Origin of the sequence: Streptomyces sp. NPDC126499, from assembly GCF_040302485.1 — a bacterium.
Taxonomy (GTDB): Bacteria; Actinomycetota; Actinomycetes; order Streptomycetales; family Streptomycetaceae; genus Streptomyces.
In genome coordinates this window covers 168,928-355,636 of sequence record NZ_JBEOUO010000006.1, presented here as the reverse complement: position 1 = coordinate 355,636, position 186,709 = coordinate 168,928, and the positions used below count along the sequence as shown (strand labels likewise).

The 186,709-nt window shown below is 72.2% G+C and carries 160 protein-coding genes, 14 tRNA genes, 1 rRNA gene, 1 other RNA gene, 3 pseudogenes and 1 riboswitch; of the genes and pseudogenes, 98 read left to right on the top strand and 81 right to left on the bottom strand.

Annotated features, from left to right (window positions below; translation table 11 throughout):
* Together ABTZ91_RS11935 and ABTZ91_RS11930 are read right to left on the bottom strand one after the other, a co-directional pair.
* A 16S ribosomal RNA gene (locus ABTZ91_RS11935) occupies window positions 1-88 on the bottom strand; the annotation flags it as partial.
* Between the two features lie 691 nt (window positions 89-779).
* The gene (locus ABTZ91_RS11930; protein ID WP_352076989.1) at window positions 780-1,346 is read right to left on the bottom strand and encodes a MarR family transcriptional regulator; all 567 of its coding nucleotides are present in this window, start codon (window positions 1,344-1,346) and stop codon (window positions 780-782) included.
* Window positions 1,347-1,489: 143 nt separating this feature from the next.
* Here ABTZ91_RS11930 and ABTZ91_RS11925 point away from each other — a divergent pair, with 143 nt between their 5' ends.
* Window positions 1,490-2,767: an MFS transporter gene (locus ABTZ91_RS11925; protein ID WP_352077005.1), complete on the top strand. Its 1,278-nt coding sequence runs from the start codon at window positions 1,490-1,492 to the stop codon at window positions 2,765-2,767.
* Window positions 2,768-2,777: 10 nt separating this feature from the next.
* On the opposite strand, the gene ABTZ91_RS11920 is transcribed toward ABTZ91_RS11925, so the two are convergent.
* Together ABTZ91_RS11920 and ABTZ91_RS11915 are read right to left on the bottom strand one after the other, a co-directional pair.
* The gene (locus ABTZ91_RS11920) at window positions 2,778-4,451 is read right to left on the bottom strand and encodes a SpoIIE family protein phosphatase (protein WP_352076988.1); all 1,674 of its coding nucleotides are present in this window, start codon (window positions 4,449-4,451) and stop codon (window positions 2,778-2,780) included.
* 106 nt (window positions 4,452-4,557) lie between these two features.
* The gene (locus ABTZ91_RS11915) at window positions 4,558-5,946 is read right to left on the bottom strand and encodes an NAD(P)/FAD-dependent oxidoreductase (RefSeq protein WP_352076987.1); all 1,389 of its coding nucleotides are present in this window, start codon (window positions 5,944-5,946) and stop codon (window positions 4,558-4,560) included.
* Between the two features lie 353 nt (window positions 5,947-6,299).
* Here ABTZ91_RS11915 and ABTZ91_RS11910 point away from each other — a divergent pair, with 353 nt between their 5' ends.
* Window positions 6,300-7,058 (top strand): helix-turn-helix domain-containing protein, encoded by a 759-nt coding sequence (locus ABTZ91_RS11910; protein ID WP_352076986.1) that lies wholly within the window; start codon window positions 6,300-6,302, stop codon window positions 7,056-7,058.
* Between the two features lie 215 nt (window positions 7,059-7,273).
* Window positions 7,274-9,256 carry a sigma-70 family RNA polymerase sigma factor gene (locus ABTZ91_RS11905; RefSeq protein ID WP_352076985.1) on the top strand — a complete coding sequence of 661 codons (1,983 nt, stop codon included), beginning with the start codon at window positions 7,274-7,276 and terminating at the stop codon, window positions 9,254-9,256.
* A gap of 468 nt (window positions 9,257-9,724) precedes the next feature.
* Here ABTZ91_RS11905 and ABTZ91_RS11900 read toward each other — a convergent pair whose 3' ends face one another.
* The 3 genes from ABTZ91_RS11900 to ABTZ91_RS11890 form a co-directional block, all read right to left on the bottom strand.
* On the bottom strand, window positions 9,725-12,949 hold the full coding sequence (locus ABTZ91_RS11900; protein ID WP_352076984.1) for a BTAD domain-containing putative transcriptional regulator: 3,225 nt from the start codon (window positions 12,947-12,949) through the stop codon (window positions 9,725-9,727).
* An 84-nt stretch (window positions 12,950-13,033) separates the two neighbouring features.
* Complete coding sequence (locus ABTZ91_RS11895; RefSeq protein ID WP_352077004.1) at window positions 13,034-13,633, bottom strand: Uma2 family endonuclease; 600 nt, start codon at window positions 13,631-13,633, stop codon at window positions 13,034-13,036.
* A 126-nt stretch (window positions 13,634-13,759) separates the two neighbouring features.
* Entirely contained in the window at window positions 13,760-15,889 is a 2,130-nt protein-coding gene (locus ABTZ91_RS11890; protein ID WP_352077003.1) for an asparagine synthase-related protein, read from the bottom strand.
* A gap of 562 nt (window positions 15,890-16,451) precedes the next feature.
* Between ABTZ91_RS11890 and ABTZ91_RS11885 the strand changes: the two genes are divergently transcribed.
* The 4 genes from ABTZ91_RS11885 to ABTZ91_RS11870 all read left to right on the top strand — a co-directional run bounded on the left by ABTZ91_RS11885 (window position 16,452) and on the right by ABTZ91_RS11870 (window position 21,846).
* A complete protein-coding gene (locus ABTZ91_RS11885) occupies window positions 16,452-18,113 on the top strand; it encodes a sporulation protein (RefSeq protein WP_352076983.1) in 1,662 nt (553 codons plus the stop codon).
* 82 nt (window positions 18,114-18,195) lie between these two features.
* Window positions 18,196-19,395, top strand: a complete 1,200-nt coding sequence (gene lhgO, locus ABTZ91_RS11880) for an L-2-hydroxyglutarate oxidase (RefSeq protein WP_352076982.1) — start codon at window positions 18,196-18,198, stop codon at window positions 19,393-19,395.
* A gap of 177 nt (window positions 19,396-19,572) precedes the next feature.
* A complete protein-coding gene (gene trmB, locus ABTZ91_RS11875; RefSeq protein ID WP_352077002.1) occupies window positions 19,573-20,292 on the top strand; it encodes a tRNA (guanosine(46)-N7)-methyltransferase TrmB in 720 nt (239 codons plus the stop codon).
* Window positions 20,293-20,532: 240 nt separating this feature from the next.
* Window positions 20,533-21,846, top strand: a complete 1,314-nt coding sequence (locus ABTZ91_RS11870; protein WP_352077001.1) for a PrsW family intramembrane metalloprotease — start codon at window positions 20,533-20,535, stop codon at window positions 21,844-21,846.
* A 49-nt stretch (window positions 21,847-21,895) separates the two neighbouring features.
* Here ABTZ91_RS11870 and ABTZ91_RS11865 read toward each other — a convergent pair whose 3' ends face one another.
* From ABTZ91_RS11865 to ABTZ91_RS11840, 6 genes are all read right to left on the bottom strand, one after another.
* Window positions 21,896-22,849, bottom strand: a complete 954-nt coding sequence (locus ABTZ91_RS11865; protein WP_352076981.1) for an aldo/keto reductase — start codon at window positions 22,847-22,849, stop codon at window positions 21,896-21,898.
* Between the two features lie 148 nt (window positions 22,850-22,997).
* A complete protein-coding gene (locus ABTZ91_RS11860; protein ID WP_352076980.1) occupies window positions 22,998-24,116 on the bottom strand; it encodes a M23 family metallopeptidase in 1,119 nt (372 codons plus the stop codon).
* An 11-nt stretch (window positions 24,117-24,127) separates the two neighbouring features.
* Window positions 24,128-24,275: riboswitch (cyclic di-AMP (ydaO/yuaA leader) on the bottom strand.
* Between the two features lie 237 nt (window positions 24,276-24,512).
* Window positions 24,513-25,601: a PP2C family protein-serine/threonine phosphatase gene (locus ABTZ91_RS11855; RefSeq protein ID WP_407077936.1), complete on the bottom strand. Its 1,089-nt coding sequence runs from the start codon at window positions 25,599-25,601 to the stop codon at window positions 24,513-24,515.
* 705 nt (window positions 25,602-26,306) lie between these two features.
* Window positions 26,307-27,047 (bottom strand): MerR family transcriptional regulator, encoded by a 741-nt coding sequence (locus tag ABTZ91_RS11850; RefSeq protein ID WP_352076978.1) that lies wholly within the window; start codon window positions 27,045-27,047, stop codon window positions 26,307-26,309.
* A 163-nt stretch (window positions 27,048-27,210) separates the two neighbouring features.
* A tRNA-Met gene (locus tag ABTZ91_RS11845) sits at window positions 27,211-27,284 on the bottom strand.
* Between the two features lie 61 nt (window positions 27,285-27,345).
* Window positions 27,346-27,840 (bottom strand): rhodanese-like domain-containing protein, encoded by a 495-nt coding sequence (locus ABTZ91_RS11840; protein WP_352076977.1) that lies wholly within the window; start codon window positions 27,838-27,840, stop codon window positions 27,346-27,348.
* Between the two features lie 212 nt (window positions 27,841-28,052).
* On the opposite strand from ABTZ91_RS11840, the gene sigJ reads away from it, so the two are divergent.
* Window positions 28,053-29,009: an RNA polymerase sigma factor SigJ gene (gene sigJ, locus ABTZ91_RS11835; protein WP_352076976.1), complete on the top strand. Its 957-nt coding sequence runs from the start codon at window positions 28,053-28,055 to the stop codon at window positions 29,007-29,009.
* 198 nt (window positions 29,010-29,207) lie between these two features.
* Here the strand turns inward: sigJ and ABTZ91_RS11830 are convergent, their stop codons facing one another.
* Together ABTZ91_RS11830 and ABTZ91_RS11825 are read right to left on the bottom strand one after the other, a co-directional pair.
* The gene (locus tag ABTZ91_RS11830; RefSeq protein WP_352076975.1) at window positions 29,208-30,725 is read right to left on the bottom strand and encodes a HAMP domain-containing sensor histidine kinase; all 1,518 of its coding nucleotides are present in this window, start codon (window positions 30,723-30,725) and stop codon (window positions 29,208-29,210) included.
* A gap of 109 nt (window positions 30,726-30,834) precedes the next feature.
* Window positions 30,835-31,515 (bottom strand): response regulator transcription factor, encoded by a 681-nt coding sequence (locus ABTZ91_RS11825; RefSeq protein ID WP_352076974.1) that lies wholly within the window; start codon window positions 31,513-31,515, stop codon window positions 30,835-30,837.
* 94 nt (window positions 31,516-31,609) lie between these two features.
* Between ABTZ91_RS11825 and ABTZ91_RS11820 the strand changes: the two genes are divergently transcribed.
* Window positions 31,610-33,145, top strand: coding sequence for a DUF2079 domain-containing protein (locus tag ABTZ91_RS11820; protein ID WP_352076973.1), 1,536 nt, complete (start codon window positions 31,610-31,612; stop codon window positions 33,143-33,145).
* Here the strand turns inward: ABTZ91_RS11820 and ABTZ91_RS11815 are convergent.
* Window positions 33,064-34,131: an amidinotransferase gene (locus ABTZ91_RS11815; RefSeq protein ID WP_352076972.1), complete on the bottom strand. Its 1,068-nt coding sequence runs from the start codon at window positions 34,129-34,131 to the stop codon at window positions 33,064-33,066. The two genes, ABTZ91_RS11820 and ABTZ91_RS11815, sit on opposite strands and share 82 nt — an antisense overlap.
* Window positions 34,132-34,891: 760 nt before the next feature.
* Between ABTZ91_RS11815 and ABTZ91_RS11810 the strand changes: the two genes are divergently transcribed.
* From ABTZ91_RS11810 to ABTZ91_RS11800, 3 genes are all read left to right on the top strand, one after another.
* The gene (locus ABTZ91_RS11810; RefSeq protein WP_352076971.1) at window positions 34,892-35,188 is read left to right on the top strand and encodes a hypothetical protein; all 297 of its coding nucleotides are present in this window, start codon (window positions 34,892-34,894) and stop codon (window positions 35,186-35,188) included.
* A 581-nt stretch (window positions 35,189-35,769) separates the two neighbouring features.
* Window positions 35,770-41,001 (top strand): sacsin N-terminal ATP-binding-like domain-containing protein, encoded by a 5,232-nt coding sequence (locus tag ABTZ91_RS11805; RefSeq protein ID WP_352076970.1) that lies wholly within the window; start codon window positions 35,770-35,772, stop codon window positions 40,999-41,001.
* A 196-nt stretch (window positions 41,002-41,197) separates the two neighbouring features.
* The gene (locus ABTZ91_RS11800; RefSeq protein ID WP_352076969.1) at window positions 41,198-42,109 is read left to right on the top strand and encodes a hypothetical protein; all 912 of its coding nucleotides are present in this window, start codon (window positions 41,198-41,200) and stop codon (window positions 42,107-42,109) included.
* A gap of 379 nt (window positions 42,110-42,488) precedes the next feature.
* Here the strand turns inward: ABTZ91_RS11800 and ABTZ91_RS11795 are convergent, their stop codons facing one another.
* Together ABTZ91_RS11795 and ABTZ91_RS11790 are read right to left on the bottom strand one after the other, a co-directional pair.
* Window positions 42,489-42,920, bottom strand: coding sequence for a hypothetical protein (locus tag ABTZ91_RS11795; protein ID WP_352076968.1), 432 nt, complete (start codon window positions 42,918-42,920; stop codon window positions 42,489-42,491).
* A gap of 10 nt (window positions 42,921-42,930) precedes the next feature.
* A complete protein-coding gene (locus tag ABTZ91_RS11790) occupies window positions 42,931-43,281 on the bottom strand; it encodes a hypothetical protein (RefSeq protein ID WP_352076967.1) in 351 nt (116 codons plus the stop codon).
* A 224-nt stretch (window positions 43,282-43,505) separates the two neighbouring features.
* On the opposite strand from ABTZ91_RS11790, the gene ABTZ91_RS11785 reads away from it, so the two are divergent.
* From ABTZ91_RS11785 to ABTZ91_RS11730, 12 genes are all read left to right on the top strand, one after another.
* Window positions 43,506-44,168, top strand: coding sequence for an HAD family phosphatase (locus ABTZ91_RS11785; RefSeq protein ID WP_352076966.1), 663 nt, complete (start codon window positions 43,506-43,508; stop codon window positions 44,166-44,168).
* Window positions 44,169-44,257: 89 nt separating this feature from the next.
* Entirely contained in the window at window positions 44,258-45,460 is a 1,203-nt protein-coding gene (locus tag ABTZ91_RS11780) for a helix-turn-helix domain-containing protein (RefSeq protein WP_352076965.1), read from the top strand.
* 195 nt (window positions 45,461-45,655) lie between these two features.
* On the top strand, window positions 45,656-46,102 hold the full coding sequence (locus tag ABTZ91_RS11775; RefSeq protein WP_352076964.1) for a hypothetical protein: 447 nt from the start codon (window positions 45,656-45,658) through the stop codon (window positions 46,100-46,102).
* Window positions 46,099-46,293, top strand: a complete 195-nt coding sequence (locus tag ABTZ91_RS11770) for a hypothetical protein (RefSeq protein WP_352076963.1) — start codon at window positions 46,099-46,101, stop codon at window positions 46,291-46,293. Before ABTZ91_RS11775 ends, ABTZ91_RS11770 begins: the two co-directional genes overlap by 4 nt.
* A gap of 81 nt (window positions 46,294-46,374) precedes the next feature.
* Window positions 46,375-47,262: a glycosyltransferase gene (locus ABTZ91_RS11765; RefSeq protein WP_352076962.1), complete on the top strand. Its 888-nt coding sequence runs from the start codon at window positions 46,375-46,377 to the stop codon at window positions 47,260-47,262.
* Complete coding sequence (locus tag ABTZ91_RS11760) at window positions 47,259-48,143, top strand: aminoglycoside phosphotransferase family protein (RefSeq protein ID WP_352076961.1); 885 nt, start codon at window positions 47,259-47,261, stop codon at window positions 48,141-48,143. Before ABTZ91_RS11765 ends, ABTZ91_RS11760 begins: the two co-directional genes overlap by 4 nt.
* On the top strand, window positions 48,143-48,874 hold the full coding sequence (locus ABTZ91_RS11755) for a glycosyltransferase (RefSeq protein ID WP_352076960.1): 732 nt from the start codon (window positions 48,143-48,145) through the stop codon (window positions 48,872-48,874). The genes ABTZ91_RS11760 and ABTZ91_RS11755 overlap by 1 nt, the downstream gene beginning before the upstream one ends.
* Window positions 48,871-49,773 (top strand): PIG-L family deacetylase, encoded by a 903-nt coding sequence (locus ABTZ91_RS11750; RefSeq protein WP_352076959.1) that lies wholly within the window; start codon window positions 48,871-48,873, stop codon window positions 49,771-49,773. Before ABTZ91_RS11755 ends, ABTZ91_RS11750 begins: the two co-directional genes overlap by 4 nt.
* Window positions 49,767-50,381 (top strand): AAA family ATPase, encoded by a 615-nt coding sequence (locus tag ABTZ91_RS11745; protein WP_352076958.1) that lies wholly within the window; start codon window positions 49,767-49,769, stop codon window positions 50,379-50,381. Before ABTZ91_RS11750 ends, ABTZ91_RS11745 begins: the two co-directional genes overlap by 7 nt.
* 6 nt (window positions 50,382-50,387) lie before the next feature.
* Window positions 50,388-51,437: a glycosyltransferase gene (locus ABTZ91_RS11740; protein WP_352076957.1), complete on the top strand. Its 1,050-nt coding sequence runs from the start codon at window positions 50,388-50,390 to the stop codon at window positions 51,435-51,437.
* A gap of 165 nt (window positions 51,438-51,602) precedes the next feature.
* Complete coding sequence (locus ABTZ91_RS11735) at window positions 51,603-52,943, top strand: ATP-binding protein (protein WP_352076956.1); 1,341 nt, start codon at window positions 51,603-51,605, stop codon at window positions 52,941-52,943.
* The gene (locus ABTZ91_RS11730) at window positions 52,940-53,227 is read left to right on the top strand and encodes a hypothetical protein (protein WP_352076955.1); all 288 of its coding nucleotides are present in this window, start codon (window positions 52,940-52,942) and stop codon (window positions 53,225-53,227) included. Before ABTZ91_RS11735 ends, ABTZ91_RS11730 begins: the two co-directional genes overlap by 4 nt.
* A gap of 321 nt (window positions 53,228-53,548) precedes the next feature.
* Here ABTZ91_RS11730 and ABTZ91_RS11725 read toward each other — a convergent pair whose 3' ends face one another.
* Window positions 53,549-54,580, bottom strand: a complete 1,032-nt coding sequence (locus ABTZ91_RS11725) for a phosphotransferase (RefSeq protein ID WP_352077000.1) — start codon at window positions 54,578-54,580, stop codon at window positions 53,549-53,551.
* Window positions 54,581-54,739: 159 nt separating this feature from the next.
* On the opposite strand from ABTZ91_RS11725, the gene ABTZ91_RS11720 reads away from it, so the two are divergent.
* The 3 genes and pseudogenes from ABTZ91_RS11720 to xerC all read left to right on the top strand — a co-directional run bounded on the left by ABTZ91_RS11720 (window position 54,740) and on the right by xerC (window position 56,901).
* Window positions 54,740-54,979 (top strand): hypothetical protein, encoded by a 240-nt coding sequence (locus ABTZ91_RS11720; RefSeq protein WP_352076954.1) that lies wholly within the window; start codon window positions 54,740-54,742, stop codon window positions 54,977-54,979.
* A gap of 207 nt (window positions 54,980-55,186) precedes the next feature.
* Window positions 55,187-55,378, top strand: a pseudogene (locus tag ABTZ91_RS11715) (transcriptional regulator); the annotation flags it as partial.
* On the top strand, window positions 55,375-56,901 hold the full coding sequence (gene xerC / locus ABTZ91_RS11710; RefSeq protein WP_352076953.1) for a site-specific integrase: 1,527 nt from the start codon (window positions 55,375-55,377) through the stop codon (window positions 56,899-56,901). The pseudogene ABTZ91_RS11715 and the gene xerC, both read left to right, overlap by 4 nt.
* A gap of 29 nt (window positions 56,902-56,930) precedes the next feature.
* Here xerC and ABTZ91_RS11705 read toward each other — a convergent pair whose 3' ends face one another.
* From ABTZ91_RS11705 to ABTZ91_RS11685, 5 genes are all read right to left on the bottom strand, one after another.
* Window positions 56,931-57,572 (bottom strand): hypothetical protein, encoded by a 642-nt coding sequence (locus ABTZ91_RS11705; RefSeq protein ID WP_352076952.1) that lies wholly within the window; start codon window positions 57,570-57,572, stop codon window positions 56,931-56,933.
* Window positions 57,573-57,980: 408 nt separating this feature from the next.
* Window positions 57,981-58,053: transfer RNA gene (locus tag ABTZ91_RS11700), tRNA-Lys, on the bottom strand.
* Window positions 58,054-58,188: 135 nt separating this feature from the next.
* Window positions 58,189-60,213 (bottom strand): DEAD/DEAH box helicase, encoded by a 2,025-nt coding sequence (locus ABTZ91_RS11695; protein ID WP_352076951.1) that lies wholly within the window; start codon window positions 60,211-60,213, stop codon window positions 58,189-58,191.
* Window positions 60,214-60,424: 211 nt separating this feature from the next.
* On the bottom strand, window positions 60,425-61,024 hold the full coding sequence (locus tag ABTZ91_RS11690) for a hypothetical protein (RefSeq protein WP_352076950.1): 600 nt from the start codon (window positions 61,022-61,024) through the stop codon (window positions 60,425-60,427).
* Between the two features lie 201 nt (window positions 61,025-61,225).
* Window positions 61,226-61,576: a metallopeptidase family protein gene (locus ABTZ91_RS11685; RefSeq protein WP_352076949.1), complete on the bottom strand. Its 351-nt coding sequence runs from the start codon at window positions 61,574-61,576 to the stop codon at window positions 61,226-61,228.
* A 105-nt stretch (window positions 61,577-61,681) separates the two neighbouring features.
* Between ABTZ91_RS11685 and ABTZ91_RS11680 the strand changes: the two genes are divergently transcribed.
* The 3 genes from ABTZ91_RS11680 (at window position 61,682) to ABTZ91_RS11670 (ending at window position 61,963) form a co-directional block, all read left to right on the top strand.
* A tRNA-Glu gene (locus tag ABTZ91_RS11680) sits at window positions 61,682-61,754 on the top strand.
* 39 nt (window positions 61,755-61,793) lie between these two features.
* Window positions 61,794-61,867 (top strand) — tRNA-Asp (locus ABTZ91_RS11675).
* Between the two features lie 22 nt (window positions 61,868-61,889).
* Window positions 61,890-61,963, top strand: a tRNA-Phe gene (locus ABTZ91_RS11670).
* Between the two features lie 136 nt (window positions 61,964-62,099).
* On the opposite strand, the gene ABTZ91_RS11665 is transcribed toward ABTZ91_RS11670, so the two are convergent.
* From ABTZ91_RS11665 to ABTZ91_RS11655, 3 genes are all read right to left on the bottom strand, one after another.
* Window positions 62,100-62,936 (bottom strand): cytochrome c biogenesis CcdA family protein, encoded by an 837-nt coding sequence (locus tag ABTZ91_RS11665; protein WP_352076948.1) that lies wholly within the window; start codon window positions 62,934-62,936, stop codon window positions 62,100-62,102.
* Window positions 62,933-63,751 (bottom strand): DsbA family protein, encoded by an 819-nt coding sequence (locus ABTZ91_RS11660; protein WP_352076947.1) that lies wholly within the window; start codon window positions 63,749-63,751, stop codon window positions 62,933-62,935. The genes ABTZ91_RS11665 and ABTZ91_RS11660 overlap by 4 nt, the downstream gene beginning before the upstream one ends.
* A gap of 62 nt (window positions 63,752-63,813) precedes the next feature.
* A complete protein-coding gene (locus tag ABTZ91_RS11655) occupies window positions 63,814-64,167 on the bottom strand; it encodes a hypothetical protein (protein WP_352076946.1) in 354 nt (117 codons plus the stop codon).
* A 245-nt stretch (window positions 64,168-64,412) separates the two neighbouring features.
* On the opposite strand from ABTZ91_RS11655, the gene hrpA reads away from it, so the two are divergent.
* Both hrpA and ABTZ91_RS11645 read left to right on the top strand, forming a co-directional pair.
* A complete protein-coding gene (gene hrpA, locus ABTZ91_RS11650) occupies window positions 64,413-68,393 on the top strand; it encodes an ATP-dependent RNA helicase HrpA (RefSeq protein WP_352076945.1) in 3,981 nt (1,326 codons plus the stop codon).
* 156 nt (window positions 68,394-68,549) lie between these two features.
* Window positions 68,550-68,623: transfer RNA gene (locus tag ABTZ91_RS11645), tRNA-Asp, on the top strand.
* A gap of 412 nt (window positions 68,624-69,035) precedes the next feature.
* On the opposite strand, the gene bldC is transcribed toward ABTZ91_RS11645, so the two are convergent.
* Both bldC and ABTZ91_RS11635 read right to left on the bottom strand, forming a co-directional pair.
* Complete coding sequence (bldC, locus tag ABTZ91_RS11640) at window positions 69,036-69,242, bottom strand: developmental transcriptional regulator BldC (protein WP_003949541.1); 207 nt, start codon at window positions 69,240-69,242, stop codon at window positions 69,036-69,038.
* 545 nt (window positions 69,243-69,787) lie between these two features.
* Window positions 69,788-70,684 (bottom strand): hypothetical protein, encoded by an 897-nt coding sequence (locus tag ABTZ91_RS11635; RefSeq protein WP_352076944.1) that lies wholly within the window; start codon window positions 70,682-70,684, stop codon window positions 69,788-69,790.
* A 153-nt stretch (window positions 70,685-70,837) separates the two neighbouring features.
* Here ABTZ91_RS11635 and ABTZ91_RS11630 point away from each other — a divergent pair, with 153 nt between their 5' ends.
* Together ABTZ91_RS11630 and ABTZ91_RS11625 are read left to right on the top strand one after the other, a co-directional pair.
* Window positions 70,838-71,926, top strand: a complete 1,089-nt coding sequence (locus ABTZ91_RS11630; RefSeq protein WP_352076943.1) for a Glu/Leu/Phe/Val dehydrogenase dimerization domain-containing protein — start codon at window positions 70,838-70,840, stop codon at window positions 71,924-71,926.
* Window positions 71,927-72,214: 288 nt separating this feature from the next.
* Window positions 72,215-72,472 carry a DUF3073 domain-containing protein gene (locus ABTZ91_RS11625; RefSeq protein WP_345486740.1) on the top strand — a complete coding sequence of 86 codons (258 nt, stop codon included), beginning with the start codon at window positions 72,215-72,217 and terminating at the stop codon, window positions 72,470-72,472.
* A 159-nt stretch (window positions 72,473-72,631) separates the two neighbouring features.
* Here ABTZ91_RS11625 and purM read toward each other — a convergent pair whose 3' ends face one another.
* The 4 genes from purM to ABTZ91_RS11605 form a co-directional block, all read right to left on the bottom strand.
* The gene (gene purM, locus ABTZ91_RS11620; RefSeq protein WP_352076942.1) at window positions 72,632-73,699 is read right to left on the bottom strand and encodes a phosphoribosylformylglycinamidine cyclo-ligase; all 1,068 of its coding nucleotides are present in this window, start codon (window positions 73,697-73,699) and stop codon (window positions 72,632-72,634) included.
* 45 nt (window positions 73,700-73,744) lie between these two features.
* Window positions 73,745-75,271: an amidophosphoribosyltransferase gene (gene purF, locus ABTZ91_RS11615; protein ID WP_352076941.1), complete on the bottom strand. Its 1,527-nt coding sequence runs from the start codon at window positions 75,269-75,271 to the stop codon at window positions 73,745-73,747.
* Window positions 75,272-75,490: 219 nt separating this feature from the next.
* The gene (locus tag ABTZ91_RS11610) at window positions 75,491-76,357 is read right to left on the bottom strand and encodes an META domain-containing protein (RefSeq protein WP_352076940.1); all 867 of its coding nucleotides are present in this window, start codon (window positions 76,355-76,357) and stop codon (window positions 75,491-75,493) included.
* A 55-nt stretch (window positions 76,358-76,412) separates the two neighbouring features.
* A complete protein-coding gene (locus tag ABTZ91_RS11605; RefSeq protein WP_352076939.1) occupies window positions 76,413-77,201 on the bottom strand; it encodes a sterol carrier family protein in 789 nt (262 codons plus the stop codon).
* Between the two features lie 93 nt (window positions 77,202-77,294).
* Here ABTZ91_RS11605 and ABTZ91_RS11600 point away from each other — a divergent pair, with 93 nt between their 5' ends.
* The gene (locus ABTZ91_RS11600) at window positions 77,295-77,699 is read left to right on the top strand and encodes a nuclear transport factor 2 family protein (protein WP_352076938.1); all 405 of its coding nucleotides are present in this window, start codon (window positions 77,295-77,297) and stop codon (window positions 77,697-77,699) included.
* 147 nt (window positions 77,700-77,846) lie between these two features.
* Here the strand turns inward: ABTZ91_RS11600 and purL are convergent, their stop codons facing one another.
* The 3 genes from purL to purS form a co-directional block, all read right to left on the bottom strand.
* A complete protein-coding gene (purL, locus tag ABTZ91_RS11595) occupies window positions 77,847-80,096 on the bottom strand; it encodes a phosphoribosylformylglycinamidine synthase subunit PurL (RefSeq protein WP_352076937.1) in 2,250 nt (749 codons plus the stop codon).
* Window positions 80,097-80,181: 85 nt separating this feature from the next.
* Window positions 80,182-80,862 (bottom strand): phosphoribosylformylglycinamidine synthase subunit PurQ, encoded by a 681-nt coding sequence (gene purQ, locus ABTZ91_RS11590; protein ID WP_345486749.1) that lies wholly within the window; start codon window positions 80,860-80,862, stop codon window positions 80,182-80,184.
* Window positions 80,859-81,128, bottom strand: coding sequence for a phosphoribosylformylglycinamidine synthase subunit PurS (gene purS, locus ABTZ91_RS11585; protein ID WP_128978044.1), 270 nt, complete (start codon window positions 81,126-81,128; stop codon window positions 80,859-80,861). Before purS ends, purQ begins: the two co-directional genes overlap by 4 nt.
* A gap of 307 nt (window positions 81,129-81,435) precedes the next feature.
* Here purS and ABTZ91_RS11580 point away from each other — a divergent pair, with 307 nt between their 5' ends.
* The 8 genes from ABTZ91_RS11580 (at window position 81,436) to ABTZ91_RS11545 (ending at window position 86,329) form a co-directional block, all read left to right on the top strand.
* Entirely contained in the window at window positions 81,436-81,777 is a 342-nt protein-coding gene (locus ABTZ91_RS11580) for an Lsr2 family protein (protein ID WP_352076936.1), read from the top strand.
* A 167-nt stretch (window positions 81,778-81,944) separates the two neighbouring features.
* Window positions 81,945-82,016 (top strand) — tRNA-Gly (locus ABTZ91_RS11575).
* 81 nt (window positions 82,017-82,097) lie between these two features.
* Window positions 82,098-82,170, top strand: a tRNA-Gly gene (locus tag ABTZ91_RS11570).
* 144 nt (window positions 82,171-82,314) lie between these two features.
* Entirely contained in the window at window positions 82,315-83,280 is a 966-nt protein-coding gene (locus ABTZ91_RS11565) for an ABC transporter ATP-binding protein (RefSeq protein ID WP_352076935.1), read from the top strand.
* Complete coding sequence (locus tag ABTZ91_RS11560) at window positions 83,277-84,056, top strand: ABC transporter permease (RefSeq protein WP_352076934.1); 780 nt, start codon at window positions 83,277-83,279, stop codon at window positions 84,054-84,056. The genes ABTZ91_RS11565 and ABTZ91_RS11560 overlap by 4 nt, the downstream gene beginning before the upstream one ends.
* Window positions 84,057-84,117: 61 nt before the next feature.
* On the top strand, window positions 84,118-85,620 hold the full coding sequence (locus tag ABTZ91_RS11555) for a histidine kinase (RefSeq protein WP_352076933.1): 1,503 nt from the start codon (window positions 84,118-84,120) through the stop codon (window positions 85,618-85,620).
* Complete coding sequence (locus ABTZ91_RS11550; protein WP_352076932.1) at window positions 85,617-86,231, top strand: response regulator transcription factor; 615 nt, start codon at window positions 85,617-85,619, stop codon at window positions 86,229-86,231. The genes ABTZ91_RS11555 and ABTZ91_RS11550 overlap by 4 nt, the downstream gene beginning before the upstream one ends.
* Window positions 86,232-86,253: 22 nt before the next feature.
* A tRNA-Gly gene (locus ABTZ91_RS11545) sits at window positions 86,254-86,329 on the top strand.
* A 48-nt stretch (window positions 86,330-86,377) separates the two neighbouring features.
* On the opposite strand, the gene ABTZ91_RS11540 is transcribed toward ABTZ91_RS11545, so the two are convergent.
* The 6 genes from ABTZ91_RS11540 to ffs form a co-directional block, all read right to left on the bottom strand.
* Window positions 86,378-87,277 (bottom strand): phosphoribosylaminoimidazolesuccinocarboxamide synthase, encoded by a 900-nt coding sequence (locus ABTZ91_RS11540; RefSeq protein WP_352076931.1) that lies wholly within the window; start codon window positions 87,275-87,277, stop codon window positions 86,378-86,380.
* A gap of 184 nt (window positions 87,278-87,461) precedes the next feature.
* A complete protein-coding gene (locus ABTZ91_RS11535; protein WP_352076930.1) occupies window positions 87,462-88,922 on the bottom strand; it encodes a N,N-dimethylformamidase beta subunit family domain-containing protein in 1,461 nt (486 codons plus the stop codon).
* A 174-nt stretch (window positions 88,923-89,096) separates the two neighbouring features.
* Window positions 89,097-90,917, bottom strand: a complete 1,821-nt coding sequence (locus ABTZ91_RS11530) for a hypothetical protein (RefSeq protein WP_352076929.1) — start codon at window positions 90,915-90,917, stop codon at window positions 89,097-89,099.
* Window positions 90,918-91,196: 279 nt separating this feature from the next.
* Window positions 91,197-92,474, bottom strand: a complete 1,278-nt coding sequence (gene purD, locus ABTZ91_RS11525) for a phosphoribosylamine--glycine ligase (RefSeq protein WP_352076928.1) — start codon at window positions 92,472-92,474, stop codon at window positions 91,197-91,199.
* 61 nt (window positions 92,475-92,535) lie between these two features.
* Complete coding sequence (locus tag ABTZ91_RS11520; RefSeq protein ID WP_352076927.1) at window positions 92,536-94,767, bottom strand: DNA polymerase III subunit gamma and tau; 2,232 nt, start codon at window positions 94,765-94,767, stop codon at window positions 92,536-92,538.
* 252 nt (window positions 94,768-95,019) lie between these two features.
* Window positions 95,020-95,118: signal recognition particle sRNA small type (gene ffs / locus ABTZ91_RS11515), an RNA gene on the bottom strand.
* A gap of 118 nt (window positions 95,119-95,236) precedes the next feature.
* On the opposite strand from ffs, the gene ABTZ91_RS11510 reads away from it, so the two are divergent.
* The 3 genes from ABTZ91_RS11510 to ABTZ91_RS11500 all read left to right on the top strand — a co-directional run bounded on the left by ABTZ91_RS11510 (window position 95,237) and on the right by ABTZ91_RS11500 (window position 97,467).
* Window positions 95,237-95,324: transfer RNA gene (locus ABTZ91_RS11510), tRNA-Ser, on the top strand.
* A 97-nt stretch (window positions 95,325-95,421) separates the two neighbouring features.
* Window positions 95,422-95,808, top strand: coding sequence for a DUF6578 domain-containing protein (locus ABTZ91_RS11505; protein WP_352076926.1), 387 nt, complete (start codon window positions 95,422-95,424; stop codon window positions 95,806-95,808).
* Window positions 95,809-95,988: 180 nt separating this feature from the next.
* Window positions 95,989-97,467 (top strand): glycosyltransferase family 39 protein, encoded by a 1,479-nt coding sequence (locus ABTZ91_RS11500; RefSeq protein ID WP_352076925.1) that lies wholly within the window; start codon window positions 95,989-95,991, stop codon window positions 97,465-97,467.
* Window positions 97,468-97,599: 132 nt separating this feature from the next.
* Here ABTZ91_RS11500 and ABTZ91_RS11495 read toward each other — a convergent pair whose 3' ends face one another.
* Both ABTZ91_RS11495 and ABTZ91_RS11490 read right to left on the bottom strand, forming a co-directional pair.
* A complete protein-coding gene (locus ABTZ91_RS11495) occupies window positions 97,600-97,920 on the bottom strand; it encodes a hypothetical protein (RefSeq protein WP_345486763.1) in 321 nt (106 codons plus the stop codon).
* A gap of 205 nt (window positions 97,921-98,125) precedes the next feature.
* Window positions 98,126-99,406, bottom strand: a complete 1,281-nt coding sequence (locus ABTZ91_RS11490; RefSeq protein ID WP_352076924.1) for an MFS transporter — start codon at window positions 99,404-99,406, stop codon at window positions 98,126-98,128.
* 186 nt (window positions 99,407-99,592) lie between these two features.
* Here ABTZ91_RS11490 and ABTZ91_RS11485 point away from each other — a divergent pair, with 186 nt between their 5' ends.
* The 7 genes from ABTZ91_RS11485 (at window position 99,593) to ABTZ91_RS11455 (ending at window position 106,938) form a co-directional block, all read left to right on the top strand.
* A complete protein-coding gene (locus ABTZ91_RS11485; RefSeq protein WP_352076923.1) occupies window positions 99,593-100,639 on the top strand; it encodes a DUF5937 family protein in 1,047 nt (348 codons plus the stop codon).
* Window positions 100,636-101,631 (top strand): alpha/beta hydrolase, encoded by a 996-nt coding sequence (locus ABTZ91_RS11480; protein ID WP_352076922.1) that lies wholly within the window; start codon window positions 100,636-100,638, stop codon window positions 101,629-101,631. Before ABTZ91_RS11485 ends, ABTZ91_RS11480 begins: the two co-directional genes overlap by 4 nt.
* Window positions 101,632-101,641: 10 nt before the next feature.
* Window positions 101,642-102,703 carry an aldo/keto reductase gene (locus ABTZ91_RS11475; protein ID WP_352076921.1) on the top strand — a complete coding sequence of 354 codons (1,062 nt, stop codon included), beginning with the start codon at window positions 101,642-101,644 and terminating at the stop codon, window positions 102,701-102,703.
* 128 nt (window positions 102,704-102,831) lie between these two features.
* Window positions 102,832-104,202 carry a winged helix DNA-binding domain-containing protein gene (locus tag ABTZ91_RS11470; protein ID WP_352076920.1) on the top strand — a complete coding sequence of 457 codons (1,371 nt, stop codon included), beginning with the start codon at window positions 102,832-102,834 and terminating at the stop codon, window positions 104,200-104,202.
* Entirely contained in the window at window positions 104,199-105,032 is an 834-nt protein-coding gene (locus ABTZ91_RS11465) for an ATP-grasp domain-containing protein (protein ID WP_352076919.1), read from the top strand. The genes ABTZ91_RS11470 and ABTZ91_RS11465 overlap by 4 nt, the downstream gene beginning before the upstream one ends.
* A gap of 74 nt (window positions 105,033-105,106) precedes the next feature.
* Entirely contained in the window at window positions 105,107-105,541 is a 435-nt protein-coding gene (locus tag ABTZ91_RS11460) for a YciI family protein (protein ID WP_352076918.1), read from the top strand.
* Window positions 105,542-105,741: 200 nt separating this feature from the next.
* Entirely contained in the window at window positions 105,742-106,938 is a 1,197-nt protein-coding gene (locus ABTZ91_RS11455) for a sigma-70 family RNA polymerase sigma factor (RefSeq protein WP_352076999.1), read from the top strand.
* Between the two features lie 53 nt (window positions 106,939-106,991).
* Here the strand turns inward: ABTZ91_RS11455 and ABTZ91_RS11450 are convergent, their stop codons facing one another.
* Window positions 106,992-108,485, bottom strand: coding sequence for an MFS transporter (locus ABTZ91_RS11450; protein WP_352076917.1), 1,494 nt, complete (start codon window positions 108,483-108,485; stop codon window positions 106,992-106,994).
* A 69-nt stretch (window positions 108,486-108,554) separates the two neighbouring features.
* On the opposite strand from ABTZ91_RS11450, the gene ABTZ91_RS11445 reads away from it, so the two are divergent.
* On the top strand, window positions 108,555-109,325 hold the full coding sequence (locus ABTZ91_RS11445) for a TetR/AcrR family transcriptional regulator (RefSeq protein ID WP_352076916.1): 771 nt from the start codon (window positions 108,555-108,557) through the stop codon (window positions 109,323-109,325).
* On the opposite strand, the gene ABTZ91_RS11440 is transcribed toward ABTZ91_RS11445, so the two are convergent.
* Window positions 109,313-109,885 carry a rhodanese-like domain-containing protein gene (locus ABTZ91_RS11440; protein ID WP_352076915.1) on the bottom strand — a complete coding sequence of 191 codons (573 nt, stop codon included), beginning with the start codon at window positions 109,883-109,885 and terminating at the stop codon, window positions 109,313-109,315. The genes ABTZ91_RS11445 and ABTZ91_RS11440 overlap by 13 nt on opposite strands.
* Before the next feature lie 81 nt (window positions 109,886-109,966).
* On the opposite strand from ABTZ91_RS11440, the gene ABTZ91_RS11435 reads away from it, so the two are divergent.
* On the top strand, window positions 109,967-110,302 hold the full coding sequence (locus ABTZ91_RS11435) for a metal-sensitive transcriptional regulator (protein WP_352076914.1): 336 nt from the start codon (window positions 109,967-109,969) through the stop codon (window positions 110,300-110,302).
* Window positions 110,303-110,447: 145 nt separating this feature from the next.
* Here ABTZ91_RS11435 and wrbA read toward each other — a convergent pair whose 3' ends face one another.
* Entirely contained in the window at window positions 110,448-111,059 is a 612-nt protein-coding gene (gene wrbA, locus ABTZ91_RS11430) for an NAD(P)H:quinone oxidoreductase (RefSeq protein ID WP_352076913.1), read from the bottom strand.
* A gap of 141 nt (window positions 111,060-111,200) precedes the next feature.
* On the opposite strand from wrbA, the gene ABTZ91_RS11425 reads away from it, so the two are divergent.
* The 7 genes from ABTZ91_RS11425 to ABTZ91_RS11395 all read left to right on the top strand — a co-directional run bounded on the left by ABTZ91_RS11425 (window position 111,201) and on the right by ABTZ91_RS11395 (window position 117,106).
* Entirely contained in the window at window positions 111,201-112,052 is an 852-nt protein-coding gene (locus ABTZ91_RS11425) for a TetR/AcrR family transcriptional regulator (protein ID WP_407077935.1), read from the top strand.
* Window positions 112,053-112,194: 142 nt separating this feature from the next.
* On the top strand, window positions 112,195-112,413 hold the full coding sequence (locus tag ABTZ91_RS11420) for a type II toxin-antitoxin system VapB family antitoxin (protein WP_352076912.1): 219 nt from the start codon (window positions 112,195-112,197) through the stop codon (window positions 112,411-112,413).
* 1 nt (window position 112,414) lies between these two features.
* A complete protein-coding gene (locus tag ABTZ91_RS11415) occupies window positions 112,415-112,855 on the top strand; it encodes a PIN domain-containing protein (protein ID WP_352076911.1) in 441 nt (146 codons plus the stop codon).
* A gap of 44 nt (window positions 112,856-112,899) precedes the next feature.
* A complete protein-coding gene (locus tag ABTZ91_RS11410; protein ID WP_352076910.1) occupies window positions 112,900-113,469 on the top strand; it encodes an alpha/beta hydrolase in 570 nt (189 codons plus the stop codon).
* A gap of 101 nt (window positions 113,470-113,570) precedes the next feature.
* The gene (gene pip, locus ABTZ91_RS11405; protein ID WP_352076997.1) at window positions 113,571-114,728 is read left to right on the top strand and encodes a prolyl aminopeptidase; all 1,158 of its coding nucleotides are present in this window, start codon (window positions 113,571-113,573) and stop codon (window positions 114,726-114,728) included.
* Window positions 114,729-114,735: 7 nt separating this feature from the next.
* Window positions 114,736-115,431, top strand: a complete 696-nt coding sequence (locus ABTZ91_RS11400; RefSeq protein ID WP_352076909.1) for an HhH-GPD-type base excision DNA repair protein — start codon at window positions 114,736-114,738, stop codon at window positions 115,429-115,431.
* Between the two features lie 121 nt (window positions 115,432-115,552).
* Complete coding sequence (locus ABTZ91_RS11395) at window positions 115,553-117,106, top strand: M28 family metallopeptidase (protein ID WP_352076908.1); 1,554 nt, start codon at window positions 115,553-115,555, stop codon at window positions 117,104-117,106.
* Window positions 117,107-117,224: 118 nt separating this feature from the next.
* On the opposite strand, the gene ABTZ91_RS11390 is transcribed toward ABTZ91_RS11395, so the two are convergent.
* On the bottom strand, window positions 117,225-118,919 hold the full coding sequence (locus ABTZ91_RS11390; protein ID WP_352076907.1) for a helicase HerA-like domain-containing protein: 1,695 nt from the start codon (window positions 118,917-118,919) through the stop codon (window positions 117,225-117,227).
* Window positions 118,920-119,014: 95 nt separating this feature from the next.
* On the opposite strand from ABTZ91_RS11390, the gene ABTZ91_RS11385 reads away from it, so the two are divergent.
* Both ABTZ91_RS11385 and ABTZ91_RS11380 read left to right on the top strand, forming a co-directional pair.
* A complete protein-coding gene (locus tag ABTZ91_RS11385) occupies window positions 119,015-119,311 on the top strand; it encodes a type II toxin-antitoxin system VapB family antitoxin (RefSeq protein WP_003999914.1) in 297 nt (98 codons plus the stop codon).
* 187 nt (window positions 119,312-119,498) lie between these two features.
* Window positions 119,499-120,125: a LytR C-terminal domain-containing protein gene (locus ABTZ91_RS11380; protein ID WP_352076906.1), complete on the top strand. Its 627-nt coding sequence runs from the start codon at window positions 119,499-119,501 to the stop codon at window positions 120,123-120,125.
* Window positions 120,126-120,270: 145 nt separating this feature from the next.
* Here ABTZ91_RS11380 and upp read toward each other — a convergent pair whose 3' ends face one another.
* Entirely contained in the window at window positions 120,271-120,906 is a 636-nt protein-coding gene (gene upp, locus ABTZ91_RS11375) for a uracil phosphoribosyltransferase (protein WP_352076905.1), read from the bottom strand.
* Between the two features lie 100 nt (window positions 120,907-121,006).
* Here upp and ABTZ91_RS11370 point away from each other — a divergent pair, with 100 nt between their 5' ends.
* From ABTZ91_RS11370 to ABTZ91_RS11330, 9 genes are all read left to right on the top strand, one after another.
* The gene (locus tag ABTZ91_RS11370; RefSeq protein WP_352076904.1) at window positions 121,007-121,231 is read left to right on the top strand and encodes a hypothetical protein; all 225 of its coding nucleotides are present in this window, start codon (window positions 121,007-121,009) and stop codon (window positions 121,229-121,231) included.
* Between the two features lie 351 nt (window positions 121,232-121,582).
* Window positions 121,583-122,119, top strand: coding sequence for a hypothetical protein (locus ABTZ91_RS11365; protein WP_352076903.1), 537 nt, complete (start codon window positions 121,583-121,585; stop codon window positions 122,117-122,119).
* Window positions 122,120-122,265: 146 nt separating this feature from the next.
* Entirely contained in the window at window positions 122,266-122,694 is a 429-nt protein-coding gene (gene tadA, locus ABTZ91_RS11360; protein ID WP_352076996.1) for a tRNA adenosine(34) deaminase TadA, read from the top strand.
* Between the two features lie 67 nt (window positions 122,695-122,761).
* Window positions 122,762-122,849 (top strand) — tRNA-Ser (locus tag ABTZ91_RS11355).
* A 377-nt stretch (window positions 122,850-123,226) separates the two neighbouring features.
* Complete coding sequence (locus tag ABTZ91_RS11350) at window positions 123,227-123,391, top strand: hypothetical protein (protein WP_352076902.1); 165 nt, start codon at window positions 123,227-123,229, stop codon at window positions 123,389-123,391.
* A gap of 61 nt (window positions 123,392-123,452) precedes the next feature.
* Complete coding sequence (locus ABTZ91_RS11345; protein WP_352076901.1) at window positions 123,453-123,752, top strand: Dabb family protein; 300 nt, start codon at window positions 123,453-123,455, stop codon at window positions 123,750-123,752.
* 247 nt (window positions 123,753-123,999) lie between these two features.
* On the top strand, window positions 124,000-124,848 hold the full coding sequence (locus ABTZ91_RS11340; RefSeq protein WP_352076900.1) for an RNA polymerase sigma factor SigF: 849 nt from the start codon (window positions 124,000-124,002) through the stop codon (window positions 124,846-124,848).
* Window positions 124,849-125,083: 235 nt separating this feature from the next.
* Complete coding sequence (locus ABTZ91_RS11335; protein ID WP_352076899.1) at window positions 125,084-126,079, top strand: RNA polymerase sigma factor SigF; 996 nt, start codon at window positions 125,084-125,086, stop codon at window positions 126,077-126,079.
* A gap of 720 nt (window positions 126,080-126,799) precedes the next feature.
* Window positions 126,800-127,036, top strand: coding sequence for a hypothetical protein (locus ABTZ91_RS11330; RefSeq protein ID WP_352076898.1), 237 nt, complete (start codon window positions 126,800-126,802; stop codon window positions 127,034-127,036).
* Here the strand turns inward: ABTZ91_RS11330 and ABTZ91_RS11325 are convergent.
* The 3 genes from ABTZ91_RS11325 to ABTZ91_RS11315 are packed head-to-tail and all read right to left on the bottom strand — an operon-like array spanning window position 127,017 to window position 128,902.
* Window positions 127,017-127,889, bottom strand: a complete 873-nt coding sequence (locus ABTZ91_RS11325; RefSeq protein ID WP_352076897.1) for an alpha/beta hydrolase — start codon at window positions 127,887-127,889, stop codon at window positions 127,017-127,019. The genes ABTZ91_RS11330 and ABTZ91_RS11325 overlap by 20 nt on opposite strands.
* Window positions 127,886-128,449, bottom strand: a complete 564-nt coding sequence (locus tag ABTZ91_RS11320; RefSeq protein ID WP_352076896.1) for a TetR/AcrR family transcriptional regulator — start codon at window positions 128,447-128,449, stop codon at window positions 127,886-127,888. Before ABTZ91_RS11320 ends, ABTZ91_RS11325 begins: the two co-directional genes overlap by 4 nt.
* Window positions 128,450-128,494: 45 nt before the next feature.
* Window positions 128,495-128,902 (bottom strand): hypothetical protein, encoded by a 408-nt coding sequence (locus ABTZ91_RS11315; RefSeq protein WP_352076895.1) that lies wholly within the window; start codon window positions 128,900-128,902, stop codon window positions 128,495-128,497.
* A gap of 125 nt (window positions 128,903-129,027) precedes the next feature.
* Between ABTZ91_RS11315 and ABTZ91_RS11310 the strand changes: the two genes are divergently transcribed.
* Together ABTZ91_RS11310 and ABTZ91_RS11305 are read left to right on the top strand one after the other, a co-directional pair.
* The gene (locus ABTZ91_RS11310) at window positions 129,028-129,975 is read left to right on the top strand and encodes a helix-turn-helix transcriptional regulator (RefSeq protein ID WP_352076894.1); all 948 of its coding nucleotides are present in this window, start codon (window positions 129,028-129,030) and stop codon (window positions 129,973-129,975) included.
* Window positions 129,947-130,048: pseudogene (locus ABTZ91_RS11305) on the top strand (DUF397 domain-containing protein); the annotation flags it as partial. The gene ABTZ91_RS11310 and the pseudogene ABTZ91_RS11305, both read left to right, overlap by 29 nt.
* A 1,163-nt stretch (window positions 130,049-131,211) precedes the next feature.
* On the opposite strand, the gene ABTZ91_RS11300 reads toward ABTZ91_RS11305, so the two are convergent.
* Both ABTZ91_RS11300 and ABTZ91_RS11295 read right to left on the bottom strand, forming a co-directional pair.
* Window positions 131,212-132,447: a glycosyltransferase gene (locus ABTZ91_RS11300; RefSeq protein WP_352076893.1), complete on the bottom strand. Its 1,236-nt coding sequence runs from the start codon at window positions 132,445-132,447 to the stop codon at window positions 131,212-131,214.
* Between the two features lie 321 nt (window positions 132,448-132,768).
* Window positions 132,769-133,002, bottom strand: a complete 234-nt coding sequence (locus ABTZ91_RS11295; protein ID WP_352076892.1) for a hypothetical protein — start codon at window positions 133,000-133,002, stop codon at window positions 132,769-132,771.
* Between the two features lie 200 nt (window positions 133,003-133,202).
* Here ABTZ91_RS11295 and ABTZ91_RS11290 point away from each other — a divergent pair, with 200 nt between their 5' ends.
* Together ABTZ91_RS11290 and ABTZ91_RS11285 are read left to right on the top strand one after the other, a co-directional pair.
* Window positions 133,203-133,652: a MarR family transcriptional regulator gene (locus ABTZ91_RS11290; protein WP_352076891.1), complete on the top strand. Its 450-nt coding sequence runs from the start codon at window positions 133,203-133,205 to the stop codon at window positions 133,650-133,652.
* A gap of 111 nt (window positions 133,653-133,763) precedes the next feature.
* Window positions 133,764-135,377 carry an MDR family MFS transporter gene (locus ABTZ91_RS11285; RefSeq protein ID WP_352076890.1) on the top strand — a complete coding sequence of 538 codons (1,614 nt, stop codon included), beginning with the start codon at window positions 133,764-133,766 and terminating at the stop codon, window positions 135,375-135,377.
* 143 nt (window positions 135,378-135,520) lie between these two features.
* On the opposite strand, the gene ABTZ91_RS11280 is transcribed toward ABTZ91_RS11285, so the two are convergent.
* The 7 genes from ABTZ91_RS11280 to ABTZ91_RS11250 all read right to left on the bottom strand — a co-directional run bounded on the left by ABTZ91_RS11280 (window position 135,521) and on the right by ABTZ91_RS11250 (window position 142,510).
* Window positions 135,521-136,312 carry a TetR/AcrR family transcriptional regulator gene (locus tag ABTZ91_RS11280; RefSeq protein ID WP_352076889.1) on the bottom strand — a complete coding sequence of 264 codons (792 nt, stop codon included), beginning with the start codon at window positions 136,310-136,312 and terminating at the stop codon, window positions 135,521-135,523.
* Window positions 136,313-136,348: 36 nt separating this feature from the next.
* Window positions 136,349-137,860, bottom strand: a complete 1,512-nt coding sequence (locus ABTZ91_RS11275; RefSeq protein WP_352076888.1) for a DHA2 family efflux MFS transporter permease subunit — start codon at window positions 137,858-137,860, stop codon at window positions 136,349-136,351.
* A gap of 230 nt (window positions 137,861-138,090) precedes the next feature.
* Complete coding sequence (locus ABTZ91_RS11270; protein ID WP_352076887.1) at window positions 138,091-138,843, bottom strand: response regulator transcription factor; 753 nt, start codon at window positions 138,841-138,843, stop codon at window positions 138,091-138,093.
* A gap of 83 nt (window positions 138,844-138,926) precedes the next feature.
* The gene (locus ABTZ91_RS11265) at window positions 138,927-139,877 is read right to left on the bottom strand and encodes an amidohydrolase family protein (RefSeq protein ID WP_352076886.1); all 951 of its coding nucleotides are present in this window, start codon (window positions 139,875-139,877) and stop codon (window positions 138,927-138,929) included.
* A complete protein-coding gene (locus ABTZ91_RS11260; RefSeq protein ID WP_352076885.1) occupies window positions 139,864-140,460 on the bottom strand; it encodes an antibiotic biosynthesis monooxygenase in 597 nt (198 codons plus the stop codon). The genes ABTZ91_RS11265 and ABTZ91_RS11260 overlap by 14 nt, the downstream gene beginning before the upstream one ends.
* 138 nt (window positions 140,461-140,598) lie before the next feature.
* A complete protein-coding gene (locus ABTZ91_RS11255; RefSeq protein ID WP_352076884.1) occupies window positions 140,599-141,462 on the bottom strand; it encodes a DUF2797 domain-containing protein in 864 nt (287 codons plus the stop codon).
* Between the two features lie 52 nt (window positions 141,463-141,514).
* Window positions 141,515-142,510, bottom strand: coding sequence for a Bro-N domain-containing protein (locus ABTZ91_RS11250; protein WP_352076883.1), 996 nt, complete (start codon window positions 142,508-142,510; stop codon window positions 141,515-141,517).
* Between the two features lie 180 nt (window positions 142,511-142,690).
* On the opposite strand from ABTZ91_RS11250, the gene ABTZ91_RS11245 reads away from it, so the two are divergent.
* Window positions 142,691-143,074, top strand: coding sequence for a hypothetical protein (locus ABTZ91_RS11245; RefSeq protein WP_352076882.1), 384 nt, complete (start codon window positions 142,691-142,693; stop codon window positions 143,072-143,074).
* Between the two features lie 183 nt (window positions 143,075-143,257).
* Here the strand turns inward: ABTZ91_RS11245 and ABTZ91_RS11240 are convergent, their stop codons facing one another.
* From ABTZ91_RS11240 to ABTZ91_RS11220, 5 genes are all read right to left on the bottom strand, one after another.
* A complete protein-coding gene (locus ABTZ91_RS11240; protein WP_352076881.1) occupies window positions 143,258-143,809 on the bottom strand; it encodes a DinB family protein in 552 nt (183 codons plus the stop codon).
* 164 nt (window positions 143,810-143,973) lie between these two features.
* Entirely contained in the window at window positions 143,974-144,309 is a 336-nt protein-coding gene (locus tag ABTZ91_RS11235; RefSeq protein ID WP_352076880.1) for a hypothetical protein, read from the bottom strand.
* Window positions 144,310-144,531: 222 nt separating this feature from the next.
* The gene (locus ABTZ91_RS11230) at window positions 144,532-144,738 is read right to left on the bottom strand and encodes an e9imm peptide (RefSeq protein ID WP_352076879.1); all 207 of its coding nucleotides are present in this window, start codon (window positions 144,736-144,738) and stop codon (window positions 144,532-144,534) included.
* Between the two features lie 1,092 nt (window positions 144,739-145,830).
* A tRNA-Arg gene (locus ABTZ91_RS11225) sits at window positions 145,831-145,903 on the bottom strand.
* A gap of 371 nt (window positions 145,904-146,274) precedes the next feature.
* A tRNA-Ser gene (locus ABTZ91_RS11220) sits at window positions 146,275-146,368 on the bottom strand.
* Between the two features lie 195 nt (window positions 146,369-146,563).
* Between ABTZ91_RS11220 and ABTZ91_RS11215 the strand changes: the two genes are divergently transcribed.
* On the top strand, window positions 146,564-146,992 hold the full coding sequence (locus ABTZ91_RS11215) for an SSI family serine proteinase inhibitor (RefSeq protein WP_352076878.1): 429 nt from the start codon (window positions 146,564-146,566) through the stop codon (window positions 146,990-146,992).
* Window positions 146,993-147,158: 166 nt separating this feature from the next.
* A complete protein-coding gene (locus tag ABTZ91_RS11210) occupies window positions 147,159-151,067 on the top strand; it encodes a PAS domain-containing protein (protein ID WP_352076877.1) in 3,909 nt (1,302 codons plus the stop codon).
* Between the two features lie 173 nt (window positions 151,068-151,240).
* Here ABTZ91_RS11210 and ABTZ91_RS11205 read toward each other — a convergent pair whose 3' ends face one another.
* The 7 genes from ABTZ91_RS11205 to ABTZ91_RS11175 all read right to left on the bottom strand — a co-directional run bounded on the left by ABTZ91_RS11205 (window position 151,241) and on the right by ABTZ91_RS11175 (window position 158,905).
* A complete protein-coding gene (locus tag ABTZ91_RS11205; RefSeq protein WP_352076876.1) occupies window positions 151,241-152,893 on the bottom strand; it encodes a long-chain fatty acid--CoA ligase in 1,653 nt (550 codons plus the stop codon).
* A gap of 152 nt (window positions 152,894-153,045) precedes the next feature.
* On the bottom strand, window positions 153,046-153,612 hold the full coding sequence (locus ABTZ91_RS11200; protein ID WP_352076875.1) for a SigE family RNA polymerase sigma factor: 567 nt from the start codon (window positions 153,610-153,612) through the stop codon (window positions 153,046-153,048).
* A gap of 282 nt (window positions 153,613-153,894) precedes the next feature.
* Window positions 153,895-155,061 carry a lipid-transfer protein gene (locus tag ABTZ91_RS11195; RefSeq protein ID WP_352076874.1) on the bottom strand — a complete coding sequence of 389 codons (1,167 nt, stop codon included), beginning with the start codon at window positions 155,059-155,061 and terminating at the stop codon, window positions 153,895-153,897.
* The gene (locus tag ABTZ91_RS11190; protein WP_407077934.1) at window positions 155,058-155,579 is read right to left on the bottom strand and encodes a MaoC family dehydratase; all 522 of its coding nucleotides are present in this window, start codon (window positions 155,577-155,579) and stop codon (window positions 155,058-155,060) included. Before ABTZ91_RS11190 ends, ABTZ91_RS11195 begins: the two co-directional genes overlap by 4 nt.
* Window positions 155,576-156,676 carry an acyl-CoA dehydrogenase family protein gene (locus ABTZ91_RS11185; RefSeq protein WP_352076873.1) on the bottom strand — a complete coding sequence of 367 codons (1,101 nt, stop codon included), beginning with the start codon at window positions 156,674-156,676 and terminating at the stop codon, window positions 155,576-155,578. Before ABTZ91_RS11185 ends, ABTZ91_RS11190 begins: the two co-directional genes overlap by 4 nt.
* A gap of 1 nt (window position 156,677) precedes the next feature.
* Complete coding sequence (locus ABTZ91_RS11180) at window positions 156,678-157,742, bottom strand: OB-fold domain-containing protein (RefSeq protein ID WP_352076872.1); 1,065 nt, start codon at window positions 157,740-157,742, stop codon at window positions 156,678-156,680.
* Entirely contained in the window at window positions 157,739-158,905 is a 1,167-nt protein-coding gene (locus ABTZ91_RS11175; RefSeq protein ID WP_352076871.1) for an acyl-CoA dehydrogenase family protein, read from the bottom strand. The genes ABTZ91_RS11180 and ABTZ91_RS11175 overlap by 4 nt, the downstream gene beginning before the upstream one ends.
* A gap of 182 nt (window positions 158,906-159,087) precedes the next feature.
* On the opposite strand from ABTZ91_RS11175, the gene ABTZ91_RS11170 reads away from it, so the two are divergent.
* Window positions 159,088-160,014 carry a bifunctional DNA primase/polymerase gene (locus tag ABTZ91_RS11170; protein ID WP_352076870.1) on the top strand — a complete coding sequence of 309 codons (927 nt, stop codon included), beginning with the start codon at window positions 159,088-159,090 and terminating at the stop codon, window positions 160,012-160,014.
* Between the two features lie 127 nt (window positions 160,015-160,141).
* Here ABTZ91_RS11170 and ABTZ91_RS11165 read toward each other — a convergent pair whose 3' ends face one another.
* Window positions 160,142-160,558 carry a hypothetical protein gene (locus tag ABTZ91_RS11165; protein ID WP_352076869.1) on the bottom strand — a complete coding sequence of 139 codons (417 nt, stop codon included), beginning with the start codon at window positions 160,556-160,558 and terminating at the stop codon, window positions 160,142-160,144.
* Between the two features lie 222 nt (window positions 160,559-160,780).
* Between ABTZ91_RS11165 and ABTZ91_RS11160 the strand changes: the two are divergent.
* Together ABTZ91_RS11160 and ABTZ91_RS11155 are read left to right on the top strand one after the other, a co-directional pair.
* Window positions 160,781-161,047, top strand: a pseudogene (locus tag ABTZ91_RS11160) (NUDIX hydrolase); the annotation flags it as partial.
* 128 nt (window positions 161,048-161,175) lie between these two features.
* Window positions 161,176-161,982 (top strand): hypothetical protein, encoded by an 807-nt coding sequence (locus ABTZ91_RS11155; protein ID WP_352076868.1) that lies wholly within the window; start codon window positions 161,176-161,178, stop codon window positions 161,980-161,982.
* Window positions 161,983-162,195: 213 nt separating this feature from the next.
* On the opposite strand, the gene ABTZ91_RS11150 is transcribed toward ABTZ91_RS11155, so the two are convergent.
* The 3 genes from ABTZ91_RS11150 to ABTZ91_RS11140 form a co-directional block, all read right to left on the bottom strand.
* Window positions 162,196-162,582: a barstar family protein gene (locus tag ABTZ91_RS11150; protein ID WP_352076867.1), complete on the bottom strand. Its 387-nt coding sequence runs from the start codon at window positions 162,580-162,582 to the stop codon at window positions 162,196-162,198.
* Window positions 162,583-162,816: 234 nt separating this feature from the next.
* Window positions 162,817-162,901 (bottom strand) — tRNA-Ser (locus ABTZ91_RS11145).
* A gap of 152 nt (window positions 162,902-163,053) precedes the next feature.
* Window positions 163,054-164,532 (bottom strand): trypsin-like peptidase domain-containing protein, encoded by a 1,479-nt coding sequence (locus ABTZ91_RS11140; protein WP_352076866.1) that lies wholly within the window; start codon window positions 164,530-164,532, stop codon window positions 163,054-163,056.
* 151 nt (window positions 164,533-164,683) lie between these two features.
* Between ABTZ91_RS11140 and ABTZ91_RS11135 the strand changes: the two genes are divergently transcribed.
* From ABTZ91_RS11135 to ABTZ91_RS11125, 3 genes are all read left to right on the top strand, one after another.
* Window positions 164,684-165,514, top strand: a complete 831-nt coding sequence (locus ABTZ91_RS11135; RefSeq protein ID WP_352076865.1) for a glycerophosphodiester phosphodiesterase — start codon at window positions 164,684-164,686, stop codon at window positions 165,512-165,514.
* 110 nt (window positions 165,515-165,624) lie between these two features.
* A complete protein-coding gene (locus tag ABTZ91_RS11130) occupies window positions 165,625-166,230 on the top strand; it encodes an ATP-binding protein (RefSeq protein ID WP_352076864.1) in 606 nt (201 codons plus the stop codon).
* A gap of 176 nt (window positions 166,231-166,406) precedes the next feature.
* The gene (locus tag ABTZ91_RS11125; protein ID WP_352076863.1) at window positions 166,407-167,393 is read left to right on the top strand and encodes a DUF5926 family protein; all 987 of its coding nucleotides are present in this window, start codon (window positions 166,407-166,409) and stop codon (window positions 167,391-167,393) included.
* Between the two features lie 231 nt (window positions 167,394-167,624).
* Here the strand turns inward: ABTZ91_RS11125 and ABTZ91_RS11120 are convergent, their stop codons facing one another.
* Together ABTZ91_RS11120 and ABTZ91_RS11115 are read right to left on the bottom strand one after the other, a co-directional pair.
* Complete coding sequence (locus ABTZ91_RS11120; RefSeq protein WP_352076862.1) at window positions 167,625-168,269, bottom strand: hypothetical protein; 645 nt, start codon at window positions 168,267-168,269, stop codon at window positions 167,625-167,627.
* 295 nt (window positions 168,270-168,564) lie between these two features.
* A complete protein-coding gene (locus ABTZ91_RS11115) occupies window positions 168,565-169,095 on the bottom strand; it encodes a bifunctional DNA primase/polymerase (RefSeq protein ID WP_352076995.1) in 531 nt (176 codons plus the stop codon).
* 1,196 nt (window positions 169,096-170,291) lie between these two features.
* On the opposite strand from ABTZ91_RS11115, the gene ABTZ91_RS11110 reads away from it, so the two are divergent.
* Window positions 170,292-171,728, top strand: coding sequence for a PP2C family protein-serine/threonine phosphatase (locus ABTZ91_RS11110; RefSeq protein ID WP_352076861.1), 1,437 nt, complete (start codon window positions 170,292-170,294; stop codon window positions 171,726-171,728).
* Between the two features lie 165 nt (window positions 171,729-171,893).
* Complete coding sequence (locus ABTZ91_RS11105) at window positions 171,894-173,363, top strand: aminopeptidase P family protein (protein WP_352076860.1); 1,470 nt, start codon at window positions 171,894-171,896, stop codon at window positions 173,361-173,363.
* Window positions 173,364-173,476: 113 nt separating this feature from the next.
* Here the strand turns inward: ABTZ91_RS11105 and ABTZ91_RS11100 are convergent, their stop codons facing one another.
* Window positions 173,477-173,932 (bottom strand): ATP-binding protein, encoded by a 456-nt coding sequence (locus ABTZ91_RS11100; protein ID WP_352076859.1) that lies wholly within the window; start codon window positions 173,930-173,932, stop codon window positions 173,477-173,479.
* Between the two features lie 366 nt (window positions 173,933-174,298).
* On the opposite strand from ABTZ91_RS11100, the gene ABTZ91_RS11095 reads away from it, so the two are divergent.
* The 9 genes from ABTZ91_RS11095 to ABTZ91_RS11055 all read left to right on the top strand — a co-directional run bounded on the left by ABTZ91_RS11095 (window position 174,299) and on the right by ABTZ91_RS11055 (window position 184,084).
* Window positions 174,299-175,135, top strand: a complete 837-nt coding sequence (locus ABTZ91_RS11095; protein ID WP_352076858.1) for a hypothetical protein — start codon at window positions 174,299-174,301, stop codon at window positions 175,133-175,135.
* Between the two features lie 151 nt (window positions 175,136-175,286).
* On the top strand, window positions 175,287-176,114 hold the full coding sequence (locus ABTZ91_RS11090) for a YcnI family protein (RefSeq protein WP_352076857.1): 828 nt from the start codon (window positions 175,287-175,289) through the stop codon (window positions 176,112-176,114).
* A 33-nt stretch (window positions 176,115-176,147) separates the two neighbouring features.
* Complete coding sequence (locus tag ABTZ91_RS11085) at window positions 176,148-176,861, top strand: SCO family protein (protein WP_352076856.1); 714 nt, start codon at window positions 176,148-176,150, stop codon at window positions 176,859-176,861.
* A complete protein-coding gene (locus ABTZ91_RS11080; protein WP_352076855.1) occupies window positions 176,858-177,310 on the top strand; it encodes a copper chaperone PCu(A)C in 453 nt (150 codons plus the stop codon). The genes ABTZ91_RS11085 and ABTZ91_RS11080 overlap by 4 nt, the downstream gene beginning before the upstream one ends.
* A 25-nt stretch (window positions 177,311-177,335) precedes the next feature.
* Complete coding sequence (locus ABTZ91_RS11075) at window positions 177,336-179,381, top strand: copper resistance protein CopC (RefSeq protein ID WP_352076854.1); 2,046 nt, start codon at window positions 177,336-177,338, stop codon at window positions 179,379-179,381.
* Window positions 179,382-179,442: 61 nt separating this feature from the next.
* Entirely contained in the window at window positions 179,443-180,678 is a 1,236-nt protein-coding gene (gene efeB / locus ABTZ91_RS11070) for an iron uptake transporter deferrochelatase/peroxidase subunit (protein WP_407077939.1), read from the top strand.
* Window positions 180,679-180,719: 41 nt separating this feature from the next.
* Window positions 180,720-181,655, top strand: coding sequence for a prephenate dehydratase (gene pheA, locus ABTZ91_RS11065; RefSeq protein ID WP_352076852.1), 936 nt, complete (start codon window positions 180,720-180,722; stop codon window positions 181,653-181,655).
* A 336-nt stretch (window positions 181,656-181,991) separates the two neighbouring features.
* Window positions 181,992-183,281, top strand: coding sequence for a serine--tRNA ligase (gene serS, locus ABTZ91_RS11060; RefSeq protein WP_352076851.1), 1,290 nt, complete (start codon window positions 181,992-181,994; stop codon window positions 183,279-183,281).
* Window positions 183,278-184,084, top strand: a complete 807-nt coding sequence (locus tag ABTZ91_RS11055; protein WP_352076850.1) for an HAD family hydrolase — start codon at window positions 183,278-183,280, stop codon at window positions 184,082-184,084. Before serS ends, ABTZ91_RS11055 begins: the two co-directional genes overlap by 4 nt.
* Before the next feature lie 243 nt (window positions 184,085-184,327).
* Here the strand turns inward: ABTZ91_RS11055 and lpdA are convergent, their stop codons facing one another.
* The gene (lpdA, locus tag ABTZ91_RS11050; RefSeq protein ID WP_352076849.1) at window positions 184,328-185,731 is read right to left on the bottom strand and encodes a dihydrolipoyl dehydrogenase; all 1,404 of its coding nucleotides are present in this window, start codon (window positions 185,729-185,731) and stop codon (window positions 184,328-184,330) included.
* A gap of 143 nt (window positions 185,732-185,874) precedes the next feature.
* On the opposite strand from lpdA, the gene ABTZ91_RS11045 reads away from it, so the two are divergent.
* Window positions 185,875-186,588 (top strand): FCD domain-containing protein, encoded by a 714-nt coding sequence (locus tag ABTZ91_RS11045; protein WP_352076848.1) that lies wholly within the window; start codon window positions 185,875-185,877, stop codon window positions 186,586-186,588.
* Window positions 186,589-186,709: the final 121 nt, after the last annotated feature.

Here is a 186,709-nt window from a genome sequence, read left to right as displayed (position 1 = left end):
TCCACCCCGAAGGGCTTCATCGTTCGACTTGCATGTGTTAAGCACGCCGCCAGCGTTCGTCCTGAGCCAGGATCAAACTCTCCGTGAATGTTTACCGGTAATCCGGTTCTACACTCGCGTTGAGCGGAACGGTGCGGAGGAATAGTCCGTACCGTTCACAGCGTCCTCGCTGTGTGCCACCCCGTGGGGTGGACTTTTTCAAAGGAACCTCGACCATCCGAAGATGGACGGGGTATCAACTAATCTGGCGTTGATTTTTGGCACGCTGTTGAGTTCTCAAGGTGCGGACGCTTCCTTCGTACTCACCCTCGTGGGCTTTCCTCCGGGCGCTTCCTTCGTTTCCGACTCTATCAGATCCTTTCTGATCCGATTTCCTCGGTGCTTTCCGGTCCCTTTCGCTTTCGCTCCGGGCCCTTCCGGCCGTTCCGACTCTATCAGATCCTTTCGGGCCTGATTCCCAGTCAGCGGGAGTTGTCTTCGCGGCTGTTGGGCCGTTCCGACGTCTCAAACTCTAGCGGATTTCCCCGGCGGCTCATAATCGAGCCTTTCGAAATGAATTTCGGCATGCCGAAATTCGTCCCGGTAGGGAGATCGTGCGGAGTTGAAGTGCCGCTACTGCGGCGGGAGTGGCTGTCGAAGAACCGTTCCGGCTCCGCGACAACTCGGAGAACACTACGGATCGCGGAGGGGCGTGTCAAGCCCCCCTGGCGAGCCCCCGGCGACCCCCCTCGTCGGCCTCCGGGCGGCCGGGCCTCCGGACCGGGGCTCCGGGGTCCGGATCAGTCCAGGTCCGTCAGGCGGCCACCCGCGTCCGGCTGGGTCAGTTCGACCCGGCGCAGCAGGCGGATGAGCATCTCGCCGAGGACACCGCGCTCCTCCGTGGAGAGGTCCTGGAGGAGCTCCTCCTCGAAGTCGGTCGCCATGCGCATGGCCTCCAGCCACTTCTGGCGGCCCTCGTCGGTCAGCTCGACGATCACGCGGACCCGGTTGTTCTCGTCGCGGTCACGGGTGACCAGCCCCTCGCCGGCCATGCGGTCGATGCGGTGGGTCATCGCGGCCGGGGTGAGGCCGAGGCGCTTGGCCAGCTCACCCGGGCCGAGGCGATAGGGGGCGCCGGAGAGGACCAGGGTCTTGAGCACCTCCCACTCGGCGTTGCTGATGCCGAGGTCGGCGACCTGGCGGCCGTACGCCACGTTCATCCGGCGGTTCAGTCGTCCCAGGGCGGAGACCACCTTCTCGACCTGGGGGTCGAGGTCGCGGAACTCGCGCTGGTAGGCGGCGATCTGCTCGTCGAGGCTCGGCTCCTGGGGGGCCTGGGGGCCGGACGGCACGGGGGTGTCGGACATGCGGCCGAGTATCCCACGGTGGTCGTTGGCGTTGAAGTCCTTCCATGTGTATTGTTAAGCATCGAACTTTAGTGTTGAAGTCTTCAGGGTTCAGGGCTACAGGACTGAACCCGCGACCGAAGTGGGTGAGTGTGACCAAGGCGATGGGCGCCGCGATGCGCCGGATTCAGGCAGGCAGCGCGCTGAGCGCGTTCGGACTCGGCTTCACCGTGCCGTACCTCTATGTGTACGTCGCTCAGGTGCGGGATCTGGGCGCGGGCACGGCGGGTGTCGTCCTGGCCGTGTTCGCCATGGCCGCACTGCTCGTCCTGCCCTTCAGCGGGCGGGCCGTCGACCGGCGCGGGCCGGTTCCCGTGCTGCTCGTGGCCTCGCTGCTCGCAGCGCTCGGCGCGGTCGGCATGGGCCTCGCGTCCTCGGTGACCACGGCCGTCGGGTCCGCTGCGCTGCTCGGTGCCGGTACGGCGGTGATGCAGCCGGCGCTCGCGACGATGATCGTGTGGTGCTCGACGCAGACCACCCGTACCCGCTCGTTCGCCATGCAGTTCTTCCTGCAGAACCTGGGCCTCGGTGTCGGCGGTCTGATCGGCGGCCAGCTGGTCGACGAGAGCCGCCCCGACAGCTTCCTGCTGCTGTTCTCGATCGAGGCGGCGATGTTCCTGGCCCTCGCCGCGATCGTGCTGACCGTGCGCATGCCGCAGTCGCCCGCCCTCCAGGGCGCGCGGCCGGCGGCCGGCAAGGGCGGCGCCGTGCGGGCGCTGCTCGGGCACAAGGCGATGGTGCAGCTGTGTGTGCTGGGCTTCGTGCTGTTCTTCGCCTGCTACGGGCAGTTCGAGTCGGGTCTCGCCGCGTACGGCACGGAGGCGGCGGGCATCGCCCCGTCGACGCTCGGCATCGCCCTGGCCGCGAACACGGCGGTGATCGTGGTCGCCCAGTTCCTGGTGCTGAAGTTCGTCGAGCGTCGCAAGCGGACCCGGGTCATCGCCGCCGTGGGGCTCATCTGGACCGTGGCGTGGCTGTTCGCCGGGTACGCGGGTCTGGGGCACGGCAGTCAGGCGATGGCGACGGCGGCGTTCGTCTCCACGTACGCGCTGTTCGGGCTCGGTGAGGCGATGCTGTCGCCGACGGTGGCGCCGCTGGTGGCGGACCTGGCGCCGGAGTCGATGGTCGGGACGTACAACTCGGCCTTCGCCCTGGTGAAGCAGCTGGCGCTGGCCGTCGGGCCGGCGGTCGGCGGGCCGATGGGGGCCTCGCTGCACGGCCCGTACATCGTCACCTTCGTGCTGTTCTCGCTCGGCATCACCGTGCTGGCGGTCCGGCTCGGCAGGCGGCTCACGCCGGCGCAGAACCAGCCGTCGCTCGCCGCCAGGCCGTCGAAGATCGTGGCCCGGCACGAGCCGGCGAAGGAGAGCGCCGCCGCCTGACCCGTACGGATCAGTCCGGCAGGGCGAACTCGCACCACACCGCCTTGCCGCCGCCGGGTGTGCGGCGGCTCCCCCAGGACGAGGCGATCGTCGCGATGATCGAGATCCCGCGACCCGCCTCGTCCTCCGTTTCCGCCCTGCGGCGGCGCGGCAGATGGTCGTCGCCGTCCGTCACCTCGATGATCAGGCGGCGGTCGGTGCGGCGCAGCCGCAGGCGCATGGGCGGGGTGCCGTGCTGGAGGGAGTTCGCCACCAGCTCGCTGGTGGCGAGGACGCCGAGGTCGCGCAGCTCCACCGGGAAGCGCCAGCTGGCGAGGACTCCGGAGGCGAAGGCACGCGCGCGTGGCGCCGCCTCCACTCCGCCGAGGAGCTCCAGGGCGGCGTTGTGGAACAGCTCGGCGTCGGGTCCCTTGCGGGCGGGGTGCTGGAGGACGAGCACGGCCACGTCGTCGTCGTGCTCGGCGGTGACGCCGAGGGAGCGCAGCAGGCGGTCGCAGACGACCTGGGGCGTGCCAGTGGCGCCGGACAGGGCGCGCTCCAGGGCGGCGACGCCCTCGTCGATGTCCTCGCGGCGCCGCTCGACGAGGCCGTCCGTATAGAGGACGGCGGTGGAGCCGGGCGGCAGGGCGATGGTGCCGGAGGTGTGGAGCCAGCCGCCGGTGCCGAGCGGGGGTCCGGTGGGGTCCTCGGCGCGGCGGACGGTGCCGTCCTCGTCCCGGACGAGGATCGGCAGGTGGCCGGCGGAGGCGTAGACGAGCTTGCCCTCGTTGGGGTCGTGGACGGCGTAGACGCAGGTGGCGATCTGGCTGGCGTCGATCTCGGCGGCGAGACCGTCGAGCAGCTGGAGCACCTCGTGCGGGGGCAGGTCGAGGCGGGCGTAGGCGCGGACGGCGGTGCGCAGCTGGCCCATGACGGCGGCGGCGCGGACGCCGCGGCCCATGACGTCGCCGATGACGAGGGCGGTGCGGCCGGCGCCGAGGGTGATGACGTCGTACCAGTCGCCGCCGACGGCGGCGTCGGTGCCGCCGGGCTGGTACGTGGCGGCGATCCGCAGGTCGTCGGGCTGCTCCAGCTCCTGCGGGAGCAGGGAGCGCTGGAGGGTGACGGCGGTCTCGCGGTGGCGGCGCTCGCTGGCGCGGAGCCGCTCGGCGGCCTCGGCGTGGTCGGTGACGTCGGCGGCGTGGACGAGGACGCCGCCGTCGGGCAGGCGCGGGCTCTCCACGGGCAGGCAGGTGACGGTGTAGGAGCCGCCGTCCTGGGTGCGGCGCGACTTGACCGTGCGGGGCTTGCCGCTGCGCAGGACCTGGTCGAGGAGCGGGAGCAGGCCGAGCTCCTCCGCCTCGGGGCAGGAGGCGGCGACGGTGGCTCCGGCGGGGCGGGGGCCGAAGGCGGCGGCGTACGCGTCGTTGACGTACGCGATGCGGTGCTCCGGACCGTACACGAGGGCGACCAGGCCGGGGAGACGGCCGACGATCTCGCGGACGGTGAAGTCCTCCAGGGCGGGCACGCCTGCGGGGACGTCTGCGGCGGCGCCGTCGGTGTCGGCGTCGGTGGCGGCGTCGGCGGGGTGGTCCGGCCGGGGCCCGTACTCACCGCGGGCCGCGGGCACGGCGCCTTCGGTCCCGCGGGCCGCCGCTCGGCGCTGCGTACCGGGGAGACGGGCGCTCCAACGGGTGAAGTTCACGGATCTGTATGCCTCGTGGTGTCGTTGCCGTGCAGAGTCACTCTGTGCAGGTGTGAGCCCACCTATGGTCACACGTCCAGTGTGGACGAGTGCACTGACAGTGATGTCAGGCCGAAGACTCGCCGGGGCTGTCGCCCGGTGACGTGTCCTTCGGGGCGGGTGGCGGGGCGGCGGCGAGTTCGAATTCGGCCCGGGGGTGTTCCAGGGAGCCCAGGGAGACGATCTCGCGTTTGAACAGGCCGGACAGGGTCCATTCGGCCAGGACGCGGGCCTTGCGGTTGAAGGTGGGGACCCGGCTGAGGTGGTAGGCGCGGTGCATGAACCAGGCCGGGTAGCCCTTGAGTTTGCGGCCGTAGACGTGGGCGACGCCCTTGTGGAGGCCGAGCGACGCGACGGAGCCGGCGTAGGCGTGCGCGTATTCCTTGAGCGGCTGTCCGCGCAGGGAGGCGGCGAGGTTCTCGGCGAGCACCTTGGTCTGGCGGACGGCGTGCTGGGCGTTGGGCGCGCACTCCTTGCCGGGTTCCTCGGCGGTGACGTCGGGGACGGCGGCGGCGTCGCCGGCGGCCCAGGCGTGTTCGACTCCGTCGACGGTGAGGTACGGGGTGCAGACGAGCCGGCCGCGTGCGTTGCGGGGCAGGTCGGTGGCGGCGAGGAGCGGCGCGGGTTTGACGCCGGCGGTCCACACGACGGTACGGGTGGGCAGCCGGGTGCCGTCGGAGAGGACGGCGACGCGGTTCTCGCAGGATTCGAGGCGGGTGCCGAGCCGTACGTCGATGTTGCGGGCGCGCAGCTCGCGGATGGCGTAGCGGCCCATCTCCTCGCCGACCTCGGGCAGGATCCGGTCGGAGGCCTCGACGAGGACCCAGCGCAGGTCGTCGGGCTTGATGTTGTGGTAGTAGCGGGCCGTGTAGCGGGCCATGTCCTCGAGTTCGGCGAGGGCCTCCACGCCCGCGTAGCCGCCGCCGACGAAGACGAAGGTGAGGGCGGCGTCGCGGAGGGCGGGGTCGCGGGTGGAGGACGCGATGTCCATCTGTTCGATGACGTGGTTGCGCAGGCCGATGGCCTCCTCGACGGTCTTGAAGCCGATGCCGTGGTCGGCGAGGCCGGGGATCGGGAGGGTGCGGGAGACCGAGCCGGGCGCGATGACGAGTTCGTCGTAGCCGAGCCGGACGTGGCCGGTGCCCTCCTCCTCGGTGGCGAGGGTGGAGAGGGTCGCGGTCCGCTTGGCGTGGTCGACGGAGTGAACCTCGCCGATGACGATCCGGCAGCGGTCGAGGACGCGGCGGAGCGGGACGACGACATGGCGCGGGGAGATGGAGCCGGCGGCGGCCTCGGGCAGGAACGGCTGGTACGTCATGTACGGGTCGGGGGTGACCACCGTGATCTCGGCCGCGTGGCTTCTCAGCTCCGCCTTGAGCTGCCGCTGCAGGCGCAGCGCGGTGTACATCCCGACGTAGCCGCCGCCGACAACGAGAATGCGCACAGGTTCGGTCACTGTCCCATGACGCAACGCCGTCCGGGGTTTGTCCACAGGCCCGGCAAATTGTGTGACCGGCGCAGTATGGAGGCGCGGGGTGGCGAACTGACCGGTCGCACGAGGAAGTGCGCAGGTCAGGGCGGGGGTGGCGGGTGGGGGGCGGGTCCTGAATCGGGAGGGTCCGGGTCCTTGCTCCGATCGGGGGGCGCACCGTACGGAACTGCCCCTTCTGAATTGACCCGGACTCAACTATGTTCGTACTTCGTCGGGGTGTCGGATCGCCGCGCGTGGACCAAGGAGCGCGGCGCGGACGGACCCCGTGTCAGGGCGGGGAGTCTCCGGGGGGAGACATCATGAGCGGGGGAACGCTTATGCAGATTCAGGATTCGTACGGGCAGGTCCGTACGGCGCAGTCGATGGCGAACGGGCGGTCCGCGCCCCTGCGGGTGGACGCGCAGCGCAATCTGGAGCATGTGCTGCGGGCGGCGCGCGAGGTGTTCGGCGAGCTCGGTTACGGGGCGCCGATGGAGGACGTGGCGCGCCGCGCCCGGGTCGGTGTCGGCACCGTGTACCGCCGTTTCCCGAGCAAGGACGTGCTGGTCCGGCGGATAGCCGAGGAGGAGACGGCGCGGCTCACCGAGCAGGCGCGGACCGCCCTCGGCCAGGAGGACGAGCCGTGGTCGGCGCTGTCCCGGTTCCTGCGTACGTCGGTCGCCTCGGGCGCCGGCCGGCTGCTGCCGCCGCAGGTGCTGCGGGTGGGCGTGGACGACGTGGTGCTGCCGGCGGGTGCGCCGGACGACGAGGCCCGGGTGCCGCAGCAGCGGGCCTCCGCCCCGGCGGGTGCGGCCGGCGCCAACGGCTTCGGGGAGCACGCCGACCAGCGGGTGGTCGCGCCGCGCGCGGTGCCGGCGGCCGAGCAGGACGACGCGGGGGCCGCGGAGCTCCTGGAGGTCGTGGGCCGGCTGGTGGACCGGGCCCGGGAGGCGGGCGAGCTGCGGGCGGACGTCACGGTGTCCGATGTCCTGCTCGTCATAGCCACGGGCGCGCCGGCGCTGCCGGACGCGGCCCAGCAGGCGGCGGCCTCGACCCGTCTCCTCGACATCCTCCTGGAGGGACTGCGCTCGCGGTAGCGGCGAGGGCGGCGGCGCGATCGTGCCTCGGCGGGGTGGCCCGTCGACGGTCCGGACGGACCGTCCGGACTGACGCGAACGGATGAGCGGTTACGCCCGGGAACGGGAAGTCGCCCCGGACGAGTGGTAAGTGGACGCGGGGGTTCGGCGTGCCCGCGCTCTGTGGCACGCTTGGCCGGTGTTCGGGTCCGAGCGTGCATACGGGGGCTTCCGCGATGAGCGGTGACAGTCGGGACGAAGCGCTGGGCGGAGACGGTGGCACCGCGAAGGCCGTGAGCCCGCCCCCCGCCCAGGTGCCCGGCCAGGGCGGTCCGGCCGGCGCTCCCGGCGGTGGCCCCGGGGCCGTCGGCGCGGTGCCCGAGGCGAGCGTGCCACAGCAGCGCGAAGGCGGTCTGGCCGCGCAGTCCTTCCCCGACGAGGCCGAGGCCGGCTCCGGGTCCGTGCTCCCCCCGCCGCGGGAGGTGCCGCCGTCCGACGCCGAGCTCGTGCAGCGGATGCGGGAGGGCGACGACGGCGCGTACGAGGAGCTGTTCCGCCGTCACTCCGCCGCCGTCCGCCGCTACGCGCGCAGCTGCTGCCGGGACGCGGACACCGCCGACGATCTGACGGCCGAGGTCTTCGCCCGCACCCTGCAGGCGGTACGGGGCGGTGCAGGGCCCGAACAGGCCGTCCGGGCCTACCTCCTGACGAGTGTGCGCCGGGTGGCCGCGACCTGGACCAGGACCCAGAAGCGCGAGCACCTGGTCGAGGACTTCGCGGTGTTCGCCGAGGACGCCGCCCGGGCCGCCGAGGTCGCCGACCAGACGGCGACCTTCGGGGCGGGCCTGGACCTGGGTGCGGACGTGCGCGCCATGCACGAGGCCGAGCAGTCGCTCGCCATGCAGGCGTTCCGGTCGCTGCCGGAACGCTGGCAGGCGGTGCTGTGGCACACCACGGTCGAGGAGGAGTCGCCGAGCGAGATCGCACCGCTGTTCGGCCTGACCGCCAACGCCACGGCGGTGCTCGCCAGCCGGGCCCGTGAGGGCCTCAAGCAGGCCTACCTCCAGGCCCATGTCAGCCAGTCGCTCACCGCCGGCGGCGACTGCGCCCGCTATGCCGACCGGCTCGGCGCGTTCGCGCGCGGCGGGCTGCGGATGCGGGCCGAGCGGGGCCTGCGCAAGCACCTCGACGAGTGCGCCAAGTGCCGGCTCGCCGCCGGTGAGCTGGCGCATGTGAACGCCGGGATCCCCGCGCTGCTCCCGATCGCCGTCATCGGCTGGTTCGCCGCCGGGTACTCCCTCAAGGCGGCCGGCATCGCCGCCGGAGGTGCCGCCGGCGCGGGCGCGGCCGGGGCGGCGGCCGCTGCCACGGGGACGGGCACCGCGGGCAGTACGGCCGGGGCCGGGTCGGCGGCGGCCGCCGAGGGCCTGGGCATCCCCGCGAAGGCGGGCATCGCGGCCGTCGCCGCCGTCGCCGCGACCGCCGGCCTGGTCTGGGCGCTGACCGGATCGGACCAGGAGCCCGTCGCCCAGCCCGCGGCCACCCCTTCGGCCGTCGCGCCCGTCACACCACCGCCGCCGCCCGCGCCGAAGCCGCCCCCCTCGCCGACCCCGAAGCCGGTGCCCCCGCCCGTACCGGCTCCGCCGCCCAGCCCCGAGCCGACGACGCCGAGCGCGAAGCCGAGCCCCCGGCCGGCACCGCCCCCGAAGCCCAAGCCGAAGCCCAGCCCGTCACGGACGGCGCCGAAGCCCAGACCGAAGCCGACCCCCACCACCGGGCCGGCGGTCTACCAGCTCAGCCGGCTCCAGTACGGGATCGCCGGCGACGGCACCAAGCCCGAGGTGAACCTCGCGGCCAGCAGCTGGATGTGGCAGCGCTCCGGCGTCTCCATGGGCGGCACCCGCTACGCGCACGGCGTCAGCGTGCACGTCCCCTCCTCGGTGCTGATCGACCTCAACCGGCAGTGCACCAGCTACGACGCGCTCGTCGGCCTCGACGACATGAGCGCCCCGCTCGGTGTCGGCGGCGTCCGCTTCTCCGTGTACGGCGACGGCAAGCGCCTGTGGCGCTCCCCGGTGATCCGCCCGGGCGACGCCCCGGTCCCGGTCCACGTCGGCATCTCCGGCCACCGCACCCTGCGGCTCGTGGTCGACGACCACACCCCGTTCGGCCGGGCGGCGGTCGCGAACTGGGCGAACTCCCGCATCAGCTGCCGCTGATCGACCGCCGCCGCCGCTGCGGGCCGTACGGCTCCACCGGGGCCGGGGGTCGGGGCCGGGAGACGGGCCGGGGGCCGGGGGCCTCCGCCGTGCGGACGCCGGCCGGGCGTACGGATCCGCCGGGACACGTGCGGGGAGACGGTGCGGGGACCGGGAGGCGGGGGCCGGGCCCCTGCCGTGCGGACGCCGGGCGGGCGTACGGCTCCGCCGGGACCCGTGCCGGGCGACGGTGCGGGAGCAGGGGCCCGGGGCCGGGCCCTGCCGTGCGGGTGCCCGCCGGGCGTACGGCTCCGCCGGGACACGGTACGGGGACCAGGGCCCGGGGCCTGGGGCCGGGAGACGGTGGGGGAGCCTGTGCGTGGCCGGGGGCCGAGGGCCCCTGCCGTGCGGACGCCGGCCGGGCGTACGGCTCCGCCGGACCCGTGCCGGGAGCCGGGGCCAGGGCTCCGGGGTCTCGGCAGGCTGCCCCTACCCCACGTACGGCTGCGCCAAGGCCAGGACCTCCGGCACGGCGAGGCCGCGGCCGGCGGCCTCGGCGGTGGCGTAGGCGTCGGGGGTGAGGCCGGCGCGGGCCAGGGTCGTGACGGCCTCCGCCTCGCGGAGCTCGGGGACGGCGGCCGGGGACGTGCCCCGCCAGGCGGTGGCGGCGGTCAGGACGGTGACCGCGGCGGCGAGTTCGCCGGTGAGGGCGAGGGCGGTGGCGAGGCCGTCGGCGAGGCCGGCCGCGAAGACCTCCGCGCACTGGGCGTCCTGCGCCATGCGCAGGGCGTCGACGGCATGGGCGACGGCCGCCCGTCCCGCGCCCTCGTGGGCCTCGATCCGGGCGGCGAGGCCGGTCACGAGGGCCTGGAAGTGCGGTGGCGGGGTGCTTTCGTCGATGAGCGCGCCGGCCGTCTCCATGTGCGTACGGGCCGCGGCGACGTCGCCCTCGTAGAGCGCGATCCCGGCCAGCAGGAAGCGGACGTAGGTCTCGGTGTCGCGGACGCGGTGGCGCTCGGCCACCGCCGTCGCCTCCTGGAGGCCCCGGACGGCTGCGGTCATGTCGCCGAGGCGGTAGTCCAGCTCGGCGAGCCGGGCTATCAGGAACGGTGCCTCCGCGTGCGCGCCGACCTCGCGGGCCAGGTCCAGGGCCTCCTCGTACGCCTCACGGGCCTCCGCGTGCCGGCCGTACAGCATGTTGGCCTCGCCCGCCGCGCTCGCGACCTGGGCGCGCATCCAGCGGTCGCCGACCCGCCGGGACAGGGTGCGCAGCTCGGCGAGGTCGTCGTCGACGTCGGGTGTGCCGCCGGGCATGTCGATGACCATGTGGGTACGGAACATGAGCGTGACGCCCATCTCCCACTCACCGCCGTGGCGGCGGGTGTTGGCGACGGCGATGTCGAGGAGGGCCCGGACGTCGACCGGTTCGCCCGTCAGATACGCCGTGAACGGCCACAGCAGGCCGGGGAAGCGGGCGGCCTCCGGGCCCGGGTCGGTGGCGAAGGCGGCGCGCAGCCGGTCGACGAGGGCGATGGCCTCGGGGTCGTCGCGGAAGGCGGGGACGGTCTGGCTCTCCACGGCGAGGAAGAAGTGCAGCATCCGCAGGTGCATGCGGGGCCAGTAGCGGGGGTCGGCCGGGTCCTCGGGGTCGTCGCCGAGCCGGACGACGCGCTCGGTCCAGGCGAGGCCCTCGGAGCGGTAGTTCCGCAGCCACCAGAACCAGCCGAGGGCGAAGACCAGCCGCAGCGCGCCGGCTTCGTCGCGGGCGGCGACGGTGCGGTGGAGGGCGGCGCGGATGTTGTCGAGGTCGCGCTCGACGCGGGTGATCCAGGGGAGCTGTTCGCCCGAGCGCAGCAGGGGTTCGGCCTTTTCGGCGAGGGCGGTGAAGTGGGCGGTGTGGGCGGCCTCGGCGGCGGCCAGCAGCTCCGGCGTCTCGGCGGCGCGCTCGGCCGCGTACTCGTGGATGGTCTCCAGGAGGCGGTAGCGCATCTCGCCGTCGTCGGTGGGGGTGGCGACGACGAGGGACTTCTCGACGAGGCTGCCGAGGGCGCCGACGGTGTCGGTGGCCCGGGGAGCGTCCGGGGCATCCGGGGCGCTCGGCGTGCTCGGGGTGAGGGCTTCGGCGGCGGCGAGGTCCCAGCCGCCCGCGAAGACGGAGACCTGGCGGAGCAGGTCGCGCTCCGCCGCGTCGAGGAGCTCCCAGGACCAGTCGACGACGGCGCGCAGGGTCTGCTGGCGGGGCAGGGCGGTGCGGGAGCCGGAGGTGAGGAGGCGGAAGCGGTCGTCGAGGCGGTCGGCGATCTGGCGGGGGGTGAGCAGCCGCAGGCGGGCGGCGGCGAGTTCGATGGCGAGCGGAAGGCCGTCGAGGCGGCGGCAGATCTCGTCGACGGCGGGCCGGTCGTCCTCGACGCGGAAGCCGGGGCGGACGGCGCGGGCGCGTTCGGCGAAGAGACGGTGGGCGGGGGTCGGCGGGAGCGGCTCGACGGGGCGGACGGATTCGCCGGGGACGCCGAGGGGCTCGCGGCTGGTGGCGAGGACGCGCAGGTCGGGGCAGTGGGTGAGGAGGGTCTCGGCGAGGGCGGCGGCCGCGCCGATGACGTGCTCGCAGTTGTCGAGGACGAGGAGCAGGGGGCGGTGGGCGAGGTGCTCGACGAGGCGGTCGGTCGGATCGTCCTGGAGGGGCTGTCCGTCGCGGCTGATCAGGTTGGTCTCGCGCAGCCGGAGGGCGGAGAGGACGGCACCCGGTACGGCCTCGGGGTCGTCGAGCGGGGCGAGCTCGGCGATCCAGGCGGCGGGGCCGACCGCCTGGAGGGCGGCCTCCTCGGCGAGGCGGGTCTTTCCGGAGCCGCCGGGTCCGGTGAGGGTGACGAGCCGGGAGTGCGCGAGGTCGGCGCGGAGGGCGGCCAGTTCGGGCTCGCGGCCGACGAAGGAGGTGAGGCGGGGGCGGATGTTGCCCGCCTCCGCGGCGGCGGCCGGGCCCCGGGAGGCCGGTGGGGGCGGCTCGGCGGCGAGGAGTTCGGCGTGCAGGGCGGTGAGCTCGGGGCCGGGGTCGGCGCCGAGCCCGTCGGCGAGGGTGCGGCGGGCGCTGTCGTACGCGGCGAGGGCGTCGGCCGGGCGGCCCTCGGCGCGCAGGGCGCGGATCAGCTGGGCGTGGAAGGTCTCGTCGTACGGATGGGCGCCGGTCAGCTCGGTCAGCTCGGGGACCAGTCCGGCGGTGGCGCCGCGCCGCAGGTCGGCCTCGACGCGCCGGCGGAGCGCGGCCAGCCGCTGGGCCTCGGGGCGCACGCCCGCGGGCTCGGGAAGATCGGCGAGGGCGGGGCCCCGGAAGAGGGCGAGGGCGGTGCGCAGCAGTGCGGCGGCGGTGTCCGGGTCGCCGGCGTCGAGGCGGGCGTCGGCTTCGCGGGCGTGCCGCTCGAAGACGTACAGGTCGATGTCCTCGGGGCCGGCGGCCAGCCGATACCCGCCGGGACCGGAGGCGACGGCGTCCTTGCCGAGGATCCTGCGCAGCCGGCCGACGAGCGCCTGCACCGCGGCGCCGGGGTCCTGCGGCGGCTCGGCCCCGTACACGTCGTCCACGAGCTCCCCGACCGGCACCGCCCGCCCTCCGCGCAGCGCGAGCGCGGCGAGCAGGGCACGCAGCCGGGCGCCGCCGACGGGGACGGGGGCGCCGTGGGGGTCGAGGGCCTCGGTGGTGCCGAGGATGAGGTACCGCACCGGATCATTGTCGCGGTCGGGGGTGACGGGCGCCTCGGGGTTTCCGTCGGGGGTTCCCCTGAGAGGGGCGCGCGGCGGGGGCGGTCAGAACTCCGAGGTGTCGAGCTCGAAGCCGAGCGGGGCCGGGAGCGGGACGAGCGTCCCCAGCTTGTGGGCGCTCTTGTGCGCGTAGTCGTCGCCCTCGGGGCCGGAGCAGACGATGGCCTCGCCGGCCTCGCGGTCGATCAGCAGATAGATGGGAATGCCTGCGCGGGCATAGCCGCGGATCTTCTGGATCCGGTCACGGCTGGCCGTGGACAAGGAGGTGACTTCGGCGACGAGAAGCACGGGGTCGGGAGCGTGCCATGTCTGCTGGTCCTCGAAGCTGCCCTTGGGCGCGACGACGAGGTCGGGGATGACATAACCAGTGTCCGAGGCTCCCGGGACGTAGATGCCGATGCCAGTCGAGTTACGCAGGCTCTTGTCAGCACGCCGGGCGATGACCTGCTCCACCACTTCCGTCACGATCGCTTCGTGCTCGCCGTTGGCGGGTGGTGTCGCGTGGATCTCTCCTTCGATCAGCTCCACGCGCCAGCCCTTGGGGGCCGCCGCGCTCAACAGCTCGAAGGTCTGCTCGAGAGACGCGCCCTCGTAGTCGCGCCCGGCATCGCCCGGAAACTCATCCCCCGGAACTGGCAGCGCCATCGCCATGACGGACCTCCTTCGCTCGGTGCGACGCTCTCAGCGTAGACACCCACGCCCGGGTGCAACGGGAGAACGTTCACTCGAACGAGCGTGCAGTGATGTTTCGGTGGTCCCGCTCCCGCCCCCTCACGCCGGAAGCGACCGCCCCGAAGGGATCAGCGGCCCCGGGACCGCGCGGTGGCGGGGGGCCGCCGTGCCGGTCCAGCAGGAGCCGCGGCGGGCGAGGAGGCGGCGGAGCCAGAGTTCGGTGGAGACGAGGTCGGCGAGGCCGTCGAGGGGGACCGGTTCGCCGTCGGCGGCGGCGCGCAGGGCGCGGCGGACCACCCGGGCCTCGATCAGACCCGCGTCGGCGAGGAGCGGCGCGTCGAAGAGGGCCGTCAGCTGGGGCAGGGCGGCGCGCAGCCCGGCGCGGACGGCCGCGGCGGGGACCGCCGGATGGGAGGCGCCCCAGCCCGGCGGGAGGTCGTGGATGCCGGCGCCCGCGAGGACGGTGCGCAGGACGCCGGCGCGGGCGTCGGGCTGGACCCGCAGCGATTCGGGCAGGTCGCGGCAGGCCCGTACGACCTGGTTGTCCAGGAAAGGGGCGTGCAGGCGCTGGCTGCGGATCTCCGCGGCCTGCTCCAGGACCCGGTGGTCGGCCGCGGCACGGGCGAGTGCGGCACGCGCGCGTGCCTCGCCCGGGCGCTGCACGGAGGTCGGCAGGGTCGCCGCCCAGTGCAGGCGAACCGATACTTCCGCCAGCGCCTCCCCCGTCAGCCAGCGCGCCGCGGGCCCCGGCCGCGACCAGGCGAGCGCGGAGAGCGAGGCCTCCAGGGGGCCGTAGGCGCCGGTGGGCGCGCGGTTGGCCTCCAGGACCCGGGTGGCGGCGGCCTCCAGGCCGGTCCGGTACGGCGTACGGGCGAGCCGCCGCGCCGCCCGGTAGACCGTCAGCGGCACGAGCAGCGCCCCGGCCGAGGCGCCGGTCGCCTTGGCGAGCGCCGTGACCGGCCGCACCAGGGAGCGGCGCCGGCGGTCCATCAGGAGGTCGGCGAGCCGGGCCGGGTGCGCGTCGAGGACCTGCCGGGCGCCGAAGCCGGTGAAGTGGTCGGCGCTGCCGCCCGCGAGCCGTCTGCGGTGGCGTTCCGCCGACACCAGTGAGGGGCCCGGCTCGTCGGTGAGCGGGCCTTCCAGCTCCGCGTACGGCAGGGCCTCCTCGCCGGCCGCGACGACCACATGGTGCAGCCGCGGGTTGGCGGCGATCTCGCGGGCGCGCTCCAGCTCGTCGGTGCGCCCTGGCGTGGCCAGGTCGTTGAAGGTGACGGCCAGCAGCCGTTCCCCCGCCCCGGTGCCGTGGCCCAGGATCGTGCCGGGGACGCCGGGCAGCCCCGCCGCGAGCAGGGCGAGGGTGCCGGAGGCGCTGCCGCCGGACAGGTCGGCGCCGATGCCGGGCGCGGGTCCGGTCCCGCGGGCCGCGCGCCGGTCGGCGGGGCCCATGCCGGGCACCGGTCCCGGGTCGGGCAGCGGCATCTCGGGGGCGTGCCGGGGCGCGGTGAGACGGGCCCGTACGGCCTCGACCAGGGCGTCCCGTACGGCCTCCACGGCCTGCCGGGGGTCGGCCTCGGGCGCGGCGACGGCGAGGGAGGCGACCGTCTCGTAGCCGGTGATCTCGCGGGAGCCCTCGCGCAGGATCAGCGCGTGGCCGGGCGGCACCCGGCGCACTCCCTCGTACGGGGTGGAGTCGCGCAGCGCCTCGGGGGTCTCGGGGCAGGCGAGCAGGGCGGCGAGGTGACCGATGTCGAGCTGGGCCTCGGTGAGGTCGGCGAGCGGCAGGGCGGCCGTGCCGTAGGCCGTGCCGCCCGCCCACGGGGTGTGGAAGACCGGCCGGGCGCCGGCGAGGTCACCGGTGACGGTGATGCGGCGGCCGGTCCTGACGACGGCGGTGTAGCTGCCGGGCCATGCGGTCAGGTGCCGCAGTGCGCCCCCGCGCGCGGTCAGCAGGCCGCGCCGCAGTTCCTCGTCGCTCGCGGCGCAGCAGCCGAGGACGGCGAGCCGGGTGTGCTCGTCGACGGAGACCAGCCGCACCTCGTCGGGGCGCCAGTCGCCGACCGCCCACAGCGGATCGGGGTCGCCCCACAGGAGTTGCGCGCCCACCGGCTGCACCGTGCGCCCCTCGGCCGGGTCGCCGACGGCGCCGGCCGATCCGAGTGGCGCTCCCGGGGGCACGCCGTGTGTGCCGAAGCGCGCGGCGACACTGCTCCAGCCCACCAGCCACCGCATCGCCGCCTCCACAAAGGTCGAGTGGAGACATGCTGCCATGACAACGGCGCACGGGAGGTATCACCAGGGGCATCACGGCAAGGGCGAATGCGCCCCTGGCATGGGCCAGTTGAGCACCGTCGCCTTTCGGCCATTCTCAACCGCCCGGCGGGCGAGGGTTTTCCCGACGGACCGGCGGTGAAAGAGGGCGGACGTGCGGCAGTCCGGGAGGCTTTCGCCTCCCGGAGCCGTTCCGCCGCCCGCGGGGAATGGGGCGACGGTGTCCCCCAGCCCACCCGTCCGGGACATCGGTCCTCGGCCAAGTGGGCCGACCCACGCAGCACTCATGGAAGCGCTCTCCCACGGGCCGGACGAGAGCGCACGGGCGGGCGCACGGCCACACGGCCGGAGCACGACGGACGGCCACGGACGGATAGGTCGTCCCATCCGACAACAATCTCGCCATACGGAACACTGCCCCTTAACGGTCGGGATCCGGCGAACTACGCTGTGCTTACGAATGCCGCACGCCTATGCCCGGCGTCGTGGCGGCCGTCTGGGTGTCGTGTCGAGGGGTGGCGTCATGTCCAGGGAGCAACGCGGGCCGAACGAAAAGCTCGGCACGGTTCTCGCCCTCGCGGGAATCAGCAATGCCGGGCTCGCCCGGCGCGTCAACGACCTCGGGGCGCAACGGGGCCTGACGCTTCGTTACGACAAGACCTCGGTGGCCCGGTGGGTGTCCAAGGGCATGGTGCCGCAGGGCGCCGCCCCGCACCTGATCGCGGCCGCGATCGGCCAGAAGCTCGGCCGGCCGGTCCCGCTGCACGAGATCGGTCTCGCCGACGCCGACCCCGCCCCCGAGGTGGGCCTCGCCTTCCCGCGCGACGTCGGCGAGGCGGTCCGCTCGGCCACCGAGCTGTACCGGCTGGATCTCGCCGGTCGGCGGGGCGGCAACGGGATCTGGCAGTCGCTCGCCGGCTCCTTCTCGGTGAGCGCCTACGCGACACCCGCCTCCCGCTGGCTGATCACCCCCGCCGACCCGTCGGTCGAGCGCCGCGCCCCGCGCCCGGCGGCGGCCCCCGGCCTCGGGCCGGGCCCGGCGGGCGGGCCGGACTCGGGCGGTGGGCCCGGAGGCGGCGGGGTCCCAGGGATCACCCCCGGCGCGGGCGTCACGGGCGTCACCGGCGGCCCGCTCGGCGCGGCCGGCCCCGCAGACACGGGCGGCCCGACAGGCGCGGTCGCAGGGATCGGCGCGGCAGTCCCGGTCGCCCCCGCAGGCGCGGTCCTGGGGCCCGGCGGGGCCGGCGCGGCCGACAACGTGGAGCACGTGCGTGTGGGACACAGCGACGTCGCCAAGCTGCGCGAGGCCGCCGAGGACGCGCGCCGCTGGGACTCCAAGTACGGCGGCGGCGACTGGCGCTCCTCCATGGTCCCCGAGTGCTTACGCGTCGACGCCGCGCCGCTGCTGCTCGGCTCGTACTCCGACGAGGTCGGCCGCGCCCTGTTCGGCGCGACCGCGGAGCTCACCCGGCTGGCCGGCTGGATGGCCTTCGACACCGGCCAGCAGGAGGCCGCCCAGCGCTACTACATCCAGGCGCTGCGGCTCGCCCGCGCCGCCGCCGACGTGCCGCTCGGCGGATACGTGCTCGCCTCCATGTCCCTCCAGGCGACCTACCGGGGCTTCGCCGACGAGGGCGTCGACCTCGCGCAGGCCGCCCTCGAACGCAACCGGGGCCTGGCCACCGCCCGCACCATGTCCTTCTTCCGGCTCGTGGAGGCCCGGGCGCACGCCAAGGCCGGCGACGGGGCGGCGGCCGCCGCCGCGCTCAAGGCCGCGGAGGGCTGGCTGGAGCGGTCCCGCGAGGGCGACGGCGACCCGTCCTGGCTCGGCTTCTACTCGTACGACCGGTTCTGCGCCGACGCCGCCGAGTGCTACCGCGACCTGAAGGCGCCCCGGCAGGTGCGCCGCTTCACCGAGCAGGCGCTGTCCCGGCCCACCGAGGAGTACGTGCGCTCGCACGGGCTGCGGCTGGTCGTGTCGGCCGTGGCCGAGCTGGAGTCGGGCAACCTGGACGCGGCCTGCGTCGCCGGCACGCGCGCGGTGGAGGTGGCCGGGCGGATCTCCTCCGCGCGCACCACCGAGTACGTACGGGACCTGCTGCACCGGCTCGAACCGTACGGGGACGAACCGCGGGTCATGGAGCTCCGGGAGCGGGCCCGCCCGCTCCTCGTCGCACCCGCGTGACGTGACACGTGTCCCACGGTGCGAGCGGTTTAGCCGGGTTGTCAGTGGGCCAGTGCACTATCAGGGGTGGGAGGTGGCGCTGGTGTCCGAGTCGGACCGCTATGACTGTGACGTGCTCGTGATCGGCGGCGGGATCGTCGGTCTGTCGACGGCGTACGCGATCACGCGCGCCGCCCCGGGTACCCGCGTCACGGTCCTGGAGAAGGAGCACGCCCCCGCGCGCCACCAGACCGGGCGGAACAGCGGCGTGATCCACAGCGGGATCTATTACCGGCCGGGCTCGCTCAAGGCCCGCTTCGCGGTCGAGGGCGCGGCCGAGATGGTCAAGTTCTGCGCCGAGTACGGCATCCCCCACGAGGTCACGGGCAAGCTGATCGTCGCCACCGGGCGCGAGGAGCTGCCCCGGCTGCACGCGCTCGTGCAGCGCGGCCGGGAGAACGGCATCCCGGTGCGCGAGCTGGGCCCCGCGCAGATCAGCGCGTACGAGCCGCGGGTGCGGGGCCTGGCCGCCATCCACGTGGGCACGACCGGCATCGTCGACTACGGGGCGGTGGCGGCCACGCTGGCCGACGCGTCGGGCGCCCGGATCCTGTACGGCTCGGCGGTCACCGCCGTCGACCGGCGCCCCTGGGGCGTGGCGGTGCGCACGGCGGCGGGGCGCGTGGTGCGCGGACGGGTCCTGGTGAACTGCGCGGGGCTGCACTGCGACCGGGTGGCGCGGCTCGCCGGTGACGACCCGGAGATGCGGATCGTCCCCTTCCGGGGCGAGTACTACGAGCTGGCGGACCCCTCGCTGGTGCGCGGTCTGGTCTATCCGGTGCCGGACCCGGCCTTCCCCTTCCTCGGCGTCCACCTGACCCGCGGCATCGACGGCGGCGTCCACGTCGGGCCGAACGCGGTCCCGGCGCTCGCCCGGGAGGGATACGGCTGGTCCGTCGTCCGCCCGCGGGACCTCGCGGACACCCTCGCCTGGCCCGGCAGCTGGGCGATGGCCCGCGCGCACTGGCGCTACGGGGCGGGCGAACTGCACCGCTCCCTGTCCAAGCGCGCCTTCACCGAGGCCGTACGGCGCATGCTCCCGCTCGTCGAGGAGCGCGACCTGCGCCGGGCCGCTCCGGGGGTGCGGGCGCAGGCGGTGCTGAAGGACGGCACGCTGGTGGACGACTTCCTGATCCGCGAGTCGGTGCGGACGGTCCATGTGCTCAACGCCCCCTCGCCGGCGGCGACGGCCTCCCTCCCGATCGGCCGCGAGGTGGCCGGCCGGGCGCTGGCGCTGCTGTAGCCCCGGATCCCCCGCTCCTCCGCTCCCCTCGCTCCTGTCCCCTCCTCTCCCCGTGCTCCTGCGGTCAGGCCGGGGCGGGGCGGCGGGCCGTAGAATCGGGGCATTGTGTCTGAGCAGCCTGAGAACCCCCCGCACACCGCCCCTGCCGAGCAGCCCGTCGCGCGTCGCGGCAGCCGCATGTTCGCGCCCGGGGAGGGGCCCTCGCCCGATCCGGCCGGGGCGCACTTCGAGCGGCGGATCCGCAGCTTCCAGCCCCGCCGCAGCCGGGTCACGGCGGGACAGGCCGAGGCCATGCTGAAGCGGTGGCCGGACTGGGGGCTCGACATCGACGGCAAGCGGGTGCTCGACCTGGACGAGATGTTCGGGGGCCTGCCGGTCGTCCTGGAGATCGGCTTCGGGATGGGCGAGGCCACCGCGCAGATGGCCGCCGCCGACCCCGGCACCGGCATCCTCGCCGTGGACGTGCACACCCCCGGCCAGGGCAACCTGCTCGGGCTCGCGGACCGGAACGGCCTGACCAACGTCCGGGTCGCCAACGGCGACGCGATCATCCTGCTGCGCGAGATGCTCCCGCCGGAGTCCCTCGCCGGCTGCCGGGTCTACTTCCCCGACCCCTGGCCCAAGAAGCGCCACCACAAGCGCCGGCTCATCCAGCCCGACTTCCTGACCCTGCTCGCGCCCCGCCTGAAGCACGGCGGGCTGCTGCACTGCGCCACCGACTGGGAGCCGTACGCGGAGCAGATGCTGGAGGTGCTCAACGCGCACCCCGACTTCGAGAACACCCAGGAGGACGGCGGCTACGCCCCCCGGCCCGGCTACCGGCCGCTGACCCGTTTCGAGGGGCAGGGGCTCGACAAGGGCCACGTCGTCCACGACCTGCTCTTCCGCCGCCGCTAGCAAAGGGCCACGGCGCCTGGCCCCGGGTGTCTCCGCAGGCCGGGGAAGCGGTTTTCCACAGGCTCTCGAACCGGGTTTTCCACAGGCGGCGGGAACTCCCTCGCCGCTGTCGGCGGGGCTCGTTAGGGTCGTTGCGTGTCGTCGAACCCCATCGCCGGTCCTGCCGCCGAGCCCGTCCCCGCCCACTCCCACGCTCACGTCCCTTCCCAGGCCCACGTCCCCGCCCACGCTCACGGGGCCGTGAGCGCGCCCGCTCCCGTGCCCGCGCTCGAGAGCGACCAGCCGGACTTCACGGCCGTCCCGGAGCGTGCCAAGTGGCGCTACAAGCCGCGCAAGGCGTTCTGGCGCAGCCGGCTGGTCCGGGCCGTCGCGCTGGTCACCGTGCTCGCGCTGTGCGCGCTGGCGATCCTCGCGCTGGTACGGGAGCAGACCGGCACCGAGGGATTCCTCGTGGGTCTCGGTCTCGCGGTGCTGCCGGTGCCGCTGCTCATGGCCGCGTTCCGCTGGCTCGACCGGGTCGAGCCGGCCCCGTGGAAGAACCTGCTGTTCGCGCTGGCCTGGGGCGCGTTCGCCTCCACCCTGGTCGCGATCCTCGCCAACTCCTTCGCCGTGGAGTGGATCAGCAGCGCCACCGCCGACCCCGGCTCGGCCGACACCCTCGGCGCGACCGCCGTCGCCCCCGTCGTGGAGGAGACCGCCAAGGGCGCCGCCGTCCTGCTGCTCTTCCTCTTCCGCCGCCGGGACTTCACGGGCCCGGTCGACGGACTCGTCTACGCGGGGTTCACCGCCACCGGCTTCGCCTTCACCGAGAACATCCTCTATCTGGGCAACGCCTTCGGCGAGGACCAGGAGTTCGGCGCCGCCGGCCTCGGCTCGGTGACCGTGGGCACGTTCTTCGTCCGGATCATCATGTCCCCGTTCGCGCACCCGCTGTTCACCTCGCTCACCGGCCTCGGCTTCGGCTTCGCCGCCCTCCTCCCGGTCACCGCGAGGGCCCGCCGCACCCGCCTGGTGCTGCTGCCGCTGGGCGGGCTGCTGCTCGCCATGGGCATGCACGCGCTGTGGAACGGCTCGGCGACCTTCCACCCGCTCGCCTTCCTCCTGGTGTACGCGATGTTCATGGTGCCGGTGTTCGCGCTGCTCACCTGGCTCGCGATATGGAGCCGGCAGAAGGAGCTGCGCACGATATCCGGCGAGCTCCCGGCGTACGCGTCGGCCGGCTGGCTCGCCCATGACGAGCCGCTGGCGCTCTCCTCGATGCGGGCCCGCGCCCTCGCCCGCGGTTACGCCGCCCGCACCTTCGGCAAGCCGGGCGCGCAGGCCGTCGGCGAGTACGAGGCGTTCGCGACGACCCTGGCGTTCCTGCGTCACCGGGCCCGGCGCGGGCAGGCGGCGCCGGACTTCACGGCCCGCGAGCAGGAGCTGCTGCACCACCTGTGGCAGCGCCGCCAGGTGGCCTCGCCTGCGCTGACCCACGCGGCCCGGGTGACCGGCCGGGTGTGGGTGCCGCCGCAGTACCTGGACTACGGCGGCTACAACCCGTACCGGAGCTGACGAGGCTCAGGGCCTCCGACGGCCCCGGCACCTCCGAGGACTCCGTCGCCTACGACGACGCCTCCGACGCCTCGGTCAGCGTGGCGAGCTCGGCGTCCGTCAGCCGCAGGCCGGTGGAGGCGACGAGCGCCGGGAGCTGCTCGACGGTGCGGGCCGAGGCGAGGGGGGCCACGACGGTGGGCCGGGAGGCGAGCCAGGCCAGGGCGACGCTGGCGACCTCGGCGTCATGGGCCTCGGCGACGGCGTCCAGGGCCGCGAGCACCTTCCGGCCCCGCTCGGTCTCCAGGTGCTTGGCGGCGCCGGCGGCGCGGACGCTGGAGACGTCGGCCCCGGGCCGGTACTTGCCGGTGAGGAAGCCGGCCGCGAGACCGAAGTACGGCACGGCGGCGAGGCCGGCCCGCTCGGCGGTGTCGAGCAGCGGGCCCTCGTAGGTGTCGCGGGAGACCAGGTTGTAGTGCGGCTGGAGGGCCACATAGCGGGCGAGGCCCTCGGCCTCGGCGAAGTCGAGGGACGCGCGCAGCCGCTCGGGGGAGATGTTGGAGGCGGCGACGGCGCGGACCTTGCCGTCCTTCACCAGCTGGTCGAGGGCGGTGACGATCTCCTCGACGGGCACGGACTCGTCGTCGAAGTGCGTGTAGTAGAGGTCGATGTAGTCGGTGCCGAGGCGGCGCAGCGACTCCTCGGCGGCGCCCTTGATGGTCGTGGCGCTCAGCCCCTTGAAGCGGGGGTGGGAGCCGACCTTGGTGGCGACGAGGACGTCGGAGCGGTTGCCGCGGGAGGCCATCCAGCGGCCGATGACGGTCTCCGACTCGCCGCCCTCGTTGCCCTCGGCCCAGGCGGAGTAGACGTCGGCGGTGTCGACGAAGTTGCCGCCGGCGGCGGTGTAGGCGTCGAGGACGGCGAAGGACTGGGCCTCGTCGGCGCTCCAGCCGAAGACGTTGCCGCCGAGGGCGAGCGGGAAGACGTGCAGGTCGGAGGTGCCCAGCTGGCGAAGAGAAGTCATGGGTTGATCAACCTCCTGCCCGGACCCGACTATTCCGGCCGCCCGGCCTCTGTCGGCCGACCCGCCTGCACCGGCCGCCCGGGCCGTCCGCGACCGGGGCCGCCCGCGGCCGACGGTGCGTGGGCCGCGGGACGTCCTGGTCGAAGAACTAGACGGACAGGCCCTTGGAGCGGAGCCAGGCCGCCGGGTCGACGCCGCTGCCGGACGGGGTGTGGACCTCCAGGTGGAGGTGGGGGCCGGTGACGTTGCCGGTGGCGCCGACGCGGCCGATGGTCTCGCCGGTGCCGACCGACTGGCCCGCGCTCACCGTCATCGACGACAGGTGCGCGTACCAGATCTCCGTACCGTCGGCGAGCTCCAGGACGATCCGGTAGCCGTAGGAGCCGGACCAGCCCGCCGACTTGACCGTGCCGCCGTGGACGGCCTTGACCGGGGTGCCGGTGGGGGCGGCGAAGTCCAGGCCGGTGTGGTAGCCGGAGGACCACATGGAGCCGGACTCGCCGTAGGTCGAGGTGAGCGTGTACGAGGAGGTGGGCAGCGCGTAGCTCGCGGCGAGCCTGGCCAGGCGCTCGGCCTCGGCCTTGGCCGCCGCCTCCTCCTCGGCCTTCTTCTTCGCCTCGGCGGCCGCCTGCTCCGCCGCCTTCGCCTTGGCCTCGGCCTCGGCCGCCGCCTTCTCGGCCGCGGCCTCCTCCGCGGCCGCCTTCTCGGCGGCGTCCGCGGCGGCCTGCTGCTGCTCGGCCTGCTGGAGGATGCGGGCGCGCAGCGCCTCGCCGGCGTCGGTCCGGGTCCCGGATGCCTCGGCGCCGGAACCCGTGCCGTCGGTGGCGAAGGTGAGCGCGGTGAGCGGCTGGGTGTCGTTCCCGGCCGCGGTCAGGCCGGAATCCGCGGCGCCGCCGGCGCCCTCGGATCCGTCGGATCCCTCCGAGCCCTTGTCGTCCGCGCCGATCAGCGCGCCGACGCCCGGCAGTTCGGAGGCGTCGGGCAGGTCGACGTCCGGCAGCGCTATGGAGACGGGGGGCTTCTGCTGGGCGGTGGCCAGACCGCCGGCGCCGACCGCGGCGATGACGCCGACGCCCAGCACGGTGGAGGAACGGGCGAAGTTGGAGCGCTGCTTGACGACGCGGTGACGCCCGCCGGCGCGGCCGCGGTCCTTCAGGGAGTCCTCGGTGGGATTCCACTCCTCCGCGTCCGCGCCTGCGGCGCCCGGCGCCCCCGAGGTGTCGAAGTAATCGAAGGGGGTATGCGGAGCAGGGGTGTTGGAGGCCACGGAGGCGCTCTCCTTTCCTTCCTTCTCGCCTACCGGGTTAGCTGACGGGTTCGGAGCAGGAAGGTCTCCTACGGGCGGTGCCGCACGGGTGCGGTGGTGCCCGATTCACCCCAAGTGGTGGTTCCCCGGTTCCCTTGCGGGATTCGGCGCGTGCGCACGGTGCCGTCTCTTGCGACGGCTGGGACGACCGCGCTGCGTTATCGAACGTTAATAGACGCGGCCTCCCGATTCCAAGCCGTTCCCCTTGATCATTAGCTGAATTAGTAGGGATATGCCCGACTTGACCACCCTTCAGAAGGCGGTCAGGACCAAACGGCAGATCTGACGTTACGTCAATTGTTATCGGAGCGACACCTCCTCACTACGCCCCGTCACGCGAGCCCGTCCCCGTATCCGTCACGGCGTCGGTCCGCCTTCCGGTGGCACCACCGGCATCGTCCGCCGCCGCTCCGGCTGCCCCGCCGCCGGGCGGCTCACCGCGAGCAGCGCCATGTCGTCCGTCGTGCCCCCGCCCGTGTGCCGCCGCACATCCGCCACCAGCGCGTCGAGCAGTTCCTCCGGCCCCGGGAAGATCCGCCCGGCGAGGCGCTCCCGGGGGTCGTAGAACACCCCGGCCACGTCCCGCGCCTCCGAGAGGCCGTCCGTGTAGAAGAGCAGCGTCGCTCCCGGCGGATACGGCGTCTCGTCGGCCCGGTCCGGCCACACCGCCAGGTCGCCCATGCCCAGCGGCAGCGCGGCCTCGCTCGGCCGCAGCACCTCCACACCCCCGTCCTGAAGCAGCAGCAACGGCTCGGGGTGCCCGCGGTTGACCACCCGCACCACCCGGTCGCCGCCCGGGATCTCCGCGAGCACCGCCGTCGTGAACCCCTCGAACGCGTCAAGGCCGTCGCGCCGGGTGCCCTCCCGGGCCAGCGCCCGCTCCAGGCGCGCCGCCACGCCCTCGAGCGTCGCCTCCTGCTCGGCCGCCTCACGGAAGGCGCCGATCACCACGGCCACCGCCTCCACCGCGTCCAGCCCCTTCCCCCGCACGTCGCCGACCACCAGCCGCACCCCGTGCGGGGTCTCCTGCACCGCGAACAGATCACCGCCGATGAACGCGTCCGCCTGCGCCGCCTCGTACCGCGCGGCGATCTGCAGCCCGCCGATCCGCTCCGCGGGCGCGGGCAGCACCGCCTTCTGCGCCGTCTCGGCGATCACCCGCGCCGAGGCGAGCCGCTCGCCGCTGCGCCGCACCACCCGGCCGATCAGCACCGCGAGCCCCGAGACCGTGGCGACCGTCAGGGTCTCCGTCAGGGACGGGATCCCCATCAGCGTCCCGTTGTAGACGTGCAGGCCGAGGCTGGCGAGGACGGCGGCGATGCCCGTGAGCAGCGTCGTCAGGGTGGAGAAGAACGGCGCCGCGATCAGCGGCGCCGCCGAGAACATCGGCGCCGCCGTGTACTGGGGCGGGGTCGACGCGTCGAAGACGACCCCACCGACGATCACCAGCGGAGGCAGCGCGCGCAGGAAGCGCCGGGCACCCCGGTACGGGCCGGCCGAAGGACCGGCGGACGCGGCCCGCACCGCACCGGACGACGATCCGCCGGACGCACCGGAGGACCGGCCGGAAGACCCGCCGAGCCCGGCGTCGGCGCGCGCACCCCGGCGGCCCGCACCGGACGACGAGCCCGCAGACGAGCCGGCAGAGCCCACCGAGCCCGCCGACGAGCCGGCCGCCGATTCTGCGGGCGCACCGGAGGACCGGCCACCACGGCCCCCGCCGGACGACGGACCGGCGGACGGACCGGCGGACGGATCGGGGCGGTCGGCACCGGAACGGCCCCGCCCGCGCCGCATCCCCGCTCGCGCCACCTGTGTTCTCCCACCTGGACCTGCCCGGACCCGCTGCCCGGCCGCGGACGGACCCGCGCCCTCCCCAGGGTGCCGTCAGGCCGAGCGGCTCGGCGACTCCTCCTCGGCCGGTTGGCGTACCGGCGACGGCGCGGCCCGCCACCCGCCGTGAGCCGGCAGGACCCCGCGGGCTCCACCGCCGCCCCGCCCCGGCACGGCCACCGTGCCGCCGCCGCCCCGCACGGGTCACGGTGCCGCCCCGCCCCGGCACGGCACCGTGCCGCCCCGCCCCGCACGGGCCACGGTGCCGCCCCACCCCGCACGGTCCAGCTCCGCGCCGACCGGGCGGTGCGGCGACCGTTACAGGTTGCGCTCGGCGTAGACGGCCATCGCGTCCCGGACGAGCACGGCGGTGCCCTCCCCGTGCCGGTCGTAGTTCTCGGTGAAGCGCGGGTCGTCGACGTACATCTGCCCGAGCCCGACGAAGTACTCCTTCGTCGGCGTCGTCGTGGTCGACAGCCAGGCGTGGTGCCGCCGGGTGATCGCCTGCACCTCGTCGCTGTCGGGCGCGAGGCCCTTCGCGGCGGCCGCCGCGAAGTCGCGGGCGATGCCGGCCTGCTCGTCCATGAACGCCTTCTTCTCGGCGTCGCTGAGCGAGCGCCACCAGCGGTCGCCCTGCTCGTAGGCCTCGCGGCCCCAGCGCTCGGTGACCTCGGCCTCGTACCGCGTGTGGTCGAAGCCGTCGAACATCTCCTCGGCCATCAGTTCTTCTCCTCTCTCGGTCTTGTGGAGAGTGGTGCGTACGGCCTCGATCTGCCGCCCGATGCGCTCGCGCTCCTGTTCGAGGAGGGCCAGATGCGTGCGCAGGGCGGCCGAGGTGTCCCGCTGGCCTTCGAGGACCTCGGCGATGGCGGGCAGGGAGAGCCCGAGCTCGCGCAGCAGCAGGATCCGCTGCAGCCGCACGAGTGCCGCCTGGTCGTAGTACCGGTAACCGTTCGCGCCGATCCGGCTCGGCTCCAGCAGCCCCAGCTCGCCGTAGTGGCGGAGGGTGCGGCTGGTGGTGCCGGCCTTTCTGGCGATCTCCTGGATCGACCACTCCATGCCGAGAACGCTAGAACTTGACGTTACGTAAAGGTCAAGCCGCAGAAGTCGGGGCGTCAAGGTCATCGGGACACCGGGACACCGGGACATTGGGACATCGGGCCGGGGCCGGACATGACGAAGGCCCGGATCGTGAGAACGATCCGGGCCTTCGGCTACTGAGTAGCGGGGACAGGATTTGAACCTGCGACCTCTGGGTTATGAGCCCAGCGAGCTACCGAGCTGCTCCACCCCGCGTCGGTGAATATGACCTTACGGCATGGCCGGCCGAAACCCTAATCCGTTTCCCGGTGGCAGCTCAGCAGCCGCAGTCGTCCGCGTCGACCGGTGCCGTCAGCGGGTCCGCGGCCTTCTGCTCGGCCCCTTCCCAGGTCTCGTACGGGAAGCCTTCCCGGACCCAGTACTCGAAGCCGCCCAGCATCTCCTTCACCTGGAAGCCCAGCTCGGCGAGGGCGAGCGCGGCGCGCGTGGCACCGTTGCAGCCGGGGCCCCAGCAGTACGTGACGACCGGCACGTTCTTGTCGAGGAGCTGCTCGGCCTGCTCGGGGATGAGCGCGGTCGGCAGGTGCACGGCGCCCGGCACGTGGCCCTGGTCCCAGGACGCGGTGGAGCGGGAGTCGATCACCACGAAGCCGGGGTCGCCGCCCGTGGCGCGGGCGTCGGCGAGCGCCGAGGCCACGTCGGACACGTCGGCGTGGAAGGCGAGGCTGGCGGAGAAGTAGGCCGCGGCGGCGGCCGGGGAGGCCGGGGGCGTACGGAGAACGGGGTTGACCTGGTTCGTCTGCGTCGTCATGGTGATCAATCTAGGGAAGACGATCACCGCGCTGAAGTGGTGATCCACGGTGGTCGGGGGGTTCGGCCGGGGATTCCCGCGCGTTCGCCACGGCCGGGCGCGGATCTCACGTACCGGAACGGAAGGGGCGGGGAAATCCCTCCCCGTCACCTTCCACGGCGCCCCGTCCGTCATCTCGGTGTGACGGCACGCGAAGGGAAGAGGCGGCAACGATGGAGAACGACTTCACGGACCTCACGGGCCTCACCGACCTCACGGGGGACGGGGGCGGGGACCGCGCCCGGGACGGCGCCGGGCACCTGACGCCGGAGCTCCTGGCGGAACGTTTCCAGGCCGACCGCGGCCATCTGCGGGCGGTCGCCTACCGGATGCTCGGCTCGGTCGGGGAGGCCGAGGACGCCGTCCAGGAGGCCTGGTTCAGGCTGAACCGCTCCGACGTCAGCGAGGTGCGGAACCTCAGCGGCTGGCTGACCACCGTCGTGGGCCGGGTCTGCCTCGACATGCTCCGCTCCCGCGCCTCGCGCCGCGAGGACCCGCTCGACTTCTACGTGCCCGACCCGGTCGTACGGGAGGAGGGCGTCGCCGACCCCGAGAAGGAGGCGCTGCTCGCGGACTCGGTCGGCCTCGCGCTGCTCGTCGTCCTGGAGACGCTCGCCCCGGCGGAGCGGCTCGCCTTCGTGCTGCACGACATGTTCTCCGTCTCCTTCGACGAGATCGCGCCCCTCGTCGACCGCACCCCGGCCGCCACCCGCCAACTCGCCAGCCGCGCCCGCCGCCGCGTGCAGGACGCCGCCCCGACGCCCGACCCGGACGTCACCCGGCAGCGCAAGGTCGTCGACGCCTTCCTGGCCGCCTCCCAGGGCGGAGACTTCGAGGGCCTGCTCACCGTCCTCGCCCCCGACGTCGTCCTGCGCGTCGACGGCGGCACCCTCACCGCGGCCGCCTCCAAGCTGGTCCGCGGCGCCGAGGCCGTCACCGCCCAGGCCCTCACCTTCGCCAAGTACCGCCACGCCGCCCGCCGCGTCACGGTCAACGGCGCGGCCGGCCTGGTCTCCCTCGCGAACGGCGCCCCGGTCGGCCTCATGGCCTTCACGATCGTCGACGACCGCATCGTCGAGATCGACATCGTCGCGGACCCGGAGCGCCTGGCGGAGCTGGGCGTGCGCTGAGGAACCGGAGGCGGGCGGTCGGCACACCGGCCACGGCCGGACCACCGCCCGCCACGGGACCACCACCCGCCGCCGGACCGCCGCCGTCCGGACCGCCGCCGTCCGGACCGCCGCCGCCGGACCACCGCCCGCCACGAGACCATCGCGGACCGCCCGGCCACCGCCGTCCGGATCACCGCCCGCCGCCAGGCAGGCGGCCTAGGCACCACCCTCCGGGCCGCCGCCGGCCGACAGACAGGCGGCCTGCGCACCACCCGCCGGACGGCCTCCGGCCGGGAGGTGCGCGACCAGCCGTGCGCCGCCTCTGTCGCCGTCGCCGTCCGCCACCGCGAGGGTGCCACCGTGCCGGACGGCGATCTCCCGGGCGATCGCGAGCCCGAGACCCGCGCCGCCGTCCGAGCGGGCACGGGCGGCGTCGAGCCGGGTGAAGCGCTCGAACACCCGCTCACGGTCGGCGACCGGGATGCCCGGCCCGTCGTCCTCCACGCTCAGCTCCCACCGGGCGCCGCCGACCTCCGCGCAGCGCACGGTCACCCGGCTCCGGGCATGCCGACAGGCGTTGTCCAGGAGGTTGCGGAGCAGCCTCTCCAGCTGCGCCGGGTTCCCGTTCACGTACGCGTGCGCCGGCGCCCCGCCGTCCAGGTCCAGGCCCCGGGCGACCGGCAGGTGCCGGTGCTCGCGCAGCAGGTCCTCGATCAGCGGACCCAGACCGACCTCCTCCTCGGCGGCGTCCGCGCGGGGCGCGCCGTCCATCCGGGCGAGCAGCAGCAGGTCGTTCGCCAGTGCCTGGAGCCGTACGACGTCCTGGACGGCCTCGCCGACGACCTCGGGCCACTCGACGCCCTCCGGGTGCCGCAGCGCCGATTCCAGTTGGGCGCGCAGTCCGGCGAGCGGGCTGCGCAGTTCGTGGGCGGCGTCGGCGACGAACTGCCGCTGGCGGACGGATGCCTGCTCCAGGCGGTCGAGGGTGCGGTTCGTGGTCCGCGCCAGGTCGGCGATGACGTCGTCGGTGGCGGGCACCGGGACCCGCTGGTCCAGCGAGCGGCCGCTGATGTGCTCCAGGCGGCGGCGGATGGCTTCCACGGGACGCAGGGACTGGACAGCGGTGAGATGGGTGAGCAGACCCGTGAGCAGGGCGACGGCGGGTACGCCGGTCGAGACGGCGACCCAGTGGATCGTGTCCCCGTGAGCGTACGTCTGCTGTGTCTCGCGCAGCAGCTTCACCGCCCCGGTCAGCGCCACACCGCACGTCGCTCCCGCGATGAGGACCAGCCGGTTGCGGAAGGGCATGCCCCGGGCCCCGCCGCCGAGGGCGGTCCAGGCCACGACACCGGTGACCAGGCCGGTCGTCGGCGCCACGAAGGGCAGCGCCCAGGCGGTGGCGGCGGCGGCCACGTCGTCGGGCCGGGTGGTGCCGTACTCGGCGATCCACTGCACCTGCGTGAAGGAGAGCGCGGCGGCCACCGCGCCGACGGCCACCGTCGTGCGCAGCCGTACGGTGAGCCGGTGCCCCCGGCTCGCGAGCCAGCAGGCGGCGGCCACGGCGAGGGCGCCGATCGGGATGCCGGGGCGGCGCAGCAGCGCGATCTGCGGGCCGATCCGGTCGGTCGCGAGCCGCTCCGGAAGCGTGGCGGCCAGCGGACCGGCCTGCCGGTCGGCCCACTGCAACCACACCACGACGGCGACCACGACCAGGCTCGCCGTCAGCGCGCTCACCCAGGCGGCCCGCGGCGGACGGCCCGCCGCCCTGAGCAGCGCTCGGACCACACCGCCCCCGAAAAGCGGCAGGACCACCCCGGTCCCAGGAAGTCGAGGACTGCCGGTCCTAGGAAGGCGAGGACTCACGGATGCGGTACCCCCCTCCGCGGACGGTCTCGATCGTCTCCGTCCCGAACGGGCCGTCGATCTTGCGCCGTACCGCGCTGATGTAGACCTGCACGATGTTCGGATCACCGGTGAAGTCCGCCGACCACACCTCGTCCAGCAGGTCCTGCTTGGACACGACCTCGTCGCCGCGCCGCAGCAGGCTCTCCAGGACCCCGAACTCCTTCGGCGTGAGGGCGATGACCGTCTCCCCGCGCCCACAGGCCCGCCGCGCCGGGTCCAGCCACAGGTCGCCCGCCTCCAGGACCGCCGGCGTCCGGGCTCCCCCGCGCCGCAGCAGCGCCCGGAGCCGGGCCTCCAGGACCACGTACGAGAAGGGCTTCGCCAGGTAGTCGTCGGCGCCGGTGTCCAGGCCCTCCGCCTCGTCGTACTCGCCGGACTTCGCGGTCAGCATCAGCACCGGCACGTCGTTGCCCTCGGCCCGCAGCCGCGCGCACACCTGGTAGCCGTTCAGGCCCGGCAGCATGATGTCCAGGAGGACAGCGCCGTACGGGTGTTCGCGGGCCAGGTGGAGGCCGGTCACCCCGTCGTGGGCGACGTCGACCGCGTACCCGACCGCCGACAGGCCCCGCACCAGGGAGGCGGCGAGCCGCTCCTCGTCCTCGATCACCAGTAAGCGCACCGGACGAGTATGGACGGGGACCGCCGCCGGGAGCTGAGGAAATCCTCAGCGTCCTTCAGCCCGCCCTCAGGGGCCGCCGCCCAGCATCCGGCACGTGACCCTGACGATCCCGCCCCGCCCCGCCGCGCCCCCGGCGACCTCCGGCCCGACAGCCCACGTCGCGGCCTCCGGCCCGGCCGCCCCCGCCGCCGGGCCGCGGACCGGCCACGCCCGCCGCGGGCCCGCCCTGCTCGCCCTCGCGGTCCTCCTCGCCCACGCGGTCTACGCGCTGCGGGAGCACGCCCGGTTCGGGACCACCGGTTACGACCTCGGCATCTTCACCCAGGCGGTACGCGGCTGGGCCGAGGACCAGCGGCCCGCCTCCGCGATCCGCGCCGCGACCGCTCCGCCCGGCTTCACGGGCGAGGAATATCCCCTGCTCGGCGACCACTTCCACCCCGTCCTCGCCGTGCTCGCCCCCGTCTGGCGCCTCGCCCCCTACGCCGAGACCCTCCTGGTCGCCCAGGCCGTCCTGGTGGCCGCCTCCGCGTATGTCGTCGCCCGTGCGGCGCAGCGGCACCTGCCGACGGCGTGGGCGTGGCCGGCCCTGGGGCTCGCGTACGGCTTCTCGTGGGGGCTCCAGCAGCTCACGGGCTTCGACTTCCACGAGGTCGCCTTCGCCCTGCCGTTCCTGGCGCTCGCCGGCCGCGCCTATCTCGACGGCCGGTGGCCGGCGGCCGCCTGGTGGGCGTCCGGGCTCCTGCTGGTCAAGGAGGACCTGGGCGTCACGGCCGCCGTCCTCGGGTTCCTGCTGCTGCGCCGCCACCGGCGGGCCGGGCTCGCCCTCGGCATCGGCGCCCTCGCCGCCACCGCACTCGTCGTGCTCGTCCTCATCCCGGCCGTGGCCCCCGAAGGCCGGTACGGCTACCTCGCCCAGGCCCCGACGCCCACGTACGGACTCCTCGACGGATGGCCGCGGAAGACGCTCACCCTGACGGCACTCCTCGCCGTCACCGGTGGCCTGCTCCCGCGCAGCCCGCTCGCCCTGCTGCTGGTGCCGACGCTCGCCTGGCGGCTGTTCTCGCCCAACCCGTCCTACTGGGGCACCGATCTGCACTACTCGGCCGTCCTGATGCCGATCGCCTTCCTGGCCCTCGTCGACGCCCTGCGGCACTCCACCCGCCGCTCCTCACCGGCTCTCCTCGCCTCCCTGCTGGCCGCGGCGCTGCTGTTCCCCTTCCAGCCGCTGCGCGACCTGGTCACGCCCGGCTTCTGGCAGGACGACCCACGCCGGTCGGCCGCCCGCGCCGCCCTGGCCCTGGTCCCGGCGAACGCCCAGGTGGCCGCGAGCAACCACCTGGCGCCGCACCTCGCGGACCGCGCCACCGTCCGGCTCGCCACCCCGGACGTGTTCGTCCGGCACCCGGAGGTCACCTGGATCGTGGCCGCCGTCGACGATCCCTTCCCGGCGGGAGCGGCCCGCGCGACCGTACGGGACGCGCGGGCGCGCGGCTGGCGGACCGTCTGGTTCCGGGACGGCGTGGTGGTGCTGCTGCGGCCCGTGGGGGGTCAGGGAGCGGAGGAGTCCAGCGTGCCGCGGCGGCGGATGTCGAGGGTGGCGCAGTGGAAGGAACCGCCGAAGGGGGCGTAGTGGAGCAGGTCGCACGGGATGGGCTCGAAGCCCCACTTCTCCAACGCGCGGAGCATGCCGGTGTGGTGGCGGTCGGCGATCACCCGTACGCCGTCCAGTACCAGGACGTTCATGCTGAGCCACTTGCCGCAGATCGAGGTGAACTTGAGCAGCCGGTCGTCGATCGGGTCCGGTTCCGGGGCGACCAGGATCTCCCAGGAGTCCAGGACCGGGGGCAGCCGGTCGATGTCGACGTACTCCGGGTTGACCAGGGCCCTTCCGGGGGCGAGGGGCAGGAAGGTCGTGTCGATGTGCATGGGGGTGTGGCAGCGGCTCTCGATCTCGTGGATGCGATAGCCGGGGCCGAGGTGCCGGCGCAGCCACTCGATGCCCATGCGGTTGGTGACGTTGCTCGGCGTCACGAACAGGTCGCGCCCGGCGCGGACGAAGTCCGCCGCGTCGAACACCGGCTCGAACTCGGTCAGGATGCGGCGGACGGGCTCGCCGTCCCGCGCGGGCCGGAAGTCCGGCTCGTACAGCGCTTCCGTCAACTGCGGCTTGGGCGCGGACGTCCAGCGCGCGCCGCGCCGGAAGTAGTCCTTCAGGAGCGTGCGGTACGAGTGGGTCTCGAAGTACCGGCACGGCCAGGCCATCGGGGTCTCGATGATCTCGTCGCCGATCACGAGCATGCTGTCGCGCGGGCAGGCGTTGGCGAAACCGCGCGTGGACCAGTCGGGGGTGCCGAAGGGCCGTTTGTGGTCGACCGGGTCGGGGCGGCGGACGGTGACGCCGAGGGACTCCAGCAGGGCCACGAAGCCGTCGAGCTCCTGCTGGGCCGGTTCGACCAGCCGGCGCGGGTAGCGGAAGGGCGTGGCCAGACCGTGCAACCGCGCCGCCCACGGCGGCATGGTGACGGTGACGGCCGGGTGACCGGGCGGGATCGCCGCGCCGTCGAGACGGCCGACGATGACCTCCTCCAGCGGATCCCATTCGTTGTGGGAGTTCACCGGGGAGACGAGTGGTTCGGGGGCGGCCGGGGCGGGCGGTGGGGCGTGCCGCTCCTCGGTACGCCGTTCTCGGATGCTCGGGACGCCGTCTGCGCGGCGGAATGACAAAGCCATATCCATGCCTCCGCACCGGCGGATGTCCCTCTTCGCTCCTCGCCAAACCTCGCGGCGATCGCTTCCCCGGGTGAAGCCCCTCCCCCAGAAGGCTGACGCGCCGACCGTCCGGCCCTGGCGCACGCCTCCCGGCGGCGGTCCGCGCGGTCGTGACCAAGCACCTGGCCCACAACCTCGCGCGCTCGCCCTCACACGGTCACCGCCCGCACGGCCCACCAGAAGGCCACCGCGACCCCGCCGCGCGGATGTCCCCGGCCCCCGGCGCCGAGAACCAGGCTCCCGCCGCGAGCAGGTCGCCTGCCGCAAGCCGAGCAGGCCCGGTCGTTCCCGTCGCCCGCCGACGGGCGCGGCCCGCCGCCGAGCGGGCGAAGCCAACAGCAGAGCTCATCCCTCGGGTTGTCTGTTTTCCCTCCCCCGCCTGTCCCCGGGCGTCATGCTCAGGGTCATGGGACGAAACAGCCAGCGCCGCCGGAGCGCACGCGCCACTCGGGCAGCGCACAACCGGAGGCCCGACCTTTCCGAGATCTCCCGGGTCCGAACCCAGAAGCGCCTGCGAGCGGACATCGCAACCTGGATGGAGAACCCTTCGAAGGGACCCGGGGGATCTTTCCTCGAAGGTGAGCATCCTTCCGACCCCACCATGGTCATGGCGATCCTCATGGCCTGGCTCGTCGGGGCGAGGGAGCAGATCACCGAGGATCAGGCGCGGGACACCGTCCTCTGGGTGTCGGACAACCTGGGGATCCAGCACGACGACCTTCTGCAGGTGTCGGGCTTCATCGGCCACCCGGACGCCCCCGACCTGACCCTGAACCAGGCAGTGGAGCACTACGGAGACCCGATGGCCTTCGTCCTCTCCATGGTGCTGCTGTCCGGCGGCCTGGTCGCCGCAGTCGGCGACGGAGACCCGAACTGGCTCAAGCAGTTCGACCTGACGTCCTGAACGTATTCGGCCCGTGCCTCGAAGTACCGGCCCGTCCGCTCTCGCATCGCTCACGCACGGGCCCCGAACGACGGAGCGCCCCGACCAGCCGAAGCCGGTCGGGGCGCTCCGCAGCAGGTCAGAGGGTTTCCCCTCGCCTGCTCTCGGTAGGCCGTGTGGGACTCGAACCCACAACCAATGGATTAAAAGTCCTGGCTGGGGCGGGGTGGGTGATGCCGGACGGTGTCGCACCGTCCGGCATCGCCTGGCCAGAGTGGTCGAACGGTGTCACGTCATCCAGCCCGATCCTGCCTGTGCCGGAACGTCCGCTCACGCATCGCTCACGCATCTAAGGCAGGAACCCCGGATGGGCGGGTTCCCTTGCGGGTCCCACTCGGTAGTCAGCTGTTGGCGCTACGCACCGAGCGCTCCCGACCCGCAGGCCAGAATGCGGAATCCTCGGATGATGTGATCGCCGATCCGGTTTGATGGCGCCATAGGGCTCACCGCCCGGCAGGCGCCGCGCGACGAGTGTGCGAGGGACGAGGGGAACGGCCATCACTTCGACGTACGACACCGTCGGCGGCGCATTCCGGGACACCGTGATCGCCCTGACCCGACGGCGGATCGAGATCTACCAGCACGCTGGTGAGGAATGGCGATTCGCGGAGAGCCTGAAGTCCGTCAGCGAGGACACCGCCCAGGAGTACGAGGGCCGCACCGTACTCGAACTCGTCCAGAACGGGCACGACGCACTCGGCGGCGACCGCCCGGGACGCATCTCCGTCCTCGCGGTCCCCGAGGAGGGCGGCGGTGTCCTCTACGTCGCCAACGAGGGCGCGGCCTTCAACGAGAAGAACTTCCGCGCCATCACCGAGGTGGCTTTGTCGAGCAAGGCGGCGGGTGAGGGCATCGGCAACAAGGGGCTCGGTTTCCGCAGCGTGCTGCAGCTGACCGACTGGCCGGAGATCTACTCCAAGACCTCGGCCAGCTCCCCGGTGTTCGACGGCTACTGCTTCCGGTTCGCGCGACCCGACGACGTACACGCTCTCGTGGAGGATCCCGATCTGGCGGCCCGCGTGGTCGAGGATGTCTCCCCCCTCGCGCTGCCCGTGCCGGCCGCAGCCACGGACCCCGTACTCAAGGAACTGGCCGAGGACGGATTCTCCACCGTCGTACGGCTCCCGCTGCGGGACCAGCACGCCTGGGGACTCGCCGTGGCGCAGATGAGCGAGATGGCGAACGGCGACGCGCCGCTTCTGCTCTTCCTCGATCGGGTGGCCGCACTCCTCATGGAGGTACGCGGCGAATCCCCTGACGCGTTCACGCGGGTCCTGTCCCGTACCGAGCATGCATCGGGCCTCGTCCGCGACCGCGAGAACGACTGGGTGACGGAAGTCGATCTCGCTGACGCCGGCCGCTATCTGCTGGCGCGCCGCACCGTGGAGGCCGGCTCCCTGAGTGAGGCGATCCGACACAGCGTACGAGCCCGGGAGATCGACGCGGCCTGGGAGAACTGGACCACCGAGGCATGGGTGGCAGTGGCCCTGAGGCTGGACACCCCGCTCGCGCACGGTCGCATGTACACGTTCCTCCCCATGGCCGCCGCTGCCCGGTCTCCCTTCCCCGGGCATGTCCACGCCCCTTTCTTCACGAAACTGGCGCGGCTCGACATCAGCGAGTCGGTGGCCCTCAATGACCACCTCCTCGACCACGTCGCCCACCTGGCGGTGGATCTGAGTCGGCGAATCCGCTCCGAATCACCGCACCTCGTGGCCGCCGATCTCGTTGTCGACCTCGTCAGCTGGGATGTACCGAAGCGGTTGAACGCCGCTCTCGACGGAAAACTCGGCACCGAACCGATCGTCCCGCTACACGGCACGGAGACCTGGGGCTCGCTGCGGGACTCCTACGCGTGGCCTGAAGGAAAACGCTCCTGGCGGGTACTGACCACCGACGCCCTCGCCGGTGCGGGAGCTCCGCTGCTCGCCTCATCCGTCGGTTCCGTCCGCCACGCGCGACTCGACAAGCTGTGCAGAGCCGTCCTTCCCACCTCGCTCCGCGCACCGGCCCAACTGTCGGCCGAATGGGTCGAACGCGTGGCCGCAACGCTGCCCCGCGAGGACGAGACAGCGGCAGGACCCCTGTGGGGTGCCTTCTACGGTGATGTCGCGCATGCGTTCGCGAGGGACCAGGAAGCGCTGCGCGGCCGCCGCATCATCCTCGACCAGAGCCTGCGGCTGAGGAACACCCTCGGCGGCGCGGCCGAGTCGCAGCAGAACGACGAAACCGTCTTCTTCCACCCCGACGCCGACTCCGTCGCCCAGGTCCCCGGTGACCTGAAGGCGCTGCGCCGCCGCATCGCCTTCACCCATCCGGTGATCGTCTGGGACCCCCAGGGGCGCGACTTTCTTCAGCGTCACCGGCTCGTGCGCCCGTACGAGCTCGACCGGGTCTTCGACGCGCTGGAGGACCTGCTCGCCGGCCGCCCCACCGAGGCACTCGGCCGCGACGCCCTCGTCTTCGCCTTCCGGCAGTACCCGACGCTCACCCAGGCCCAGCGAGGCCGCCTGCCCCGCATTCCCTTCCGCGTCCCGCTGGCAACCGACGGCTGGGGCAGGGCGGCACGATGTTCCTTCTCACCCGCCTGGGGCACCGAGGGGGCACGGAGGCTGGACCGGTTCCTCGGCGAAGCTGGGGCCGGGGTGCCCGCCGCGATCGCCGCGCAGCGTGACAGCTGGATTAGCGGACCGGACGACTGGCCCATACCCGTCCGCGACAGGTCCGCCTACGTCGAGTTCCTCTCGGCACTGGGAGTGTGCGACGGCATGCGCCCGACCCTCGTCGGCGGCCGGCTGAAACCCAGCCACGGCAACGATCTGCGGCCGGCCGGCCTCGCCGTACGCTTCGGACTCGGGGACCCGCTCGCCGCTGTCTGGACCGCGGACGTCCAGAAACGGTGGACCAGGTTCGCCCACCCGTGGACACCGTACGAGTTCACGCGGGCACCGGCCCACCTCGCGGGAGGGGGCGACGTCGCGGCACTGCCCAGAACGGCTCGGCGTGAGTTCGCCGAACTGCTCCTCCACGGGCTCCGCACCTGGGGCAGCGAGGTGTTCACCTTCACCGTGCACAGGCCCACGTACCCCTTCAAGGACGAACACGTCTGGCCGACACCGCTCGCCTCCTTCCTCCGGGGCCTGGCATGGCTCCCCGTGGAGGAAGCGGACGGCCCCTCCTTCGTCACGCCCGGCCAGGCTTGGTTCAGCACCGACGGCGAACTCCCCGCCTTCGTCCCGGCCCTGCCCTTGACGACCCGGCGGCTGCTCGCCGACAAGACCGTCGCCGACCGCCTCCTCCAACTGGGTCTGCGCAGATGGGACGACCCGCAGCACGCCGGGGCGGTCGTGCTGCAGCTCGGGGACACGCTGGACAATGGGGAGGTCCCCGAGTACCTCAGCGTCTCCTTCAAACGGCACTACGAACGGGCTTGGTCGCAGATCGCGCAGACGGGAGTCTGGCCCTGGGCCCCCGGCGAGGAGATCCGGCTGGCCGTCAGCCGCGCCAACATGCTCGGCGCCCTGACGGTGCCCGCCTCCGCCGGGGGAGTCACCGTCTACGTGCGCGACCAGGAGGACCCTCTCAAGGAAGCGCTCATTGAGCTGGCGGGTCACCCCGTACTGGTCGCCCCGTCCGAGTCCGGGGAGGCCATCGTCCGACTGGCCGAGGCGAACGGGATCCAGGTGGAACGCACGTCCGCCACCCATGTCCAGGTCCGGCACAGGGACGGCTCCCCGATCACCCCGGACGGAGCGGCCACCGCACTCGTCGAGCGCGGGGAATGGCTGGTCACCGTCGTCGCCCTCGCCATGGAGCTGAAGTCCGGGGCGTTCGTCCGGCGTAGCGAGCGCGGCGTCCGTGCCGCGCTCGAACGGCTCCGCACCATCCGTGTCGTGCACGCCGCCGACGTGGAGATCGCCATCGCGGGCGCACCGACCGAACCTCCGTCGACGACCCGGGCGCTGCCACTGCCCGACGACAACCACCCCACCGTGGTGGTCTGGAGGAGCGAAGAAGGCTGGGACGAACTCCAGGCGGCGACGCCGGCCGTCGCACAGCTCCTGAGCCGTCCATGGCTGCAAGACGCGCTCGAACTCGTCCTGGTGAAGCTGGAGCGGCTCTTCGGTGGCCACATGCCCAGCCACATCGACGACGGTTCCCTCGCCCAGGCCCTGGATACGACCGAGGCGAAGGTCACCGAGATCAGGCGCCACCTCACCGGCGACGTACAGGACGCCGTACGGCTGATCCGTCCCGTCCTGGCCTGCGTCACCACCGCCGACTGGGACGAGGAGTCGGAGAACCTCCTGGCCCGTGCGGGAAACGAGTCCGAACTCCAGGCGGTCATAGACCGGTACGCACCCGACCTGCCCGTCTCGTCGGAGGACCTGGTGGCCCTCGCCCGTTCCTCCACGACGCCCGCCGAGCTGCGTGACGAGCTGCGACTCGACTTCATGGAGTTCAACGCGGCACTCGCCACGCTCGGCCCCGGGTACTCGCCGTACTCCTACCCCGACGTTCACGAGCAGGTCTTCGGCGACTTCGTGCGTGCTCACGCCGACGCGATCCTCGACCGACTCCGCGAGCGCTACGCGGCCGTTGCCGACGAGGGCGGCGACTTCACCCCGTATGCGGCGGCCCGCGGTCTGCACGACCTACGGCCTGACCCGGACTGGCTGCCTCGCTTCATGACTCCGCCCCCGGAGGCGATGCGCGTCAGGGTGGGAATGTGGCTGCGCGAGCACGGCGCCGACGACGACCTCGACCGGCCGGGAACCCTTCCGCCCGTTGACCTGCTGCGTGAACGCAACGCTTCTGCGATCGACACGCTGGTGAAGGTTCTGCTTCCCCTGGTGGAGGCTTGGTGCCGCAAGCAGGGCGTCGAACCTCCGAGCGGCTGGCACGGCGCTGTCCTTCTGGAGTCCAAGAGCTGCGTCGACAGGTCCGGGCTGAGCGATCTGGTGGCGTTGAGCGAGAGCCAGCTGATCGATGCAGTGGAGCGCGCGGTGAGGTGGCCCGACGGCATGCCGCGGACTGCGGATCTCGTCCAACTGGGCCTGACTTCGAACGACCTGGCGCGGACGGCGAAGCGCCTCTCCCATGGTTCCGGCGGCACCAGCGGCATCGTGCCGCGCACCATCACCATCGGGGACGCCGAAGTCAGCGTGGGACGCGACCAGCTCTCCGCCATTGCGGACATCGCGGCGCGTACGGTTGGCGAATCCTTCCTCGCTCAGAGCGGCAGGGTGCGCCTTGACGCCGTCCAAGGCGTACCCCGGCCACGTCCGGGAACGAGCTCCCCCAAGCAACGCATCGTCGTGGCGAAGATGAATCAGACCAACGAGGATCAGCGATCGGCCATCGGCCTGGTCGGAGAAGTGGCGGCTCGCGCATGGCTCCAGCGTCGGTACGCGGACGTGCACTGGAGGTCGGGATATGCCGCTGTCGTCAACGGAGACCGCGACGCATCCGACTCGCTGGGGTACGACTTCGAGGTGAAGTGGCGCGACACTACCCGGTTCTTCGAGGTGAAGGCGCTGAGCGAACCGAGCGCCGACCGAGTCGAGTTCGAGCTCGGACCGTCCGAGGTGGACGCTGCCCGCCTCCACGCACGCGGCAGCCGCTACCGCATACTGCTGATCACTTCCGCGCTCGCCCCCGAGGACCGCAGAGTGTTCGAGCTTCCGAACCCCTTCTCTGCGCAGGGCCGGGACAGGTTCAAGATCGTGAGCCGAGGATTGCGCTACCAGTGCTCACCTCTCGGGAAGAGGTAGGCACACTGCCGAGAGACAGCTCTTGTACCAACGCCTGGGGAGGTGCCTCGGATGCGGAGTACAGCGGCCGTCTCGAAGGCCGCTTGGACCTATTAGTAGCCGCCTCTCCCTCCAGCGGAGACCCAAACTGGTTGTTCAGGGGCGCCGAACATGCGATCCTGCAGGGCTCTACACAAGCGATGTCGGTGAGGTATGGATGTTCAATTGGCACCTCGGCTACGCAACAAGAGATCCCCAAGGCAAGATCAAGGAATTGAGCCTAGGCGGAGAAGCCGTATCTCCCGACTTGGCCGACTCTCACCAAGAACACCTGAATATTCTTACAGAGGCCCTAGAAAACCCTCCATACGCCCAGCTCTCAGCTCAACACGGCAAGCTATTTGAAGCACTCAATGAGCTGCATAGCGGAAACTTCCCATCCCTCTCATACAAGGAAAAGCTGGACCCTCTACCCCTTCTGCTCGACTCATTCCTTTCAGCCTTCCGCGCCTTCGATGACCGAACACGCAAGTGGCTCTCAGGGCGATACGAGCCGAACATTCTAAACGCCTTCAGAGCCAGCCTCTCCCATGAGTACGACACTGTTTTCGCCTACCGCTTCATGTACAAGCTGCGCAATTATAGTCAGCATTGCGGATTGCCACCCATTTCAGGGCATTCCCGCAGGTGGCTCGACCATGACGGGGCACAACGGAGGGAAGTGACCGTAACTTTTGACTCAACCGAGCTCTTGAGGCGTTTCGACAAATGGGGCCAGCCCGTGAAAAGCGAGCTCCAAGATATCGCCGGGGAGTTTTCCGTTGCCGAAATGGCCGCCCAATTGATGGCATCTTGCACGATTGCGCAAGCGAAGCTACTGCTGTCAATATCTCGCCACTTGCAGGAATCAGCAGATTTCCTGATCTCCTGCGACCGAAGCCCTTCAGGGCCGCAGACCGTCCCTGTCCTTATTCGAGTAGACCCCAACTCTTGGCGTGACCCCGAAGGACTTAGGGATCTTCAGCTTCGCTACATCCGCCCAGAGTTGGCGCATTTTCTAGAATCATCATTGCGACAATCAGAGACGATTCTGGCCGAGTTCGAAAATTCCCACACCACAAAGAAGTGACCCCATCAGGACAGATCCCCTGCGCGTGGAGCACAGGGCCCCAAAAGGCTCTTGAAGGCATCAGAATACGGGCGTTATTGCGAGCACGGCCATCATCTCCAATGCCGTAGGCCGGCACCTATTTCATGATCGTTAATGAGCACCTTCTGGAGGATCACAATCCGGTCCAGCCATTGGAAAGCAGCAGTGGATGGTAGGGGCCCCGACGCGCCAAGACCGCGAACTTATGTTCCTGTCAGGCTGCGTTCAGGGGCAGCGCCAACCGCTGTGTAGCCACAGGGCCAGATACTGGTGCCGGCATACCAGAAGGTGGTAGCGAAGGTGTAGACCTCGACGGTGGGGATCGCCGGACCGGGCGATGACCAGCTCAATCGGCGGTCTACTGACCCATCATGAATGTGACCGCGGCAAGGATGGCGCCCCCCAGGGCCATCGCACACAGTCGCAGCTTCCACGTGACGGGGTGGGTGACCACCCTCTGCGCCACGGCCCAATGCCGGTAGAGCAAGTAGCCCGCTACGTCGAGGAGGACAGCAGCCCCACCCGCCAGCCAGATGTACAGCACGAGGGCATGGCCGAGATCCGCGAACCGTGAGAAGAACTCCTCACTGAGAACCTCCTGCGTCCACCGTGCCACCGCTGGGCAGAATGCCCAAGCGACCATGATCGCCGCCCAAGCCTGTGAGGTTATTGACGGCTCAGGGTGCGTCGGAACAGAGGTGCCACCGAGCACGTTCTGAGTCCCGCCGATCACGGTGGGCCCGACGAAGACGTTGTGGTGGACCTCCGAGGCGTCAGAGTCCTGGCCCATGCTCCACCGCTTACATGTTGACGATCTGGGTGCCGCCCAGCTGGGTCGGTCCATGAAACTGGTTGCCGTGGATGTTCATTCCGATGCATGGCTGCGGGACTCCCAAGGCGTCTTGCAGCTGTCGGAGAAGGTCCTCGTCGGATGCAGCAAGTCGCCGGACATGCTCGTGCACGGCGCTGCGCAATGTCGTTGGGTCCTCTCCGCGAAGACGATCAAGATCTTCGATTCGCGCACCCTCGTCGCTTCGTGAACGGCTCAAGATCGCGCTCAGCCGCGGACGAGCGGCTGCATATGCATCAGTGACGAGCAGTGCGGTAAGCGCCGTGGCGACGCTCTCAGTCAAGAAGCCGATATCTGTCACGCATCCTCCTACCTCTTCGCACATTCCAGGCTACGGAGAGCAACGCCTGCTGTCTGGGAGATCGCCAAACAGCACCACTTCCATCCATCTATCCGCGGGCGAGAGCATGGGCCCACGCCCTGCGAACGCGTTCGACCAGTGGCAGCGGCAGGCTCTGCGCGCAGCCGCACCGCCGGGCGGTACCTTCGCTCGGGAGACAAACTGCGGAAGGGACCAAACGCCGAATGTCGCACAATACGGTCACCGCCGACAGGCATGAGCAGCGTGGCCTGATCCTCGACTTCGCCGGGGTACTCACCGCCAGCCCTATCGAGGTCCACCGTGCCTGGTGCATGTCCGAGGGGCTGGCGCCGGGTGCGTGGCGGGCCACCCTCAACGATCACCCCCAAGGCCGACGCCTGTACGCGGCCCTGGAGATCGGGGAGATCGGGCAAGCCGAGTGGAACGAAGGTACGGCGGCCCTGCTGGGCCCTCAGGTGGATCCGGTGAACCTGATGGGCCGGGCCTGGGCCGGGGTGCCTGCGGCCCGCCGGATGATCGGGCTCGCGCGGGCCGCGCGGGACGCCGGGCACCGGCTGGCCCTACTGTCCAACAGCTTCGGCCTCGACCCGTTCAACCCGTACGAGCACGTCGGCATCTGGGACCTGTTCGACGTGCACGTCGTCTCCGAGCTCGTCGGGATGGCCAAGCCCGATCCGGCGATCTACGAACTCGCTTTGGAGCGCATTGGGTTGCCTGCCGAGCAGTGCGTTTTCGTCGACGATCACGCGGTGAACCTTCCGCCGGCAGCTGATCTCGGTATCGCTACCGTCCACGTCACGGACGAAGACGAGGCCGTGGCCGAACTGGAGGCCCTTCTTGGCGTGACAGCCGTACTCGCCAGCTGAGGCCAACTGCACTCTGCGCAAAGGTCGTCGAAGCTGTCGCTTCTGCCAGTACTGTCCGTGTGGGGCCCATCATGCGGAGGTTCTGGATCATGCAGTGGTCGGAGTACACCACCTCTGAGCGCCTGAAGGCGCTGCGCGGCGGCATGACGCAGGAGCAACTGGCGGAGGCGTCCGGCGTGTCCGTTGGCGTGGTCCGCAAGCTCGAACGCGGCGGGACGGCGTCCCTTCCGTCCCTGCTGTCGATCGCCGACGCGCTCGGTACGGACATCGCCGTGCTCTTAGGTCAGCAGGCGCCCCGCCGATCGATGGACCGTGACGAGCGGGCAGCGCTGCGCATGGTCTCGGCAGCCACCCACGACGCGGCCATCGGCATCCCCGCCGAAGTCGAGCCGGGCACCGTCGAGGAGCTGCGGGCCGTCGTCCGTCGGGCCGATGCTGCCTATTGGGGCGGCAGGTACACCGAGCTCGGCACCCTCCTGGGGCAGCTCCTCCCCGAGGCGCGAGCGCGGTTCGACGCGGCCGGCGCCGACGAGCGCGAAGCTGCGGCCGGTGTCCTCATCGACACCTTCCAGACGGCGGGCATGGCCGCCAACGTGCTCGGTTCCCGCGATCTCGCGTACGCGGCACTGACGTACGGCCGCCAGATCGCCGTCCAGGGCGGTGACGTTCTCCGTGACGCGCATCTCGCCGCCACGACAGCGTGGGTCAACCTCCGTGACGGCCGTACGAAGCAGGGCTTCCTCCTCGCCGCAGCCCAGGCCGACCGGATCGAGCCCAAGATGAGCGAGCACGACCCCGACAGGCTGAGCGTGTACGGGCAGCTCGTCACCAACGCCGCCGTCGCCGCGTCCCGAGGCGGAGCGAACGCCGACAGCGCGCGCGAGTACCTCTCCCAGGCCCATGCCGTCGCCGCCCGCATAGGGGACGAGCACGCCCGCGGCTCCCACGCCCAGCCGTACGGGCCGATGTACGCCGCCACGCAGGCCATGAGCATCGCCGTGGCTCTCGGGGACACCGCCGGGGCGCTACGGCTCATGGACACCGTCCGCCTGGACGACACCGTTCCCTTGGCCACCCGGGCCCGCTACGGCCTCGACGTCGCCCTCACTCAGGTCGAATGCCGACGGTGGGACGCTGCCGCCGACACCCTCCAGACCGTCTGCACGATGGCTCCCGGGTGGGTGCGCCACCAGATGCTCCCCGGCGTCATCATCAGCCGGCTCGCAGGCGTGTCCGTCACCCGGCTGCGAGGGCTCGCCGACTCCGCCGGCGTTCCCCTCGGAGTGCGCTGACCCGCACACCAGCACTGCAACGACCCGTAGTAGCCCCAGGGCCACCACCAGCCCGACTGCTACGGGACGTTGCACACCGCCGAGGGCGCCTTCTCCCGCTGCCACGGAACGTGGCACGGCGAGCGACGGCGGACCGCCGTCGGCGTCACGGCCCGTGCCTGGGCGCGCGCCCGGCGGCGCAGCAGCCTTGTGGGCATGCCGATCAACCCGCCCGACGGCCTCGGGCACGTGCCCGTCGCCGTCTACGCCTGTGCCACCACCCCCGCCGTCATCCGTGAGGGCGAGGAGCGCGGTCGCTACTACGCCGACGCCCGGCACTGGCACGTCGCCGGCGCCTGGTTCGACTTCGACCCCGCCCTGCCGCTCGCGGAACGCCCCGGCTGGCAGGCCGTCCTGTCCGCCCTCTCGGCCGGAATGATCCGGGGCGTCGTCGTCTGCGCCTTCGCGCACGTCGCCACCGACGCGGCCCAGTTCGCCGGCCTCGGCATCCGCATCCGCGAGGAGGGCGGCTTCCTCGTGGATGCCGCGAGTGCCGCCCCGATCCGCCGTACGCCGGGTCAGCGCCAGCGGCGCCGTGACATCGCCGACGCGGCCTCCGGCTGGGCCCCGCAGAGCGAGACACGTGAGGCGGACACCCTGTGACCGCGGAACGGGCGTGGGTCGGCGATCTCGTCAGGGACGCGAGAGGACGGCGGGCGATCGTCACCGATGTCCGCGCCGGCGGCACCGTCTGGTTGCTGCGCCCGCAGACCGGCGGCGGCCCCTACTGGGAGACCACCGACCCCGACACCCTCGAAATCCTCGACCGCCGCAGCTCCGGGCCCGGTCAGTGAGCCCTCGTGAGCCTGTCATCCCCGACCAGCAGTAGACCCGCCCGCCACGCCCATGCACCACGACCGGAAGGCGAAGCGCTCATGTACGCGTTCGGCCTGTGCATCGACCAGCAGTACCTCGTCCCCGGCCTCGCCGCCCTCGGCGGCCTGGCCGACGGCCTCACCCCGGCCGCCCGCCGCAACGCCGCCGTCCGGGTGCTCACCCTCGACCTCACCCAGGGGCAGGCCCTGCTCCTCTCCGACTTCGCCAAGCGAGTCGGCTTCGGCTCGTTCGACCTCCGCCACTGCGTTCCGCTGCGGACCTCCCGTATGGCCGACGCGTCGTACATCACCGTCACCACCTACCTGCGCTTCGAGTTCACGTCGGAGTTCGTGCGCAGGCCGTACCTGATCTACGTGGACGCCGACGTCCTCGTACGGGGAGACCTCACCGACCCGTTGGGCTCTCTCGGGCCGTACGAGACCGGAGCCGTGCGCGACGAGTTCAACCCGGCCGTCGGCGAATGCCCGGCGCTGCCCGGAGCCGCCGAACGCTGGCCTCATCTGCGCGGACGTCCCTACTTCAACGCGGGCGTGCTCTGGACCCACACCGCCCACATGCCCCGCATCCGCCGAGGCGTCGAGCAGGCCCTGATCCACGCCCGGCGCCACATCCTCCACAACGACCAGGACGCCCTGAACCTGTGGCTCCTGCGATCCGGACACGTGCGCCCGGTGGCCTCCGGCCTCAACCGATTCGAGGTCGGTCGCTTCCTGGAACGCGGGAACTGGGTCCGCCGGGTCGTCACCCGGCCGCCGAAGTCCGACCCATCAGCCGCTCTCGTGCACTTCGTGGGCCCCGAGAAGCCGTGGCAGGCCGACTGCCCCGTAACGGAGGACGTCGCCGAGTACCGCCTCCACCTGGGGCGCACCCTGCGGCACGTTCGCCGTCTCGGCGCCGCCGACGTCGAACCGGCAGGTGTGCGGTGACCGCACGGGTTCCCGCCGCAGTCGTGCGCGCCGCCATCGCCCTGGCTGGAGCACCGCCACACACTGCGCAGCGTCTGTCCTCCCGCTCGCGTACGGCCGTGTACCGGGCGAGTCTGGCCGACGGACGCAGCGTCGTGATCAAGCTGTACGCGGCGACCGCCCGCCGCAACGCGATCACCGAGAGCGCGGCGATCCGGGCCGTGGCCGACCACGTCGCCGTCCCGGCGGTGATCGGCTACGGCCACGTCCCCGGCCACGAGGCGACCGCCCTCGTCACCGCCGATCTAGGCACGCTGACCCTGGGCAGCGCCAGGCGCTCCGGCCGGCTCTCCGACGGGCGAGCGCTGCGGGACCTCGCAGGTCTGCTCGGCCGCCTGCACCGCGCGCCCGTCCAGTCGTGGGCGCCACGGAGGCCCTTCTTCGAACAGGTCACGTCACTTGGACGTCGCTGTCCGCCCAGCGCGCTGGACCGCATCGCGCCGGCCCTCGCCGCGATCACCGACGCCGTCGACACGACGACGCCCGTGTGGTGCCACGGCGACCTGCACGGCGACAACGTCGTGCTCGCCGGCCACCGGTCCGTCCGCCACCTCGTCGACTTCACCGACGCCACCGCTGGACCCCGCGAGTCCGACGTCGCCCAGACCTTGGTCATGACCGACGCGGTCCGGTCGCCCCTCCGGGCCCGCACGGTCACCGACGCCTACCCGCTCACGCTCGACCACCGCCTGCTCGCCGCCTGGACGGTCTTCCACACCACCCGCTGCTGGGCCCACTCCTCCGCGGGCGACGACCGCGACCTGTGGGCCGATCGCCTGGACGAGCTCAGCCGACGGACCCCGTACCTCTTCCGTACCCGCCGCCCGGAAAGGACGCACTGATGACCACCCCCGCCCTCTCGGTGGTGATCCCGGCCTTCAACGAGGCCGCCTACCTGCCTCGCTACCTGCCCTCCGTCCTCGCCTCCCTCGCCCGCTGGGAAGAGGTCACCGGCCACACCGGGGAGGTGATCGTCGTCGACAACGCCAGCACCGACGCCACCGCCGACATGGCCGCCTCCTTCGGCGTCCGCGTCGTCACCGAGTCCGTCCGCAACATCGGGCGGGTACGGAACACCGGAGCGAGCGCCGCCCGCAGCGGACGCCTCTTCTTCACCGACGCGGACGTGGCCCTGCCCCTGGAGGCGGTCACCGCCGCCGCTGCCGCCATGGACGCGGGGGCCATCGGCGGCGCCATCCCGCCGCTCTACACCCCGGAACGGCTCGGCGCCCGCCTCCTGTGTGCGTACTGGGACCACTACCGAACGCGGCGCGGTGGAGCCCAGGGCGTCAACCAGTTCTGCACCGCCGACGCCTTCCATCACGTCGGCGGTTACCGGGACGACCTGTTCATGAGCGAGGACGTGGAGTTCTTCGCCCGCCTCACCGCTCACGGGCAGGCCACCGGCCGACCCGTCACGATCCTCGACGAGCTGCGCGTACGCCCCTCCACCCGCCGCTACGACCAGTGGTCGAGCCTACGGATGCTCTGGTGGCAGAACCCCGTGACCGCCCGCCTCCGCCTGCAGTCGCCCCGCAAGTGGCGCCACTGGTACGAGACCACCGTTCGATGACGAAGGAGCCCCCTGTGCACTCGTTCCTGCCCGTACCGGACGGACACGGCATCTACACCTTCCCCGACGACCTCCACCGCGCCCACCAGACGCACAACGAACGGCTCGCCACCCGTCACCAGGCCCACGACCACCAGGTCCTGGAGGTGCCGGCACCCCACACCCGTACCCCGTACTACATCGAGGCCCGCACGCCCGTCGGCCGCCCGGTCCTCGTGATCGAACCCCACCACGACGACTTCGCCCTCTCCGCCTCCGGCACCTTCCTCGCCCACCCCCGCCCCCTCTCCGTGGTGACCGTCTTCACTCGCTCCCGGAGCGTGCACCCCACCCTGGAATCCCAGTACGCCGACATCGACACCGTGTCCGAACTGCGCGACCGCGAGGGCGCAGCCGCACTCGCCCCCTTCGCCGCCCGCCGGCACCTCCTCGGCCACAAGGACGCGGAGCCCCCGTACCGCCCGTACGACCCCGAACGGCTCGACCGAATCACCGAGGAACTGGGCCGGCTGATCGCGGCCCACCCCGGCACCGAACTCCTCGCGCCCGCCGCCGTCACCCGCCACCCCGACCACCTCCTCGTCCACGAGGCCGCCGTCCGCCTCGGCTGCACCTGGTTCTGGGAAGACCTCGCGTTCTGGTCGACGTACGCGCTCGCCGGCTGCGACCAGCACCTCTTCCGTACGCGTACGGGGGCGACGATGCGGCCCGAGCTGGTCGACATCACCGACGTGGTCCTGGACAAGGTCACCGTCCTGCGGATGCACGGCTCTCAGATGTACCCGGCCCGGAAGATGTACCGCCCGATCCGGCACGCCTTCACCACCGCGGCCGACCTGGTCGACGGGGCCGGTCTCTACGCAGAGCGCTTCTACCGGACGGAGGCGCCGGCGTGCTGATCATCGCCCTGGAGGGGCCCTCCTACGCGGGCAAGTCCACGGCGATACGCCACCTCCGCCGCACCGCCCTCGGCACGCGCGCGTTCGTCTCCGACTGCTACGTCAAGCACATCGCCCACCGCGATGACATCCCTCCGGCCCGCACCGACTCCGCGGCTGCCCAACACGCCGCCTTCGAGAGGTTCATGGAGATCGAGGCCGCCCGTGTAGCCGAAGCCGCCGCGAGCGGCAGGCAGCTCGTCATCCTCGACCGCTCCGTGGACACCCTCCTCGCCCACGCGTACGCCCTGGACGCCCTGCTCGGGTACGGCGTCCACCACCGGCTCCGCGAACGGCTCGCTACCCTCCCGCACCTGCGCCCCGACCACACCCTCTACCTCGACGTACCGGCCGAGACGCTCCACCTCCGCCGTAAGACCGCCGGACACACCGCCGCCGAGTCCGAGTACTTCCTCCACGAGCCCGACTTCCTCCACCACGCCCGCGAATACTTCGTCCACGCACCCCGTAGACCGGTCACCCGAGAACTCGCCGTCCTGGCCGCCGACGCGGGCCCGGACGACGTCGCCCAAGCCGTGGAAGCCCTCGTCACGTACTGGGCCAGGTGACCGCCGATGCCCACCGCACTCTTCGCCTGGCGCCGCACGCCGCCCCCGTTCCTCATCGGCGGCGCCGAGGTCACCCAGCAGCTACTCGCCGAAGAACTCGCCGCCGCAGGCTGGCAGGTCGCCTACCTCGGCTCGCACGAGGCACCCTGGGACGGAACCACCCAGCTCCCCGAGATGCGCGCCCACCTGGCCAAGAACTGCGTCCCCTACGACGAGGCGGACGGCACCCTGCGCTACCGGTGGAACGGGGTCACGTGCTCGGCGTTGTCGCAGAACAACGTGGAGCACGTGTTGGGCAGCCTCCTGCGAGATCTCCGCCCCGACGTCATGTTCACCTCCCAGGAGGGCTCGGCGGAGCTTGCCGCGCAGGCCCGGCCGACTGCGCTCGTCGCCGGCCTTCTCCACTCCGTCTCCGCCACCGGCCTGGGCGTCCTCGCGGGCCGCCCTCACCACGCCCTCGCCGTGTCGGAGTTCGTCCGGGCCCGCGCACCCCACACGCGCGGAACCCGCCTTACCGTGATGTACCCACCGTTCGTGCCGCCCCGTAAGAGCACGAACCCGCCCCGCGCCACGTCCGTTCTCATGATCAACCCCATCCCCGCCAAGGGATCTGATCTGCTGCACGACCTCATCCGACACACGCCGGAACAGCACTTCACTCTGGTCGAGGGGTGGTGGGACACCGCCGCCGATTTCGCCGCCTACCCGAACGTGACGTACGTACCTCGGGTGTACGACATGGAGCCGCTCTACCGCAGCCACCGCCTGCTGCTGACCCCTTCCACCGTGGAAGACGCCTTCCCGCGCGTGATCGTCGAGGCCGCGCTCCACGGCGTTCCGACCGTCGGTACCGACCGGGGCGGCATCCCTGAAGCCGTGGGCGACGGAGGCATCGTCTTACCCAGCACCGCTGGCCCTGAGACGTGGGTGCACGTGGTCCGGAACCTGGACCACAATGCGCTGGGCTTGAGAGCTCAGCACAGGGCAGTCCGGTACACGCGATCGCTCTTGTCCGAGCTCCATGAGTTGGTGCCATGTCTGAGCAGGTCGACCTAGCAAGTCCTCTACTTGCTGGCGCCAGGCCACCAGAAGCATGGCGAGGACGCATACGCTGATCCCCTAGGACGCAAGTCGTTGACCACCGTTGGACGGCTCGTAAGGGCTGCTGCTTAGCTAGGGGCGATGGCGGTTTCAGGTCGGAGCAAGCAAGAGAGGTGCCTGGTGGAGACTCCCCGTCTAGAGGAGGTGCGCCTAACCTCTTTCAAGAGTTTCACTGGCCAGCGTCTGCCGCTTCACGACCTCACCGTGTTGATCGGGCGTAACGGAAGCGGCAAGTCGAACGCTCTGGATGGACTGATGGTCCTGTCTCGCCTTGCCCTAGGCGAGCCCATCCGAGATGTGCTGGACGGACCGCGGACCGGGGGAGAAGAACCGATCCGTGGCGGGGTTGAGGGTTGCGCCCCACTAGGCAAGGACAGCTTCGAGCTTGGCTGTCGTGTGCGATCTGGGCAGGCAGTCTTCGACCTTGATGTCGAAATCGCGGTACGGCCCGAGGTGCGCATTCTGCAGGAAGAACTGACAGCAGTAGAAGGCGTGACCTACGGAGGGCGAAGGCTTGCTGCTGGCCGCTCGTTGCTAGCCAGCGACCCGGTTGACCCTCGACGAAGCGACCTTAAGGTCCGCTACTTCAACGGTCGGCGAGGTCTCGATCCCGGCATCCCCTTCGCCGCCGACCGCTTGCTGACGAGCCAGGTTCCGGTTCGATTGCCTGCCACAACAGAGGCGACCAAGCTCGTACACCGAGCTGTGCAGGATGCCCTTGCAGTGCTGCGTGAAGTCTTTCTCCTGGACCCGGTCCCACACCTCATGCGGCAATACGTCAACGCCCGCGATACGGAGCTGCGACGCAGTGCGGACAACCTTAGTGCGGCGGTGGAGAGTCTGCACGCAGCCGATCCTGCGGCGTTCGAGAGGCTAACGGAGCTCGTCGCAGGGATGCCCGAGTATCCAGTGCGAGACATCAGTAGCGTTGATACAAGGCTTGGTGATGTGCAGCTGGTACTGCGAGAGGCTGGCTACCACGGTACGGAGCACGACGTTCCGGCTCGACTGCTCAGCGATGGCATGCTGCGATTCCTTGCCTTTGGCACTGCCCTACTGAGTGCCCCTGCATCCGACGGTGACGAGGGTCTAATGAATGCCCAGCGACACTTGGTGATCGAGGAGATCGAGAACGGCCTTTACCCTACACAGGCGGCGCGTGTACTGCGCCTAATGAAGGACGAATCGGAGCGACGTCGCATCGATGTACTTTTCACCACCCACAGTCCAGCATTGCTTAACTCGCTTGATGCGCAAGATCACTCAGGCGTCGTTGTCTGCAGTAGGGATCTGAAATCCGGTGAGAGTGTACTGAATCGCCTGACGGAACTCCCAGGCTATGTCGACTTGCTGGCTGCGGGCGACTTGGGCGATGCGGTCACGAAAGGTCGCCTGCCAGCCGCCATCCGCCCCCGAGCTGCGGACATTCTCAGCGTCGAGGAATTCTTGAGGAGCCTGTGAGTAGACAGCTTCGACCCGGACTTCAACTTCCCGTCGTCGATTTCCTAGACACCTCAATCCTCGTCGAAATCCTTGACGTGCCTCACATGAATAGCCATCGCGATGAGGTATTGTCAGAGATGGACAGGCGCCTAAAGGATAACGTGCGATTCGTGCTACCAACGGCAACACTGATCGAAACCGGCAATCATGTCTTCCAGATCAAAGATGGAACGGCCCGCCGCTCCTGCGCCAGTGGTTTTATGAATATGCTGCGCAAGACGGCATCCGGCGAGGCCCCTTGAGTCTTGCATGAGCGGACCTGGGATGGAGCATTCCTCACCTCGCTATGTGACGGCGGAACCACCGGTATGGACTTGACGGAGCATGCTGTGCGCCAGCAACTCGGGGCTGGAGACCTCAGCATCGTCGCCGAGCGCGATCTATACGCGTCGCGAGCGCAAGCCAAAGTCCGAATCTGGACGCTTGAGAAAACAATGGGGACGTGGGCCGAACTTCCGATAGGTAATTCGGGGGCGTAAGAACGACTTGATGTGCACCAGTACGCGGACGGGCCCAGGTAAGGAGCTTCCAGATCGGGCGATCGGAAATCATCCGTTACCCATTCAGTAGATACCGGTAAATGCCCGTTCCACCACGTCGAGCCGCTCCGTCCACCAGTGGAGGAGCGCCTCGTCGGCGATGAACAGCTCGTCGCAGGAGTGGTCGCCCCGGTCGTAGTGGAACTCCAGCTGCCAGAAGTCCGTCATCCGCTTCCACCACAGGCGGCGTGCGGCGTCGAGAAGGGCGCCCGGCTCCAAGGGCATCATCGACCGGTAGCCGATCACGAACGTAGACACCCGCGCCAGGTCGAACACGCCCTCCACCCCGAACTGCACCTGCGCCGTACGGACGACCTCCTCCGCGTACGGGCGGACGCTCAGCCGGTCCCAGTCCAGGATGGCGGTCAGCTCGCCGTCGACCCAAAGGAGGTTCCGGTACTGGAAGTCGCCGTGCGTCCAGCCGTGCGGACCCGCGGGGAGGTCGCCCTCGGGGCGCAGGTGGGCGTGCTTGTCCAGCAGGACCTTCCGCTGTTCGAGGGCAAGGCCGGCGGCCACGTCGAAGCTGTTGCCCGCACCCCGCGCCGTCACCGCTTCGGCGAGCCGGTCCGCCTTGTGAACAGCTCGGCCGGCGTCGGTCACTTCTGCGGTGACTGACGCCGGCACGGCAGGCAGTCCCTCGTTGATGACCACGCGGCCGAGCGCCGCGTGGAGCCCCGCAAGATGAGCGCCGAGCTCGGACACCTGCGCCAGGGAGAGGTCGGTTCCGCGGACGTGCTCGCCGGGCGTCCACGGGAACAGGCAGTAGGCGCTGCCGCCGATCTGGGCGATCACATCACCCTGGGTGGTGGCGAGCGGCGCGGGAGCAGGGACGCCGTACGAAGCCAGTAGGGGAAGAGCTGCGAGGTTACGGCGCAGTCGTTCGAGCGGCACGTCCGTGACCCGCTTGAGGGCGAATCGCCCCGCCCGGGTGTCCAGCCGCCAGTTCACGTTCATGAGGCCCTCGGCCAGGTGGTGTCGCTCCACCACTTCTCCGAGGTCGAACGCCCTGATCAGCTCGACAAGATCATCGGCGGGGATGCGCGTCCTGTCCGCCATGCTCGCGTCGGTCACACAGGCGACGATACGGGAGCTGGACGCCCAGGCGCAGAAGGATCACTGGGCTGCCTACCCAGACGGACGCGGAGCGCGAGGACCTTGTGGAGGATTCCCGCCGTGGCCCGATAACCAGGCTCTGCGCCGGTCGTTTGCCGGGTCATGAAGAAGATCATCGCTACCGCTGCCCTGGCCCTGACGAGCCTCGCGCTCGCGACTCCGGCTCACGCGGACAACGACAGCAACTTCGGACCGGGCATCAACGCCGCCAACAACTGGAACTTCAGTGCCGCCGCCGTCTGCTTCCAGGAGCTCGCGGTCGTGCCCGTCGGTGGGGCCTGGACGGGCGACACGGTCAACCACTGTGCCAACGGCAACATCATCGACCACAGCAACGGCTGATCTCGCAGCGTGTCCCGTTGCTGTTCCGCGCCGGAACAGGACTGCTGTTCCGGCGCGGAACCCCTCCCTGGGGAGGGCTTCCTCCCAGTTCACCGAGTGAACATGCCGAGGCGGCCAGGTGCAGGCTCCGCGTCACCGGCTCCTTGGCCGGGAGGGGGTCGGCGGGGCCGGCGGTGTCGTGGCGGACCTGGGCTGGATCGGCGTTGCGCTCAGCGGGAGGAAGCCGAACGCAAGCGGACCGCCTACGCCGACCAGGCCATCTCCGCCAAGTACAACCTTCGCCATCTCCGCCGCGAACTCCGCGAAGAGGGCGCCACTCCACCCGACCTGCCACTCGCGCTGAACGACGTCGACCCGCCCGAGCCCGAAACCGACCCCACCCCGGAGGAACGCCTTTGAAGGGCTCCACCCACCGCCGTTGCTACTGCCGCGACCCGCACACCGGGAAGCCGCTCGGCAAGAACTGCCCCAAGCTCACCAGCCGGAAGCACGGCTCGTACTCCATCCGTCAGGAGCTCCCGCCCCGCGAGGACGGCACCCGCCGTTCCTTCAGCCGCGCCGGCTACGAGACCCTGAAGGCCGCCCAGGCCGATCTCGACCACATACGCTCGCTGCTCGCCCTGGCCGACGCGGACGATCCCGACAGCCTCCAGCGCCTCGTCACGCTCCTGGAGGAGATCTCGGCCGAGAAGGCCCCGCTGCCCGAGATCGAGGAGACCCGACGACGCCTGCGCGCCGGGCTCGGGCTGCGGGGCAGCCTCACCGTCGGCGAATGGCTGGACTCGTGGTTCGCGTCGAAGAAGCGCCGCAAGACCACCCTCAACGGCTACGCCTCGCACATCCGCGTCCATCTGAAGCCCCGCATCGGGCACATCCGCCTGGACCGGCTCAACGTCGGTCAGCTGGTGGAGATGTTCGACGGGATCGCCGACGACAACGAGGTGATCGCCGCCGAGAACCAGGCCCGCCGCGAGCAGGTCGCCCGCTGCAGGCCGAGCAGGCCCGGCCGCCCCGTCGCCGCCGAGCGGGCCCGGCTCGCTGCCGAGCGGGCGAAGCTGGCGGAGATGAAGCCGTTCCGGAAGATCACCGGCCCAGCGACCCGGCAGGCCGTACGCCGCACCCTCCGCGCGGCCCTGAACTCCGCCATCGCCCAGCAGCTCATCACCTTCAATCCGGCCGCCCACGTCGAGCTGGAGTCCGGCAAGCGTCCCAAGCCCCTCCTCTGGACCGACGAGCGCGTCCGCCGCTGGCGGGAGACGGGCGAGATCCCCGGTCCCGTCATGGTGTGGACCCCGCAGCAGTTCGGCACCTTCCTGGACGCCGCCGAGGAGGATCGGCTCTACGCCGTCTTCCACCTCATGGGCACCCGCGGCCTCCGGCGCGGCGAGGCGGTCGGCCAGGACTGGCACGAGACCGACCTCGACGCCGGCCTCATTACCCCGGCCAAGGAGATCGTCGTCGACGGCTGGGACCCGTACGAGTCCAAGCCGAAGACCGACGGCAGCGCGGGCACGATCGCCCTTGACAGCGTGAACATCGAGGTCCTGCGCGCCCAGAAGGCCCGCCAGGCGAAGGAGCGAAGGAAGGCCGGCGCCGCCTGGCAGGACACGGGCAAGGTCTTCACCAAGGAGGACGGTTCTTGGCTCCACCCGGAGACGGTCTCGGAAACCTTCCGCCGCATCCTCGCCACCACCGACCTCCCGCCCATCACCCTGCGGGACCTCCGCCACGTCTCGGCCACGCTCACCCACGGCGCCGGCGGCGACATCCACACGATCAAGGAGACCCTCCGCCACTCCACGATCACCCTGACCTCGGACACATACACAAGCCTCCTCCCGGAGGTCGACCGCGCGGTGGCTGAGGCAGCAGCGAAGCTGATACCTCGCTCGCGTGACAGGACGTCAAGCACGGCGGGCTGATGCTCTGACGCCGCTCTCCGCCACCGGCCTCAGAGCGGTACAAGCCCTTCCAGGAACGCGGTCACCTCGTCGCTGTACATCTCCATCCATTGCGATGGGTCAGCAAGGGGATGCCGGACGACCGGGATACGGCGACAGAGGTTACGAAGATCCACGGACGTGACATCTTCACCGAACCGAATCCACTCGTTGGCGACCGCCCAGCCTTGTCGATCAAGGACCGACTCGACACCACTGAATGGTGCGCCTCTCTCCTGGGCCGTCAGAACCCAGGCAAGCGGAGGAAAGTACACCTCAGCGAACGTGTTGTAGTGCTCCCGCTTCCCGAGGACCCTCTGGGAGTAGACGGGGCCAGTCAGCCGTGCAGTCCTGTGGGGGTAGATCGCCATACGCAGGGCGAGAGTCTCTGGCATGGCGATCCCCGTCTTGCCCTCATGGAGTTCGGCCGCGAGCTGGGGAAAGAGAAGCCGCAGGTGCGGGCTGATGGCGAACATGCCGATCAGGACCGACCGTGCCACCAGCCCTGGCGCTACAGAGACGGCCGGCGGAGCCTGCGGATCCACGAACTGGAGGTGCTTGGCCGCTCGCCCGTACGTCCGAAGCCTTCTCACGAAGTCGCCGTAGGCGGCGTCGTACCGCGCGCCCGCGAAGTTGTTGCACTGCTCGCACAACCCTCGCAGCCAGAGACCCCCGGCTGCGGGGCGGCCGTGCATACGGACCCCATCAGAGATACGGACGACCGCACTCGTCACTCTGTCGCCATTGCCAGCAGCCTGGGGCGGAACATGGGCCCGAGACATCCGCCGCGTGTCACCGCACAACCCGCACGGCCGAGGGCTCCGGCTTCGCAGGTCGAGTCCCAAGGTCCCCGGCGGGCGCTTGTCAGCCACCGCTCGAGTCTAGGAGTCGGCAGGAGTCAGCCGGTGCGAATTCCCGAAACTGCCGATGTCTTCGAGCACACCGCCTCCCGCTCTCGCATCGCTCACGCACGGGCCCCGAACGACGGAGCGCCCCGACCAGCCGAAGCCGGTCGGGGCGCTCCGCAGCAGGTCAGAGGGTTTCCCCTCGCCTGCTCTCGGTAGGCCGTGTGGGACTCGAACCCACAACCAATGGATTAAAAGTCCACTGCTCTGCCAATTGAGCTAACGGCCCGTGGACAAGCACACCCGAGCAGCATAGCCCGATACCTCCTCCAAACCGATCGGGTATCGGCTCTGCCGCGTGCGGTGCCGCAAAGGGCAGGGCCCCTGCCCGCACTCATGTGCGGGCAGGGGCCCTGTCGGCGTGTCAGCCGTTGCGCTTCCAGCGCGGCTTGTCGTCGCGGCGGAAGCCACCGCGGTCGTCGCGGCGGTCGCGGTTGAACGACGGGCGGTCGTCACGACGGTCACGGTTGAACGCCGGACGCTCATCGCGACGGTCACGGTTGAACGGGCGGTCGCTGCCGCGGTGGCCGCCGGTGGGGCGGTCGTCGCGGCGGTCGCGGTTGAAGGACGGGCGGTCGTCGCGGCGGAAGCCACCACGGTCACCGCCACGGTCGCCACCGCGGTCGTCACGACGGTCACGGTTGAACGCCGGACGCTCATCGCGACGGTCACGGTTGAACGACGGGCGGTCGTCGCGGCGGAAGCCACCACGGTCACCGCCACGGTCGCCACCGCGGTCGTCACGACGGTCACGGTTGAACGCCGGACGCTCGTCCCGACGGTCACGGTTGAACGACGGGCGGTCGTCCCGGCGGTCGCGGTCGAAGTCGCGGCGCTCCTCGCGGACGGGCTCCGCGACCACGGCCGCGGCGAGCTCGGCCTCGGCGGCCTCGGTCACCTCGGCGATCGCGGCCTCCGGGTCCTCACCGCGCTCGCGGGCGGCGCGGGCCACCAGGCGGTCGGCCTCCTCGCGGAGCTCGACGGCACGGCGCTGCAGGCGCTCCAGCTGCTTCGTCAGGTCGGCGACCTCGCGCTCGGCCTGCTTGGCGGCGTTGTTCGCGGAGTCGGCCTGCACCTCGGTCAGGGACCGGGCGCCGGTGATCTCGGCGACCTCGGGGTCGAAGGCGCCCGCCCCGCCGACGATGTGGCGCGAGGCGTCGACGCCCGCGTCCTCCATCAGGCGGAAGATCTGGCGGCGCTGGTGCGGCAGGGCCAGGGAGACCACGACACCGGAGCGGCCGGCGCGGGCGGTGCGGCCCGAGCGGTGCAGGTAGTCCTTGTGGTCGCCGGCCGGGTCCACGTTCAGGACCAGGTCGATGCCGTCGACGTGGATGCCGCGGGCGGCGACGTCGGTGGCGACGAGGACGTTGACGTAACCGTCCTTGAAGTCGGCCAGGGTCCGGGTGCGGGCGCCCTGGGTCATGCCGCCGTGCAGCGCGTCGGCCTTCACACCGGAGTCGCGCAGCTGCTCGGCGACGCGGTCGGCGCCCAGCTGGGTGCGGACGAAGATGATGGTGCGGCCCTTGCGGGCGGCGATGGCGGCGGTGACCGGGGCCTTGTCCTTGGGCTTCACGACCAGGACGTGGTGGGTCATCGTCGTGACGGCACCGGCGGACGGGTCGACCTCGTGGGTGACCGGGTCGACCAGGTAGCGCTTGACCAGGCTGTCGATCTCGTTCTCCAGCGTGGCGGAGAACAGCAGGCGCTGGCCGCCCTCGGGGATCTGGTCGAGCAGCTCGGTGACCTCGGGCATGAAGCCCAGGTCGGCCATCTGGTCGGCCTCGTCGAGGACGGCGATCTTGACCTGCTCCAGGGAGCAGGCGCCGCGGTTGATGATGTCGCGCAGGCGGCCCGGGGTGGCGACGAGGATGTCGACGCCGCGCTCCAGGGCGTAGATCTGGTTGCCCATGGACGTACCGCCGCAGACGACCTTCATCTTCAGGCCGAGCACGTCGCCGTAGGGCTGGAGGGCGTCCGCGACCTGCATCGCGAGCTCACGGGTCGGGACGAGGATGACGCCGCGGGGCTTCTTCTTCTCGGTGTGGCCGCCGGCCAGGGTGGCGAGCAGCGGCAGACCGAAGGAGAGGGTCTTGCCGGAGCCGGTACGGCCGCGGCCGAGGATGTCCTTGCCGGCCAGGGCGTCCGGGATGGTCGCGGCCTGGATCGGGAAGGGGGTGGTCACACCGTTCTGGGCGAGCTTGCGCACGACGCCCTCGGGCAGGCCCAGGTCACCGAAGGTGAGCTCGGGCTCGGCGGAGGCGTCGTCGGCCTCGACGGTGGTCTCGACACCCGCGTCGAGGGCGGCCTCGGCGGCCTCCACGACGTCGGCGACGTCGATGATCTCGTCGTTCTCGGGCAGGACGGCGTGGTCAGAACTGAAAATGGACATGCGAAATGCGAAACCTTCCGGAGTCTCGGCACGCGCCCGTCAACTCCGTGTTTCGCATATCGACCGCCTCAATGCGGTCAGCCACGGCAAGGGAGAGTACGCGCCAGTCACGGCGCTCTTCGGTCGTGGCGCCGGGCAAATGGGATCAAACGATCTACCACCATACGCACTCTCCCCCGCTTAAGGCAAACCGAGCTCCGTCACAGCCGGGCTACACCGGCCTGGCCTGCGGCGATGCCTCCGGCTCCGTCGTGCCCCCGGGCCCGTCGGCCGCCCGCATGGCACCCATGTGGGTGTCCGCGCCGGGGGTCGTCGTGGGGCTCTCGCTCACCGTCGGATCGGGCGTCGGCTCCTGCGTCGGCGTCGGCTCCGGGGTCGGGGTCGGCGACGGGTCCACCGGCGGCGTGGTCGCGCCGCCCGGCGCGCCCGAGCCTCCGCCGTCGGCACCACCGTCGGCGCCGCCGCCCGGTGGCGGCTGCGGCTTCGGCGACCCGCCGGGACCGGCCGGGCCCGCCCCGCCGGTCGGCCTGGCCGACGCGGACGGCGATCCGCTCGGTACTGGGGTCTCCTCGCCCTCGCCGTCCGGATCGGGCCCGCCGCGCCCCGTACGGTCGTAACCGCCCCCGCCGTGGCCACCGGCGAGTCCGCCGTCCTCACCGGAGCCGGCCGCCTCGCCGCCCTTGCCCGCGGACGTGCTGGGCGCCGGCTTCGCGCCGTCCTCGCCGACACTCATACAGCCGCTCAGACCCGCACAGGCGGCGACCGCCAGCGCGGTGGCGGCCCATCTCACGGGGGTGGGCAAATGGCGCACGGAGGCACCTCCAGGACGGGTCAGGCAGGAACGGGAACGCGGTTCGCACGCGTTGCCCTGCCCAACTCCCTTGACACCACAAGGGACACGCCCGGGGCCCGCCCGGCATGCGCCCGGGACACGCCCGGGGCGGACCTCCAACACACCCCCGTGCGCCCCGAAGGCGCCGCCCGGCGCGCCCTGGGCACCCGCGGCGCCGGCTCAGCCGTAGCCGAGCGCGTGCAGCCGTTCGTCGTCGATGCCGAAGTGGTGGGCGATCTCGTGCACGACGGTGATCTCCGTCTCCGCGACCACGTCCTCGCGCGACGCGCACATCCGCAGCGTCGGCCCCCGGTAGATGGTGATCCGGTCCGGGAGCACGCCGGCGTACCACTCGCCCCGGTCGGTCAGCGGCGTCCCCTCGTAGAGCCCCAGGAGCTCCGGGTCGTCGGAGGGCGGCTCGTCCTCGACGAACACGGCGACGTTGTCCATCAGCCGGGTCAGCTCCGGCGGAATCCGGTCCAGGGCCTCGGCGACGAGCTCCTCGAACTCCTCGCGCGTCATCTCCAGCACCCGCTCATTCTCCCCCCTCGGGAAACCGTTTTGGCGATACCGCCTGCCATCCCATATGCTTCTCACGTCCCCGACGCGCTGAGAAGCGCCCAGGCGGGCCTCTTAGCCCTCATCGTCTAGTGGCCCAGGACGCCGCCCTTTCAAGGCGGTAGCACGGGTTCGAATCCCGTTGGGGGCACGCACAACCATGTGCGAGACTGGTTCTCGCACACCATAAGGTCCTGTGGAGCAGTTGGTTAGCTCGCCACCCTGTCAAGGTGGAGGTCGCGGGTTCAAGTCCCGTCAGGATCGCTGAGGCTGGAAACAGTCTCGTGGCTGGGTAGCTCAGTTGGTACGAGCGATCGCCTGAAAAGCGATAGGTCGCCGGTTCGACCCCGGCCCCAGCCACAAAGAAAAGGCCCCGTTCGAAAGAACGGGGCCTTTTTCGTGCACCCCCGGAGGTCTCGAGAACGGTCCCGCTACGGCCGTACGGAGGAGTCCGCGCCCCTCCGTACGGCCGTAGCCGCCCGGCCGCCCGGCCCGCTCAGGCGTCCTCCCGGCGCCGGGCCCCCGGCCGCGCCCGCCACCCCAGGACCGCCGCCACCGCCACGACCACGGCCACGAGCAGCGCCCAGTCCGGGACCGCGCGGCCGAGGCCCGCCACCCGCTCCTCCACCGCGAAGGAGTCGTCGACCGAGAGCAGCCCGGGCAGGGCCGTGGTGCCGTCGAAGACCAGGAAGAGGGTGCCCAGGGCGATGAAGAAGAGGCCCGAGAGCAGCGAGGTCGAGTGCAGCGCGAAGCGGCCGACGCGGATCGGCCGGCCCCGCAGCCAGCGCCGCCGCCCCAGGTCGTAACGCTCCCAGAGCAGCGCGAGCACGAACAGCGGAACGGCCATCCCCAGCGCGTACGCCGCGAGCAGCAGGCCCCCGTAGACCGGGCTGCCGCTGAGCGCCGCGACCGTCAGGACGCTGCCCAGGATGGGGCCCGCGCAGAAGCCGGCCAGGCCGTAGACGAGGCCGAGCGCGTAGACGGAGAACGCGGTCGTGGGCCGGATCCGGCCGCTGAGCTCGCTCATCCGGCGGGACGCGAAGCCCAGGCCGAGGATCTGGAGCACCCCGAGGGCCACGATCAGCCAGCCGCCCACGGCCACGAGCAGGTCCCGGTGGCCGTAGAAGAGCCGCCCGGCGAAGGAGCCGGCCGCGCCCAGCGGCACGAGGGTGGTGGCCAGTCCCCCGTAGAAGATCCCGGTCCTGGCCAGGAGGCGGGCGCGGGTGTCGACGGAGTACGCGAAGAAGGCCGGGAGCAGCAGGGCGCTGCACGGGCTGAGCAGGGCGAGCAGACCGCCGAGGAACGCGGCGAAGTAGCCGATTCCGGAGGTCATCGTCCCGGCCCCGGCTTCTTGGCGGCGGCCGTCTTCGCCGCCGCCTCGATCGCCTCCGTGAAGGTCTCCATCGGCTGGGCGCCGGCGATGGGCCGGCCGTTGACGAGGAAGGACGGGGTGGAGGTGGCGCCGAGCGAGTAGCCCTGTTCCTGGTCCCGGCGCACCGACTCCCGGGCCGCCGCGCTGTCCGCGTCCCGGGCGAAGCGGGCCAGGTCCGGCACGCCCGCCTCCTTCGCCAGGGCGGTCAGGCGCTCCGTGCCGAAGCCCTTCTCCTTGGCGCCCGGCGCGTACGCCGCCTTGTGGAACTCCCAGAACCGGCCCTGCTGCCCGGCCGCCCACGAGGCCCGGGCCGCCGCCTCGGACTCCTCGCCGAAGATCGGGAAGTTCCGCCACTCGATGCGCAGGGTGCCGGTGTCCACGTACTTCTTCACCAGCTCCGGCTCGGTGTCCCGGGCGAACTTCCCGCAGTAGCCGCACTTGAAGTCGGCGTACTCGATCAGGACGACGGGCGCGTCGGCCCGGCCGAGGGCGAGCCGGTCGGCGGCGTCACGGCGGGCGTACGCCTCCAGCTCGGGGTAGACGCCGGCGGACGGGTCGGCGGTCACCTCGGCGACGGCCGAGGAGCCACCGGAGCGGCCGGGCGCGTCCGGCTTGGTGGCGGTGTACGAGACGAGACCGAGCAGCGCGGCGGCGACGGCCACCCCGGCGACGATCAGGACCGGCTTGGACTTCGAGGCGGACGGGGACGCGGGCCGGGGCCTGCTCGTGGACTTGCTCGTGGTCTTGTTCGTCGACTTGGACGGGGACGTGGGCATGCTGAAGCACTCCTGAACGGGGAGGAAAGGGACGACGGGTGGCGAAGGGGCGCGCCGGTCGTCTACACCCGCAGGATCGACAGCTCCACCGGTGACGGCGGTACGAGCCCCGGCGGCGCGGGGCCCGGCACGGTCTCCCGTACGTCGGCGTCACCGCCCCAGCCGCCGCACGAGCTCCGGTCCGCCGCCAGTGCCGACAGCAGTTCCCCGAGGCCGTGGGAGCGCGGCGGTACGGCGGGCCCGGCCGCGCCCTCGTCGCCGCCGTGGCCCTCGCCACAGCCGGGGTTCGCGGACCCGGGCGCGGCCACCTGGATCGTGCCCGCCGGAGCGGCCACCGCCGCCCCGCAGACCACCAGCCCGAGCACCAGCCCCGCCAGCGCGGCGAACGCCGCCAGCGCGCGAGCGGTACGGGACATGGGAGAGACCTTTCAGGTGGGCGTGCCCGAAATAGTACGCAGCGGGCCGCCGCCGCCCCGGGGACCAGGTGCCGGCGGGCGGGGCGCGACGGGGAACAAGGGCCGGACCCGGGCGCGGGGGCGCCGGATGGGACGGGGCCGGGGGACGGGCGGGCACGGGAGGCTCCCGGCCGGACCCGGGCGCGGGGACCGACTCGTAAATCGGTTCGCCGCTTCTCGGCCGCAGGTGCGATCCTGGATTCCGTATGTCTACTTCCTTCGCCGCCCTCCAGTCCGTCCTGGCCGAGGTCTCGCTGCGGGACTCCCACCGGCTCGGCCGCCGTCTCGAAGGCGCCCGCCGCATCCGCAAGCCCGAGGCCCGCGAGGCCGTCCTGGACGAGATCGCCGCCGAGGCGGCCAAGGCCAAGGAGCGCGTCGACGCGCGCGCCGCCCGCGTGCCCACGGTCACCTACCCCGAGCAGCTCCCGGTCTCGCAGAAGAAGGACGAGATCCTGGAGGCGATACGCGACCACCAGGTCGTGATCGTCGCCGGTGAGACCGGTTCCGGAAAGACGACGCAGATCCCGAAGATCTGCCTGGAACTGGGCCGTGGCGTCCGGGGCATGATCGGGCACACCCAGCCCCGCCGGATCGCCGCCCGCACGGTCGCCGAGCGGGTCGCGGAGGAGCTGAAGACGCCGCTGGGCGAGGCGGTCGGCTGGAAGGTCCGCTTCACCGACCAGGTCAACCCGGACGCGACCTTCGTCAAGCTGATGACGGACGGCATCCTGCTCGCCGAGATCCAGACGGACCGCGAGCTGCGCGCGTACGACACGATCATCATCGACGAGGCCCACGAGCGGTCCCTCAACATCGACTTCCTGCTCGGCTATCTGGCCCAGCTGCTGCCGAAGCGCCCGGACCTGAAGGTCGTGATCACCTCCGCGACCATCGACCCCGAGCGCTTCTCCCGCCACTTCGGGGACGCGCCGATCGTCGAGGTCAGCGGCCGCACGTATCCGGTGGAGGTCCGCTACCGCCCGCTCCTGGAGGAGGACTCCGACGAGTCCGACCGGGACCAGATCACGGCGATCTGCGACGCGGTCGACGAGCTCCAGAAGGAGGGGCCGGGCGACATCCTGGTCTTCCTCTCCGGCGAGCGGGAGATCCGCGACACGGCGGACGCGCTGACGAAGAAGAAACTCTTCAACACCGAGATCCTGCCGCTCTACGCCCGGCTGTCGCACGCCGAGCAGCACCGGGTCTTCCAGGCCCACTCCGGCCGCCGGATCGTCCTCGCCACGAACGTCGCCGAGACCTCCCTGACCGTCCCCGGCATCAAGTACGTGATCGATCCGGGCACCGCCCGCATCTCGCGCTACTCGCACCGCACCAAGGTGCAGCGGCTGCCGATCGAGCCGATCTCGCAGGCCAGCGCCAACCAGCGCAAGGGCCGCTGCGGCCGTACCTCGGACGGCATCTGCATCCGGCTGTACTCCGAGGACGACTTCCTCACCCGCCCGGAGTTCACGGACGCGGAGATCCTGCGGACCAACCTGGCCTCCGTCATCCTCCAGATGACCGCGGCCGGCCTCGGCGACATCGAGAAGTTCCCCTTCATCGACCCGCCGGACCACCGCAACATCCGGGACGGCGTGCAGCTCCTCCAGGAGCTCGGCGCGCTCGACCCGACCCAGAAGGACCCGAAGAAGCGGCTCACCGAGCTGGGCCGCAAGCTCTCCCAGCTGCCGGTCGACCCCCGGCTCGCCCGCATGGTCCTGGAGGCCGACAAGAACGGCTGCGTCCGCGAGGTCATGGTGATCGCGGCGGCGCTGTCCATCCAGGACCCGCGCGAGCGGCCGGCCGAGAAGCAGGCGCAGGCCGACCAGATGCACGCCCGCTTCAAGGACGAGACCAGCGACTTCCTCGCCTTCCTCAACCTGTGGCGCTACATCCGCGAGCAGCAGAAGGAGCGGGGTTCGTCGTCCTTCCGCCGGATGTGCAAGCAGGAGTACCTGAACTTCCTGCGGATCCGCGAGTGGCAGGACATCTACGCGCAGCTGCGCACGGTCGCCAAGCAGATGGGCCTCCACGTCGAGGAGCCTTCGGCGGACACAGCCGTGCCGGAGCAGTCCGTGCACGTGTCCCTGCTGGCCGGCCTGCTGTCGCACATCGGCCTGAAGGACGTGAAGGACGCCAAGGAGGGCCGGGACCCGAAGCGCGAGGGCACCCGCAACGAGTACCTGGGCGCCCGCAACGCCAAGTTCGCGATCTTCCCGGGCTCGGCGCTCTTCAAGAAGCCCCCGCGCATGGTCATGTCCGCCGAGCTGGTGGAGACCTCGCGGCTGTGGGCACGGGTGAACGCGCGGATCGAGCCCGAGTGGGTCGAGCCGCTGGCCCAGCACCTGGTGAAGAAGACGTACAGCGAGCCGCACTGGGAGAAGGACCAGGCGGCGGTCATGGCCTTCGAGAAGGTGACGCTGTACGGCGTGCCGATCGTCGCCGACCGCAAGGTGAACTACGGGCGGATCGACCCCGAGGTCTCCCGGGAGCTGTTCATCCGCAACGCGCTCGTCGAGGGCGACTGGCGCACCCACCACAAGTTCTTCGCCGACAACCGCAGACTCCTCACCGAGGTCGAGGAGTTGGAGCACCGCGCCCGGCGCCGGGACATCCTCGTCGACGACGAGACGCTGTTCGACTTCTACGACAAGCGGGTGCCCGAGCACGTCGTGTCGGGGGCGCACTTCGACTCGTGGTGGAAGCACAAGCGCCGCGAGGAGCCGGAGTTCCTCGACTTCGAGCGCGAGATGCTCATCAACGAGAAGGCCGCCGGGGTCACCAAGGACGACTATCCGGACTCGTGGCGGCAGGGCCCGCTGAAGTTCCGGGTGACGTACCAGTTCGAGCCCGGCGCGGACGCGGACGGCGTGACCGTCCACATCCCGCTCCAGGTGCTCAACCAGGTCACCGACGAGGGCTTCGACTGGCAGATCCCGGGCCTGCGCGAGGAGGTCGTCACGGAGCTGATCCGCTCGCTCCCCAAGCCGATCCGCCGCCACTACGTGCCCGCGCCGAACTTCGCGACCCGCTTCCTGGACTCCACCGTCCCGGTGCAGGAGCCTCTGACGACGGCGCTCGCGCGCGAGCTCCAGCGGATGGTCGGGGTGCCGCTGACGGCGGACGACTTCGACTGGGCGAAGGTCCCCGAGCACCTCAAGATCACCTTCCGGATCGTCGACGAACGGCGCCGCAAGCTGGCCGAGGACAAGGACCTGGAGGCGCTGAAGCTCCGCTTGCGCCCCAAGGCCCGTCAGGCGCTCTCCAAGGCCGCGAAGGCGGCCACGGCGGGCCCGGACGGCTCCGGGCCGTCCCTGGAGCGCACGGGGCTGAAGGACTGGACGATCGGGACCCTGACGAAGGTCTTCGAGACCCGGCGGGCCGGCCAGCCGGTGAAGGCCTATCCGGCGCTCGTGGACGAGGGCGACAGCGTCGCCGTACGCCTCTTCGACACCGAGGAGGAGCAGGCGCAGGCGATGTGGCGGGGCACCCGGAAGCTGATCATGCTGAACATCCCGGTGAACCCGGCGAAGTTCGCCTCGGACCGGCTGACCAACCAGCAGAAGCTGGCCCTGTCCGCGAACCCGCACGGCTCGGTCCAGGCCCTCTTCGAGGACTGCGCGACCGCGGCGGCCGACCGGCTGATCGCGGACCACGGCGGCCCGGTGTGGGACGAGGAGTCGTTCCGGAAGCTGTACGACAGGGTCCGCGCGGACCTCGTGGAGCTGACCGTGCGGACGGTGGGCCAGGTGCAGCAGGTCCTGGCGGCCTGGCAGGCGTGTGAGCGGCGGCTGAAGGCCACGAGCAGCCCGGCGCTGCTGCCGAACCTGACGGACGTGCGCGAGCAGCTGTCCTGGCTGATGCCGGCCGGCTTCGTCACGCGGACGGGCCTGAAGCGGCTGCCGGACCTGATGCGCTATCTGGTGGCGGTGGACCGGCGGCTGCAGCAGATGCCGACGGGCGTGCAGCGGGACACCACCCGGATGCAGAAGGTCCACGAGATGCTGGACGAGTACGCCTGGCTCCTGGAGCAGCTGCCGAAGGGCCGCCCGGTGCCGTCCTCGGTCACGGACATCCGCTGGATGATCGAGGAGCTGCGGGTGAGCTACTTCGCGCACGCGCTCGGCACGGCGTACCCGGTGTCGGACAAGCGGATCGTGAAGGCGATCGACGCGGCCGTCCCGTAGGCGGCCAGGGCGGCCCGGGGGCGACCCGTAGGCGGCCGAGCGGCGCCCCGGCGGCCGCCTCGGCGGTGCCGTTCCCCGGGCGGCCCGGCGCCGGTTCGACCAGACCGCCGAGCTGCTGTACAGTTTTCCTCGCAGCCGCTGCTCAAAGGCTGCGAAGGTCCTGTGGAGCAGTTGGTTAGCTCGCCACCCTGTCAAGGTGGAGGTCGCGGGTTCAAGTCCCGTCAGGATCGCAAGCGAAGAAGGCCCGCACCGTTCGGTGCGGGCCTTCTCGCGTTCCCACGAACGAGGGACCAAGGTCCCACCGGGCGGTGACCAATGGCGCGTTGGCGAACTCCCCGGAAGTGGCAGGCTGTTGGTTGGCAAGACTCGTGCCGTGTGACGGGTGTCACTGAATCCGTTTCAGAAACCACCGTACTTACACCTTCCCTACATGCCCCCGATTTAATATGTGCAATTGCACCAGCCGGACACCCGTGGGCGCGGACACAAAAAGATCGCGCTGGACCCGGCGGAGTCCAGCGCGATCGATGGCGAAGACCTGTTGGGGCAGGTGTTCGCCGGCAGAGCTTGGGGTGGGCTTACCGGGTTGGGGGACCCGGCGGATGCCCGGTGTTACGGGGTGTCGCGTACCTCGCGTGCGCCTCAGGCCTCGCTGCGCTGCTGCGGAATGCCCGCCAGCAGAGCGCGGACCTCGGCCTCGCGGTACCGGCGGTGCCCACCCAGGGTGCGGATGGACGTGAGCTTTCCGGCCTTCGCCCAACGGGTCACCGTCTTCGGGTCCACGCGGAACATCGTGGCAACCTCGGCAGGGGTCAGCAGCGGCTCGGCATCAGGGGTGCGAGCGGTCATGAGCGGCCTCCTCGGGAGAACCGAACCTTCTCGGTTCTTTCCTCTAAATTCTGCACCTTGACCCGCCTTGCCCGAAATGGCAGAAGCGGGCCGAGTCGGTTATAGGACGAACGGCTTGTCCTCGGCACTACAACTACACCATCCGTCCAGCCACGTCGGCCAAACCGATGGAATTGCCCTCGCAGGTGTTCATCAGCGGCGGAAGTCGATGGACCATGCCATAACGGACAGTCACGCCACTGTGACGATCAGTCACAGAGCGATCAGGAGTCCTCAGACCCCCCATAGAGTGCAATGCTGAGCGTTCCGCCCAATCTTGGACGGAAGGAACCCTCCCCGGACTCCTTGTCCTATTTTGGCACGAGGGTGGGCGATAGGCGCAAGGGTGCGGTAAGTGCTGTCCGTCACGCTTGAGCCAAAGGCCCGGATCGGGACCTACGTCCCGCCACACCCGCACCAACGGTCCCACCAGAGCACACCAAAGACCCGAACAGGTGTCCAGCGATGAAGATCATTTACATCAGATGGAGATGTCCTGTCGATGGTCAGTTCGCGAACTCCAGGTTGCGGACCGCCCGCCACCGCTCCGCGAGACGCTCGTAGGCCTCCCGCGCGACCTCCCCCTCGCCGTCCCGCAGCGCCGCGATCCCCTCCGCCACGTCCGCCGCCGACCGGTCCGCCGCCAGCGCCTCGGCCGGGACCGCGTGCACCAGACCGCCGTAGTCCAGCTCCACCAGCGCCCGCGGATGGAACTCCTCCAGCCAGCGGCCCACCCCGACGAGGCTCTCGGTCATCGGGCCCTCCGCGATCGCCCCCCGCAGGGCCTTCAGCGACCGCGCGAGACGCCGCCGCGCCTGCGCCATCGGCGTCCGGTAGCGCAGCACCGCCCCACCGGACCCTCCCGCCCCACCAACGGACCCTCCCACCCCGCCACCGGACGCTCCCGCCCCGCCGGCCGGCGCGTACTCCCGCTCCTCGTCCGAGAACAGCGCGAACCAGCTCAGCGGCACCCGCCACACCGCGCTGCGGATCCACGGCCGCGCGTCCGGATTCCGCTCCAGCCACCGCTCGTGGTCCGCCACCACCTGCTCCCGCACCACCGGCGGCAGCATCGCGTCCAGGACCGGCGCCGGCAGCGTCCCGCCCACCAGCTCCTCCATCGCCAGCCAGCCCCGCAGCCGGGTCCGCCACGGGCAGACAAGCACCGCCCCGTCCACGGCCGCCACGAACGCGTCACCGCTCTCGTGCACCGGCACCGGCACCGGCGGCACCGGCAACAAGTCGGCCAGCGAGCGGCGCAGTTCGTCCTGTGCGCCCGGGAGGTCCGTACGGCGGGCGTAGCGGGCCCAGTACTCCCGCTCCGCGACCGGGAACGCGGCCAGCGGCTCGTACACGCGCAGATAGGAGGCGTAGGGGACCAGCACCGAGGACGCGACCGACATGTCGCAAATCCTTCCACGCGCGTACTCCTGGAGGGGGTGATCCTCGGCACTGCGTCCCTGCTACGGCCAGGTAGGACTTAACCTTCTGCCGTTCCGGTCCCACCCCCACCCGCAGGGGGGACCTTCCGCCGCCTCGTTTTGGGAGTCACCACCGTGACCGATGTGACCGGCGTTCCTGACGTACTGCACACCCTGTTCCACTCGGAGCAGGGGGGCCACGAGCAGATCGTGCTGTGCCAGGACCGCGCCACGGGCCTCAAGGCCGTCATCGCCCTCCACAACACCGCCCTGGGCCCCGCCCTCGGCGGCACCCGCTTCTACCCGTACGCCACCGAGGCCGAGGCGATCGCCGACGCCCTCAACCTGTCCCGCGGCATGTCGTACAAGAACGCCATGGCCGGGCTCGACCACGGCGGCGGCAAGGCCGTCATCATCGGCGACCCCGAGCAGATCAAGACCGAGGAGCTGCTCCTCGCCTACGGCCGCTTCGTGGCCTCCCTCGGCGGCCGCTACGTCACCGCCTGCGACGTCGGCACCTACGTGGCCGACATGGACGTCGTGGCCCGCACCAACCGGTGGACCACCGGCCGCTCCCCCGAGAACGGCGGCGCCGGCGACTCCTCCGTCCTCACCGCCTTCGGCGTCTTCCAGGGCATGCGCGCCTCCGCGCAGCACCTGTGGGGCGACCCGACGCTGCGCGGCCGCAAGGTCGGCGTCGCGGGCGTCGGCAAGGTCGGCCACTACCTGGTGGAGCACCTGATCTCCGACGGCGCCGAGGTCGTGATCACCGACGTCCGCGAGGAGTCGGTGCGCCGGATCACCGAGAAGTTCCCGCAGGTCTCCGTCGTCGCCGACACGGCGGCCCTGATCCGCGTCGAGGGCCTGGACGTCTACGCGCCCTGCGCGCTGGGCGGCGCCCTGAGCGAGGAGACGGTGCCGTTCCTCACCGCGAGCGTCGTCTGCGGCGCGGCCAACAACCAGCTGGCCCACCCGGGCATCGAGAAGGACCTCGTGGAGCGCGGGATCCTCTACGCGCCCGACTACGTGGTCAACGCCGGTGGCGTGATCCAGGTCGCCGACGAACTGCACGGCTTCGACTTCGACCGCTGCAAGGCCAAGGCCACGAAGATCTTCGACACCACGCTCGAGATCTTCGCACGTGCGAAGGCGGACGGCATTCCACCGGCCGCGGCGGCCGACCGGATCGCCGAGCAGCGCATGGCCGAGGCGCGGCGGGCCTGAGTCTTGACAGATCCGGCCCGCCGTCGGGGGCGATTCGCGAGACTTCGCTCACGCCGATCGGCGGGTCGGACATCAAGAAGAGGTTAAAATCGCGACTGACCAGCGAGGACAGGGCACCTCGATGGTTCTGTACCGGGGTATGTGATGCGCGCGGCGTACCGTAGACCGACGGAAACAGGTACCGTTGAAGCCCTACGGACCGGTCTCTCTCCCGAGAGCCCGTTCCGAACCATGAACGCGTGTCAAGACTCTGGGGCCGTCGAGCCCCGTCACCGAGGGGGTCGAGCCATGGGGCGCGGCCGGGCAAAGGCCAAGCAGACCAAGGTCGCCCGCCAGCTGAAGTACAGCAGCGGCGGGACCGACCTTGCGCGTCTGGCCCACGAGCTGGGCGCTTCGACGACTTCGAGCCAGCCGCCGAATGGCGAGCCGTTCGAGGACGACGACGAGGAAGACGACCCGTACGCGCAGTACGCGGATCTTTACAACACGGACGACGAGGACGAGGACGACGAGTCCGGTCCGGCGTCCACTCAGCGTCGCGCTTGACCTTCTGAACATGGAAACCCGGTCCGGGCACCCCGGACCGGGTTTCTGCGCTGTCCGGGGTGAGCCGTGCCCGCCAGGCGGGCACGCGACGCGTGACGCCGAAGAGCACCCCTTGACGTCAAGGGGTGCTCTTCGGCGTACGTTCTACGGTGGCGGCGGCTACTTCGCGTAGTCGCCGACCAGCTCGGCGCCGGTCTCCTTGTCGCCGCGCTCGGTGATCTCGCCGGCGACCCAGGACTCCACGCCCCGGTCGGCGAGGGTCGTCAGGGCCACGTCGACCGAGTCGGCCGGGACCACGGCCATCATGCCGACGCCCATGTTCAGGGTCTTCTCCAGCTCCAGGCGCTCGACCTGTCCGGCCGTGCCGACCAGGTCGAAGACGGCGCCAGGGGCCCAGGTCGAGCGGTCCACCACGGCGTGCAGGCCGTCCGGGATCACCCGGGCCAGGTTGGCGGCGAGGCCGCCGCCCGTGATGTGGCTGAAGGCGTGCACGTCGGTGGTGCGGGTGAGCGCCAGGCAGTCGAGCGAGTAGATCTTGGTGGGCTCCAGGAGCTCCTCGCCCAGGGTCCGGCCGAACTCCTCGACCCGCTGGTCGAGGGTCATGCCGGCGCGGTCGAAGACCACGTGCCGGACGAGCGAGTACCCGTTGGAGTGAAGCCCGGAGGACGCCATGGCGATGACGGCGTCACCCGTACGGATACGATCCGCGCCGAGCAGCCGGTCGTGCTCCACGACACCGGTGCCGGCGCCGGCCACGTCGAAGTCGTCCGGTCCGAGCAGGCCCGGGTGCTCCGCGGTCTCGCCGCCGACCAGGGCGCAGCCGGCCAGGACACAGCCCTCGGCGATGCCCTTGACGATGGCGGCGACCCGCTCGGGGTGGACCTTGCCGACGCAGATGTAGTCGGTCATGAAGAGCGGCTCGGCACCGCAGACGACGATGTCGTCCATGACCATGGCGACCAGGTCGTGGCCGATGGTGTCGTACACGCCCATCTGGCGGGCGATGTCGACCTTCGTGCCGACGCCGTCGGTGGCGGAGGCGAGCAGCGGACGCTCGTAGCGCTTGAGGGCGGAGGCGTCGAAGAGACCGGCGAAGCCGCCGAGGCCGCCGAGGACCTCGGGGCGCCGGGTCTTCTTCACCCACTCCTTCATGAGCTCGACGGCGCGGTCGCCCGCTTCGATGTCGACGCCCGCGCTCGCGTAGCTGGCACCAGTGGTCTGAGACATGGGTTCAGAGCTTTCGTGTCGTACTGCGGGGTGTGCAGCGGGGTCTTACGGGCGGCGCAGCGCGTCGGCGGCCGCGGTGGCGGCCGGGCCGGCGGCCAGCTCGGTCTCCAGGAGCTGCTTGCCGAGCAGTTCGGGGTCCGGAAGCTCCATCGGGTACTCGCCGTCGAAGCAGGCACGGCAGAGGTTCGGCTTCGCGATGGTCGTCGCCTCGATCATCCCGTCGAGGGAGATGTACGAGAGCGAGTCCGCGCCGAGCGACTTGCCGATCTCCTCGACCGACATGCCGTTGGCGATCAGCTCCGCGCGGGTGGCGAAGTCGATGCCGAAGAAGCACGGCCACTTCACCGGCGGGGAGGAGATCCGGATGTGGACCTCGGCGGCGCCGGCCTCGCGGAGCATCCGGACCAGCGCGCGCTGGGTGTTGCCGCGGACGATCGAGTCGTCGACGACCACCAGGCGCTTGCCCTTGATGACTTCCTTGAGGGGGTTGAGCTTCAGCCGGATGCCCAGCTGGCGGATGGTCTGCGAGGGCTGGATGAAGGTCCGGCCGACGTAGGCGTTCTTGACCAGGCCGGCGCCGAACGGGATGCCGGAGGCCTCCGCGTAGCCGATGGCGGCCGGCGTGCCGGACTCCGGCGTCGCTATCACCAGGTCGGCCTCGACGGGGGCCTCCTTGGCGAGCCGGCGGCCCATCTCCACGCGGGAGAGGTACACGTTCCGGCCGGCGATGTCGGTGTCGGGGCGGGCCAGGTACACGTACTCGAAGACACAGCCCTTGGGCTTCGCTTCTGCGAATCGAGAGGTGCGGATGCCGTTCTCGTCGATCGCGATCAGCTCGCCCGGCTCGACCTCGCGGACGAAGCTGGCGCCGCAGATGTCGAGGGCGGCGGACTCGGAGGCGACCACCCAGCCGCGCTCGAGCCGGCCGAGGACCAGCGGGCGGATGCCCTGCGGGTCACGCGCCGCGTAGAGCGTGTGCTCGTCCATGAAGACGAGGGAGAAGGCGCCCCGGACCTCGGGGAGGATCTTCGCGGCCGCCTGCTCGATGGTGAGCGGCGTGCCGTCCTCGGCCGCCTGGCCCGCGAGGAGCGCGGTGACCAGGTCGGTGTCGTTGGTGGCGGCGACCTGGGTGGAGCGGCCCTCCCGCTTGGGGAGGTCGGCGACCATCTCGGCCAGCTGCGCCGTGTTCACCAGGTTGCCGTTGTGGCCGAGCGCGATCGAGCCGTGGGCGGTGGCCCGGAACGTCGGCTGCGCGTTCTCCCACACGGAGGCCCCGGTGGTCGAGTAGCGGGCGTGACCGACCGCGATATGACCCTGGAGGGAACCGAGAGAGGTCTCGTCGAAGACCTGGGACACGAGGCCCATGTCCTTGAAGACGAGGATCTGGGAGCCGTTGCTGACCGCGATTCCCGCGGATTCCTGGCCCCGATGCTGGAGGGCGTAGAGCCCGAAGTACGTGAGCTTTGCGACCTCTTCGCCCGGAGCCCAGACACCGAAGACGCCACAAGCGTCCTGGGGGCCTTTCTCACCGGGGAGCAGATCGTGATTGAGTCGACCGTCACCACGTGGCACGTCTCCGAGTGTAGGCGAGGTCGACCACTGGTCCGAATTCCCTCAGGACGTGATACAGCGGCTGTACGATCGTACGAACTGATCGTCGCTGGCTTGTCGGAGCCCACAAAGCCGGTGGGGCAAGGGCGGCAGCCGGGTGGCGTGATCAGAGCGCACCCCCGTACGGCACGGTCCGAACGGTCGGGATGTGACGGACCTCGCAGGAACGAGCCGGTGCTTTCAGCCCTCGAACGTTTCCGCGCGGGCCGTGAAGCCCTGCCCGTCCACGTCGGTGACCGTCAGCGTGCGGTGGTCGAGCCGGTAGGTGAGGGGGCCGTCGAGGGCCTCGTACAGCTTGGTCTCCAGCTCCATCTGGGGGCCGGTGCAGATCATCCGGGTCGTCGCGATCGCCCCGAGGGTGATCGTCTTCCCGGAGATCGTCGCCGGGGCGGAGACCCGGTTGCAGCCGAGGCTGCCGGAGAGCCGGCCGTCCTTGCCGAAGGCCAGCTTCGCCTTGCCCTCCGAGCCCGCCGGGAGCGACGCGGACGTCTCCCCGCTGAGCAGCGCGTCCACCGTCCAGCTGGTGCCGACCAGCGGGGCGCCGGGCTCGGCGACCAGCTCCAGGACCTTGCGGCCGTCGGGCGAGGTCAGGGTCAGCCCCTTCTCCCGCGTCTTCCCCTCGAGCTTGCCGGTGAAGGCCTTCAGGAACGCCCGTTCGAACCGGTCCCGGTCGGCGGGGCAGCCGATCAACGTGACCTCGTGCGTGGAGACGGTGAGGGTGTCCCCGTTCACGGCGACGGCGGCACCGAAGCTGTTGCAGCCGGTGTTCCCCTTGGCCCGGCCGTTCTCCTCGACCTCCAGGCGCGCCCCCGGCGGGGCGACCGAGCGGGCGCCGTCCACGGTCACGGCGGCGATCGTCCAGTGGCTTCCCGCGACGGGCAGGTCGGGCGTGTCCGGGTCACCTCCCGCCCCCGGTCCCGTGCCCGGCTCCGTACCGCAGGCGGAGAGCAGGGCGAGGGCAAAGACGGTCAGGGCTGCGGTGAGTGTGCGCGGCTTCTGCATGCCGATGGGACGGCCGCCGTGCCCGTACGGTTCCTCGAGCCCCACCCCTGCGGCTCCCGGTCACGCGTACGGTTCCCCGGCCCGTCACCCGTAGGGTTCCTCAGCCCATCAGCGGCAGCAGTCCCGCCAGGTCCGCCCGCTCGCCACTGGCGCTCACCCGGGCCGCGTCCAGCTCCGCGGCCCAGCCGGCCCGGCCGGTCGCGAGCCGGATCCAGGTCAGCGGGTCCGTCTCGATCACGTTGGGCGGGGTGCCCCGGGTGTGCCGGGGCCCCTCGACGCACTGCACCACCGCGTACGGCGGGACCCGCACCTCGACCGCGCCGCCGGGGGCCTTCGCCGCGAGGGCGTCCGCGAGCAGCCGGGTGCAGGCGGCGAGCGCCTGGCGTTCGTACGGGATGCCGGCGCCGGTCGCCGCGTTGAGGTCGTCGGTGTGCACGACCAGCTCGACGGTCCGGGTGACGAGGAAGTCGGCGAGCGTCATGGCGCCGAGGCCGAACGGGAGCAACCGGGTGTCCGGGGCACCGTCGACCGCCTCCTGGTAGGCCCGCTCGGCGCGGCCGTACGTCCCGGCGAGGTCGGAGGCGTCGAGTCCCCGGGTGTGCTCGTCGATCAGTCCGGCGATCCCGGCCGACGCCGACGGCCAGTCCAGGAGGGCGAGTTCCCGCTTCGCCGGCTCGGGTCGCGCGAGCAGCCGCGGCACGGCCTCGATCCCCCACGCCACGTGCGCCGCGAGGTCCCGCACCGTCCACTCCCCCAGCCGGGTCGGCCCGTCGAGCGCGTCGGGCGACAGGGCGAGGACGGCGTCCCGTACGTGCCCGAACTGGGCGAGGACGGCCGCGCGGATCTTGGTGGAGTCGTAGCTGCGGGGGCGCTTCCTGGCAGGTGGCATGGGGGCGAGGGTAGTCGGAGACTGGGGAGGGAGGGCCGCCGCACGCACACACGGCCACCGCACACCCATACGTATGAGAGGGGCCGATCGGCCATGGCTGAGCACCCTGACGCCGCCGTGGTCCGCAAGGGCTACGAAGCCTTCTCCACGGGCGACATGGAGACCCTGCGGTCGCTGATGACCGCGGACTGCACCCACCACTCACCGGGCAGCAGCCGGATGTCCGGCCACTTCAAGGGCGCCGACAACGTCCTCGCCCACTTCGGTCAGCTCATGGAGCTCACCGGCGGCACCTTCCGGGTCGAACCGAAGGGCATCTACCCGGACGGCCGCGGCCATGTCATGTCGGTGCACAAGTGGCACGCCGACCGAGGCGACCGGGGCATCGAGATGGAAGGCGGGCTCTTCTTCACCATCGTCGGCGGCAAGGTGACCGACGTCGACGAATGCGTCGCGGACATCGACGAGGCCGACGCGTTCTGGGACCAGGCAGACTGAGACCCGGAACGGACCGCGAACCGGAACGGACCGAGCCTCGAACGGACCGCGAACCGGAACGGACCGCGCCCCGGACTCCGGCGGGCGGGCCCGGACGCGAGCAGCCCCCGCCCGACGACGGGCGGGGGCTGCTCCACGAGCGGGAAGTCAGGCCAGCAGGCCCGGGATCGTCGCCTCGTGCGCGGCGCGCAGCTCCTCCAGGGAGACGCTGAACTCGCCCTGCACCTCGACCGCGTCGCCGTCGACGACACCGATCCGGGTCGCCGGCAGACCCCGCGCACCGCACATGTCGGTGAAGCGGAGCTCCTCGCTGCGCGGGACGGCGACGACCGCACGGCCGGCCGACTCGCTGAAGAGGAACGTGAACGCGTCCAGGCCCTCGGGCACGACCAGACGCGCGCCGTTGCCGCCGCGCAGGCAGGACTCGACGACCGCCTGGACGAGTCCGCCGTCGGACAGGTCGTGGGCCGCGTCGATCATGCCGTCGCGGGAGGCCGCGATCAGGATCTCGCCGAGCAGCTTCTCCCGGTCGAGGTCCACGGCCGGCGGCATGCCGCCGAGGTGCTGGTGGATCACCTCGGACCAGGCCGAGCCGCCGAACTCCTCCTTGGTGTCGCCGAGCAGATAGAGGAGCTGGCCCTCTTCCGCGAAGGCGATCGGGGTGCGGCGGTTGACGTCGTCGATCACACCGAGGACGGCCACGACCGGCGTCGGGTGGATGGCCACGTCACCGGTCTGGTTGTACAGCGACACGTTGCCGCCGGTGACCGGGGTGCCGAGCGCGAGGCAGCCGTCCGCGAGACCACGGGTGGCCTCGGCGAACTGCCACATCACGGCCGGGTCCTCGGGCGAACCGAAGTTCAGGCAGTCCGAGATCGCCAGCGGCTTCGCGCCGGTGGCGGCCACGTTGCGGTACGCCTCCGCGAGCGCGAGCTGCGCACCGGTGTACGGGTCGAGCTTGGCGTAGCGGCCGTTGCCGTCGGTCGCCATGGCCACGCCCAGGTTCGACTCCTCGTCGATCCGGACCATGCCCGCGTCCTCGGGCTGCGCGAGGACGGTGTTGCCCTGCACGAAGCGGTCGTACTGATCCGTGATCCACGCCTTGGAGGCCTGGTTCGGGGAGCCGACCAGCTTCAGGACCTGGTCCTTCAGCTCGGCGCCGCCCTGGGGGCGGGGCAGCTTGCCGGCGTCGTCGGCCTGCAGCGCGTCCTGCCACTCGGGGCGCGCGTACGGCCGGTGGTAGACCGGGCCCTCGTGCGCGACCGTGCGCGGCGGGACGTCGACGATCTGCTCGCCGTGCCAGAAGATCTCCAGGCGCTCGCCGTCGGTCACCTCGCCGATGACGACGGCGATGACGTCCCACTTCTCGCAGATCTCCAGGAAGCGGTCGACGTGCTGCGGCTCGACGATCGCGCACATGCGCTCCTGCGACTCGCTCATGAGGATCTCCTCGGGCGAGAGCGTCGCGTCGCGCAGGTGCACCTTGTCGAGGTCGACCCGCATGCCGCCCGAGCCGGCGGAGGCCAGCTCGGAGGTGGCGCAGGACAGGCCGGCGCCGCCGAGGTCCTGGATGCCGGCGACCAGCTTCTCCTTGAAGATCTCCAGGGTGCACTCGATGAGGAGCTTCTCCTGGAAGGGGTCGCCGACCTGGACGGCGGGGCGCTTGGTCGGCTTCGTGTCGTCGAAGGTCTCGGACGCGAGGACCGAGACGCCGCCGATGCCGTCGCCGCCGGTGCGGGCGCCGTAGAGGATGACCTTGTTGCCGGGTCCTGAGGCCTTGGCGAGGTGGATGTCCTCGTGCTTCATGACGCCGATGCAGCCGGCGTTGACCAGCGGGTTGCCCTGGTAGCAGGAGTCGAAGACGACCTCGCCGCCGATGTTCGGCAGGCCCAGGCAGTTGCCGTAGCCGCCGATGCCGGCGACGACACCGGGCAGCACGCGCTTGGTGTCGGGGTGGTCGGCGGCGCCGAAGCGCAGCGGGTCGACGACCGCGACCGGGCGGGCGCCCATGGCGAGGATGTCGCGGACGATGCCGCCGACGCCGGTGGCCGCGCCCTGGTAGGGCTCGATGTAGCTGGGGTGGTTGTGCGACTCGACCTTGAAGGTGACCGCGTAGCCCTGGCCGACGTCGACGACGCCCGCGTTCTCGCCGATGCCGACGAGCATGGCGTCGTTGACGGGGGTCTTCTCGCCGAACTGCTTCAGGTGGACCTTGCTGCTCTTGTACGAGCAGTGCTCGGACCACATGACGGAGTACATGGCGAGCTCGGCGCCCGTCGGACGGCGGCCGAGGATCTCGCGGATGCGCTCGTACTCGTCCTGCTTGAGGCCGAGCTCCTTCCAGGGCTGCTCGACGTCAGGCGTCTCGGTCGCGTGCTTGACGGTGTCGAGGGTCACGCTCGGTCGCTCCTTCGCGCGGGGTGGTGCGGGTGTCGCGGGCTGGGGCGCTCAGTCGCTCCCTCGGCTGTTCCGGCGTCGAGAGTCATGCGTTGACCAGCTTCTTGAGGATCGAGGTGAAGAAACCGAGCCCGTCGGTCTTGCCGGTGCCGACCAGCGGCTCCACGGCGTGCTCGGGGTGCGGCATGAGGCCGACGACGTTGCCCGCGGCGTTGGTGATGCCCGCGATGTCGCGCAGGGAGCCGTTGGGGTTCAGGTCGAGGTAGCGGAAGGCCACCCGCCCCTCCGCCTCCAGCTCGTCGAGCGTGCGCTCGTCGGCCACGTAGCGGCCGTCCATGTTCTTGAGCGGGACCTCGATCTCCTGGCCCCGGGTGTAGTCCGAGGTCCAGGCGGTCTCCGCGTTCTCCACCCGCAGCTTCTGGTCGCGGCAGATGAAGTGGAGGTGGTTGTTGCGCAGCATGGCGCCCGGCAGCAGGTGGGCCTCGGTGAGGATCTGGAAGCCGTTGCAGATGCCGAGGACGGGCATGCCCGCCTTCGCCTGCTCGATGATCGTCTCCATCACCGGCGAGAAGCGGGAGATGGCGCCGGCCCGCAGGTAGTCGCCGTAGGAGAAGCCGCCGGCGAGGACCACCGCGTCGACCTGCTTGAGGTCCTTGTCGCGGTGCCAGAGCGAGACGGGCTCGGCGCCCGCGAGGCGGGCGGCGCGCAGCGCGTCCTGGTCGTCGAGCGTTCCGGGGAACGTGACGACGCCGATGCGTGCGGTCACGACGAGGCCCCGGCGGTCTCGGTGGACTCGACCCGGACGGTGAAGTCCTCGATCACGGTGTTGGCAAGGAAGGTTTCGGCCATCTCATGGATGCGGGCGAGGGCGGCGTCGTCGACCGGTCCCTCCACCTCCAGCTCGAAGCGCTTCCCCTGGCGGACGTCGGCGATCCCGTCGAAACCGAGGCGGGGCAGTGCACGCTGCACCGCCTGTCCCTGCGGGTCGAGGATCTCCGGCTTGAGCATGACGTCGACTACGACGCGTGCCACTGGCACTCCCGGTGGTGTGTTGCGTGGGCGGTTCCCTCAGCGTACCTCCCTCCAAATTCTACGCGGGTAGAAGCCTGAAGGATCCTACAAAGACCAGGAGGCGGCACCCCGCTGAATTCCAGCGAAATAAGGCGGGACACGCGGAGACAATTGCCTGGGCTTCCCCCTGCGATACCCCGCGCTGTACAAAGGAATGCAGAACGACGCAGTATTTGCCAGGGGTGGCCGCGATGACGGCATCACCGCACGTCAGAGTGGTGATGGCACCGTTCGGGAGACGGCGATCCCCAGGAAAGGACCGATATCCGTGGCTCAGCGTGTGGTGGTCACCCTCTTCGACGACATCGACGGCGGAGAAGCGGCGGAAACGGTCGCGTTCGGCCTGGACGGGAAGATGTACGAGATCGACCTGAATCCCGCCAATGCAAAGAAACTGCGCACCGCGCTCGCGCCGTACCTCGCCGCGGGCCGCAAGCTGAGCACGCGCGACGGCAGGTCGGCCGCGCCCGCCCGGAGCGAGTACACGCACACCGCGCTCGCCCCGGACCCGGCGGCCGTCCGCGCCTGGGCCCAGTCCAACAAGCTGGACGTGCCCGCCCGCGGCCGGATCCCCAAGCGGATCTACGAGGCCTTCCAGGCCGCGAGCTGACCCCGCGCCGCTCACCCGCCATGACGGGTGGGCGGCGGACCACGACGGGGTTCACGACTTGGGCCACGACCTGGCCACGACCCGGATTTGCGCCGCACCCCCCATGATCCGCTAGAGTCTGGAGCACGCCGAGGGGCGAGGCCGCAAGGCCGGACCTCACGCAGCGTGCGGGTGTAGTTCAGTAGCAGAACAGCCCCCTTCCAGGGGGAAGGCGCAGTGTGCGATCCCTGTCACCCGCTCTGCATCACGGTTACCGAGCACTCCGGTGCGTTTGGTAGAGTGGTGCTCGCACCGCCCGGTGAAAGCCGAGCGGAGGCAATGCGGACGTGGCTCAGTTGGTAGAGCATCACCTTGCCAAGGTGAGGGTCGCGAGTTCGAATCTCGTCGTCCGCTCAGGGAGCGAAGGCCCCGGTTCTCAGGAATCGGGGCCTTCGTCGTATCCGGAAACCTCGATGGCCGCCCGCCCATGACATTTGTCAGCGGGCCCCGTGACAGCGCGCACTGCCGAAGGCCCGAGGCCGGCACCAGCCTGGACCCATGACACCTGCGATCGAGGCGGACGGCCTCCACCGGACCTACTCCGGCGGCTTCGAGGCCGTCGGCGGGATCTCCTTCACCGTGCCCCGGGGCGAGGTCTTCGCCCTCCTCGGCACCAACGGCGCCGGCAAGACCTCCACCGTCGAACTCCTGGAGGGCCTCGCCGCCCCGACCGGCGGCACCGCCCGCGTCCTCGGCCACGCCCCGTACCGCGAACGCGCCGCCGTCCGCCCCCGCATCGGCGTCATGCTCCAGGAAGGCGGCTTCCCCTCCGACCTGACCGTGGCCGAGACCGTACGCATGTGGGCCGGCTGCACCAGCGGCGCCCGGCCCGCCGGCGAAGCCCTGGCCGCCGTCGGGCTCACCGACCGCGCCCGCGTCCGGATCAAGCAGCTCTCCGGCGGCGAACGACGCCGGCTCGACCTCGCGCTCGCCCTCCTCGGCCGCCCCGAGGTCCTCTTCCTCGACGAACCCACCACCGGTCTCGACGCCGAGGGCCGCCGCGACACCTGGGACCTGGTCCGCCGGCTCCGGGACCAAGGCACCACCGTCCTCCTCACCACCCACTACCTGGAGGAGGCCGAGACCCTCGCCGACCGGCTCGCGATCATGCACCGCGGCCGGATCGTCGCCTCCGGCACCCCCGCCGAGGTCACCGCGGCCCGCCCCGCCCGGATCCGCTTCCGGCTCCCCGAGGGCACCGGCGCCGAGCGGCTGCCGCTCGGCCTGAAGGCCGCCGCGTACGGCCGGCGGGTGGAGATCCGCACGTACGACCTCCAGGAGGCGCTCGGCGAACTCCTCGCCTGGGCCCGCGCCACGGACGTACGGCTCGAACAGCTCGACGCCCGGTCCGCCTCGCTGGAGGAAGCCTTCCTGGAGATCGCCTCCCGCGCCGACGGCATCACCGGAGATCTCGCCGACGACACCGGCTTCGCCCACCCCCACGCACAGGAAGAGGCCCGATGAACGCCACCGCCACGCGCCTGACCGCCCTCGGACGGGCCGAGCTGACCCTCCTCGGCCGCAACCGGAACAACCTCTTCGTCGCCCTGCTCATGCCGGTGCTGATGATCTTCCTGCTGCGCACCTCGCTGGCGGAGATGGACGAGGCCGGCCTCCCCATGGGCCTCGCGGAGGCCACCGCCGTCGGCGGCACCGGCATGATCCTCTGCCTTGTCGTCTACATGAACCTGGTCGCGACCTACGTCGCCCGCCGCGAGGAACTGGTCCTCAAGCGGCTGCGCACCGGAGAGGTCCGCGACACCGAGATCCTCACCGGCGCCGCCCTCCCGGCCGCGGTGATCGCGCTCGTCCAGTGCGCGGTGCTGACCGCCCTCGGCCCGGCCGCCCTGGGCGCCCACGCCCCGCGCCGCCCCGACCTGCTGCTCCTCGGCGTCCTGGCCGGGATCGTGCTGCTGGCCGCGCTGGCCGCCGTCACCACCGTGATCACCCGCACCGTCGAGAGCGCCGGCCTGACCACGCTGCCCTTCTTCCTGGTCTCCGCCATGGGCTCGGGGCTGATGGTGCCCATGGACGCGCTGCCGGACCCGGTCGCCTCGGTCTGCTCGCTGCTCCCGCTCAGCGGAGTGATGGAGCTCGTCCGGGCCGGCTGGCTCGGCACCGGCGGGACCGGCGGGATCGGCGGGAAGGAGCTGCTGGGCGCGGCCCTCACGACGGTGGCCTGGATCGTGCTGAGCGTGTTTGCTGTCCGGAAGTGGTTCCGCTGGGAACCGCGGCGCTAGGGGGCCTCCCGGGGGAACGTCCGGGAGAACGCTTGGGAGAACGGAAGAACGGGGGTCGGCCGTGTCCAGGCTGACGGGGTGGTGGAGCGGCCGCAGCAGCGCGGCCAAGGTCGAGCTGTACACGCGGTGGACCTTCCACCTGTTCCCTCTGCTGGAGGTCGGCGGGGTGGCGTTCGTCCCGCTCGCCAGCAACGCGGAGGGAAAGATCGGCGCCGTCCCGGCCGCGGTGATCGCGCTCCTCGTCGTCGCGCACGCCGTCCTGTGCGCGGTGCTCGCCTCGCGCGCCCTCGGCTGGCAGCTCGACCGGCGGGAGCGCCCGGTGCGGCTCGCGGCGGTGCTGATCGCGGTGACGGCGCTCGGAGCGGTGACGCTCATGGCGCTGCAGTCCACGGGCGCGCTGAGGGACGCGGGCATCGCCGGCGCCGTCGTCGTCGGCACGGCGGCGTTCACGCTCGGTTCGGTGGCCGTGTGCCTGCGTTCGGCGCGGCGGATGGCCGGCACCGTGCTCCTCGCCTCGCTGGCCGCCGGCCTCTCGGCGCTCGTGGTCGGCCTGGACTGGCCGCAGGTCGTCGCGTACACGCTCGCCGTGCCGGTGAGCGGCGGCGCCATGGTCTTCGCCTGCGGGTTCTCCGGCTGGCTGCTGCGGATCGTGTGGGAGCTGGAGCGGTCCCGCGACCTCGGGGCCCGGCTGGCCGTCGCCGAGGAGCGGCTGCGCTTCGGCCGCGACCTGCACGACGTCATGGGCCGCAACCTCTCGGTGATCGCGCTCAAGAGCGAACTGGCGGTGCAGCTCGCCCGGCGCGGCCGCGCCGAGGACGCGGTGGCCCAGATGACCGAGGTGCAGCGGATCGCCCAGGAGTCCCAGCGCGAGGTGCGGGACGTGGTCCGCGGCTACCGCGAGGCGGATCTGCGGGTGGAGCTGGAGGGTGCGCGGGGTGTGCTCGCCGCGGCGGGCATCAGCTGCGCCACGGGTCCGGTCGGCGTCGAGCTGCCCGGCGAGGTGCAGTCGGCCCTGGGGTGGGTGGTCCGGGAGGCCACGACCAACGTCCTGCGGCACGGGGACGCGCGGCGCTGCCGGATCGCGCTGCGGACGGAGGACGGCGCGGTGCTGCTGGTGGTCGAGAACGACGGCGTACGGGAGCCGGCGGACGGCTCCGGGTCGGCGCGGCGGGCCGGATCGGGGCACCGGGCCGGATCGGGGCACCGGGCCGGATCGGGGCTCGCGGGGCTGCGGGAACGGCTGTCAGCGGTGGACGGCACGCTGGAGGCGGGCCCGGAGAAGGACGGCTGGTTCCGGGTGACGGCCCGGGTGCCGCTGCCGGGCGGGCCGGGGACGGGGACGGGGACGGGGACGGGGCCTGGGGTCGTGACGGACACCGGGACCGAGAGGGGGTCCGGGACCGGGACCGAGAGGGGATCCGGGACCTGGTCGTCCGAGATGGCTGTACGCGAGGGCGGTTCGAGCGGTCCCGGTCCGAGCGGACCGAGCGGACCGAGCGGACCGAGCGGACCGAGCGGACCGAGCGACGATCTGTGGAGTACGAGGAAGGAGACGGCGTCGTGACCCCGCGCGTACGCGTCCTGCTCGCCGACGACGAGCATCTGATCCGGGGCGCGCTCGCCGCCCTGCTCGCCCTGGAGGACGATCTCGTGGTCGTCGCCGAGGCCGCGTCCGGGCCCGAGGCGCTCGCCATGGCGCTCGCCCACGAACCGGACGTCGCGGTCCTCGATCTGCAGATGCCGGGCGCCGACGGTGTGATGGTGGCCACATCCCTGCGGGATCAACTGCCCGGCTGCAGAACCATGATCGTGACGAGTCACGGCCGTCCCGGGCACCTGAAGCGGGCCCTCGCCGCCGGCGTCCGCGGCTTCGTCCCGAAGACCGTCAGCGCGCAACGACTGGCCGAGCTGATCCGTAGCGTGCACGCCGGAAACCGTTACGTGGACCCGGAGTTGGCGGCCGACGCCATCGCCGCCGGCGACTCCCCGCTCACCGCCCGGGAGGCCGAGGTCCTCGAACTCGCTGCCGACGGAGCCCCCGTCGCGGAGATCGCCCGGCGGGCCTCGCTCTCCCCCGGAACCGTCCGCAACTATCTCTCCTCCGCCGCCGCGAAGCTCGGGGCCGAGAACCGTCACACCGCGGTGCGTCTCGCGCGGTCCAAAGGTTGGGTATAGTTAGCTGCGCGCTACGGCGCAGGCGGACGTGGCTCAGTTGGTAGAGCATCACCTTGCCAAGGTGAGGGTCGCGAGTTCGAATCTCGTCGTCCGCTCCATGAAGAAGCCCCCGGTCGATCCGACCGGGGGCTTTCTCGTTCCCTCCGCTAGCTCCAGGTGTTGCCGGTGAGGAGCTCGTACGCCTCGATGTACTTGGCGCGGGTGGCGTCGACGACCTCCTGCGGGAGGGCCGGCGGCGGCTGCTCGCTCTTGCGGTCCCAGCCGGAGGCCGGCGAGGTCAGCCAGTCGCGCACGAACTGCTTGTCGTACGAGGGCTGGGCGCGGCCCGGCTGCCACTGGCCGGCCGGCCAGAAGCGGGAGGAGTCCGGGGTGAGGACCTCGTCGGCGATCACCAGGGACTCGCCGTCGAAGCCGAACTCGAACTTGGTGTCGGCCAGGATGATCCCGCGCTCGCGGGCGATGTCCCGGGCCCGGCTGTAGACGGCGAGCGTGGTCTGCCGCAGCCGGGCGGCGGTCTCCGCGCCGACCTGGCGGGCGACCTCCTCGTACGACACGTTCTCGTCGTGGTCGCCGACGGCGGCCTTGGTCGCCGGGGTGAAGATCGGGGCGGGCAGCTCGGAGCCGTCGGCCAGGCCCTCGGGCAGCGCCAGGCCGCAGACCGTGCGGGACTGCTCGTACTCGACCAGGCCGGAGCCGGTCAGATAGCCGCGGGCCACACATTCCACCGGGACCATGTCCAGCGCCTTGCAGACCAGGGTGCGGCCCGCCCAGTCGGCGGGGGCGCCGGCCGGGAGCTCGGTGGACAGGACGTGGTGGGGGACCAGGTCGGCGAGCCGGTCGAACCACCACAGCGAGAGCTGGGTGAGGACCCGGCCCTTGTCGGGGATCTCGGTGGGCAGCACCCAGTCGTACGCGGACATGCGGTCGCTCGCCACCATGACGAGCCGGCCCGCCTCGTCGCGGTACAGGTCGCGGACCTTGCCCGTGTGGAGATGGGTCAGGCCCGGGACCTGGACGGGCTCGGGCTTTTCTACGAATCCGGACACGGTTCCTCCGCGTAGGTTGATCCAGGAGCGTGTCCGATTCTCCCTCACGCGGGCGCGACCGCGACCGGCGGGCCGGATGACCTGCCGCTCCCCCTGCCGCTCCCTGCGCCTGGCGGGTGTCCGGTCCGCACCGAGGGGTGTCCGGTCGTCGGTGCCGGGCTGGCGACGACCGGCACCGCGCCGCTCAGTCCCGCTTGCAGATCCGGTCGAGGAGGTTGGCGGTGGCGCGCTGGATCCGGGCGTCCACATGGCCCGGCCGGTCGAGCGCGGGCGACCAGGCGAAGGTGCCCGAGGCGAAGACCCAGGCGCCCGACGGGGCCCGGTAGAGGCTCGTCTCCTGGTGGCGGCGCGCGCCCTCGCCGTCCCGGTAAGGGGAGTGGGCGAGCAGGATGCGGCTCTCGTGCTCGGGGAGCGCGGTGCGCGGGAAGTAGCGGTCGGCCTCGCCGGCGACCAGGCCCGGGATCTCGTCGCCCTCCCCCGCGCCGGTGGCCTCCCACAGCCAGTGCTCCGCGTTCCGCACCACCAGCGGGTGCGGTTCGGGCACCCGCCCCGCGTACTGGATGCCGAGCAGCTGCTGCTCCGCCCGGTCGACCTCCCGCCAGAGCGCCGGGCGGCCGGGGCCGCGGCGCTTGCGGCAGGTGAGGAGCCGGTCCGGGGCGCCGGACGGGGACGGGCCGAGCTCCACCTGCCAGTACATGGTGTTGGCGGACAGGAAGACGAGTGACGTGCCCTGGTCGCGGGCGAGCTCGACCGTACGGCGCATGGGCACCGACCAGTACTCGTCGTGCCCCGGGAAGACCAGGCCCCGGTAGCGGCTCGGGTCGACCCGGCCCGCGTGCAGGTCGCGCGTCTCCGCGTACGCCAGGTCGTAGCCGTAGCGCTCGGCCCAGCGGATGAAGTCGTAGGCGTGCCCGACGTGCAGCGGCAGGCCCGCGCCCGCGTACGGGCGGTCGAAGGAGACGGTCACGGCCGCCTCCTCCTCGCCGAGCAGCCGGCCCTCCTCGTCCCAGGCGTGATAGAGGCTGGCGCCGGTGCGGCCGTCCTCCGGGTAGAGGTTGTACGCCTGCCAGGTCACGTCCGGCAGGACGAGCAGCAGGTCGGCCGGGTGGCTGTCGCGCACCGTGAAGGGGATGTGGGAGCGGTAGCCGTCGACGGTGGTGAGCACGGCGACGTACGCGCCGATCGACCAGTACGAGGGGACCTGTAGCCGCCAGGACTGCCACCAGTGGTGGCAGGAGACGGTCCGGTCGGCGGTGAGCGGGGCCGGCTGGACGATGCCGGACAGCCGCGGGCTGGTGGTGATCTTGGCGGCGCCGTCGCCCCCGTAATGCCCGATGCGGTAGACGTCGACCGAGAACTGCTGCGGCGGGTCCACGGTGATGTGGAAATCGATCGCCTCGCCCGGGGCGACGGCACCGGTGGACACGAAGCCCTTGATCTGGCCGTGCACGTCGTCGGCCGTACGGGGGCCGCCGCCGCCCCCACGGGCCAGGGTCTCGTCCGCGTACCAGGGGACCATCTGGCCGGTGTCGTCGAAGTAGTTCTCCGAACCGCGCAGCCAGGGCAGCGGGCCCTGGCCGAAGGGATCCGACACGGCGTGCGCGAGCGCGCCCGACTCCCACCGCCTGATCTGCTCCGCCCCCATGCTGCGCCCCTCCCTCGACTCCCCCGGTCGTGGTCCGTGGTGACCTTTTCGGTGCGGCTGGTCAGTGCCGCTGGATCCTGCCTCTGTCAGTGCCGGTCTCCAGCACATCACATAACGCACGCACTCCGTCACCGTTCGTCGTGAATTGACGAGAGTGGAACCGGAACCTCCGCGTCAGACGAGCCGGACGGGCTTCTCCGGGCGGACTCCGGTCCTGGTCAGCCAGGCCCTCAGGGGGGCCGGGTCGCCGTCCTCGACGAGGGCGAGCACCACGGCGCTCAGGTCCGTGCTCCGCTCCCCACGGACGAACAGCGCCGGCCCGTCCAGCCAGTCGAGCCCCGGCGCCGCCTCCGCCGTGTCCACGGCGGCGCAGCACACCATCGCGGCCACGTGATCGGCGAGCAGGTCCCGTCCGGTGCGGGGCGGCTGCAACGGAAACAGCGCCACCGGCCCGTCGGGCCCCTCGGCCGCCGGCACGACCGGCTTCCGGCTCTGCTCCCGCGCCGCCTGCGCGGTCAACGCGGCGGCCAGCACATCGGCCGCGCTCCCGCCGTCCGCCCCGCCCGGCGCCCCCGTCAGATGCGCCATGACCCGCGCGAGGGTGGGCCCGTCGGGCGCGGCGCCGACGTCGGAGGAGAGGGGGGTGGGGGCGGGGTCGGACTCGGCGGGCCCACGCTCTGTGGGCGCGGGCTCGGCGGGCCCACGCTCTGTGGGCGCGGGCTCGGTGAGCGCGGGCTCGGCGGTGGGAGCCGTGGCGGTGTCGGGAGTGCCGTCCGTTCGAACCGTAAGCCCCTCGGGCGGCGGGCTGCCGTCCAGGCGGTCCAGGACGTGGTGGAGGCGGGCCGCGTCGGCGCGCCATGTGCGGTCGACGACCTCGTCCGCGTAGTCGGTCCAGTCCACCGGGGCCCAGTCCGGGCCGGATTCGGGCGGGGCGCCGTGGAAGAGGTGGGCGGCGAGGAGGGAGGTCGCCTCGTCGACCGCGCCCGGCTCCTCCAGGAGGTCGCAGGCGGGGCGCTCCCCGAGACGGGAGGCGAAGCCGTCGGCCAGCCGGTCACGGCGGGAGAGCTCGGTCAGCGCCGAGACCACCCCGGCGTCCAGGCGGGCCGGCCAGCGGCCCATCCGCCAGGCGGGCAGCGCGACCCGGGTGAGCAGCCGGTCCCAGCCGGCATAGGCGAGGCCGACCTGCTCCTGGGCGACGATCCGCACGCCGTAGTCCACGGACTGGGCCCGCTCGGAACCGGCCGCGGCGACACCCCGCTCCATCTCGGCGGCATGGCCCCGGCAGCTCTTGAGCATCACGCGGGCCAGCCGGCCGACGCCCTGCGCGCCGAGCCTGCGGACCGGGTCGAGGCCGGGGCGGCGGGGCGCGGCCACCGCGGCGTCCAGGCCCCGGACGAAGCGGCGGGCGGCCGCTATGTCGGGGTGCGCGGCCGGCCCCGTACCGGCGACGACCGGCGCGAGGACCGCCCGCAGCTCTCCCACCCGCATCCACCACAGGAAGGGCGAACCGATGACGAGGACGGGCGCGTCGCCGGGCGCGCTCCCGTGGTGCCGGCGGCCGTGCGCCGGGTGGGAGCGGTCCTCCAGCCAGCTGTCGCAGTCCGGGGTGAGGGCTATCGCGGAGGGCGCGGGCACGCCGAGCCGGTCGGCGAGGTCGCGCACCAGCCGGTACAGATCGGGGGCGGCGCTCTCGGCGAGCTCCACCGTCGGCGTCACGGCCGGCCGGGACCGGGCGACGACCAGCGCGACGGCAGCCGCCACGAGCAGGACGACCACGGCGAGGGCGGTCACCACCCACCGGGCGGTGTCCCAGCCGGGGCCGGTGAAATGGCCGGTGACGCCGCCCGCGTACAGGACGACGGCGACAGCGGCGGGAAGCACCGCGAGCCCGAGGGCCCTGCCGCGCACGCGGAGCACCGCGAGGGCCCGGGCTCGCGCGGCGCGCGCGCCGAGCTCCTCGCCGGCCGCTGAACCGATACCGGACACGCCGTACATCACCCCCTCCTGCCCTCGTCGGGACTGCCCGTGGCGGTGTTGCTCACTCCCCCACTGTGGCACCCGCCACTGACATCGCAATGTCGGTAGGGCCAAGTGCCGGAACATCGGCGGAACGCCTTCGCCGCACCCTAGTTGGGCCTTTGGCGGGCGTCATCCAGATGGCCGAGCCGTCACTCGATGGAATGGCTTTGGGCAAAGGTGATGACGGTGGGGCGGCCGTGCGGTTCACTGCACGGCCGCCGCTCCCTCGTGCGCCGGGAGGTCGGACCGGGGCCGTCAGCCGCGGGCCGCCTGCGCGGCCCGCGCGTCGCGCGCCGCCTTCTCCGCGATGTCCGTACGGTGCTGGGAACCGTCAAGGCGGATACGGCCGACCGCCGCGTAGGCGCGCTCGCGGGCCTCCGTCAGGTCCGTTCCGGTGGCGGTGACCGACAGGACCCGGCCGCCGGCGCTCACGATCGCGTCGCCGTCCCGCCTGGTGCCGGCGTGCAGCACGTACGCGTGCGGGGCGTCCTTCTCCGCGACCTCGGCCAGGCCCTCGATGGGGTCGCCGGTGCGCGGGGTGCCCGGGTAGTTGTGCGAGGCGACGACCACGGTGACGGCCGCCTCATCACTCCAGCGCAGCGGCGGCTGGTCGGCCAGCGTGCCGTTGGCGGCGTGCAGCAGGACGCCCGCCAGCGGGGTCCTGAGCCGGGCCAGCACGACCTGGGTCTCTGGGTCGCCGAAGCGCGCGTTGAACTCGATGACCCGCACCCCGCGACCGGTAATGGCCAGACCCGCGTACAGCAGGCCGGAGAACGGGGTGCCGCGGCGGCGCAGCTCGTCCACGGTCGGCTGCAGCACGGTCTCCATGACCTCGTCGACCAGCTTGGGGTCGGCCCAGGGCAGCGGCGAGTAGGCGCCCATGCCACCGGTGTTGGGGCCCTGGTCGCCGTCGAGCGCGCGCTTGAAGTCCTGCGCGGGCTGGAGCGGGAGGACGGTGGTGCCGTCGGTGATGGCGAAGAGGGAGACCTCCGGACCGTCGAGGAACTCCTCGATGACGACCCGGTCGCAGGCGAGGGCGTGCGCCCTGGCCTGCTCGATGTCCTCGGTCACCACGACGCCCTTGCCGGCCGCGAGACCGTCGTCCTTGACGACGTACGGAGCGCCGAAGGCGTCGAGCGCCTCGTCGATCTCCTCGGGGGTGGTGCAGACGTAGCTGCGGGCGGTGGGCACGCCGGCGCCGGCCATGACGTCCTTGGCGAAGGCCTTGGAGCCCTCCAGCTGCGCCGCCTCCCGGGAGGGGCCGAAGACCGGGATGCCGGCCGCGCGGACGGCGTCGGCGACGCCCGCGACGAGCGGGGCCTCCGGGCCGACGACGACCAGGCCGGCGCCGAGCTCGGTCGCGAGCGCGGCGACGGCGGCGCCGTCGAGCTGGTCGACGGGGTGGAGCTCGGCGACCTCCGCGATTCCGGCGTTGCCGGGCGCGCAGTGCAGAGCGGTGACGTCGGGATCGAGGGAGAGGGAGCGGCACAGGGCGTGTTCGCGGGCGCCGCCGCCGATGACGAGGACCTTCACGCCAGCCAGGGTAGCCCGCGGGGCGGGATGCCCCTTGTGCGGGCCACCGAGCGAGACGGTCCTACTCGTTCGTGTATTCCTCCAGGACCGTGGCGCCGAGCTCGCGCACGATCAGCTCGTGACCGGAGAGCGCGGAGTCGACGAGGTCCGGATCGTCCTCCTCGGGCACGTCGTCCTCGGGGGCGACCGGCGGCGGCGCCTGCGGGGTGTGCGCCGGGGCGGGCGCGGCGGCCTGGTGGCTCGGCGACGGGGCCCGTACGGGCGCGGGGGCCGGATTCCGGCCCTGCCCCTGGCCGTGGCCCTGACCCTGGCCCTGGGGCTGCGCGGGGGTGGGGGCCTGGCCTTGCGGGGCGTGGCCGGGCGCGGGAGCGGCGGGCTGGTGGGAGGGCGCGGACTGGTAGGCGGGGGCGGCCGCGGGCGGGCGGCCGCCGCCGAAGCCTCCGGCGGCGGGCGGCGGGTTGACGCCGCCCGAGGGGTCGACGATCGCCTCGACGCGCCAGTGCACGTTGAACTGCTCGGCGAGGGCCGCCTTCAGGACCTCCTCGCTGCCACTGCTCGCGAAGTTGTCCCGGGCGCCCGCGTTGAGGAAACCGAGCTGGAGGGTCGTGCCGTCGAAGCCGGCGACCTGGGCGTTCTGCGAGAGCAGGATCCAGGTGAAGCGGCGCCGGTTCTTGACCGCCTCCAGGATCGACGGCCACATGGTGCGCACCTGGGCGGCACCGGCGGCCATGTTGCCCGAGGCGGCGGGCGCGGGCGCGGCGGCCTGCGGCGGGGCGGCCGGGGCGGGGGCCGGGGCCTGGGGGGCGGAGGCTCCGGGCCAGGCGCCGGGGGCACCACCGCCGGGCCGCGCGGCGCCGGGCCAGGCACCGGGCTGCGGCGGGGCGGCGGGAGCGGCGGCGGGCGGCTGCTGGGGCGCGGGGGCCGGGGCCTGGGCGGCAGCCGGTGCCTGGGCGGGAGCCGGTGCCTGGGCGGGAGCCGGTGCCGGGGACGGCGGCTGCTGGACCGATGGCTGGGCCGGGGCCGGGGCCGGGGGCTGGGCGGCGGGCGGCGGGACATGGGCCTCGGCCGTCGGCACGTACCCCATCTGCGGCGCGGGCGAGCTGGTCGTGAAGACGGCGGCGGGCGGCGCGGCGGCGGCCCCGCGCTCCAGGCGGTCGAGGCGGGCCTGCACCGACCGCTCGTCGTCGAAGGCGGCGGGCAGCAGCACGCGCGCGCAGATCAGCTCCAGCTGGAGCCGCGGCGAGGTCGCGCCGCGCATCTCGGTGAGCCCGGTGTTGACCAGGTCGGCGGCACGGCTGAGCTCGGCGGCGCCGAAGACGGAGGCCTGCGCCTGCATGCGCTCGATGACGTCGGACGGCGCGTCGACCAGGCCCTTCTCGGCCGCGTCCGGCACCGCGGCGAGGATCACGAGGTCCCGCAGTCGCTCCAGGAGGTCGGCGACGAAGCGGCGCGGGTCGTTGCCGCCCTCGATCACGCGGTCGACCACCTCGAAGGCCGCGGCGCCGTCGCCGGCCGCGAAGGCGTCCACCACGGAGTCGAGCAGCGAGCCGTCCGTGTAGCCGAGCAGGGACGTGGCCATGGCGTACGTCACACCGTCTTCGGCGGCGCCGGCGAGCAGCTGGTCCATCACGGACATCGAGTCACGCACGGACCCGGCCCCGGCCCGCACGACGAGCGGCAGCACCCCGTCCTCGACGGGGATGCCCTCGCGCCCGCAGACCTCGGCCAGGTACTCCCGCAGGGTGCCGGGCGGCACGAGCCGGAAGGGGTAGTGGTGGGTGCGCGACCGGATGGTGCCGATGACCTTCTCGGGCTCGGTCGTTGCGAAGATGAACTTGAGGTGCTCCGGCGGCTCCTCGACCACCTTCAGCAGGGCGTTGAAGCCCGCCGAGGTGACCATGTGGGCCTCGTCGATGATGTAGATCTTGTAGCGGCTGGACGCGGGCCCGAAGAAGGCCTTCTCCCGCAGGTCACGGGCGTCGTCCACACCACCGTGCGAGGCCGCGTCGATCTCGATGACATCGATCGACCCCGGTCCGTTGCGCGCGAGGTCCCGGCAGGACTGGCACTCCCCGCAGGGCGTGGGCGTCGGCCCCTTCTCACAGTTCAGACACCGCGCGAGGATCCGGGCGCTGGTCGTCTTTCCGCAGCCACGGGGTCCGCTGAACAGATACGCGTGGTTGACCCGGTTGTTCCGCAGGGCCTGCTGCAACGGGTCGGTGACATGCTCCTGCCCGATGACCTCGGCGAAGGACTCGGGACGGTAGCGGCGGTACAGCGCGAGAGACGACACGTATACGAGGTTATAGGCGCCCACCGACAACCCGGGAACGCCCGGATGCACGGGACCGCCCGGGGGCAACGGGGCCGATCGGCACCGGCCGGGACCGGTGGGCGGGCCGCCCGGAACACGAGGTCCGCGAGGCCGACCGGGACACCGAGGTCCGGCGGGGCCACCCGGAAACAGCCCGGTCCGGGCGGGCCACCCGGAACACGAGGTCCGCGAGGCCGCCCGGGACACCGAGGTCCGGCGAGGCCGCCCGGGAACGCAAGCGCCCCTCACGCACCCGCCAGAGCCGACCTACCCTTGCTGCCTTCCGGCCCTGGGGGAGTTCAGTCAGATAGCGCCACGTGAGGGGCTCCGCCCAGGGTACCCGATCCGAACCCCTCCTCGCCCACCCCCGACGACCTGCGTCCTTCGACCACTCCCCGCCCCGGATCACGTTCGCAAGCACCCTTCCCGGTCATGTAATGTTCTCCCCGGAGGATTCGCCTAGAGGCCTAGGGCGCACGCTTGGAAAGCGTGTTGGGGGCAACCCCTCACGAGTTCGAATCTCGTATCCTCCGCCATTGCTCTCACCGGGCAATATGTCGAAGGGCCCCACCGTTCGCGGTGGGGCCCTTCGACGTTCTCCAGGTCTCCGATCACGCGGCGGACAATGACGTCATGACGCTGACGATTTGGGTCGACGCCTGGCAGATCCAGTGCTGTGGACAGAACTTCGCGACAGGGGACGTCATCTCCTGGACGCTGCTGGAGGCCGATCCCGAGGACTACGCCGACGTCGTCGGCAGCGAGCGGGCGCAGGAGATCGACTTCTGCGAGGAGCACCACGGCCAGGGGGAGGGGCGCGCGCCCACCTCGGTGGAGGTGCTGTCGATCACCGAGGTGCACTGCCGTTACGGGGTGCCCCCGGGCGCCACGGAGAAGGTGAACTGCCCCGTTCCCGGGACGACCGTGCTGGTTCCGGTCGACAAGGCGGACGGGTGGGCGAAGGACCGGCCAGACGTCAGCTTCACGGGCTACCTCGTGACCGCCCGGTACGCCACGTAGAGCTCGTAGAGCTCGTGGAGCTCGTGGAGGGTCAGCCGGTGGCGCGGCGGAGCTGATCCGGCGGTGTGACGTGCGTCTCGAACGGGTGGACCGGCTTTGCCGGGCGGGCCGGGGGTGCGTCTTCGAGGGTGGCAACCCGCCGGAGTGTCCCCGCACGAGCCAAGGGCCGGAACCACCTTCATGACATCCCCCATCGCCGCTCCCCCGCGCCGTCCCTACCTCTGGCTCCTACCGGCGGTGTGGACCGTGGCGCTCGGGGTGTGGGGGCTGTCGCGGCAGGACAGCGTCTGGCGGGACGAGGCCGCGACCTGGCAGGTGGCGACGCGGTCCGCCGCCGACATCGTGTGCATGCTGGAGAACGTCGACGTCGTGCACGGGCTCTACTACCTGCTCATGCACGGCCTCTTCGAGTGCTTCGGCCCCGGAACCACCGTGCTGCGGCTGCCCTCCGTGCTGGCCGTCGCGGTGGCGGCGGGCTGTGTGACGGTCATCGGGCGGCGTCTGGCCGGGGCGTGGGCGGGCCTCGGGGCGGGGCTGGCGTTGGGGATGTTGCCGGCCGTGCAGTTCTACCTGCAGGAAGGGCGCCCGTACGCCCTGGTCGCCGCCGGCGCCGCCGTCTCGACGCTCCTGCTCGTCAGCCTGCTCCAGGACGGAGAGAAGGGCCGGGAGGGCAGGGCCCGCGGGGTGCGCTGGGCCGCGTACGGCGGCGCTGTCCTGGTGTGCGGGCTGCTGAACTGGCTCTCCCTGCTCCTCCTGCCCGCCCACCTGCTGACCCTGCTCCGGACCCGCGCCCCGCGCGGCCTGTGGCTCCGGTGGACGGCGGCGTCGACGGCCGCCACGGCAGGTGTGCTCCCGCTGATCCTGTTCAGTCGCGCCCAGTCCGACCAGGTGTCCTGGATCCCGCCGCTCACCTGGCACATGATGATCGGCCCCGCGATCCTGCTGGCGATCGGCGGGCTCGGCGCGCTCCTCGACCGCCCCCGGGCGGGCACCCGGCTCTCCCTGACCGCCGTGGCACTGCCGCTCCTCGCCGTCCCCCAGCTCGGCCTGATCGGCGTGTCCCTGGTCCAGCCGCTCTTCCTCGACCGGTACGTGCTGTTCAGCATGCTCGGGCTCGCGCTGCTGATCGGTTCGGTCCTGGCGGCGGCGGTACGGGCGGCCCGCCCGCGCTTCCCCAAGGGCTCACGCGGGCTCCTGCCCGTCGTGGTCGCCGTCGCGATGGTGCTGCTGCTCCCCCAGTCGCTGGCCAAGCGCTCCCCCGCCAGCCGGGTGGACGACGTCCTGGCGGTGGCCTCGGAGGTGCGGCGCCTTGGCGACCCCGGGGACGCCGTGCTCTTCGTACCGGCCGCGCGGCGCGACACCCGCCTCGTCACCCCCGACGCCTTCACCGGCCTGCGGGACATAGCCCTGGCCCGGACCCCCGAGGAGTCCGGCACGCTGAAGGGCGTGGAGGCGAGCCCGGACCGGATACGGGCCGCGATGCTGACCCAGCGGCGGATCCTGCTGGTCACGGACGCGCGGAAGGTCGCCAGGCCGGCGGCCGCCGAACGGGACCGGGTGAAGCTCTCCGTACTGAGGGAGCACTTCACCCCGGTGTCGGACGAACAGGTCCGCGGCCGGCGGGTGACGGTGTACGAGCGGATCACCGGGCCGCGCTGAGATCGCCCCGCCCACCACCTGAGATCGCCCGCCACGCCGAGAGGGTCCCGCCGCGCCGGGTTGTTCTCGGTGGTGTCCGTGACGTCGTTGTCGGTGGTGTCCGTGACGCGGCCGTCGAGGCGCGGGGCGGCGTCAGTCGTCGATGTCGTCGCTGGCCAGGCGCAGCGCCAGTTCCTGGAGGATCGGCTCGGTGCCCGGCTCCGCGCCCGAGGCGTCATGGGCGTCGGCCACCGCCTCGAAGGCCAGGATGAAGCCGTTGACGAGCGCGCTCACCGGCTCGGAGAGCTGGGTGAGGACGGAGAGGCCGATCTCCTCCGCCGTCGCCCCGGCCGGCACCGCGAACTGCCCCGGGATCACCTCGCCCAGAAGGTCCGAGACGAGGCCCTCGTCGACTCCGCCGCGCAACGCCGTCAGAGCGGCGATGGCCTTGAGTTTGATCTCGTTCTCGGTCACGTGTCGAGCGTAGGAGCCCCGGCGGGCGCGGGGGTGGAAATCGCGCGACACGCGGTGACGGGGCCCAGCTCGGTCGGGCCGCGGCCGGCCCGCTCGTGCCGTACGCGCAGGTGTGGTGGGACACCGGTCGGGCGGTCGGCGTCACCTCCTTCCGCCACCCGCGCCCGCGCCCCTCCGGCGACGCGCTCCAGGCCGTCGAGGTCGGCTACACCTGGCTCGGTGCCCCGAGTTCCTTCCCCGCCACCCCGACTTCCTTCCCCGCCACCTCGACTTCCCTCACCGGCGCAGGCCCGTCGGCCGACGCCGCCCGCTCGTTGAGCTCGGCCGCGGCCTCCACCCTGCGGCGCAGCAGCAGGGTGCCGGCGGCCGCGGCGAGCCCGGCGGTGAGGGCGGACCACCAGAGGGTGGCGGCGCCCAGGCCGGTGTAGACCGTGACGCCCAGGGTGAGGGCACCGAAGCGGGCCACGCCCCAGGTCCAGCCGAAGGCGCCCTGGTAGCGGCCGCGGGCGTGCGGCGGGGCCAGGTCGGCGATCACCGCCGCGGCGATGCCGGCCACGACCACCTCGCCCAGGGACCACACCACGACCGAGACGGTGAAGCCCACGACCCCCTCGGCCAGGCCGGTGAGGGCGACGCCGACGGCGATGAGCGCGCTGCCCGCCGCCTGCACCCGCAGCCGCGGCAGGCGCGCGAGGCGCACGGTCGCGAAGGGCTGGAGCGCGACGACCAGGACGGCGTTGACGGCCGCCATCGCCCCGTACACGGCGGGCGACAGGCCGCTGTCGCGGATCGCCAGCGGCAGGGCGACCTCCGTCAGGGAGTAGACGAAGAGCTGCACGCCGAGGAGCGGCAGGAGCAGGACGGCGAGACGGTCGCGCAGGACGACTCCGTAGCCGATGCCGTCGTCCCCGACGGGCCGCGGGGCACGCGACGGTTCCTTCAGGCGGGTGGCGACCACCACCGCGTACAGCAGCATCGATCCGGCGTCGACGGCGAACAGCAGCCAGTAGCCGTGAGCGGCGAGGAAGCCGCCGAGGACGCCGGCGACCGCCGTACCGATGTTCACGCCCCAGCCGAAGAGCGCGTACGCGCGCTGCCGGCGTTCGGGGTCGACGGTGTCGGCCATCAGCGCGTACGCGGCCGGCGAGACGGTCATGCCGGTGGCGCTGATCAGCAGCGCGGCGGCGGCCATCGTCCACACCCCCGGCGCGACGAACAGGGCGCCCTGCGCGGCGGCGGCACCGACGAGGCCGATCAGCATCGTGGGCCGGCGGCCGAGGCGGTCGGCGAGCACGCCGCCGATGGCCGGGCCGAGGAGGTTGCCGGCGCCGAGCGCGCCGAGGACGTACGTGGTGTCGGTGCCGGTGACGCCACGCGAGGCCAGGAAGAAGACGAGGAAGGGCGTGACGAGATAGCCCAGGCGGTTGATCACCGTTCCCGCGAAGAGCGTCCAGACGACGGGCGGCAGCCCCCGGAACGAGGACATCGAGGAAGGAGAGGAGACAGACGAAGACGAAGCCGAAGACGAAGACGAGGCGGAGGAAGGCGACGAGGACGAAGACGACGAGGACGAGGTGGAGGGAGGCATGGGAGGAGACTGCGCCTCTGGCCCGCACCCCCTCCAATCATTAAGCTCAGGCCGAATCCATCACCGATACAGCAGGGGCGCGCCATGGAGTCCGGGCTCAGTTTCTCCGCCGCCGACCTCGCCCAGACCCGGTTCGCCGTCTCCCCCATGTGGGAGGTCGTCACCAGCTTCCGCCTCCTCGCCACCGACACCGAGCCGCTCGTGCACCGGAGTTGGGCCGCCCAGGTACGCCCCCGGGTCCGCCGCGCCGGGCTGCATCGCGGCCGGCTCGCCGCGCTGGTGCCCGCGCACGGCTACCTCGCCGACTTCCTCACCCCCACGCCCGCCGGGCCCTTCCCCACCCTCGACGACGAACTCGACGCGATCCGGCGGACCCCGGCAGAGCAGATCGCCCACGATCTCGCCACCCTCGCCAACCTCACCACGCCCGCCGCCCTCACCACCCCCGCCACCCTCACCACGCCCGCCGCCCCCGGCACCTCCCGCTCCCCCGGCCCGGAACTCCGCACCGACGACATCGACCTCGAACGGCTCTGCGACGAGATCCGCACCTACTGGGAGCTCGCCCTCGCCCCCTACTGGGCCCGCATCCGCGCCCTCCTGGAGGCCGATGTCTTCCACCGTGCCCGCCAGGTCGCCGAGCACGGCTCGGCGCGCGTGCTCAGCGAGCTGCACGAGACCGTACGGTGGGACGACGGCACCCTGCGGCTCGTACGGAGGGCCTGCGCACTCACCCGCGACCAGGCGGGTTCAGGGCTGCTCCTCGTACCGTCCGCGTTCGCGTGGCCACGGGTCCTGACCCGTTCCGTGGCTCCCGACCCGCCCCAACTCGCCTATCCCGCACGGGGAATCGGCAATCTGTGGGAGCGCCGCACCACCCACACCGCGACCGACGCCGTCGCCGCCGTCCTCGGCCGCTCGCGCGCGCTGCTGCTCGCCGAGCTCGACACGCCCGCGTCGACCACCCAACTCGCCGCCACCTTCGGCCTGTCGGCGCCCGCCGTCTCCCAGCACCTCGTCGCCCTCCGGAACGCCGGCCTGGTCAGCGCCCACCGCAGCGGCCGGTCCGTCCTCTACGCGCGCACGGCCGTCGCCGACGCGCTGCTCTGCCCCCGCGAGGAGTACGTATGACCTGGACCGAGCACACCCTCCTCGTACGGGACGGGGGCGCCGCCGGCGAGGACGTACGGCTCTCGCTGCGCGACTGGGGCGGCGACGGGCGGCCCCTCCTCCTGCTGCACGGGCTCGCGGGGCACGCCGGCGAATGGGACGGCGTCGCCCGGCGGCTGCGGGCCGACGGGCACCGGGTCGTCGCCCTCGACCAGCGCGGACACGGCGCCAGCGAGCGGTACCCGAGGGACGTCTCACGGGCCGCCTACGTGGCCGACGTCCTCGCCGTGATCGACCGTCTGGACCTGGCGGGCACGGTCCTCGTCGGGCAGTCGTACGGCGGACACGCCGCCCTCCTCACGGCCGCCGCCACCGCGCGCACCCCCCGGCCCGACCGCCCCGCCGGCCCGGCCGGCCCCACCGAGGCCGCCGCCACCGCGCGCACCGCCCGCCCCGACCGACCAACCGAGGGCGCCATCACCGCCGATGGCCCCATCGCCGCCCCGAACGCCGTCGCCGCCCGGAACGCCATCGCCGCCGCCGTGCTCGTCGAGGCCGGGCCCGGCGGCGCGGACCCGGCGGTCCTGGCGGGCGTGGGCGACTGGCTGCGGGCCTGGCCGGTGCCGTTCCCGGACCGGGAGGCGGCCGTCGCCCACCTCGGCGGCGGGCCCGTAGGGGAAGGCTGGGCTGACGGACTCGAAGAGCGGGACGGCGGACTGTGGCCCCGATTCGACCCTGAGATCATGGTCGCCTCGCTCGCCGAGAGCGCCGGCCGGACCTGGTGGGAGGAGTGGGCGGCGATCGACGTGCCCGTCCTCACCGTCCTCGCGCAGAACGGGATCGTCTCCGACGAGGAGTACGACGAGATGGCGCGCCGGCTCCCCGGCCTCCGGGGCGTGTGCGTACCCGGCACGGGGCACGACCTGCACCTGGAGCGGCCCGACGTCCTGCACGCCCTGATCGCCGGGTTCCTCCGCGAGATCCCTTGCGTTGGAGTGGACTTCAACGCCTAGGGTGCGGCGCATGCGCTATCGGGTACTCGGCGGGACCGGGATCGAAGTCAGTACGTACTGCCTGGGCACGATGATGTTCGGGGCGGTCGGCAACCCCGATCACCAGGACTCCGTACGGATCATCCATGCCGCCCTCGACCGGGGGATCAACTTCGTCGACACCGCCGACATGTACTCGAACGGCGAGTCCGAGGAGATCGTCGGCAAGGCGCTGCGCGCCCCGCACCGCCGCGACGAGACCGTGCTCGCCACCAAGGTGTACTTCCCCGTCGGCGGCGAGGGCCCCAACAGGGGCGGCAGCTCACGCCGTTGGATCGTCCGGGCGGTGGAGAACAGCCTCCAGCGGCTCGGCACCGACTGGATCGACCTCTACCAGGTCCACCGCCCCGACGACCGCACCGACATCGAGGAGACCCTCGACGTCCTCGGCGATCTGGTGTCCCAGGGCAAGATCCGGGCCTTCGGCTGCTCCACCTTCCCCGCCGAGCGGATCGTCGAGGCGCACGCCGTCGCCGAGCGGCGCGGCCTGCGCCGCTTCCGCACCGAGCAGCCCCCGTACTCGCTGCTCGCCCGTGGCATCGAAACCTCCGTGCTACCGGTGGCGCAGCGGTACGGGATGGGCGTGCTGACCTGGGCGCCGCTGGCGTCCGGCTTCCTCTCCGGCCGGTACCGCAAGGGCGGGACCGTCGACCTGACCAGCGGGCGGCCCGCCCTCACCCCGCACCGCTTCGACCCGGCCCTGCCGGTGAACCAGGCCAAGCTGGACGCCGTCGAGGAGCTGATCGCCGTCGCCGACGACCTCGGCCGCACCCTGCCCGAGCTGGCGGTCGCCTTCGCCGCCGCCCACCCGGCGGTGACCTCGGTGATCCTCGGCCCGCGCACGATGGAGCAGCTGGAGGGACTCCTGAAGGGCGCGTCGCTGGTCCTGACGGACGAGGCCCTGGACCGCATCGACGCGATCGTCCCGCCCGGCACGAACCTCTACCAGCCGGACGGCGTCTGGCGCCCGGCGGCCCTCACCGACCCGGCGCTGCGGCGCCGGCCGCTGGGCGAGCGGGCGGCGGCCGACTGAGGACCCGGAGGGCTCCCGCCGCGCACCCGCTCCCGGCTCCCTCGGCACCCGCCCGGCCCCCTCCCCCAGCGCCCCTCCTTCTTCGAGGACTTCCTCCCCGCGTGCGGCCGTCAAGGCATCCTTGAGCCATGGGAGAGAAGAGACAGACGGGGCAGCAGCGAACGATCAGTCCCGAGGAACGAAGGGCCCGCCTCGCCCTGCGCCACCGCCTGGCGCCTTCCGCGCGGGCGGCGACCGCCGAGGAGGTCGCGGGGGCGCTCGTCGCCCTGCACGCGACGGACGCGGCGACCGTCTTCCTGGCCGCGGGCGCGCGACTGGCCCCCGGCACGCAGCGCGGCTCGGCCCCCGGTACGTCCGCCGCGCCGGACCCCACCCAGAACCCCGGCTCAGCCCCCACCCCGGACCCCGTCGCGGAGGTGGAGCGGGCGCTGTACGAGGACCGGACCCTGACCCGTATGCACGGCATGCGGCACACCGTCTTCGTCGTGCCCACCGCCCTGGCCGCCGCCGTCCACTCCTCCACCACGAACGCGGCCGCCGTGCGCGAACGCGCGAGCCTGGTCAAGCACCTGGCGGCGGGCAGCGACTTCGACGAGGCATGGCTGGCCGAGACCGAACGCCAGGTCCTCGCCGTACTGGCGGAACGCGGCGAGGCCACGGGTACCGAACTCGGTGCTGCCGTACCGAGGTTGAGGTCGCAGTACGTGTACGGGGTGGGCACCCGGCAGGAGGGGCCGCAGTCCGTCGCCAGCCGGGTGCTGCGGGTGCTGGGCATGGAGGGCCGGATCGCCCGGGGCCGGCCACAGGGCGGCTGGACGTCGAGCCGCTTCCGCTGGGCGCTGGTCCCGCCGCACCCCGAACTCCCGCTCGCGGAGGCGCAGTCGGAGCTGGTGCGGCACTGGCTGGCCGCGTACGGCCCGGGGACCGTGGAGGACCTGAAGTGGTGGACGGGCTGGAAGGTGACGGACGTGCGCCGCGCGCTGGCCGCAGTCGGGGCGGTCGAGGTCACCCTGGACGACGGGAGTGACGGGGGCGACGGGGGCGACGGCGGGCGGACCACCGGCTACGTCCTGCCCGACGACCTCGATCCCGTACCGGTGCCTGACGCGACGACCGAGCCGTGGGCGGCGCTGCTTCCCGCCCTCGACCCCACGGCGATGGGCTGGCGGGACCGCGACTGGTACCTGGACCCGGCCCACCGTCCGGCGCTCTTCGACCGCAGCGGCAACATCGGACCGACCGTGTGGTGGAACGGCCGGATCGTCGGCGGCTGGGCGCAGCGGCCGGACGGCGAGATCGTCTGGCGGCTGCTCGACGACGGCCACGGCCAGGGCCACGGCGGCGGCCACGGCGGAGGGAAGAGCGGAGGGAAGGGCCTGGGCCGGGACGCCGTACGGGCCGTGGAGGCGGAGGCCGCCCGACTGGCCGGGTGGATCGGCGAGGTCCGCGTCACGCCCCGCTTCCGTACCCCGCTCGAAAAGGAACTCTCCGCCGGATGACCGCCGACCTCCCGCCCGGCACCCGGCCCCCGCACCGGCAGCCGCAACCGGTTCGCCCCCCGCTCCCGACCGACGTCCTGCTCATCTCCGCCCAGCGCACCTCCACCGCCCTCCTCCTCGCCGAGGCCGCCGGTCGGCGCGGCCTGGTGACCCGGGTGCTCGACGGACCGCCGGAGACCGTCGTACGCGAGGGCGAGGCACCGCACTGGTACGGCGGCCCGCTGCTCGCCGACAGGATCGCGGGACGGCTCGGGCTCGGGCTGCTCGAACCGTCGGGCGGCTGGCTCGCGGAGCTGCCGGAGGAGTTCACCGGGCGCCGCGTCTCGCTGACCACGCTCGGGGCGGCCCGACGCGAACTGGCGCGGCCGGCCTTCGTGAAGCCGCCGGTCGACAAGTCCTTCGCGCCCGCCGTGTACGAGGACGGCGGTCGGCTTCCCCTCGACCTGCCCGGGGACACGCCCGTGCTCGTCTCGGAACCGGTGACCTTCGCGTCCGAGTACCGGCTGTTCGTCCTGGACGGGCAGGTGGTGACGGGCGGCCGCTACCTCTCGTACGGGCTGCTCGACCCGGGCCCGCCCGCGCCGGACGCCCTCCGCTTCGGGGCGGATCTGCTGGCGGCGGCGGGCGGTTCGCTGCCGAGCGCGGTGGTCGTGGACGTGGGCCTGACGGAGGAGGCCGGGTGGGCGGTGGTGGAGGCGAACATGGCGTGGTTCGCGCACTGCTACGCCGCCGATCCGTCCGCCGTCCTCGACGTCGTCCTGCGGGCGGCGGGCCCGCTCGGGCGGGTCGGGGAGCGGGATCGTTCCTTCCTCCGGGTGGGATCGGGCTGAGTGTCGAGAATCGCGGGCCGGCTCCGACGTCTCCTGTGAAAGAACCGGCACGGACGAATACACAGGAGGACGTCATGAAGTACCTGGTGATGGTGCAGGGCGCGCAGGCGGACTACGACGCCATGAACGGCAAGGCCAACGCGCACAGCCCGGCGTGGAGCGAGCAGGACCTCAGGGCGATGTTCGCCTACATGAACGCGATCAACGACGACCTGGCGGAGAGCGGGGAGTTCATCGACGGCCAGGGCCTCGTCGAGCCGGCCAGGACCCGGTTCGTGACCGCCGACGCCGACGGTCGGCCGGTCGTCACGGACGGCCCCTACGGGGAGACCAAGGAGGTGCTCGCCGGTTACTGGGTGCTCGACTGCGCGAGCCTGGAGCGGGTGACCGAGATCGCGGCCCGGGTCGCCCAGTGCCCCCAGCCGGCCGGAGCGCCGGTCTACCCGGTGGTGATCCGCCCGATCGACGAGTCGGGCGGCAGCGACCTGGGCGGGGGCGAGCTCGGTTGACCGACCCGTACGGGCAGGAGCCCCCCACCGACTCGTACGGGGAGGACACCGGCCCGTACGGAGAGGAGCCCACCACCCCGCACGGGAAGAAGCCCGCCGACCCGCACGGGAAGGACACCAGCCCGTACGGGCAGGCCCCCGCCCCCGCCACCTCCCACGGGAAGAAGGGCAGCAACGGGCGGGACCGCGCCGTCGAGGACCTGCTGCGGCTGCACGCGCCGCAGGTCCTCGGCGCGCTCGTACGCCGCTACGGGCACTTCGACACCGCCGAGGACGCCGTACAGGAGGCGCTGCTCGCGGCCGCCGGGCAGTGGCCACGGGAGGGAGTGCCGGCCAATCCGCGCGGCTGGCTGATCCGGGTGGCGTCCCGGCGCCTCATGGACGCGCTGCGGTCGGAGGAGGCGCGGGCCCGGCGGGAGGAGACGGCGCTGCGGCTCGAACCGCGCGAGGTCCGGGCGGCGCCCGCCGCCGACGACACGCTGACGCTGCTCTTCCTGTGCTGCGACCCGGTGCTGCCGCCGGCCGCCCGGATCGCGCTGACGCTGCGCGCGGTGGGCGGTCTGACGACGGCGGAGATCGCTCGGGCCTTCCTCGTACCGGAGGCGACCGTCGCCCAGCGGATCAGCCGGGCGAAGGCGAAGCTGCGCGCGGCCGGGGCCGACCGTCCCTTCCACCCGCCGGGCCCGGAGGACCGGGACGCACGCCTGGCCTCGGTGCTCCAGGTGCTGTATCTGGTCTTCAACGAGGGCTACACCGCCACGTCGGGCCCGGCGCTCCATCGCGCCGACCTCGCCCGGGAGGCCATCCGGCTGACCCGGGCGGTGCGCCGGCTGCTGCCCCGGGAGGGCGCGGTGACGGGTCTGCTGGCGTTGATGCTGCTGACCGAGGCCCGCAGCGCGGCCCGTACGGGCCCGGACGGGGAACTGATCCCGCTCGACGAGCAGGACCGCACCCTCTGGGACCGGGCGGCGATCGCCGAGGGCACCGCCCTGGTGGAGGAGGCGCTCACCGAGGGACCGCCCGGCCCGTACCAGCTCCAGGCCGCGATCGCCGCCCTCCACGACGAGGCGACGGGCCCCGACACCACCGACTGGCCGCAGATCCTCGCCCTCTACGACGTGCTCCTCGCGACGATCCCGGACGATCCGATGGCGGCGCTCGGCCGGGTGGTCGCCCTGGCGATGGTCGAGGGCCCGGAGGCGGGCCTGGCCGCGCTGACCGCCCTGGAACCCCGCCTCCCCCGCTCCCACCGCCTCCCCGCCGTCCGCGCCCACCTCCTCGAACGCACCGGCGCCCTCACCGCCGCCGCCGACGCCTACCGCGCGGCCGCCCGCGCCACCAGCAGCCTCCCGGAACGGCGCTACCTGCAGACGAGGGCGGCCCGGCTGTCGCGGTGACAGGCGGGCCGGCTGTCTCGGTGACGGGCGGCCCGCCCGCGGGACGCATCCGCTCAGTGGGCGTGCGGGCCGGCCGTCAGGTGGGGGGTGCCCTTGGGGACGAGGGCGGGGGCGAGGAGGGTGGTGACGGCGGCCGTGGTGGCGAGGAGGGTGAAGGCCGTGGTGAAGGTGGCGGGGTCGGGGCCCTGGAGGGCGGGGGCGGCGAGGGTGGAGACGGCGGCGACGCCGAGGGTGCCGCCGAGTTCGTGGCTGGTGTTGACGATGCCGGAGGCGAGGCCCGCCTCGTGAGGGGCGGTCAGGCCGAGGGCGGTGGTGGTGGCCGTGACGAAGACGGCGCCGAGGCCGAGGGCGGCGACGGAGAGGGCCGGCAGGAGGGTGGTCCAGGGGCCGGCGTCGGCCGGGAGGAGCGTGAGGGGGAGCAGCGCGAGAGCGGTCACGGCCGCGCCGGCGGTGGCCAGGAGCCGGGGGCCGACCGTGCCGACCAGGCGGGAGCCGAGGTGGGCGCCGACGGCGGTGGCGAGGGCGACCGGGAGGAAGAGGAGGCCGGTGCGGAGGGCGGAGAGGTGGTGGACGTGCTGGAGCAGGGCCGAGCCGAGGAAGAAGAAGGAGATCAGCAGGCCGGTGGCGACCAGCATCAGCAGTGAGCCCGCGACGACCGGGCGCCGGGTGAGCATCCGGGGGTCCATCAGCGGCGCCGGGGCGGCCTTCTCGACCTTCGCGAACAGCCCGTAGAGGACCGGTGCGGCGAGCAGCGGCAGCAGCGTGGCGGCCGAGGCCCAGCCGGTGTCGCCGGCGCGGACCAGGCCGTAGACCAGGGTGCCGGTCGCGGCGGTGACGAGCAGGGCGCCGGGGACGTCGAGCCGGGCCCGGCGGGGGGCCGTGGCGGGCAGGATCCGGGGCAGGGCGGCGAGCAGGGCCAGGCCGACGGGCACGTTGAGGAAGAAGATCCACGACCAGCCGGGGCCGTCGGTGAGCGCGCCCCCGAGGAGGACGCCGACGGCGGAGCCGGTGCCGCCGATGGCGGCCCAGACGCCGAGCGCGCGGGGGCGTTCGGGGCCGTGGAAGAGGGTGGTGACGAGCGCGAGGGCGGCCGGGGAGAGCAGGGCCGCGCCGACGCCCTGGGCGATCCGGCCGCCGATGAGCAGACCGGCGTTCGGCGCGAGGCCGCACAGCAGCGACGCGGCGGTGAAGAGAGCGAGCCCCGTGATGAGGACCCGGCGGGCGCCGAGGGCGTCGGCGAGCCGGCCGCCGAGGAGCATCAGACCGCCGAAGCACAGGGTGTACGCGGTGACCACCCAGGTCAGGGCGGTACGGCCGAGGTGGAGGTCGTCGTCGATGGCGGGCAGCGCCACGTTCACGACGGTGACGTCGAGGACCAGCATGAACTGGGCCGTACAGAGGAGGGCGAGGGCCGTCCAGCGGCGGGGGAACGCGGGTCCGGGGGCGGCTCCCGGGGCGTGTCCCGGAGCGGGCACATGGTCGTGGGCAGAGGGAGAGGCAGGGGCAGGACCGGGGGTGGGGACGTGGGCGTCCGAGTGGGCCGTCATGACTGAACTGTACGGGACAGTTCATATGAACTCAACGGTTCAGTTCAGTCGTCCGGGTACGCTGACCCCATGAAGGCCGACGCCACGAACACCGAGAGCGGGCAGACCGGAAGCGCGCAGATCGAGAGCCGGCAGACCGAGAGCCGGCAGATCGGGAGCTCGCAGACCGAGAGCCGGCAGACCGGGAGCGCGAGGACCGCGCCCTCCGGGGCCCGTGCCGCCCGCAAGCGCCAGGCCATCGTGCGGGCCGCCCGCACCCTCTTCCTCCGCGAGGGCTTCGGGGTCGGCATGGACGCCATCGCCGCCGAGGCCGGCGTCTCCAAGGTGACCGTCTACAACCACTTCGGCAGCAAAGAGGCCCTCTTCACGGCCGTCGTCGTCGGCGCCCTCGACGAGCCCCTGGGCGAACCCCGCGACGGCGACCGGAGCGAGGGCCCCGACCTCGCCCGGCTCGCCCGCGCCACGGACCCGGCGGACCTCAGGACCGCGCTCACCGACGCCGGCCGTGCCTGGATCCTGGCCGTACGCGCCGACGACGAGGGCCGCGCCCTGCGCACCCTCGTCGCCACGGAGGCCCACCGCTTCCCCGAACTGGGCCGCGCCTGGCGCGAACACGGCCCGGCCGGCCACCACCCGGCCGTCGCCGACGCCCTGCGCGCCCTCGCGGACCGGGGACTGCTGGACATCCCCGACCTGGAGGTCGCGGTCCTCCAGCTCTACTCCCTGCTCGTCTTCCCGCAGATGGTCTTCGAGCAGTACGGGGCGGAGCTCGGCGACGACCTGAGCGAGCGGCTCCTCGCCGACGGCGTGGAGATGTTCCTGCGCCGTTACGCTCCCTGACGCCCGTCCTCCCGTACCGGCACCGCGCCCCCGCGGTTGTACGGCAGCTTCCCGAGCAGCACCGCCATGCCGCAGGTGTCGGTGACCGCCGAGAAGACGAGGCCGCCCGCGACCGCCGCGGAGAGCAGCTGCAGGGCGGGGTGGACGAGCACCCCGAGCAGCAGTCCGAGCAGGACCAGCGAACCGGCGACCAGCCTGACCTGGCGGTCCATGGCCCACGGGGCGCGGGCGGGCGCGCCGGCCGGGCGGTCGAGCTCGTAACCACGGGCCGCCCAGCCGCTCGTACCGCCGACCAGGTCCATCGCGGCGACGCCCCGCGCGCGGAGCCGGCCGCAGGCGCTCGCGGAGCGGCTGCCGGACTGGCAGACCACGAGCAGTCCGCCGCGCGCCGCGGCCTCCTGGAGCGCGGGCACGGCCTGGTCGAGCCGGTCGAGCGGGACATTGAGCGCGCCGGGCAGGTGGCCGCCCGCGTACTCGACGGGAGTGCGCACGTCGACGACGGTCAGCTCGCCGAGCCGGGCACGGGCCTGGTCGGCATCGAGGGACAGGGGTGTGTTCATGGCAGGTGACATCCTTGGACGAGGGCAGAACCCCATGACGGGGGAGTAATTTACCCCCTGGGGTATCTGGGAGGAGTGGTTGTGGAACTGGATCTCGCGGGCGCCGAACTGAAGTCCGTCCTGAACCGGCTGCGCCGGGCGCAGGGACAGATCTCCGGTGTCATCCGCATGATCGAGGAAGGGCGCGACTGCGAGGAGGTCGTGACGCAGCTCGCGGCCGCCTCCCGGGCCCTCGACCGGGCCGGCTTCGCGATCATCGCGACCGGCCTCCAGCAGTGCCTGACGGACGCGGATCACGGCCGCCGTAAGGACGGCGAGGACCACGAGAACCGCGAGAACCGCGAAGACAACGCGGACCGCGAGAACCGTGAGCAGATGCGGGCCCGGCTGGAGAAGCTCTTCCTGTCACTGGCGTAGGACCGCCGGGTCCCGACGCCCGGAACGACGGCGCCCCCTCGTCCGTGTGGACGAGGGGGCGCCGTGACGATGCGGGGTGCGGGGATTCGGTCAGCCGCACCGCCGGGAGGCCGGTCGGGTGCGCCGGGCGGGGTCGGGGGGGGGATCAGTCGACCGCGAGGCCCTTCAGGCGCTTGGCGATCGTGGTGAGGCGCCGGCCCTGGTAGCGGGCGGCGGCGAGGACCTTGTCCTCGGGGGCGCCGTTGGCGCCGGGGTGGGCGGTGCCGTAGGGGTTGCCGCCGGCCGCGTAGACGGCCGGGTCGGTGAAGCCGGGGGACACGATGACCGAGCCCCAGTGGTGGAAGGTGTTGTAGAGGGCGAGCAGCGTGGACTCGTTGCCGCCGTGGGTGTTGTACGCGCTGGTGAAGGCAGTGGCGGGCTTGTCGGCCATCACGCCCTGGTTCCACAGGCCGCCGGAGGTGTCGATGTACTGCTTCAGCTGGGCGGCGACGTTGCCGAAGCGGGTCGGCGAGCCGAGGGCGTACGCGTCCGCCCACTCCAGGTCGTCGAGGGTGGCGACCTCGACGGTGTCGGCGGTGGCGTCCACGTGCGCGCGCCAGGCCGGGTTGGAGTCGATGGCCGCGTCAGGAGCGAGTTCGGGCACCCGGCGGAGCCGGACCTCGGCGCCGGCCTTCTCGGCGCCCTCGGCGACGGCCTGGGCGAGCTGGTGGACGTTACCCGTGGCCGAGTAGTAGATGACGGCGACCTTGACGGACATGACGAGCCCTCCTGAAAACCGGATTACTTTCCGCTTCAACGGTGCCAGGCTAAGCGGACACCTATCCGCTTAGCAAGGGGTACGGGTATGCTCGGGTCAGGGAGCGGACCGAGGGGGCGCGCGAAAGGCAGGCATCCGCAGATGAACAGCAGCACGAGAAAACCGCAGACCGGGCCGGACGCCGGGACCGAGCCAGACACCGAGGCGGACGCCGGTACCCGGACCCAGGCAGCCGCAGAGGCGGACGCCGACACCCGGACCAAGGCAGCCACCGACGCAGGCGCCGACACCCAGACCCAGGCAGCCACAGACGCAGACGCCAACACCCCGGCCGTCACCAGGACCGGGGACCGGCCGGTCGACGCACCCGCGCCCACCCCCGCGCCCACGCCCCTGCTCAGCCTGCTGCCGACCGTCGGCGGCCCCGCGCCCGAGCGCGCCGACGCCGCCCGCAACCGCCGCAAGATCCTCGACGCCGCCGCCCGGATCGTCGCCGAGGACGGCCCCGAGGCCGTCACCATGAACCAGGTCGCGCACGCCAGCGGCATCGGCGTCGGCACGGTCTACCGCCGCTTCGGTGACATCTCCCAGCTGCTGTGGGCACTCCTCGACGACCGCGAGCGCCAGTTCCAGGAGGCGTATCTGAGCGGCCCGCCGCCGCTGGGCCCCGGCGCGCCCGCCGCGGAACGGCTGGACGCCTTCCTCGACGCGCTCGTCGACCGGGTCGTCGAACAGCGCGAGATCCTCCTCGCCGCCCAGACCGCCGCCCCGACCGCGCGCTACACCAGCGGCGCGTACCTGGCGATGCACACCCACGTGACGCTGCTGATCTCCCACACCCGCCCCACCGCCAACGCCCCCCTCCTCGCCCACCTCCTCCTCGCCCCCTTCTCCCCGAGCCTGATGCACCACCTCTCCCAGGAACAGCAGCTCTCGGCCGAGGAGCTGAAGGCGGGCATACGGCAGTTGCTGAGCCTCAGACCGACCGAGTAACCGGAGCAGCGGGAGCAGCCGGAGTGGCGGGGCAAGAGTCCCTGAGAGCCGACCGCATCCCGCCGTATGGTCACGCTCCGTCATTCATACATGACATGGTCTACCTTTGTATGGAACCCATGCTCTGTTCCCAGGAGGCAGCGTGACCGCGACACAGATCGACATAGACGATGAGGCCCTCGCCGAGGCCATGCGACTTTCCGGCGCGCGCACAAAGAAAGAGATGGTCAATCTCGCGCTGCGCGAGTATGCGGAGCGGCATCGCCGCAGCGAGGCGCGCCTCCGGTACCTCGAGCTGGCCAAGGGATGGGACGACGAGGGCTTCTGGCGGCGGCACGCCGCCGAGAAGGGCGAGTCCTGACGTGCTCCGCTACCTGGTGGACTCCACAGCGGTGTGGCGACTCCAGCGTGACCCCGCGCTGAGCCGGGCATGGGAACCCGAGATCAATCTGGGCAGCGTCGGTTCCTGCCATCCGCAGCGCACCGAATTCCGCAGATCGGCTCGGAACCTCGACGAGTACGACCAGATGACCGACATGTTCGGGGACCTGTATCCCGACGCCCCCGTCCCGAAGAACGCGTGGCGGTGGATCGAGACAGCGCAGTACCGCCTGGCTCAGCGGGGACGGCACCAGAGCCTCTCGGTCGTCGACTGGCTCATCTGCGCGACCGCCGCGCACCACGGCCTGATCCTGCTCCACGACGACAAGGACTTCGGCGCCGCGGCGAGCCTCCTGCCCGACCTCTCCGAGCACAACGTGTACAACGTGCCCAGGCCCCCAGCCTCCTCGTCCACCCCTTGAAATCCACCTGGACCCCGCCCCCGCCAGGCCCCACGATCTGTGGCATGACCACGTACCTCATCCTGCACGGCTTCCAGAACCACCGTCCCCCCGGCCACTGGCAGCACTGGCTCGCCGGCGAGCTGCGGGCGCGCGGGCATGAGGTGCGGTATCCGCAGCTGCCGCAGGCGAACGCGCCCGTGCTGGAGGAGTGGCTGGACGCGCTGGAGGAGCACGGGAAGCGGCCGGCCGAGGGGGAGTTCGTCGTCCTGGCGCACAGCCTCTCCGTGCTGCTGTGGCTGCGCGCGGGCGCGCGGCGGCCGGAGGCCGACCGGGTGCTGCTCGTCGCGCCGCCGTCGCCCGGCGTGACCGCGTCCATCCCCGAGATCGCCGCCTTCGCCGACGGCCTCGACCTCACCGAGCGCGGGCTACGGGCCCGCCTCGTGTACGGGGACGGCGACCCGTACTGCCCCGAGGGCGCCGACGTCCCCTACGGCATCCCGCTCGGGCTCGACCTGGACCACGTCCCGGGCGGCGGCCACCTCAACCCCGAGCACGGCGGCTACGGGCCCTGGCCCGCCGTCCTCGCCTGGTGCGAGGACCCGGCGACCCGGCTGACCGGCGCGCGCGGCTGACCGCCCCACCCGGGGCGAAAAGCCGGTGACCCGGGTGACCGGCGCCCGGTAGCGTCGGCCGGATGAGCAGCGCGCCGCTCCCCGACCATCCCCCCGCTGGTCTGCCCGACCGTCCCCCCACCGGTCTCGCCGGCCCCGTCCCCGTCCCGTACCCCGTCCCCGACCGTTTCCCCGCGTCCGCCCCGTACGACGAGGGCATGCTCGACGTCGGCGACGGCAACCAGATCCACTGGGCCGCCTACGGCAACCCCGCCGGCAAGCCCGCGCTCGTCGTGCACGGCGGCCCCGGCTCCGGCTCCTCGCCGAACGCGCACCGGCTGTTCGACCCGGCGGTCTACCGGGTCGTCCTCTTCGACCAGCGCGGCTGCGGGCGCTCGACCCCGCACGCGAGCGACCCGGCCGCCGACCTGTCGGTGAACACCACCGCCCACCTCGTCGCCGACATGGAGCGGCTGCGCACCCACCTGGGGATCGACCGCTGGCTGCTGTACGGCGGGTCCTGGGGTTCCACCCTGATCCTGGCCTACGCGGAGGCGCACCCCGAGCGGGTCACCGAGATCGTCCTCGTGGCCGTGACGACCACCCGCCGCTCGGAGACGGCCTGGCTCTACGAGGGGGTCGGCCGGTTCTTCCCCGAGGCGCACGAGCGCTTCCGGGCGGGCGTCGACCACGCGGAGGACCTGGTCGGGGCGTACGCGGCCCGGATGAACCACCCCGACCGGGCCGTACGGGAGAAGGCGGCGGCCGACTGGTGCGCCTGGGAGGACGCCGTCCTGTCGATGGAGGGCCAGGGCACCCCGTACACCGACCGGGTCGACGACGCCCGGCTCGGTTTCGTCCGGATCTGCTCGCACTACTTCGCGCACGGTGCCTTCCTGGAGGAGGGCGCCCTGATCAGGGACGCGCACCGGCTCGCCGGGATCCCGGGCGTCCTGATCCACGGCCGGCTCGACATGGGCGGCCCGCTGATCACCGCCTGGGAGCTGGCCCGCGCCTGGCCGGACGCCGAGCTGCACGTGGTGGAGGGCACCGGACACCTGGGCGGTGACGAGACCAGGCGTCTCGTCATGGAGGCCCTGGCGCGGTTCGCGCGGGACGCTCCCCCGACGCACCGGCCCTCGCACACCGCCACCCCACCACCCCCGCACCGGACCTCGCACACCGCCACCCCGCCACCCCCGTCCCCATCGCCCCCCACCGCACCCCCCCCCGCCCCGGCGGGTGAACCACCGGGCGAGAGCCGCCGGCCGGCGCGATGATCGGTACATGAGCCCCGTGATCCACCTCGCCCAGCAGCCGGAGGCCGACGCGCTCCTCGGCCGCTCCCCGCTCGCCGCGCTCGTCGGCATGCTGCTCGACCAGCAGGTGCCGATGGAGTGGGCGTTCTCCGGCCCGTACACGATCGCGACCCGCATGGGCCACGACGACCTGGACGCGCACGAGATCGCCGCCCGCGACCCGGAGGCGTTCGCCGCCCTGCTCTCCGAGAAACCGGCCGTGCACCGCTATCCCGGGTCCATGGCCAAGCGGATCCAGCAGCTCTGCCAGTTCCTGGTGGACGAGTACGGCGGCGAGGCCGAGGCGGTCTGGTCGGACGCGGCGACGGGCAAGGAGCTCCTCGCCCGCCTGGAGGCGCTGCCGGGCTTCGGGAAGCAGAAGGCGCAGATCTTCCTGGCGCTGCTCGGCAAGCAGTACGGGGTACGGCCCGAAGGCTGGCGGGAGGCGGCGGGCCCGTACGGCGAGCAGAACTGCTACCGCTCGGCGGCCGACATCACGGGGCCGGAGTCCCTGGCGAAGGTCCGCGCCCACAAGCAGGAGATGAAGGCCGCCGCCAAGGCCGCCAAGGGGGCCAAGCCGGCCCCGAAGGCCGCGAAGACCACCAAGTCAGCCAAGACCAACAAGACCGCCAAGGCCAACAAGTCCGCCAAGGCGGCCCGATCCACCCAAACCAACGGGAATTGACAACTCCAGATGTCAATCCTGTAAGAGCAGACAGGAATTGTGCGCGATGTGTTCCCAGAGGCACCCGGCGATCGCTAACTTCCCCTCAACCTCGCACGTGTAGGACTCGGGAAGGACTTCTGTGAACGCATCCCAGCGCAGAGCCGCCGCCGTTCTGGCCGCCGCCGCACTCGCCACCCCGCTGGTGCTCGCCGCGCCCGCCACCGCCACTCCCGACCCCGGAGCCGCGCAGGCCCGCGACGCCGCCAAGCTGGCGAGGAAGCTGGTCCGCGAGACGTCCGCCGAAGGCGCCTACAAGCACCTGCAGAAGTTCCAGGCGATAGCCGACTCGGCCGGCGGTCACCGCGCCGCCGGGTCCCTCGGCCACGACGCCTCGGCAGCCTACGTGTACACGCAGCTCAAGAAGGCCGGCTACGCCGTCACGTACCAGAAGTTCGACTTCATCTACACCGAGACGCTCGCCGAGAAGGCCGCCGTCCTCTCCCCCGCCCCGCGCGACCTGCCGATCCGGGCGATGACCTACACCAAGTCCACCCCGGTCGGCGGCATCAAGGCCGACCTCGCCGCCGTCCCGGTCGACGCCGACGGCACCACGGGCTGCGAGCCCGGCGACTACGCCTCCGGCACCTTCACCGGCAAGATCGCCCTCATCAAGCGCGGCGGCTGCGCCTTCGCCGTCAAGCAGGAGGCCGCGGCGGCGGCCGGCGCGGTCGGCGCCATCGTCTACAACAACGCCGACGGCGTGCTCTCCGGCACCCTCGGCGACCCGGCCGCCGGAAAGATCCCGACCGGCGGCATCACGAAGGCCGACGGCGAGAAGCTCGTCGCCGACCTCGCCAAGGGCCCGGTGAACCTCTCCTTCGAGATCCGCCAGCTCCAGGAGAAGCGCTCCACCAACAACGTCATCGCCGAGACCAAGGGCGGCAACGCCGCCAACACCGTGGTCCTCGGCTCCCACCTCGACTCCGTCACCGCCGGCCCCGGCATCAACGACAACGGCTCCGGCTCCGCCGGTCTCCTCCAGGCCGCCCTGGAGCTCGCCGAGTCGAAGGACAAGGTCCGCAACAAGGTCCGCTTCGCCTGGTGGTCCGCCGAGGAGGTCGGCCTGCTCGGCTCCGAGCACTACGTCAACACCCTCTCGGAGCTCGGCAAGAAGGAGATCAAGCTCTACCTGAACTTCGACATGATCGCCTCGCCGAACTACGGACTCTTCGTCTACGACGGCGACAACTCCGACGGCGTCGGCGCGGGCGCGGGCCCCGAGGGCTCCGCCCAGCTGGAGCGCGACATCAACGACTTCCTCGACCGGCGCGGGACCCCGCACGAGGGCACCGACTTCACCGGCCGTTCCGACTACGGCCCGTTCATCGAGGTCGGCATCCCCTCCGGCGGCACCTTCACCGGCGCCGAGGGCATCAAGACCGCGGGCCAGGCCCAGAAGTTCGGCGGCGAGGCGGGGGTCGCGTACGACGTGAACTACCACGCCAAGGGCGACGACATCAACAACATCAACATGACCGCGTTCGACATCAACATCGACGTCATCGCCAACGCGGTCGGCACCTACGCCCACGACATCAGCTCCCTGAAGAAGCCCGTCGTGACCGTCCCGACCACCGGTGACGCGGGCAGCGGCGGCGGCCTGCACGACGACCACCACGAGGTCACCGAGTAACCATGTGACCGGGTGACCGCGTGCCTCGGTCACCCGGTGACCGAGTCATCACGTGACCGCGTAACCACGTGACCGAGTAACCACGTGACCGCGTAACCACGTGACCGAGTGGTCGGCGTCAGCGGCGCCGGCGGGCCGTCCCGAAGACGGACCGGGAGATCTCCCGGCCCAGCTGGGTGCCGACCGACCGCGCGAGGGACCTGAACAGGCCGCTTCCCACGACCTGTTCGACGAGCGAGGGCTCCTCCTTCCGACGAGGAGCCCTCGCTTCGTCCTTCCCCGCGTGCTCCTTCCCCGCGTGCTCCTTCCCCGCTTCCTTCTCCTCGGCGGCCCGTACCGCCGCCCGCTCCGCCGCCTCCTCCGCCGCCCGCTGCTCGGCCGTCAGCCGCTCGTACGCCGACTCGCGGTCCACCGCCTCCGCGTACCGCCCGTACAGCGGCGAGTCCTTCACCGCCGCCTCCAGGCTCGCCGCCGGGATCGGGCCCATCAGCGACAGCGGCGCCCGCAGCCGGGTCGCCGCCACCGGCGTCGGCGCGCCCCGCTCGCTCAGGACGGTGACCACCGCCTCGCCCGTGCCGAGCCCGGTCAGGACCTCCTCCAGGTCGTACGCGGAGTTCGGGAAGGTGCGCACGGTCGCCTTCAGCGCCTTGGCGTCATCCGGGGTGAACGCCCGCAGCGCGTGCTGGACCCTGTTGCCGAGCTGTGCGAGCACGTCCGCCGGCACGTCCTTGGGGGTCTGCGTCACGAAGAAGATCCCGACGCCCTTGGAACGGATCAGCCGCACCGTCTGGGTGACCGACTCCAGGAACGCCTTCGACGCCCCGTTGAAGAGCAGGTGTGCCTCGTCGAAGAAGAAGACCAGCTTGGGCTTCTCCAGGTCGCCGACCTCCGGCAGATCGCCGTACAGATCCGCCAGCAGCCACATCAGGAAAGTGGAGAACAGCTGCGGCCTGTCCTGCACGGCCGCCAACTCCAGTACGGAGACGATGCCCCGGCCGTCATCGGCCGTGCGCAGCAGGTCGGCCGTGTCGAACTCCGGCTCCCCGAAGAAGCCGCCGGCGCCCTGCTGCTCCAGCGCGGTGATGGCCCGCAGGATAACCCCGGCCGTCGCCGTCGACAGACCGCCGATCCCCTTCAGCTCGGCCTTGCCGAGATCGGAGACGAGGAAGGCCACCACCGCCCGCAGGTCCTTCAGGTCGACCAGCTCCAGGCCCTTGGTGTCCGCGTAATGGAAGATCAGGCCGAGGGACTGCTCCTGGGTCTGGTTGAGCCGGAGCACCTTGGACAGCAGCAGCGGTCCGAAGCTGGTGACGGTGGCCCGGACCGGGATGCCGGAACCAGTGCCGATGCCGGAGCTGGAACCGGCACCCGAGCTGGAACCGGCACCGGCGGCGGCCGACCCCACACCCCCGAGCGCGTAGAACTCGCAGGGGAAGCCCGTCGCCGTCCACTCCTGCCCGACCTGCGCGGCCCGCTCGCGGACCTTCTCGCCGTCCTCGCCCGGGGCGGAGATCCCGGAGACGTCGCCCTTGATGTCGGCGAGGAAGACCGGCACGCCCCGCGCGGACAGCTGCTCGGCGATCAGCTGCAGCGTCTTGGTCTTGCCGGTGCCGGTCGCGCCGGCGACCAGACCGTGCCGGTTGAACACGGACAGCGGAACGCGGACCCGCGCGTCCGGGTGACAGTCGCCGTCCCAGAGCACCGCCCCCAGATCGAGTGCCGGTCCGTCGACGGCGTATCCCGCCGCGATCTCCACCCAGGGCCGCGGGGGACCGGCCGAGGGGCTGGTCGACGGCTGATCGCTCACGCTCATGGCGGACCCCTGTCCCGGTTGCATACGGTTTGCCCCAGCATCGCACCGGGTCCGCGTGGCTGCGCCGGGAGCCGCTTGCCCGGTAGGCTTTCCGTGTGATCTTCAAGCGCATCGGAAACGGCCGGCCGTATCCCGACCACGGCCGGGAAAGCACCCGGCAGTGGGCGGACGTGGCACCGCGCCCGGTCCGCCTCGATCAGCTGGTGACCACCAAGGGCCAGCTGGACCTGGAGACGCTGCTCGCCGAGGACTCGACCTTCTACGGCGACCTCTTCGCGCACGTCGTGAAGTGGCAGGGCGATCTCTATCTGGAGGACGGACTGCACCGCGCGGTCCGCGCCGCGCTCCAGCAGCGGCAGGTGCTGCACGCCCGCGTGCTGGAACTGGACTGATCTCCAGGCTGGCCTCCGGGCCGGGTCCCGCCGGGCCTCGCCGGCGCTGATCGCGCCCGCCGCGGCCCTCACCGGCGCCCGCAGCCGCCCCGCCCGGTGACCCTTTCGGGGCCACTTGGCCCCCATCCGGACGCGATCACATGATCATCCAGTAGTGCTCCTCCATGAGCGGCATTACGCTGCGCTCATGAGCATGCTCACTCCCCCCGGAATGGGCGGAAAGTACCGCATCACGGGGGATGTCTACCCGCGCATGCGCCGCCCCCACCGCCGGCGCAGGATCGTCCTCGGGGCCGCGGCCGCCGTGCTCGTGCTCGGCGCGGCCGGGTGGGGGACGCTCCAGCTCGTCGACGTCTTCTCCGGCGGCGACGGGAAGAAGACCACCACGGCCGCCGGCCGCGGCGACTGCAAGCCGGCGCCCAAGGCGACGGCACAGCCCGCCGCCCTCCCGAAGCCCGCCCAGATCACGGTCAACGTCTACAACGCGACCCCGCGCAGCGGGCTCGCGAAGTCGACCGCGGACGAGCTGAAGAAGCGCGGCTTCGCCATCGGCAAGGTGGGCAACGCCCCCGCCGCCTACGACAAGAAGGTCCCCGGCGCCGCGCTCCTGCTCGGCGCGCCGACCGCCTCGAAGGGCGCCTTCTCCGTCCTCGGCACACAGCTGAAGGCCGCCACGACGAAGGTCGACGCCCGCACCACGGCGGACGTCGACCTGATCATCGGTACGGCCTTCAAGACCCTCGACCCGAAGGCGGCGGCGGACGCGGCGCTGCTCGCGCTGAACAAGCCGAAGCCGGTCCCGGGCCGCTGCTGAAACGTTCGCGGAGACCGGGCGCCCGTACGGGACGCCCCCGGACCGCGAGCCCGTACGGGACGCCCCCGGACCGCGAGCCCGTACGGGACGCCCCAGACCGCGAGGCCGTACGCGATGGTCCGTACGGCCACGCCCCTACGGACGCCTACTCGGCCGTCCCGTACATGCGGTCGCCCGCGTCGCCGAGGCCCGGAACGATGTAGCCGCTCTCGTTGAGCCGCTCGTCGACCGAGGCCGTCACGACCGTCACCGGCGTGCCCGCGAGGTCGCGCTCCATGACCTCGACGCCCTCCGGGGCGGCGAGCAGCACGACCGCGGTCACGTCGTCCGCACCGCGCTTGATCAGCTCCTGGATCGCCGCCACCAGCGTGCCGCCGGTCGCCAGCATCGGGTCCAGGACGTACACCTGGCGGCCGGACAGGTCCTCCGGCATCCGCGTGGCGTAGGTCGACGCCTCCAGCGTCTCCTCGTTGCGGATCATGCCGAGGAAGCCGACCTCGGCGGTCGGGAGCAGGCGCACCATGCCGTCGAGCATGCCGAGACCGGCCCGCAGGATCGGGACCACCAGCGGCCGCGGGTGCGACAGCTTCACGCCGGTCGTCCGCGTGACGGGGGTCTCGATGTCGACCTGCTCGGTGCGCACGTCCCTGGTCGCCTCGTAGGCGAGGAGGGTGACCAGCTCGTCGGCGAGCCGCCGGAAGGTCGGGGAGTCCGTGCGCTTGTCGCGCAGGGTGGTGAGCTTGTGGGCGACCAGCGGGTGATCGACGACGTGGAGACGCATGCCTCAACAGTAGCCGGGACCAGGGCCGGGACTGGCGTCAACCCGGGCCGCGGGGGGAAGGTGGGGACACAGGGACCCAGTCATGGGGTGGTGGTGGCCTATGCCCGACGACCTGGACGGAACGCCCGGCGAGACGACCTCGGAAGTCGAGGCGCCCCGCCCGGGCCGCGAGGAGCAGGAGACCGACGCGGAGCGCCGCAGGCGCCGCGCCCAGTTCCTGCGCGAGCTGAACGAGGCCAAGGCGCTGCGCGACCGCGTGCAGCCGCGGCGCGCCCGGGCGGCCCGGATGCGGCAGGCGATGCGCATGCGGACCTTCCGGTGGTGACCCCTGGGCGGTGGCCCTTGGGTGGCGGCCCGTGGGTGACCTGGGTCGCGGCCCGTGGGTGACCTGGGTGGCGACCCGTGGGTGACCTGGGTGGCGACCCCGACGTGTCTCCGTCGTCCCCCTGGGATGACCCGCGCCGGACGCCCGAGGGCCTTCGGCCCCTGCCGGCCGTGCGCCCCCTGTGTGCGCCGGGGTCGCGCGCCCGCCCGATCGCGGTGTCGTTCAGACTGATGCACGACGCAAGAGCCGAAGACCTCTCCTGAGGCCCGGGTTTCTGTCACGATGCCGATTGGGCGGGGCATCAGGAGCGCGCCGCCGGATCATCACACCTCTGATCAGTGGGAGAGTCAGGTGTACTTCGCCGCACTGCTCGCGCGCACCGAAGACGGGTGGGAAGCGAGCGATACAGAGCTCGACAATGTGGAGACGCTGGCGGACCTGGCCGATCTGGCCCGCGAGTCCGCAGCCGACGACGGGGACACGGTGATCGTCTTCATCGAGCAGGAGGAGGAGTGGTTCGGCATCGTCCGCGTCGACGGTGAGGACGACCCCCGGATCTTCGTCTCCAACGCGGCCGCCGCGTCGCGTTCCTCGTACGGGGAGATCCTCACCTCGGAGCTCCTCGGCGACGACGACCCGGTCGGCGACCTGGACGAACTGGTCGACCTGGACGGCACCGAGGACGGCGAGCCGGAGACGGAAGAGGAGGAGGACGACGTCGTCGCCACGGCCGGCATCGCGCCGGCGGGACCGCTCGGTGACGGGAAGGTCCTGTCCGACCTCGGCCTGACCGAGCGGCAGCTCCTCGCGCTCGAGGCCGACGCCGACGTGCTCGGGGAGATCGCGGACGCGATCGGCGCCTCGGACATCCTGGAGACCGTGCGCTAGTGCCCTTCGCCGTACGGGGACCGGACGCGTCCGGTCCCATCCCCATCCCCGACCCCGATCCCAATCCCGACCGCGATCCCGTTCCCGATCCCCATCCCGACCGCGATCCCGTTCCCGATCCCGTACGGGATCCCTGGCGGGACCGCATGCGGCTCGCCCTCGCCGAGGCCGAGCGGGCCGCGCTGGCCGGTGACGTACCGGTCGGCGCGGTCGTGCTCGGCCCGGACGGCACGGTGCTCGCCCTCGGCCACAACGAGCGGGAGGCCACCGGCGACCCCACCGCCCACGCCGAGGTGCTCGCCCTGCGCCGGGCCGCCGCGGCGACCGGGGAGTGGCGGCTGACCGGCTGCACGCTCGTCGTGACCCTGGAGCCCTGCGTGATGTGCGCGGGCGCGCTCGTGCAGGCGCGGGTCGAACGGGTGGTGTTCGGCGCCTTCGACGAGAAGGCCGGCGCGACCGGCTCGCTGTGGGACCTCGTCAGGGACCGGCGGCTCAACCACCGGCCCGAGGTGATCCACGGGGTCCTCGACGCGGAGTGCTCGGCGCAGTTGACCCGCTTCTTCCGGGACCGCTGAGCCGCCTCCCACCTGCGGCGACCTATGGATTTCAGTCCACGGGCACCTTTGGGCTAAGCTCTCTCTCGGTAGCGTGTCCGAGCGGCCGAAGGAGCTCGCCTCGAAAGCGAGTGTGGGGAAACTCACCGAGGGTTCAAATCCCTCCGCTACCGCCAGAAAACCTCCCCGAACTGCGGAAACGCGGTTCGGGGAGGTTTTTTCATGCCCGTGGCAGCGGAGTTGGGTGACGCGGGACGGGGGGAGCGGCATCGGGGGGACAAGCCGCTCCCCCCGAGGAGAACCGGTCCTGCCAGTCCTGCGCCGCGGTCAGGGGGGAAGCTCGCGGCGCGGACCCCGCAGTGAGGGCCGGTCCCACAGCCCGCGGGCTCCTGCCGGACCCGCTGGGCTCGCCCTCCATCCTGCTCGCCCGTCGCCCTTCCGGGGGGCGGCAAAAGACCCCGATCGCCGGGCCCTTGGTCCATAAAGGCTCGGTTAGACTCACGCGACCAGTGAGGGCCCGGGGAGGCCGGGGAGGGCCGGGGAGGGCAGAGGCATGGCACAGGCGAAGAAGATCGCGCTCTACGCGGTCGTGGTCTTTGTGCTGTACACGATCATCAATTCCCCCGACCGGGCGGCGGATCTCGTCCAGGTAGGGTTCGAGGGCATATCGAGCGCCGCTCAAGGCGTCGGCCAGTTCATGACCGAGCTCGTCAACTAGGACGAAGGCACCTCACGCGCCCGACCGCCTAGGACGACCCAGGACTTCCAGGAGTACCGCCGTGATCCGCCATCTGGTCCTCTTCAAGCTCAACGACGGCGTGCGACGCGACGAGCCCCGCGTGGTCGCCGGCGTGGAGGCCTTCCGCGCCCTCGGCGCGCAGATCCCGGAGCTGCGGTTCTGGGAGTGCGACTGGAACATCACGGACCGGCCGATCGCGTACGACTTCGCCATCAACTCGGCCGTCGAGGACAAGGACGCGCTCCAGCGCTACCTGGACCACCCGGCCCACCAGGCGGGTGTCGCCCTGTGGCGGGAGTTCGCCACGTGGGTGATCGCCGACTACGAGTTCCAGGGCTGAGCCCGGCATCCGAGCACGGGGACCGTCCACCCGGTCCTCCCGCCTCCCCCGGCTCCCTCCCGCCTCCCCCGGGGCCCGCGCCGTGAAAGCGCAGGCCCCGGGGTTTTTGTTGCAGAGCTCCGGTACCCAACTTCCCCCCTCAACACGTAGTTATGCGGTGCTTGCACACAGTGGACATGTCTTGTGATGCTATGACCGCTTTTGACGGATGTGTCGACCGAAGTTGACGTGAAGGGGTGGCGTGAACGTGCCGGCCAGTACAGCGCCTCAGGTCCCGCCCCAGAACGAGTCCGGGACCACCCCGGACACCCCCCGCACCCGCCCCCAGAGCACCCGCGGCGCCGACACCCGGGCCCTCACCCAGGTGCTCTTCGGGCAGCTCAAGAACCTGGAACCGGGCACCCCCGAACACCACCGCGTCCGCGGCGCCCTGATCGAGGCCAACCTGCCCCTCGTCCGCTACGCCGCCGCCCGCTTCCGCTCCCGCAACGAGCCGATGGAGGACGTGGTCCAGGTCGGCACCATCGGCCTGATCAACGCCATCGACCGCTTCGACCCCGACCGGGGCGTGCAGTTCCCGACCTTCGCCATGCCCACCGTCGTCGGCGAGATCAAGCGCTACTTCCGCGACAACGTCCGCACCGTGCACGTCCCCCGCCGTCTCCACGAGCTGTGGGTGCAGGTCAACGGCGCCACCGAGGACCTGACCACCGCCCACGGCCGCTCCCCGACCACCGCCGAGATCGCCGAACGCCTCAAGATCGGCGAGGACGAGGTGCTCGCCTGCATCGAGGCCGGCCGCTCCTACCACGCCACCTCCCTGGAGGCGGCCCAGGAGGGCGACGGACTGCCCGGCCTGCTCGACCGGCTCGGCTACGAGGACCCCGCGCTCGCCGGGGTCGAGCACCGCGATCTCGTACGCCATCTGCTCGTCCAGCTCCCCGAGCGCGAGCAGCGGATCCTGATGCTGCGCTACTACAGCAACCTGACCCAGTCTCAGATCAGCCAGGAGCTCGGGGTCTCCCAGATGCACGTGTCAAGGCTCCTCGCCCGCAGCTTCGCCCGCTTGAGATCCGCAAACAAGATCGAGGCGTAAGCAGAACGGGTAGACCGGTTCGGAGCAGTTTTCGGCCGTCGCAAATGCCCTACACCCCTTGTTTCCTGCGGATATTCACCTCCACTGTGTCGACAAGTCACTACAGCGTGTTGCCGACATGTGACATTCTGCTGAGAGCGCGTTTGCCGCAGCCCCGCTGCCGGTATTCAGGTGGAGGCTGCGTTCCTCAGATGGTCGTGGCCGCCACGACCGTCCGCGACCTCAAGGGGGTGGCATGTCCGCAGATCAGGGCAGCTCGAAGGTGCTCACGCTCACGCCCATGCCCACGCAGACGACGGCGCCGACCGCCGCGGAGACCGTCGACGGCCCGCACGGCACGGCGACGGCGACCACCACGGATCCGTCCCCGTCCGCGGCTTTGACGGCCGACACCGCCGCGCCGGACGCCGGACACGACGAGACGCTCGCCGTCCCGCCGACCGTCGCCCCCGAGGCCCTCGACACCCGCACCCTCTCCCGCTCCCTGTTCCTGCGCCTGCGCGCCCTGGACGACGAGGGCGCCGCCGCCGACAGCCCGGAGCGGACCTACGTCCGCGACACCCTCATCGAGCTCAACCTCCCCCTCGTCCGGTACGCGGCGGCCCGCTTCCGCTCCCGCAACGAGCCGATGGAGGACATCGTCCAGGTCGGCACGATCGGCCTGATCAAGGCGATCGACCGCTTCGACTGCGAACGGGGCGTCGAGTTCCCGACCTTCGCCATGCCGACCGTCGTCGGCGAGATCAAACGCTTCTTCCGCGACACCTCGTGGTCGGTGCGCGTGCCGCGCCGCCTCCAGGAGCTGCGCCTCGCCCTCACCAAGGCCAGCGACGAGCTCGCCCAGAAGCTCGACCGCTCCCCCACCGTTCCCGAACTCGCCGCCGTGCTCGGGGTGTCGGAGGAGGACGTGGTCGACGGCCTCGCCGTCGGCAACGCGTACACCGCCTCCTCCCTCGACTCCCCCTCCCCCGAGGACGACGGCGGCGAGGGCTCCCTGGCCGACCGCCTGGGCTACGAGGACGCGGCCCTGGAAGGAGTCGAGTACCGCGAGTCGCTCAAGCCGCTGCTCGCCAAACTTCCGCCCCGTGAGCGGCAGATCATCATGCTCCGCTTCTTCGCGAACATGACCCAGTCGCAGATCGGCGAGGAGGTCGGCATCTCCCAGATGCACGTCTCCCGGCTGCTCACCCGGACCCTGGCGCAGCTCCGCGAGGGCCTGATCGCGGACTGAACGGGACGGGCGGCGGGCCGCAAGCGAGTCGGCAGCGAGCCGGAAGCAAGCCGGCATCGTACCGGTCGCGAGCCTGCCGCGCCCGAATTCCTCCGTACCGCTTCCTTTACTGACGCCTCGTCACCCACACTGACGGCCATGTCCATGCGGCGAAGGAAGCGACCCGGACTCGTGGTGGTCGCGCTCTGCCTCGGCGGGGCGCTGACCGCGTGCGGAGCCGGTGACGACGGCGACGGATACGCGGCGGTCGGCACCGGCGTCGGGCAGAAGGGCGCGGTGCCGCCCTCCGGATCGGTCACCCTGGTCCCCCTGGACCCGGCGGGCCCCGGTCTGACCTCCAGCACCTCACGCCCCTCGCCACGGCCGAGCGCGAGCGGTACGGCTCCGGGACCGGCGACGGATGCCGGGCGCCCCGGGGGCGGCCACGGCGATGGCACTCGCGATGGCTCCGGCCATGGCTCTGCCGGCGGTCCTGGCGGCGGTACGGCCACGGCTCCGCCTCCCGTGACCGGCGGCACGGCCCCGCCCCGTACCCCGGGAACGCCCGGCAGCCCGACCGGCCCGGGAAGCCCGACGCGCCCGGGCACGACCGCGCCGGCCCCCGGCCCCTCGGCGACGACACCGCCACCGACCACCCCGGGCCCACCGGCACCCGCCACGCTCACGCTCTCCGCACCCGTCCTCACGGACACCGACCGGCGCTGGTGCGAGAACGTCACCGTGACCTTCCGCAACACCGGGGGTACAGCGGTTCGTTCGGGCACGGTCTCCTTCGCCACCCACGTCATCGGCGCCCTCGGCGTCCACTGGGCCACCATCCACTCCAGCCAGCCCCTGCCCGCCCCGCTCGCCGCCGGGACGACGCGGACGCACACGTACCGGGTCTGCGTGGACTCCTGGCGGGTGCCGCTCGGCATGCGCGTCGACACCCGCGAGGTCACGGCCGAGTGGCGGTGACCTCCTCGGCGGCGAGGGTGCGGATCAGCAGCTCGGCGAACTCCTCCGGATGCTCGACACAGCCCACGTGCCCGCCGGGGAACTCGACGGTGACGGCCCCCGTCAGCTCCGCGAGCCGCCGGGCCGGTCCGACCAGCGCCTCCTGACCGCCCGACTCCCGGCCGACCCCGAGGACCAGCTTCCCGGCGGCGGCCCGCAGCCCGTCGAGGTCGGGCGCGGAGGAGGAGAAGGGGCACAGCACGTGCTCCAGGAAGACCGGCATGTTGGTTGCCATGCGGGAGGCCATCGGCCGGACGGAAGGCGGGAGTTCACGGCTCCGGGGCTGCTCCCGGTCCGGCCCGTCGGGTGCCTGGCCCGGAGCCTGGGCGAACCGGGTCATGGCGGCGCCGATCCCCTTCGTACGGAGGAGCCGGCGCACCTCGGCGAAGTGCTCCCGGTACGGGGCCGGGTCAGGCAGCAGCTCGACCAGCGGCGGCTCGTGGGCGACGACCCGCCGCACCCGGCCGGGGTGCCGGGCGAGCAGGTCGAGGGCGACGATGCCGCCGGAGCTGCTGCCGAAGACGTACGCCGGCGCGTCCGGCGAGAGCAGGTCCAGCAGCCGGGCCGCGTCGGCACTCCGCTCGCCGACCCGCTGGTCGGCTAGCGGCCCGTCGAGTGGGCTGCGGGACAGGCCGCGCTGATCGTACGAGACCACGGTGTACCCGGCTGCGGCGAGCCGGTCCGCCATGCCCTCGAACAGCCCGGCATCGCCGGCGCCCCCGGGTATGAGCAGGAGGAGGGGGCCGCTGCCGCGCGTCTCGTAGTGGAGGGTGGCGCCGGGGACGCGGACCTTACCGACGTTCACGACGGTCATGACCAGTTCTCCAGGGTGGTGTGGAGGGCGTCGAGTGCACGCGCCCAGGACTCGGCGACGGGCCGGGAGTGCGCGAAGCCGCCGCTCAGTTCGAGGTGGATGAAGCCGTGGAAGGTCGCGCGGAGCAGCCGCCCCGCGTCGGCGAGATCGGGCTCGGCGAGCCTGTAGCCGCGAAGCATCCCGTACGTGAGCTCGACGGCACGCTGGAACACGGCGGTGTCGGCGACCTCGTCGAGCTCGATCCGCTGCTGGGTGGCCGCGTAGCGGCCGGGGTGGGCGAGCGCGTAGTCCCGGTAGGCGTCGGCGAAGGCGACGAGCGCGTCCTTGCCGGACCGGCCCGCCACGGCGGCCCCGATGGCCTCGTTCATCTCGCCGGAGGCGAGGAGGGCGAGCCGCACCCGCAGGTCACGCAGGTTCCTGAGGTGCGAGTAGAGACTCGCGTCCTTCACCCCGAAGCGGCGGGCGAGCGCCGAGACGGTGACCTTCTCGAACCCGGCCTCGTCGGCCAGCTCGGCGGCGGCGCGGACGAGGACATCGGGGGTGAGACCGGCACGCACCATGCGCGGGACTCCTTCCTAGAGGCTCTAGGCATAAACCTAGCACCCCTAGGGATCGGTCAGGCGCTGCCGCTGATCCTGGTGAACGTCGGCCTGATGGCGACGCAGCAGGACGTTCGCGTCCGTCTCCGCGCTCCAGTCGAAACGGGCGCGGGCAGCGGCCCGGGAGTCGGCGAGCTCGGCGCACTCGACACAGTGCGGCACGGGCACGGGCGGCCGGCTCAGGTCGTACGCGACCTCGGTCCGCTCGTTCGCCGCCCGCACCCCGGCGCTCAACCGCTCGGCCGCCGTCGCGGGCCGCACCTTCTCCGGATCCGCCTGCCACTCCCGCCCCCCGCCGAGCGGCCGCAGCATCACGTACGGCCCGGCCTGCCCCCGGTACTCGCCGACCTTCCCGGCCACCAGGTCGTAGAGATACGCGCCGGGCCGCGCCCCGCGCTCGGTGTGCCGTGCCATTCGTCGATTCCTCCCACGCTCACCCGATCGGGCGATTACTCTCTGTGCTCCCAGCGTTGCTCAATGGGAGGGGCGACCACAACGCCCACGACGTGCCAAGGGCTGCTGTCACAAGGGGATTCGGAGTGACGAGGAGGAGTGCGACGGCGAGCGAGACCGCCGCGACGACGGCGGAGGTCTTCGGCGAACTCCTCCGCCACTACCGCGAGTCAGCGGGCCTGACCCAGGAGGCCCTGGCCCGCCTGATCCCCTGCGACCGCTCCCAGGTGGCCCGGGTGGAGGCGGCGAAGCGGGTGCCGACGGAGCCGTTCGCGAGGGCGTGCGACGAGGCGCTGGGGACGGGCGGGGTGCTGCTGCGGCTGTGGCGGCGGATCGACTGGTACCCGGAGGTGCAGCATCCGGACTGGTTCGAACGGCGGGCGGCGATGGACGCGGAGGCGGTGTCCTTACGGGAGTACCAGACGCAGGTGATGCCGGGGCTGTTGCAGACGCCGGAGTACGCGCGAGCGATCTTCTCCAGAGTCGCCGAAGGCGACGAGCTGGAGGAGCGCGTCAAGGCCCGACTGAGCCGCCAGCAACGGTTTCTGGCGAAGGGCGGTCCGCTGTACGTCGTCGTGCTCGACGAGAGCTGTCTGCGGAATGTGGTGGGTAGTGCGGAGGTCATGCGCGGCCAGTGCGCCCATCTGCTGGAAGTGGGTCGATACCGCAACATCCGCATCCAGGTGGCGCCGGCCGGTCCCACCGAACTCATCCGGCCCAAGACGTCATTGTCGCTGATCACTCTGCCCGAGGGGGCGGATTGGCTCTACGCGGAATCGCTGAACAGCGGCCACTTCTACGATGATCCAGCCGTCCTCGCCAGGTACGGCCAGACCTATGATGTGCTCAGGGCGGACGCTCTGTCAGCCCAGGCGTCAGCTGCCCTGATCAGCGAGGCGATGAAGGGGTTCGAGCAGTATGCAGAGGCACCAGCTCAGCGCGACGACCTGGATCAAGAGCAGCTACAGCGACAGCGACGGCGGAAACTGCCTCGAAGTCGCCCCCGGATTCCACGGCCTCGTCCCCGTACGTGACAGCAAGGCCCCGGAGGGGCCTGCCGTCGTTTTCGAGCGTTCGGCTTGGGAGACGTTCGTCCACAGCCTGTGAACAGTCCGCAGGTACGGGTGTCCGCGCACGGGGACTGCTTTCGCGGGCGTGGTCGTGGTGCGGGTCTTGGGTTCTCGGGGCGACCGTGTCGGGTGTGCTGCTGGTTCGGCCGCCCTCTCTCCGAGTGTGGCCCCCTCCACCGGCCCCTCAAGGGCGCTCCGTCGTCGCGTCGCTGCGCGATGGCCTTCGGCCACCCTTGACCGGCCGGTTCCGGGGTCCTTTACACACTCGGAGGGCGGCCGGGGGGCGTGGCCACGCGGGCAGGCGGGATATCCGCTGGGCGCCGTAGGCGCCTGCGGCTGGGTGGGTGGGGGGCTTGGTTCATGGCCGGGGCGGGGGATTCAGTTTCCGGCTGTGGGGGGTGCGCGGTCGTTGAATGGGGTGCCCAATCCAGGCTCAGCGGCCGGCCGCCGCCGTTGGGCCGCGATTCAAGCCCCGCTGGTCACTGTGAGGGGGTGGGACGGGCCGGTCGCGGTGCAAACTGCGTCCTCGCGGGCCGGAGTCCGCCTCTCAAGTCACACCCGACACACCAGACACAGATCGGCCCGCGAGAACGGACTTAGCACCACCGGGACGACACAACTCCACCCGAGCGGGCGGTCGGCGCGCCTCCCACACCCCAGCAGACCACACACGTCACACGGGCAACGGACATCGGCGACTCCGCCCCGCCGGGCGGTGCAAACCCCGCTGCCGAGACAGTCGAAGTGCCTCCGCTGTCACAGGAGTTCACTGCCGTCACACGGCAGCCCGCGAGGGACCACTTTGACCCACCGGGCCACACCGCTGAGCCCCTTCCACCCACCGGGAGTGACCAGCGGGGCCTGAATCCCGACCAGACGACGGCCGCCAGCCGCTGAGCCGGGATTGGGCACCCCATGCAACGCCCGCGCACCTCACCCACCAACCCGCAGGCGCCCACGGCGCCCAGCGGCCCCCGGCGTCCCCGCGTGGCCACGCCCCCCGGCCGCCCTCCGAGTGTGAAAAGGCCCCCGCAGCCACCGGGTCAAGGGTGGCCGAAGGCCATCGCGCAGCGACGCGACGAAGGAGCGCCCTTGACGCGGTGGCGAAGGGGGCCACACTCGGAGAGAGGGCGGCCGAACCCCACACCCACCAGAAACGGCCACCCCGACAAGGCCAGACCCGCACCCCACCACCCCCACCTACTCCTGACCGCCCCGCTCCCCGAACCCCTCCACCAGCAGCCTCGCCGCCCGTTCCGCCCCGTCCGTGCGCACCCTGCCCGCCGCCGCCCTCGCCGCCTCGCAGGTCTCCGGGGCCAGCGCCGTCGACAGAGCGGCGGTCAGCGACGCGGAGGTCGGCACCGGGCCGTCGTGTGCCGCGCCGATGCCGAGTTCGGCCACCCGGGCCGCCCAGTACGGCTGGTCCACGATCTGCGGGACCAGGACCTGGGGCACTCCCGCCCGCGCCGCCGTCGTGGTCGTCCCCGCGCCGCCGTGGTGGACGACGGCCGCCACCCTCGGGAAGAGCCGCTGGTGGTTCGCCTCGCCGACCGCCAGACAGTCGTCCTGGTCGTCGATCAGGCCCAGCTCCGCCCAGCCCCGCGAGACGAGCACCCGCCGGCCGTGGGCCCGTACCGCCTCGATCGCCGCCCGGGCCGGTTCGGTCGCACCCTGCATCCCCATGCTGCCGAACCCCACGTACACCGGCGGCTCCCCCGCCTCCAGGAACGCTTCCACCTCGGCCGGCAACGGCCGCTCGTCCGGGACCGACCACGCCCCGGTCTGCACCACGGCGAGATCCGCCGGCTCCTGCCACGGGCCCAGGAACGGGTCCGCCGCCAGCAGGGGCCGCTCGCCCATCGCGTAATGGCGCACGCTCCGCACGGGCGGCAGCCCGACCTTGGCCCGCAGCGCGGTGAGCCCCGCACCGAAGACCGCGTTCGCGCTGTCGACGTCCCGGTCCCACAGCACCCGGTTGTCGGTGACGTCCTCGGGCAGGGGGTGGCCCGGCAGCGGGTACGGCGGGTGGTGCGGCGAGGGCAGCATCCCGGGGAAGAAGGTCACGTACGCATAGCGCAGGCCCCGCTGCTCGGCCGCCGTCCTGGCCCCGGTCACGGCCGGGAACAGACCGGTCGCCAGGAGCGTGTCCGCGCCCTCGGCTGCCTCGGCCACCGCCGCGTACTGCGCCTCGGCCAGCTCGGCCACCCGATCGGCCATGTCCTCCGCGGAGTTCGGCTTCGGCCCGGCCGCCAGCGCGCGGATCGAATAGCGCACCGGCACCATCTCGACCCCGATACCGGCAAGGCGATCGGCGAACTCCCGGTCCTCGGGCGCCACCAGGCGCACCTCGGCGCCCATCTGCCGCAGGACGACCGCCAGAGCGGCCAGCGGCTCGACGTCCCCACGGGACCCGTACGACGACAACACCACGCGCATGCGGTGGCTCCCCTTCGGCTGGATTCCCCGCCCGATTCGGGCGAAGGACGCCGATTCTGCGCCACGAACGGGGCCTTGCCGCAAGGCCCCCCGTGCGCTATATGTTGAGCATGGCGGGGAGCGCATACGGCTCCCGGCCTTTTCTTTTGCCCGCTCCAGCCCCTGCCTCGACGCCGAGAGGGCGGCCCCTGACGCGGCCCTCGACGCGGTCCTCGACACAGCCTTCGACGCGGCTCTCGACGCGGAGAGGGCGGTCGGGCCCGAAGCCCCGCGGAGCCTCCGGCCCGGCCGCCCTCCTGAAGGCCGGTCGGTCGATACGGGTCAGCCCAGCGCGAGCCAGGCCACGCCCGCGAGGACGGCGACCGCGAGGACGATGCCGACGATCAGACCCACACGGGGGCCGGAAGAGGTGACGGCAGCGGTCTGCTGCTGCCGCTGCGGGGTGCCCTCGTCGACGAAGGCGCGGAACATCTGGGTGCTGCCTGCGGGGTCGTAGGAGCCCTCGGGGGCCTGACCGCCGCCCTGGCCGTACGGTGCTTGGGGGTTGTGTGCCATGGGCCGGACCCTAGCGAAGGAGGGGTGGCGGCCCCAAGCCCCGCCCTCCGGCCCTGCCCCGGACCTGCACCTGCCCTCCCCCTCCACCCCCTTTCCGACCCGCTTTGCCGATTCTTTAGCACGCTTTGACCGATTTAGTTTGCCTGGAGCAACCATCCATCTCTATCGTTGCCCTAAGCAACAAGATGCCGGAGTGTGCGATGGAGACGGTCAACCGGAACCGGTACGAGGAACTCGCCCGCGCGGTGAGCGCCATCGGCGCCGTGAAGCGCGGGCTCTCCCGGGCCCTGCCCGCCCACTGCCAGGGCGGCGCGGCGGCCGTGCTCGCCCTGGTCAAGCACCACGGCGACATGCGGACGAGCCGGCTCGCGGAGCTGATGGCCGTCGACATGTCGGTGTGCAGCCGCCATGTGGCGCACACCGTGGAGCACGGCTGGATCGAGCGACTGCCCGACCCGGACGACAAACGCTCCCGCATCCTGCGGCTCACCCCCGAGGGCTACGCGATGCTCGGCGAACTCGACCGCCGGGTCACCGACGCCTTCTCCCGCCACCTCACGGAGTGGTCCGACGACGACGTCGCCCTGCTCACCGCCCTGCTCGCCCGTCTCCGGGATTCCTTCGGAGACTGCCGGGCCCACCACGCCTGATCACGAAGCGCACGACCAAGAAGCGCCCGCCGAAGAAGCGCACGACCGAGAAGCGCGCGACGAAGAAGCGCCCGACGAAGCGCACAACGAAGCTGACAACGAAGGAAGTTCATGGCTACGACCTCGCCCGACGCCGGTGTGCGGGACGGCCTCACCCCTCAGGGGAGCGCCGGTCCCGGCGCCACCCCGCCGATGACGCACCGTCAGATCATGGAGGCGCTGTCCGGGCTCCTGCTCGGCATGTTCGTCGCCATCCTGTCCTCGACGATCGTCTCGAACGCCCTCCCCCAGATCATCACCGACCTCGGCGGTGGTCAGTCCGCCTACACCTGGGTCGTCACCGCCGCCCTGCTGTCGATGACGGCGACCACCCCGCTCTGGGGCAAGCTGGCCGACCTCTTCTCCAAGAAGCTGCTCGTCCAGATAGCCCTGGTGATCTACGTCGCCGGCTCGGTCGTCGCCGGCCTCTCCCAGGACACCGGCATGCTCATCGCCTGCCGCGTCGTCCAGGGCATCGGCGTCGGCGGTCTGACCGCCCTCTCCCAGATCATCCTGGCCGCCATGATCGCCCCGCGTGAGCGCGGTCGGTACAGCGGCTACCTCGGCGCGGTCTTCGCCGTCGCCACCGTCGGCGGCCCGCTGCTCGGCGGCGTCATCACCGACACCGACTGGCTCGGCTGGCGCTGGTGCTTCTACGTCGGCGTGCCCTTCGCGATCATCGCGCTCCTGGTGCTGCAGAAGACCCTGAAGCTCCCGGTCGTGAAGCGTCAGGTCAAGGTCGACTGGGCCGGCGCCTTCTTCATCAGCGCCGCCGTCTCCCTGCTCCTCATCTGGGTCACCTTCGCGGGGGACAAGTACGACTGGATGTCCTGGCAGACCGCCGTCATGGTGGGCGGCTCCCTCGTCCTCGGCGCGGTCTTCCTGCTCGTCGAGTCCAGGGCCGCCGAGCCGATCATCCCGCTCCGGCTCTTCCGCAACCGCACCATCACACTGGCCTCGCTGGCCTCGCTCTTCGTGGGCGTGGCGATGTTCGCCGGCACGGTCTTCTTCAGCCAGTACTTCCAGCTGGCCCGCGACGAGTCGCCGACGATGTCCGGCGTCCTCACCATCCCGATGATCGGCGGCCTGTTCGTCTCCTCGACCGCCTCCGGCATGATCATCACCAAGACCGGCCGCTGGAAGGCCTGGCTGATCAGCGGCGGCGCCCTCGCCACCGGCGGTCTGGGCCTGCTGGGCACCATCCGTTACGACACGGAGTACTGGCACATCGCCGTCTTCATGGCGGTGCTCGGCCTCGGCCTCGGCATGATGATGCAGAACCTGGTCCTCTGCACCCAGAACCAGGTCGCCCCCTCCGACCTCGGCGCCGCCTCCTCCGTCGTCACCTTCTTCCGTTCCCTGGGCGGTGCGATCGGTGTCTCGGCGCTCGGCGCCGTCATGGCCCACCGGGTCACCGACTACGTCAAGGAGGGCCTGGCCGAGCTCGGCCCGAAGGCCGCGGGGGCCATGGGCCAGGGCGGCGGCGGCATCCCCGACATGGACAAGCTGCCCGCCCCGATCCGTACGGTCATGGAAAGCGCGTACGGGCACGGCGTCGGCGACGTCTTCCTCTACTCGGCACCGTTCGCGCTGCTCGCCTTCGTGGTGACGCTGTTCATCAAGGAGGTCGCGCTGAAGAGCAACAGCACGGCGCCGGCCGAGAAGAGCGAGCAGGACGCCAGGTAGGAGACTCCCGGCCGCGCTCCGAGCGGAGGCGCGGCCGGGTCGGGTACGGAGCGGCGGCAGGGGACGGCCGCCGCTCCGTCATTCCCCCGGGGCTCCGTACCGCTGCGTCCGTCATTCACCGGGGCTCCGTACCGCTGCGACCGTCATTCACCCGGGCGAACCGTACGGCTGCGCTCCACCATGACCTCGATGCCCGCGATCAGGATCTCGAGGGCGTAGTCGAAGTCGCGGTTCCAGATCGCCGTGACGCTGCCGTGCGAGGCGCGTTCGTCGAGGATCTCGGCCATCGGTTCCAGCGCCTCCACGAACTGCGGGTCGTCGCGGAACGCCTTGACCGACTCCCCGTAGAAGTCGTCCTGAGACATCCCGGCCTCGGCCGCCCGGCGCTCGAACTGGGACTGGATCGTCCCGTACCCGTACACGAACTGGAAGACGGCCGACATCGCGCTCGGCTGGCGTTCGAGCGGCAGTCCGGTGTCCCGGATCGCCTCCTGGATCTTGGAGCCGACGGCGATCGCGTGCGGGCCGATGTTGAGGTACTGCCCGGCGCACGGCGACATCCACGGGTGGCGCACCAGCATCCGGCGATAGGCCAGGGCGAGCACCTTGATCCGGTCGCGCCAGTCGCCGGCGGCGTCGACCTCGGCCAGGTCGATCTCCCCGTAGCAGGTGTCGATGGCGTACTCGATGATGTCGTCCTTGGTGTCCACGTACCAGTACAGGGACATCGCGGTGACGTTCAGCTCGGTCGCCAGCTTGCGCATGGAAAGCCTGGCCAGGCCCTCCTCGTCCAGCATCCGGATCGACGCGGCGACGATCCGGTCGCGGTCGAGCCCGGCCGGGCCGCCCCCGCTGCGGGCGGCCCGGCGGTCCCGGTTCTCCAGCCAGACGCTGGAACGCGCCGGGTTCCTGGCCCGATCGGCTGCCTTGACCATCGCGTTCCTTCCGTCGGTCAGTGGTCCGTGACCATGCTAGGCAGCCACGGTCGGCTGCTCGGCCGGGCCGGCGGCCCCGGCCGCCTCCGCGCGCTCGGCCCGCTTCAGCAGGGCCGCCGCGACCAGACCGCCGGCGAGGACGGCGATCGCGCCGACCAGCTGGCTGGTCTGGAGGCCGGAGGCGAAGGCGTCGGAGATCGCCGCGCGTTCGGTCTCGCTGCCGGCCGCCGCGAGGGCCGCGGGCAGCGAGGTCGCGGTGACGGTGACGAGGGCGGCGAAGCGGGCGTTGAGGACCGCGCCGAGGACGGCGACGCCGAGGCCGTTGCCGAACTCGGCGAGGGTGCCGTTGACGCCCGCGCCCACACCGGCCTTCTCCGGCGGGATCGCGCTCATGATGGCGTTGGCCATGGCGGGGTTGGAGACGGCGAGGCCGATGCCCATGAGGACCAGGCCGAGCAGCATGCCCCAGTAGGTGCCTTCGGTGCCCCCGCCGATCAGGGCGATCGAGCCGAGACCGGCCGCAACCAGGGTCATGCCGACGGTGACGGTGAGCGGGGTGCCGAGCTTCGTCACGATTCGCGGGCCGACGCCGGTGAGGTTGAGCGCGACGACGGTCAGCGCGAGCGGCGCCATCCGCAGACCCGCCTCCAGCGGCTCGTACCCGAGGACGAACTGCAGGTGCTGGGTGAGCAGGAAGAGCGAGCCGCCCATGCCGAACATGACCAGGATCGCGCCGGCGACGGCGCCGACGAACTTCTGGTTGCGGAAGAAGTGCATGTCGAGCATCGGGTACGGGACGCGCAGCTCCCAGGCGGCGAAGGCGGCCAGGACGACGACGCCGATCGCGGCCGGGAGCAGCACCTCGGCGGAGGTCCAGCCGTGCTCGGGACCGGTGATGATCGCGTACACGGCGGCGGTCATGCCGATGGTGGACAGCAGGGCGCCGAGCAGGTCGGGGCGCTCGCCCTGCGGGTTCTTGGACTCGGGGACGAGCTTGAGGACGGCGACCAGGCCGATCAGCGCCACCGGGATGTTGATGAGGAAGATCATTCCCCACCAGAAGTGGTTGAGGATCGCGCCGCCGATCAGCGGCCCCGCGGCGAAGCCGAGCGAGCCGACGGTGGCCCAGAGCGCGATGGCCTTCACGCGCTCGGAGTCGTCGAAGATCTGCATGACGACGGCGAGGGTCGTGGTCATGAGCAGCGCGCCGCCGACGCCCATGCCCGCGCGAGCGGCGATCAGCTGCGCGCTGGACTCGGCGAGACCGGCGGTGAGCGAGCCGATGCCGAACAGCGCGAGGCCGATGGCCAGCATCTTCTTGCGGCCGTAGCGGTCGGCGGCGTTGCCCGCGGTGAGCAGCAGTCCGGACTGGACGAGCGAGTAGGCGTTGATCATCCACTGGATGTCGCTGGTGGACGCGTGGAGTTCGGTGGTCAGCGAGGGGATGGCGACGCTGAGCACGGTGTTGTCGAGCAGCACGGTGAGCTGGGCGAGGCAGATGACGCCGAGGATCAGCCAGCGCTGCGGGTGACCGCCGGTGGCTGTCATGGGCAACTCCTATACGGTGTACGAGGCTGTGACTCGTACACCGTATAGGAGCTCTTGTACGCCGTATAGCGACTTTTGGCGGCGCCTTGCGTGCGGGGCGGGTGGGCCGGGGCGCGCGGAGGACGCGTGGGTGGGTCGGCGGGGCGGCGGGTCGGGGGTAGGCGGATTGGCGGGGCGGCGGGGAGGCGGGGAATCCGGCCCCGGACAAGGCCGCGGGGGCACGGCGGGGGCTACTCCCCCGGCTTGATGAGGTACCCGGCCCCGCGGCGCGTGTGGATCATGGGGCTGCGGCCGGCGTCGATCTTCCGGCGCAGGTAGGAGATGTACAGCTCGACGACGTTGGCCTGTCCGCCGAAGTCGTACGACCACACGCGGTCCAGGATCTGCGCCTTGCTGAGCACCCGGCGCGGATTGCGCATGAGGTAGCGCAGCAGCTCGAACTCGGTGGCGGTGAGGTGGATGGACTCGCCGCCCCGGGTCACCTCGTGACTGTCCTCGTCCAGGGTGAGGTCCCCGACCGTGAGCAGCGACTCGCCGCGCGCCGCCTGCGCGGCCCCCGAACGCCGGATGAGCCCGCGCAGCCGGGCCACCACGTCCTCCACACTGAAGGGTTTGGTGACGTGGTCGTCGCCGCCCGCCGTGAGCCCGGCGATCCGGTCCTCCACGGCGTCCTTCGCGGTCAGGAACAGCACCGGCACCTCGGGCAACTCGCGCCGCAGCCGCCCCAGGACGGAGAGCCCGTCCATGTCGGGCAGCATCATGTCGAGCACGACGACATCGGGCCGGAACGCGCGCGCCGTCCGCAGCGCCCCGGCCCCGTCGCCCGCGCTGCGCACCTGCCAGCCCTCGTACCGCAGGGCCGTCGAGAGCAGCTCGGTGAGCGAGGCCTCGTCGTCGACGACGAGCACGCGGACGGCGGAACCGTCACGCCGGAGCAGATCGGTACGCGAGCGCGGAGGGGGCGAGGGAGTGGTCGCAGTCATGGGGCCACGGTTCTCGGCCCGCCTGAAACGCGCCTTGCGCTTCCCTGTGAATTCCCTGAGAACCGGGGCTCGGCCTCAGGAGTTCACGAGGGGGACGGGTGGGACCGGTGGGACCTGTAGGACTGGTGGGACCTGTAGGACTGGTGGGACTGGTTGGACTGGTGCGACAGCCGGAAGAGCCGTACGCCGTTGTCGTGGCAGACCGCCCGCAGCCAGTCGTCGCCGAGCCCGAGCCGTTCGAGGGCGTGGAGCTGATGGACGTACGGATAGGGGATGTTCGGGAAGTCGGACCCGAGCAGGATCCGGTCGCCGAGCGCCTGGAGCCGCTTGAGCTCGCCGGGCGGGAAGAGCGCGAGCCGCTCGCTGAAGTCGGTGAACGCCATGGTGGTGTCGAGGTGGACGCCCTCGTACCGCTCGGCGAGGTCAAGGAAGTCGGCGTACTCCGGCATGCCCATGTGGGCGACGATCAGCCGCAGCCGGGGGTGCCGGGCGAGCAGTCGCCCGACGGGGCCCGGGCCGGTGTACGCGCCGGGGGCGGGGCCGGAGCCGCAGTGGATCACGATCGGGGTCGCGGCCTCGGCGAGCAGGCCCCACACCTCGTCGAGGAGCGGGTCGTTGGGGTCGAAGCCGCCGACCTGGAGGTGCACCTTGAAGACACGGGCGCCGCGCTCCAGGGCCTGCCGGACGTAGCCGGGGGCGCCGGGTTCGGGGAAGAGGGTGGCGGTGTGGAGGCAGTCGGGGGTGCGGCCGGCGAAGTCGGCGGCCCAGTCGTTGAGCCAGGCGGCCATGGCCGGCTTGTGCGGGTAGAGCATCGACGTGAAGGCGAGCACCCCGAACTCCCGGAGCAGCGCGACCCGGCGGTCCTCCTCCTCGCGGTAGGTGATGGGCCACTCGATCCCGGTGAGGGGCCCGACGGCGTCGAAGTAGGCCCACACCTTGTCGAGGACGCTGCGGGGCATGAAGTGGGTGTGGACGTCGACGAGCCCGGGAATCCGGAGGCGGTCGGCCCACGCCCGTACGTCAGTCGCGGTCATGGACCACGTCCCGGTCGTGGGGCGCCGGGCGGGTGTGGCGCTCGGCGTGGTGGGTGTGGGCGGTGAGGTCTTCGCGGGCGTCTGGGGCTTCTCGGTCGACGAGGTCTTCGTGGTTGTCGTGGTTGTCGTGGTTGTCGCGACCGTCGCGGTCTTCGCGGTTGTCATGACCATCGCGGTTGTCATGACCGTCGCGGTCATCGCGGTCTTCGCGGTCACCGCTGTCGTCGCTGTCGTCGCTGTCGTCGCGGTCATCGCGGTCGAAGCCGTAGGCCCGCTCGACCTTGCCGATGTGCACGCGGTAGCTCTCGTACCAGTGTTCCCGGCCGTGTCGCTTGGCGGCCATGTGCTCGGGGTGGTGCTGCCAGGCGGTGAGTCCGTCGAGGTCGCGGAAGTAGGCGACGGTGATGCCGATGCCACCGGGCGTACGGGCGGACTCGTGGCCGAGGAAGCCGGGCATGTCCTTGACGAGCTCGTCCAGCTTGGCGGCGGTCTCGGCATATCCCTCCGGCGCGGCGGGCCGGATCGACGTGAAGACAGCGGTGTAGTAGGGCGGTTGGAAGCCGCCCACGAGGCTCTGGGTCATGTGATCACCCTGCGGGGGGACGAGCGGAGCTGTCCATGGAAGCCGCCGGAAGGGATCCAAGACTTTACGGTTCAGGGCTTCGGCGCGGGCGGGGGCACGGGGGCGGCGCGGGCGGGGCCCGGTGCGGTCAGGGGGCCTTCAGAACAGCTGCTCCTGCGCGTCCTCGCCGGGCAGGGCCGCCGTCACGGGAACGGTCACGGCATGACCGGCCGGCGCTGCCTCCAGCACCCAGCCGCTCATCAGCCGCGTGTCGAGGGCGAGATGGCGCCCGCCGGGGTCGAGGAGGTGCAGATCGGGCCCGGCGGCGGCGAGCAGCCGCCCGGCGACGACCCCGCCGGAGACGAGCTCGACGACGCTCCCGTCGTACGCGGGCAGGTCACCGATCCCGAAGACGTCCACGTGGTCGTGGACCCGGCAGGGCAGCACCTCCAGCGTCTCGGCCCAGACGCCGACGCCGACGGCCCGCCCGTACAGCTCCCGCACCTCGCGCGCCCGCTCCTCGACCGGCGGCAGGACGTGCCGGACGGCCCGCTTGCGCGCGTACGGGATGCGGTCGGGCACGGCGAGGGCGTGCCGCAGCACCTCCTCGGTCCGCCGCGCGGCCATGAGGGGGCCGCGGCCGAGCCAGCTGAAGGCGACCGCGCCCTGTTCGAGCAGACGCGCGTCACCGCGCTGCTCGGCGGTGATGCCGACCTTCACCATGGCGGGCCCGAACCAGGCGAGATAGACGCGGTACGGGCGCGGGTCGTCGGCGAGGGTGTCGGCCGCCACCGAGTGTGCCCGGTCGAGCCGCGCGCAGTCGGCGCACCGGCTGCCGGTGCCGCGGCCGGGGACGACGGCGGCCAGGGGGCAGGGGTTGCCCCGGGCGCCGACGCACCGCCGCTCGCCGACGGCCCGGAAGGCGATGTCCCGCCCCGGGGAGAGCGCGCTGAGCCGGCCGCCCTCCCACCGCAGCGCGGGTGCCCCGCCGCGCCACGAGATACCGCCGCTCCGCCACACCATGCGTCCAGTGTCGGGCAGACCACTGACAGCGCCTGCGGCACCGGACCTCGGGTCAGGGCAACACGTACAGCAGTCCTCCACCGGACCCGGTCCCGTCGGACCCGGTCCCGCCCGAGCCGGTCCCGTCGGACCCGCTGCCCTTGCCTCCCCCCGGTCCCGTACCTCCGGCTTGGCGCATGCAGCCGCGCTCGACGAGCACGCGGACACATTCACGGACCCGCTCGGCCGTGAGGCCGGTGCGGCGGGCCACGTCGTCGAGGCGGTAGCGGACGCCGCCCCGGAGGAGCGCGGGCGCGAGGTAGGCGGCGACGGCGTGGACGTCCTCGCTCACGACGGCGTTCCGCGCGCGCCAGGAGTCGAGGAGTTGTTGCGGGGTGAGAGGGGCGGGGGAGGCCGGGCCGGGTTCGTACGGCGCCGAACGCTGGGCGGGGAGGGAGAGGCGTTCCAGACAGGCGGCGATCCGGTTGAGGTCCCTCCCGGCCTGCCGCAGCAGCTCGACGCGCTCGCTCTCGTCGTCGAACCGCGCGGTGCTCTCCTCCAGCCGTACGAGGGCGTCGAGGAGCGGCTGCGGAAGGACGAACGCGGAGCTGTGGCCGGAGGCGGAGGGCGCCCCGGGCGACGGTTCGAGCCCGTAGGACCCGTCGCGCTGCACGTCGGCGACGACCTGGGCGACCCATGCCTTGAACGGCGCCGCCTGTGCCTTGGTGGAGGCGGCGACGAGCTGGACGAGCCCTTCGAGGCACACGAGCCGGGTGGACTTCTTCAGGCCCTTGAGACTCGCTCGGCCGCTGGCGGCGCGGGGCCCGTGCGCCGCTATGCCGGAGTCGACGGGGGCCATGACGTCGATCGGGAGCTCGGCGAGGGTGGTGTGCAGGGCGTCCGCGACATGCGCGCGGAGGGCCTGCCGGGCGCTGGCGTAACCGAGCTGACGGGCCACGTCCACGGCGGGGAACCAGTGCGATCCGTCCAATAGCGTGAGCCTCCGCAGTCGCGCTCCGGTGGCGGCGTACACGAAGTCGTCGATGTCGACGGCGTCGACGGCGTTCATCGGACATCACCTCCATCAGCACGCTAGGCCGAGGGCATATTCGACTGTCATGGAATCAGTTCGGTTCACCCGAAGGTGTGGCCCGCTCCGTGGACGTCCCGTTGTGTGACCCCAGGGGCCGGTGAAGGCGTCCGAGGCCCCGGCGTACGAGGAGCCGTCGTCCTCTGCGAAAGTGACCCGGTGCTGCAGAACCCTGAGAACACCCTGTTCGTCCGGGCCGCGCCCCCGCTCCTCGTGCTCACCGAGGCCCCGGTCCACGACGCCCTGCCCCCGCTCGGCCCGACCGACGCCGACGGCGAGGTGCCTCGCTGCGAGGGCTGGGGCATCGTCCCGAGGCTCACCCTGTGCGTCGTGGACGGCCCCGGCGACCACGGCACCATGATCCCGTCCCTGGCGGCGCCGGTCCTCGGCGACGGCGACCTGGCGGACTGGTGCGAGGACGCGGAGCGCGCCGGCGGTGCCGTGGTCATCTCCCTTCCGACCCCGCTCCCGCCCCACCCCGACCTCCCCACCCTCACCCACCCGGGCACCGCCCGCGGCGGCTTCGTCCCCCTCCTCGTCTGACCCGGGCCGGCCGTCCGGAGCTCACCTTCCCGCGGTTCGCATCCGAGGGCTTCCACCTGGCCCTCCCGTCCCGAAATGAGCAGCAGAGCAGCTCCGGGATCCGTCCATCCGACGGGCGCGCGAGGCGTACGCGGTCATACGCACAGGGCCAGGGCGGTCCACCCCCCCCCGACGTACGTCAGTTCACCTCGGCGGATCCTCGCCCGTGAGTCCGTCGACGGATTCACGGATGAGGTCGGCGTGACCGGCGTGCCGGGCGTACTCCTCGACGAGGTCGAGGAGAATGCGGCGGAGGTTGGGGCGTTCGCCGCTGCGGGTGGTGTATGCGCCGAGTTGGTCCAGCCCACCCGTGCTGAGCGCCTTGTCGACAATGGCTCGGGAGCGGGCGACGGATTCCTGCCAGAGAGCGAGCAGTTGCTCGGGGGTGTCCTCGGCGGCGGAGCGGTAGTCCCAGTCGGGAGTGCTGTCCCAGTCGACGGTGTCCCAGGGAGCACCGACGGGGGTGCCGAGCCACAGCCGGGCGAAGTGACTGTCCTCTATGTGCGCCAGGTGCTTGAGCAGGCCGCCCAGAGTGATGGCGGACCTGCCGAGCGTGGCGCGAAGGCCAGAGGCGTCCAGTCCAGAGCACTTCCAGGCGAGGGTGGCCCGCTGCCGTTCGAGTGCGCCGAGGATGGCTGCCGCCTCGGTGCCGGCGAGTGGAGGTTCCGGCCAGGCTTCGGTTTTGCTCTGCGTCATGGCCGCCGACCCTAGCGAACGGAGCTGACAGCGCAGCCGATTGGTGCACTGCTCGACGAACCGACCGACAAAGCCCCAAGATCCGCCGGACACCCCAGGGGTAAGCCTCGCCTGACGTCGGCGAGAGGATGCGGCCTCCTGATCCGTAGCTCTAGCCGGATCGGTCAGCGGCGGTCATTGATAGGTGGCGGAGTCCAATCCAGCCTCCCCTTCTCCAGAGTGGCCAAGATCCATTCGCGTCCTGCTGGTCCTGCCACGTTCCACGTCCAGTACATCGGACGCTTGTGTTCGCGCCAAGGTGGCCACCGCCTCGTGGGTCTCACACCACCCGCGAGGTTGTGCACGAGATCGGAAAGCCAGGCGATGCAGGCGACGTAATCGTCGTCAGGCCAGGTCTTCAGTGCTTTGCGGCGCCTGGCCATGCTGCGGATTTCGAGGACGGCCATATAGGTCAGATAGGCGGCCGCCGTCTGATCGTCGACCTGTCGCCTTTTGGTCACTTATGCTCCCTGTCCTCGCGCGCATGCACGCGGAACAGTAGTGAGTCGACCGGCCCCGGCCCACCACTCACCCCAACTCCCATCCCGTCTCGTAAGGGCGGGCGTCGACGCATCGCGCGGGCCGCAGGCAGGGCGTCGCGCGGAGCGGAGTCGAAGCCCGCCCGGCGGAGCGGAACGCAGCCGGGTGCTCGATGAAGGAGAGAAAGTCTTACCGCACCGCCCTCAGAGGGCGATCGGCTTGTAGGCCAGTGCCCTGTCGACGACCTTCTCGGCGGTCAGCTCCGGATCGAAGTTCCAGAAGATGTAGTCGCTGATGTGAGGGCACGCCAGGCCGCGCCTTAGGTCGTCCAGGATGTCGTCCCCCTCGGCCTCGGAGGTCTCCCCGTTCATGAGGCGCTGCACGAGGGGAATCGCTTCCTCACGGGACATCCGCGTCGGCTTCATGGTCTCGGCCGCCGCCCCGTCAGTCGGCGGCCGTCGTGGCTCCGCACCCCGGGGCTCCCGCACTCCGAATCGCACTGGACCCGCTGGTCACGCACCACGGTCACGTCCTTCGCATCTCGAACTCGGTCGGTTGTCGCACCACTCGGGCCTCCCGGTCTCGGTCCTCACCGACGCCCTGTCGTCACCGACGACTCGATGGACGCGCCAAGGGCTACGGCAGGCGCAACATACTCCCAACGGCCCCGCTCCCGCCCCACCCCGACCTCCCCACCCTCACCCACCCGTGGCACCGCCCGTGGCGGCTTCGTCCCCCTCCTCAACTGACCCACCAGCACCAAAGCCCCCGCTCCCGTCCGGGCTGCCACCCGCGTTCACTGGTGCCGTGGTCTTCCGACCCCAGCGCCCCGAAATCTGAGGCGTTTAGGGTCTATGCCGTGATGAGTTCAGGTGACGACCGGGCAGCCCGTATGCGACAAGAGCTGGCTGGCTACGCCGCGCGTAGTGACGAAGGGTTGGACAACTTCCTCGGACACATCAGGCACCGCATGGAGACAGCTCGGCAGACGGGAGTGAACGTGCCGGAGAACCTATACGAGCGGGTGGAACGGCTGTCCGACCGGCGTGGATGGCCCTCCATGCGCTGATCCAAGCCCCGCTGCTGCCCCGCGTCCGTGGACGTCCCCGGTAAAACACGATGTGGGGGCCATGACCCTAAGACTCGCCCGGTGCAGCCGGCCGCCCTACGCTGCCGTACAACCCGAAGGCCAAGGCGCGCCGCGTCCGCGTCCACACCTGCGCGTCACTCCTGCTCGCTCAGGGGGTGCACGCCCAGGTCATCGTGGAGGCGCTCGGGCACAGCCCGCTCACGATGACGCTCGACACCCACGCCCACGTCATGCAGACGACGCTGCGGGCCGCAGCGGGTCGGATGGATGAGGCACTCGGGCCTGACACCAACGACGGGGTCTTGTAGTCGGACGCTCTGATGGCGTCGTCTGCGCGCCCGATCTAGGCGTTGATGTCATCCGCTGCTGTCAAAGGCCCCGCCGGGCGAACCGGCGGGGCCTTTGACCTATGTGCACTCGGCAGGATTCGAACCTGCAACCTTCTGATCCGTAGTCAGATGCTCTATCCGTTAAGCTACGAGTGCTTGTTTTTAGTTCTTGCCTCCGCTCCCCGGCCTTTCGGCCCGCTCGCGGCGACAGGAAGAACATTACATGACTGCCGCCGCCATGTGAAATCCATTAGCCACACCCCTTGTGACCTGCGAAAACGCCCTCCGCGATCAAGACCGGCGGCCCGGTGGCGGACGGCGTACGGGTGGGTCGGCGTGGCCGGAATCAGGGAAAAGAGACCGGGGTCACACCCCAGGGCGGGGTCGCCTGCGCAGCTCGCGCGGACCCTCCCGCGGGACCGCCCGCGAAGCTCGCGCGCACCCACCCCGGAGCACCCTCGCGAAGCTCGCGCACGCCCTCCCCGGAACGCAGCGAAGCCCCAGTCGGCGGGACCGGGGCTTCGTGGTGGCGGAGGCGGAGGGATTTGAACCCTCGATGGGCTTTAAGACCCAAACCGCATTAGCAGTGCGGCGCCATAGACCGGACTAGGCGACGCCTCCATGCACCCCGCGCGTACGCGAGTGGTGCGTGCAGATGATGACACAGACGAGCCGGGTGTCACCAATCGGTTTCACCGTACTCGCCCCCGGGGGCCGAGGGCAAAGCCCTCGCGCGGCGCATCCCGGGTGCGCAACGGAGCGCCGACCGGAGCGTTAGGGAGGGAAGAACGACCGACCGCCGCCCCAGGAGTCCCCATGCTGCGTCCCCTCCTCCTCGCGACCTTCGCGACCGTCGCCACCACCACCGGCGGCCTCGGCCCGCTCCCCCCGCTGCCGCTGCTCTCCTCGCCCGACACGCTCACCGTGAGCATCGAGCGGAGCGGCCACCCCGACGCCGACGGCACCTTCCGGCTGGAGTGCGGCGGCGGCACGCCCGGCGGCACCCACCCCGCCGCCGAGAACGCCTGCAAGCGGCTCGACCAGTTCGCCGAGGCCGGCGGCAACCCGTTCGCCCCCGTGCCGGAGGACCGGATGTGTACGCAGATGTACGGAGGTCCGGCCACCGCCCACATCACCGGCAGCTGGCAGGGCCGGAGCATCGACGCCCGCTTCTCCCGGGCCGACGGCTGCGAGATCGAGCGCTGGGAGAACCTCCGGCCGGTCCTCCCCCGTGTCAAGGCCTGAGCACACAACCCCCACCCCATGTCCAGAGGCGGAGGCCCTCCCTCCCTTAGACTCCCTCCGTGACAGGCCACGGCCCGAGGGGCAAGATGGGGCCGGCCGGCCACCAGGCAAGGGCTGCAGGCACATGCAGTAGTTCAGGGCAGTGGGTTCAGGGAGGAAGCGTCTCGTGAGCAGCAGGCCATCCCGAGGCGCTGCTCGCCTCGCAGCCATACTCGACGCGCTCCCCGACGGTCTCGTGCTCGTCAACTGCAACGGCACCGTCGTCAACGCCAACACCATCGCCCTCGGCATGTTCGAGACGCCCGGCACCGCCCTCGTCGGCCGCGGGCTGCTCGACCTGCTGCCGGACTTCGACTCGCGCCTGATCCCCGGCTCGATGCGCCGCCCCGAGGCGGCCGACGACCGGGGACGCACCCGGCCGACCCGGATGATGGCCCGCCGCACGGACGGCAGCGAGTTCCCCGTCGAGGTGACCAGCGCCAGCCTGGAGGACGGGCGCGAGGCCTACGACTCGTACAGCGGCTACACCGGCGACGAGCTGCTCATGCTGGTCGTACGAGACCTCACCGGCACCCTCGACACCGAGGCGGAACTCGCCCGCTCCCAGCGCCAGACCGAGATGATCCTGCGCGCCGCGTCCGAGGGCGTCGTCGGCACCGACACCGACGGCCGGGTCGTCCTCGTGAACCCCGCCTTCGCGCAGATCCTCGGCTACCGGGCCACCGAGCTCGGCGGCGCCGAGCTGCACCCCTTGATCCTCCCCAAGCGCGCCGACGGCGAGCCCTTCCCGTACGAGGAGTCGGCGCTCGCCGACACCCTCAAGTCCGGCCGCAAGCACCGCGTCCGCGGGCAGGTGCTGTGGGCGAAGAACGGTGCCCGGGTCCCGGTCGACCTCACCACCGCGCCGGTACGCGACGGGGACCAGCTCGTCGGCGCCGTCATGACCTTCACCGACCGCAGGCCGTACGAGCAGCTCGCCGAGAAGCACGCCGCCGAGCTCGCCGACCTGGCCGAGCGCCACGCGGCGGAGCTGGAGCAGCGGGCGGCGGAGCTGGCACGGGAGAAGAAGCGGTACGAGGCGCTCGCCGCCCGGCACGAGCAGCTGACGGCCGTCCTCGGCGAGTCGCTGCGCGGGCCCCTGGAGGAGCTGCGCACCGAGCTCGCCACCCTCGCCGCCGACGACGCCGGGCAGCTGTGGCCCGAGGCGAACCAGTTGCTGCACCACCTGGCCGCCGGCTACGCCCGGATGACCACCCTCGTCGACAACGTCCTCGGCTACCAGCGGCTCGACGCGGGCAAGGAGTCCCTCGACAAGGCGGTGACGCTGCTCGACGGGGTCGTGACGGCGGGCATCGACGGTGCCGTGGAGCTGATCGGGCCGGGCCGGGCGCAGTTCGCCGTGCACGCGCCGCCGGTCGAGGCCGAGGTGGACGCGGCGCGCCTGACGACCGCGCTCGCGCACCTCGTGGCCGACGTGGCCGGAGTCGACGCGACCGGCAAGAGCAGCAGGGCCGCGCAGGCCGGCGGCGTGGGCGGGGCCGGTGACACGACGATCGTCGTCGCGGCCGCGCAGCGCGGTGAGGTCGTACGGATCGAGGTCCGCGGCCCGTACGCGGGCGGCGACCCGGTCCACCAGCCGATCGTGCGCGGGATCGTCGCCGCGCACGGCGGCGTCGTGCAGACGCACGAGGTGCCGGGCACGACCGGCAGCGCGTACGTGGTGGAGGTGCCGCTCGGCGCCGGCCGCGGCACCGTCGCCGCGCCCGAGCAGCCGCAGCGGCCCGAGCCGGGCCCGGGCGCGCCCGCCCGTCCCGCGCTTCCGGCGCAGGCCTCGCCCTCCGACTCCGAGGTGCCCCGGGGGCTCGATGGTGCCGCCGCGCAGGAGCGCGCCGGTGGTGACCAGGCCGACGGCGGCGGCCCCGTGGGCGGCGAGGAGGCTGTCGGCGGTGGCGGCCGACGGCGTGCCCGTCGGGGCTCCACGGACGCGTTCCTGCAGAGCCCGATGGTCCCCGAGGGCGGTCCGCTGCCCGAACCGACCGGCCGCCGCCGCGGCCGTACGGACGAGACACCCGCCGCCGGTACGCCGGGGACATCGGGGATGCCGGGCCCAGCGGGGACACCGGGGATGCCGGGGGTGCCGGGGACGGCGCCCGCTCAGGGTGCGGCCCAGGCCCCGCAGGGCGTGGCCGGGACTCCGGCCGACCTGATCCCGGCCCAGAACGTACGAGGGACCGAGTCCTCCGGCACCGGCCGCCGTCGTGGCCGGCCCGCCGAGGGCTCCGTGATGACCGCCGCCGAGAGCGCGCAGGGCCGGCCGGCGCTCGGCGACACCGTTCCGCCGCAGGGCGTGCCCGTCGAGGCCGCCCCCGCGGCGGCGCTCGCGCTGCCCGCCGTCGCCTCACCGGATCAGTCGCAGCAACCCCAGCAGCCTCCGCAGCCCACCGGGCGTCGGCGGCGTGCGCTGGCCGCCGCGCAGGAGCGGGCCGCGGCCGCCGAGGCGGGCCCGCGGACGCCGTTCGCGCTGCCGCCGGCCGACGCCGACCGCCCCCACGACGCGGTCGACCCCGCCGGCCACGCCGGCCCCGCCGGCCACGAGGCCGTACGGGCGCTGCCGGAGGACGAGCACACGCCGCCGCAGCCGCACCCGCTGCCCGGCGCGCGGCCCGCGCCCGGAGCTCCGGCACCCACGTCCGATCCCGCCCCCGCGCCCGCCGGCACCACCCGCACCACCAGTGGGACCGGCACCGGCTCCGTACCGCTTCCGCCGGAGATGCCCGTGTCCGGCCCGGTACACAGGCCGGCGAACGGCCCTGCGAACGGCCCTGCGAGCGGTTCCGTGCACGGCCCCGTGACCGGCGCCGCGCCTGGCTCAGCGCCTGGCCCCGCCGCCGGCCCCGCGCCGAAGGACTCGACGCAGGGACGGGCCTTCAGCGTCCGTACGCTCGGCCAGGGCGTGCCCTTCGTGCAGCCGACGACCCCGGCGGCGGCTCCGGCGGGCCGGCCCGCGGCGCCCGGCCCCGCGCCCACCCCCGCCCCCGCCGCTCCCTCCGGGCGCCGGCGCAAGCTCGGCAATCCCGCCGAGGAGAGCCGCCCGGCGCCGTCGGACACCACGGCCACGGGCAGGACCCACCCGGCGGCGGAAGCCACGGCCCCCGCTCCGGCGCCCGGTTCCACGCCCCCGCCGGTCCCCGCCGCGCCCAAGCTCGGCCCGACACCCGCGCCCGAGGGGCGTGCCTACGCCATAGGGGCGCCCGCCGAGGGCTCGGCGGAAGGGCCGGAGCCGCTGGACGGCCCCGGTGGCGCCGTGGAGGTGTCGAACCAGCCGCTGCCGCAGCCCGTCGACGACGAACTGCCGCCGGAGCCCCTGGACAACCCGCGTCGGCTGCTCGTCTGGCCCGCGCCCGACGTGGCCACGCAGCAGGCGCTGAGCGACCGCGGCTACCGACCGGTGATCGTGCACTCCCGCGAGGAGGTCGACGCGCAGATCGCCGCCTTCCCGGCCGCGCTCTTCGTCGACCCGCTGACCGGGCCGATCACCCGTACCGCGCTCCAGTCGCTGCGCCAGGCGGCCGTCGCCGCCGAGGTGCCGGTGCTGCTCGCGGCCGGGCTCGGGCAGGCGACACGGGAGGCGGCGTACGGCGCCGATCCCGCCGTCCTGCTCAAGGCGCTGGCACCGCGCGACAGCGAGCAGCACCCGTCCCGCGTGCTGCTGATCGAGGAGAGCGAGGAGATCGCGCAGGCGCTCGCGGCGACCCTGGAGCGGCGCGGCATGCAGGTGGCGCGGGCGGCGGCCGACACGGAGGCGGTGACGCTGGCCGCGCAGATGCGGCCGAACCTGGTGGTGATGGACCTGATGCAGGTGCGCCGCCGCCGGGCCGGGATCATCGACTGGCTGCGCGCCAACGGCCAGTTGAACCGCACCCCGCTCGTCGTCTACACCTCCGCCGACCTCGACGAGGCCGAACTGCCCAGGCTCGCCTCGGGCGAGACGGTGCTCTTCCTGGCCGAACGGTCGACGAGCACCGAGGTGCAGGCCCGGATCGTCGACCTGCTCGCGAAGATCGGCACCAACTAGGCACGAGGCCGACGGCAGACGGGCGTACGAGCGTACGGGTACGGGCCTACGGGTACGGGCCTATGGGTACGGGCCTACGGGTACGGGCCTACGGGTACGGGTGTACGAGGGAGGTCGGAGCCCCCCTCGTACACCCGTCCCGTCCCGTCCCGTCTACGGCCCCGTACCGACGGCTACAGCCGCGTCACGTCCAGCTCGCCGTCCGCGTACTGCTTGCGGATCACCTTCTTGTCGAACTTGCCGACGCTCGTCTTCGGAACCGCCGGCACGATCGCCCAGCGCTCCGGGAGCTGCCACTTGGCGATGCCGCCCTCGGTGGCGAGGAAGGCGCGCAGCTCCTCGTAGTCCGCGCTCGCGCCCTCCTTGAGGACGACGGTCGCCAGCGGGCGCTCGCCCCACTTCTCGTCCGGGACGGCGACGACGGCGGCCTCGGCGACGGCCGGGTGGCCCATGAGCGCGTTCTCCAGCTCGACGGAGGAGATCCACTCGCCGCCGGACTTGATGACGTCCTTGGCGCGGTCGGTGAGGGTGAGGTAGCCGTCGGGGCTGATGACGCCGACGTCGCCGGTCTTGAGCCAGCCGTCGGCGCTGAACTTGTCGTCGGGCCGGAAGGCCTCGCCCGCGGCGCCGCCGTAGTACGCGCCGGCGATCCAGTTGCCGCGGACCTCCAGCTCGCCCGCGGACTCGCCGTCCCAGGGCAGGATCTCGCCGCCGGGGCCGACCAGGCGGCCCTCGACTCCGGCCGGGAAGCGGCCCTGGGTGATCCGGTAGGGCCACTCCTCCTCGGCGGTCAGACCGGCCGGCGGGTGGGCCATGGTGCCGAGCGGAGAGGTCTCCGTCATGCCCCAGGCGTGGCAGAGGCGGACGCCCAGCTTGTCGTACGCCTCCATGAGGGAGGGCGGACAGGCGGCGCCGCCGATGGTGACCTGGGCCATGGAGGTCAGGTCGCGGGGCCGGGCGGTGACCTCGGCGAGCAGGCCCTGCCAGATGGTGGGGACGGCGGCGGCGTGGGTCGGCTTCTCGCGCTCGATCATCTCGGCGAGCGGGGCCGGCTGCAGGAACCGGTCCGGCATCAGCATGTTGATGCCCGTCATGAAGGTCGCGTGCGGCAGCCCCCACGCCAGCACGTGGAACTGCGGCACGACCACCAGGGTCGTGTCCTCGTCGGTCAGGCCCATCGACTCGGCCATGCTGACCTGCATGGAGTGCAGGTAGATGGAGCGGTGGGAGTAGACGACGCCCTTGGGGTCGCCGGTGGTGCCGGAGGTGTAGCACATGGCGGCGGCCGTGCGCTCGTCCAGCTCGGGCCAGTCGTACGTGGTGGGGCGGCCGGCGATCAGCTCCTCGTAGTCGTGCACGCGGGGAGCGGCACCGTCCAGGACGGAACGGTCGCCGGGGCCGGTCACGACGACGTGCTCCACGGTCGGCAGGTGCGGCAGCAGCGGGGCGAGGAGGGGCAGCAACGAACCGTTGACGATGACCACCCGGTCGGCGGCGTGGTTGACGATCCAGGCCAGCTGCTCGGGGGGCAGACGGAGGTTGAGGGTGTGGAGGACCGCGCCCATGGCGGGGATCGCGAAGTACGCCTCGACGTGCTCGGCGTTGTTCCACATGAGGGTGGCGACCCGCTCGTCGGCGGTGACCCCGAGTTCGTCGCGCAGGGCGTTGGCCAGCTGTCCGGCGCGGGCGCCCGTCTCCGCGAAGGTGCGGCGCTGCGGCTCGGCCTCTCCGGTCCAGGTGGTGATGGTGGACTTGCCGTGGATCCGCATCCCGTGCTCGAGAATGCGGGTGACGGTCAGTGGTACGTCCTGCATGGTGCTCAGCACGGCGTCCTCCCGGTGGGCGCTACGCGGCAGTAGGTGAAGTGGGGGTGTGGCGATTCTGCGCACATACCACGCGGTATGTCACTACCCGGGAGTACGGAAATTGCCAGCGATTACTGGCGTAACTGAGGGTAACCCGCCAGGAGCTGGGGCTCCTACCGAACGGGGGACAGCTCCGGGTCCTCGCGGAGCTTGCCCAGGGCCCGGGAGACGGCGCTCTTCACCGTGCCGACCGACACGCCGAGCACCTCGGCGGTCTGCGCCTCGCTCAGGTCCTCGTAGTACCTGAGGACGACCATCGCCCGCTGGCGGTCGGGCAGCTTCATCACCGCCCGCCACATCGCGTCGTGCAGCGCCTGGCGCTCCGCCGGGTCCGGCTCCGGCAGTCCGGCGGGCTCCGGCAGCTCCTCGCAGGCGAACTCGTCGACCTTGCGCTTGCGCCACTGCGACGTCCGGGTGTTGAGCAGCGCCCGGCGCACGTAACCGTCCAGGGCGCGGTGGTCCTCGATGCGCTCCCAGGCGACGAAGGTCTTGGCGAGCGCCGTCTGGAGCAGGTCCTCGGCATCCGACGGGTTCGCCGTCAGCGAGCGCGCGGTGCGCAGGAGGACGGGGCCGCGGGCCCGCACGTACGAGGTGAAGGAGGGGTACGCGGCGTGCGGCGCCGGGCGGCCGGCGGCGGTCGAGGCGCCGGTGCAGACGGGGCCAGGGGGTGGCGGAGTCATGGCTCCACGCTATGAGCGGCCCCCCACCTCGGGGATCGGCCCCAGGTCCCGAACCGCACTCCCTCTCAGGTTGTAGGGGTGGGGTCGTCTGCACCTCCTGTAGGTGGAGCCGCGGCCACCCGGCATCAGGGTCCGCCGGGGGGAGGGGGCGCGGGGGTACGGGGGTCGAGGGTGCGCGGGTGCGGGGTGCGGGTGCGGGGGTGCGCGGGTGCGGGGGTGCGGGTGCGGGGGTGCGGGAACGGGGCGGCGTCAGGGCTGTGCCTGTACGTGCCGGGGGCGGCGTCAGGTGTCCGTGCCCAGGATCAGCCCGGACGTGGGGACCCCGGTGCCGGCCGTGACCAAGGTCCGGGCCGCCCCGGGTATCTGGTTCACCGACGTGCCGCGCACTTGCCGGACCGCCTCCGCGATTCCGTTCATCCCGTGCAGATACGCCTCCCCCAACTGACCCCCGTGGGTGTTCAGCGGCAGCGCGTCCGCCGCCACGAAGTCGGCCGCCTCGCCCGGCCCGCAGAAGCCGAACTCCTCCAGCTGCATCAGCACGAACGGCGTGAAGTGGTCGTAGAGGATGGCCACGTCGATGTCCCCGGGGGCGAGCCCCGAGCTCCGCCACAGCTGGCGGGCCACCACGCCCGTCTCCGGCAGCCCCGTCAGCCCGTCCCGGTAGAAGCTGGTCATCGCCTCCTGGTTCCGCCCGGCGCCCTGGGCCGCGGCCAGGATCACTGCGGGCGGGCGCCGCAGATCGCGGGCGCGTTCGGTGGAGGTGACGACCAGGGCCTGGCCGCCGTCGGTCTCCTGGCAGCAGTCGAGCAGCCGCAGCGGCTCGGCTATCCAGCGGGAGGCGGCGTGGTCGGCGAGCGTGATCGGCTTGCCGTGGAAGTACGCGGCCGGGTTGGTGGCCGCGTGGCGGCGGTCGGTGACGGCGACATGAGCGAAGGCGTCCGGCGTGAGCCCGTAGGTGTGGAGATAGCGCTGGGCGATCATGGCGACCCAGGAAGCCGGGGTGAGCAGCCCGAAGGGCAGCTGCCAGCCGAGCGCCGCACCCTCCGCTGACGGCTCCCGGTGCTGGACGCCGGAACCGAAGCGGCGGCCCGAGCGCTCGTTGAACGCCCGGTAACAGACGACGACTTCGGCGATCCCGGTGGCGACGGCGAGGGCGGCCTGCTGGACGGTGGCGCAGGCGGCGCCGCCGCCGTAGTGGACGCGGGAGAAGAAGGACAACTCACCGATGCCGGCCGCCTGGGCGACGGTGATCTCGGGGCTGGTGTCCATGGTGAAGGTGACCAGGCCGTCGACGTCACCGGGCACCAGTCCGGCGTCGTCGAGCGCCGCCTGCACGGCCTCCACGGCGAGGGTGAGCTCGCTGCGGCCCGAGTCCTTGGAGAACTCGGTGGCGCCGATCCCCGCGATGGCGGCGAGGCCGCCCAGCGCATCGCGGGTGCGGACGCTCATCGCTGGCCCTCCTCGGGGTGGGCCGACTCTGCCACTACGGGGGGAGCGGACGGGGTCGGGGGCGGGGACCCGGGCTCGGGCGGGGGCGAGACCGCGGACCCGGACTCGGGCGGGTGCAGGACCGCGGACCGGGACTCGGGCGGGACCGTGGCCGTGACGGTGCCGGTCACGTGGTGACCGATGCCGTTGGCGCCGGTCACCCTCACCCGGACCGTCTCGCCGTCCACCTCCGTGACCGTGCCGGTCAAGGTCATCGTGTCTCCTGGGTAGTTGGGGGCGCCGAGCCGGATGGCGACCTTGCGCAGGACGGCGGTCGGGCCGAGGCGGTCGGTGATGTAGCGGCCGACGAGTCCGTTGGTGGTGAGGATGTTCATGAAGATGTCCGGGGAGCCCTTGGCCCGGGCGAGCTCCGCGTCGTGGTGGACGTCCTGGTAGTCACGGGAGGCGACCGCCCCGGCGACGATCAGGGTGCGGGTGATCGGGATCGTGAGCGGCGCCAGCTCGTCGCCTGGCTTCATGCGGGCTCTCCTTTCGCGAGCAGATCGCCCAGCTCGGCGAGGAGTTCGGTGCCGCAGCCCAGATACGCGTCGAGCTGCCGCCCCCAGAGGAAGTGCCGGTGGACGGGGTGGTCGAGGTCGGCGCCCAGGCCGCCGTGCAGGTGCTGGCCGGTGTGCACCACCCGCTTGCCCGCCTCGGAGGCCCACCAGGCCGCCGTCAGGGCGTGCTCGGCGGCGGGCAGCGCCTGGTCGTAGCGCCAGGCCGCCTCGTAGGCGGTGACCCGGATCGCCTCCGTGTCCATGTGGGCGTCGGCGGCCCTCAACTGCACCGCCTGGTTCGAGGAGAGCGGCCGCCCGAACTGCTCCCGCGTCGAGGTGTACGCGATCGCGCGGGCCAGCGAACCGGCGCAGACCCCCGCCTGGAGCCCGGCGAACGCGATCCGGGCGGCGGCGAGCACGTCCTCGTACGCCTCGGGCCCCGGGCCGCCGACAGGCTCCGCCGGTGTCCCGTCGAGGACGAGCCGCCCGGCGGACCAGGGGGCGGTGAGCTCGACCTCCTCGACCGGACCGGCGAGGTCCGCCGTGCGCACCAGCCAGAGAGCACGGTCACCGTCCGGGACGAGGACGTGGGTGGCGTCCCGCAGCCAGGGCACCCACCCGACGGTGCCGGTGAGCCGGCCACCACGGGCCCCGCCCGCCCGTACCCCTTCCCCGCCCGGCCCCGGCCCTGATCCCGGTCCCGGCCCACCCCGCCTCACTCCCGGGAGGGCGGGGAAGGCGCCCGTGACCACCGTCGTGCCGTCCCTGAGCCCCGGCAGCAGCCGGACGCGCTGCTCCTCCGTACCGTGCCGGGCGACGGCCAGCAGCCCGTACACGCCGCTCGCCGTGAACGGGACCTGCGCCGTCGTGCGCCCCTGCTCCTCGGCGAGCAGGACGAGCCCGAGCAGCCCGGTCTCCTCGACGGCCTCCATCAGGCCCACCGCGCACAGGGCCTTCCACAGCTCGGCGTCCGTACCCGTACCGGCGGCGGCGAGCCGCTCGTGCGTGGCGAGGTCGCCGAAGATCCGGGCGGCCAGGTCCCGGGCGGCCCGCTGCTCCTCCGTGGGCGTGAAGTCCATGTCAGTCCTCCCCGCCCGCCCGGAAGACGGGGAGCTCCAGCTCGTCGTCCACCCGCAGGAAGTCCAGCCGGACCGGCATCCCGATCCGCACCTTGTCGTACGGCACGCCGACGACGTTGCTGACCATCCGCACGCCCTCGGCCAGTTCGATCAGGCCCACCGCGTAGGGAGGATCGAAGGCGGGGAAGGGCGGGTGGTGCATCACCACGTACGAGTAGACGGTCCCCTCGCCGCTCGCCTCGACGATGTCCCACTCCCGCGCGCCGCAGGCGTTGCACCCAGGCAGCCAGGGGAAACGGAGGGTCTCGCAGTCGTGGCACCGCTGGATCAGCAGCCGGTGCTCGGCCACGCCCTCCCAGAAGCCCGCGTTGTCGCGGTTGACGACGGGCCGGGGCCGCCTGGGCCGGGCGGACGTCGGCTCGGTGGGCGGGAGCCCGGCGGATGCACGCTCGGCGGACGTCGGCTCGGCGAGCGCGAGCCCGGCGGACGCCGGCTCAGCGGATGTCGACTCAGCGGGCGGGAGCTCGGCGGACGCCGGCTCAGCGGATGTCAGCCCAGCAGGCACCGGCTTCCCGGGACGGGTGGCCGGCGCGTACTTCAGGATGCGGAAGCGGTGCGTGCCGGCGAGCTCGCCGCCGGCCCGGACGTCCATGCGCGTCGTGATGAAGTGGCCGGTGCCGAGCCTGGTGGTCTTGCGCGGCGAGACGGACTCGATGACGGCGTCGAAGGTGATCGCGTCCCCCGGCCGGAGGGGTCGCAGATACTCCTGCTCGCAGTCGGTGGCGACGACCGACGTGTACCCGGCGCCGTCGAGGAGGGCGGACAGCTCCTCGTACGCCCCCGAGCGGTCCGTGTGGCCGGACAGGCCGCCCATCGTCCACGCCTGGAGCATGGTCGGCGGCGCGACCGCCCCCGGCCCCCGGTAGGCGGGGTGGGTGTCGCCCATCGCCTCGCACCAGTGCCTGATCATGGGCTCGTTGACGAGGTCCTTGCCGACCCCGGCGGTGGCGGCGGCCTTCCCCTCGTACGCCTTCAGCCGCGCGTGGAAAAGGTCCGTGGGGCTCATCGGCGCCCCCTCCCCTTCATGCCGAGCCGCATCCTCGCGACGATCTCGCGCTGCACCTCGCTCACCCCTCCCCCGAAGGTGTTGATCTGGGCGGCCCGGTTCATCCGCTCGAGCGCGCCGCCGTCGAAAGCTCCCGGCGACCCCGCTCGGACCAGTCCGGCCCCGCCCGCGATCTCCTGACACATTCGGTACACCTCGACCGCCGATTCGGTTCCCACGAACTTCACTCCGCTCGCGTCCCCGGGGGCCGGTCCGCCCGCCTCCACATCCCCCACCAAACGCCAGCTGAGCAGGCGCGTTGCCGCCAGCCGGGCATGCGCCTCGGCCGCCCGGATCCGGATCCACGGCTCGTCAATCCGGCGCCTCCCCGTCACCGGATCGGGTGTACGGGCGTGCCGGAGCGCCGCCGCGAAGAAGTCCTCGGCCTGCATCCCGATCGCGGCGAGCGCGACCCGCTCGTGGTTGAGCTGCTTGGTGATGAGCCCCCAGCCGCCGTTCTCCTCGCCGACCAGGTTCCCGGCCGGGACGCGGATGCCGTCGTAATAGGTCGCGGTCGTGGTGAGGCCGCCGACGGTCTCGATCGGGGTCCAGGAGAATCCCGGGGCGTCGGTGGGCACGAGGACGATGGAGATGCCCCGGTGCGGGGGCGCGGCGGGGTCGGTGCGACAGGCCAGCCAGATCCAGTCGGCGTTCTGCGCTTTGGAGGTGAAGACCTTCTGCCCGTCGACGATCCAGGAGTCGGCGTCGCGCACCGCCCGGGTGCGGAGCGAGGCCAGGTCCGTACCGGCCTCGGGCTCGCTGTAGCCGATGGCGAAGACGGTCTCGCCGCGGAGGATGCGGGGCAGGAAGTACGCCTTCTGCTCGTCGGTGCCGTAGGTCATCAGGGTCGGGCCGACGGTGTTGAGGGTGACCATGGAGACGGGCGCGCCCGCCCGGTAGGCCTCGTCGAAGAAGACGAACTGCTCGTCGGCGCCGCGGCCCTGGCCGCCGTACTCCTCGGGCCAGCCGAGCCCCAGCACCCCGTCGTCGCCGATCCGGCGGAGCAGCGCCCGCTGCGCGGCGAGGTCGGTGGCGGGCGGCGGTCCGTCGGGCATCACGTCGCGGAAGTACGCGCGGAGCTCGGCGCGCAGCCGCAGGTGCCGTTCGGTCGGAGCGAGGTGCACGGCGAGGCCTCCCGTCGGGGCTCCCATCGAGATTTTCTGACTGTCCGTCAGTTATGGGATCCCTGTCAAGGTGAACGCCGCACGGACGAGACCGCGCCCCCTGACCTCCAGATCACGAAGCCGGCGCGCCCTTTCCACCCTCACCCTCTTCCCTGAATCGAACTTGCGTACGAAAATGAACCATGGCCGCTTCTGCCCGGCAGACCGCCGCCCTGAACCACGCCCTTGCCCTCGCCCACGCCCTGACCGCGGCGGAGCGCGGGCTCCCCGTCATCCCCCTGTCCCGCACCAAGCTCCCGGCCCTGCGCTCGCCCCACCGGGGCGAACACCGTCCGGCGCCCTGCCGCGGCGACTGCGGACTGCCCGGCCATGGCGTCCACGACGCGACGACCGACCCGGCCGCCGTACGGGCCCTCTTCGCGGCGGCCCCATGGGCCACGGGGTACGGGATCGCCTGCGGGCGCCCGCCGCACCGGCTGATCGGGGTGGACCTCGACGTACGCGAGGCGGTGGCGGCACAAGGGGCGGACGAGGGGGAGCGGGACGGCGGTACAGACGGGGTGGCCGCGCTCGAGGACCTGGCCCGGCGGCACGGGTTCACCGTCCCGCCGACGGTCACGGTCCTCACCCCGGGCGGCGGTCGGCACCTGTGGCTGACCGGCCCGCCCGACGTCCTGGTCCCCAACTCGGCGGGCCGCCTCGCTCCCGGCGTCGACATCCGGGGCTCGGGCGGCTACCTGGTCGGCCCCGGTTCGATCACGTCCCGCGGCACGTACCGTCTCGCTCCCGGAACGGCCGACCTCGCCCCCGCGCCCTGCCCGCCCGCGCTGCTCACCCTGATCGCCCCACCCGCCCCACCGGCCCCTCCGGACCACCCCGTCCCACCCTCACCGGCCGCCGCCGAGGCCCTGATCCGCTTCGTCCTCACCTCCCCGCGCGGCCAGCGCAACACCCGCCTCTTCTGGGCCGCCTGCCGCGCCTACGAGCACGGCGCGCCGGCCCCGCTCCTGGCCGCCCTCACCACGGCGGCCCTCACCACGGGCCTCCCGGAACCGGAGGTGCACGCGACCCTGGCCTCGGCGGCCACGATCACGAGCCGTACGCGGTGAGGGGAGCGGGCCGGGCAGAGCGCCGGGCAGGCGGGCATCCAGCGGCTCCGGCCGGGGCCCCGGCTCCGGGCTCCTGCTCCTGCTCCTGCTCCTGCTCCTGCTCCTGCTCCTGCTCCTGCTCCTGCTCCTACAGCTTCGCGTTGAGCGTCATGAACGAGCGACGCTCGATGAAGTGCTCGAACACCGGATAGGGCCGGCCGCCCGACAGGTCCACCCCGCACATGTAGAGCTCCGGGCGGCTCGACAACAGCTCGAAGTCGCGAACCGCATCCTCGAACGAACAGATCACGCCCGGCTCGGACGCAGAGTCGATCACCAGGACGTGATCGTGGCTCCCCATGGGAGTGTCTGCGGCCCACTGCACCGCCTCGTCGTCCGAGACACCGTCCAGCCTGAGGGTCCGGACGGGCACGCCCCGCCAGTCGATGCCCTGACCCGCCCACGGAAGCGTGCACAAGTAGGCATCGAACGCCGCCGCGAGACCAACGGTGCTGATCAGAGCACCATGATCGACGACCCACCGGGAGATCTCTTCAGCACGCACACGCGCAGGTTAGCCAGTCGGCGCCGGCCCCTGACCGCCGTGGGACAAGGCACGAAAACGGCCCCGGACCATCGTCATGGTCAGGGGCCGCTTCAACTGGCGGTGGGTGTGGGATTTGAACCCACGGAGACATCGCTGCCTCGACGGTTTTCAAGACCGCTCACCTCGGCTACGCCGCCAAGCCAGCATTCCCCGTCCCACCTGCGGTGGAGCCGTTGACGCCTTCTGGTCGCGACCGGCTGGCGGCCCGGGCCGATTACGCCGTTGATCTACGCCGAGCCGGCGAATGGCATCACCGACTCCCAGCATCACGTCTTCCGGGCCGACGGGGCGACGTACGAGGGCCCGCCGACCGAGAAGAACGAGTCGGACCGGGTCGAGTGGATTCCGCTGGCCGACGTACGAGGCATGATCGACCGTCGTGAGATCGTCAGCAGTGGCTCTCTGGTCGGGTTGCTCTACGTGCTCATGGACGAGGCGATCCGCTGACCTGACGGGGCAGCACTTCCCGGAGCCGGGACTCGAACGCCACCCCGGGGCACCCGCCCCCCCGGGTCCTCCGCGCCGCGCTCTACTCCTGGGCCTTCCGCCTTGTCCTGGACCAGTACGGCGATCTCGTGGCCCGCGTCGACGCCGAGGCAGCACCGGAACCCATCGTGGCGGCCCTCGACTGGATCGGACGCAAGTCCGTGGACATCTCGGCCTTGAACACACCGGCCGTCGTCCGGTCCGCCCTGGATGCACTGGCCCGCAAGATGGACGGCACCGCTGCGGCGGATAACACGGTGAACCGCAAGGTGCCCGTGTTCAGTAACTGCCTCCGGTACGCGGTCGAGTTGGAACGCCTGCCGTCGCTGCCCCTGGCCAAGGGGGACCGGACGCCGCCCGAGACGGACGACGAGATCGACTTCCGATACGTGCCCGGCCCGGCTCTCGCCAGGAAGCTGATCAATGCCGTAGGAGCACAAGGTGATCGTGGACGGCACCTCAAGGCGTTCTTCGGGTGCATCTACTACGCGGCAACCCGCCCTGGCGAAGCCGTGACCCTCCGGGCCTCAGACTTCACCCTGCCCAAGGAGGGGTGGGGCCAGGTCGTGTTGTCGTCCAGCTCGGCGCGTGTCGGCTCCGGCTGGACCGACTCTGGCGAGTCGTACGACTCCTGTGGCCTCAAGAAGCGGGCCCGGCGAGCTACCCGCGAAGTGCCCATTCCTCCGGTGCTCGTCCGCCTCGTCGGTGACCACATCAAGGAGTTCGGCTCGGCCGAAGACGGACGGCTCAGGGCTGTCCGTAGCGGCGGCCTGCTCAGCAAGGAGTACGGGGACATCTGGAAGGCTGCTCGCCTCTCCGCCCTCGCGGAGCAGGAAGCCAAGACGCCTCGCCGAGGTCCCGTACGGACTCCGCCGCCTGCGTCTCCCTCTGGCTGAAGTCCGGCGTCTCCCCGGCCGAGGTCGCCCGCCGCGCCGGCCACAGCATCGCCGTGCTGTTCCGCTGCTACGCGAAGGCCATCCGCCGCAATCAGCACCACGCGAACCAACAGATCGAACGGGCCCTGGCCGAGGCCAACGACCAGTAGCCCAACCAAGCCACAAGGGGCGTCCCATCACGGGGCGCCCCTTTCGCATGCGACGGCCTGTCTCTCAGCAGAGCTCCAGTGCACCAGGTGCGGTCTCCTCGAAGATCTCGACAAGCCAGTCGAACACCGTCGGGCGTCTACCCCCCAGCGCGGCGTTCAGGTCCTCGGTAACCCATCCTCGGTTCGTGGGGTGGCATCGCTTCAGCCGTATCTCCAGCTGCCGGACCGTCTCCGGGTAGCCGAGGTCCCGCTTCGAGCACGTGTGCTGCCGCCACTGAACCTTGAACTCGCCGTCATCCGGCGTGCCGAAACCTCCCCAGAGGCAGTCCCGGAAGGCATCGAGGTTCTTGCCGAAGTATCCGCCCGGGCCGTTCACCGCCTCGCCCATCACCCTCCAGAAGTCCTCAAGGGTGTGGATCCGCTGCCCGTCAAGCACGTAGGTCGTCGTCACCCCGGGATGGTACGGCGGCACGCTGACGGCGACACTCGGATATCTGCGCACTGCACGACCGTCCCGTAGTCGCTGGTCAGCGGCCTGCGGGCTAGTGGACCGTGGTCCACGCCTGGTCCACAAACAATGATCCAAAGCGGCACAGGGGCGAATCAAGGTGAGACAGGGCCCATGACGAAGGGGCGCCCCGTTCTCGGGACACCCCTTCTGATCAGCACCTTCTCTGACCTGCTGCGGTGGGTGTGGGATTTGAACCCACGGTGGCTCGCGCCACGACGGTTTTCAAGACCGTTCCCTTAGGCCGCTCGGGCAACCCACCCGCGCCCCGCCTCACCGGGCGCGGAGCGGCTACAGCCTACCCGTTGGGCGGCTCGGCCAGGGAAGTCTGGCCACAGGTTGACCACGGGTGGAAGTGACCGCACCGCTCGCCGACATCAGTCGTCGGTCCTCGCCGAGGCGAGGAACGGCGGGTCAGTTGTCGCCCGTGCGTTCGCCGAGGGTGAGGGTGACGGTGGCGGGCTTGCCGTCGCGTTCGTAGGTGATCTTGACGGTGTCGCCGGGCTTGTGGGTCCAGATCTCGCTGATCAGGGTCGGGCCGCTGTCGATCTGGCGGTCGTCGAAGCCCGTGATGACGTCGCCCGGCTTCAGGCCGGCCTTGGCCGCCGGGCCGTCCGGGGCGACGGCGGGGGTGCCGCCGGCGCCCTGGTCGGCGATGACGGCGCCCTCGCCCTTGTCCTGCATGTTCACCGTGGCGCCGATGACCGGGTAGACCGGCTTGCCCGTCTTGATCAGCTGCTCGGCGACGTTCTTGGCCTGGTTGACCGGGATGGCGAAGCCGAGGCCGATCGAGCCCGCCTGGGACTGGCCGAAGCCGCTGCCCGCCGACTGGATCGCGGAGTTGATGCCGATCACCGCGCCGCTCGCGTCGAGCAGCGGGCCGCCGGAATTGCCCGGGTTGATCGAGGCGTCGGTCTGCAGAGCGCTCATGTACGAGTTCTTGCCGCCGGAACCGTCACCGGAGGCCACCGGACGGTTCTTGGCGCTGATGATGCCGGTGGTGACCGTGTTCGACAGGCCGAAGGGCGCGCCGATCGCGATGGTCGAGTCGCCGACGGCGACCTTGTCGGAGTCGCCCAGCGGCAGCGGGGCGAGGCTCGACGGGGCGTTCTTCAGCTTCAGTACGGCCACGTCGTAGCCCTCGGCGCGGCCGACGACCTCCGCGTCGTACGACGTGCCGTCGGAGAAGGTCGCGGAGAGCGTGCCGCCCTCCGCCGCGGAGGCCACCACGTGGTTGTTGGTGACGATGTGGCCTTCCTTGTCGTAGACGAAGCCGGTGCCCGTGCCGCCCTCGCCCTCCACTCCGCCCGACTTGGCCTGGATGGTCACGACGCTCGGCAGCGCCTTGGCGGCGACCGCGGCGACCGTGCCGGGTTCGCGCTTGAAGGAGGCGGGGGAGTCGCTCGAGGAGACCGTGGTCGAGGTGGTGGTGCCGGCGTCCCGCTCGGACGCCGCCCAGTAGCCGATGCCACCGCCGATGCCGCCGGCGACCAGGGCCGCGGCGAGAACGGCCGCCACCAGGCCGCCGCCGCGCTTGCGCGGGGCCTCGGGCGCGGGCGGCAGGGGCGAGGCCCAGGCCGGGGTCACGGGAGGCGCCGGAGGCCAGCCGGCACCCGCGGCGGCGGGCGCCGGGGCCGGGGCAGGAGCGGCGGAGGGAGCGTGCACCGGTTCCTGGACCGCCGTCACCGGCTCGGTCGGCGGCTCCGGCGCCGGAGGGGTGTGAGACGTCTGAGGCGTCGGAGGGGTCGGAGACGTCTGCGGCTCGGCGGCCGGTCCCGCCGCCGGTTCGGCGGCCTGCGCGGCCGGAGGTGCGGGGGGTGCGGGAGGCGTGGGAGGGGTGGACGGGGCGCTCCGGTCAGCCGGAACCGCCGCGCCCTCTTTCTCGGTGCTCACAGCTCTCTCCTCGCTCACTGTCCACGTCCACTCATTGCACGGTCGCTGCGGTCAGCTTTTCCCACAGCGCGTCAGGCCACTGTAAGCCGGAGCTGTGCGTCCGCACCCGATTGTTTACATCGGGCATAACGGGCGCCCTTACCATGACGCGGTGACCCACGCACCGCAGCAACCGAACCGCCTCCCGATCCAGGTGGTCGCCCACCGCGGAGCCTCCGAGGACGCCCCCGAACACACGCTGGCCGCCTACGTGAAGGCCATCGAGGACGGCGCCGACGCCCTGGAGTGCGACGTCCGGCTCACCGCCGACGGCCACCTCGTCTGCGTCCACGACCGCCGTGTCAACCGCACGTCCAACGGCCGCGGCGCCGTCTCCGCCCTCGAACTCGCCGACCTCGCGGCCCTCGACTTCGGCACCTGGAAGGGGCGCGACGAGGCCGGCGAGAGTCCCGACCGGGGCGACCCGCAAGCCACCGCCGTCCTGACCCTCGAACGCCTCCTGGAACTCGTCTCCGACGCCGGCCGCCGCATCGAGCTGGCCATCGAGACCAAACACCCCACCCGCTGGGCCGGACAGGTCGAGGAGAAACTGCTCCAGCTGCTCGGCCGCTTCGGCCTCGCCGCACCGCCCTCGCCCGAGGACTCCCCCGTACGCGTCATGAGCTTCTCCGCTCGTTCGCTCCACCGGATCGCACTGGCCTCCCCGACCATGCCCACGGTCGCCCTCTCCCAGTTCGTCACCCCGCGCCTGCGCGACGGGCGGCTGCCGGCCGGCGCGCGGATCGCGGGCCCGTCGATCCGGATCGTGCGCCACAACCCGGCCGTGATCCTGCGCCTGCAGAAGGCCGGCCACCCGGTGCACGTGTGGACCGTGGACGAGGAGGAGGACGTGGAGCTGTGCGAACGGCTCGGCGTGGACGCGATCATCACCAACCGGCCGAAGCAGGTGCTGTCCCAACTGGGGCGGCTGGGACGCCGTTAGCCGACGCCGCCGCGCCACCGCGTCTCGTCCCCCTGTGCCCCTTCCGCACCACCTGTCACACGAGTGAGGGGAGTGCACCGGCGCGTTCAGGACGTACGCGATCGTCACGAGTGCGTCACCGGAGGCGGACTGGCCGGTTTCCGGTCCAGGCCATTGGGGCATTCACCACGTGGCGTGGGGCAAAGGAGGTCTCGGGGGTGGCGTTGGTGGTGGCACAGGAGGTGCCCACGTCGTCGAGCATGGCCGTACCCCATGGCCCTGCGGGCGTGGGTGAGGCGCGACACCGGATGCGGGAGCAGTTGAGCCGCAGCGGGATGTCCGAATCGGTCGTCGACGACGCGGTACTGATCCTTTCGGAACTGCTCAGCAACGCCTGTCGGCACGGGAGACCGCTGGGCCGCGACGCGAACGTGGGCGAGGGCGATGTCCGGGCTGCCTGGAGCATCGACAAGGCGGGCGGACTGAGGGTCGAGGTGACGGACGGCGGTGGACCCACCCGCCCCGTCCCCGCCACACCGTCGGTGACCGCGCGCGGCGGCCGCGGGCTGAACATCATCAGCGCGCTCGCGCAGGACTGGGGTGTACGGGACAGCGCGACGGGCGAGGTGACCGTCTGGGTCCTGGTCACCGAGGGCCATCGCCGCGAGGACTTCGCGGCGCGGGTCGGCGGCGGCTCCGGACTCGACTTCCTGGAGGCGTACGACGATCTGGAGTGACGCCCGGGTGTCCGAGGGGGCCTGATCCGCGACCCTGCCGGGCGCGGTCCGGAAGGTGCGGCCCGCGCCGGGTCCCGTACTGGTACCCCGCCGTGCCGCGGTCCCGGCGTGGAGGACCGCGGGCGGCTAGGCTCGCGCCCGACACAGCACCGCCGCGATCGGGAGAAAGCCACACCATGGCCAAGAAGCGCCCCCAGACGAAGCCCGGCAAGGCCGGCACGACCGGCCAGGCACAGGTCACGAACGGGGAGATCCCGGTCGTCGGCGCGCGCGAGCCCTGCCCCTGCGGTTCGGGCCGCCGTTACAAGGCGTGCCACGGGCGGGCCGCCGCGCACGCCGTGACCGAGCTCGTCCAGCGCCCCTTCGAGGGGCTGCCCGGCGAGTGTGACTGGGTCGCGCTGCGCGAGCTGGTCCCCGCCGCGACCGCGCCGCTCACCCTCAAGGGCGGGCTGCCCGAGGGCGTGCCGTCCGTGACGCTGGCGACCGTGCTGCCGATGGCCTGGCCGGCGCTGCGCCGCGACGACGGCTCCGTGCTGATCGCGCTGCAGAACGACACCTCGTCCGGCGACCTGTCCCGCGACCTCGCCGACACCCTGGAGCGCGCCCTGGTGGCCGAGCCGGGCACGCCGGTCGCCGCCCGTCGCGTACCGGCGGAGGGCCCCCGGCTCCAGGATCTGCTCGACCTGGACAGCGATTTTGCGCCGGTCGTGCACTCCGGTTTCGAATTCTGGATTCCGGAGTCGGCGGACAATTCCAACCCGGAGGTCGCCGCCTCCCTGGAGCGCGCCAACGCCGCCGCGATCCCCACGGTGAAGCTGGCCGGCGTCGACTCCGCGTACTGGTGCGAGACCCCGGAGAAGAACCATCTGCGCTGGGTCATGCCGCACGCGGAGGAGAAACTGCTCGACGCGCTGGCCCGTCTGCAGGCCGCCGGCACCTCCTCGCTCGGCCCGGACACCCGCCTCGTGGGCTCGTTCCGGGCCCACGGGCTCATGGTCCCGGTGTGGGACCTGCCGACCTCGATGACGGCGGAGGACTGCGAGAAGCCCGCCGCCGAGTTCGCCGAGCGGCTCGCCGCGGCGCTCGCCTCGGACGCCCCGCTGAGCACCGAGGAGCGCAGGGCGCGCGGCGGCCTCACCAACCGTCAGGTCACGCTCAGCTGATACCCCAGGTGGTATCGGTGACTGACAGACCGACCAGTCGGTGACGTCCGCCACAACCCCTCGTCCAAGGGGCTAAATCCCTGTCCGAATAACCGAGATCGAATTTGCGAACGGCAGATCTCTTGTTACCGTTCTTGAAGCCCGGTCGCTGGTGCATCCCCCGTCGCCAGCGACCGGGTCTTCTCATGCCCCGGGGACGCCCCCGGAAGGCCGCGGCGCGCAGCGCGCGGCTCAACTCCCGTCGGACTCCGGCGCGTTGCTCCCCGAACGCAGCAGCAGCGGCGCACCGCCGTCCTCTCCCGCACCGGCGAATTCCGACACGGCCGAATATGCCTCGGCGGCTCCCCGACTGCGTTCCCTCGGCGTCTCGCACGTCCCCGGTTCATCCCGCGCCTCGACCGCGCACCGCACCTGTACGGTCCGCCCGCCGGGCGCCATCAGAGTGAGTACGGCGTCGAGCCGCTGGCCCGTGGTGTTGCGGTAGTACGTACGCGCCCAGGCGTCGGCGCCCTCGGTCACCACGCAGGTCTGTGCCTCCACGCCGTCGGGCGAGGCGAGTTCCGGCCCACACCGCGTCGCGAAGGGGAGGGCGGCAGGGGAAGGAACGGACGACGAGGGGTCCTGAGCGGCCGACGAGGACGAGGAGGCCGAGGAGCCGCCCGGGCGGGAGGGGTCGAGCCCCAGATCCGGGAGCACTCCCTTCGGCTTCGCGTCACCGGAACCACCCGAGGAACCGCCGGCCGAACCGCCCGGTGCACCGCCGGCTCGGTCACCCGCCCGTTCGCCGGCCGGGCCGGCCGTCGCGGCGATCGGCACCAGTACGGCGATCACCACGGCGGCGCCGAGCCCCAGACCACGGAGTCTCGCCGGACTCATGCGCCCCATGCGTCGGTCCCCATACGTCGGCCCACCCGCTTCTCCGGAACGGATCCTGGATCCCGGACCCTCGGAACGGATCCTTCCGGCGAAGATATCGGCGGCCGGCGGGCTCCCGGCCGGCCGCGCGCCCGTTTCCCCTGGATGTCGGGGTCTTCCACACCCGTTCGGGTGAAGGTGCCCGGGCGGGGCGGGCGGGCCGGGCGGGCAGGCCGGGCGGCTGAGCGGACGGGCAGCCCAGGCGGAGCGGGCACGCCAGGCAGACCGGGCAGCCCGGGCAGCCCGGACGGGCCCGTTAGTACGCGAGTCTGCTGCCGCCGCCCGGCATGCTCGTGCTCGCCTCGACCAGCGCGTCCACGACGGCCTCCACGTCCGGCAGCCACGGACGCGCCGAACCCTCCAGCGGCGCCCGTTCCCAGCGGACCTGGCCGGTCCCGGTGGTCGAGGGCGGCAGCGGCAGATACCCGCCGTCGCCGTGGAAGCGCAGTGAGCTGGGCACGCTGTCCTTCGCGTAGAGGAGCTCGCCGAGCCGTTCGAGGTCGTACGGGGCGACCAGGATCGCCCAGCGGGTGGGCGAGGCCACGACCGGGCCGAGCCGCATGCCCTGCGCGTCGAGCGCGGCGAGCGCCCGGGCACCGGCGACGGCCGGCAGGCTCACCGCACAGGGGGCGCGGCCACCGGTGGCGAGCAGGACCGGCGCCTCGGGGCGGCGGCTGCTCCACCACCAGCGGATCATGCGGGCGTCGGTGGTGGCCGCGAGGAGGCCCGGGTCGAAGGGGTGTGCTCCGGGCACGACGCACTCGGGGTCGGGGCAGGCGCAGCTCACCGCCGCGGCCGTACGCGAGGCGCCCGTGACGCCGGGGACCTCGTCCCCGAAGGCCCCGTCCCCGGAGACCCGGTCCCCGAGGGTCGCGGTCCCGGCACCCGTACCTCCGAGCGCCAGCGCGCCCGCCCGCAGCCATCCGGCCGCCCACGATCCGGCACTCCGCGTCACGGCCGCCCGCAGCCGGAACATCCGCGAACCGAACCCCCCGGCTGCATGGGCCCCGCCGGCCACACCGGCCCCGCCGGCGACAGTAGCCAGTCCGGCCCCACCGGCCACACCCGCTCCACCAGCCCCACCGGCCGAATGGCCCGCGCCCGAGCCGGCGGCCGGGCTCTCGCTCTCCGGCCCCGACGTCACCGATCCGGTCGACCGCAACCCCACGCCGGGCAGCACCGGCCAGTCCCAGGCGGTGGCGTAGAGGAGCGCGGCCTCGGCAGGGCCGGGAGTGGCCCTGGCCCCACGGTCCGCGCGCCGCGTTCTCCCGGCGCCCGTCAGTCCGGGCAGCTTCTGCCTGCCCTCCGCGCCCTGCGTGTGCTCCGCGCTCTCCATGCCCTCCGTGCCCGCCTCGCGCTTGCCGCGCCCGAACCGGAGCCTGCGTCGCCTTCCGAGGATCTCGCGCATGAGCGCTCGTTCCTTTCCGTTGAACGCCGAATCCACATCACACCACGTGCACGACGTTTCGATCACGTCGCGTGCACATCTCTTCACCGTGCGTATCTCTGTGCGTCAGCGCGTACGAGTTGCGCCCGAGCCGGACTGCGCTCCCGGCGTCTTTCCGGGCGGTCTTTCCAGGCGGTCGTTCCAGCGGTCGGTCCTGCCGGAACACGTTCCCCGCCACTCGGGGTAAGGGGTGCGGCCTGCGGTGATGACGACGCTCGGGTTCCGCGTCCGTATTCAGGGGCGCGTCCAACTGCCCCTGCCCGTCACCGATTACGTACCCGTCACGCTCAAAATGACGCGCTTTCAAACGACGCCAGTCGACCGCAAATGGTGCACACCGGGGGCAATTTTCGGCCAACTTCCCCTAGTCTTCAACCCTCTCGCCAGATCTCACGGACACCAGAAGTCTCATGGTGACAATGCTGGACATCACTCGACATGTGCGTGTAGATGTGGATCGATGGATAGCGGCGCAGAATGACTTGGGGGTTTGCGATGCTATTGCATGAAACGCGCAGGTCGGAAAGCCGAGTGCCATGACTACACCTCGCGCGCCGAAAGTGGCCGGAATCGATTCCACTGTTCCTTCTCCCCCGCACACTGCGGCACCCGCCGCTCCCCTCCCGCCGCTGTCCTGCGGAGACCTGGGCCCCGGAGACCTGGGTCCCCGAGACCCGAGCCCCGGCGGTCTGCTCCAGGACCGCCTCGCCGGCTGGGTCTCCGACCTCACCCTCCTCCAGGAACACACCGAGTCCCTGATCAGGACCGCGTCCCTCGACGACGCCCTGCACGAGGTGCTGCGCGCCGGCGCCTCCCTCGTCGGGGCCCGCCGGGGCATGGCGGTCCTCGAACCCGCCGACGGCCTCGGCCCGTCCACCACGGTCGGCCTCGGCCTCGCGCACGCCGATCTCGGCACCATCGAGACCGTGCCCCGCAGCGTCACCTCGTACGGCCGGATCCTCGACGGACTCGACCCGCTGCCGGACGGCGGCCTGCCGCGCCCCATCGCCATCCCCGACCTGCGCGGCCAGCAGGACCTCGACCCGCGCCACCGTGAGGTCGCCGCCCGGCTCGGCTACGCCGCCAGCTACGCCCTGCCGCTCGCCACCGAGAAGGCCGGGAGGCTCGGCGCCCTCGTCTGGCTCTACGACGAGCCCGCCGTGCCCGCCGAACGCCAGCGCCACCTCGTCGGCCTCTACGGCAGGTTCGCCACCGAGCATCTGGCCCGCCTCCTGGAGGTCGAGCGCGCCCGCGTCCAGGTCGCCACCCTCGCCGAGGAGCTGCTGCCCCGCCGGCTGCCCCGGATCGGCGGCGTACAGCTCGCCGCCCGGCACCGCACCGGCCCGCGGGGCGGCGGCGACTGGTACGACGCCCTGCCGCTGCCCGAAGGCGCCCTCGGACTGGCCGTCGGCTCGGTCACCGGCAGCGGGCCGGGCGCCCTGGCCGCCATGGGCCGACTGCGGGCGTCCCTGCGCGCGTACGCCGTGATGGAGGGCGAGGACCCGGTCGCCGTCCTCTCCGACCTGGAACTCCTGCTCCGCCTCACCGAACCGGCCCGCTCGGCGACCGCGCTCTTCGCGTACTGCGAGCCGCAGGCGCGCCGGATCGTGCTGGCCGGGGCCGGACACACCCCGCCGCTGGTCGTCGGCGAGCACCGCACCGAGTACGTGGAGACCTCGCTCTCCGCCCCGCTGGGCATGCTGGCCTGCTGGGAGGCGCCCAGCGTGGAGCTGTCGCCCGCGCCCGGAGAAACGGTGCTGCTGTACACCGACGGGCTGCTGCGGCGGACGGGCGATCCCATGGACCGGGCCTTCGCGCGGCTGCACGCCGCCGCGGCGAGCGTGCCGAGGGCGGACCGGGCCGATCCGGGCGCCGTCGCCGACCACGTCCTGCGGACCGTGCTGCCCGAGGGCCTCGACGCCCCCGGCGCCGACGGCGAGGACGTCGTCCTGCTCGCGGCCCGCTTCGACTGACGCCCACACGGGCCGCCGCCCCGCTTCGACTGACGGCCGAACGCGAAACCCCACCGGGTGACCCGCCGGTCATGGGTCTTCCGCCTCTGGGACGCCTTCCGCACGACCGTACGATGGTGAAGGTTCAGTGTCGTACCACTGTCGTACCCACAAGGAGGCAGACCCGTGGCCGAGGAGCTCACGCCGGAGAACCCGGAGACCCCGGAGGAATCCGAAGAGCAGCCGATCAAGCAGCGCAAGAACGGCCTGTACCAGGGCGTCTCCGACGAGCTCGCCGAGAACATGAAGTCCGGCTGGGCCGACACCGAGCTGCACGGCCTGGAGCCGATCCCCCAGGCCGCCCACACCGCCGCCCGCCGTGCCGCGCTCTCCGCACGCTTCCCGGGCGAGCGCCTGGTGATCCCGGCCGGCAACCTGAAGACCCGGTCGAACGACACCGAGTACAGCTTCCGCGCCTCCACCGAGTACGCGTACCTCACCGGCGACCAGACGCACGACGGCGTGCTCGTCATGGAGCCGGTCGAGGGCGGCCACGAGGCCACGGTCTACCTGCTGCCGCGCTCGAACCGCGAGAACGGCGAGTTCTGGCTCGACGGCCAGGGCGAGCTGTGGGTCGGCCGCCGTCACTCCCTCGCCGAGGCCGAGCAGCTGCTCGGCATCCCGGCGAAGGACGTCCGCGAGCTGCCCGAGTGGCTCAAGGAGGCCACCGGCCCGGTCCGCAACGTCCGCGGCCACGACGCCGGCATCGAGGCCGCGCTCGTCGACAAGGTCACCGCCGAGCGCGACGAGGAGCTGCGCGTCTTCCTCTCCGAGGCCCGCCTCGTCAAGGACGCGTTCGAGATCGCCGAGCTGCAGAAGGCCTGCGACTCCACCGCCCGCGGCTTCGAGGACGTCGTCAAGGTCCTCGACAAGGCCGAGGCGACCAGCGAGCGCTACATCGAGGGCACCTTCTTCCTGCGCGCCCGCGTCGAGGGCAACGACGTCGGCTACGGCACCATCGCCGCCGCCGGCCCGCACGCCTGCACCCTCCACTGGGTGCGCAACGACGGCCCGGTCCGCTCCGGCGACCTGCTGCTGCTCGACGCCGGCGTGGAGACCACCGAGCTCTACACCGCCGACGTCACCCGCACCCTGCCGATCAACGGCCGCTTCACGGACGTCCAGCGCAAGATCTACGACGCCGTGTACGAGGCGCAGGAGGCCGGCATCGCCGCGGTGAAGCCCGGCGCCGCCTACCGTGACTTCCACGACGCCGCCCAGCGCGTGCTCGCCGAGAAGCTCGTCGAGTGGGGCCTCGTCGAGGGCCCGGTCGACCGGGTCCTGGAGCTCGGCCTGCAGCGCCGCTGGACCCTGCACGGCACCGGCCACATGCTCGGCATGGACGTCCACGACTGCGCCGCCGCGCGCACCGAGGCGTACGTCGACACGACGCTGGAGCCGGGCATGTGCCTGACCGTGGAGCCGGGGCTCTACTTCCAGGCCGACGACCTGACCGTGCCGGAGGAGTACCGGGGCATCGGTGTCCGCATCGAGGACGACATCCTCGTCACGGAGGACGGCAACCGGAACCTGTCGGAGGCGCTGCCGCGCCGCTCCGACGAGGTCGAGGCGTGGATGGCCGGCCTGAAGGGCTGACCCTCCTCTCCCGTACGAGCGCCGTACGAACGCCGTACGAACGCCGTACGACTCCCGCACGAGAGCCGTACGAGGGCCCTCGCCGACCGACCGTCGGCGGGGGCCCTCGCGCGTCAGGTCAGGGCCAGCGGGGCGTCCGCCCGCCACTTGATGATCTTGTCGAAGCTGACCAGCGCCCCGCCCCGGCCCGTACGGCCGAAGTGGACGTGGTCGGCGAGCTCCTCGATCAGCCGCAGGCCCCTGCCGTGCTCGGCGTCGTCGGCCGCGGCCGTGCGGTGCTCCACCAGCGTGCCGGAGAAACCCGGGCCCGAGTCGGCCACCTCGATGCGGCAGGTCTCGCCGTCGAGGTAGGCGGTCACCCGGTACGCCTCCGATGCCGCGCCCCGGCCGACGGCGCCGCGGCCGCCGTGCTCGACGGCGTTGGCGCAGGCCTCGGTCAGGGCCACGGAGAGCTCGTAGGACACGTCCGGATCGACACCGGCGGTCTCCATCGTGCCGAGCAGCAGTCGTCGGGCGAGCGGGACGCTCGCGGCCTCGCGCCGCAGATGCAGGGACCACCAGATGCTCATGCTTCAGCCTCCTGGCTGCGGCTCGACATGCTGCGGCACGACATACCGATACGTATTGCCGTGCGGGGTGGTCCATAAGCCCCGGAGGGCGGCAAGAGCGCCCGTTCGGCGGATGCACTCGCCCGGTGGGCGGTGTATGTCGACATCCCTGACCGGTGGATGGCGCGCCCCGGCCGGTGCCTGCTGCGGTGTCTGCCGGTGCCTGCCGGTGCCTGCCGGTGCCTGTCGGTGGGCCGTCGGGAAGCGGATGTCGGTCCGAAGCGGTATGTCGACCCGAAGACGGTATGTCGACCCGAAGGCGCCCAAGCGGGACCTTACGGACCTGCCGTATGGGAGGGAGGTGCCTGGTGCGATGATGGGCCCGCCATGTCTGCCCCCGCGCTCGCGCCACGCATGCTGAGGGCCGCGGTGTTCACCGCGGTCTGTGTCGTGCTGTCCGCGCTCGGCCACGCGCTGGCCGCCTGCGCGGGGATCGCCCTGTGGTCGCTGGCCGCCGGATTCCTGGGCGTCTTCGGGTTCACGGTGCTGTTGGCCGGGCGGGAGCGTTCGCTGCCCGCCATCGTCGGCGCGCTGGCGGCCGGTCAGCTCGCCCTGCACGCTCTGTTCGGGCTCGGCCAGCGCCGGCTCGGCGTCGGCCCGCAGGCCGACGAGACCCTGGTCCGGCTCGCCGCCAAGCTGGTGTGCGGACGCGGCGCCACGGCGCTGAGCCCCGCCGACGCGGCCAGGATCGTCAGCGACGCGGGCCTCGCTCCCTCCGCCTCCGCGGCGGCCGGGGCCGGGGCCGGTGTCCACGACCACATGGCCGGGATCAGCGGCATGGCCGGGATGACCGGCGCGGCGGAGGCGAGCGCGCGGACCGTCGAACTGGTGCCCAGCCTCCCGATGCTGCTCGGCCACCTCCTGGCCGCGCTCGCCACCGGCTGGCTGCTGCGGCGCGGCGACCTCGCCCTCGGCCGGCTCGTCGCGCTGTCCGCGCAGGGCGCCGCCGAGTTCGCCGAGTGCGCGCTCGTACGGTCGCTGCGCGCCGCGCTCCACCTCGTACGGGCGCTGCTCGCCGGCCTGCCGGGCGTCCCGGCCACCGGGCCGGGCGGGCCCGCCCGTACCGCCTCGGACTCCTCGCCGCCACCGGTGGCGGAGGTGCTCGAGGACACGGTGATCAGGCGCGGCCCGCCGGCCGCCGCCTCCTGCGTCCTCGCAGCCTGACGCGGACCGCTCCAGCGGGGTGGGTCCGCGGTCGTCCGCGCCCGCGCGCGGAACGCACACCTGCCTTTCGACGTCTTCCGGACGCCCGTCCACGGATCTCTGTCCGGCCGATGTCTTCCGCACCTCTCCTTCGAGCTGGAGTGTCTTCGCCATGAGCGTTTTCCGTACGCAGCCGTCCTTCCGTACGCAGCCGACTTCCCGTACGCAGCCGACTTCCCGTACGCAGCCCTCCCGTACGTTCCTCGCCCGCGCCGCCGTCGCCGGTGGCGTGGTCGCCTCGTCGGTGCTGCTGCTGTCCGGCACCGCCTTCGCGCACGTGAGCGTGCAGCCGCAGGGCGAGGCCGCCAAGGGCGGCTACGCGACCGTCAACGTGAAGGTGCCGAACGAGCGCGACAACGCCTCCACCGTCAAGGTCGAGCTCAACTTCCCGACCGACCACCCGCTGGCCTCCGTGATGCCGCAGCCGGTCCCCGGCTGGAAGGTCGAGGTCACCCGGGCGAAGCTCGCCAAGCCGCTGGAGCTGCACGGCAAGAAGATCAACGAGGCCGTCGCCAAGGTCACCTGGACCGCGGACGGTTCGAAGATCGGCCCCGGCCAGTTCCAGCAGTTCCCGCTGTCCCTCGGCCGGCTGCCGGAGGACACCGACCGGCTCGTCCTCAAGGCGATCCAGACCTACGACAACAACGAGATCGTCCGCTGGATCGAGGAGCCCAAGGAGGGCGCCGCCGAGCCCGAGAGCCCGGCTCCGGTCCTGAAGCTGTCCGACGCGGCCGACGACCACCACGGCGGCGCCGCCAAGCCCGCCGACGACGACAAGAGCGACGCGAGCGAGAAGGAAGGAAAGGGCGACGGGCACGAGAAGGCCGCGGACGCCGGCTCGACCGACACCGCCGCCCGGGTCCTCGGGGTCGTCGGCATCCTCGTGGGCCTCGCCGGCATCGCCTTCGGCGTCCTCGCCGGTCGCCGCCGCTCGGCCTGACGGCCTCCCCTCCTCTCACCCGAAAGAAACACCATGTCCGACACCACGAAAGACGGCGGCCGCCCCGGCCGCCGTGCTCCGCTGATCGTCGCCGCCGTGGCGATCGTCGCGGCGATCGGCATCACGTCGACCGTCGTGCTCGGCGGCGGTGACGACCGGGCCTCCGGCACCGGCAACGCGCCGGTCGCCGAGGTCTCCGGCGGCACCGACCCCGCCAAGGCCGCCACCGTCCTCGACCGGCCCTTCACCAAGCCCGACCTCGTCCTCACCGACACCAAGGGCCAGAAGTACGACCTGCGCGAGCGCACCAAGGGCAAGCCGACGCTGATCTACTTCGGCTACACGCACTGCCCGGACGTCTGCCCGCTGACCATGAGCAACATCGCCATCGCGCGCAAGCAGCTCCCCAAGGCGGACCAGGACAAGCTCCAGGTCGTCTTCGTCACCACCGACCCCGAGCGGGACACCGCCGCCGAGCTCGGCAAGTGGCTGCCGGCCGCCGGCGACCCGTCGTTCGTCGGGCTCACCGGCGACTTCGCGGCGATCCAGGCCGGCGCCCGGTCGATCGGCATCGGCATCGACCCGCCGAAGAAGGAGAAGGACGGCAGCGTCGTCTCCATGCACGGCGCCCAGGTGATCGCCTTCTCGCCCACGACCGACCAGGGCTACGTCCTGTACGGCGAGGACACCACCGCCGACCAGTACGCCAAGGACCTGCCGAAGCTCATCAAGGGGGAGAACCCGTGACCCGCCGCACCACCGCCCTGTCCGCCGCCGTCGCACTGGCCGCCGCGCTCGCGCTGACCGGCTGCTCGTCCGAGGACGGCGGACCCGAACTGAAGGTGACCGGCGCGTTCATGCCCCAGCCCGTGATGGACATGGCGGGCGGCTTCCTCACCATCACCAACAGCGGCGACACCGCCGACAAGCTCACCTCCGTCACCAGCGGCATCTCGGACGACGTCCAGATCCACGAGACGAAGAACCAGAAGATGCGGAAGGTCGAGTCCTTCGACATCCCGGCGAACGGCGAGCTCAAGCTCGAACGCGGCGGCAACCACATCATGTTCATGGAGCTGAAGCAGAAGCCGAAGCAGGGCGAGAAGGTCTCCATCGAGCTGCACTTCGAGAAGTCCGACCCGATCAAGGTCGAGCTTCCCGTCGAGGCGCCCAACCACAACCCGAAGCAGCACTGAGCTCGCCCAAGGACGTGACACACCCATGACGACCATCGCCCCGCGCCTCGGGCCGGCCCTCGCCCGGCTGCTGCTCGTCGCCGCCGCGCTCCTGGGCACGCTGCTCGCCACCGCGGGCCCCGCGTCCGCGCACGCGGCGCTGACCGGCAGCGACCCGCAGGACGGGGCGGTGGTCGCCACCGCCCCCAAGGAGGTCAACCTCACCTTCTCCGAGCAGGTCGCCATGAGCGACGACTCCATCCGGGTCCTCGACCCGTCGGGGAAGCGCGTCGACACCGGCGAGATGCGCGACCTGTGCAGCGGCTCGATCGTCCGCTACGGGGTCGCCCTGCGGCCCGGCCTGCCCGACGGCACCTACACCGTGGCCTGGCAGACCGTCTCCGCCGACAGCCACCCGATCGCCGGGGCCTTCACCTTCTCCATCGGCGCGCCCTCGAAGACCTCCGTCGCCCTGCCGGACACGGCCGTGGGCGGCGGCCTGGTCGGCGCGCTGTACGGGATCGCGCGCTACCTCTCGTACGCCGCCTTCGTCGTCCTCGTCGGCGGCGGCGCCTTCGTCCTGGTCTGCTGGCCGCGCGGGGCCGCCGTGCGCCCGGTGCAGCGGCTCGTGGTGCGGGGCTGGCTGACGCTGACCGCCGCCACCCTCGCCCTGCTGCTGCTCCGCCACCCGTACACCCGGACCGGCCGGCTCGGTGACGTCTTCGACCTGGGCGGGCTGCGGGCCGTCCTGGAGACCAAGACCGGCGCCGCGCTCTCCTCGCGGCTGCTGCTGCTCGGCGCGGCGGCGCTGTTCGTGGCCGTGCTGTTCGGCGCGTACGCCCGGCGGACGGACGAGAAGGAGCACCGGGACCTCACCTTCGGGCTCGCCATCGGCGGCTCGGTCGTCGCGGCCGGCATCGCCGGTACGTGGGCGCTCGCCGAGCACGCCTCGACCGGGATCCAGACCGGCATCGCCATGCCGGTCGACATCCTGCACCTCCTGGCGGTCGCGGCCTGGCTCGGCGGTCTGACCGCCCTGCTCGTCGCCCTCCAGTGGGGCCCGCCGGTGGAACGGTCGGCGGTCGAGCGCTACTCGACGATGGCGTTCGGCTCGGTGGTCGTCCTCGCCGTCACCGGCGTCTACCAGTCCTGGCGGCAGGTCGGCACCTGGTCGGCGCTGACCGACACCCGGTACGGGCAGCTGCTCCTGGTGAAGATCGGCCTGGTCGCCGTGCTCGTGGGCATCGGCTGGGTCTCGCGCCGCTGGGTGCGGCGGCTCGGAGAGCCGGCGGAGGGGACGACGGGGACGACGGAGATCGCCGAGGCGGACGACACCGGGGCCGAGACACCCGCGGACGACGCCGAGGCCCAGGCACCTGTGGACGACACCGGGGCTCCGGAAGCCGAGGCCCAGGCACCTGCGGACGACACCGGGGCTCCGGACGCCGAGGCCCAGGCACCCGCGGACGACACCGGGGCTCCGGACGCTGAAGCCCCCGCCCCCGCCGGGATCGACGCCGAGCGGGCCGCGCAGCTCGCGCGGCAGCGGGCCGCCGTCGCCGTCGCCCGGCGGAAGAAGGAGCGGGACGCCGACCCGGAGCGGGCCGGGCTGCGCCGTTCCGTGCTCACGGAGGCCGCCGTCGCCGTCGTGCTGCTCGCGGTGACGACCGTACTGACCTCCACGGAGCCCGCCCGTACCGAGGAGGAGGCGGGCAGGGGCGGCTCCTCGGCCACCGCCGCCGTGCCCGACCGCCCGGTCGACGTCCGGCTGCCCTTCGACACCGGCGGTGTCGACGGCAAGGGCACCGTCCAGATCACCCTCGCGCCGGGCCGGACGGGCGCCAACGCGCTGCACCTCTATGTGCTGCGGCCCAACGGCCGGGCGCTCGACGTCCCCGAGGTGAAGCTGGCCTTCACCCTCGAGGAGAAGAACGTCGGCCCGCTGCCGGTCCTGCCCGACCGGATCCAGACCGGACACTGGACGGCGAGCGGCGTCCAGCTCCCGATGCCGGGCGAGTGGCGGATGCAGGTGACGATCCGCACCTCCGACATCGACCAGACCACCATCGAGAAGAACGTGAAGATCGGCTGACCCCGTGAGCAAGGCTGACCCCGTGAGCGACCAGAGCCCCGTGAGCAACGAGAGTACGGAGATGTCCCGGCGGCGCGTGCTCGGCACCGTCGGCGCGGCCGGCGCGGCCGGGCTGGTGATCGGTGCGGCCGGAGGGGCCGGGATCTCCGCGTCGTTGTCCGACGGCGGATCCGCGCCCGGAGGGGCGGTCCCGCTCACGACGGTCGGTGCGACCGAGGTGATGTTTCACGGGAAACATCAAGCGGGGATCACCACTCCGCTTCAGGCCCGCGGGCATCTGGTCGCCTTCGACCTCGTCCCCGGCGCGGGCCGCAAGGAGGCCGCAGCCCTGCTGCGCCGCTGGTCGGCCACGGCGAAGGCGCTGATGGCGGGCAAGCCCTCGACCGATGACACGGGCATCGCGCTGGACGCCGGGCCGTCGTCCCTGACGGTCACCTTCGGCTTCGGCCGCACCTTCTTCGACCGCACCGGGCTGGCCGCCCGCCGCCCGACGCAGCTCGACCCGCTGCCCGCCTTCTCCTCCGACGCCCTCGACCCGAAGCGCTCGGAGGGTGATCTGTGGGTGCAGATCGGCGCGGATGACGCGCTCGTCGCCTTCCACGCGCTGCGCGCGCTCCAGAAGGACGCGGCCGGGGCGGCCCGGGTGCGCTGGCAGATGAACGGCTTCAACCGCTCGGCCGGTGCCACCGCCCGGCCGATGACGGCGCGGAACCTGATGGGCCAGGTCGACGGCACCGGCAACCCCAAGCCGACCGACCCCGACTTCGACCGCCGGATCTTCGTGCCGCAGGGCGCGACCGGCGCGCAGGACTGGATGGCGGGCGGCTCGTACGCGGTCGTCCGGCGGATCCGGATGCTGCTCGACGACTGGGAGAAGCTGCCGCTGGAGAAGCAGGAGAAGGTGATCGGCCGGCGGAAGGCGGACGGAGCGCCGCTGACCGGCGGGACGGAGACCACCGAGCTGGATCTGGACCGGATCGGCCCGGACGGCAAGACGGTCATCCCCGACAACGCCCACTCCCGGATCTCCGCCCCCGAACAGAACGGCGGGGCGGCGATGCTGCGCCGGCCGTTCTCCTTCCACGACGGCATCGGGCCGGACGGGACGCCGGACGCCGGGCTGCTCTTCGTCTGCTGGCAGGCGGACCCGCTGCGGGGCTTCGTCCCGGTGCAGCGCAAGCTCGACCGGGGCGACGCCCTGTCCCCGTTCATCCGGCACGAGGCGAGCGGTCTGTTCGCGGTGCCGGGCGGGGCGGCGGAGGGCGAGTACGTGGGGCAGCGGCTGCTCGAGTCCTGAGCGGGAGGCCGCCCGGGACCGGCTGCCATTAGGGTGACCGTATGTCAGCCACCCGGTATACGTATCTCGGTCCCGAAGGCACGTTCACGGAGGCCGCGCTGCGGACGCTGCCCGAGGCCGCGACGCGGGAGCTGGTGCCGATGGTCTCGGTGCCGGCCGCGCTGGACGCGGTGCGCAACGGCGAGGCGGCCGCGGCGCTCGTGCCGATCGAGAACTCGGTCGAGGGCGGTGTGACCGCGACCCTCGACGAGCTGGCCTCGGGCGAGCCGCTGATGATCTACCGCGAGGTGGTCCTGCCGATCGCCTTCGCGCTGCTCGTACGGCCCGGGACCACGCTGTCGGAGATCAAGACGGTCACGGGCCACCCGGTGGCCCAGCCGCAGGTGCGGAACTGGCTGCGGGCCCATCTGCCGGAAGCGGTGTGGGAGTCGGCGGCCTCCAACGCGGACGGGGCGCGGCTGGTCCAGGAGGGCCGGTTCGACGCGGCCTTCGCGGGCGAGTTCGCGGCGGCGACCTACGGTCTGGAGGCCCTGGTCACCGAGATCCACGACGCCGAGAACGCGGAGACCCGGTTCGTGCTCGTGGGCCGGCCGGCCCGGCCGGCGGCGCCGACGGGGGCGGACAAGACGTCGGTGGTGCTGTGGCTGGGTGACGACCATCCGGGCGCCCTGCTGGAACTCCTCCAGGAATTCGCCGTGCGCGGGGTGAATCTGATGCTGATCCAGTCGCGGCCGACGGGTGCCGGAATCGGGAACTACTGCTTCGCCGTCGACGCGGAGGGCCATATCGCGGACCGGCGGGTCGGCGAGGCGCTGATGGGGTTGAAGCGGATCTGTCCGAAGGTGCGGTTCCTCGGTTCGTATCCGAGGGCGGGCGTCTCGCCCGAGGACGTACGGGCGCTGCGGCGCGGCACCTCGGACGCGGAGTTCACGGCGGCGTCCGACTGGCTGGCGCGGGTGCAGGACGGCCGGGCCTGATCCACAGAGTTATCCACAGGGACCCTGCTCGACCTGGGGACAAGTCGACATGCCGGTGGGGTGAGCGTGGCCCCGGGTCGACAAATCGCTGTCACCCCTGGTCCGGGACCCCACCCCTGGGGAGAACAATTCCCACTCGAAGGGGTGGGAAAATGACATCGAAGATCGACGATCATCTTCGTCCACAGAACTTCCGCACAGCCTGTGGATAACCTTTCGCCTTATCCCCGCCTTCCTCCGGAGCGAAATCCTTAAAAAGCAAAGCAATTCGGGCAAAGCGACACGCATCGCGATATCGGGTAGGGGCGGTACCAGCCGCACCGGTAGCCTGGTGGGGTGATTGACCTTCGCCTGCTCCGTGAGGACCCCGACCGTGTTCGCGCCTCCCAGCGCGCCCGTGGAGAGGACGTCGCGCTCGTCGACGCCCTGCTCTCCGCCGATGAGCGGCGCAGGTCGTCCGGCGTCCGCTTCGACGAGCTCCGTTCCGAGCAGAAGGCGCTCGGCAAGCTGATCCCCAAGGCCTCCCCCGAGGAGCGCGCCGCGCTCCTGCAGAAGGCCGAGCAGCTCAAGACCGACGTCAAGGCCGCCGAGGCCGAGCAGAACGAGGCCGACGAGACGGCCCGCGCCCTGCTGCTCCAGCTCGGCAACATCGTCCACCCCGACGTGCCCGTCGGCGGCGAGGAGGACTTCGTCGTCCTCGAGACGCACGGCACCATCCGCGACTTCGCGGCCGAGGGCTTCGAGCCCAAGGACCACCTCGAGCTCGGCGAGGCGCTCGGCGCCATCGACGTCGAGCGCGGCGCCAAGGTCTCCGGCTCGCGCTTCTACTACCTGACCGGCGTCGGCGCGCTCCTGGAGCTCGCCCTGGTCAACGCGGCGATCGCCCAGGCCACCGAGGCCGGCTTCATCCCGATGCTCACCCCGGCGCTGGTCCGCCCGCGCGCCATGGAGGGCACCGGCTTCCTCGGCCAGGCCGCGGAGAACGTGTACCACCTGGAGAAGGACGACTACTACCTGGTCGGCACCTCCGAGGTCCCGCTCGCCGCGTACCACATGGACGAGATCATCGACGCCGACAAGCTGCCCCTGCGGTACGCCGGCTTCTCGCCGTGCTTCCGCCGCGAGGCCGGCACCTACGGCAAGGACACCCGCGGCATCTTCCGCGTCCACCAGTTCGACAAGGTCGAGATGTTCTCGTACGTCGCGCCGGAGGACGCCGAGGCCGAGCACAAGCGGCTCCTGGACTGGGAGAAGCAGTGGCTGACCTCCCTGGAGCTGCCGTTCCAGGTGATCGACGTCGCCACGGGCGACCTGGGCGCCTCCGCCTCCCGCAAGTTCGACTGCGAGGCGTGGATCCCGACCCAGGGCAAGTACCGCGAGCTCACCTCCGCCTCCAACTGCGACGGCTTCCAGGCCCGCCGCCTCGCCGTCCGCATGCGCGACGACAAGGACGGCAAGAAGGTCGTCCAGCCGCTGGCCACCCTGAACGGCACGCTGTGCGCCGTCCCGCGCACCATCGTGGCGATCCTGGAGAACCACCAGCTGGCCGACGGCTCGGTGCGCGTGCCCGAGGTGCTGCGCCCCTACCTCGGCGGCCGTGAGGTCCTGGAGCCGATCTCCAAGTGAGCCCCTTCCCCTACCGCCTGGTCGCGACGGACCTCGACGGCACGCTGCTGCGCGCCGACGAGTCCGTCTCGGACCGTACGCGGGACGCCCTCGCCGCCGCGACGGCGGCGGGCGCCGCGCACATCGTCGTGACCGGCCGGGCGGTGCCCTGGACCCGGCACATCCTCGACGACCTCGGCTACGAGGGCCTCGCGGTGTGCGGTCAGGGGGCGCAGGTCTACCACGCGGGCGAGCACCGGCTGCTGACCTCGCTGACCCTCGACCGGCAGCTCGCCGGGCTCGCCCTCTCCAAGATCGAGGCGGAGGTCGGGCCGCTGGCCGTGGCCGCCAGCCGCGACGGCCTGGAGGGCGAGGTCCTGATCGGCCCCGGCTACCGGACCCAGGGCGGGCCGCTGCCGTACGTGCCGTACGAGGACCCCGCGGAGCTCTGGTCGGCCCCGCTCACCAAGCTCTACGTCCAGCACCCGACGCTCGGCGACGACGAGCTGGTCCGGGCCGCCCGCGCGACCGTCGGCTCGCTCGTGGACATCGTCATGGCGGGCGCGGGCATCGTGGAGATCCTCCCGCTCGGTCTCAGCAAGGCCACCGGTCTGTCGCTCGCCGCCCGCCGGCTCGGGGTGAAGGCCGCGGAGACGATCGCCTTCGGCGACATGCCCAACGACATACCGATGTTCGGCTGGGCGGCCCACGGCGTGGCCATGGCCAATGCCCACGAGGAGCTGAAGGCGGTGGCCGACGAGGTGACCGCCTCGAACGAGGAGGACGGCATCGCCGTCGTCCTGGAGCGGCTGCTCCAGCCGTAGGGCCCATCTCCCGGACGCGCGTCGGCGTACGGCGTCGGCGTACGTGGAGCGGGGCGGCCCGCGCGGTTCGCCTCCGCGCGCTCGAAGCGGCCGCCCCGTTCCCGTACCCCCTCAGTGTGCGCCCGCCCGCCCCGCCCCCACCAACGGTTTATCCCGCGATACCCGAGATACCCGCGATGACGAGGGCGGGCCCCACCGGCGTACCGGTGGGGGCGGCGGGGCCGACGGGGCCGACGGCGAACCTCAGAAGTTGATCATGTGTCCGGCGATGCCGTGGATCGCTTCCTTCACGGCCTCGCCCAGCGTCGGGTGGGCGTGGACGTTGCGGGCGACCTCGTGGACGGTGAGGTCCCACTGCTGCGCCAGGGTGAGCTCGGGCAGCAGCTCGGTGACGTCCGGGCCGATCAGGTGGGCGCCGACGATCTCGCCGTACTTCGCGTCGGCGACGATCTTCACGAAGCCGGTCGAGTCGCCGAGGCCGTGCGCCTTGCCGTTCGCCATGAACGGGAACTTGGCGACCTTGACGTCGTACCCCTTCTCGCGCGCCTGCGCCTCCGTGTAGCCGAAGCTGGCGATCTGCGGCTGGCAGTAGGTGGCGCGCGGGATCATCGCGTAGTCGAGCTCCATCGTCTCCGCGTCCGCGATGGTCTCGGCGGCGATGACACCCATGGCCTCGGCGGTGTGCGCGAGCATCAGCTTCGCGGTGACGTCACCGATGGCGTAGATGTGCGGCACGGAGGTGCGGCAGCGGCCGTCGACGTCGATCGCGCCGCGCTCGGTGAGGGAGACACCGGTGTTCTCCAGGCCGTAGCCGGAGACGTTCGGCGCGAAGCCGATGGCCTGCAGGACCTTGTCGGCCTCCAGCACCTTGCTCGCGCCGTCCTTGCCGGTGACGGTGACGCGGACCTGCGGACCGGACTCGTCGATCGCCTCGACGCGGGTGGAGGTGAGGACGTCGATGCCGAGCTTGCGGTACTGCTTCGCGAGCTCCTTGGACACCTCCTCGTCCTCCAGCGGGGCCATCCGGTCGAGGAACTCGACGATGGTGACCTTGGTGCCGTAGTTGTTCAGCACGTACGCGAACTCGATGCCGATCGCGCCGGCGCCGGCGATGACGATCGACTTCGGGGCGTCCTCGGCGAGGATCTGCTGCTCGTACGACACCACGCGGTCGCTCAGCGAGGTGCCGGGCAGCAGACGCGGGGAGGCGCCGGTGGCGATGATGCAGTGGTCGAAGGAGATCGTCTGCGTGGTGCCGTCGGACTTCGCCACCTGGAGGGTGTTCGCGTCGAGGAAGGTGCCCCGGCCGTCGAACTCGGTGATCCCGTTCTTCTTCATGAGGAAGTGGACGCCCTTGACGCGGCCGTCCGCGACCGTGCGGCTGCGGCGGAACGCCTCGCCGTAGTCGAAGGAGACGGTGCCGTCGACCTTGATGCCGAAGGTCTTGGCCTCGTGGTGGAAGATGTGGGCGAGTTCGGCGTTGCGCAGCAGCGCCTTGGTGGGGATGCAGCCGACGTTCAGGCAGACACCGCCCCAGTACTTCTCCTCGACGACCGCGACCCGCTTGCCCAGCTGGGCGGCGCGGATGGCGGCGACGTAGCCGCCGGGGCCAGCTCCGAGTACGACGACGTCGAAGCGGTCTGACATGACTGACTCCCGAGGGTGGTGAGGGTGTTCGGTCGCGTACGAGTCCACGTACGAGCCCACAGTAGTCCCGGAGCGCCGGAGCGTCAGTTGTAGGATGACTGGGCAAGCGGATGAGTGAGAGCGGTGGTACGAGTGGGGCGGTCATGGCACTGAGGGCGGCGGGACGGACCTCGCTGGTGGACTCCGTCGTGGAGCAGCTGCGGGCCCAGCTCGCGGAGGGCGAGTGGGCGGTCGGCGACCGCATCCCCACCGAGCACGAACTGGCCCAGACGCTGGGCGTGGGCCGCAACACCGTCCGCGAGGCGGTGCGGGTCCTGGTCCACTCGGGGCTTCTGGAGTCCCGCCAGGGCAACGGCACCTTCGTCAGGTCGACCGCGGACCCGGCGGCCGTGCTGCGCGGTGTACGGCACGCCGGCGCCCGGGACGTCCTGGAGCTGCGCACCGCCCTGGAGGCGGAAGCGGCCCGGCTCGCGGCGGCCCGGCGGGACACCCACGACCTGCTGCGGCTGCGGGCGGCGCTGGCCACCCTGCGCGAGGAGGGCGACCGTGACGCGGACGCCGACCTCGCCTTCCACCTCGCGGTCGTCGAGGCCACCCACAACGCGGCCTTCCGCGAGGTCTACCGCTTCTTCTCCGCCCAGGTGCACGAGGTCCTGGTGCACGCGCTCGGCGACCGCGCGATGCCCCCGGTCGACATGGACGCCCACGAGGCCCTCGTCGCGGCGATCGAGGCGGGGGACGCGGACGCGGCGGAGGCCGGGGCGCGCGAACTGCTGCGGGTGCCGCTGGAGACGGTGGCCAGGCTGGCCGACTCGGCTGAGGGCGGGGCGGCGCCGGTGACGGAGACCTCGCGGTGACGCCCTCGGACACGGAACTGCTGGTCGATGCCGGGGCGGGGACGGAGGCCGGGGCGGGTGCGGGGGCCCGGGTCGGGCCGGGAGCGGGTGCAGGGGCCGGGGCCGCGGTGCGGGCTTCGGC

What these genes read in the sequence shown, in the direction of transcription:
- ABTZ91_RS11285 (WP_352076890.1), top strand. Translation starts at nt 133,764, where the DNA reads ATGGCTACGACCTCGCCCGACGCCGGTGTGCGGGACGGCCTCACCCCT.
- ABTZ91_RS11280 (WP_352076889.1), bottom strand. Translation starts at nt 136,312, where the DNA reads ATGGTCAAGGCAGCCGATCGGGCCAGGAACCCGGCGCGTTCCAGCGTC.
- ABTZ91_RS11335 (WP_352076899.1), top strand. Translation starts at nt 125,084, where the DNA reads ATGTCCGCAGATCAGGGCAGCTCGAAGGTGCTCACGCTCACGCCCATG.
- ABTZ91_RS11190 (WP_407077934.1), bottom strand. Translation starts at nt 155,579, where the DNA reads ATGAAGCCAGGCGACGAGCTGGCGCCGCTCACGATCCCGATCACCCGC.
- ABTZ91_RS11895 (WP_352077004.1), bottom strand. Translation starts at nt 13,633, where the DNA reads ATGGCGCTGCCAGTTCCGGGGGATGAGTTTCCGGGCGATGCCGGGCGC.
- ABTZ91_RS11110 (WP_352076861.1), top strand. Translation starts at nt 170,292, where the DNA reads ATGACTACACCTCGCGCGCCGAAAGTGGCCGGAATCGATTCCACTGTT.
- ABTZ91_RS11500 (WP_352076925.1), top strand. Translation starts at nt 95,989, where the DNA reads ATGACATCCCCCATCGCCGCTCCCCCGCGCCGTCCCTACCTCTGGCTC.
- ABTZ91_RS11045 (WP_352076848.1), top strand. Translation starts at nt 185,875, where the DNA reads ATGGCACTGAGGGCGGCGGGACGGACCTCGCTGGTGGACTCCGTCGTG.
- ABTZ91_RS11450 (WP_352076917.1), bottom strand. Translation starts at nt 108,485, where the DNA reads ATGACGGCCCACTCGGACGCCCACGTCCCCACCCCCGGTCCTGCCCCT.
- ABTZ91_RS11185 (WP_352076873.1), bottom strand. Translation starts at nt 156,676, where the DNA reads ATGGACTTCACGCCCACGGAGGAGCAGCGGGCCGCCCGGGACCTGGCC.
- ABTZ91_RS11720 (WP_352076954.1), top strand. Translation starts at nt 54,740, where the DNA reads ATGAAGAAGATCATCGCTACCGCTGCCCTGGCCCTGACGAGCCTCGCG.
- ABTZ91_RS11925 (WP_352077005.1), top strand. Translation starts at nt 1,490, where the DNA reads ATGGGCGCCGCGATGCGCCGGATTCAGGCAGGCAGCGCGCTGAGCGCG.
- ABTZ91_RS11465 (WP_352076919.1), top strand. Translation starts at nt 104,199, where the DNA reads ATGACCGCCGACCTCCCGCCCGGCACCCGGCCCCCGCACCGGCAGCCG.
- ABTZ91_RS11665 (WP_352076948.1), bottom strand. Translation starts at nt 62,936, where the DNA reads ATGACCTCCGGAATCGGCTACTTCGCCGCGTTCCTCGGCGGTCTGCTC.
- bldC (WP_003949541.1), bottom strand. Translation starts at nt 69,242, where the DNA reads ATGACCGCTCGCACCCCTGATGCCGAGCCGCTGCTGACCCCTGCCGAG.
- ABTZ91_RS11780 (WP_352076965.1), top strand. Translation starts at nt 44,258, where the DNA reads ATGCAGTGGTCGGAGTACACCACCTCTGAGCGCCTGAAGGCGCTGCGC.
- ABTZ91_RS11120 (WP_352076862.1), bottom strand. Translation starts at nt 168,269, where the DNA reads ATGAGTCCGGCGAGACTCCGTGGTCTGGGGCTCGGCGCCGCCGTGGTG.
- ABTZ91_RS11440 (WP_352076915.1), bottom strand. Translation starts at nt 109,885, where the DNA reads ATGAACACACCCCTGTCCCTCGATGCCGACCAGGCCCGTGCCCGGCTC.
- ABTZ91_RS11605 (WP_352076939.1), bottom strand. Translation starts at nt 77,201, where the DNA reads ATGCCACCTGCCAGGAAGCGCCCCCGCAGCTACGACTCCACCAAGATC.
- ABTZ91_RS11765 (WP_352076962.1), top strand. Translation starts at nt 46,375, where the DNA reads ATGTACGCGTTCGGCCTGTGCATCGACCAGCAGTACCTCGTCCCCGGC.
- ABTZ91_RS11315 (WP_352076895.1), bottom strand. Translation starts at nt 128,902, where the DNA reads ATGGCACGGCACACCGAGCGCGGGGCGCGGCCCGGCGCGTATCTCTAC.
- ABTZ91_RS11470 (WP_352076920.1), top strand. Translation starts at nt 102,832, where the DNA reads ATGGGAGAGAAGAGACAGACGGGGCAGCAGCGAACGATCAGTCCCGAG.
- ABTZ91_RS11370 (WP_352076904.1), top strand. Translation starts at nt 121,007, where the DNA reads ATGCCCGACGACCTGGACGGAACGCCCGGCGAGACGACCTCGGAAGTC.
- ABTZ91_RS11230 (WP_352076879.1), bottom strand. Translation starts at nt 144,738, where the DNA reads ATGTCCCGTGAGGAAGCGATTCCCCTCGTGCAGCGCCTCATGAACGGG.
- ABTZ91_RS11910 (WP_352076986.1), top strand. Translation starts at nt 6,300, where the DNA reads ATGCAGATTCAGGATTCGTACGGGCAGGTCCGTACGGCGCAGTCGATG.
- ABTZ91_RS11775 (WP_352076964.1), top strand. Translation starts at nt 45,656, where the DNA reads ATGCCGATCAACCCGCCCGACGGCCTCGGGCACGTGCCCGTCGCCGTC.
- ABTZ91_RS11490 (WP_352076924.1), bottom strand. Translation starts at nt 99,406, where the DNA reads ATGTCCTCGTTCCGGGGGCTGCCGCCCGTCGTCTGGACGCTCTTCGCG.
- ABTZ91_RS11270 (WP_352076887.1), bottom strand. Translation starts at nt 138,843, where the DNA reads ATGACTGCGACCACTCCCTCGCCCCCTCCGCGCTCGCGTACCGATCTG.
- tadA (WP_352076996.1), top strand. Translation starts at nt 122,266, where the DNA reads ATGCGGCTCGCCCTCGCCGAGGCCGAGCGGGCCGCGCTGGCCGGTGAC.
- ABTZ91_RS11625 (WP_345486740.1), top strand. Translation starts at nt 72,215, where the DNA reads ATGGGGCGCGGCCGGGCAAAGGCCAAGCAGACCAAGGTCGCCCGCCAG.
- ABTZ91_RS11100 (WP_352076859.1), bottom strand. Translation starts at nt 173,932, where the DNA reads ATGAGCATCTGGTGGTCCCTGCATCTGCGGCGCGAGGCCGCGAGCGTC.
- ABTZ91_RS11750 (WP_352076959.1), top strand. Translation starts at nt 48,871, where the DNA reads ATGACGAAGGAGCCCCCTGTGCACTCGTTCCTGCCCGTACCGGACGGA.
- ABTZ91_RS11380 (WP_352076906.1), top strand. Translation starts at nt 119,499, where the DNA reads ATGAGCATGCTCACTCCCCCCGGAATGGGCGGAAAGTACCGCATCACG.
- ABTZ91_RS11695 (WP_352076951.1), bottom strand. Translation starts at nt 60,213, where the DNA reads ATGTCCATTTTCAGTTCTGACCACGCCGTCCTGCCCGAGAACGACGAG.
- ABTZ91_RS11905 (WP_352076985.1), top strand. Translation starts at nt 7,274, where the DNA reads ATGAGCGGTGACAGTCGGGACGAAGCGCTGGGCGGAGACGGTGGCACC.
- ABTZ91_RS11255 (WP_352076884.1), bottom strand. Translation starts at nt 141,462, where the DNA reads ATGGTGTGGCGGAGCGGCGGTATCTCGTGGCGCGGCGGGGCACCCGCG.
- ABTZ91_RS11095 (WP_352076858.1), top strand. Translation starts at nt 174,299, where the DNA reads ATGTCTGCCCCCGCGCTCGCGCCACGCATGCTGAGGGCCGCGGTGTTC.
- ABTZ91_RS11740 (WP_352076957.1), top strand. Translation starts at nt 50,388, where the DNA reads ATGCCCACCGCACTCTTCGCCTGGCGCCGCACGCCGCCCCCGTTCCTC.
- efeB (WP_407077939.1), top strand. Translation starts at nt 179,443, where the DNA reads ATGTCCCGGCGGCGCGTGCTCGGCACCGTCGGCGCGGCCGGCGCGGCC.
- ABTZ91_RS11410 (WP_352076910.1), top strand. Translation starts at nt 112,900, where the DNA reads ATGACCACGTACCTCATCCTGCACGGCTTCCAGAACCACCGTCCCCCC.
- ABTZ91_RS11350 (WP_352076902.1), top strand. Translation starts at nt 123,227, where the DNA reads ATGGCACAGGCGAAGAAGATCGCGCTCTACGCGGTCGTGGTCTTTGTG.
- ABTZ91_RS11300 (WP_352076893.1), bottom strand. Translation starts at nt 132,447, where the DNA reads ATGCGCGTGGTGTTGTCGTCGTACGGGTCCCGTGGGGACGTCGAGCCG.
- ABTZ91_RS11200 (WP_352076875.1), bottom strand. Translation starts at nt 153,612, where the DNA reads ATGACTCCGCCACCCCCTGGCCCCGTCTGCACCGGCGCCTCGACCGCC.
- ABTZ91_RS11195 (WP_352076874.1), bottom strand. Translation starts at nt 155,061, where the DNA reads ATGAGCGTCCGCACCCGCGATGCGCTGGGCGGCCTCGCCGCCATCGCG.
- ABTZ91_RS11475 (WP_352076921.1), top strand. Translation starts at nt 101,642, where the DNA reads ATGCGCTATCGGGTACTCGGCGGGACCGGGATCGAAGTCAGTACGTAC.
- ABTZ91_RS11565 (WP_352076935.1), top strand. Translation starts at nt 82,315, where the DNA reads ATGACACCTGCGATCGAGGCGGACGGCCTCCACCGGACCTACTCCGGC.
- ABTZ91_RS11125 (WP_352076863.1), top strand. Translation starts at nt 166,407, where the DNA reads ATGGCCAAGAAGCGCCCCCAGACGAAGCCCGGCAAGGCCGGCACGACC.
- ABTZ91_RS11240 (WP_352076881.1), bottom strand. Translation starts at nt 143,809, where the DNA reads ATGACGCAGAGCAAAACCGAAGCCTGGCCGGAACCTCCACTCGCCGGC.
- ABTZ91_RS11295 (WP_352076892.1), bottom strand. Translation starts at nt 133,002, where the DNA reads ATGGCACACAACCCCCAAGCACCGTACGGCCAGGGCGGCGGTCAGGCC.
- ABTZ91_RS11180 (WP_352076872.1), bottom strand. Translation starts at nt 157,742, where the DNA reads ATGAGCCCCACGGACCTTTTCCACGCGCGGCTGAAGGCGTACGAGGGG.
- ABTZ91_RS11655 (WP_352076946.1), bottom strand. Translation starts at nt 64,167, where the DNA reads ATGTCCCGTACCGCTCGCGCGCTGGCGGCGTTCGCCGCGCTGGCGGGG.
- ABTZ91_RS11085 (WP_352076856.1), top strand. Translation starts at nt 176,148, where the DNA reads ATGTCCGACACCACGAAAGACGGCGGCCGCCCCGGCCGCCGTGCTCCG.
- wrbA (WP_352076913.1), bottom strand. Translation starts at nt 111,059, where the DNA reads ATGTCCGTCAAGGTCGCCGTCATCTACTACTCGGCCACGGGTAACGTC.
- ABTZ91_RS11840 (WP_352076977.1), bottom strand. Translation starts at nt 27,840, where the DNA reads ATGACGACGCAGACGAACCAGGTCAACCCCGTTCTCCGTACGCCCCCG.
- ABTZ91_RS11535 (WP_352076930.1), bottom strand. Translation starts at nt 88,922, where the DNA reads ATGGGGGCGGAGCAGATCAGGCGGTGGGAGTCGGGCGCGCTCGCGCAC.
- ABTZ91_RS11425 (WP_407077935.1), top strand. Translation starts at nt 111,201, where the DNA reads ATGAACAGCAGCACGAGAAAACCGCAGACCGGGCCGGACGCCGGGACC.
- ABTZ91_RS11930 (WP_352076989.1), bottom strand. Translation starts at nt 1,346, where the DNA reads ATGTCCGACACCCCCGTGCCGTCCGGCCCCCAGGCCCCCCAGGAGCCG.
- ABTZ91_RS11075 (WP_352076854.1), top strand. Translation starts at nt 177,336, where the DNA reads ATGACGACCATCGCCCCGCGCCTCGGGCCGGCCCTCGCCCGGCTGCTG.
- ABTZ91_RS11560 (WP_352076934.1), top strand. Translation starts at nt 83,277, where the DNA reads ATGAACGCCACCGCCACGCGCCTGACCGCCCTCGGACGGGCCGAGCTG.
- ABTZ91_RS11215 (WP_352076878.1), top strand. Translation starts at nt 146,564, where the DNA reads ATGCTGCGTCCCCTCCTCCTCGCGACCTTCGCGACCGTCGCCACCACC.
- ABTZ91_RS11885 (WP_352076983.1), top strand. Translation starts at nt 16,452, where the DNA reads ATGTCCAGGGAGCAACGCGGGCCGAACGAAAAGCTCGGCACGGTTCTC.
- purM (WP_352076942.1), bottom strand. Translation starts at nt 73,699, where the DNA reads ATGTCTCAGACCACTGGTGCCAGCTACGCGAGCGCGGGCGTCGACATC.
- upp (WP_352076905.1), bottom strand. Translation starts at nt 120,906, where the DNA reads ATGCGTCTCCACGTCGTCGATCACCCGCTGGTCGCCCACAAGCTCACC.
- ABTZ91_RS11800 (WP_352076969.1), top strand. Translation starts at nt 41,198, where the DNA reads ATGTTCAATTGGCACCTCGGCTACGCAACAAGAGATCCCCAAGGCAAG.
- ABTZ91_RS11505 (WP_352076926.1), top strand. Translation starts at nt 95,422, where the DNA reads ATGACGCTGACGATTTGGGTCGACGCCTGGCAGATCCAGTGCTGTGGA.
- lpdA (WP_352076849.1), bottom strand. Translation starts at nt 185,731, where the DNA reads ATGTCAGACCGCTTCGACGTCGTCGTACTCGGAGCTGGCCCCGGCGGC.
- ABTZ91_RS11600 (WP_352076938.1), top strand. Translation starts at nt 77,295, where the DNA reads ATGGCTGAGCACCCTGACGCCGCCGTGGTCCGCAAGGGCTACGAAGCC.
- ABTZ91_RS11090 (WP_352076857.1), top strand. Translation starts at nt 175,287, where the DNA reads ATGAGCGTTTTCCGTACGCAGCCGTCCTTCCGTACGCAGCCGACTTCC.
- ABTZ91_RS11460 (WP_352076918.1), top strand. Translation starts at nt 105,107, where the DNA reads ATGAAGTACCTGGTGATGGTGCAGGGCGCGCAGGCGGACTACGACGCC.
- ABTZ91_RS11865 (WP_352076981.1), bottom strand. Translation starts at nt 22,849, where the DNA reads ATGACTTCTCTTCGCCAGCTGGGCACCTCCGACCTGCACGTCTTCCCG.
- ABTZ91_RS11275 (WP_352076888.1), bottom strand. Translation starts at nt 137,860, where the DNA reads ATGACAGCCACCGGCGGTCACCCGCAGCGCTGGCTGATCCTCGGCGTC.
- ABTZ91_RS11850 (WP_352076978.1), bottom strand. Translation starts at nt 27,047, where the DNA reads ATGGAGTGGTCGATCCAGGAGATCGCCAGAAAGGCCGGCACCACCAGC.
- ABTZ91_RS11265 (WP_352076886.1), bottom strand. Translation starts at nt 139,877, where the DNA reads ATGACCGCGACTGACGTACGGGCGTGGGCCGACCGCCTCCGGATTCCC.
- ABTZ91_RS11530 (WP_352076929.1), bottom strand. Translation starts at nt 90,917, where the DNA reads ATGTACGGCGTGTCCGGTATCGGTTCAGCGGCCGGCGAGGAGCTCGGC.
- ABTZ91_RS11260 (WP_352076885.1), bottom strand. Translation starts at nt 140,460, where the DNA reads ATGACCCAGAGCCTCGTGGGCGGCTTCCAACCGCCCTACTACACCGCT.
- ABTZ91_RS11445 (WP_352076916.1), top strand. Translation starts at nt 108,555, where the DNA reads ATGAAGGCCGACGCCACGAACACCGAGAGCGGGCAGACCGGAAGCGCG.
- ABTZ91_RS11485 (WP_352076923.1), top strand. Translation starts at nt 99,593, where the DNA reads ATGGAGTCCGGGCTCAGTTTCTCCGCCGCCGACCTCGCCCAGACCCGG.
- ABTZ91_RS11890 (WP_352077003.1), bottom strand. Translation starts at nt 15,889, where the DNA reads ATGCGGTGGCTGGTGGGCTGGAGCAGTGTCGCCGCGCGCTTCGGCACA.
- trmB (WP_352077002.1), top strand. Translation starts at nt 19,573, where the DNA reads ATGTTCGCGCCCGGGGAGGGGCCCTCGCCCGATCCGGCCGGGGCGCAC.
- ABTZ91_RS11635 (WP_352076944.1), bottom strand. Translation starts at nt 70,684, where the DNA reads ATGTCGGTCGCGTCCTCGGTGCTGGTCCCCTACGCCTCCTATCTGCGC.
- ABTZ91_RS11400 (WP_352076909.1), top strand. Translation starts at nt 114,736, where the DNA reads ATGAGCCCCGTGATCCACCTCGCCCAGCAGCCGGAGGCCGACGCGCTC.
- ABTZ91_RS11250 (WP_352076883.1), bottom strand. Translation starts at nt 142,510, where the DNA reads ATGAACGCCGTCGACGCCGTCGACATCGACGACTTCGTGTACGCCGCC.
- ABTZ91_RS11810 (WP_352076971.1), top strand. Translation starts at nt 34,892, where the DNA reads ATGGCGATCCTCATGGCCTGGCTCGTCGGGGCGAGGGAGCAGATCACC.
- sigJ (WP_352076976.1), top strand. Translation starts at nt 28,053, where the DNA reads ATGGAGAACGACTTCACGGACCTCACGGGCCTCACCGACCTCACGGGG.
- ABTZ91_RS11170 (WP_352076870.1), top strand. Translation starts at nt 159,088, where the DNA reads ATGGCCGCTTCTGCCCGGCAGACCGCCGCCCTGAACCACGCCCTTGCC.
- ABTZ91_RS11795 (WP_352076968.1), bottom strand. Translation starts at nt 42,920, where the DNA reads ATGGGCCAGGACTCTGACGCCTCGGAGGTCCACCACAACGTCTTCGTC.
- ABTZ91_RS11325 (WP_352076897.1), bottom strand. Translation starts at nt 127,889, where the DNA reads ATGACCGTCGTGAACGTCGGTAAGGTCCGCGTCCCCGGCGCCACCCTC.
- ABTZ91_RS11290 (WP_352076891.1), top strand. Translation starts at nt 133,203, where the DNA reads ATGGAGACGGTCAACCGGAACCGGTACGAGGAACTCGCCCGCGCGGTG.
- ABTZ91_RS11725 (WP_352077000.1), bottom strand. Translation starts at nt 54,580, where the DNA reads ATGGCGGACAGGACGCGCATCCCCGCCGATGATCTTGTCGAGCTGATC.
- ABTZ91_RS11390 (WP_352076907.1), bottom strand. Translation starts at nt 118,919, where the DNA reads ATGAGCGTGAGCGATCAGCCGTCGACCAGCCCCTCGGCCGGTCCCCCG.
- hrpA (WP_352076945.1), top strand. Translation starts at nt 64,413, where the DNA reads ATGTCTACTTCCTTCGCCGCCCTCCAGTCCGTCCTGGCCGAGGTCTCG.
- ABTZ91_RS11480 (WP_352076922.1), top strand. Translation starts at nt 100,636, where the DNA reads ATGACCTGGACCGAGCACACCCTCCTCGTACGGGACGGGGGCGCCGCC.
- ABTZ91_RS11785 (WP_352076966.1), top strand. Translation starts at nt 43,506, where the DNA reads ATGTCGCACAATACGGTCACCGCCGACAGGCATGAGCAGCGTGGCCTG.
- ABTZ91_RS11320 (WP_352076896.1), bottom strand. Translation starts at nt 128,449, where the DNA reads ATGGTGCGTGCCGGTCTCACCCCCGATGTCCTCGTCCGCGCCGCCGCC.
- ABTZ91_RS11755 (WP_352076960.1), top strand. Translation starts at nt 48,143, where the DNA reads ATGACCACCCCCGCCCTCTCGGTGGTGATCCCGGCCTTCAACGAGGCC.
- pheA (WP_352076852.1), top strand. Translation starts at nt 180,720, where the DNA reads ATGTCAGCCACCCGGTATACGTATCTCGGTCCCGAAGGCACGTTCACG.
- ABTZ91_RS11660 (WP_352076947.1), bottom strand. Translation starts at nt 63,751, where the DNA reads ATGCCCACGTCCCCGTCCAAGTCGACGAACAAGACCACGAGCAAGTCC.